Origin of the sequence: Rhizobium sp. SG_E_25_P2, from assembly GCF_029892285.1 — a bacterium.
Taxonomy (GTDB): domain Bacteria; phylum Pseudomonadota; class Alphaproteobacteria; order Rhizobiales; family Rhizobiaceae; genus Rhizobium_E.
This window is the reverse complement of record NZ_JARXVM010000011.1, coordinates 1-199072: the sequence shown is the minus strand read 5'-3', so window position 1 is coordinate 199072 and position 199072 is coordinate 1. Positions and strand designations below refer to the sequence as shown.

185 protein-coding genes, 2 tRNA genes, 1 other RNA gene and 1 riboswitch are annotated in these 199072 nt (G+C 61.9%); of the genes, 98 read left to right on the top strand and 90 right to left on the bottom strand.

Going from position 1 to position 199072, the window contains the following annotated elements:
• Positions 1-495 precede the first annotated feature (495 nt).
• Entirely contained in the window at positions 496-1155 is a 660-nt protein-coding gene (locus tag M2360_RS16630) for a GGDEF domain-containing protein (protein ID WP_280776376.1), read from the top strand.
• A 173-nt stretch (positions 1156-1328) separates the two neighbouring features.
• Entirely contained in the window at positions 1329-1565 is a 237-nt protein-coding gene (locus tag M2360_RS16625; RefSeq protein ID WP_280776375.1) for a DUF4189 domain-containing protein, read from the top strand.
• 39 nt (positions 1566-1604) lie between these two features.
• On the opposite strand, the gene M2360_RS16620 is transcribed toward M2360_RS16625, so the two are convergent.
• Both M2360_RS16620 and adhP read right to left on the bottom strand, forming a co-directional pair.
• Positions 1605-2744 (bottom strand): thioesterase domain-containing protein, encoded by a 1140-nt coding sequence (locus M2360_RS16620; protein ID WP_280776374.1) that lies wholly within the window; start codon positions 2742-2744, stop codon positions 1605-1607.
• A gap of 197 nt (positions 2745-2941) precedes the next feature.
• Positions 2942-3967: an alcohol dehydrogenase AdhP gene (gene adhP / locus M2360_RS16615; protein ID WP_280776373.1), complete on the bottom strand. Its 1026-nt coding sequence runs from the start codon at positions 3965-3967 to the stop codon at positions 2942-2944.
• A gap of 250 nt (positions 3968-4217) precedes the next feature.
• Between adhP and M2360_RS16610 the strand changes: the two genes are divergently transcribed.
• The 12 genes from M2360_RS16610 (at position 4218) to ligA (ending at position 17469) form a co-directional block, all read left to right on the top strand.
• On the top strand, positions 4218-4799 hold the full coding sequence (locus tag M2360_RS16610) for a helix-turn-helix domain-containing protein (protein ID WP_280776372.1): 582 nt from the start codon (positions 4218-4220) through the stop codon (positions 4797-4799).
• A gap of 38 nt (positions 4800-4837) precedes the next feature.
• Positions 4838-5125, top strand: coding sequence for a YciI family protein (locus M2360_RS16605; RefSeq protein WP_280776371.1), 288 nt, complete (start codon positions 4838-4840; stop codon positions 5123-5125).
• Positions 5126-5318: 193 nt separating this feature from the next.
• Positions 5319-6245: a D-alanine--D-alanine ligase gene (locus M2360_RS16600; protein ID WP_280776370.1), complete on the top strand. Its 927-nt coding sequence runs from the start codon at positions 5319-5321 to the stop codon at positions 6243-6245.
• Positions 6212-7174: a cell division protein FtsQ/DivIB gene (locus M2360_RS16595; RefSeq protein ID WP_280776369.1), complete on the top strand. Its 963-nt coding sequence runs from the start codon at positions 6212-6214 to the stop codon at positions 7172-7174. Before M2360_RS16600 ends, M2360_RS16595 begins: the two co-directional genes overlap by 34 nt.
• Complete coding sequence (ftsA, locus tag M2360_RS16590) at positions 7171-8502, top strand: cell division protein FtsA (protein WP_280776368.1); 1332 nt, start codon at positions 7171-7173, stop codon at positions 8500-8502. The genes M2360_RS16595 and ftsA overlap by 4 nt, the downstream gene beginning before the upstream one ends.
• Positions 8503-8639: 137 nt before the next feature.
• The gene (gene ftsZ, locus M2360_RS16585) at positions 8640-10490 is read left to right on the top strand and encodes a cell division protein FtsZ (protein WP_280776367.1); all 1851 of its coding nucleotides are present in this window, start codon (positions 8640-8642) and stop codon (positions 10488-10490) included.
• A 421-nt stretch (positions 10491-10911) separates the two neighbouring features.
• Positions 10912-11865: a UDP-3-O-acyl-N-acetylglucosamine deacetylase gene (lpxC, locus tag M2360_RS16580; RefSeq protein WP_280776366.1), complete on the top strand. Its 954-nt coding sequence runs from the start codon at positions 10912-10914 to the stop codon at positions 11863-11865.
• A gap of 186 nt (positions 11866-12051) precedes the next feature.
• Positions 12052-12906 carry an outer membrane protein assembly factor BamD gene (locus M2360_RS16575; RefSeq protein WP_280776365.1) on the top strand — a complete coding sequence of 285 codons (855 nt, stop codon included), beginning with the start codon at positions 12052-12054 and terminating at the stop codon, positions 12904-12906.
• An 18-nt stretch (positions 12907-12924) separates the two neighbouring features.
• Positions 12925-14598 carry a DNA repair protein RecN gene (gene recN, locus M2360_RS16570; protein ID WP_280776364.1) on the top strand — a complete coding sequence of 558 codons (1674 nt, stop codon included), beginning with the start codon at positions 12925-12927 and terminating at the stop codon, positions 14596-14598.
• Positions 14599-14709: 111 nt separating this feature from the next.
• Positions 14710-14940 (top strand): addiction module antitoxin, encoded by a 231-nt coding sequence (locus M2360_RS16565; RefSeq protein WP_182828996.1) that lies wholly within the window; start codon positions 14710-14712, stop codon positions 14938-14940.
• Positions 14927-15259 carry a type II toxin-antitoxin system PemK/MazF family toxin gene (locus M2360_RS16560; RefSeq protein ID WP_280776363.1) on the top strand — a complete coding sequence of 111 codons (333 nt, stop codon included), beginning with the start codon at positions 14927-14929 and terminating at the stop codon, positions 15257-15259. The genes M2360_RS16565 and M2360_RS16560 overlap by 14 nt, the downstream gene beginning before the upstream one ends.
• 53 nt (positions 15260-15312) lie before the next feature.
• Complete coding sequence (gene ligA / locus M2360_RS16555; protein ID WP_280776362.1) at positions 15313-17469, top strand: NAD-dependent DNA ligase LigA; 2157 nt, start codon at positions 15313-15315, stop codon at positions 17467-17469.
• Positions 17470-17471: 2 nt separating this feature from the next.
• On the opposite strand, the gene M2360_RS16550 is transcribed toward ligA, so the two are convergent.
• On the bottom strand, positions 17472-17774 hold the full coding sequence (locus M2360_RS16550; protein ID WP_280776361.1) for a hypothetical protein: 303 nt from the start codon (positions 17772-17774) through the stop codon (positions 17472-17474).
• Positions 17775-18016: 242 nt separating this feature from the next.
• Between M2360_RS16550 and M2360_RS16545 the strand changes: the two genes are divergently transcribed.
• Complete coding sequence (locus M2360_RS16545; protein ID WP_280776360.1) at positions 18017-19846, top strand: aminopeptidase P family protein; 1830 nt, start codon at positions 18017-18019, stop codon at positions 19844-19846.
• Between the two features lie 255 nt (positions 19847-20101).
• On the top strand, positions 20102-20590 hold the full coding sequence (locus M2360_RS16540; protein ID WP_280776359.1) for an acyl-CoA thioesterase: 489 nt from the start codon (positions 20102-20104) through the stop codon (positions 20588-20590).
• Positions 20591-20597: 7 nt separating this feature from the next.
• On the opposite strand, the gene M2360_RS16535 is transcribed toward M2360_RS16540, so the two are convergent.
• The 7 genes from M2360_RS16535 to M2360_RS16505 form a co-directional block, all read right to left on the bottom strand.
• Positions 20598-20897 carry an AzlD domain-containing protein gene (locus M2360_RS16535; protein ID WP_280776358.1) on the bottom strand — a complete coding sequence of 100 codons (300 nt, stop codon included), beginning with the start codon at positions 20895-20897 and terminating at the stop codon, positions 20598-20600.
• A gap of 1 nt (position 20898) precedes the next feature.
• Positions 20899-21588 carry an AzlC family ABC transporter permease gene (locus M2360_RS16530; protein WP_280776357.1) on the bottom strand — a complete coding sequence of 230 codons (690 nt, stop codon included), beginning with the start codon at positions 21586-21588 and terminating at the stop codon, positions 20899-20901.
• Positions 21589-21661: 73 nt separating this feature from the next.
• Entirely contained in the window at positions 21662-22600 is a 939-nt protein-coding gene (locus tag M2360_RS16525) for a hypothetical protein (protein WP_280776356.1), read from the bottom strand.
• Positions 22601-22907: 307 nt separating this feature from the next.
• On the bottom strand, positions 22908-23738 hold the full coding sequence (gene panB, locus M2360_RS16520; protein ID WP_280776355.1) for a 3-methyl-2-oxobutanoate hydroxymethyltransferase: 831 nt from the start codon (positions 23736-23738) through the stop codon (positions 22908-22910).
• A gap of 13 nt (positions 23739-23751) precedes the next feature.
• Complete coding sequence (panC, locus tag M2360_RS16515; protein WP_280776354.1) at positions 23752-24624, bottom strand: pantoate--beta-alanine ligase; 873 nt, start codon at positions 24622-24624, stop codon at positions 23752-23754.
• Between the two features lie 473 nt (positions 24625-25097).
• A complete protein-coding gene (locus tag M2360_RS16510; RefSeq protein WP_280776353.1) occupies positions 25098-25973 on the bottom strand; it encodes a 50S ribosomal protein L11 methyltransferase in 876 nt (291 codons plus the stop codon).
• Positions 25974-25975: 2 nt separating this feature from the next.
• Positions 25976-26578: an SCO family protein gene (locus M2360_RS16505; protein ID WP_280776352.1), complete on the bottom strand. Its 603-nt coding sequence runs from the start codon at positions 26576-26578 to the stop codon at positions 25976-25978.
• Between the two features lie 291 nt (positions 26579-26869).
• On the opposite strand from M2360_RS16505, the gene M2360_RS16500 reads away from it, so the two are divergent.
• Positions 26870-28921 (top strand): methyl-accepting chemotaxis protein, encoded by a 2052-nt coding sequence (locus M2360_RS16500; RefSeq protein ID WP_280776351.1) that lies wholly within the window; start codon positions 26870-26872, stop codon positions 28919-28921.
• Between the two features lies 1 nt (position 28922).
• Positions 28923-29387 carry a chemotaxis protein CheW gene (locus M2360_RS16495; protein WP_137157961.1) on the top strand — a complete coding sequence of 155 codons (465 nt, stop codon included), beginning with the start codon at positions 28923-28925 and terminating at the stop codon, positions 29385-29387.
• Between the two features lie 76 nt (positions 29388-29463).
• Here M2360_RS16495 and M2360_RS16490 read toward each other — a convergent pair whose 3' ends face one another.
• Positions 29464-29922, bottom strand: a complete 459-nt coding sequence (locus M2360_RS16490; protein WP_280776385.1) for a CreA family protein — start codon at positions 29920-29922, stop codon at positions 29464-29466.
• A 294-nt stretch (positions 29923-30216) separates the two neighbouring features.
• Here M2360_RS16490 and M2360_RS16485 point away from each other — a divergent pair, with 294 nt between their 5' ends.
• Positions 30217-30399 carry a hypothetical protein gene (locus tag M2360_RS16485; RefSeq protein WP_280776350.1) on the top strand — a complete coding sequence of 61 codons (183 nt, stop codon included), beginning with the start codon at positions 30217-30219 and terminating at the stop codon, positions 30397-30399.
• Positions 30400-30437: 38 nt separating this feature from the next.
• On the top strand, positions 30438-30635 hold the full coding sequence (locus tag M2360_RS16480; RefSeq protein ID WP_280776349.1) for a hypothetical protein: 198 nt from the start codon (positions 30438-30440) through the stop codon (positions 30633-30635).
• Positions 30636-30697: 62 nt separating this feature from the next.
• Here the strand turns inward: M2360_RS16480 and M2360_RS16475 are convergent, their stop codons facing one another.
• Positions 30698-32074 (bottom strand): TIGR03808 family TAT-translocated repetitive protein, encoded by a 1377-nt coding sequence (locus M2360_RS16475; protein WP_280776348.1) that lies wholly within the window; start codon positions 32072-32074, stop codon positions 30698-30700.
• Positions 32075-32268: 194 nt separating this feature from the next.
• Between M2360_RS16475 and M2360_RS16470 the strand changes: the two genes are divergently transcribed.
• On the top strand, positions 32269-32841 hold the full coding sequence (locus M2360_RS16470) for a TMEM175 family protein (protein ID WP_280776347.1): 573 nt from the start codon (positions 32269-32271) through the stop codon (positions 32839-32841).
• A gap of 61 nt (positions 32842-32902) precedes the next feature.
• Positions 32903-33760 (top strand): L,D-transpeptidase, encoded by an 858-nt coding sequence (locus tag M2360_RS16465; protein WP_280776346.1) that lies wholly within the window; start codon positions 32903-32905, stop codon positions 33758-33760.
• Here M2360_RS16465 and M2360_RS16460 read toward each other — a convergent pair whose 3' ends face one another.
• A complete protein-coding gene (locus tag M2360_RS16460; protein WP_280776345.1) occupies positions 33761-34195 on the bottom strand; it encodes a MarR family transcriptional regulator in 435 nt (144 codons plus the stop codon). It lies immediately after the preceding gene.
• A 113-nt stretch (positions 34196-34308) separates the two neighbouring features.
• On the opposite strand from M2360_RS16460, the gene M2360_RS16455 reads away from it, so the two are divergent.
• The gene (locus M2360_RS16455) at positions 34309-34731 is read left to right on the top strand and encodes an organic hydroperoxide resistance protein (RefSeq protein ID WP_280776344.1); all 423 of its coding nucleotides are present in this window, start codon (positions 34309-34311) and stop codon (positions 34729-34731) included.
• Between the two features lie 6 nt (positions 34732-34737).
• Here the strand turns inward: M2360_RS16455 and M2360_RS16450 are convergent, their stop codons facing one another.
• Complete coding sequence (locus tag M2360_RS16450; RefSeq protein ID WP_280776343.1) at positions 34738-35184, bottom strand: MarR family transcriptional regulator; 447 nt, start codon at positions 35182-35184, stop codon at positions 34738-34740.
• Positions 35185-35242: 58 nt separating this feature from the next.
• On the opposite strand from M2360_RS16450, the gene M2360_RS16445 reads away from it, so the two are divergent.
• Together M2360_RS16445 and M2360_RS16440 are read left to right on the top strand one after the other, a co-directional pair.
• Complete coding sequence (locus tag M2360_RS16445; RefSeq protein WP_280776342.1) at positions 35243-35971, top strand: thioredoxin family protein; 729 nt, start codon at positions 35243-35245, stop codon at positions 35969-35971.
• Positions 35972-36019: 48 nt separating this feature from the next.
• Complete coding sequence (locus M2360_RS16440; protein ID WP_280776341.1) at positions 36020-36799, top strand: VOC family protein; 780 nt, start codon at positions 36020-36022, stop codon at positions 36797-36799.
• Positions 36800-36846: 47 nt separating this feature from the next.
• Here M2360_RS16440 and M2360_RS16435 read toward each other — a convergent pair whose 3' ends face one another.
• A complete protein-coding gene (locus M2360_RS16435; protein ID WP_280776384.1) occupies positions 36847-37809 on the bottom strand; it encodes a dienelactone hydrolase in 963 nt (320 codons plus the stop codon).
• Between the two features lie 184 nt (positions 37810-37993).
• On the opposite strand from M2360_RS16435, the gene M2360_RS16430 reads away from it, so the two are divergent.
• On the top strand, positions 37994-38587 hold the full coding sequence (locus M2360_RS16430; protein ID WP_280776340.1) for a helix-turn-helix domain-containing protein: 594 nt from the start codon (positions 37994-37996) through the stop codon (positions 38585-38587).
• Positions 38588-38683: 96 nt separating this feature from the next.
• The gene (locus M2360_RS16425) at positions 38684-39304 is read left to right on the top strand and encodes an FMN-binding negative transcriptional regulator (RefSeq protein ID WP_280776339.1); all 621 of its coding nucleotides are present in this window, start codon (positions 38684-38686) and stop codon (positions 39302-39304) included.
• A 21-nt stretch (positions 39305-39325) separates the two neighbouring features.
• Here M2360_RS16425 and M2360_RS16420 read toward each other — a convergent pair whose 3' ends face one another.
• The 4 genes from M2360_RS16420 to M2360_RS16405 all read right to left on the bottom strand — a co-directional run bounded on the left by M2360_RS16420 (position 39326) and on the right by M2360_RS16405 (position 42102).
• Positions 39326-39511 carry a hypothetical protein gene (locus M2360_RS16420; RefSeq protein ID WP_280776383.1) on the bottom strand — a complete coding sequence of 62 codons (186 nt, stop codon included), beginning with the start codon at positions 39509-39511 and terminating at the stop codon, positions 39326-39328.
• A 102-nt stretch (positions 39512-39613) separates the two neighbouring features.
• On the bottom strand, positions 39614-40126 hold the full coding sequence (locus M2360_RS16415) for a GNAT family N-acetyltransferase (RefSeq protein ID WP_280776338.1): 513 nt from the start codon (positions 40124-40126) through the stop codon (positions 39614-39616).
• 1 nt (position 40127) lies between these two features.
• A complete protein-coding gene (locus M2360_RS16410; RefSeq protein WP_280776337.1) occupies positions 40128-40406 on the bottom strand; it encodes a DUF6290 family protein in 279 nt (92 codons plus the stop codon).
• Between the two features lie 127 nt (positions 40407-40533).
• On the bottom strand, positions 40534-42102 hold the full coding sequence (locus M2360_RS16405) for a DUF853 domain-containing protein (protein WP_280776336.1): 1569 nt from the start codon (positions 42100-42102) through the stop codon (positions 40534-40536).
• Positions 42103-42284: 182 nt separating this feature from the next.
• Between M2360_RS16405 and M2360_RS16400 the strand changes: the two genes are divergently transcribed.
• The gene (locus M2360_RS16400) at positions 42285-42656 is read left to right on the top strand and encodes a hypothetical protein (protein WP_280776382.1); all 372 of its coding nucleotides are present in this window, start codon (positions 42285-42287) and stop codon (positions 42654-42656) included.
• 103 nt (positions 42657-42759) lie between these two features.
• Positions 42760-43305, top strand: a complete 546-nt coding sequence (locus M2360_RS16395; RefSeq protein ID WP_280776335.1) for a MarR family transcriptional regulator — start codon at positions 42760-42762, stop codon at positions 43303-43305.
• A gap of 79 nt (positions 43306-43384) precedes the next feature.
• Here the strand turns inward: M2360_RS16395 and M2360_RS16390 are convergent, their stop codons facing one another.
• Positions 43385-43795: a hypothetical protein gene (locus M2360_RS16390; protein ID WP_280776334.1), complete on the bottom strand. Its 411-nt coding sequence runs from the start codon at positions 43793-43795 to the stop codon at positions 43385-43387.
• A gap of 180 nt (positions 43796-43975) precedes the next feature.
• On the opposite strand from M2360_RS16390, the gene M2360_RS16385 reads away from it, so the two are divergent.
• The 5 genes from M2360_RS16385 to M2360_RS16365 all read left to right on the top strand — a co-directional run bounded on the left by M2360_RS16385 (position 43976) and on the right by M2360_RS16365 (position 47435).
• Complete coding sequence (locus tag M2360_RS16385) at positions 43976-44578, top strand: superoxide dismutase (RefSeq protein ID WP_280776333.1); 603 nt, start codon at positions 43976-43978, stop codon at positions 44576-44578.
• 256 nt (positions 44579-44834) lie between these two features.
• Positions 44835-45272 carry a cytochrome c gene (locus M2360_RS16380; RefSeq protein WP_280776332.1) on the top strand — a complete coding sequence of 146 codons (438 nt, stop codon included), beginning with the start codon at positions 44835-44837 and terminating at the stop codon, positions 45270-45272.
• 64 nt (positions 45273-45336) lie between these two features.
• Positions 45337-46248, top strand: a complete 912-nt coding sequence (locus M2360_RS16375) for a cytochrome c (RefSeq protein WP_280776331.1) — start codon at positions 45337-45339, stop codon at positions 46246-46248.
• A gap of 384 nt (positions 46249-46632) precedes the next feature.
• Positions 46633-46911: a DUF1778 domain-containing protein gene (locus M2360_RS16370; protein WP_280776330.1), complete on the top strand. Its 279-nt coding sequence runs from the start codon at positions 46633-46635 to the stop codon at positions 46909-46911.
• Positions 46908-47435, top strand: a complete 528-nt coding sequence (locus M2360_RS16365; protein ID WP_280776329.1) for a GNAT family N-acetyltransferase — start codon at positions 46908-46910, stop codon at positions 47433-47435. Before M2360_RS16370 ends, M2360_RS16365 begins: the two co-directional genes overlap by 4 nt.
• A gap of 39 nt (positions 47436-47474) precedes the next feature.
• On the opposite strand, the gene M2360_RS16360 is transcribed toward M2360_RS16365, so the two are convergent.
• A complete protein-coding gene (locus tag M2360_RS16360; RefSeq protein ID WP_280776328.1) occupies positions 47475-48596 on the bottom strand; it encodes a VWA domain-containing protein in 1122 nt (373 codons plus the stop codon).
• A 176-nt stretch (positions 48597-48772) separates the two neighbouring features.
• Positions 48773-50869: a S9 family peptidase gene (locus M2360_RS16355; protein WP_280776327.1), complete on the bottom strand. Its 2097-nt coding sequence runs from the start codon at positions 50867-50869 to the stop codon at positions 48773-48775.
• A 113-nt stretch (positions 50870-50982) separates the two neighbouring features.
• Here M2360_RS16355 and M2360_RS16350 point away from each other — a divergent pair, with 113 nt between their 5' ends.
• Positions 50983-51801 carry a polysaccharide deacetylase family protein gene (locus M2360_RS16350; RefSeq protein ID WP_280776326.1) on the top strand — a complete coding sequence of 273 codons (819 nt, stop codon included), beginning with the start codon at positions 50983-50985 and terminating at the stop codon, positions 51799-51801.
• Positions 51802-51853: 52 nt separating this feature from the next.
• On the opposite strand, the gene M2360_RS16345 is transcribed toward M2360_RS16350, so the two are convergent.
• The 3 genes from M2360_RS16345 to M2360_RS16335 all read right to left on the bottom strand — a co-directional run bounded on the left by M2360_RS16345 (position 51854) and on the right by M2360_RS16335 (position 54374).
• Positions 51854-52267 (bottom strand): hypothetical protein, encoded by a 414-nt coding sequence (locus tag M2360_RS16345; protein ID WP_280776325.1) that lies wholly within the window; start codon positions 52265-52267, stop codon positions 51854-51856.
• Positions 52268-52306: 39 nt separating this feature from the next.
• Positions 52307-52600, bottom strand: a complete 294-nt coding sequence (locus tag M2360_RS16340) for an HdeA/HdeB family chaperone (protein WP_280776324.1) — start codon at positions 52598-52600, stop codon at positions 52307-52309.
• A 337-nt stretch (positions 52601-52937) separates the two neighbouring features.
• Positions 52938-54374, bottom strand: coding sequence for a methyl-accepting chemotaxis protein (locus tag M2360_RS16335; RefSeq protein WP_280776323.1), 1437 nt, complete (start codon positions 54372-54374; stop codon positions 52938-52940).
• A 208-nt stretch (positions 54375-54582) separates the two neighbouring features.
• On the opposite strand from M2360_RS16335, the gene M2360_RS16330 reads away from it, so the two are divergent.
• Complete coding sequence (locus tag M2360_RS16330) at positions 54583-54813, top strand: hypothetical protein (RefSeq protein WP_280776322.1); 231 nt, start codon at positions 54583-54585, stop codon at positions 54811-54813.
• A 25-nt stretch (positions 54814-54838) separates the two neighbouring features.
• On the opposite strand, the gene M2360_RS16325 is transcribed toward M2360_RS16330, so the two are convergent.
• Both M2360_RS16325 and add read right to left on the bottom strand, forming a co-directional pair.
• Positions 54839-57514, bottom strand: a complete 2676-nt coding sequence (locus tag M2360_RS16325; RefSeq protein ID WP_280776321.1) for a UvrD-helicase domain-containing protein — start codon at positions 57512-57514, stop codon at positions 54839-54841.
• Between the two features lie 54 nt (positions 57515-57568).
• Complete coding sequence (add, locus tag M2360_RS16320; protein ID WP_280776320.1) at positions 57569-58618, bottom strand: adenosine deaminase; 1050 nt, start codon at positions 58616-58618, stop codon at positions 57569-57571.
• 207 nt (positions 58619-58825) lie between these two features.
• On the opposite strand from add, the gene M2360_RS16315 reads away from it, so the two are divergent.
• Genes M2360_RS16315 through M2360_RS16305 form a run of 3 tightly spaced genes read left to right on the top strand, consistent with a single transcriptional unit; the run spans position 58826 to position 63378 of the window.
• Complete coding sequence (locus M2360_RS16315; protein ID WP_280776319.1) at positions 58826-60001, top strand: efflux RND transporter periplasmic adaptor subunit; 1176 nt, start codon at positions 58826-58828, stop codon at positions 59999-60001.
• Positions 59998-63135, top strand: coding sequence for an efflux RND transporter permease subunit (locus M2360_RS16310; RefSeq protein WP_280776318.1), 3138 nt, complete (start codon positions 59998-60000; stop codon positions 63133-63135). Before M2360_RS16315 ends, M2360_RS16310 begins: the two co-directional genes overlap by 4 nt.
• Positions 63136-63147: 12 nt before the next feature.
• Positions 63148-63378 carry a ribbon-helix-helix domain-containing protein gene (locus M2360_RS16305; protein WP_280776317.1) on the top strand — a complete coding sequence of 77 codons (231 nt, stop codon included), beginning with the start codon at positions 63148-63150 and terminating at the stop codon, positions 63376-63378.
• Positions 63379-63429: 51 nt separating this feature from the next.
• Here M2360_RS16305 and M2360_RS16300 read toward each other — a convergent pair whose 3' ends face one another.
• The gene (locus M2360_RS16300) at positions 63430-67035 is read right to left on the bottom strand and encodes an AsmA family protein (RefSeq protein ID WP_280776316.1); all 3606 of its coding nucleotides are present in this window, start codon (positions 67033-67035) and stop codon (positions 63430-63432) included.
• Positions 67036-67146: 111 nt separating this feature from the next.
• On the bottom strand, positions 67147-68565 hold the full coding sequence (locus M2360_RS16295; RefSeq protein WP_280776315.1) for an FAD-linked oxidase C-terminal domain-containing protein: 1419 nt from the start codon (positions 68563-68565) through the stop codon (positions 67147-67149).
• Between the two features lie 101 nt (positions 68566-68666).
• Here M2360_RS16295 and M2360_RS16290 point away from each other — a divergent pair, with 101 nt between their 5' ends.
• Together M2360_RS16290 and M2360_RS16285 are read left to right on the top strand one after the other, a co-directional pair.
• Positions 68667-69158, top strand: a complete 492-nt coding sequence (locus tag M2360_RS16290) for a hypothetical protein (protein ID WP_280776314.1) — start codon at positions 68667-68669, stop codon at positions 69156-69158.
• Positions 69159-69279: 121 nt separating this feature from the next.
• The gene (locus tag M2360_RS16285; RefSeq protein WP_280776313.1) at positions 69280-71397 is read left to right on the top strand and encodes a M10 family metallopeptidase C-terminal domain-containing protein; all 2118 of its coding nucleotides are present in this window, start codon (positions 69280-69282) and stop codon (positions 71395-71397) included.
• A gap of 55 nt (positions 71398-71452) precedes the next feature.
• On the opposite strand, the gene M2360_RS16280 is transcribed toward M2360_RS16285, so the two are convergent.
• From M2360_RS16280 to ssrA, 3 genes are all read right to left on the bottom strand, one after another.
• On the bottom strand, positions 71453-71644 hold the full coding sequence (locus M2360_RS16280; RefSeq protein ID WP_280776312.1) for a DUF4169 family protein: 192 nt from the start codon (positions 71642-71644) through the stop codon (positions 71453-71455).
• Between the two features lie 8 nt (positions 71645-71652).
• A complete protein-coding gene (locus M2360_RS16275) occupies positions 71653-72153 on the bottom strand; it encodes an SspB family protein (RefSeq protein WP_280776381.1) in 501 nt (166 codons plus the stop codon).
• Between the two features lie 104 nt (positions 72154-72257).
• Positions 72258-72619, bottom strand: a transfer-messenger RNA (tmRNA) gene (ssrA, locus tag M2360_RS16270).
• A 119-nt stretch (positions 72620-72738) separates the two neighbouring features.
• Between ssrA and M2360_RS16265 the strand changes: the two genes are divergently transcribed.
• The 6 genes from M2360_RS16265 (at position 72739) to M2360_RS16240 (ending at position 78286) form a co-directional block, all read left to right on the top strand.
• Positions 72739-73047 (top strand): DUF2853 family protein, encoded by a 309-nt coding sequence (locus M2360_RS16265; RefSeq protein ID WP_280776311.1) that lies wholly within the window; start codon positions 72739-72741, stop codon positions 73045-73047.
• A gap of 112 nt (positions 73048-73159) precedes the next feature.
• Entirely contained in the window at positions 73160-73954 is a 795-nt protein-coding gene (locus M2360_RS16260; protein WP_280776310.1) for a thymidylate synthase, read from the top strand.
• Positions 73951-74469 carry a dihydrofolate reductase gene (locus M2360_RS16255; protein ID WP_280776309.1) on the top strand — a complete coding sequence of 173 codons (519 nt, stop codon included), beginning with the start codon at positions 73951-73953 and terminating at the stop codon, positions 74467-74469. The genes M2360_RS16260 and M2360_RS16255 overlap by 4 nt, the downstream gene beginning before the upstream one ends.
• A gap of 125 nt (positions 74470-74594) precedes the next feature.
• Positions 74595-75683 carry an FtsH protease activity modulator HflK gene (hflK, locus tag M2360_RS16250; RefSeq protein WP_280776308.1) on the top strand — a complete coding sequence of 363 codons (1089 nt, stop codon included), beginning with the start codon at positions 74595-74597 and terminating at the stop codon, positions 75681-75683.
• Positions 75680-76588, top strand: a complete 909-nt coding sequence (locus tag M2360_RS16245) for a protease modulator HflC (RefSeq protein ID WP_280776307.1) — start codon at positions 75680-75682, stop codon at positions 76586-76588. The genes hflK and M2360_RS16245 overlap by 4 nt, the downstream gene beginning before the upstream one ends.
• A 135-nt stretch (positions 76589-76723) precedes the next feature.
• The gene (locus M2360_RS16240; protein WP_280776306.1) at positions 76724-78286 is read left to right on the top strand and encodes a Do family serine endopeptidase; all 1563 of its coding nucleotides are present in this window, start codon (positions 76724-76726) and stop codon (positions 78284-78286) included.
• Between the two features lie 7 nt (positions 78287-78293).
• On the opposite strand, the gene M2360_RS16235 is transcribed toward M2360_RS16240, so the two are convergent.
• The 4 genes from M2360_RS16235 to serB form a co-directional block, all read right to left on the bottom strand.
• Complete coding sequence (locus tag M2360_RS16235; RefSeq protein ID WP_280776305.1) at positions 78294-78863, bottom strand: GNAT family N-acetyltransferase; 570 nt, start codon at positions 78861-78863, stop codon at positions 78294-78296.
• 4 nt (positions 78864-78867) lie between these two features.
• Positions 78868-79209, bottom strand: a complete 342-nt coding sequence (locus M2360_RS16230; RefSeq protein ID WP_280776386.1) for a hypothetical protein — start codon at positions 79207-79209, stop codon at positions 78868-78870.
• Complete coding sequence (locus M2360_RS16225; protein WP_280776304.1) at positions 79121-79360, bottom strand: BrnT family toxin; 240 nt, start codon at positions 79358-79360, stop codon at positions 79121-79123. Before M2360_RS16225 ends, M2360_RS16230 begins: the two co-directional genes overlap by 89 nt.
• A 103-nt stretch (positions 79361-79463) precedes the next feature.
• A complete protein-coding gene (serB, locus tag M2360_RS16220) occupies positions 79464-80354 on the bottom strand; it encodes a phosphoserine phosphatase SerB (protein WP_280776303.1) in 891 nt (296 codons plus the stop codon).
• A gap of 21 nt (positions 80355-80375) precedes the next feature.
• Here serB and miaA point away from each other — a divergent pair, with 21 nt between their 5' ends.
• Complete coding sequence (gene miaA / locus M2360_RS16215) at positions 80376-81275, top strand: tRNA (adenosine(37)-N6)-dimethylallyltransferase MiaA (RefSeq protein ID WP_280776302.1); 900 nt, start codon at positions 80376-80378, stop codon at positions 81273-81275.
• On the opposite strand, the gene M2360_RS16210 is transcribed toward miaA, so the two are convergent.
• The 5 genes from M2360_RS16210 to M2360_RS16190 form a co-directional block, all read right to left on the bottom strand.
• Positions 81265-83268 (bottom strand): ATP-binding protein, encoded by a 2004-nt coding sequence (locus tag M2360_RS16210; RefSeq protein WP_280776301.1) that lies wholly within the window; start codon positions 83266-83268, stop codon positions 81265-81267. The two genes, miaA and M2360_RS16210, sit on opposite strands and share 11 nt — an antisense overlap.
• 157 nt (positions 83269-83425) lie before the next feature.
• A complete protein-coding gene (locus M2360_RS16205) occupies positions 83426-85318 on the bottom strand; it encodes an EAL domain-containing protein (protein ID WP_280776300.1) in 1893 nt (630 codons plus the stop codon).
• Positions 85319-85481: 163 nt separating this feature from the next.
• The gene (locus tag M2360_RS16200) at positions 85482-86243 is read right to left on the bottom strand and encodes an ABC transporter ATP-binding protein (RefSeq protein ID WP_280776299.1); all 762 of its coding nucleotides are present in this window, start codon (positions 86241-86243) and stop codon (positions 85482-85484) included.
• Positions 86237-87304 carry an iron ABC transporter permease gene (locus M2360_RS16195; protein ID WP_280776298.1) on the bottom strand — a complete coding sequence of 356 codons (1068 nt, stop codon included), beginning with the start codon at positions 87302-87304 and terminating at the stop codon, positions 86237-86239. Before M2360_RS16195 ends, M2360_RS16200 begins: the two co-directional genes overlap by 7 nt.
• A gap of 53 nt (positions 87305-87357) precedes the next feature.
• Complete coding sequence (locus M2360_RS16190) at positions 87358-88497, bottom strand: ABC transporter substrate-binding protein (protein ID WP_280776297.1); 1140 nt, start codon at positions 88495-88497, stop codon at positions 87358-87360.
• 106 nt (positions 88498-88603) lie between these two features.
• On the opposite strand from M2360_RS16190, the gene M2360_RS16185 reads away from it, so the two are divergent.
• Positions 88604-89401, top strand: coding sequence for a methyltransferase domain-containing protein (locus tag M2360_RS16185; RefSeq protein WP_280776296.1), 798 nt, complete (start codon positions 88604-88606; stop codon positions 89399-89401).
• Positions 89402-89406: 5 nt separating this feature from the next.
• Here M2360_RS16185 and M2360_RS16180 read toward each other — a convergent pair whose 3' ends face one another.
• Entirely contained in the window at positions 89407-91281 is a 1875-nt protein-coding gene (locus M2360_RS16180; RefSeq protein ID WP_280776295.1) for an EAL domain-containing protein, read from the bottom strand.
• Positions 91282-91697: 416 nt separating this feature from the next.
• Between M2360_RS16180 and M2360_RS16175 the strand changes: the two genes are divergently transcribed.
• From M2360_RS16175 to ilvN, 4 genes are read left to right on the top strand one after another with little or no spacing between them, the layout of a single operon-like run.
• The gene (locus M2360_RS16175; RefSeq protein WP_280776294.1) at positions 91698-93470 is read left to right on the top strand and encodes an acetolactate synthase 3 large subunit; all 1773 of its coding nucleotides are present in this window, start codon (positions 91698-91700) and stop codon (positions 93468-93470) included.
• 55 nt (positions 93471-93525) lie between these two features.
• Positions 93526-93807, top strand: a complete 282-nt coding sequence (locus tag M2360_RS16170) for a hypothetical protein (RefSeq protein ID WP_280776293.1) — start codon at positions 93526-93528, stop codon at positions 93805-93807.
• Between the two features lie 2 nt (positions 93808-93809).
• Positions 93810-94211 (top strand): type II toxin-antitoxin system VapC family toxin, encoded by a 402-nt coding sequence (locus M2360_RS16165; RefSeq protein ID WP_280776292.1) that lies wholly within the window; start codon positions 93810-93812, stop codon positions 94209-94211.
• 21 nt (positions 94212-94232) lie between these two features.
• Positions 94233-94805 (top strand): acetolactate synthase small subunit, encoded by a 573-nt coding sequence (gene ilvN, locus M2360_RS16160; protein WP_137157902.1) that lies wholly within the window; start codon positions 94233-94235, stop codon positions 94803-94805.
• A 33-nt stretch (positions 94806-94838) separates the two neighbouring features.
• Here ilvN and M2360_RS16155 read toward each other — a convergent pair whose 3' ends face one another.
• Genes M2360_RS16155 through M2360_RS16145 form a run of 3 tightly spaced genes read right to left on the bottom strand, consistent with a single transcriptional unit; the run spans position 94839 to position 96521 of the window.
• Positions 94839-95615: an anti-sigma factor gene (locus tag M2360_RS16155; RefSeq protein WP_280776291.1), complete on the bottom strand. Its 777-nt coding sequence runs from the start codon at positions 95613-95615 to the stop codon at positions 94839-94841.
• Complete coding sequence (locus M2360_RS16150; protein WP_280776290.1) at positions 95612-96121, bottom strand: RNA polymerase sigma factor; 510 nt, start codon at positions 96119-96121, stop codon at positions 95612-95614. The genes M2360_RS16155 and M2360_RS16150 overlap by 4 nt, the downstream gene beginning before the upstream one ends.
• 28 nt (positions 96122-96149) lie before the next feature.
• Positions 96150-96521: a hypothetical protein gene (locus M2360_RS16145; RefSeq protein ID WP_280776289.1), complete on the bottom strand. Its 372-nt coding sequence runs from the start codon at positions 96519-96521 to the stop codon at positions 96150-96152.
• 190 nt (positions 96522-96711) lie between these two features.
• On the opposite strand from M2360_RS16145, the gene M2360_RS16140 reads away from it, so the two are divergent.
• On the top strand, positions 96712-97305 hold the full coding sequence (locus M2360_RS16140; protein WP_280776288.1) for a LysE family translocator: 594 nt from the start codon (positions 96712-96714) through the stop codon (positions 97303-97305).
• 42 nt (positions 97306-97347) lie between these two features.
• On the opposite strand, the gene M2360_RS16135 is transcribed toward M2360_RS16140, so the two are convergent.
• From M2360_RS16135 to M2360_RS16125, 3 genes are all read right to left on the bottom strand, one after another.
• The gene (locus M2360_RS16135) at positions 97348-97833 is read right to left on the bottom strand and encodes a DUF2269 domain-containing protein (protein ID WP_280776287.1); all 486 of its coding nucleotides are present in this window, start codon (positions 97831-97833) and stop codon (positions 97348-97350) included.
• Positions 97833-99119 carry an SDR family oxidoreductase gene (locus M2360_RS16130; RefSeq protein ID WP_280776286.1) on the bottom strand — a complete coding sequence of 429 codons (1287 nt, stop codon included), beginning with the start codon at positions 99117-99119 and terminating at the stop codon, positions 97833-97835. The genes M2360_RS16135 and M2360_RS16130 overlap by 1 nt, the downstream gene beginning before the upstream one ends.
• A 190-nt stretch (positions 99120-99309) precedes the next feature.
• A complete protein-coding gene (locus tag M2360_RS16125) occupies positions 99310-100650 on the bottom strand; it encodes a carbohydrate porin (RefSeq protein WP_280776285.1) in 1341 nt (446 codons plus the stop codon).
• 262 nt (positions 100651-100912) lie between these two features.
• On the opposite strand from M2360_RS16125, the gene M2360_RS16120 reads away from it, so the two are divergent.
• On the top strand, positions 100913-102040 hold the full coding sequence (locus M2360_RS16120) for an ATP-dependent RecD-like DNA helicase (protein ID WP_280776284.1): 1128 nt from the start codon (positions 100913-100915) through the stop codon (positions 102038-102040).
• Here the strand turns inward: M2360_RS16120 and M2360_RS16115 are convergent, their stop codons facing one another.
• The gene (locus tag M2360_RS16115; protein WP_280776283.1) at positions 102041-102541 is read right to left on the bottom strand and encodes a DUF4405 domain-containing protein; all 501 of its coding nucleotides are present in this window, start codon (positions 102539-102541) and stop codon (positions 102041-102043) included.
• A 104-nt stretch (positions 102542-102645) separates the two neighbouring features.
• The gene (locus M2360_RS16110) at positions 102646-104382 is read right to left on the bottom strand and encodes a glycosyltransferase family 2 protein (RefSeq protein WP_280776282.1); all 1737 of its coding nucleotides are present in this window, start codon (positions 104380-104382) and stop codon (positions 102646-102648) included.
• Here M2360_RS16110 and M2360_RS16105 point away from each other — a divergent pair, their 5' ends adjacent.
• Positions 104383-104511 carry a hypothetical protein gene (locus M2360_RS16105; RefSeq protein WP_280776281.1) on the top strand — a complete coding sequence of 43 codons (129 nt, stop codon included), beginning with the start codon at positions 104383-104385 and terminating at the stop codon, positions 104509-104511.
• 114 nt (positions 104512-104625) lie between these two features.
• On the opposite strand, the gene M2360_RS16100 is transcribed toward M2360_RS16105, so the two are convergent.
• On the bottom strand, positions 104626-105324 hold the full coding sequence (locus tag M2360_RS16100) for a MerR family transcriptional regulator (RefSeq protein ID WP_280776380.1): 699 nt from the start codon (positions 105322-105324) through the stop codon (positions 104626-104628).
• A gap of 454 nt (positions 105325-105778) precedes the next feature.
• On the opposite strand from M2360_RS16100, the gene M2360_RS16095 reads away from it, so the two are divergent.
• Entirely contained in the window at positions 105779-106531 is a 753-nt protein-coding gene (locus M2360_RS16095) for a pyridoxine 5'-phosphate synthase (protein WP_280776280.1), read from the top strand.
• A 299-nt stretch (positions 106532-106830) separates the two neighbouring features.
• The gene (locus M2360_RS16090) at positions 106831-107346 is read left to right on the top strand and encodes a hypothetical protein (RefSeq protein WP_280776279.1); all 516 of its coding nucleotides are present in this window, start codon (positions 106831-106833) and stop codon (positions 107344-107346) included.
• A 6-nt stretch (positions 107347-107352) separates the two neighbouring features.
• On the opposite strand, the gene M2360_RS16085 is transcribed toward M2360_RS16090, so the two are convergent.
• From M2360_RS16085 to M2360_RS16070, 4 genes are all read right to left on the bottom strand, one after another.
• Complete coding sequence (locus M2360_RS16085) at positions 107353-107712, bottom strand: DUF4087 domain-containing protein (protein WP_280776278.1); 360 nt, start codon at positions 107710-107712, stop codon at positions 107353-107355.
• Between the two features lie 66 nt (positions 107713-107778).
• Positions 107779-109005, bottom strand: a complete 1227-nt coding sequence (locus M2360_RS16080; RefSeq protein WP_280776277.1) for an MFS transporter — start codon at positions 109003-109005, stop codon at positions 107779-107781.
• A 38-nt stretch (positions 109006-109043) separates the two neighbouring features.
• Positions 109044-109655 (bottom strand): TetR/AcrR family transcriptional regulator, encoded by a 612-nt coding sequence (locus tag M2360_RS16075; RefSeq protein ID WP_280776276.1) that lies wholly within the window; start codon positions 109653-109655, stop codon positions 109044-109046.
• Between the two features lie 81 nt (positions 109656-109736).
• The gene (locus M2360_RS16070; RefSeq protein WP_280776275.1) at positions 109737-110447 is read right to left on the bottom strand and encodes an aspartate/glutamate racemase family protein; all 711 of its coding nucleotides are present in this window, start codon (positions 110445-110447) and stop codon (positions 109737-109739) included.
• Positions 110448-110594: 147 nt separating this feature from the next.
• Here M2360_RS16070 and M2360_RS16065 point away from each other — a divergent pair, with 147 nt between their 5' ends.
• Complete coding sequence (locus M2360_RS16065; protein WP_280776274.1) at positions 110595-111059, top strand: Lrp/AsnC family transcriptional regulator; 465 nt, start codon at positions 110595-110597, stop codon at positions 111057-111059.
• Positions 111060-111101: 42 nt separating this feature from the next.
• Here M2360_RS16065 and M2360_RS16060 read toward each other — a convergent pair whose 3' ends face one another.
• Positions 111102-112100: an aldo/keto reductase gene (locus tag M2360_RS16060; RefSeq protein ID WP_280776273.1), complete on the bottom strand. Its 999-nt coding sequence runs from the start codon at positions 112098-112100 to the stop codon at positions 111102-111104.
• Between the two features lie 117 nt (positions 112101-112217).
• Between M2360_RS16060 and M2360_RS16055 the strand changes: the two genes are divergently transcribed.
• The gene (locus M2360_RS16055; RefSeq protein ID WP_280776272.1) at positions 112218-113114 is read left to right on the top strand and encodes a LysR family transcriptional regulator; all 897 of its coding nucleotides are present in this window, start codon (positions 112218-112220) and stop codon (positions 113112-113114) included.
• A gap of 3 nt (positions 113115-113117) precedes the next feature.
• Here M2360_RS16055 and M2360_RS16050 read toward each other — a convergent pair whose 3' ends face one another.
• The 3 genes from M2360_RS16050 to M2360_RS16040 all read right to left on the bottom strand — a co-directional run bounded on the left by M2360_RS16050 (position 113118) and on the right by M2360_RS16040 (position 114520).
• Positions 113118-113810 (bottom strand): hypothetical protein, encoded by a 693-nt coding sequence (locus tag M2360_RS16050; RefSeq protein WP_280776271.1) that lies wholly within the window; start codon positions 113808-113810, stop codon positions 113118-113120.
• A gap of 99 nt (positions 113811-113909) precedes the next feature.
• The gene (locus M2360_RS16045) at positions 113910-114218 is read right to left on the bottom strand and encodes a HigA family addiction module antitoxin (protein WP_280776270.1); all 309 of its coding nucleotides are present in this window, start codon (positions 114216-114218) and stop codon (positions 113910-113912) included.
• Between the two features lie 5 nt (positions 114219-114223).
• Entirely contained in the window at positions 114224-114520 is a 297-nt protein-coding gene (locus tag M2360_RS16040) for a type II toxin-antitoxin system RelE/ParE family toxin (RefSeq protein ID WP_280776269.1), read from the bottom strand.
• A 159-nt stretch (positions 114521-114679) separates the two neighbouring features.
• Between M2360_RS16040 and M2360_RS16035 the strand changes: the two genes are divergently transcribed.
• Positions 114680-115327, top strand: coding sequence for a TetR/AcrR family transcriptional regulator C-terminal domain-containing protein (locus M2360_RS16035; RefSeq protein WP_263822606.1), 648 nt, complete (start codon positions 114680-114682; stop codon positions 115325-115327).
• A gap of 45 nt (positions 115328-115372) precedes the next feature.
• Complete coding sequence (gene ilvC, locus M2360_RS16030) at positions 115373-116392, top strand: ketol-acid reductoisomerase (RefSeq protein ID WP_280776268.1); 1020 nt, start codon at positions 115373-115375, stop codon at positions 116390-116392.
• Between the two features lie 118 nt (positions 116393-116510).
• On the opposite strand, the gene M2360_RS16025 is transcribed toward ilvC, so the two are convergent.
• Positions 116511-117701, bottom strand: a complete 1191-nt coding sequence (locus tag M2360_RS16025; protein WP_280776267.1) for a GGDEF domain-containing protein — start codon at positions 117699-117701, stop codon at positions 116511-116513.
• Positions 117702-117941: 240 nt separating this feature from the next.
• Here M2360_RS16025 and M2360_RS16020 point away from each other — a divergent pair, with 240 nt between their 5' ends.
• A complete protein-coding gene (locus M2360_RS16020) occupies positions 117942-119171 on the top strand; it encodes a PLP-dependent aminotransferase family protein (protein ID WP_280776266.1) in 1230 nt (409 codons plus the stop codon).
• Positions 119172-119440: 269 nt separating this feature from the next.
• A complete protein-coding gene (locus tag M2360_RS16015; protein WP_280776265.1) occupies positions 119441-120106 on the top strand; it encodes a DUF2161 family putative PD-(D/E)XK-type phosphodiesterase in 666 nt (221 codons plus the stop codon).
• A gap of 116 nt (positions 120107-120222) precedes the next feature.
• Here M2360_RS16015 and M2360_RS16010 read toward each other — a convergent pair.
• A tRNA-Lys gene (locus tag M2360_RS16010) sits at positions 120223-120298 on the bottom strand.
• Between the two features lie 131 nt (positions 120299-120429).
• Complete coding sequence (locus M2360_RS16005) at positions 120430-122517, bottom strand: bifunctional diguanylate cyclase/phosphodiesterase (RefSeq protein ID WP_280776264.1); 2088 nt, start codon at positions 122515-122517, stop codon at positions 120430-120432.
• Positions 122518-122813: 296 nt separating this feature from the next.
• Here M2360_RS16005 and M2360_RS16000 point away from each other — a divergent pair, with 296 nt between their 5' ends.
• Positions 122814-131276: a cadherin-like domain-containing protein gene (locus M2360_RS16000; protein WP_280776263.1), complete on the top strand. Its 8463-nt coding sequence runs from the start codon at positions 122814-122816 to the stop codon at positions 131274-131276.
• A gap of 205 nt (positions 131277-131481) precedes the next feature.
• Here the strand turns inward: M2360_RS16000 and M2360_RS15995 are convergent.
• From M2360_RS15995 to M2360_RS15980, 4 genes are all read right to left on the bottom strand, one after another.
• Positions 131482-131557: transfer RNA gene (locus tag M2360_RS15995), tRNA-Lys, on the bottom strand.
• Between the two features lie 129 nt (positions 131558-131686).
• A complete protein-coding gene (locus tag M2360_RS15990) occupies positions 131687-132583 on the bottom strand; it encodes a PhzF family phenazine biosynthesis protein (RefSeq protein ID WP_280776262.1) in 897 nt (298 codons plus the stop codon).
• A 2-nt stretch (positions 132584-132585) separates the two neighbouring features.
• The gene (locus M2360_RS15985) at positions 132586-133326 is read right to left on the bottom strand and encodes an NUDIX hydrolase (protein ID WP_280776261.1); all 741 of its coding nucleotides are present in this window, start codon (positions 133324-133326) and stop codon (positions 132586-132588) included.
• Positions 133323-134429 carry an endonuclease/exonuclease/phosphatase family protein gene (locus M2360_RS15980; protein WP_280776260.1) on the bottom strand — a complete coding sequence of 369 codons (1107 nt, stop codon included), beginning with the start codon at positions 134427-134429 and terminating at the stop codon, positions 133323-133325. Before M2360_RS15980 ends, M2360_RS15985 begins: the two co-directional genes overlap by 4 nt.
• 199 nt (positions 134430-134628) lie before the next feature.
• Between M2360_RS15980 and M2360_RS15975 the strand changes: the two genes are divergently transcribed.
• Both M2360_RS15975 and M2360_RS15970 read left to right on the top strand, forming a co-directional pair.
• On the top strand, positions 134629-135000 hold the full coding sequence (locus M2360_RS15975) for a DUF4189 domain-containing protein (protein WP_280776259.1): 372 nt from the start codon (positions 134629-134631) through the stop codon (positions 134998-135000).
• A gap of 277 nt (positions 135001-135277) precedes the next feature.
• A complete protein-coding gene (locus M2360_RS15970) occupies positions 135278-136507 on the top strand; it encodes an adenylate/guanylate cyclase domain-containing protein (protein WP_280776258.1) in 1230 nt (409 codons plus the stop codon).
• An 8-nt stretch (positions 136508-136515) separates the two neighbouring features.
• Here the strand turns inward: M2360_RS15970 and M2360_RS15965 are convergent, their stop codons facing one another.
• The 4 genes from M2360_RS15965 to M2360_RS15950 all read right to left on the bottom strand — a co-directional run bounded on the left by M2360_RS15965 (position 136516) and on the right by M2360_RS15950 (position 141033).
• Positions 136516-137310 carry a YdcF family protein gene (locus tag M2360_RS15965; RefSeq protein ID WP_280776257.1) on the bottom strand — a complete coding sequence of 265 codons (795 nt, stop codon included), beginning with the start codon at positions 137308-137310 and terminating at the stop codon, positions 136516-136518.
• 81 nt (positions 137311-137391) lie between these two features.
• Positions 137392-139365, bottom strand: a complete 1974-nt coding sequence (gene fhuB, locus M2360_RS15960; protein ID WP_280776256.1) for a Fe(3+)-hydroxamate ABC transporter permease FhuB — start codon at positions 139363-139365, stop codon at positions 137392-137394.
• On the bottom strand, positions 139362-140258 hold the full coding sequence (locus M2360_RS15955) for an ABC transporter substrate-binding protein (RefSeq protein WP_280776379.1): 897 nt from the start codon (positions 140256-140258) through the stop codon (positions 139362-139364). The genes fhuB and M2360_RS15955 overlap by 4 nt, the downstream gene beginning before the upstream one ends.
• The gene (locus M2360_RS15950) at positions 140248-141033 is read right to left on the bottom strand and encodes an ATP-binding cassette domain-containing protein (protein WP_280776255.1); all 786 of its coding nucleotides are present in this window, start codon (positions 141031-141033) and stop codon (positions 140248-140250) included. The genes M2360_RS15955 and M2360_RS15950 overlap by 11 nt, the downstream gene beginning before the upstream one ends.
• A 143-nt stretch (positions 141034-141176) precedes the next feature.
• On the opposite strand from M2360_RS15950, the gene M2360_RS15945 reads away from it, so the two are divergent.
• Genes M2360_RS15945 through M2360_RS15935 form a run of 3 tightly spaced genes read left to right on the top strand, consistent with a single transcriptional unit; the run spans position 141177 to position 144390 of the window.
• The gene (locus M2360_RS15945; protein ID WP_280776254.1) at positions 141177-142061 is read left to right on the top strand and encodes an AraC family transcriptional regulator; all 885 of its coding nucleotides are present in this window, start codon (positions 141177-141179) and stop codon (positions 142059-142061) included.
• On the top strand, positions 142058-142213 hold the full coding sequence (locus M2360_RS15940) for a hypothetical protein (RefSeq protein ID WP_280776253.1): 156 nt from the start codon (positions 142058-142060) through the stop codon (positions 142211-142213). The genes M2360_RS15945 and M2360_RS15940 overlap by 4 nt, the downstream gene beginning before the upstream one ends.
• A complete protein-coding gene (locus M2360_RS15935; RefSeq protein WP_280776252.1) occupies positions 142210-144390 on the top strand; it encodes a TonB-dependent siderophore receptor in 2181 nt (726 codons plus the stop codon). The genes M2360_RS15940 and M2360_RS15935 overlap by 4 nt, the downstream gene beginning before the upstream one ends.
• A gap of 87 nt (positions 144391-144477) precedes the next feature.
• On the opposite strand, the gene M2360_RS15930 is transcribed toward M2360_RS15935, so the two are convergent.
• On the bottom strand, positions 144478-145644 hold the full coding sequence (locus M2360_RS15930) for an AI-2E family transporter (RefSeq protein ID WP_280776251.1): 1167 nt from the start codon (positions 145642-145644) through the stop codon (positions 144478-144480).
• A 179-nt stretch (positions 145645-145823) separates the two neighbouring features.
• On the opposite strand from M2360_RS15930, the gene M2360_RS15925 reads away from it, so the two are divergent.
• Positions 145824-145973 (top strand): hypothetical protein, encoded by a 150-nt coding sequence (locus M2360_RS15925; protein ID WP_280776250.1) that lies wholly within the window; start codon positions 145824-145826, stop codon positions 145971-145973.
• A gap of 19 nt (positions 145974-145992) precedes the next feature.
• On the opposite strand, the gene M2360_RS15920 is transcribed toward M2360_RS15925, so the two are convergent.
• Entirely contained in the window at positions 145993-148152 is a 2160-nt protein-coding gene (locus M2360_RS15920) for a bifunctional diguanylate cyclase/phosphodiesterase (RefSeq protein WP_280776249.1), read from the bottom strand.
• Positions 148153-148418: 266 nt separating this feature from the next.
• On the opposite strand from M2360_RS15920, the gene M2360_RS15915 reads away from it, so the two are divergent.
• Positions 148419-148823 (top strand): response regulator, encoded by a 405-nt coding sequence (locus M2360_RS15915; protein ID WP_280776248.1) that lies wholly within the window; start codon positions 148419-148421, stop codon positions 148821-148823.
• On the opposite strand, the gene M2360_RS15910 is transcribed toward M2360_RS15915, so the two are convergent.
• The 4 genes from M2360_RS15910 to M2360_RS15895 all read right to left on the bottom strand — a co-directional run bounded on the left by M2360_RS15910 (position 148786) and on the right by M2360_RS15895 (position 153044).
• A complete protein-coding gene (locus tag M2360_RS15910) occupies positions 148786-149811 on the bottom strand; it encodes an HWE histidine kinase domain-containing protein (RefSeq protein ID WP_280776247.1) in 1026 nt (341 codons plus the stop codon). The two genes, M2360_RS15915 and M2360_RS15910, sit on opposite strands and share 38 nt — an antisense overlap.
• Positions 149804-150256 (bottom strand): response regulator, encoded by a 453-nt coding sequence (locus M2360_RS15905; RefSeq protein ID WP_280776246.1) that lies wholly within the window; start codon positions 150254-150256, stop codon positions 149804-149806. The genes M2360_RS15910 and M2360_RS15905 overlap by 8 nt, the downstream gene beginning before the upstream one ends.
• The gene (locus M2360_RS15900; protein WP_280776245.1) at positions 150249-152444 is read right to left on the bottom strand and encodes an ATP-binding protein; all 2196 of its coding nucleotides are present in this window, start codon (positions 152442-152444) and stop codon (positions 150249-150251) included. The genes M2360_RS15905 and M2360_RS15900 overlap by 8 nt, the downstream gene beginning before the upstream one ends.
• 87 nt (positions 152445-152531) lie before the next feature.
• On the bottom strand, positions 152532-153044 hold the full coding sequence (locus M2360_RS15895) for a hypothetical protein (protein ID WP_280776244.1): 513 nt from the start codon (positions 153042-153044) through the stop codon (positions 152532-152534).
• A 148-nt stretch (positions 153045-153192) separates the two neighbouring features.
• On the opposite strand from M2360_RS15895, the gene M2360_RS15890 reads away from it, so the two are divergent.
• Together M2360_RS15890 and M2360_RS15885 are read left to right on the top strand one after the other, a co-directional pair.
• Positions 153193-154812, top strand: coding sequence for an EAL domain-containing protein (locus M2360_RS15890; protein ID WP_280776243.1), 1620 nt, complete (start codon positions 153193-153195; stop codon positions 154810-154812).
• 109 nt (positions 154813-154921) lie between these two features.
• Positions 154922-155308 carry a hypothetical protein gene (locus M2360_RS15885; protein ID WP_280776242.1) on the top strand — a complete coding sequence of 129 codons (387 nt, stop codon included), beginning with the start codon at positions 154922-154924 and terminating at the stop codon, positions 155306-155308.
• On the opposite strand, the gene M2360_RS15880 is transcribed toward M2360_RS15885, so the two are convergent.
• Positions 155309-155497, bottom strand: a complete 189-nt coding sequence (locus tag M2360_RS15880) for a hypothetical protein (protein WP_280776241.1) — start codon at positions 155495-155497, stop codon at positions 155309-155311.
• Positions 155498-155801: 304 nt separating this feature from the next.
• Between M2360_RS15880 and M2360_RS15875 the strand changes: the two genes are divergently transcribed.
• Complete coding sequence (locus M2360_RS15875; protein ID WP_280776240.1) at positions 155802-157304, top strand: phospholipase D-like domain-containing protein; 1503 nt, start codon at positions 155802-155804, stop codon at positions 157302-157304.
• Between the two features lie 55 nt (positions 157305-157359).
• On the opposite strand, the gene M2360_RS15870 is transcribed toward M2360_RS15875, so the two are convergent.
• Entirely contained in the window at positions 157360-158295 is a 936-nt protein-coding gene (locus M2360_RS15870; RefSeq protein ID WP_280776239.1) for a lysylphosphatidylglycerol synthase domain-containing protein, read from the bottom strand.
• Between the two features lie 62 nt (positions 158296-158357).
• Between M2360_RS15870 and M2360_RS15865 the strand changes: the two genes are divergently transcribed.
• The gene (locus M2360_RS15865; RefSeq protein ID WP_280776238.1) at positions 158358-159110 is read left to right on the top strand and encodes an endonuclease/exonuclease/phosphatase family protein; all 753 of its coding nucleotides are present in this window, start codon (positions 158358-158360) and stop codon (positions 159108-159110) included.
• On the opposite strand, the gene M2360_RS15860 is transcribed toward M2360_RS15865, so the two are convergent.
• On the bottom strand, positions 159103-160869 hold the full coding sequence (locus tag M2360_RS15860; protein ID WP_280776237.1) for an SLC13 family permease: 1767 nt from the start codon (positions 160867-160869) through the stop codon (positions 159103-159105). The genes M2360_RS15865 and M2360_RS15860 overlap by 8 nt on opposite strands.
• A 268-nt stretch (positions 160870-161137) precedes the next feature.
• Here M2360_RS15860 and M2360_RS15855 point away from each other — a divergent pair, with 268 nt between their 5' ends.
• A complete protein-coding gene (locus tag M2360_RS15855) occupies positions 161138-161434 on the top strand; it encodes a DUF2934 domain-containing protein (RefSeq protein ID WP_280776236.1) in 297 nt (98 codons plus the stop codon).
• Positions 161435-161548: 114 nt separating this feature from the next.
• On the opposite strand, the gene treY is transcribed toward M2360_RS15855, so the two are convergent.
• Positions 161549-164203 (bottom strand): malto-oligosyltrehalose synthase, encoded by a 2655-nt coding sequence (treY, locus tag M2360_RS15850; RefSeq protein ID WP_280776235.1) that lies wholly within the window; start codon positions 164201-164203, stop codon positions 161549-161551.
• Positions 164204-164386: 183 nt separating this feature from the next.
• Here treY and M2360_RS15845 point away from each other — a divergent pair, with 183 nt between their 5' ends.
• The 9 genes from M2360_RS15845 to M2360_RS15805 all read left to right on the top strand — a co-directional run bounded on the left by M2360_RS15845 (position 164387) and on the right by M2360_RS15805 (position 170355).
• Positions 164387-165520, top strand: coding sequence for an AGE family epimerase/isomerase (locus tag M2360_RS15845; RefSeq protein ID WP_280776234.1), 1134 nt, complete (start codon positions 164387-164389; stop codon positions 165518-165520).
• Positions 165521-165598: 78 nt separating this feature from the next.
• A complete protein-coding gene (locus tag M2360_RS15840; RefSeq protein ID WP_280776233.1) occupies positions 165599-165961 on the top strand; it encodes a metalloregulator ArsR/SmtB family transcription factor in 363 nt (120 codons plus the stop codon).
• A complete protein-coding gene (locus M2360_RS15835; protein ID WP_280776232.1) occupies positions 165958-166467 on the top strand; it encodes an arsenate reductase ArsC in 510 nt (169 codons plus the stop codon). Before M2360_RS15840 ends, M2360_RS15835 begins: the two co-directional genes overlap by 4 nt.
• A 3-nt stretch (positions 166468-166470) precedes the next feature.
• Positions 166471-167163, top strand: coding sequence for an MIP/aquaporin family protein (locus M2360_RS15830; RefSeq protein WP_280776231.1), 693 nt, complete (start codon positions 166471-166473; stop codon positions 167161-167163).
• On the top strand, positions 167160-167588 hold the full coding sequence (gene arsC / locus M2360_RS15825; protein ID WP_280776230.1) for an arsenate reductase (glutaredoxin): 429 nt from the start codon (positions 167160-167162) through the stop codon (positions 167586-167588). The genes M2360_RS15830 and arsC overlap by 4 nt, the downstream gene beginning before the upstream one ends.
• Complete coding sequence (gene arsH, locus M2360_RS15820) at positions 167563-168315, top strand: arsenical resistance protein ArsH (RefSeq protein ID WP_280776229.1); 753 nt, start codon at positions 167563-167565, stop codon at positions 168313-168315. The genes arsC and arsH overlap by 26 nt, the downstream gene beginning before the upstream one ends.
• Positions 168312-169523, top strand: a complete 1212-nt coding sequence (arsK, locus tag M2360_RS15815) for an arsenite efflux MFS transporter ArsK (RefSeq protein WP_280776228.1) — start codon at positions 168312-168314, stop codon at positions 169521-169523. The genes arsH and arsK overlap by 4 nt, the downstream gene beginning before the upstream one ends.
• 65 nt (positions 169524-169588) lie before the next feature.
• On the top strand, positions 169589-170002 hold the full coding sequence (locus tag M2360_RS15810) for a HEPN domain-containing protein (RefSeq protein ID WP_280776227.1): 414 nt from the start codon (positions 169589-169591) through the stop codon (positions 170000-170002).
• Entirely contained in the window at positions 169981-170355 is a 375-nt protein-coding gene (locus M2360_RS15805; protein WP_280776226.1) for a hypothetical protein, read from the top strand. Before M2360_RS15810 ends, M2360_RS15805 begins: the two co-directional genes overlap by 22 nt.
• 5 nt (positions 170356-170360) lie before the next feature.
• On the opposite strand, the gene M2360_RS15800 is transcribed toward M2360_RS15805, so the two are convergent.
• The gene (locus tag M2360_RS15800; RefSeq protein WP_280776225.1) at positions 170361-170978 is read right to left on the bottom strand and encodes an XRE family transcriptional regulator; all 618 of its coding nucleotides are present in this window, start codon (positions 170976-170978) and stop codon (positions 170361-170363) included.
• 155 nt (positions 170979-171133) lie between these two features.
• Here M2360_RS15800 and M2360_RS15795 point away from each other — a divergent pair, with 155 nt between their 5' ends.
• The 4 genes from M2360_RS15795 to M2360_RS15780 all read left to right on the top strand — a co-directional run bounded on the left by M2360_RS15795 (position 171134) and on the right by M2360_RS15780 (position 178545).
• Positions 171134-173581, top strand: a complete 2448-nt coding sequence (locus tag M2360_RS15795; RefSeq protein WP_280776224.1) for an FAD-dependent oxidoreductase — start codon at positions 171134-171136, stop codon at positions 173579-173581.
• Positions 173578-174645 carry an alcohol dehydrogenase family protein gene (locus M2360_RS15790; RefSeq protein WP_280776223.1) on the top strand — a complete coding sequence of 356 codons (1068 nt, stop codon included), beginning with the start codon at positions 173578-173580 and terminating at the stop codon, positions 174643-174645. The genes M2360_RS15795 and M2360_RS15790 overlap by 4 nt, the downstream gene beginning before the upstream one ends.
• Complete coding sequence (locus M2360_RS15785) at positions 174642-177095, top strand: FAD-dependent oxidoreductase (RefSeq protein ID WP_280776222.1); 2454 nt, start codon at positions 174642-174644, stop codon at positions 177093-177095. The genes M2360_RS15790 and M2360_RS15785 overlap by 4 nt, the downstream gene beginning before the upstream one ends.
• Before the next feature lie 88 nt (positions 177096-177183).
• The gene (locus tag M2360_RS15780) at positions 177184-178545 is read left to right on the top strand and encodes a hypothetical protein (protein WP_280776221.1); all 1362 of its coding nucleotides are present in this window, start codon (positions 177184-177186) and stop codon (positions 178543-178545) included.
• A 24-nt stretch (positions 178546-178569) separates the two neighbouring features.
• On the opposite strand, the gene M2360_RS15775 is transcribed toward M2360_RS15780, so the two are convergent.
• Entirely contained in the window at positions 178570-179004 is a 435-nt protein-coding gene (locus M2360_RS15775; protein ID WP_280776220.1) for an Lrp/AsnC family transcriptional regulator, read from the bottom strand.
• Positions 179005-179093: 89 nt separating this feature from the next.
• On the opposite strand from M2360_RS15775, the gene M2360_RS15770 reads away from it, so the two are divergent.
• Together M2360_RS15770 and M2360_RS15765 are read left to right on the top strand one after the other, a co-directional pair.
• On the top strand, positions 179094-180035 hold the full coding sequence (locus M2360_RS15770; RefSeq protein WP_280776219.1) for a pyridoxal-phosphate dependent enzyme: 942 nt from the start codon (positions 179094-179096) through the stop codon (positions 180033-180035).
• 306 nt (positions 180036-180341) lie between these two features.
• Positions 180342-181796 carry a methyl-accepting chemotaxis protein gene (locus M2360_RS15765; protein ID WP_280776218.1) on the top strand — a complete coding sequence of 485 codons (1455 nt, stop codon included), beginning with the start codon at positions 180342-180344 and terminating at the stop codon, positions 181794-181796.
• A 281-nt stretch (positions 181797-182077) separates the two neighbouring features.
• Here M2360_RS15765 and M2360_RS15760 read toward each other — a convergent pair whose 3' ends face one another.
• The 4 genes from M2360_RS15760 to M2360_RS15745 form a co-directional block, all read right to left on the bottom strand.
• Positions 182078-184714 (bottom strand): mechanosensitive ion channel domain-containing protein, encoded by a 2637-nt coding sequence (locus M2360_RS15760; protein WP_280776217.1) that lies wholly within the window; start codon positions 184712-184714, stop codon positions 182078-182080.
• Between the two features lie 92 nt (positions 184715-184806).
• Positions 184807-185820 carry an iron ABC transporter permease gene (locus M2360_RS15755; RefSeq protein ID WP_280776216.1) on the bottom strand — a complete coding sequence of 338 codons (1014 nt, stop codon included), beginning with the start codon at positions 185818-185820 and terminating at the stop codon, positions 184807-184809.
• Positions 185821-186055: 235 nt separating this feature from the next.
• The gene (locus tag M2360_RS15750; protein WP_280776215.1) at positions 186056-187006 is read right to left on the bottom strand and encodes an ABC transporter substrate-binding protein; all 951 of its coding nucleotides are present in this window, start codon (positions 187004-187006) and stop codon (positions 186056-186058) included.
• Complete coding sequence (locus M2360_RS15745; protein WP_280776214.1) at positions 187003-187812, bottom strand: ABC transporter ATP-binding protein; 810 nt, start codon at positions 187810-187812, stop codon at positions 187003-187005. Before M2360_RS15745 ends, M2360_RS15750 begins: the two co-directional genes overlap by 4 nt.
• 126 nt (positions 187813-187938) lie before the next feature.
• A riboswitch (cobalamin riboswitch) is annotated at positions 187939-188153 on the bottom strand.
• 155 nt (positions 188154-188308) lie between these two features.
• Between M2360_RS15745 and M2360_RS15740 the strand changes: the two genes are divergently transcribed.
• Positions 188309-189628 (top strand): M10 family metallopeptidase C-terminal domain-containing protein, encoded by a 1320-nt coding sequence (locus M2360_RS15740; RefSeq protein ID WP_280776213.1) that lies wholly within the window; start codon positions 188309-188311, stop codon positions 189626-189628.
• Between the two features lie 9 nt (positions 189629-189637).
• Here the strand turns inward: M2360_RS15740 and M2360_RS15735 are convergent, their stop codons facing one another.
• Together M2360_RS15735 and M2360_RS15730 are read right to left on the bottom strand one after the other, a co-directional pair.
• Complete coding sequence (locus M2360_RS15735; RefSeq protein ID WP_280776212.1) at positions 189638-190051, bottom strand: type II toxin-antitoxin system MqsA family antitoxin; 414 nt, start codon at positions 190049-190051, stop codon at positions 189638-189640.
• Complete coding sequence (locus tag M2360_RS15730) at positions 190051-190212, bottom strand: type II toxin-antitoxin system MqsR family toxin (RefSeq protein WP_280776378.1); 162 nt, start codon at positions 190210-190212, stop codon at positions 190051-190053. Before M2360_RS15730 ends, M2360_RS15735 begins: the two co-directional genes overlap by 1 nt.
• Positions 190213-190403: 191 nt before the next feature.
• Between M2360_RS15730 and M2360_RS15725 the strand changes: the two genes are divergently transcribed.
• Positions 190404-190826, top strand: a complete 423-nt coding sequence (locus tag M2360_RS15725) for a cupin domain-containing protein (RefSeq protein ID WP_280776211.1) — start codon at positions 190404-190406, stop codon at positions 190824-190826.
• On the opposite strand, the gene M2360_RS15720 is transcribed toward M2360_RS15725, so the two are convergent.
• Together M2360_RS15720 and M2360_RS15715 are read right to left on the bottom strand one after the other, a co-directional pair.
• Positions 190827-191027, bottom strand: coding sequence for a hypothetical protein (locus M2360_RS15720; protein WP_280776210.1), 201 nt, complete (start codon positions 191025-191027; stop codon positions 190827-190829).
• Between the two features lie 74 nt (positions 191028-191101).
• Entirely contained in the window at positions 191102-191869 is a 768-nt protein-coding gene (locus tag M2360_RS15715) for a class I SAM-dependent methyltransferase (RefSeq protein WP_348529561.1), read from the bottom strand.
• Positions 191870-191952: 83 nt separating this feature from the next.
• On the opposite strand from M2360_RS15715, the gene M2360_RS15710 reads away from it, so the two are divergent.
• The 4 genes from M2360_RS15710 (at position 191953) to M2360_RS15695 (ending at position 198925) form a co-directional block, all read left to right on the top strand.
• Positions 191953-192726, top strand: a complete 774-nt coding sequence (locus tag M2360_RS15710; protein WP_280776209.1) for a helix-turn-helix transcriptional regulator — start codon at positions 191953-191955, stop codon at positions 192724-192726.
• A gap of 136 nt (positions 192727-192862) precedes the next feature.
• Positions 192863-195001 carry a TonB-dependent siderophore receptor gene (locus M2360_RS15705; protein WP_280776208.1) on the top strand — a complete coding sequence of 713 codons (2139 nt, stop codon included), beginning with the start codon at positions 192863-192865 and terminating at the stop codon, positions 194999-195001.
• A gap of 363 nt (positions 195002-195364) precedes the next feature.
• Complete coding sequence (locus M2360_RS15700; RefSeq protein WP_280776207.1) at positions 195365-196117, top strand: calcium-binding protein; 753 nt, start codon at positions 195365-195367, stop codon at positions 196115-196117.
• Between the two features lie 246 nt (positions 196118-196363).
• Complete coding sequence (locus tag M2360_RS15695; RefSeq protein ID WP_280776206.1) at positions 196364-198925, top strand: FAD-dependent oxidoreductase; 2562 nt, start codon at positions 196364-196366, stop codon at positions 198923-198925.
• Positions 198926-199072: the final 147 nt, after the last annotated feature.

Sequence of the window (199072 nt, the reverse complement as noted above, 5' to 3'; positions counted from 1 at the left end):
ACCTCTTTAACCGTAGCTACTAAGACATAGCAAAACCGCTTCTAGCGGTTCAAGCGCAGCGTTTCAAACCTCCACCTTTGGTGGAGGTCATGACTGCCCGGGCGCCGTTGGGTCTGCGGCGTTTGACTATCTCGCCAATCTTCCTGGTTGCAATAATCGGGATATCCGTCGAGTTTTTTGTCCGTTTTCCATACTTCAGCGTGTGTTGGTATTTTTACAGCGCGCATTCAGGCTTGCGTCGACAAAAGAACGTCCAAAAATATTATTTTATTCACTATCGTTCAATCTACCCTGAGTCGAAGGCTCGGCACGTAATATTAATGACTGTTATTTCTTGCAATTTATAGGTTTATCATGCTTTCTTTCTTGACGACATTCAGCTTCATGACGCGCTTGAACGGCGAGGCACTGTCACGAACGCAAATCGCCCTACAGGCCCTCGTCGCTGCAGTCTGTTTTTCCCTTTGCATGGCGCTGGTGCAGGCGCTGATTTGGATGTGCGCCTATCTTGTGGGTGTCTTGCCGAATGACCCGACGAAAAAGCTGGTTTGCGCCTTCACGCTTGCGCCGGCGCTGGCTCTTTGCGGGGCCTTCCTGGTCTATTTTCGAGCGGGGCTTCACATTCATGGGCTGGCTGTGTGCAATCGGGCGCTGGACGAGATGAGCCGAGTGGATCCGCTGTCCAAGCTCCTCAATCGTCGCGCCTTTCTTCAAGCTTTCGCCAGCCGAACGGAGGACGCGATATTGATCGTGTTCGACATCGATTTTTTCAAGCAGGTCAATGACCGGCACGGCCATGCCGCCGGCGATGAGGTGATCGAGACGGTGGCGGCGGTTATCCGGCGGGTGTTTGATCGCGCCACGGATGTCGTCTGCCGCCTGGGCGGCGAGGAATTCGGGGTCTTGAGCCAAGCGTCGCGACTGGAGGATGATTTTAGTCGCGCCGATCGTGTGCGCGCCGAGACGATCCGGTGTGAGTTTTCCGCAGGCGACCAACGCTTTTTCGTCACGTTGTCGGGCGGCATGGCGCATGCCGGCGCAGGCGTGGCGTTCGAGACCGCGTTCAAGCAGGCCGATACGGCGATGTACGCCGCCAAGCAGCGAGGGCGCAACCTGATCCTGCGTCCATGCCACAGCGCCGCGCGCCGCGCCTGAGGGCGCGTTCCCCAATAGGGATCATTGAAAAGAAACGCTTTAGCCGCTCGCGCCGATCCACCCAAAATGAGTACGCAGTTTCGCGCGTCGACGATTTTTGTCGCTGGCGCTGGCGTTTCTTTTGTGGAACTTGATTGTTCACTAAGACTTACGCCAGCGCAGGAGAAAATGACGTGGCGAAATTTCATAAATATGGTCTGATTGCTCTGGCCGTGGCTGCTGCGACCATGTCGTCGGCGAGCGCCGCGCGCGCTTGGGGCTGCATCGCCGTGTCCGAAGAAGGCTCATACGGCTATAGCTACAACTATGACAACGAAAGCGACGCGTCCGAGCGCGCGCTCAATGAATGCGCCGACAAGACCACCACGGAATCCGTGTGTGAAATCACGGAATGCAACGAAGACACGTGATCGACGCCGCCGATGCGCAGCCTGACGGCGCGCATCGCGTCATGGCATGATGTCTGGATTGTCGAGGCGCTCGCCGATTTTCATCGCGAGCGCCTTTCCGTTTCGTCCGACCAGCATGCTCAGATGCGTGCCGCTCGCCTCGATCCAAAGGGCCTTGTCGAGATAGCGGGACCAGACATCTCGCGAGGAGCAGTCGATCGGCGACCGGCCGTGTGATGTGAAAAAATAGGTCTCGTTTTCGTAGCGGCGCGGTCGATAGAGACCTTTCATCCGGATAATCTGCTCTCCCATGGCGGAATAGCGTGGTGGAAAGCCGCTCATCCATTGCGGATTGTAGAGGTGATAATCCGGTTTGACGGGTGAAAGAAAGCGCAGCAGCAGCCTGTGGCCTTTGCGCGCGGCGGCGCTGGGCTCGGCGCTTGCAAAGGCGGTCGCCGCAGGACGCCGCCAAAATTGGCGCCGGATCACCGGGAGGCGACTGATCGCCTGGCGGCATACAATCCGGGCCATCAACGTCAACCACTGGGACGCGGTGATGCAATGGTCGCTGAGCGGGCTGTCCAGCATGCCGAGAAAGTCGACTTTGTCGCCTTCCGCCTCCAATGCGCGCGCCACTTCGAGCGCCAGAACGCCGCCGAAGGAAAACCCCAGCAGGCGATAAGGGCCGTGTGGTTGGATGCGGCGTATGGCGACGACCGCGTCGCGCACTTCCCGCTCGACGGTCGGTGGAACATTGGGATGGAACGGGCGCGCCGTCACCGTCAGACCGTAGACCCGACCGGAGAAGGGCAGGGCGGCGATCATGTCCCGCATTTCGACAAAACAGTTGGCTCCGCCCGCATAACAGAACAGCGGACGTTCAGCGTCGCCGTCGCGAAGAACCACGAGTTTTTCGTCCGAATAGGCAAGGCCCGCCTCGATCGCCTGGGCGATGGCGGCCATTGTGCGGCAGCGGAAGAAGATATTGACGTCCAGTTCAGTCCCGGACGCGCGCCAATAGTCTGCAATGATGCGAAGGGCGCGGTTGACGCTCAGGCCGCGCGCCAGAAGATCGTCCTGCGGCGTTAGCTTCAGTTTCCAGGTTTTCGCCGCGATATCCAGCAAGTGAAGGGTGGTTTGCTCCACCCGGTCCGCTGCAGGCTGCGGCGGACGCGCGCCATCGTTTTCCCGCGGATCCATTTCGGATCCATCGACAGTTTGCACCTGAGTCTGCGACATCGTCCTGCCGTGGCATGTTCCCGTTCGGCGCCACCATGGCGCAAAATCATGAACAGATGCTTGGCGGACGCTATATTTGGGAAACTGCGCTGATAGTCCCGAGCCCTGCGGAATTGGCCGCGCCCGATAAAACTCGGGCGCGACGCGCATGTCGAGGCTCAGCTGAGGTCAAGCACGATACGGCCGTCGATCTTGCCTTCGATCATCCGGTCGAAGATGGCGTTGATGTTGTCGAGTTTGTCCCAGGAGAAGTGCGACGTCACCTTGCCTTCACCGGCGAATTGCAACGATTCCTCAAGATCCTGCCGGGTGCCGACGATCGAGCCGCGCACGGTGATGCGCTTGAGAACCGTGTCGAACACCGGAAGCGCGATCTTCGAGGGCGGTAGACCGACGAGCGCCATGGTGCCGCGCGAGCGCAGCATGTGGAAGGCCTGTTCCATGGCCAGAGGCGACACGGCGGTCACCAGCGCGCCATGGGCGCCGCCGATCGCCTTCTGCACCTGTTCGGCAGCGTCTTCCTGACGGGCGTCGACCAGGAGGTCGGCGCCGAGATCGCGCGCCAGCGCCAGCTTGTCCTCATGCACATCGACGGCGGCGACATGCAGGCCCATCGCCTTGGCGTATTGCACGGCCATATGGCCGAGCCCGCCGACGCCCGAAATCACCACCCATTCGCCGGGCTTCGCTTCGGTTTCCTTGAGGCCCTTGTAGACGGTGACGCCGGCGCAAAGCACAGGAGCCGCCGGGCCAAAATCGAGCGCGTCCGGCAGGCGACCGACATAATCGGGGTCCGCCAGCCCATATTCGGCAAACGAGCCATTGACGGAGTAGCCGGTGTTCTGCTGGCTGCCGCACAGCGTTTCCCAGCCGGTGCGGCAATGCGGGCAGTAGCCGCAGGCGGTATGCAGCCAGGGGACGCCAACGCGGTCACCTTCCTTGACGCGCTTCACGTTCTTGCCCGCCTTCGCGACATAGCCGACGCCTTCATGGCCGGGAATGAAGGGCGGGCTGGGCTTGACCGGCCAATCGCCATGAGCGGCGTGCAGATCGGTGTGGCAGACGCCTGTCGCCTGGAAACGCACCAGGATTTGGTCGTCATCGGGTTCCGGGATCGGCATTTCCTCGATCACCAGGGGTTTCTTGAATTCCCGCACGACGGCGGCTCGCATGAGATTGGACATATCTGGCTCCTGGTCAAAAGGATCCCGTTGGCTCGCCTTGGTCAGGCGAGTCTTGACGTGATGTGATCTTTGGTTGCCACGCCAATTTAGTCCCGCAGCGCGGGCTATCCTTGATCCGCGTCAAACCCGCTTGCCTGTCGTCAAAAATTCATCAAGCGGAGGCGAGAGGAGAATTGACGCTTTAGGACAATCGCCCTATTTCGTAATTAGGGCGATTGTCCTAGTGTGATCGAGAGATCAGGAGGGGCGCATGGCGGGACGGCGGACGCGCGACGACATCATCGATGCCGCAGACGAGATGTTCTATCGCAGGGGATATGAGCCAACCTCCTTCGCCGACATCGCGGGCAAGGTGAATATCTCCCGCGGCAATTTCTATCATCATTTCAAGGCGAAGGATGAGATTCTCAAAGAGGTGATTCAAAAGCGCGCCGCCGACCGGCAGGTCATGCTCGAAGTGTGGGAGCGTGAAGAGGCGACGGCTGAAGGCCGTATCGCCCGCTTCATCGATATCCTCGACATGAACTGCGACAAAATCCGCCTGCATGGTTGCCCGATTGGCACTTTGACCAGCGAACTCGCCAAGATCGAACATCCCGCACGCGAAGAGGCGGTAGCGTTGTTTACGCTGTTCAGAAACTGGTTGAGCCGGCAATTCGCTCATCTCGCCCCGGAAAATGAGGCGGACGGTCTTGCAATGGCGTTGCTTGCCCGCAGCCAGGGCGCGGCGACCCTCTACAACGCCTTTCGCGACGACGATTTCCTGCGCTGCGAAATCGCGGCGATGAAGCTGTGGCTGGCGGACGTCGCCGTCAGACGCGAGCCACAGTGAAAATACAGACTTTTCAATTCTCTAAAGGAGCAATCATCATGTTCATCGTCTTTCTCAAGTTTGCCGCCAACCGCGCCCGCGCCAAGGATCACATGGAGGGACATAATGAATGGCTCAGGCGGGGCTTTGAACGGGGCTTGCTGATGATGGCCGGCAGCCTGCTGCCCGACCTCGGCGGCGCGGTGATCGCGGTGGGTGGCGACCGCGACGTGATCGAAGCCTTCGTGTTGGAAGATCCCTTCGTGGCCCAGGGAGTGGTTGTCGCCGAAATTCATGAGGTTGCGCCGAAGCGGTCGGACGAGCGGCTGGCTTTCCTCGCCGCATAAGCAGGGCGCAGCCTGGCGCTATTCCCCGCTATTTTTTGAATTTGCTGTTTCCCATTAAGACTGGTTAACGAGTCGTTAACCTTAATCGTCTTTACTCAATCCTAACGAATCCTGTCCGCGCGCGGCGTGCTGGCGTCAGCTTCAAGCAAGGGCGGATTTCTAGTTTCAGCGTTTGAGTTTTCGGGGATTGGGAATGAGCGAAAAGCATGTGGCGGTGTTGATGGGCGGATTTTCCTCCGAGCGACCGGTTAGCCTGTCGTCCGGATCCGCTTGCGCCGACGCTCTCGAGGCGGAAGGCTATCGCGTCAGCCGCGTCGATGTCGGCCGCGACGTCGCTTCCGTGCTTGCCGAACTCAAGCCGGATGTGGCGTTCAACGCGCTGCACGGTCCTTATGGCGAAGATGGCTCGATCCAGGGCATCCTCGAATATCTCCAGATTCCCTACACCCATTCCGGCGTGCTCGCCTCGGCGCTCGCCATGGACAAGGAGCAGGCCAAGAAGGTCGCCAAGGCCAGCGGCGTGCCGGTCGCTGAATCGAAAGTGATGAACCGTTTCGACTTCACCTCCAGCCATCCGATGAAGCCGCCCTATGTGGTCAAGCCGGTGCGCGAGGGGTCTAGCTTCGGCGTGGTCATCGTCAAGGAAGAGCAGAGCCATCCGCCGCAGGTGATCACGTCGTCGGACTGGCGCTATGGCGACACGGTGATGGTGGAGCGTTATGTCGCTGGCCGTGAACTGACCTGCGGAGTGATGGGCGATGTCGCGCTCGGAGTCACCGAAGTGGCGCCGCAAGGACACGCCTTTTATGATTATGACGCAAAATATGCCGCGGGCGGCTCCGTCCACGTGATTCCGGCGCAGGTTTCACCAAAAATTTACCAAACTGTCCAAATGCTGGCTCTTAAGGCGCACAAGGCGATGGGCTGCCGCGGGGTCTCGCGTTCGGACTTCCGCTACGACGATCGTTTCTCAGAGGACGGAGAACTGATCTGGTTGGAAATCAACACCCAGCCAGGCATGACTCCCACGTCGCTGGTGCCCGAAATGGCCGCTCATGCCGGCCACTCCTTTGGCGAATTCCTGCGATGGATGGTGGAGGACGCATCGTGTCAGCGTTGAAACTCCTCGGCTCACGAAAAAATCACGCCGACGATTCTCTCTGGGCCGACAGCCCGGGCGAGGGCGGTGAAAAAATGATCTTGCCGCGGCCTTTGCGCCGCGTGGTGCGGTTCATGGGCAGCTTGGCCGCCGGCCGCGTCAATATTCCGCGCCATCTCGGCAGCGTATCGCTGGTCGCGTTCTATGGGTTGACGGCGAGCTACGCCTTTTCGCTGAGCGGCGAGACGCCGGATGTCGCCCAGGCGATGAGTTCGGTGGTCGGCTTCGCCATCAACAATGTCAAAGTGTCCGGCAATTTTCATACGTCCGAGATCGACATTCTGGAGAAGCTTGGTCTCGACGGCGCGACGTCTCTGATGTCGCTCGACGCGCAGCGCACCCGCGATGCGTTGAAGAGCCTGCCTTGGGTGCGCGACGCCGAAGTCCGCAAGATCTATCCCGACACGGTGGCGGTGAAACTTGTCGAGCGCGACGCGTTCGGCATCTGGCAGCATGGCCAAGACCTGTCGCTGATCGAAGAGAACGGCAGCGTGATCGCGCCGTTGCGCGACAACAAATTCGCCCATCTGCCGCTGTTCGTCGGTCGCGACGCCGAAACTGGCGCGGCCGATATCATGGCCGATTTCGACAAATGGCCTGACATCAAGGCGCGGGTGAAAGCCTATATCCGCGTGGCCGGCCGTCGTTGGGACGTGCAGCTCGACAATGGCGTGCTGATCAAACTTCCCGAATACGACATGGACCGCGCCATGGCTGAACTCGCGGAGTTGAACCGGGACCACCAACTGGTGGAGCGCGACATCGTCGCGGTCGATTTCCGGCTGGCCGATCGCACCACCATCCAGCTGAGCGAAGGCGCGACAGAGCGCCGCGCCAAGGCTGTGGCGCTGCGCGCCAAGGCGCTCAAGAAGGCGGAGGAGCAGATATGAGCATTTTCCGTCCCGCAGGTTCCGCCACGCCGCGCCTCAAGCCTCTGAACTCCAAGCGCGCCCATACGGTGAGCGTGCTCGACATCGGCTCGACCAAGGTCGTGTGCATGATCGCACGTCTGACCCCGCGCGAAGCCACCGAGGTCCTGCCCGGCCGCACCCATAAGATCGAGATCATCGGCATCGGCCATCAACGCTCGCGCGGCATCAAGTCCGGCGTCATTTCCGATCTCGACGCGCTGGAAGGCGTGATCCGCAACGCGGTTGACGCAGCAGAGCGCCAGGCCAAGCTCACTGTCGACAGTCTGATCGTCAATGTCTCGGCTGGCCGGCTGCAGAGCGATATCTACACCGCCACCATCGATCTCGGCGGACAGGAAGTCGATCAGGAAGATGTGCGCCGCGTGCTGGTGGCCGCCTGTCATCAATCGCAGCGCCACGACCGCGCCGTGCTGCATTCGCTGCCCACCGGTTTCTCGCTCGATGGCGAGCGCGGCATTGCCGACCCGGTCTCGATGTTCGGCGACACGCTGGGCGTCGACATGCATGTGCTGACCGCCGAGCGCACCGCCATCAAGAATATCGAGCTCTGCGTCAACCGCGCCCATCTGACTGTCGAAGGCGTGGTGGCCACGCCCTATGCGTCGGGTCTGGCGGCGCTGGTCGAGGACGAGCTGGAGCTCGGTTGCGCGGCCATCGACATGGGCGGCGGCGCGACCACGATTTCGGTGTTCGCCGAAGGCAAGCTGGTGCATGCCGACGCCATCGGGCTCGGCGGCCATCATGTGACGACCGATCTCGCCCGCGGCCTGTCGACCCGGATCGAGGAAGCCGAGCGCATCAAGGTCATGCATGGTTCGGCGCTATCGAACTCCACCGACGACCGCGAACTCGTCTCGGTGCCGCCGATCAGCGAAGAGGATCACGAGCAGCCGAGCCAGGTGCCGAAGGCGCTGATCTCCAAGATCGTCCGCGCCCGCGTCGAAGAGACGCTCGAAATGATTCGCGACCGCATTCGCAGCTCTGGCTTTTCCCCCATCGTGGGCAAGCGCGTGGTGCTGACCGGCGGCGCAAGCCAGCTCACCGGCCTGCCGGAGCTCGCGCGACAGATCTTCGCCCGCAATGTCCGGATCGGCCGGCCGATGGGCGTCAAGGGTCTGCCGGCAGCGGCGAAGGGACCGGCTTTCTCCACCGCCGTAGGGCTCCTGATTTATCCGCAATTCGCGGATATCGAGATCCACGCTGCGGAGCATGGGCTTTTGTCTTCTCTGGCGGGCGGCAATGGCCGCATCGCGCGCATGGGGCATTGGCTGAAGAGCAGTTTTTGAGTTTCGCCGCGAGAGGGAGACCGCTCGCGGCGCGGAAGATCCCAACGCCAGACCGCCGGCCGAGCCGGTCCGGAACGGCATGTCAGGAATAAAGACCGGAACGGCGGTTCGGTCGGAATACAGGAAGGACTGAGAACATGACCATCAAATTGCAGAAGCCGGACATCACCGAGCTGAAGCCGCGCATCACCGTTTTCGGTGTCGGCGGCGGCGGCGGCAACGCCGTGAACAACATGATCAGCGCCGGCCTGCAGGGCGTCGACTTCGTCGTCGCCAACACCGACGCGCAGGCGCTGGCCATGACCCGCGCCGAACGCATCATCCAGATGGGCGTTCAGGTCACCGAAGGTCTCGGCGCCGGTTCCCAGCCCGACGTGGGTCGCGCTGCGGCCGAAGAGTGCCTCGATGAGATCATTGACCACCTCAATGGCACGCATATGTGCTTCGTCACCGCCGGCATGGGCGGCGGCACCGGTTCCGGCGCCGCGCCCGTCGTGGCGCAGGCCGCCCGCTCCAAGGGCATCCTGACCGTGGGCGTGGTCACCAAGCCGTTCCATTTCGAAGGCCAGCGCCGCATGCGCATCGCCGATCAGGCCATCACCGAACTGCAGAAGTCGGTCGATACGCTGATCGTGATCCCGAACCAGAACCTGTTCCGCATCGCCAATGACAAGACCACCTTCGCCGACGCCTTCTCGATGGCCGACCAGGTGCTCTATTCCGGCGTCGCCTGCATCACCGACCTGATGGTCAAGGAAGGCCTGATCAACCTCGACTTCGCCGACGTTCGCTCGATCATGCGCGAAATGGGCCGGGCGATGATGGGCACCGGCGAATCCTCCGGCGAAGGCCGCGCATTGGCCGCCGCCGAAGCCGCGATCGCCAACCCGCTGCTCGACGAAACCTCGATGAAGGGCGCCCAGGGCCTGCTGATCTCCATCACCGGCGGTCGCGACATGACGCTGTTCGAAGTGGACGAAGCTGCGACCCGCATCCGCGAAGAGGTCGATCCCGACGCCAACATCATCCTCGGCGCGACGTTCGATGAAGCCCTGGAAGGCATCATCCGCGTCTCCGTCGTCGCCACTGGCATCGATCGCGCTCAAAACGCAGGAGAGTCGCGCCCTTTTGAGGTCAAGCCGGCAGCAAGGCCGGTGATCCGCACGCAGGCATCCGCGCCCGCCGCGCCGATTTCGCAGCCGGCTCCCCAGCCGGTCATGCAGGCCGCTGCACCTCAGCCGGTCATGCCGATGATGCAAGCGCCGCAGCCGGTCGCGCAGCGCCTTGATCCGGTGGCGGAGACCATCCGCGCAGCCGAAATCGACATGGAGCGCGAACTGGAAATCGCCGTGACCCAACCGCTGATGCGGGAACTGGAACAGCCGGCGCAATCCGCACAGGACGCTTTCCGTCCGGCGAGCCGGCTGTTTTCGACGCCCGCGCCCGAACCGATGCAGATGCAGCAGCGCCCGGCGCAGCCTGCGCCGCAGCCGATGGCTCCGATCGCTGAAGCGCAGCCCGCGCCCATGCAGATGCGCGCTCCGGTCGCGCCCGCTCCGGCTCCCCAGTCGCAGCCGGCTCCGCAGATGCGCGCCGAGCCGTCGCTGATGTCGCAGGTCCGCTCCGAGGCGGAATCGCATCGCATGCCGAAGGTCGAAGACTTTTCGCCGGTGGTGAAGGCCGAAATCGAGCATCGTTCGTCCCCGGTCGCCCAGGCGCATGCCGAAGAGCGCGGCCCGATGGGCTTGCTCAAGCGCCTGACCTCGTCGCTGAGCCGTCGCGAGGACGAGCCCGCCGCTCCCTCCGACATGACCTCCGGCGCGCCGGCGGCGTCTTCCCAGCAGCGTCGTCCGCTGTCGCCGGAAGCCAGCCTCTATGCGCCGCGTCGCGGCAATCTCGACGATCTCGGTCGCACCGCGCCGTCGCAGCCGCGCAGCCAGGAAGAAGAGTTGGACATTCCCGCCTTCCTGCGTCGCCAGTCGAACTGAGGCGTTCAACAGACTTCAGGGGGCCCGGTTCACGCCGGGCCCTTTTCGATTCGGCCGCACGAATCGTATTGAAACAGCACGGGCGGCCGCGCGGCGCGCCTCATGCCCGCAAAACGGTCTCCGAGACCGTTGTAGCGAGGCCATCCACAGGGATGTTGCCGGCTATAACGCCGCGGCTGCGCCCGAGACTTCCAAGCCTTCCGTCGGATTTCGGGTTAACAAGCCTCGTCAAGGACTTGCGCTCCGTTACAAGCGGAAAGAAACATTGATTTGGATTGCGGACGGTCGCTCGGTATTTTCACGATGGATCTGCTTGGAGGGCGCGATCCAGTCGAATTGCGGGCGAAAGCGCGCAGAGTGCATGGTTAAATCCGGGTTACCGGATGGATGGGCCAAGGCCCGTTCGGAAATGTGGGGCCAAATGGCATCAGGACTGGCTGGATTTGAAACGACCTTCGCAAATCCCTTCACCATTCGCGGTATAGGCGTCCATTCGGGCGCGGATGTGACCGCAGTCTTCAATCCCGCCGACGCGGGGACGGGGATCATTTTTCAGCGCACCGGGCCGAATGGCGAAGTCACCGAGCTCAAGGCCGTGTCCGCCACCGTTGGCAATACCGATCTCTGCACGGTTCTCGGCACGCATCCGGCGCGTTCGGTGGCGACCGTCGAGCATGTGATGGCCGCGCTCTATGCGCTCGGCATCGATAACGCGATCATCGAGATCGACGCCGGCGAAGCGCCGGTGATGGATGGCAGTTCCGCCATGTTCATCGACGCCATCGAACAGGCCGGCATCAAGACGCTTGCCAAGAAACGCCGCTACATCCGCGTGCTCAAGCAGGTGCGAATCGATTTCGGCTCTTCCTGGGCGGAATTCCGTCCCTATGACGGCACCCGCTTTGAGGTCGATATCGACTTTCCGAGCCCGACCATTGGCCGGCAGAGCTGGCAGGGCGACCTGACGGCGTCGAGCTTCAAAAGCGAATTGTCGCGCGCCCGCACCTTCGGCTTCATGCGCGATGTCGAACGTCTCTGGGCCGCCGGCCTCGCGCTCGGCTCCTCGCTCGAAAATTCGGTGGTGATCGGCGATGATCACCGGGTCATCAATGTTGAAGGCCTGCGCTATCGCGACGAATTCGTCCGGCACAAGACGCTGGACGCCGTGGGTGACCTGGCGTTGGCTGGCGCGCCGTTCCTTGGCCTTTACCGCTCCTATCGCGGCGGCCACAAGGTCAACGCCATGGCGCTGAAGGCGCTGCTGTCGGATGCGTCCGCCTATGACATCGTCGAATCCGCCGGCCAGCGTCCGCGCGTGGCGGCTCCCGAAATGATCGCCGTCAACCGTCAGGAATACGCTCCCTGGACCGCCTGAGGCTCAATCTTGCGGACGCGCCGGGTCATCCGGCGCCCCGACCCGTTTTCGCCACAAATTTGCCCGAAGGGGTAAACATGGCGTTGCGATAGCTGTTATTTTATGGCTAGTAACGCCACGAACGGAGAGGCGAGGCGCAGAGGCTTTTCATTAAGCCGGGCCCGCTGGGGATTTGCAGGAAGTGAGATGATGAAACTATCCACGCGCGCTGTGCTTGTGACCTTGGCCATCAGCGCCTCCGGCATGATCCTGTCGGCCTGCACCAGCGATCCCGATCTCGACATCACCAAACTCGGTGTGCAGACCGATCCGCCCGACGTGCTCTACAATCAGGGCCTGGCCAATATCAACGCCGGCAAGCTGACCGAGGCGCAACGCAAGTTCGACGCCATCGACAAGCAGCATCCATTTTCAGAATGGGCGCGCAAGGCGCTGGTGATGGCGACTTTCGTGAAATATCGCCAGGGCGACAACGAAGCCGCCATCCAGTCGGGCGAGCGCTATATGAATCTCTATGCGCAGACCAAGGATGCGGCCTACGTCCAGTATATGATCGGCCTGGCCTACGCCAAGCAGATCCCGGTCGTGACGCAGGATCAGCGCGCGTCCGCCAAGACGATCGAAGCGATGATGAAGGTGGTCAACAACTACCCGACCTCGGAATATGTCGACGACGCGCAGGTGAAGATCCGCATGGCGCGCGACAACCTCGCCGGCAAGGAAATGCAGATCGGCCGCTACTATCAGGAGCGGAAGGAATATCTGGCCGCCGTGTCGCGTTATCGCAACGTGGTCGAAAGCTTCTCCAACACCAATCAGGTCGAAGAGGCGCTGGCTCGTCTGGTCGAATGCTATTTCGCGCTCGGCCTGTCCGACGAAGCCCAGACCGCCGCAGCCGTGCTCGGCCACAACTATCCTGACAGCGATTGGTACAAGGACAGCTTCGCGCTTTTGAAGACCCAAGGCCTGGAGCCGCGCGAAAACACCGGCTCCTGGATCTCGCGCGCCGGCAAGAAACTGCTCCTCGGCGAATCGACCTGAAACAAAATGGTCTGATCCATGCTCGTCCAGCTGTCGATCCGTGACATCGTCTTGATCGATCGGCTCGATCTCGCCTTCCAGCCCGGACTTTCGGTGCTGACCGGCGAGACCGGCGCTGGAAAGTCGATCCTGCTCGATTCCCTGTCGCTCGCTCTTGGGGGGCGCGGCGATGGCGGCCTCGTGCGCCATGGCGAGGACAAGGGGCAGGTGACCGCTGTCTTCGATCTGCCCGGCGCGCATCCGCTCCGGACCTTCCTCAGAAACAACAGCATCGACGATGACGGCGACGTGATCTTCCGCCGCGTCCAGTCCGCTGATGGCCGCACCCGCGCCTTTGTCAACGACCAGCCGGTCTCGGTGCAGCTGATGCGCGAGGCGGGAACAAAACTCGTTGAAATCCACGGCCAGCACGACGATCGCGCTCTGGTGGACACCGAAGCGCATCGCCTGCTGCTCGACGCCTTCGCCGGTCTCACTGAGGAATGCGAGGCGTTGGCCGCGCTGTACAAGACCTGGAAAGATTCAAGTCGCGAGCTCAAGAGCCATCGCGCCAAGGTGGAGGCCGCCGCCCGCGAGGCCGATTACATCAGGGCGTCGGTGGAGGAACTCGAAAAGCTTTCCCCTGTCGATGGCGAAGAGGAAGAGCTGGCCGAAAAACGCGCCCGGATGATGAAGGTCGAGCGCGTCGCCTCCGACATTTCCGAGGCTTCGGATTTTCTCAACGGCTCGGCTTCGCCGGTGCCGCATATCGCCTCGCTGGTGCGCCGTCTGGAGCGTAAGTCGCAGGAAGCGCCGGGCCTTCTGGAAGAAACCGTGCAGGCGCTGGATGAGGCGCTCGACCGTCTCTCGGACGCGCAAAATCTCGTGGAATCGGCGTTGCGCCGCACCGAATTCGATCCCAAGGAATTGGAGCGCGTCGAGGAGCGGCTGTTTGCGCTGCGCGCCGCCTCGCGGAAATATTCCGTGCCGGTCACCGGTCTGCCGGCGCTGGCCGCCAAGATGGCGGCCGATCTTACCGATCTCGACCAGGGCGAGGAAAAACTGAAGCGGTTGGAAGAGCGCGAGAAGGAAAACGCCGTCGTGTTCCTGACCGCTGCTCGCGCATTGTCCGACAAGCGCCGCGGCGCTGGCGCATCGCTCGCCGAGGCCGTGATGGCGGAACTGCCGGCGCTGAAGCTCGAACGCGCCCGCTTCATGGTGGAAGTGACCGCCGATGAGAAAGACGCGACCGCCTCCGGCATCGACCGCGTCGAATTCCATGTGCAAACCAATCCCGGCACGCGGCCCGGCCCGATCATGAAAGTGGCCTCGGGCGGCGAGCTGTCGCGCTTCCTGCTGGCGCTCAAGGTGGCGCTCGCCGATCGCGGTTCTGCGCCGACCTTGGTGTTCGACGAAATCGACACCGGCGTGGGCGGCGCGGTCGCCGATGCCATCGGTCAGCGGCTCAAGCGCCTGTCGTCGCGCGTGCAGGTGCTCTCCGTCACCCACGCGCCCCAAGTCGCCGCCCGCGCCAACACGCATCTCTTGATCGCCAAGGGCCCGGTGGAAGGCGGCGACGGCCGCATCGCCACGCGCGTCTCCACCATGGCCGAGGATGAACGCCGCGAGGAAATCGCCCGCATGCTGGCCGGCGCCTCGATCACCGAGGAGGCGCGCGCTGCGGCAGCGAAGCTGCTCGCGGGCGAGGGGTGATTTTTTCCTCCAATGAATCCGGGTTCGCCCGCGATGGCTTGGCTTGCGCCTTGGGATGCGTCATGCTTTCATAAACCAGCGAAAGGCAAATGGGCGCCTGGGAATTTTGCCATGACGAAACAGGTCACCATCACGATTGAGGACGAAGCGTTCAGCGGTTTGACGCACGCCGCCGGCGGGCGTCCTCTGGATAGCTATATCCGTGAATTGCTTGAGCCGCATTTTCGACGCGCGGAGTTGGAAGCCGGCTATCGCGCTATGGCCGAGGACACTGGTCGGGAAGCCGAGGCGAAGGAATGGCTGGCGGGGCTTTCCGGAGACATCGGCAATGAGGCGGGGTGAGGTCTGGTGGGTTGCATTCGATCCTTCCATAGGCTCCGAGATTCGAAAGACACGACCTGCGATCATCATCAGCAATGACATCGCAAATCACTATTTGGCGCGAGTCGTCGTTCTTCCCCTTACAAGTAATGCGGACAGAGTTTATCCCGGCGAAACGCGCGCGTCAGTCGGTGGAAAAATCAGCAAGGTCATGGCCGATCAAATTATGGCGGCCGACAAAATCCGCCTTCGCGCCAAGATCGGGGAACTGAGTCCGTTCGACCTCAAAGCCGTTGAAGACGCGCTTGCGCTTCACTTGGGTCTGGCGCTCAAAAGCTAAGTCTGGCAAATCGAGAGCCTGAAGAGACTGTCCCGACTGACCAGGATGCGACCATGCCCGACACCGCCACGCCCGTCGAACTGATGCAGCCGGAGGCCGCCGCCGAGGAACTGGCTTTCCTCGCCAAGGAACTCGCCCGCCACGATGCGCTCTATCATGGCAAGGATGCGCCGGAGATTTCGGACGCAGACTATGACGCGCTCAAGCGCCGCAACGAGGCTTTGGAAAACGCGTTTCCGGATCTCGTCCGTCCCGACAGCCCGACGCGCAAGGTCGGCGCCGCGCCGGCTGCGGGCTTCCAGCAGGTCACGCATGTCAGGCCGATGCTATCGCTCGACAACACGTTTTCGGATGAGGATGTGGCCGATTTCGTCGCCTCGGTCTATCGCTTCCTCGGCGTGCTGCCGGATGGCTCGATCGCCTTCACCGCTGAACCGAAGATCGATGGCCTGTCGATGTCGCTGCGCTATGAGAATCGCCTGTTGGTGACGGCGGCGACGCGGGGCGATGGCGCGGTGGGGGAAAACGTCACCGCCAATATCCGCACCATATCGGAAATCCCTGAGACGCTGCCTGAAGGCGCGCCCGATGTGGTGGAGGTGCGCGGCGAAGTCTATATGGCCAAGGCCGATTTCCTCGCGCTCAACGCCAAGATGGAGGCCGAGGGCAAGCCCACTTATGTGAACCCGCGCAACACGGCGGCGGGATCGCTCCGCCAGCTCGATCCCAAGGTGACGGCGACGCGCAAGCTCCGCTTTTTCGCCTATGCCTGGGGCGAGATGAGCGCCATGCCCGCCGACACCCAGCATGGCATGGTTGAGGCGTTCAAGGCCTGGGGCTTTCCGACCAATCCGCTGACGCGGCGGCTGAACTCGGTCGAGGACATTCTCGCGCATTACTACGAGATCGGCCGGATGCGGCCGGATCTCGACTATGACATCGACGGCGTCGTCTACAAGGTCGACCGGCTGGACCTGCAGGAGCGGCTGGGCTTCCGTTCGCGCAGCCCGCGCTGGGCAACCGCGCATAAATTCCCCGCGGAACAGGCGATGACGACGCTGGAAGCCATCGACATCCAGGTGGGCCGCACCGGCGCGCTGACGCCCGTGGCGCGCCTCACCCCCATCACGGTGGGCGGCGTCGTCGTCACCAACGCCACGCTGCACAATGAGGATTACATCAAGGGCATCGGCAATTCCGGCGAGCCGATCCGCGAAGGACGCGATATCAGGGTCGGCGATCTCGTGATTGTCCAGCGCGCCGGCGACGTCATCCCGCAGATCGTCGATGTGGTGATGGACAAGCGGCCCGCCGAGGCCGTGGCCTATGAGTTCCCGAGGACCTGCCCGGTCTGCGGCAGCCATGCGGTGCGCGAGGTCAATGAGAAGACGGGCAAGGTGGACGCCGTGCGCCGCTGCACCGGCGGCTTTGTCTGCACGGCGCAGGCTATGGAGCATCTCAAGCATTTTGTTTCGCGCGACGCCTATGACATCGAAGGGCTGGGCGCGAAGCAGATCGAATTCTTCTTTACGACGGAAGATCCGTCGCTCAGGATTGAGACCGCCGCCGACATCTTCACGCTCGAACGCCGGCAGGCAGGGTCACTGTTGTCGAAGCTCGAAAACCGCGACGGCTGGGGCAAGACCTCGGTCGCCAAACTCTATGCCGCGATCAACTCGCGCCGCGAGATCGCGCTCAACCGTTTCATCTACGCGCTCGGCATTCGGCATGTGGGTGAGACGACGGCGAAGCTGCTGGCGCGCGCCTACGGGACCTATGAAGCCTTTGCGAGTGGCATGCGCGAGGCGGCCAGCCTGTCGGGCGACGCCTGGAACGAGCTCAACGCTATCGATGGCATCGGTGAAGTCGTAGCCCGCGCCATCGTGGAGTTCTACAAGGAACCGCGCAATCTCGCGGTCATCGGACGTCTCTTGGAAGAGGTGACGCCGCTGGCGATGGAAGCCCCGGTCGCCTCCAACAGCCCGGTTGTCGGCAAGACGGTGGTGTTCACAGGCTCGCTGGAGCGGTTTACCCGCGACGAGGCCAAGGCGCGGGCCGAAAGCCTGGGCGCCAAAGTAGCGGGCTCGGTGTCGAAGAAGACAGACTATGTGGTCGCCGGACCCGGCGCAGGCTCGAAGCTCGACAAGGCGCGCGACTTGGGCGTGACTGTGATGACCGAGGACGAGTGGCTGGCCCTCATCGCCAGTTGAGTTTACCGCAAAAAAACCGACAGCAATTCGTCGAGTTCGCTTTCGAGCGCGGCCAGTTCGTCGCTGGTTTCCACCACGTCGTCAGCTGTCTCTTCGACCGGCTGAAGGGCGGCGGCGTGTTGTTCGGTCTCGTCGTCCGACCAGTCATTCGCCGTCATGGTCTGTGACGCGGCGCGGCCGCGCGGTGTGTCGTCGGCCGTCTGGTCGACGGCCTGGTTGAAGCCGTCGCCCACGGCGCCGCGCTGGTTCTGAAAATAGCTCGGGTAATACCCGCCGATAAGCGGGGAGCCGAGAGAGCTGATCATTCCCATCTCATATCCTTCCGTCGAGTCGCCTATTGGCTGTCTTTGGGAAACCCTGCGCCGCGAGGATTGTACGAAACTGACGTTGTTAACCTTTTGTTAAGGATTTCCCGGCTGGTGACGGCCGATGTGACAGTTTTTCAACATTTTGCGACGCTTCGGCCCTTTCGCCCGCGCCATGTTCCCATGAACCCGACTCGGCGCTAAACAGGGGCTATCGAATTCCCGAGCCGCCGGAGTGCGCCATGTTCCAGACGTTTGACACCACTGCCGATCCGCAATTTGGCGCAGACCGCGTCGCGCGGCTGAGGGCGAAGCTTGCGGAGATGGGTGTGGACGGCTTTCTCGCACCGCGCGCCGATGAATATCAGGGCGAATATGTGCCGGCATGCGCCGAACGCCTGTCCTGGCTGACAGGCTTTACCGGCTCGGCCGGCGTCGCGCTCATCCTGAAGCACGAAGCCGTGGTCTTTGTCGACGGGCGCTACACCACCCAGCTCAAAGAGCAGGTTGACGGGGCGGTGTTCACCGGCGGCGATCTGGTCGGCGAACCGCCGCACAAATGGCTGGAGAAGAACGGTCCCAACAGGCTGCGCCTCGGCGTCGATCCCTGGCTGCATACGAAGGCGGAGATCGACAAGCTCGCAAAGACGCTTGACGCGCGCGGCGGCGAATTGGTGATGCTGGCGATCAATCCGCTCGATGCGATCTGGAGCGACCGTCCCGTCGAGCCGCTCGGCGCGGTCACGATCCAGCAGCGCGATCACGCGGGCGAACTGGCGGTCGACAAGATCGCCCGCATCGCCGCGCTCGTCGCGGAAAAAGGCGCAAACGCGGTCGTGCTGACTGATCCCTCTTCGGTGGCCTGGGCCTTCAATATCCGTGGGCAGGACGTGCCGCATACGCCGCATCCTCTGGCGCGCGCCATCATCCACGCATCGGGCGAGGCCCAGATTTTTCTCGACGCCCTAAAGACCGGCATCGAAGCCCGCGCCTATCTCGCCCAGATGGCCGAGCAGAAGGAGCCTGCAGCCTTCGCCGCGAGTCTGACGTCGGCGGCCTCCGCCGGTCCCGTGATGCTCGATCCCGATCTCGCCCCCTATGCGCTGCATCTGCTGATCGAGGCTTCGGGCGGCGTGGTGATGGCGGCGGAGGATCCCGCGAAACTGCCGCGCGCCCGCAAGAACGACACGGAGCTGGCCGGCTCGCTGAAGGCGCATCTGCAGGATGGCGCGGCCATGGTGGAATTTCTCGCCTGGCTCGACGCGCAGGCGCCTGAAAACCTCGACGAGATCACGGCGGTCAAGGCGCTGGAGGCCTCGCGCATCCGGGTCGGCGAGCGCATGCAGAATCCGCTCAAGGACATTTCCTTCGACACGATTTCAGGCGCGGGCGAAAACGCCGCGATCATCCATTACCGCGTCACCGAGCCGACCAACCGCAAATTCCGTTCGGGCGAAATGTTCCTGCTCGATTCCGGCGGCCAATATGTCAACGGCACCACCGACATCACCCGCACCATCGCCATCGGCGTGGTCCCTGAAGAGCAGAGGCGTTTCTTCACCCTGGTGCTGAAGGGCATGATCGCCATTTCCACGGCGCGCTTTCCCAAGGGAACCCGCGGCGTCGATCTCGATCCGCTCGCGCGCATCGCTCTGTGGAAGGCGGGCGCCGATTACGGCCACGGCACCGGCCATGGCGTCGGCTCCTATCTCTCGGTGCATGAGGGGCCGCAACGCATCTCCCGCGCCGCCATGCAGGAATTGCTGCCTGGCATGATCCTGTCCAACGAGCCCGGCTTCTACCGCCCCGGCGCCTATGGCATCCGCATCGAAAACCTCATCTATGTCACCGAGCCCGAAATGATCGAGGGCGGCGACCGGCCGATGCTGGGCTTCGAGACCCTGACCTTCTGCCCGATCGACCGTCGCCTGATCCTCTCGCATATGCTGACGCGCGAGGAACTCTTGTGGCTCGACGCCTATCACGCCGAAACGCGCGAGAAACTGATGCCGCTGATCGAAAACGATGCGGCCAGGACATGGCTGAAGCGGGCGACGGCGCCTTTGGGGTGAGGCGACTGGGCGTGCTCCGCCCCTCATCCGGCTGCCGCCACCTTCTCCCCGTAAAACGGGGAGAAGGGCGATGTTGCGCCGCCCGCGCCACATCCGCCTTCGCCCCGCAATGCGGGGAGAAGGTCCCGGCAGGGGGATGAGGGGCGGTCCACGCCCGCCAGACTCGTGAAGCCGCCACCACGAAATCCAGCCTTCCCAACCGCACATTCTCCGATTAAACCCATTCTAAATGCTGCAGTTGCGAAAGGGTGAATCATGGACCGCGCGCATGATCCGAGTCAGTTGGAAATGGTGGTGCTGATGACGCCCGACATGGCGAATTTTTCCGGCAAGGTGCATGGCGGCGCACTGCTCAACCTGCTCGACCGGGTCGCCTATTCCTGCGCCTCGCGCTTTTCCCAGCAATATGCGGTGACGCTGTCGGTGGATCAGGTGATGTTTCGCCAGCCGATCCATGTCGGCGAACTCGTCACCTTCCGCGCCGCAGTGAATTACGCTGGCCGCACCTCGATGGAAATCGGCATCCGCGTCGAGGCCGAGGATCTCCGCAGCGGCGAACGCCGTCATACCAATTCCTGTTATTTCACCATGGTCGCGGTCGATGCGGCGGGCAAGCCGACGTCGGTGCCGAAGCTCGCCGTGGACAGCGAGGTCAAGAAACGGCGTGAAAAGGCGGCGCTCGACCGCCGCGCGCTGCGCCAGGAATTCGAGCATCGCTTCAAGAAGGTCAAGGCCGGGGAATAGGTGATCCTCACCCCACCAGATGCCGATAGGCCACCACGAAGATCCAGGCCAGCACGAGCATGACCAGCGACGGCGCGCGCAGTCCGATGAGCGCGGCGACGATCATCGTCAGCGTCACGTCGAGGCCGTCATAGACGAAGGCGGGAGCGACGAGGGCGGCGAGAACGGCCGCCGGCACGGCGTTCAGCGCCGCTTCCATGCGCGGCGAGATCGTCTTGATCGAGCGGATCAGCACATAGCCGCCGGCGCGGGTGAGATAGGTGGCGACGGCGGCGGCGAGGATGGTGAGCGCGAAGGTGGTATCCATCTCAGGCCTTTCTGTCCCGAACCGGCAAAAGCGTGGCGACGAGAATGCCGAACAGCGCGCCGATGCTGATATGCCAGGGCGATCCGACGAGATGCTTGGCGAGGATGGCGGCGAGACCGCTCGCCAGCACCGTCGGCAGCCAGTTGTCCTTCTTGCGGAAACCAAGCGTCAGGCCGAGGAAATAGACGGTCAACAGCACGTCGAGGCCGAGCGCGCGAGGATCGCCAACCAGCGAGCCGAAGATCGCGCCGAGCACGGCGGTGATCTGCCAGGTGATGTAGAAGGTCAGCCCGAAGGAGAGATACCAGGTGAAGGTCAGCTTTGTTCCGCTTTCGGCCCGCTTCAGGCTTTCGGCGAATTGCGGATCGACCATCAGGAAGAAGGCGACGAGCTTCTTGCCGAGCGAGAAGTGCTCGATGTGATTGGCGAGCGCGGCGGAATAGAGGATGTGGCGAAAATTCACCGCGAAGATCGAGGCGACCACCAGCCAGGGCGCGACATTGTGGCGGAACAGTTCGATGCCAACCAGCTGGCTCGCGCCGGCATAGATGGTCATGTTCATCAGCAGGATTTCGCCAATCGACAGGCCCATATTGGTCGACACGGCGCCGAGCAGCACGCCGAAGGGCAGGGCGCTTATCAGCGACGGCAGCGTCGCGCGCATGCCGGAAAGGATTTCATCGCGATTCATCTGGATTTCCGTCGAGAGGCTGACGCCTTTTAGCCGTTTGGGCGAGCAAGACAATCTCGACTTGTTGATCGGTTCATAAAGCTGCGTGATGAGGTCTCGGTTCGTGGACCGCGTCCAGCGCGGCGAGGCCGGCGCGCACGCCGCAGGCGGCCAGCACCCAAAATCCCGCCATCAGCCGCATGCAGTCGTCGCGCATCGCTTCGGAGAGATAGAAGTGGTTGCCGGCGTCGTTGCTGACAGGCTGGAGCGCGCCTTTTTCGACCACGGCGCGAAACAGGAGCTTGATCTGCGGGCGCGACACGGCGAAGGCCTTGGACAATGCGGCGATGGAGGCCGTCATCGGCTGGTCCACCGGCAGGCTGTCGCCTTCGGTCGATAGGATCAGGCTGAACAGAATGAGGAAGCCCGCCTTTTTCTCGGCGAAAAGCTTGGCCAGCGGACAAAAGGTCATTGGCCGTTCGCGGGCGAGAAAGGCCTCGCAGGCGCCGATGATGAAGGCGCGTTCGAACACAGGATCGCCGAGATTGTCTAGTCCGAGACGCCCTTCCGGCATGACCAGGCACATTGCCTTGAGCGCATTGGCAATGCGCTCGCGGAACGCCGTTTTGAGCTTTTCAGTGGGGCTTAGCCTGAGCGAATGGCCGCGGCGAGTCTCTGTGACCGGCTCGATATGCTTGGCGAAGCGCATGACGCCGAGCATGGCGGAGGCGCGGCCTTGGCTGCAAAGGCCGGTATCAGCGCAGGCCGCCTTGAAGCGATTGACGGTCAGGCCGGAGCCGGGAATGGCGGGGTCGTACAGCGCGTCGAAATACAGCGCCATCCAGGCCATCATCACCCGGCCACGATCGCTGGTGACCAGATTGAGCAGCGGACGATGTTCGAAATGGGCGACGTAGCTTTTTGCGAAGCCGCGCACGGCGCGGGGCATCTCAGCCGAGGCCATGATGATGGCGATGTCTTCCCGGAACCGGGACACGTCACAGCTGATGGCGCTGGCTGCTTGCGGACTCACGCTTTTCCTTCCCCTGTGCACAACGCGGCATCATGTGCCGGTCGATCGGAAAAAAACTATGCCATGTTCTTGGGGGAGAAGTGAGCCAAATTTTTTCAGTTGCGCGGCCGGAGATTCGCTTTCATCCACAGCAAGCGCCCGGCTGTTCCGCGTATTCGGCTCGCACTCCGGTGGTTCGGAGGAGATGACGTGTTTTTTTGCGCGTCATGGCGCATCACCTTTCGGCGCTTTACCCCAAAGCGCCGATCGCCCGGCGCGGTCTTGCCCCTGCGCCGGGCGTCCAGCCAGGGTGAGCCCGCGCCTCGGGTCAGAGCTTCTGACGCTTGATCTGGAACGTGTGTTCCTCGCTGGGGAAGCTGCGCGACTTGACCTGTTCGGCGTAAGCTGCAGCGGCGGCGGAGATTTCCGGCGCGAGATTGGCGAAGTGCTTGACAAAACGCGGCTTGAACTCGGTGAACACGCCCAGCATATCGTCTGACACCAGCACCTGACCGTCGCAGGCGGCGGAGGCCCCAATGCCGATGGTCACGGATTTCAGTCCTTCGGAGATTTCACGCGCCACAGGCTCGATCGTGCCCTCGATCACGATGGAGAAGGCGCCGGCGTCGTCGATGGCGCGAGCGTCGCGGCGGATCTTTTCCGCTTCCGCGTCGGACCGGCCAAGCGAGCGATAGCCGCCGGTGGCGTTGACGAGTTGCGGCATCAGGCCGATATGGCCCATCACCGGAATGCCGCGGCTCGCCAGGAAGGCCACGGTTTCCGCCATCTCCTCGCCGCCCTCAAGCTTGACGGCGGAGGCGCTGGTTTCCTTCATGATCCGGGCGGCGGTGCGGAAGGCCTGTTCCTTGCTCTCCTGATAGGAGCCGAACGGCAAGTCGATCACCACGCAGGCGTCCTTCGAGCCGCGCATCACCGCCTGGCCATGAGCGATCATCATTTCCACGGTCACCGAAACGGTCGATTCCATGCCGTAGATCACCATGCCCAGGCTGTCGCCCACCAGCAGAAGGTCGCAATGCGGATCAAGGAGTTTTGCGATCGGCGCTGTGTAGGCCGTAAGACAGACGACGGGGCGGTCGCCCTTCAAGGCCTGGATCGAGGCGGCGGCGCGGCGTTTCTGTTGTGGCTGGACGCTCATGGGCGGTCTCCGTTCAGGCGAAGCGCGCCATGGCCCCTAGGGGGATCAGCACGCGGTTATCCAGCAATCGGGTTGTTCCGAAGCGGATGAAGAGCAGGATGAGCGCGGGGCCTGTGCCGATGCGCTCGAGCTGCTCGAGCGTTTCGGCATGGCGCACGGCCACCACTTCGGGAGTGGCGAGCGGCTCGCTGCGAATGAAGTCTGTCACCGCGCGCTCGACTTCACGGGGATCACGCTCGCCGGCATTGATGAGGCGTTGCGCTTCATCAAGCGCGCGCGGCACGATCGCGGCGGCGCGGCGTTCAGCATCGGTCAGATAGACATTGCGCGAAGAACACGCCAAGCCGTCGTCTTCGCGCACCGTCGCAACCCCGATCACCTCGACTGGCTGAGCCAGATCTTCGGCCATGCGCCTGATGATTTGCAGTTGCTGATAATCCTTCTCACCGAAATAGGCGCGATCCGGGCCGGCGATGTTGAACAATTTGGTGACGACCGTGGCGACGCCGGCGAAATGACCGGGGCGCACTTCGCCTTCGAGGCGCGAGCCGAGACTGGGCACGTCGACGACCGTCTCCATAATGCGGGGATACATGTCGTTGACGCCGGGTGCGAACAGAATGTCGACGCCGCCTTCGCGCAGCATGGCGCTGTCGCGCTCCAACGCGCGCGGATATTTGTCGAGATCTTCATTGACGGAGAATTGCAGTGGGTTGACGAAGATCGACACGACGACGATGTCGTTGTCGCTGCGGGCGCGGCGCACCAACTCCATATGTCCCTTATGCAGATAGCCCATGGTGGGAACGAGGCCGATTGATTTTCCGGCGCGGCGCTGTTTCCGCAGATGATCCTGCATGGCGGCGATCGTCGAGATAATCAGCACTTTATCCTCCCCGGCGTCGTTTCGCCTTGTTGCGAGGTGATATAATCGTTGCAGTGCAAAAGCACAATATGCGGGCAAGCGCACGCTGAATCTGCACGCTTTTCCGGCTAAATAGCCGATAAATGTCTTCGCTTATGCAAAAAATGCATGGCTCCCATGTAGGCTGGGGGCTTACAAAATCAATTCGAGTGAATTATCTTTAGATCATCGCTGAGACGGAAACGGATCGGCGAGACAAGAAAAGTTTTCGGCCCAACGGCCAAAAGTTTCATGTTCCTCCGGACGGGCGGCCTCCTCCTCCTCCCAAGCCGTTCGTTCTGAACATGATATTGTCTTTCGGAGGCACTCCTCCTCCCAGCTTCCGAAAGACTGGTCAGCCTTGCTGATCGAAGGCGGCGCCATCCTCCTCCCGGCGCCGCCTTTTTTTATGCGCGTTTTTCAGCTTTGCCTCTGATCGAAGAGGGGAGGCGCTGTCAGCGCCTCAGTTCGATCGTCACCCAACCATTCATCCAGGTCGTCTTCATATGCTTGAGGCCGGCGCCGTTATAGGCGGCGATGACTTTCCAGCGCTGCGCGGCGAGGATGCCCGACAGGATCACCGTGCCGCGATCGGAAAGGTTCTGGACAAGTTCCGGGGCAAGCTTCATCAGCGGCCGGGCGAGGATATTGGCGATGATCAGGTCGAATGGGCCATGATCGCTGAAAACAGGGTGGTGGAAGCCGGGCGCGGTGGCGAGATGCACGCCTTCGGAAATGCCGTTGAGCCGGACATTGTCGCGCGCCACGCGGATGGCGACCGGATCGATGTCGGTGGCGACCACCGGAATGCGCGCCATCTTGCGCACGGCGATGGCGAGTACGCCGGAGCCGGTGCCGAGATCGAGCGCATTGGTGATCTGGCGCGATTTCAGCACCCGGTCGATGGCGCTGAGGCAGCCGGCGGTGGTGCCGTGATGGCCGGTGCCAAAGGCCTGGCCGGCGTCGATCAGCAGTCCGATGTCGTTTGCCTTGACCTTGTCCTTGTCATGGCTGCCATGGACGAGGAAACGGCCGGCGCGGACGGGCTTCAATCCTTCGAGCGACTTGGTGATCCAGTCGATGTCGGGCAGCACTTCGCGCTCCACCGTGAGATCCGGAAAAGCCTGGCTCACCAGTTCGGCGAAGACGATGGCGATGTCGGCCTCCTGATCGGCCGTCATATAGATCGAGGCCTCCCAGATTTCCTTGACTTCGTCCACTTCCTGGGTGGCGATGGCGTAGTCCTCCTCGCCGAACAGGTCGGACAAAGCGTTGAGTACGGCTTCGGCCACGGCTTCCGTCGTGGTCACATAGAGGCGGATTTCGCTCACGGTCAGTTTCTCGCAATCAGATTCTTGAGTTTTTGGACGGCGACATCGGGATTTTCGCCATAGGCGATGGTTCCTGCGAAGCGGCCCTGCCTGTCAAGCAGGAAGACCGACGCCGTGTGGTCCATCGTGTAGTCTTCATCGGGTTTTGCCGGATCCGACGGCACTTTCTTGAAGAACACCTTGAAGCTTCGCGCCATGGCCTCGACCTTGGCGGGATCGCCGGAGATGCCGGTGATGCGGTCGGTGACATTGGACAGATAGGTTCCAAGCAGTTCCGGCGTGTCGCGGGCCGGATCGATCGATACGAAATAGGCCTGCGTCTTCGACTTGTCGGGATCGACCGTCTTCAGCCATCCGGACAGTTCATAGACGGTGGTCGGGCAGATTTCCGGGCAATGGGTGAAGCCGAAGAACAGGGCGGTCGGCTTGCCCCGGAAGGCCTGTTCGGTGATCGGCTGCCCGTCCTGGCGAGTCAGCGCGAAAGGCGCGCCGAACGGCTCGTTGCTCAACGCGGTTTCCTGTTGCTTCGCCGTCTGCCACAGCCAGAAGAATAGACCGGCCATCATGGCGGCAAGAATGAAGAGTATGATGCGAACGGTCTTCATGGAATCAATCCTTCCTGGCCCGCAGCGACGCTGGCAACCTCATCCGACAGGCATTGATCAAAAATCGGCGTCCGCCGCAAGGCGACAATTGGAAGCCGCGAATATTTGCGAAATTGCAGAACTCGCCGCCTTTCGCCTAGGTTGCGTCAGCAACTGTTTAACAGTCGATTAACCCCGCAATATTAAACTGCGGCAGGAAAGACGAATTGGGGCTACAGCAAACGTTAACCACTTCGCAGCCATTGATGAATTAGGCTGCGCTAAATATTTGTGTCGTAGTCGGCGGGGCCAATGGAACAGAAAAGATCCCTCTCAGTCAATCAGCGCCTGCTGTCGATCGGAGCAGCGGCAATTTTGGGCTTTGGCGCCATGGTCGGCGTCGGATGGCTGCAGAATCGCGGCGCCATCCAAACCCTCGAACAGGGACAGGCCTTGCGCAACGACGTCGCTGCGGTCCAGGAACTGCGCATCGACAATCTCAGCATGGTTCTCGCCGCCATGGACTCGATTGTCGACAAGGCGGAGAAGAAGGTCGCGGCTGAGCGCATCACGCTGATGTCGGAGGCGCTCGATCGCATGAAACAGGCCGAGGGCCTGGTGGGTGGGCTTGCCGCGACGATTGGCAAGCCGGAACTCGCGCAGACCTATTCCGCCGATATCGACGCCGTCAGGGCCTCGGTTCTGACCGAATTGCCGAATCTGATCGAACAGGGCGCCGCAGATGCGGAATTCGCCAAGATCGACGACACGATCGACGGCGCCGGCGAACGCCTGAGCAATCTTTTCGCGGAACTGGCGCGTGAGGGCAAGGCCAAGGCCGATGGCACGGTCAACGACGCCAAGAGCGTGACCGAAAACGCCCTCTATATGCAGATTCTGCTCGGCCTGGTCGGCATCGCCGTCATGTCGGTGCTGTTTCCGATCCATTCGGCCGCCATCCGCCGCGGCGTCTACGCTATCCGCGACGGTTTGGAGCGCATGCGCAACGATGATCTCGACACGAAGATCGAGGGCAGCGATCGCGGCGACGAATTTGGCGACATGGCCCGCGCCGCCGAGAGCCTTCGCCACGCCGGCCTCGACAAGCGCTCTTTCGCGCAGAACGCCAATCAGGAACGTGATCGCAATGATCGCGAACGCTCTGCCCGCGACGCCGCCCGCCGTGAGGAGGAGCAGCAGGTTCGCTTCGCCGTTGACAGCCTCGCCAATGCGCTGGCCCGTCTGGCCGATGGCGACTTGACCATCCAGATCGACAAGCCTTTCCGTGAAGATCTCGAACGGGTGCGCGAGGACTTCAATCGCGCCATGGACAAGCTGCAATCCGTCATCGCCGAGGTGAAGAACAATTCCGCCTCGATCGAGGCGAACGCCTCGCAAATGCGCGGCGCCGCAGATGATCTGGCCCGTCGCACCGAACAGCAGGCCGCGTCTCTCGAGCAGACCTCCGCGGCGCTCGAGGAAATCACCGCGACCGTCAAGAAATCCTCCGAGCGCGCCGGAGAGGCGACGCGGATGGTGGACGGCACCAAGGCCAATGCGCAGCAGTCGAGCAGCGTCGTCTCGGAAGCCATGAACGCCATGGAGCGCATTGAGACGGCCTCAAATGAAATCGGCAAGATCATCAACGTCATCGATGAAATCGCCTTCCAGACAAACCTGCTGGCGCTGAACGCCGGGGTCGAGGCGGCGCGCGCCGGCGAAGCCGGCAAGGGTTTCGCCGTCGTGGCCCAGGAAGTGCGTGAACTCGCCGGACGCGCCGCCGGCGCCGCCAAGGACATTAAGACCCTGGTGGCTCGCTCCAGCGGCGAAGTGAAGACCGGCGTCGAACTGGTCACGGCGACCCGAGACGCGCTGGTCGACATCGCGTCCGAAGTGTCGCGCATCAACGAGATCGTGCGAGAAATCTCCACCACCGCGCAGGAACAGTCGGTCGGCATCCAGCAGATCAATTCGGCCATCAATCAGATGGACCAGATGACCCAGCAGAACGCCGCGATGGTCGAAGAAACCAATGCCGCCAGCCATACGCTGGCGCAGGATGCGGGCGGTCTGACATCGCTGATGAAGCAGTTCCAGATTTCGGCCACGGCCGGCCGCTCGGCCGCCTTCTCCTCGGGCGGCTCCGATCACGCCGCGCCGCAGCCGCGCCAGCCGTCGCAGCCGTCCTCGCCGCCGGTACGCGCCAAAACACTGTTCGCCCCGGCAAAGCCGGCCAGCGAAGCCTCGCGCCCGCGTCCGTCGCCGGCCAAGAATCTGGTCGACAAGCTCGCAGGAGCTTTCGGCTCGAAAACCACCGCTTCGGCGGGCTCCAGCTCCAACGCCAACAACTGGGAAGAGTTCTAACATGAGCATGACGATCAAGCAGTCCGGATCGCACCTCGAAATCGTGTCGTTTCACCTGGGCGATCAGGAATTCTGTATCGACATCATGGCCATCCGCGAAATCCGCGGCTGGGCGCCGGTGACGCCGATGCCGCATACGCCGGCTTATGTGCTGGGCCTGATCAACCTGCGCGGCGCGGTGATCCCGGTCATCGACATGGCCTGCCGTCTCGGCATGAAGATGACCGAGCCTTCCGAGCGTTCGGCGATCATCGTCACGGATATCGGCGGCAAGCTGGTCGGCCTGCTGGTCGAGCAGGTCTCCGACATGATGACCATCAAGAATGACGACCTGCAGCCGGCCCCGGAAATCATTCCGGAAGCCCAGCGCGCCTTCTGCCGCGGCATCGTGGCGCTCGAAAAGTCGATGGTCTGCTTCCTCAACCTCGACACGGTGATCGCCGACGAGCTCAAGCAGGCCGCCTGAGCCGAGCACGAACTGAAAAACCATTCAGCGCGGGAGCCAAGTTGGCGGGTTCCCGCGCCTTAGCCGTTTATGCAGCCTATTGCGGCTTGCCTTCAGTCCAGGTGACCTGCTGATTGAAAAGCGGCACCGTGGAGATGGCCATCTTGGCCGAGCCTTCCACCACTTCGCGCGAATGGATCAGATAGATCAGCGTATCGTTCTTCTTGTCGTAGATGCGATTGACCACCAGCGATTTCCACACCAGCGACAGGCCCGATCGGAAGACTTCCTCGCCATCCTCATCGAGATCGATGTCGCCTACGGTGATCGGCCCAGTCTGGCGGCAGGCGATGGAACTGTTGGAGGGATCCTCGAACCAGTTGCCTTTGCGGAGGCGATCGATCACACCGCGATCGAAATAGGCGACATGGCAGGTTATCCCCTGAACCTTCGGGTCCTGCACCGCGTCGACGACGATGTCGTTGCCCGTCCAGTCCACCCCGACCTCGCCGACCCGGTCGGCCGAAAATGCCGCCGAAGCGCCCGTCGCCGCCATCAGCGCTCCGAAAATGACGCCCTTCCAAGTCTTCATGATCGTCTCCTCGTGATGATCGCATGTGTCCCAGAGAGTGGTCACGCAGGCGACGGCTTTCAAGGTCGTTGAGATTTTGTCGACAATTCTTCGCTTCTCCGCATGACATCCGTCAATTTGTGAAAGTGGGATGCGAGCCGCGCCAACCACTTGGCTGATCTGCTCTTCTCACCTGTCAGAAAAGTCGGTTGAGCGAGGTCAAGGCGGTGGCTGCCGGCGGGTGTAGCCTTTCATCATTGCTGATGAAGGAGGCGCGTCATGCGCAACGTTGTCGAACTTTTCATGCCATTCGTCATCCTGCTCGGTCTGATCGGAATTGCTGCGGCGATTGAACTCGCCACCGGCCGGTCGGAGGCGACAGCGGGGCTGGATCCCCGGCATCAGGCGCGGATCCGCAATCTGCATGGCCGCTTCACGCGCCGCCTGCCAAGCCGTCGCTAAACACGAACAAAGCCATCATCCTACAAGAGGAGAGAGCCATGTTTCGCCTTGTCGCCATGATTTATGTTCTGGTCGCCACCGTCATGATGGGAACGGCCGTCACCGCATTGCTGTCGGTTCGCATGAGCGAGGGCTGGCAAATCGGCGGCGCGGCGCTTGCCGGGGCAGTGCTGGCGATACCCGTCGCCTGGCTGGTTGGACGCCAAATCTACAACACGATCGGCCGCCGCGCCTGAGAGCCAATCCCGGACTGGATCCGGGGCTCCAGGAAGGGGCTGCGAGACGAGGGGCGTGAGGCCTATGCGGCCTGGTTGCCCAGGAGACTCAAATGGGGGAAGCTCTCCCCCGAGCCCTGGACAAGATCGTCCGTCACTTTTTCCGCCCAGCGGAAACCGGCGATGGCCGCGCCCTTCGTCTCGAAAAACTGATTGGACTGGATCAGCGCCGAACCTGCGCCTTCGACCACGCTGACGGCGCAGCCGACGCCGGCCCTGCGGATGATGTTGCCGGTGACTGAGACATTGCGCAGATAGGGCCCCCAGCCAATCTGCAGGCCCCAGAGCGGCGCATTCTCGATGACATTGCCGGTTACGGTGGTTTCGGCTTCGGCTGATATGCCGATGCCGAAATACTGACCGTCCTGCACGTAAGGCCCTTCGGGTCTGAGATTGCGGACGATATTGCCGCTGACCACGCCCAATCGTCCGCCTTCGTTGAAATTGACCACCGCGATGCCGTTGGCCGCGCCATCGATCTGGTTCATGGCGATGATTGCGCCTTCGAATCCAAATTCGGAATAGATGGCCATTTCCCCCGACGCCAGGCACTGGTTGCCGAGGATCTGTACATTCGAGCCGGCGTTCGAGCGGATGGCGGAGAAGGCGCAATTGGAGACGTGATTGTTGGAGACCATCACGCCATCGGCGCGGAAGACATTGACGCCATTGCCATTCTCGCCAGTGCCGCCGGATTTGGCGGCGATGCGCTCGACGCGGTTGCCGGTGACGATGGTGTTGTCGGCGCCCTTGCTCCAGCGATGCACGAGAATGCCGCCATTGCCGCAGTCGAAGACATGGTTGCCGGTGATCTGCAGCCCCGTCGATTCCACCGCATAGAGGCCGCTTTCGCCTGCGCCCGACAGGGCGTTGTCGGCGATCCGTCCTCCCGAGCGTTCGACCCACAGGCCGAATTTGGGGCTGCCGCGCAGTTCAACGCCTGAAATATCGACCTCGGGGCAATTGCGTAACGTTACGAGCGCCGTCTGGTCGTCGCCCAGCCAGCGATTGGCGCCGTCGATCGTTAAGCCAGAAAGCGTGATACGCTTCGATCCCTCTGCCTGCATGAAACGGCCTAAACCAGTATAGACGAGTTGCGTGGCGCCGGGCACGCCGCTCAGCCGCACGGTCTCGGGCAGGGTGATGTCGGAAATCTCATAACGGCCGGGCGGCAGGAACAGCGGCGCGTCGCGTTTGGCGGCGGCGTCGAGCATGGCCTGGAAGGCGCGGCTCGCAGGATCGACCGCGCCGGGGCGCACGCCGAATTCTTCCGAATTCAGCGCGCCGCGAAAGCCGGAGGCGTCCTGGGCGAAGACACGCCGTGGCGAAGCGGCAACGGCTAGCGCCGCCGCTGACCCCGTCAGCAATGTCCGCCTCGTCCATGCCGTTCCCGTAGTCATCGGCTCGCCTCCGTTCGTCGCGCGCCAGAATGGCGGAGATTGCCTAATCCGAAGTGAAAGCGGCGGAATAGGCAGCGCGGCCACAGCGGAAAACGCCAAATCCTCAGGAAATCGCCAAGACGAGCGACCGGCGGGCGGCGCATGTCATCCCTCGCCGGCCGCAACAGATCTGGCCGGGGCCGGAGGCTTGCAACATGGGCAAAGGGCGGATCGAGGCGTTTTCGGACGGCGTCATCGCCATCATCATCACCATCATGGTGCTAGAGTTGCGTCCGCCTGAAGACGAGGACTGGCGCGCGATCCTCGAGCTCTGGCCGGTATTCCTCTCCTATGTGTTGAGCTTTGTGAATGTCGGCATCTACTGGAGCAATCACCACCACATGCTCTCGCGGGTGACCCTGGTGGATGGGCGCATTCTCTGGCTTAATCTGCATCTGCTGTTCTGGCTGTCGCTCATGCCTTTCGCCACCACCGTGATGGGCGAGGGCGCCTTCGCCACTTTCGGCGTCGCCCTCTATGGCGCCGATCTCTTTCTCTGCTCCGCCGCCTATAGCCTGCTTGTCCGCGCCTTCCGCGCGCTTCACGGCCCTGGGAGCGATTTCGCCCGAGCGGTGGGCCGCGATATCAAAGGCGTCGGCTCGATGCTCGGCTATGCCGCGGGGTTTGGCCTGTCCTTTCTGTCGCCTGCGCTCGGCCTCGCCGTCTATGCCGGCGTGACGGCGATGTGGTTCATCCCGGACCGGCGGTTTGTTCGTTCGTCAGCATAAGCTCCGCGCCAGTTGGCTGTGCGATGGCGGAAGGCGGAAAACCTTCTCGCGGAGTCCTGATATGAAGACGCGCACGCTCAAGACAGTCCTGGCTCTTACGCTTCTATCTGCGCCCTTGGCCGGCTGCATCAGTTCCGCCGAAGATTTAAACTTCTATGATACCGGCTCCACCGACGCCGATCGCTTCGTGGCGCAGACCTATCCGGTCTGGGCGCGCCCGGTGGTGGTCAAGAAGAAGACGGTGTTCACCTCCGACGTCAACGAGATCAAGCCAACGGTGATCTATCAGGACACCGCTGGCTATCCGATCGCGTCCGCCGCCACGACAGGCGCGATGATGCAGCATCCGTCGCTGATGTATGCCCAGCCCAAGCTGCGCGTCGCCGCCTATGCGGAATTCGAGGAGGGCGGTCGCCGGGTTGCGGCGGTGCCGGTCGAGAATGTCGATCCGGAATTCCTGCGCAAGGAAGTGGCCTATAAGACGTCGGAAAAGCCCGGCACGCTGGTGGTCGACACCCGTTCGCGCCATCTCTATTTCGTGCTCGGCAATGGCCGCGCCATCCGCTACGGCGTCGGCATCGGCCGGCAGGGCTATGCCTGGAAGGGTCGCGGCGTGATCCAGTTCAAGCGCGAATGGCCGCGCTGGACGCCGTCGGACGACTATGTCGCCGACAAGCCGCAGATGAAGATGTTTTCCGCTTCCTATGGCGGCCTGGTCGGCGGCACCAACAATCCGCTCGGCGCCCGCGCGCTCTATATCTTCGCCGATGGCAAGGATACGCTATTCCGCGTCCATGGCACGCCGGACTGGAAATCGGTCGGCAAACAGGCCTCGTCCGGCTGCATCCGCATGTTCAATCAGGATGTCGTCGACCTCTATCGTCGCGTCGGTCGCGGCGCCGAGATCGTGGTTCTCTGATCAGGCCTCTTCGAGATTGCGCCTTACACGGCGCAATCCGTCCATCAGCACCCGCATCTGCTCAAGATCGCAACCGATCGCCTGGCCTATGGTCTTCAGCACCTCCTGGGCTCGTGATTTCAGCGTCACGCCCGGTGTCGTCAGCGCGATCATCACCTGACGCTCGTCCTCCCGGCTGCGTTCGCGCCTGATATAACCGGTCTTTTCCAGTCGTTTCAGCAGCGGCGACAGCGTGCCGGTGTCGAGCCCCAGCGCAGCGCCGATCTCTGTCACACTCGCGGCGCGTTTTTCCCATAGAACCAGCATGACCAGATATTGCGGATAGGTGAGGCCGAGCTCGGTGAGCAGCGGCCTGTAAGCCTTGGTGAAGGCGTGGCTGGCCGAATAGATGGCGAAGCAAAGCTGGTTGTCGAGGCTCAAGGGATCTTGGGTCATGGTCGTCTCCTGAGCCCATCCATACACGTCGAAATGAATTTTGTAAAATAATATTGCGCACAACATAATTGTGCCCTATATAACTCATGTCAGATCCAAACAGGGAGACAGAAATGCCCATTCTCTACACCACCCGCGCAACCTCCACCGGCGGCCGCGTCGGTTCCTCCAAGACGGATGACGGCAACCTCTCCGTCAACCTCACTTCCCCGAAGGAGCTCGGCGGCGACGGCGCCCCCGGCACCAATCCCGAGCAGCTGTTCGCAGCCGGCTATTCCGCCTGCTTTCTCGGCGCGCTGAAATATGTCGCCGGCCAGGCCAAGGTGAAGCTCTCGCCCGAGACGCATGTGACGGCCACCGTCGGCATCGGCCCGCGTGAAGACGGCACGGGCTTTGGCATTGAAGTGTCGCTGTCGGTCGATGTCCCCGACGTCGATCCCGCAATTGCGGAAGACCTCGTCGCCAAGGCGCATATCGTCTGCCCCTACAGCCATGCGATGCGCACCTCCACCGAAGTTCAGGTCACGCTGGCCTGATCAGGGTCAACTGATCCGACGCAAATCCTGCCGCAGGCGATCCATATCGCCCTGCGGCATTTCTGTATCCAGCGCCTCGTGCTCTGACCTCCAGACCGGCAAAGCGCGGGCCAGCACGTCGAGGCCGGCGTCCGTCAGCAGCAGTAGCCGGGCGCGGCGATCCTTTTCGCTCGGGATAACTTTCAACAGGCCGTCTCGTTCCAGCGGTTTCAACGCGGCGGTGAGCGTCGTCCGATCCATGGCGAGAAGGTCCGCCACCGCTGACAGAGGCGGCGGTTCGGGCCGGTTAAGCGACATCAGCAGTGAAAATTGGCCATTGGTGAGGCCGAAGGGTTTCATCGCCTTGTCGAAGCGCCGGGCGAGCGCGCGGGCCGCGCGCTGGGCATGCAGGCAGATGCAGTGATCCTTGACGAAAATCGTGGTCTGGAAGGGAACGGCGCGTTGAATTGACATGGCTCATATATGTTGATATCAACGTAAATGTCAAGTCCAGCGGCGAGGAGGAAGCCTGATGGAGCATGCTGTCATATCGCGTGAAGAGTGGCTCGAGGCGCGCAAGGCGCTGTTGGTCAAGGAGAAGGCGCTGACCCGTCAGCGCGACGCCGTCAACCGGGACCGGCTGGCTCTGCCCTGGGTGAAGGTCGACAAGGACTATGTCTTTGAGACCGAAACTGGACCGGCGCGCCTCGCCGATCTGTTTGCCGGTCGCAGCCAGCTGATCATCGTGCATTTCATGTTCGGGCCGGATTGGGAGGCGGGGTGCCCCGGTTGCTCCTTCGGCGCCGACCATATGGACGGCGCGCTCGTGCATCTCAATCATCACGACGTCAGTCTGGTCACCGTGTCGCGCGCGCCGCTGCCGAAACTGCTCGCCTATAAGAAGCGCATGGGCTGGACATTCCCCTGGGTCTCATCCTTCGGCAGCGATTTCAATTACGATTTCCACGTCTCCTTCACGCCCGAGCAGTTGGCGGCGGGGGAGGTGTTCTACAATTTCACCTCTATCCCCTCGGATCGCGCCAATGACGAGCTTCCGGGTCTTTCGAGCTTTTTCAGGGGTGAAGACGGGACGATCTATCACACCTATTCGCAATATGCCCGGGGCGGGGAGGAGACGCTGGGAACGATGATGTTCCTTGATCACGCGCCGCTCGGCCGGAACGAGACTTCGACGCTGAGCTTCATTCGCCGCCACGACGAATATGAAGACGCGCCGAAAGCGAGCTGCTGCCATAGCTGAATTCAGACGTCTCTTTTTTGAGACATGCGACGCCCGAGGGAGACGGACATGCAAGGACAATTCATCTGGTACGAATTGATGACCACGGACACTGCCGCCGCCGCCAAATTCTATGGCGAGGTGGTGGGCTGGCAGCCGCGCGATGCGGGCATGCCGGGCATGGACTATACGATCGTCGGGCCGCCCGGCCCCAATATGGGCGTTGCCGGCGTGATGCCGCTGACGGAAGAGGTCATGGCGCGCGGCGTTCCCGCCAACTGGACCGGCTATATCCACGCCGACGACGTCGACGCTATGGCGGAGACATTCAAGGATGCGGGCGGCGCGATCCACCGTCCGGCGGAAGATATCCCTGGCATTGGCCGCTTCGCTGTCGTGGCGGATCCGCAAGGCGCGGTGATCTGTGTGTTTTCACCCGATACGCCGGATGGATCGATGCCGGACGGCCCGGCTCCGGGCTCGCCCGGAACCTTTGGCTGGAACGAATTGCATGCCCAGGACGCAGGCTCCGCCTTCGACTTCTACGCCCGCCATTTCGGGTGGACAAAGGATATGGCTGTGGACATGGGCCCTGAATACGGCGTCTACCAGACCTTCACGCAGGATGGCCGGCCGATCGGCGGCATGATGAACAAGCGGCCGGAGATGCCGATGTCCTGCTGGAGCTTCTACATTACAGTTCCCTCCGTCCGCGCCGCCGCCGCCAAGGTCGCGGAACTTGGCGGGCAGGTGCTGATGGAGCCGCATCAGGTGCCGGGCGGCGGCTGGATCTGCCCGGCGCTCGATCCGCAGGGCGCCGCCTTTTCACTGATGTCTGGGAGCGAGTGAGAATTTGAGGGGCGTCGTGAGACGCGACGCCCCAACCATCTCGGCCGTTATTTCAGATCGACATGGCCGAGCGTCGCCGCCGACGATGCCAGCGCTGCGCGGGCTTCCGTCCAGGCGGGATCGGCGTCATAGAGGGCTGAGCGGAGATAGGCCCAGGTGAGCCGCTGGGTCGCCGCGAGACGGTCCGGGTCCTCGTCGTCAGTCTCCTTGGCGTCATAACCGGCAATGCCGCCCAATCCATGCTTGCCGCCATGCAGCGTCAGCAGCGCTTCGGCGCCGGCTGCGCCGTGAAAGGCGTCGGCATGCCAGGACGGGCCGCGATGGGTGAGGTGGGGGCTGCCATCCTCATCGCCGATCACCACAAGGGTTCGGGTGGTCAGCGTGGAGTAATCCGGATTGAGGCTGGTGTAATGGGTGCGGGCATAGTCGCTGAGACTGTCGCCGCCATTGCCGGGCGCAGCCAGCAGCACGCCGACTTTCACGCGCGGCTCCAGCATGCGGATGGTGACAGGCGTCTCCTCCGCCGTGTCGGTCAGTCCGGCGCCAAGCAGCAGCCCGACGGTTTGCCCGCCGAGCGAATGGCCGACGGCGGCCACCTTGGTTCGATCCAGCCGGCCCGCGAGCGCCGGCGCCATGGCTTCGATCACATCCAACTCATCCAGAATGAGCGTGAAATCCTCGACCCGCGACCGCCAGAAAAACGGCGCGCCCGGGGCGTGCGCACCAAGACCCGCCACCTTGGAATTGCCATGCGTGGGCTGAATCACCGCAAAGCCGCGTTCGGCATAGAAATTGACGAGCGGCGCATAGCCATCCTTCGAGGGTATATAGAGCGACGGGCCATGACCATGCGACAGCAGAATGATCGGCAGATTGTCGCCCGTCATCGGCGCGGTGATGCGCAATTCAAGCGGCGCGCCGCGATTGGGCGCCGGCAGGCGCAGCGGGCTGATCGACATGGTGGGGGCGGCTTCGGGCGCCGGAATGGCGTGGGCTGTGGAGATGAGCATGTTCACGGGCGGGATCCTTGTTCAGGGTGGTCAAAGACGGCGGGAGCCGTTATGGAATCATGAAGCGGAACGTTGCTCCGCAATAAACGGAGCCATGTTCCGTTTATGAGATTGATATACGGAACAGCGCTCCGTTTTGCAAGGGGAGGCGTTTGCGTTCGTTGCTTTAAGGAGAACCGCAGCGATGGAGCGGGAAGAAAGCGACAAGTCGCCCAGGCGCGGCGTGCGCGCCGACGCAAGGCGCAACGAGGACGCCATTCTCGACGCCGCCAAGCATGTCTTCGCGATCTCCGGCGTCGATGCGCCGGTGCGCGAGATTGCGGGACAGGCGGGGGTGGGCGTCGGCACGCTCTATCGGCGTTTCCCGCAGCGGTCCGATCTCGTCGCGGCCGTGTTTCGGCGTGAGGTCGATGATTGCGCGGCGGAAGGCCCGGCGCTCGCGGCGCGCCTTGAGCCGGACGTGGCCTTGGCGCAATGGCTGAAGCGCTATACCGGCTTCATCGCCGCCAAGCGCGGCCTGGCGGCGGCGCTGCATTCCGGCGATCCCGCCTATGAGGCGTTGCCGGACTATTTTCGCGCCAAATTCGAACCTGTGCTCGCCGATCTTCTTACCGCTGCGGCGGACGCGGGCGAGATCCGCGCCGATGTTGCGCCTTACGATCTCTTGCGGGCCGTCGGCAATCTCTCAACGGCTTCCGGCGAGGATGGCGCGGCGCATGCCGCCCGCATGGTCGATCTGCTGATCGATGGCTTGCGTTTCGGCGCGCGAGGCGCTTGATCCTCCTTGCGGGCCAAGGGCGCTGGTCGGGCCTTGCCGTCGCCGCGAAATCGTCCATGATGGCAGCTGGATCAGCCTTGTTTTCGGATTTTCGCTATGTATACCCCGCCCGCCTTCGCCATCGACGACCTCTCGGACATCCGCAGGATGATGGCCGCGTGCCGGCTCGCCAATTTCATTACCGCCACAGCCAATGGGCCGATGGCGACATCCTTGCCGATGTTTCTTGATGAGAGCGAAGGCGACTATGGCGTGCTCTACGCCCATCTCGCCCGTCCCAATCCGCAATGGAAAGCAGAGGCGATCGGGCCAGGGCTTGCAATCTTCATGGGGCCGGACGCCTATGTGACGCCCTCCTGGTACGCATCTAAGGCCGAGCATGGCAAGGTCGTGCCCACCTGGAACTATGAAAGCGTGCATGCCTCCGGCCCGGTAGAATTTTTCGACGACGCCGACCGGTTGCTCGACGTTGTGACACGCCTGACGCGCCTGCACGAAAATGGCCGCACCGCGCCCTGGGCCGTCTCCGACGCGCCAGAAAGCTTCATCGCCGGCCAGTTGCGCGGCATTGTCGGACTGCGCATGCCGATCGAAAAGCTCGAAGGCAAGCGCAAGATGAGCCAGAACCGCAGCGAGCCGGATCGCAAAGGCGTGCGCGAAGGGCTTGGCGCGAGCGCGGAGGCTATGGACCGGGTGGCGGCGACGCTCGTGCCATAGGCCATTCAAGAGGTCTTCGCGTCAGCTTTGCTTTTCGCCGGGGCCCTTGCCGTCGCTGCTGCGGGACCGCTCCTCGACACGGTCGGCGCCCTTCTTCAAGTCTGAACCCTTTTCGGCTTCGACCTTGCGTTCTTCGCCCGCGGCAGCTTCGTGCAGATTTTTGGATGATTGCTTGCCTTCCGGCGTGGGGGCTTGTTCGATTGCCATGTTGTCCTCCATGCAGTTGTTGGGTCGTGCCGCAAGAACGAGCAGCGGTTTCGGAAGGTTCCCGAGGTGAGGATTTTGTGGGAATGGAAGACAATGCCTCGGTCAGTCCGCGTTTAACGCCGTCCGCAGATCGACCGTTCGGATAATCATGGCGCGCTTGGGGTCATGCGGCAAAGTTTCAAATCCCCATTTGAGGTAGAAACCGCGGACGCCGTCATCGAGCGGATGGGCGATCACGCCCATGCTCCCGATCAGATCCGATGCGTGCAGCGCGATCTTGAGCGTGTGAAGCAGCATGGCGACAGCATGGCCTTGTCCTTGCCAGAGCTTGTCGACGGCGAGTTGTCCGAGCAAAGTGGCCGGTATGGCTTCGGGGCGATGGCGTTGCTGCGCTTTGGGCAGGAAGGATCGCTCGATCTGTGATGCGCTGAGCGTCGAATAGGCGACGATGCCGCCGTCTTCCGCGCTTGTGAGGACATTGACCCTCGATATTCCGTTCAGGTGGTTGGCGAGCGCATGGCGGCGGAACCAAGTGTTGAGGGCATCGCGTCCGCAATCAAAGCTGCCCCGTTCATCACCCGGGTCAAGCGGGCGGGGCGGCCGGACGTTCGCCATGTCAATCTTCCCAGGTGGGCTTCGTGGCCGCCAGTCTGGCCAGACCCGCATTGACCTCCGCCGGTCTTGCCGCCCAGGTCTCAAACGCCTCCCATTGCTCCGACGGGATCGTCACGATGCTGCGCTCCAAAATCTCAGCCTCGGCCGATTCCAGCGCCTTGCGCCTGACAAACTCGCTCAACGTCGTGCGGGATTGTTCCGCCGCCGCTTCGAGAAGGGCGCGCTCGGAAGCGTTGACACGAACGCTCAGTACGGATGTCGATTGAGAAATTGTCGTCATGTGTATGACAATAGCATACACTGCGGCACTCTGCTAGACACGCATCGTCCGCCGGACAACGGCTTTGGCATGCTCAAAACGTCTTGAACGGCGGCCGCGTGGTCGAAGCAACGCGGCCGTAACCTCCTTACCGCCGCAAACTTCCCAAGATCCCGCGCACGATCGCGGCGCCGACGGCGGTGGCCACGGAGCGGGCGGCGGATTTCATCGCGGCTTCCATGATGGTTTCGCGCTGGTAGCCGGTCTTCTTCTGTTGTTGGGCCTGCGGCGTCGGGTCGGTTCCGAAGCCGGGCAGCGTCCAGCCGCCGATGGTGATCGAGCCGGTCTGGTCGGCCGGCGCCTGGGGCTGGGCGGGGTCCGGCTGTTGGGTCGGGGCCTGCGCCTGCGCTGCGGCTTCAGCCTTTTTAGTGAGCATCTCGAAGGCGCTTTCGCGGTCGAAATCCTCGTCATACATGTCGCGCACCGGGCTCACCGACATCACCTGTCGGCGCTCGTCTTCATTGAGAGGACCGATGCGGCCCGAGGGCGGGCGGATCAGGGTGCGCTCCACCACAGACGGCGCGCCCTTGCCTTCGAGCGTGGAGATCAAGGCTTCGCCGGTGCCGAGCGTGGTGATCACTTCGGCGCAGCTGAAGTCGGGGTTGGGGCGGAACGTGTCGGCGGCGGTCTTCACCGCCTTCTGCTCGTTGGGCGTATAGGCGCGCAGCGCGTGCTGCACGCGGTTGCCAAGCTGGGCAAGCACGGTCTGCGGCACGTCCATGGGATTCTGGGTGACGAAATAGACGCCGACGCCCTTGGAGCGGATCAGGCGCACCACCTGCTCGACGCGCTCGATCAGCACTTTGGGCGAGTCCTTGAACAGAAGATGCGCCTCGTCGAAGAAGAACACCAGCTTCGGCTTGTCGGGATCGCCGACCTCGGGCAGCTGTTCGAACAGTTCCGACAGCAGCCAGAGCAGGAATGTGCCGTAGAGGCGCGGATTCATCATCAGCCGGTCGGCGGCCAGCACCGAGATCGCGCCGCGACCGTCATTGGTGGTGCGCATGACGTCGGTGATCTTGAGCGCTGGCTCGGAGAAGAGTTTGGCTGCGCCCTGCTGTTCGAGAATCAGCAATTCGCGCTGGATCGAGCCGACCGAAGCCTTGGAGATGAAGCCGAATTTGTTGGAGATCTCCTGCGCGTTCTCGCCCATATAATTGAGCATGGCCTGGAGATCCTTGAGGTCGAGAAGCGGCAGGCCGCCTTCGTCGGCGATCTTGAAGGCGATGTTGAGCACGCCTTCCTGCGCATCCGAGGCGTTGACCAGTCGCGACAGCAGCAGCGGGCCCATTTCGGTCAACGTGGTGCGGACGCGATGGCCCTTTTCACCGTAGAGATCCCAGAAGATCACCGGGAACTGCTGGAAATCATAGTCGGTGAAGCCGATGTCCTTGGCGCGCTTGTCGAGGAAATCTTTGAACTCGCCGAGCGCGGCGACGCCGGAGAGGTCGCCCTTGATGTCGGCGCAGAACACCGGCACTCCGGCATTGGAGAAACCTTCGGCCAGCACCTGCAGGGTGACCGTCTTGCCGGTGCCGGTGGCGCCGGTGATCAGTCCGTGTCGATTGGCGAATTTGAGGTCGAGATATTCAGGCTTGTTGACAGAATCGTCGGGCTTGCGGCTCGTTCCGAGATAAATCTTGCCATCGACCAGCATATCGTCCTCCGGATATAATTAGATGTCCTGTACATAATTGAAACATAGGGGATTTGCTATAGAGGGTTAAAGTGACGGCGGATGACCGGGCCGCCTCACGCAATACGGGAAATTGCCGCGACCGACTTGCCGATGGGCGCGACAGGTATTACATTGACGTAAACGTCAACATGGAGGGACGAATGACGGATTTAGTGACGCAGGTTGCGGATGCGGTGGGACTTGATGCGGATGTGGCGTCGCAGGCCATTGGTTATATGCTGGCCTTCCTGCGCAAGGAAGGCGATGATGCGGCGGTTGCAAAGATGATTGCGGCGATTCCCGGCGCGGCCGAGCTCGCCGATGGCGCAAGCGGTGGCGGCGGCGGCATTTTCGGCGCGCTGCTCGGCGGCGGCATCATGGGTCTCGGCCAGAAATTGATGAGCCTGGGCCTCGGGATGGGAGAAATTACCGCGCTTGCGAAACAAACCATGGCTGTTGCGCGTCAATATGCTGGAGACGAGACCGTGGATGCGGTGATCGCCTCGGTTCCCGGCCTTTCGCAGTTCGTTTAACGACGGAGGGCGGGGCGGGACAGGAATTCTCGCCACGCCTCTTTTGCTGGGCGAGATATGTGCTAGAAGCAAGGCAGCTTTGCTGAACTGGAGATTGGTTTAGATGCAACTGGATGAAATGCGTTTGGAGGAGCATGCCGGCTATCTGTGCAAGACAATGTCTCGCCTGATGTCGTCCCTGCTGCAGGACCGGCTCAAGACCCTCGGCATTGCTCCGGCTCAATTCGCGGTGATGCTCGCCATCGACCAAACCGGTTCTCCGCTCCAGAAGGATATCGTCGAAGCGCTCGACCAGGAACAGGCGACCGTGGCCAATACGCTGGCCCGCATGGAGCGCGACGGACTGGTGGTGCGACGGCCCTATGAGAAGGACGCCCGCGTCCAGAAAGTTTCGTTGACGCCGAGGGCGGAGGAAATCTGGGCGGAGTCGCTCGAAAAAGCCACCGAGATCAACGAGTTGGCTTTGTCCGGGTTGACGTCTGAGGAACGCGACAGCTTTATTCTGCTGATGCAGAAGGTGATTTACACGCTGCGCGCAGTCAACGGCAAGCCGCCGCAGGAATGGGAAGAACGCTGCGGCCGCAGCTTTTCGGGCTGTCCTGAAATGATTGTCCGAGAATGCGCCGACACGGATATGGAAACCGCCTGAGCGCACCGCGTCTGACGGCGCTCAGGAGTGCTATATAGCAAGAAGGCCGGCGCGAGCCGGCCTTTCGCATAGTGTCGGCTTATTCCGCGTCGGCGTCGCTGTCGTCGGTCGTGGGCGCGGGCGCTTTTTTGGCGGCGTCCGTCTGATCGGCGTCCGTCTTGGCCGGTTTCGGCCGCATGACCCGCACGACGTCCTTGCCAAGCAAAGTGCCGATTTCGACCTTGCCGGTCTTTTTATCGACCACACAGAGGACCGCGCCGCGCGCTTTTTCCGTCTTCAGGCGACCATGGACCAGCGCCAGGCCATAGGTTTCGCTTCCGGTCGGATCGACCACCACGTCGGCGCGACGGAATTCCGCCTTGGCGGCCTCGGCGCATTTGGTCTTGACGTCTTCGTTGAATTTCGCCCAGGCGTCCGGGGAAGACGCGGAGGCCGCGATCGGGAGCGCCAGCATGGCGGCGGCGAGGACGAAAGTGTTACGGGATGGCATCGAGATGTCTCCTGTTGATTCTATGATGGCGCGAATGCGTCCTTTCCGACATTGATCATTCAATGCGGCGGTTTCGTGGGAGGCAAATTATTGTGGCCGAACGGTTGCCATCAGCCCTCCTCAAACCTATGTTCCGAACGGGTTTTCAACCTTCCACAAGGAATAACAGGAGAGACCGCCATGGCGTTCGAATTGCCGCCGCTTCCCTATGATTACGAAGCTCTCGCGCCCTTCATGTCGAAGGAAACGCTGGAATATCATCACGACAAGCATCACATGGCTTACGTGACCAACGGCAACAAACTCGCCGAAGAAGCCGGCATGGCCGGTCTTTCGCTCGAAGACGTCGTCGTGCAGTCCTATGGCAAGAATGCCGGCCTGTTCAACAATGCCGGCCAGCATTACAACCACATCCATTTCTGGAAGTGGATGAAGAAGGACGGCGGCGGCAAGAGCCTGCCGGGCAAGCTGGACGCAGCGATCACTTCCGACCTCGGCGGCTACGACAAGTTCCGCGCCGATTTCATCGCCGCCGGCACGACGCAGTTCGGCTCCGGCTGGGCCTGGCTCTCCGTCAAGGACGGCAAGCTTGAAATCTCCAAGACCCCGAACGGCGAAAACCCGCTCGTGCATGGCGCCAAGCCGATCCTCGGCGTCGACGTGTGGGAGCATTCCTACTATATCGACTACCGCAATGCGCGTCCGAAATATCTCGAAGCCTTCGTCGACAGCCTGATCAACTGGGATTACGTGCTGGAAATGTACGAAGCCGCCGTTAAGTAAGGCCGATCGTTTTAGGAAATCCCCGCTGGCTCACGTCTGCGGGGATTTTTGCATTTGTGAACATACCGTTTCCAGGTCGGCGACAATGCCGGGGCGTGGCCCTCGGTTTACCAACGTCGTCGTGTCAATCCCGCCGGGCGCGCGGATAGTTCACAAAAAAATCATTTTGTTTCATGAGGAATCCATCCGACTGCTATGGCGCGCGCTCATCTGTCGCGCCGGCCGGATCGGTCAAGATCATTGTCAGGAGAGGTACATGCTCAGGAAATTCGTCGCCGTCACGGCGCTCTGTCTTATCTCCGTCGCCACGGCCGTTTCGGCCGCCGGCTTCGGCGAGGAACGCGAACATACGATGGAAAAGATCGGCGGCGCGATGGCGACGCTTGGCAAGGTCGCCAAGGGTCAGGCGGATTACAACGCCGACGCCGTCAAGGGCGCGCTGACCACCATCAATGCCGAAATCAAGCATTTCAAGACGCTGTTCCCGGCGGGTTCGGAAAACGACTCCAAGGAAGCCAGCCCGGCGATCTGGGGCAACAAGGCCGACTTCGACGCGCATGCCGACAAGCTCGCCGCTGACGCCGAAGCGCTGCTGGCGCAGCTGCCGGCCGACCAGGCCGGCGTCGGCGCCGCCATGGGCGTGCTCGGCAAGGATTGCGGCGCCTGCCATCAGGCCTACCGTCTGAAGAAGTAATCGCCTGAATTGGCGATCCGCCGCTGGCGCGCCCGCCGGCGGCTTTTCCACGTGGAGGCGAGACATGGCGACGCGGGCAATCAAGGTTTTGGCGGGTTTGGTCGGGCTTGGCGTCATCGGCGCGGGCGCGTTCCTGTTCATCACGCGGCCACAACCCTGGCCGGCCGAGCATTGGGAGCAGGCGGGTGTCGGCGACGCCGCCCGAGGCGCGATCGTCTTCTCCATGGGCGGCTGCGTGAGCTGTCATGCCGCGCCGGGCGCGGAGGGCGACGCCAAGCTAACGCTTGCTGGCGGACTTGCGCTCAAGAGCCCGTTCGGGACGTTCCATGTTCCCAATATCTCTCCGGATGAGAAAGCCGGCATCGGCGGCTGGACGCTGGCGGAGTTCGGCGACGCCATGACCCGCGGCGTGGGGCCCGGAGGAGAACATCTCTATCCCTCTTTTCCCTATGGCTCCTACAGCCGCATGAGCGCCGCTGACGTGGCCGACCTTTTTGCCTATATCAAGACGCTGCCCAAGAGCGACCATGTCGCGCCGCCGCATGACCTCGGCTTCCCCTTCAACATCCGGCTGGCGCTGGGCGGCTGGAAATTTCTTTATTTCAACGATCGTCCGCGCGTGGAACTCGCGAATGCCGACGACAAGGTCAAGCGCGGCCAGTATATCGTCGAGGGTCCAGGCCATTGCGGCGAATGCCATACGCCGCGCGACGCGCTCGGCGGCTTCAAGTCGGGCGAATGGCTGGCCGGCGCCCCCAATCCCGAAGGCGAGGGCAAGATCCCTAACATCACCCCCGGCGGCGAGATCGGAAACTGGTCCGAGGCCGACATCGTCGCCTATCTGCAGACCGGCTTCACGCCCGAATATGATTCCGTCGGCGGCAGCATGGTCGAGGTGCAGCAGAACATGGCGAAACTGCCGCAGGCGGAAGTCGAGGCGATCGCGGCTTATTTGAAGGCTGTGCCGAAGCGGTGAAAAGCAAGGATGACCTGGAGGATATCCTGAGTAGCTGAGAATGTACGCATTGAACGCGTACAATTGACGTGAGGCGCGTGTTGACTTACTCTGGGCTAGAGCGTGTCTCAGCTTATCAGCCTTATTCTGCCGGATCAATTTCGGTCAGGATCAAGGCTTTTGGCGAGGGCGTACCCAGATGTACGGCGGAGCCAAAAGCCGAAGATAGTGGCCGAAATTCATCCGGCCCGATGGGTTGGTCGAAACCGGGCGCCCGCTTCGTCGGAGGGCTTGGCCGTAGCATCAGCTACGACCTGCGCCCTTCTCCTCGCGGATCATCCCGGTTTGGACCAACAGAATGAGGCTGATAAGCTGAGACACGCTCTAGCTTGAACGGAGGCTTCCATGCCGAGAACAGCAGTCGAGGATAACGAGCGGATGAGCTTGCGGATTGCAGCGGCCGCGAAGTCGAAATTGCTGCGAGCAGCCTCTTTGCGCAACACCGACCTCACCAACTTCGTGACGCAGTCCGCGCTCAGGGAAGCGGAGGCGGTCATCGCTGAGGCGGAAACTGTCAAGGCGTCAGAACGTGACTACCTGCGTATCCTCGACCTCTTGGAAAACCCGCCAAAGCCCAACGCCAAGCTGCGGGCTGCAATCAAAGCTCTGCCCGAGAGCTTATGAGCATTCCTCCTTGGCGCGAGGAAGCGATCCGTAAAACTCATGACCGGGCGTCATTTGATTGTGGCGACGCGCCGATGAACGAGTTCCTGCAACGATTTGCCCGACAAGGCCATGAACAGAACGCCGCCAAGACCTTCTGCGCAGTGGATGAAACGCCCCCCAACCGCATCCTCGGTTTTTACACCATCGCGCCCGCTTCAGTGGTCCATGAAGCCGCGCCGGCGGCGATGACCAAGGGACTGGCGCGACATGACGTTCCCGGATTCAGGCTTGCACGTCTCGCGACGGATTTATCCGTGGCGGGGCGAGGGCTGGGAGGACAATTGCTGGTCGCTGCGGCCTTGCGCTGTTTGCGGATCGCCAATGAAAGCGGCGGCGTTCTGTTGATTATCGACGCAAAGGGCGCGCGCGCCGCCGATTGGTATGCCTCGTTCGGGGCGGAGCCGCTTAAAGACAAGCCTCATACTCTGGTTATGCCGCTTACGATCTTCGCACCTGACCTGCGCGCCAGAGGTCTGCTGTAGTGCGGTGAAAAGCCGAGATCGCCTCCACCCGAATATCCTTCACTGCGTCAGCCGCAGCATGGTCTTGGACGAGCTTTCGCCGATCGACTGGAAGGCTGAAACCAGCGCGCTTGCGGTCTCTGCGGTGAAATAGGTGTCGGTGCTCGAGGCGCAGTATCTCAGCAGCGCTTGGCCTTTTGTCGGCGCCATCAGCGCGATGGTGTAGATCACCACGCCCGCCGCCTTGGCCCTGTCACAATGTTGCTTGGTGGCGGTGTCATCGGAACCATTGTTGTTGTCTCCGTCGGTCATGAAGACGATATAGCGTGACGGGTTGCCGCCGTTCTTCTGCTTGTGGATCGTCGCTTCAGTCGTCGCGCTAACGGAGGCATAGGCCTTGGCGAAAGCATCGGTGGAGGACGTTCCGCCGGTCGCATCCAGCGCGTTGACGTATGTCAGCGCCGCCGACGTGCCCCAGGCGAGATCCGAATAGCCGCGCATCTGCGAGTTATAGGAGACGGCGCCGGTGCGGACATATTTCGTCTCTGGATCCACCGTGCTGAGCTGCGTCATCAGGCTGGCGACCGCAAGTTTCAACGCGGCTATTTTCGTATAGGTGAGCGTGCACTGATAGGTCCACCAACCGAAGCTACAGGTCGTGGTGTAGGTGGAGTTGGTGTACTCGTCCATTGAGCCGGATTGATCGAGCACGAGATAGAGCGACAGCGGGCTCTTGGTGGTGACGGCCGTTCCGCCGAGCACGGCGCTGACGGCGGCGACATTGACGCTATTGACGCCGGCGATTTTCAGGAAGCTGGTGGGGACGCTGGCGCGGACGGTCGCCTTGATGGTCGAGGAGGACATATCGAGATTGATGTCTCCCACCGAAAGGCTGTAGGCGGCGCCGCCGCCCTGCAAGACCGACATCCAATTGATCACCGAGGCTTTCAACTCGGTTTCGTTCTTGGTGTCGATGTCCTTCACCGCTGCAATCAGGGCGGCGTCGAGATCATTCTGCAGCTTCGTCCGGATATTCATGGACCGGACATAGTCCAGACTGCAGCCGACGGCGACCAGGAGTGGCGTGATGATAAGTGCGAAAGTGAACGCAATGTTTGCGCTTCTGTCGCCAAGCAGAGACCGTAACTCGCTCTTCAGTCTATAAAAACTATGGGGCGACATGGGTTTCTCTAAATTATAAATTGCTTATTGTATAACTATACAACCTGAGTCTTTAGATCCAGTTAATGCTTATAATTATATAAAAACCACTGCCCTTCAGGACGCATGTCCGTGACATAGAAAAGCGGGCCGCCGCCGGCCCGCTGCATGATTGAGAGGTTCCAGGATCAGCGCGTTCAGGCCTTGCCGATGACCTTCAGCGCGAAGGCGTATTCATAGGCGACTTCTTCCAGCCGCTGGAAACGGCCTGACGCTCCGCCATGGCCGGCGCCCATATTGGTTTTCAGCAGAACCGGGTTCTTGGAGGTGGTGTGCTCGCGCAGCTTCGCCACCCATTTGGTCGGCTCCCAATAGGTCACGCGCGGATCGGTCAGGCCCGACAGCGCCAGGATCGGCGGATAGGCCTTTGCTCCGACATTGTCATAGGGCGAATAGGAGGCGATGTAGTCATATTCCTCCTTGCTGTCGATCGGGTTGCCCCATTCCGGCCATTCCGGCGGCGTCAGCGGCAGCGTGTCGTCGAGCATGGTGTTGAGCACATCAACGAAGGGCACAGCGGCGATGACGCCCGCAAACATTTCCGGAGCCATATTGGCGATGGCGCCCATCAGCATGCCGCCGGCGGAGCCGCCTTCGGCGACGATGCGGTCGAACGAGGTGTATTGCTGGCGCACGAGATAATCGGCCGCGGCGATGAAATCGGAGAAGGTGTTCTTCTTGTTCTCCATCTTGCCGTTTTCATACCAGGCGAAGCCCTTGTCCTTGCCGCCGCGCACATGTGCGATGGCGTAGATGAAGCCGCGGTTGACCAGCGACAGGCAGTTGGTGTTGAACGAGGCCGGGATGGAGATGCCATAGGCGCCATAGCCATAGAGCAGGCAGGGCGCGCCGCCATCAAGCTTGGTGTTCTTGCGATAGAGCAGCGTAACCGGCACCTTCTCGCCATCTGCAGTCGGCGCGAAGACGCGGCGGGTGACATAGTCGTCGATCTTATGGCCCGATGGCACTTCCTGCGTCTTGAGCAGCACGCGCTCGCGGGTCTTCATGTTGTAGTCGAACAGCTGCGACGGCGTGGTCATCGACGAATAGGAGAAGCGGATCCAGTCCGTGTCATATTCCATCGCGCCGATCAGGCCGAGGGAGTAGGCTTCCTCGGCAAAGGCGATCGAGTGATCCTCGCCGCTTGCGCGGTCGCGGATCATGATGCGCGGCAGGCCCTCATGCCGCTCCATCCAGACGATATGGCCCTTATAGGCCTCGACCGACAGGATCAGCGTGCCGGAGCGGTGCGCGACGACTTCGGTCCAGTTGTCCTTGCCCGGCGCATTCACCGGCGCCTGCATGATCTTGAAATCCTTGGCGTCGCCGTCATTGGTGAGGATGTAGAAGACGTCGCCGCCTTCGCTCATCGAATATTCGACGCCCTCGACCCGCTCGGCCACCAGCATGGGCTCGGCGGTGAGATCTTTCGTCGAGAGCAGCCGGTATTCCGAGGTTTCGTGGTCGTGGATGTCGACGAAGACGAAGTCGTTGAGCATGGAGCCGCCGACGCCCATGAAGAAGCCGGGATCGCTTTCCTCATAGACCAGCCGGTCAGACGTCTGCGGCTGGCCGAGAATGTGGTGAAAGACTTTGGACGGGCGGTGGTTCTCATCCAGCAGCGTATAGAAGAAGCTCTTGCCATCAGGGGCCCAGACGCCGCCGCCGCCAGTGTTCTCGATCAGATCGGCAAGATCCTTGCCGGTCTTGAAGTCGCGGATCTTCAGGGTGAAATATTCCGAGCCCTTATCGTCAAAGCCCCAGATGCCCTTGTCATGGCCCGGCGCGTGATCGAGACCGGCGAAGCGGCAATAGGCCTTGCCTTCGGCTTCGCGGTCGCCGTTGAGCAGGATTTCCTTCAGCCCGTCCTTGTCGCGCTTGGTGCGGAAATAATGGGCGTGCTCGCCGCCCTTCACATAAAGCGTGCCATAGGCGAAAGGGCCGTCCTTCATCGGCACGGAGGAATCATCCTCCTTGATGCGGGCCTTCATTTCGTCGAACAGTTTCTTGCGCAGATCGACCGTATCGGACATCGCGGCGTCCTGATAGGCGTTTTCCGCCTCAAGATAGGCGCGGATCTCGGCGTCGATAATCGAGGTGTCCTTGAACATCGCCTGCCAATTGTCCGCCCTGAGCCAGGCGTAATCATCCGTCCGCGTCACTCCGTGTCTGGTGTCGGTCACGGGCTTCTTGGCGGCTCTGGGCGGTTCCGGCAGATTTTTGAAGGCGGGCAAGGCACACTCTCTTTTTGAATTAACCGATTGTTTGAATCGTTCGCGTCAGAGATAAAGCCGCGCGCCCCCGACTTCAAGCGCGGGACCGCCGGCCAGACTGTTGACGAAGAGGAATGCATGACATGGCGATTTCGACGGCGCGCGGCCTGCTGGCGCTTTCGCTGATTATGGCCCAGCCCGTTTTGGCAGAAACGCCGGAGACGCCGACGATGCCGGCAAAACCGCTTTCGACGATGGCCGCCAAGGCAAACAAGGCCCCAGGCCCGCATCTTCTCGAACCGAAGCTGGTGATGGCCAGGATCCAGGGCGAGGGTCTGGCGGTGGCGCTGACTTTCGACGCCTGCATGGGCGCGACCGACGCCCGCATTCTCGACATGCTGATCGCCAATGAGATTCCTGCGACGATCTTCGTCACCGCCCGTTGGCTGAAGCGCAATCCCGAACCTTTCTCCCGCATGCTGGCGCATCCCGACCTGTTCGAGATCGAGAACCATGGCGAAAACCACGTGCCGGCGGTCGACAGGCCTGTGAAGATCTATGGCATCGCCGCCGCGGGCTCCCCCGAAGCCGTGGCGCGCGAGGTCGAGGCGGGCGCCGAGGCGATTGTGAAAGCGACCGGCAAGCGGCCGACCTGGTTTCGCGGCGCGACCGCCAAATACACCAGGACATCCATCCAGCAAATCCAGGCAATGGGCTTCGAGATCGCCGGCTATTCGGTCAATGGCGATGGCGGCTCATTGCTCGGCGCATCGGTGACCGCCAAACATTTCGCCTCGGCCCGCGACGGCGACGTGATCATCGCCCATATCAATCAGCCGAGCCATGCGGCGGGCGATGGCGTGGTCAAGGGCGTGCTGTCGTTGAAGGCGAGGGGATATCGCTTCCTGAAACTGTCGGAGCGGCGCGAGACGCTGACGGCGAAAGGCTTGTGATCTCACCGCCGGGAAGCCGCCAGCAGAGCCAAGTCCGCCAGCGGCTCAGCGATCAGAAATCGCAGAAACCGGCGTCGATGCCGATGCCGTCATCCCAGAGAATGCGGGCCTGGCAGCTTTCAGTGTCGCGAGGAATGATCGGCCCGAAGCATTCTGTGCGGTCTTCCGACGCATAGAGCTCCACCATCCACTGATGTCCGACATAGGTGTCGTAGCTCGCGGTTTCACCGGGCTGCACCAGACCATAGTCCTTCAGGAAGCCATCGAAATCGATCCAGAACACCCGGAACGCATAGGACGTTTCATTGTGGAAATTGATGCCCGTCGACACATCCGAGGCAGGCGAGGGGTCATGAGCCTCCTCGCATGCCGCCGCCAGCGCCGCTGTCGCGCCGAATGGCGCAACGCTGACGAGGCTGGACGCCGTCAGCGCCACGACTGCCGCCGCTTTGGAAAAAAAGCTCATGTTTCACCTGTCATGTGGTTGACGTTGTCTTGACCGGAGTTATTCGCCGACCACCGTCTTCAGAGCGGTCATGAGCCCAATATCGGGATTTGCGGCGCAAGCTTCGGAGAGTTTGGCGGCCACAGCGGTGATGGCGTCGAAGTCCACCCGCGTGTCACCCGCCTTGCCGCCGTAATAGCCATGCATCCAGAACATCACCAAACCGGCTTCGTCTTCGGACCATTCGGCGGTGTCTGAACATTTCAGCGTCGACATGTCCAAAATTTCTGCATGCGACTGAGTTGCGCACAGCATAAGAACGCTGAAGCCGAGAGTTGCGATAGTATTCTTCACTGGCGGTTTCCCCTCATTTGATGTGGGGAAAATACAAATATATTTTAAAAAACGTCAATAGGGACAGTTGGATAAAAAATAATTTAGTTTTGCAACTCGACGGTGTTGTCGGTTGATCTTCTATTTCTGGAAATATTGCATCTGTTTAATTGTAACAAACTTGAAAGATGTGTGTTTTCCGGGAGAGTTGATGGGACGTGATGTTTGCCGCTGTGAATGACTTTCTGATGCGAATAATTTTCGGAATTTGATTGCGGTGGACGGCGGGCGGTTGACGGGTCTGTTCTATCCCTGTCGGACGTTCACAACGCCGCCGGATTCATCGCGGCTTGGAAGCCTACACTTTCACGCCGATGCGTAAGCCGCCCCAGTGCCGGCCGTTGACGAAGATGGGGGCGGAGATATCCTTCATCATCACGAAATTACCGCCGCCCATGTCGCGGCGATAGGTCTGGACGATAAACGGCTTCGTAGAGCGCCCCGCCGCCAGCCCGACGCGATCATTGAACATGCGCCGGTTGCGGCAATTGGCGGCGTTCCAGACCGGATCGCCCGGCCGCTGCGGATGCGAATATTGCTTGTTGTGTGTGGGCAGGTAGCCGTTCTCGTCAACGGCGCAGCACAGCGCCACGCGGTTCGAACTTTGCAACACCGGTTCCTGCAGAGGCGGCAGCACCTGGTCGGTGAAATCGAGATAGCTGGTGAGGAATTGTTGCGGATCGGCGCCGGGCGCCGGGCGATAATTGCGGTCAAACAGCGTGTCCAGCCGGATGCGGCCGCTATTCACCGCGTCTTCGAAGGTCTGGCCGATGCGTTGGGCCAGGTCCATCGCCGTCTCGATCCAGGCGGCGTCCTCGGTTTCGACGCCGGAGGCGGCGAGATGCTGGATGACGCGCTCCGATAGCGCCACCAGGCTCGCGCCGCGTTCGGCGGCGTTCTGCAAGACCGTTCCGGAGGAGATAATGTCGCGAGACACATCCGTGAGATCGCCGACGAACTGGCTGCAACGGCTGTCGATCTCGGCGGTGATGCCGGTGACTTCGGCCGACGAATCGAGAATGCCGAACATGGTGGTCTCCAACGCGTCGAAGCGGTCCTTGACTGCGCCGGAACTGGTTTGCACATCGACGGCGTTCTGCATGGCCTGGGCGCCGGCCTCGCCGAGCGACACGATCTTGACCTTGAGCCCGTTCAGCGTCTGCTGGATCGAGGCGGTGGTCTGGGCGGTCTGCATGGCGAGGGCGCGAACTTCGGCCGCGACCACGGCGAAGCCCTTGCCGGCGTCGCCCGCCCGCGCCGCCTCGATGGCGGCGTTGAGCGCGAGCAGATTGGTCTGGCGGGCGATCTGGGCGATGTCGCCGGCGAATTTGTCGACATCGGTCAGCGCGCCGGAGAAGGTGGAGATCTCGCGGCTCATCATGCCGGTGCGGTCGGCGAGAGAACGGATGTCCTTGATCGAACGCGAGAGATCCTGCCCCGAAGCGGTGAGCGAGGCGCGCGCGTCAGCCGCCGCCTGATCGGTGCGCCCCAGCGCCGCCGCCGCATTGCGCGTCGCCCCCGCGATCCATTCCGCCGATCCGACCACGGTTTGGAACACACCCTGGTGCCGGCGCGAAACGTCGGCCACATCCTGAATGGCGCCGGTGACATCGACGATGTCGACGCTGAGCAGTGACGCCTCGCGGGAGAGATCGGCGATGACCCGCCTCAGCGCCGCCGCGTCCGCCTCTGCGGGCTCCTCGTCATTCTCAGCATGCCTGGCGGCGTGATGCATGGCGAACCTCCTCAACCTCTTGGGGAGGGAAGTGTAAACAGGTTTGGTTAATCAAGACTAAAATTAGTAATTGATAAAGAGCAAGCAGGGCGCCGCTCGTGGGCAATCAAAGCCTGTGGGCGCGTCGCTCTTGACGCCAAGCGATTTCACAACGATAGGGTCACCTCAATCGAGCGCGTCGCGCGCCACCCGGAACAGGAGACCATCCATGAGCAACCCGACCGTCGAAGCCGCCATCAACAGCATCTACGACTCGCTGCGCGCCGACAACGAAGATCTCGACCTGCGCATCGCAGCGCTCAAGGCGGCGCTCACGGAGGCCGGCCTCAAGGAAGCGGTGTTCGATCCGTCGAAACTCGTGCAGAACAACCGCTCCGGCCGCAAGCTGATGCAGGCCTATTTTCGCCAGCGCGGCGTGACGGTGACGTTTTCGGCCTAAGCAGACAAAGGGGGCTTTAGCCCCCTCACGCCTTGTCCACAAATCCGTCCAGCACCCGCTTCTGCCCCGCCCGGTCAAATTCGATCGTCAGCTTGTTGCCTTCGATGGCCGCGACATTGCCGTTGCCGAATTTGATGTGGAAGACGCGGTCGCCGATGGCGAATTTCGACGGTTCGTCGATTTTGGATTTGGCGACCAGTTCGCCCTGGATGACGCGGCCTGTGGGGCCGGCTTCGCCGTAACCGACGCGCTCCACTGATACGCCGGAGCGGTTGCCCCAGTTGCTGCGGGTCGCCTCGGTCTTGTTGGCCTGGGCGCGCTGCCAGCCGGGGGAGGAATAGGACGAGGCGAACGGCTCCTGCTTGTCGAAGCGCGACTGGCCATAGGGATTGCCCCGGCCATAGCCGCCATAGCTCTGCTCGGCTTCGGCCACTTCGACATGGTCGGGCGGCAGTTCATCCAGGAAGCGCGAGGGAATGGTCGATTGCCAGAGGCCGTGAATGCGGCGGTTGGAGACGAACCAGATATGCAGCCGCTTCTTGGCGCGGGTCAGGCCGACATAAGCGAGCCGGCGCTCTTCCTCGAGCCCATTGCGGCCGCCTTCGTCCAGCGCGCGCTGATGCGGAAACAGGCCTTCCTCCCAGCCGGGCAGGAAAACGGTGTCGAATTCCAGCCCCTTGGCGGAATGCAGCGTCATGATCGAGACGGCGTCCATCTGCTCGTTCTGCTCGGCGTCCATGACCAGCGAGACATGTTCGAGGAAGCCGCGCATGCTTTCGAAGGCGTCCATCGAGCGGATGAGTTCCTTCAGGTTTTCGAGACGCCCCGGCGCTTCGGCCGATTTGTCGTTTTTCCACATGTCGGTGTAGCCGCTCTCCTCGAGAATTTGCTCGGCGAGTTCGGTATGCGCCATGGTCTCCAGCAGCTTCTGCCAGCGCTGGAAATTGGCCACGACATCAAACAGCGCCTTGCGGGCCTTCGGCTTGAACTCCTCGGTCTCGACGATGTCGGCGGCGGCGGCCAGCATGGGAATATTGCGGGCGCGGGCATAGTCATGGAGATTGCGCACGGTGGTGTCGCCCAACCCTCGCTTGGGTGTGTTGATGATGCGCTCGAAAGCGAGATCATCGGCGGGCTGGCAGACCAGGCGGAAATAGGCCATGGCGTCGCGGATTTCCATGCGCTCATAGAAGCGCGGGCCGCCGATGACGCGGTAGTTCAGCCCCAATGTCACGAAGCGATCTTCGAATTCGCGCATCTGGAACGAAGCGCGCACGAGGATGGCCATGTTGTTGAGGAGATGCTTGACGCCGTCGGCGCCGTCGCCGCGCTGCAGGCGCTCTATCTCCTCGCCGATGGCGCGGGCTTCTTCCTCCGAATCCCAGGCGGCGTGCACCTGCACCTTCTCGTCCTCGGGGTCCTGACGCTCGGTGAACAGCGTCTTGCCGAGCCGGCCCTCATTATGGGCGATCAGATGGCCTGACGCGCCGAGAATATGGGCGGTGGAGCGGTAGTTGCGCTCCAGCCGGATCACGGCGGCGCCGGGGAAATCCTTCTCGAAACGCAGGATATTGTCGACATCGGCGCCGCGCCAGCCATAGATCGCCTGATCGTCGTCGCCGACGCAGCAGATATTGACGGAGGCGTGTGATGAAGACCCCTCCCCAACCCTCCCCACAGGGGGGAGGGAGTCTGGCTGCGGCGCGTCGCCGGGAAATTCGTCCCCATCCACGACATCTGTGTCCGAGGTTGCGCCGAGACGGGCGCTACGGGCTCCAAGCCCCGCCCCCTTGTGGGGAGGGGTTGGGGAGGGGCTCTTTCTCCCTGGCCGCTGCGCCAGCAGCCGCAGCCACATATATTGCGCCGAATTGGTGTCCTGATATTCGTCGACGAGGATATAGCGGAAACGGCCCTGGTAATCGGCGAGAATGTCGGGATTGGTCTTGAGGATGCGGATCGGATGCATCAGCAGATCGCCGAAATCGCAGGCGTTCAGGCTGAGCAACCGGTTCTGATAGGCGGTGTAAAGCGCGCGGCCCTTGCCGTTTGCGAAAGCGCGGGAATCGCCCTCCGGGATCTGGCTGGGATCGAGACCCTTGTTCTTCCAGCCGTCGATCATCAGGGCGAATTGCCGGGCCGGCCAGCGCTTGTCGTCCAGGCCTTCTGCCTGGATCAGCTGCTTGATCAGCCGGAGCACGTCATCGGTGTCGAGAATGGTGAAATCGGAGCGCAGCGAGACGATCTCGGCATGGCGGCGCAGGAATTTGACGCCGATCGAGTGGAAGGTGCCGAGCCAGGGCATGCCCTCGACCGCTTCGCCGGCGAGGTGGGTGATGCGCTCGCGCATTTCCCGCGCCGCCTTGTTGGTGAAGGTCACCGCAAGGATCTGGCTGGGATAGGCCCGGCCGGTGGCGAGGATATGGGCGATACGGGTGGTGAGCACCCGCGTCTTGCCGGTGCCGGCGCCGGCGAGCACCAGAACCGGTCCGTCCAGCGTTTCCACGGCGCGCAACTGTTCGGGGTTCAACCCGTCAAGATAAGAGGGCCGGGCCACCGCGCCGTTGCGGGCGGCCAGCGCCCGGGCGGCGATGCCGCTGCCGCCACTGCGCTCCGGCGCAGGCTCGCGATTGGTCTTCGGGCGCGCGGACGGAGCGTCCGGCTCCTCGTCAAAGAAGGGAATGTCGTCGAAACCACTGGTCATGCCGCCTAATGTAGTGATTCGGCTGCCGATGGCCAGCGACAGTTTCCGCTTTGTTCATGCCAAACGGGAGGGGATTGGCTGAAATTCCGCGATCAGCGCGTCGATTTCCGCAGCCCAGGCGGTGGCCAGCGTCCGTTTTTCGCCGTCGTCGAGCCAACTGCCCTCGATGCCGTCGAGAATGGAGCGGCGCAGCATGTCGGGCGAAAAGCCCAGGAGATCATGCGCCTTGCGATATTCCTCGCCGAGATCGGTGGAAAACATCGGCGGGTCGTCGGAGTTGATCGTCACCTTGAGCCCGAAATCGGCCATGCGGCGAATGGGATGTTCGGCGTCCAGGACCGTCCAGGGCGAGGTGACAGCGGCGGTGGAAGGGCAGCAGGTGAAGAGGATGCCTTCATCCCGGCAGCGGCGCATGAGCGCCTCATCGGTCACCACATGATAGCCGTGATCAATCCGCCTGACGCCGAGCGCGTCGATTGAGCCGGCAATATGGGCGGCGGGACCGCTTTCGCCGGCATGCGCCGTGACCTTCAGCCCGGCCTTGCGGGCGCGGGCGAAGAGATCGGCATAGGGTTCGGGCGGAAAAGGCGCTTCGAGAAAATCGAGGCCGATGCCGATCAGCCGCTCCTCCTTGCGCGCCAGGATCATGTCGAGAAGTTCTTCTCCGGCTTTGGGGCCGAGTTCGCGATTGACGCCAGGGATGATGCGGCTGTCGACGCCGAAATCGGCCTTTGCGTCATCCATGCCGGCGATGACGCCATCGATCATCGTGTCGAACGTCACGCCATGGACGAAATGCACCTGCGGCGAAAAAAAGAATTCGACATAGCGCGCAGTGTTGGCCGCACAACTTTCCAGCATTTCATAGGTGATGCGCCTGAAGTCGTCCGCACTGAGCACGCTGTCGGAGACGGCGGTGTAGATGTCGAGGAACTCCTTGAGGTCATTATAGTGATAAAGATCCTCGACCCTGTCATGCGGCGGTAGCTTCACGTTGTTTTGATGGGCCAGATCCGCCGCCGTGCCCGGCCGGATCGAACCTTCCAGGTGAAGATGCATTTCCATCTTTGGCAGGCGGTGGAGAAATTCGTGGGCTGTCAACATGCGTATCCTGCTCGAAATCTGGGCTAAAATTCACCTTGCCTAAAAAATCTCCCATTGATGGACTTTGTCAAGCCGGGCCGATCCCGATCATTACAATTGCGTCATTTGCGGCGGGCGATCTTGTGGCGATGGACCGAATTGCGGATAAGCAGATCCGGGGAGTTTCGGAAGTCGTAAACACTACTCGGCGCAAGACTGGAGATATGAATGCGATACCTCGTCCAGATCCTCACCGGCCTCATTTTTTTCGTGGTGGGCGCGTTGATCCTGATGCATTTCATGCCGGGATCGGCGTCGCTTGCCCGCTCGATCGGCGTGCCCGATCCAGTGATCGCTCTGGTGGCGCGTGAGGAGCCGGATGCGCAGCCGGCCCAATCCAACAATCGCCGCCGCAATCAGGGACCGCTGGTCGTGGTGGTGGAGCCCGCCGGCGAGGGCCGGGTCAATGATCGGCTGAATGCGCTCGGCGATGGCGACGCCATTCGCTCGGTGGCGGTGACGCCGTTCGTGTCGGGCCAGATTGCCGAAGTGATGGTGAATGCCGGCGACCGCGTCAAACAGGGTCAGGTCGTCGCGAGGCTCGACGACGAGGTCGAGAAGATCGCGCTCGACCGCGCCAAGGTGGAACTCAAAAGCGCCGAGACGACGCTGACCCGCAACCGCGACCTCAAGAAGATCGTCTCAGGCGCCGATCTGCAGGTGGCGGAAGCGGGGGTGGAAACCGCGCGTCTCGCCGTCGCCGGCGCCGAACTCAATCTCGAACGGCGGCTGATACGCTCGCCGATCGACGGCGTCGCCGGCATCGTCAATATCACCCAGGGTGACTACGTCACCTCGGCCACGCAGATCGTGACCGTCGACGATCGCTCACGGCTTCTCGTCGATTTCTGGGCGCCCGAACGCTTTGCGGGCCTGATCGAGGAGGGGCAGGAAGTGTCCGCCCAGCCGATCGCCCGTCCCGGCAAGAGTTATACCGGCAAGATCGCGGCGATTGACAACCGTATCGATCCCGCTAGCCGCACCATCCATCTGCGCGCCGAGATCGCCAATGACGGCGATGAATTGCGGGCTGGGCAATCCTTCGAGGTGATGCTGGCGCTGGGCGGCGACCGTTGGCCGAGCGTTAACCCGCTGTCGGTGCAATGGGATAGCCAGGGTTCCTTCGTGTGGCGCGTTCGGGATCACAAGGTCGAGCGCGTGGCCGCCGCCGTGATCGAGCGCAATCCGGATCGCGTTCTGGTCGACGCCAAGCTCGCCGTCGGCGAGATGATCGTCACCGAGGGCCTGCAGCGGCTGCGCAACGGCGCCGAGGTTCAGATCTTCGGCGAAAAGAAAAAGGACGCCGACAAAGTGGCCGATGCGGCGCCGGCGGTGAAGCCATGAGCGGCGGCGCGCTGAAACAGGCCTTTTCGGCTGCTCTCTTCGTTCGGCGGCCGATCCTCGCGCTCGTCGTCAACGCGTTGATCGTGGTGGCGGGACTTGCAGCGCTGAGCGGTGTGGAAGTGCGTGAACTGCCCTCCGTCGACCAGCCCGTGATCACCGTGCGCACGGAACTCGATGGCGCTTCGCCCGAGACCATCGACCGCGAGGTCACCGACGTCATCGAAGGGGCGGTGGCGCGGGTGACGGGGCTGAAATCCGTGTCCTCCGTCTCCGCCTTCGGCTCCAGCCGCGTGACGCTCGAATTCTCCGACACCACCGATCTTGCCGCCGCTGCGGCTGACGTTCGCGACGCGCTCGGTCGCGTCAACGACACGCTGCCGGAAGATGTGACCGCTCCGCGCATCATCAAGGCGGATGCGGATTCCCAGCCGGTCATGCGGCTCGCGGTCACCTCGACCACCATGCGGCCCGAGGATCTCACCGTCTATATCGAAGACAAGATCGAGCCCAGGCTCGCTACCGTCGAAGGCGTCGCCGATCTGCAATATTACGGCGAACGCGAAAAGGCCTTCCGCATCGACATCAACCAGGCCAAGCTCGCCAGCCGTGGCCTGACCATTGCCGATATCCGCAATGCGCTGTCGACCGCCGCGCTCGACGTTCCGGCGGGCTCGATCGAAAGCGCCCAGACCGATATCGTCGTGCGCGCCACCTCCGACATCACCACGCCGGAGGCGTTCGAGCGACTGATCATCTCCGGACGAGTGCGGCTCGGCGATGTCGCGGATGTCTCGCTCGGAGCGGAAGAGGGGACATCCTCGCTGCGCTCCAACGGCGCGCCGGGCGTCGGTCTCGGCATCATCCGACAGGCGCAATCCAATACGCTCGACATTTCCCAGGGCATTCGCGCCGCCGTCGCCGAGATTTCCAAGACCTTGCCTGAGGGCATGACGATCCGTGTCACCTCCGACGACGCCAACTTCATTCGCGGCGCCATTCACGAAGTGGTGGTGTCGCTGGTGTTGGCTGTGGTCATCGTGGTGGCGGTGATCTATCTCTTCCTGCGCAGCCTGTCGGCGACGCTGATCCCGACCATCACCATGCCGGTGGCGCTGATCGGCACGCTGGCTGCGCTCTATCTCGCCGGCTTCTCCATCAATATCCTGACGCTGCTGGCCATCGTGCTCGCCACCGGCATGGTGGTGGACGACGCGATCGTCGTGCTCGAAAACATCGTGCGCTTCCGCGCCCAGGGCATGGGCCCGCGCGCCGCCGCCGTGCTCGGCACCCAGCAGGTGTTCTTCGCCGTGGTGGCGACGACGATCACGCTCGCCGCCGTCTTCGTGCCGCTCGCTTTTCTGCCCGGCCAGGCTGGCGGTCTATTCCGCGAATTCGGCTTCGCGCTCGCCATTGCCGTGATGCTGTCGGGCGTGGTGGCGTTGACGCTCTGCCCCATGTTGGCCTCACGCTTCATCGGCGCGCAGGATGTCGAGCATGGCGGCAGCGGCGGACTGATCGGCGCGTTCGGCCGCGGTTTCGCCTATGCCTATGAGAAATCATTGGCGGTGATGCTGGCCGCGCCCGGACCGGTGATCGCGCTGTCGCTGCTGTTTTCCTTCGCCGCCGCCGTGACCTTTTTCGCGCTGCCGCAGGAGCTAACCCCGCGCGAGGACCGCGCCACGGTGCTGGTGCGGGCGCAGACGCCGCAGGGATCGAGCCTTGCTTATACCGAGGAGCAACTGCGCCGGGTGCAGGCGGAATTGCAGCCCTTGGTCGATGCCGGCGAAGTCGTCAACATGTTCGTCATTTCGGGGCAGGGCGGCAACGCCAATTCCGGCTTCATGGTGCTGACGCTCGCGCCCTGGGAAAAGCGGGTGCGCAGTCAGGCCGAGATTTCCGACGACGTGCGCGCGGCGCTGCGGGTTGCGCCGGCGCTGCAGGCCAATATCATCCAGCCGAACAGTCTTGGCATTCGCGGCGCGGGCGGCGGCCTCAATTTCGCGCTGACCGGCAATGATTACGACGCGCTTTACGCTGCCGCGGCCAAAATGATCGACGCGCTGAACGCCACCGGCCGTTTTGAACTGGTGCGGTTGGACGCTGACCCTACTCAGGCGCAGATTTCGGTGAATATCGACCGTGAACGCGCCGCCGATATCGGCGTCGACATCAATGGACTCGCCTCGGCCCTGCAAGCGCTGCTCAGCGGCGACAGTATCGGCGACGTCTTTCTCGATGGCCGGCGCATTGGCCTGTTCCTGACGTCGTCGAGCAACCCGGTCAACGATCCGCAGGATCTCGAAAACATCTTCCTGAAAACATCGGACGGCAAGTTCGTGCCGCTGTCGACCGTCGCCACGCTGAGCGAGCGCTCGATCCCGCCGCAGCTCGCCCGCGAGAACCAGAGCCGGGCCGTGAGCATCACCGCGAGCCCCAAGGGCGATTTCGGCCTCGGCGACGCGCTGGCGCTGGCGGAGACGATCGCGGCGAAGACGCTGCCGGATGGCGTTACGCTTCTGCCGCTGTCCGAGGCGGCGACGCTCGGCGACAATTCCTCTGGCATGGCGATGGTGTTCGGTTTTGCGCTGGTGATCATCTTCCTGGTGCTGGCGGCGCAGTTCGAAAGCTTCCTGTCGGCGCTGATCATCATGGCGACCGTGCCGCTGGGGCTGGCCTGCGCGGTGTTCGCCATGGCGATCACCGGCCAGAGCATCAATATCTACAGCCAGATCGGCCTGGTGCTGCTGGTCGGCATCATGGCCAAGAACGGCATCCTGATCGTCGAATTCGCCAATCAGCTGCGCGACGAAGGCCAATCGGTGGGCGACGCGATCCGCAACGCCTGCCGCATCCGCCTGCGTCCGGTGATGATGACGATGATCGCCACCGTGCTCGGCGGCGTGCCGCTGACGCTCGCCGTGGGCGCGGGCGCGGAAGCCCGCGTGGCGCTCGGTTGGGTCATTGTCGGCGGTCTGGGGCTCGCCACGCTCGTCACGCTCTATATCACGCCCGTCGCCTATCTGCTGATTGCTGGCCTCACCAAGCCGCATGCGCATGAAGAGGAAAGGCTGGCGCGGGAAATGAGCGAGGCCGAAGTCCGCGACCTTGACGACATGCCGCTTGCGGCGGAGTGACCGGAGGCGTCTATGATCCGCAAATGTTCGGTGACGCTGAATGGCCACCGCACCTCCTTTTCGCTGGAGGAGGAGTTTCACGCGGAGCTTCGCGCCATCGCCGCCGAGCGCGGCCTGTCGCTGGCCAGCCTCATCGCCGATGTCGACGAGGGCCGCGAGGAGGGCGACAATCTCTCCTCGGCGCTTCGCGTCTATGTGTTGAGAGCGGTCAGGGCGCGCGCCGAAGAGGCGCCGGTCGGTTGACGCCCGATGAGCGATGGCTCCGTCCTTTAAGGCGGGGCGTCCGACGAAACTTCACTGCGCCGCCGGCTGACCACTATTGAGACTATTCCCCAGCGCTTTCTCTGCCTGGCGCCGCTCTTCTTCCTCGCGGGCGAGGCGCGCGAGCGCTTCCTGCTGTTCGCGCAGCAATCGCGCTTCATCGAGCGCCTTCAGGCGCAACCTCTCGCGCTCGGCGTCCCTGGCTTTCCACAGCATGGTTTCCCGGCGCAACCGCTGCTTTTCCTGCATGGTGGCCTGCAGGATTTCGACCCGCCGGCGTTCTTGTTCGAATTTTCGGAGCGACAGGAAATTGCTCATGGCGGTGATGTCCGCCTTGCGCTCCGGCGCGGCGAACGGTCCCTGGAAAGTCAGCGTCACCGAAGGGTCGGCGCCGCTCATGCGCTCGTCGCCCGGATCATAGGCGAGGGTCAGTTGTCCGTCGAGCGCGCCGTCGGCCAATCCGATCGCGCCTTGCGCGTCGAGCCGCGCGCCATTGGCCATCACACCGGTCACCTTGTCGGCGCGCAGTCGTGAGCCCGCGATGGCGAAGGGGATTTCGAGCGTGTTCGCCTTGATCGCGCCGGAAAACAGCGCCGTCTCGATCAGCGGGCGCAGCGCGGTTTCGGTGAATTCGCCGTCGATCCGGTCCGCGCCCGACAGCAGGCTCGGCAGGGCTGCGGCGTTCAAACCGTTGAGCGTGACGCCGTTCAGCGTCAGCGCGCCCGAGCCGGTGGCGCCGTCCAAGAGCGCCCTGGGATCGTCGCCTGCCGCGTCCAGGGTCATGGCGAGATCGGCGCGCGCGGTTGCGACCGGCTGGCCGGCGAAGCGCCAGAAGCCGGTCTTGAGATCGGCGTCGTCGACGGAGAGGCGGGCGCGGAGATAGCCCGATCCCTCGGTGTCGCCGAGTTCGGCCTGCCCGCTGAACTTTCCGCCAAGCAGTGTTCCCCTGGCGCCCGACAGCGCCAGCCGGCCAGGCTCCATCGTCAACCGGCTGGAGAAGTCGCCAATCGAGGCCAGAGATCCGATGCGCATCGTCTTGGCCGTCAAGCCGAGGCTGACATTGAACGGCGTCACCGGCCGCTTGGGCAGCGGGGCGGCGGACAGATCGCCGGAAAGGTCGAAGAGCGGGCCGTAGACCGTTTCCGCCAGCCAGCCGAAATCCACGGCGTCGACGGAAAATTCTCCGCCCAGCCGCGGCGCAGACTGGGTGCGATCGAGACTGGCTGCACCGGAAAACACGTTTCCGTCCGCTTTGCCGGCCACGCTTTCGAACGCGACTGCGTCCTTCTCCGAATAGATATTGGCCGTCAGCGAGAAGGGCAGCCCCTCGATCAACCGCGGCAAAGCCAGGCCGTTCATGGCGAGATAGGGGGCGATATCGCCGCTATCGAGGCTGAGCGCATAGGAGCCGGACAGGAACCGGCCCGCCTCCAGCGCCGTCTGGCCGGTGATGCTGAGATCGGTGGTGCCCGACGAAAAAGCGAGATTGATCTGTGGATCGGCTTCGGCGGGCTGATTGATCTTGAGAGTGAGGAGCCCATCCTGATCGGCGTCGATCGGCAGAGTCTTGAGTCCGGCCTGTCCAAGCAAGACCCAGGCGTCGGGATTCTCGATCGTGGCGTCGAGCGTCAGGCCGCCGGAATTGGCGAGGTCGAGGCTCTGGGCCGCGAGCCGCGCGCTCATGCGGCTGCCGTGAGCAATGCCGGAGAGCGTCGCCTCGATCGGCCAGTCGCCCTTGCCGACTGAAAGATCGATTCGAAAATCGGAGCCCGCGTAATAGCCGGCATTGCCGGCGAGGCGCGCGAGCGCCGGATGGCCGGGCAGCCGCTCCGCCATCAATGCAAAGAGGCGGGATGGATCCTCGGACTTCATGCTGACGCGCGCCGTCCCACTGGGGCGTTCCGCCAGGCGATCAAAGCCGCCCTGGACGCCGATCTGGGCGCCATAAAAATCACCGAGCGTGACGCGCGCATCGGTGAGCGCGCCTTGCGACAGCGAAATGGCGGCGTCCAAGTCGCGCGCTTCGAGGCCCAGACCGGAAAAATGGTCGAATTTCAGCCGGGCACCGATCCGGTGATCGAGCAGATCCGCCGTTTGGGTTTCGCCGGTCAGCAGGCCGGCCAAGGCTGTCATCGTGTCGAGATCGAAATCATTGCCGGACAGTTCCGTCGACAATGCCGGCTGTTCGCCGTCGTTCATTTCATGTTCGAGACGCCCGGTCAGGCGCGCATCGCCGAAGACGATCTCAAGATTCTCGAATCGTTGCAGGTCCGGTGTGAGACTGACATTGGCGGAGAAGCCTGCGGTTTTCAGGCGGCGGATCGCGTCGGGCGTTTCGCCGGTCACCCATTCGGCGAAACCCGAAGGCTGATTGGAGGCGAGCAGCAATTGGCCCTGGAAGCCCTGGGCGGCGGCCAGCGTCAGCTTGCCCTTGGCCGATAACCGCGTGCGGCCCGGCAGTTCGGCTTCCGCCTGGTCGATAATCCAGCCATCGCCGGTGGGGCGGGTCTTCAGCGTGATGTTGCGGATGACGGTGTCGTCGGCGATCAGCGCGGGAAGGGTGATTTCCGCCCGGCCCGGCATCGGCGGCACCGGAATATCGCCGGCCAGCGCCAGGAAGGCGCGCAGGCGGTCCTTGAGCGGCAGCGCCGCGCTCTCGCCTTCGCCGCCGCCGATCCGGGTCATGTCGACCTGCTGGCCCGCCGCCGTCAGCAGGAATTCCGGATTGCGGCCGGCGTCGATGGTCGCTTCGCCGGTTACGGTATAGGGATCGTCGACAGGACCCATGCTGAACTGGTATTTGTCGATGCGGATACGGTCATTGTTGAGCCGGAAATCGCCCTGGATGCGCGGAGCCGACGCGGAAAGCGCGTCCGCAGTCTCGCCGCCCTCGCGTTCGGAGGCCAGTTGCCGGCGCAGGCGGAAGGAGCCGGCATATTCGGGGCGCAAATCCTTGAGCCCGATTAGCCCTTCCATCTCCGCCGCGATCGCCGGGCTCTGGGGCATAAGCCGCAGTTTGAGGAAGACCTTGTCATTTTCCGGCACATTGGTGGCGAGCGTGAAACTGCCGCGCTGGCCGTCGAGCGCGCCGGTTCCAGCCATTTTCCACGGGCCGGCGAGCGTCTTGGCCGAAAGATCGAGATCAAGGCCGGTCAGTTTGCGCGTGCGGCCGGTCTGTTCGTCGATGAACACCACCTCGCCATCGGCGACCTGTACTTTCTCCAGCACGACGCTGGCGGCGGGAATGCGCGGCTCGCCGGTCTTGACCCAATCGAGCGCGCCGTCCGCGCCGAGCTTCAGCGTTACCTTGGGCTGGTCGATGCGCATATTGTAGATCAGCGCTTCGCCACTCAGGAAGGGCGCGAGCTCGGTCTCCATCGAAAAACTCCGGGCGGAAACGAGTGCGCCGCCCTGGCCATCCTCGCCGACGCGGACATCGGTCAGCGTCACCGAGGGGAAGGGCAGGAGGCGCGCGTCGACCGAACCATGCACCACCACTTTCTTGCCGATGATGCGGCTCGCCTGATTTTCGAAGTCTTGCCGAAAATTGGTCCAGTCGACGAAATAGGGGGCGATCAGCGCTGAAAACAGCGCTGCGGCCACCAGGCTTCCGACGACGATGAACAGGCGGGCGAGCACGGTCTTGTCTTCCTCAGGCCACTTTGATCACATGTCGCGGCAGGGCCGTCCGGCCGCGCTAGTCGATTGTAGGTTAAGGGAAAACGCCGATGACGCAAGCGCGAAGGCGGCTCATCCCCGGTCGAGCGCGAAGATCTTTCCGGGGTTGAAGATATTGAGCGGATCGAGCGCGGTCTTGATCTGTCGCATCAGCTCGACGCCACCGCCAAGTTCGGCCTCGAGAAACTCCTGCTTGCCCTGTCCGATGCCGTGTTCGCCAGTGCAGGTGCCGTCCATCGCCAATGCGCGGGCGTTCAATCGTTCGATGAAGGCCTCGGCGCGGGCGATCTCACTGGGATCCTTGTCGTCGACGATCAGCGAGACGTGGAAATTGCCGTCGCCGGCATGACCGACGATCGGACCCTCAAGGCCATGCGCATCGAGATCCGCTTCGGTTTCGGTCACGCAGTCGGCGAGCCTGGAGATCGGCACGCAGACATCGGTGGCGAGCACGGCCTTGCCGGGCGCGAGCGCCTTCACCGACCAGAACACATTGTGTCGCGCCTTCCAGATCTTGGCGCGTTCCTCGGCGTTGGAGGTCGCGACATAACCCGTCGCGCCGTTGTCGCGGGCCACCTCGCCAAAGGCTTCGACCTGCAGCGCCACCGAGGCGGGCGAGCCGTGAAATTCGACGAACAGCGACGGCTGCACCGGCAGGCTAAGGCCGGAATAGGCATTGCAGGCGGCCACCTGCGGCGCATTCATGAGTTCGATCCGTGCCACGGGAATGCCGAGCTGGATGGTCATGATCACGGCTTCCGAGGCGTGCTTGAGCGACGGGAAAGTGCAGTAGCCGCCGGCTATTTCTTCCGGAATGCCCTGCAGCCTGAGCGTCACCGAGGTGATCACGCCGAGCGTGCCTTCCGCGCCGACGAAAAGCCGGGTGAGATCATAGCCGGCCGAGGACTTGCGGGCGCGTCGCGCGGTGCGGATCTCCTCGCCATTCGCGGTCACGACCGTCAGCGCCAGCACATTGTCCTTCATCGTGCCGTAACGGACGGCATTGGTGCCCGAGGCGCGCGTCGAGGTCATGCCGCCGATCGAGGCGTTGGCGCCGGGATCGATCGGGAAAAACAGGCCAGTGTCGCGCAGATGCGTATTGAGCTCCTCACGGGTCAGCCCCGGTTCGACCGTGCAGTCGAGATCCTCTGTATTGACCGAGAGGACACGGTTCATGCGGCTGAAATCGAGCGAAAATCCACCGCAGGCGGCATTGACCTGCCCCTCCAGCGACGATCCCGCCCCAAACGGCACGAGGGGAACGCGATGGTCGCTGGCGATCCGGACCGCGGTTTTCACGTCCTCAACGCCCTGGATGAAAATTACCCCATCCGGTGGTTGCGGAGGCACCCATGTGGTTGTATGGCAATGCTGGTTGCGATAGGCTTGCGCGGTCGAGAAACGCGGCCCGAAGGCTTCAGCATAGGCGCTCGTCGCGGCGGCGATGCCGGTTTCGTTGCGGATCCCCGGTTTGATCTTGGAAATGCCCATGTTCTAAAATCTCCCTGCTCGACGTGGTGACGCAATGGCTTGATCTTTGATTATATCGTTATAAATAAGAATGTTATGACTTTCTTATGTGTGAGTCTGCCTTGGTCGATCCCATCAAATTCGATACGCCCGTCATCGCCTATGGACTGCGCACCGAACAGGACTGGTTCCAGCCGTCGGGCGCTCTGTCATCCTGGGGAATGACGCGGGTCTTTGACAGAATCGCAGCAACAGGCTTTGCCATTCTCGACTGCGGCGAGGATTATCGCGCGCGAAGCGGCTGCGCAATGGCGCCGCGCCAGTGCTTGACAACCTATCTCGAACCTGTGCGGCAAGCGCCGCCGTTGCGAGGGGCTTTTCGACTGCTGGGCGCCGGCGACTCCATGTTGCATGTCTATCTGGAAGTCTACGATGCAGCCGGGCGACTGGCGGGGGCGGAGGAGGCTGTGTATGGCCTGACGGCTTGCGGAGACGGGCGCGCGGCATATTTCTCCGAGGTCCAGCGGCAGGATATCGCCATCATGCTGCGCTATCACGCTTCTCTTCCCAAGCCGAAATATTCAGGCCGGCTCGTTTCGATGGAAACGGCGTGACTGTTCGGTTTTGACGCGAAAGTGGTTTAATTACTCCGTCATTGAAAGTTCAGTGTCGTAAATCAACCGAATATTAGTGGTTGCGCCCAATCATCCCTGACTGAATCACGGGGGATCTCATATGGCGGCGGCAAACTGGACACTTGATCAGGTCCTTGCTCAACTCAATTCCGGCAATTCCTGGTCCGGCGACGTAATCACCTATTCGTTTCCGCTGGATGCATCGCAATTTGTCGGCTGGGACGAGGCGGACGGCTTCGTGGCCATGAACGACGCGCAGATCGAGATCGTGGAATATGCGCTGACAGGCTGGGACGAGTTGATCGCCGCCAATTTCGCGCGGGTCGACAGCGATTCCGATATCGAAATCGCCTACACCACCACCGGTATCGACTATGCTCATGCTTATTATCCCAATTCGGGTGGCGTCTGGTTCAATCCCGACTACGACGATGTGAAGAACCCGGTCGTCGGACAGTACGGCTATGAGACCATCATACACGAACTCGGTCATGCGCTCGGTCTCGACCATATGGGCGACTATAACGGTTCGGGCAACTGGGCGCCGTCAAGCTATCAGGACAGCACCGTGCTGTCGATCATGTCCTATTTCGGCCCCGACCAATATGACGGTGAAGGGCAAGTGATGTGGGCGGATTGGGAGAAGGATGGTCAGGTCTATTCGCCACAGACCGCGATGCTCAACGACATCATGGCGATCCAGTCCATCTATGGCGTCGAGACCACGACCCGGCTCGGAGCCACTGTTTACGGCTTCAACAGCACCGTCACTGGCGCTGCCGCCAACATCTTCGATTTCACCATCAATGAAGTCCCGATCCTCACCATCTTCGATTCCGGCGGCGAGGATACGCTCGACTTCAGCGGATTCCTGACCAAAAGCGTGATCTCGCTGATCTCGGGCACGTTTTCGGCCGTCAATGAGATGACCAACAATATCGCCATCGCCTATACTGCGGTAATCGAGAACGCGGTCGGCGGCGCGGGCGATGATGAGATCACCGGCAATGACGGCGACAACAGCCTTGCCGGGGGAGCCGGCGACGACCTGTTGACGGGCGGGGCGGGCAACGATACGGCGATCTTCATCGGCGCCGCCGCCAACTATGCGATCAACGCCGCCGGCGACGGCTCCTACACGGTGACGGCGCTTTCCGGCGACGAAGGCGAGGATACGCTCGTTGAGGTCGAAATCCTCTCCTTCAGCGATGGCGAGGTCAATCTTGCCGACAATCTCGCGCCGACGCTGGTCGCGGCCGTTGCGGATATCCAGGCATCGGCGGGCTCCAGCTTCTCTTTCGAGATCCCGTCCGACGCGTTCGAGGATCCGGACGGCGACACGCTGACCTATTCGGCGAAACTCGCAGACGGCTCGGATCTGCCCGATTGGCTGGTCTTCAATCCGGAAACCTTGACATTCGACGCCGCTCCGGGCGCTGCAGACACCGGAACGATTTCGGTGCGGGTGACGGCCAGCGACGGCCAACTCGCCGCCTCCGACGTGTTTGATCTGGTCGTGTCTAACGACAATACGCCGCCGGAGGCTTTTGACGACGCCGCCAGCGTCGCCGAAGGAAAGAGTGTTCTGGTCGACGTTCTCGCCAATGACGTCGACGAGGATGGAGACGGCTTGACGCTGATTTCCGTCTCCGCAAGCTCCGACGATGGCTGGGCCTGGATCGAGGATGGCCAGGTGCGGGTGGGCTATCAGGGCAGTGACCTCGCGCGCGGCGAAAAGGCGGAGATCGACATCGCCTACACCGTAACGGATGGTTCGGCCACGTCGGAAGGCAGCCTGACGGTGACGGTGAACGGCGTCTGGAACACCATCCGCGGTTCATCCAAGAAGGACACGCTTTGGGGATCCGACAGCGATGACCTTTTCCTGGCGTATAAGGGCAATGACACGATCTATGCTTTCGACGGCCGCGACACGCTGGATGGGGGAGAAGGCAAGGATACGCTCTGGGGTTATGCCGGCGCCGATACATTCCGCTTCGCCGCCAAGAGCGGTCGCGACAGGATCATGGACTTCTCGGAAGCGGAAGCAGATCGTATCGATCTGTCGCGTGTCTCGGAGATCACCAATTTCCGCGACCTTATCAACAATCACCTGAAGGATGCTGGCGATGCCGTGATCCGGATCTCGGCCAATAGCGCCATCACCCTCGACGGCGTCGACGCAGCCGATCTCGATCGCGGCGACTTCATCTTCTGATTTTTGGAACGAAAACGGCGCGGCGCTTCAAGCGCCGCACTGGTCATTCGAGGCGTCAGCCTTTTTCGGGCCGATCGAGCTTGCCCTGATCGAGGGCGCGCTCGGCCTTGTCATTCAAGGCTTTGGTCAATTGTTTTTCCGCCTTGGTGCGCCCGAAGCTCACCCGGTTCTGGTCGGCCGTCTTTTCCTTCTCCACCCTGGCCTTCGCCTTGCGGGCCTGTCGGAGATTGATGATGTCGGCCGCCATGGCGCGTCTCAGTTCTTCTTGCGGAATGCGTCGAGCGAGACCACGGAGCCGCCAGCCTTGGCGTCTTCGGACTTTTCCTCGCTGCTCTTGGCTTCTTCGCCCGCCACGGGATAGGCTGTGATTTCAGCGCCCTGATCGGCCTCTTCGCCGATGGACACATCGAATTCGAGTTCGAAATTCACCGAGGGATCATAGAAGCCGCGGACGGCGGCGAACGGGATGGTCAGCTTCTCGGGCTTGTCGGAGAAGCTCAATCCGATTTCGAAATAGGCTTCATGCACTTTCAGTTCCCAGAACTGGTGCTGGACGACGATGGTCATCTGCTCGGGATATTTCGACTTCAACTGCTGCGAAATCCGCACGCCCTGCGCCTGGGTCAGGAAGGTAATGAAGAAATGATGTTCGCCCGGCAGGCTGCCCGTGGCGGAGACTTCCGACAACACCTTGCGGATCACGCCTCTGAGCGCATCCTGTGCCAAAATATCGTAGCGGATGTGATCCTGCCCCATGTCGATTCCCATTTCCAATTCCAGATGTTGGTCTGACTATGCCATTTTCTGTTGCTTTGGCAAAGCTTTTCGTCGTCCGGGCGCGGCAGGCGGAGGGGGAAAGAAGTGGAGGCTTCTGTTGCCAGGCGCCTCCGAGCCCCGCCTTACAGTGCTACCCGTAAGGACTTAATTTGGGTTTCTGGCACCGCGATTAAGCAGCGACAGCGTAACCCTGAGCGTTGTTGTCGTTTGCAACTACTCTGTTGACCCGATAACGGTGGTATCATGCCGAGCAAAAAGTCGATCTTTACGCCCTTGTCGATCCTATTTCGCCCCCATCAAAAGCGGCTCTCGTCTTGAGCCGTTTTTGGTGGAGGCGCCGGGTACCGCCCCCGGGTCCAATGGGTTTATTTCACCGCCCGTTTATTGCCATAGCCGGCGAACCGGCACCGTCTATATAGGGCGTGGCTGCCGGCTTGGGAAGTGGATTGGCGAAGATTTCCTCGCTTGTTGTCATCGTCGCGTCATCGTCGCCCCCATCGTCTTGACGCGCGCAGGCCCCGACACCACCTCCTGTTGCGTCGGTGGTGATCAGGGAGTGGATCGATGAGCGACTATATCGAGAATGTCCGGAAATATGACGCATCGGCCGATGAGGCGGTGGTGGCCAAAATCGTCCGCCATCTCGGCATCGCGCTGCGCAATCGCGATTCCTCGCTTGTCTCGGCGTCCGATTCCGGGGAACTGGCGCGCGTCGAAGAGAAGTGGTGCGGCAAGAAACTCGGAGTCATCGGTCCCGCAGCCAAGCAGGCGGTGGACGCCGTCTGCGAGATCATGGCGGGCGAACGGGCGAAATCGCGCGTGACCTTCTACTATCTCGTCGCCAGGGAGTTAGGAAAGCTCGATACGCTCTGAGCCTGCCGGCGCGCCGCCGCTTCAATTAGCTGGGGGCGCGCACAAGAGATTGTTGAGGGCAGGGCGGTTTTGCCTATATGTGGAGCGACGCAAAAAAAGCGGAGCGCCGACCATGAAGCAATATCACGATCTCCTGTCGCATGTTCTGGACAACGGCGTCGACCGCGGCGACCGCACCGGCACCGGCACGCGCGGCGTGTTCGGCCACCAGATGCGGTTTGATCTTTCCGAGGGATTTCCGCTCGTCACCACCAAGAAGCTGCATCTGCGCTCGATCATCCATGAACTGCTGTGGTTCCTGAAGGGCGACACAAATATCGCCTATCTGCAGGAAAACGGCGTGACGATCTGGGACGAATGGGCCGACGAGAACGGCGATCTCGGCCCGGTCTACGGTTCGCAATGGCGCTCCTGGCCGGCGCCCGATGGCGGGCAGATCGACCAGATCGCCAATGTGATCGAATCCATCAAGACCAATCCCAATTCGCGCCGGCATATCGTCACGGCCTGGAACCCGGCCGAAGTCGAGCGCATGGCGCTGCCGCCCTGCCATTGCCTGTTCCAGTTCTATGTGTCCGAAGGCAGGCTGTCCTGCCAGCTCTATCAGCGCTCGGCTGATATTTTCCTCGGCGTGCCCTTCAACATCGCCGCCTACGCGCTTCTGACGATGATGGTCGCGCAGGTGACGGGGCTGAAGCCCGGCGATTTCGTCCACACGCTCGGCGACACGCATCTTTATTCCAACCATTTCGAGCAGGCGAAGCTGCAGCTCACCCGGACGCCGAAACCGTTGCCGGTCATGAAGATCAATCCTGCGGTCAAGGATATTTTCGGCTTTCGCTACGAGGATTTCGAGCTTGTGGGCTATGAGGCCTATGAGAGCATCAAGGCGCCGGTGGCTGTATGAAGATTTCCATCGTGGTGGCCATGGCTGACAAGGGCGTCATCGGGCGCGACAACGGCCTGCCTTGGCGTCAGTCCTCCGATCTCAAACGCTTCAAGGCCATGACGCTGGGCAAGCCGGTGGTGATGGGCCGCAAATGTTATGCTTCGATCGGCAAGCCGCTGCCCGGTCGGACGAACATCGTCGTCACCCGCAATCGAGACTTCGCCGCCGACGGCGTGGCGGTCGTCCATGACTATGACGCTGGCGTCGCCTTGGCCACGCAGGAGGCTGGGCGACTCGGCGCCGACGAGATCTGCGTCATCGGCGGCGGAGAAATCTACCGGCTGGCTTTCGAGACGGCCGATCTCCTGCATGTCACCCATATTCTGGGCAAAATCGATGGCGATACGTTCTTTCCGGCGATCGATCCCGACCTTTGGGAGGCGATCGACGGGGAGGAACTGCCGGCCAGCGAAAAGGACGACTATCCGACGCGGTTCGTCACCTACCGGCGGCGATCCGTATCAGGGACATAATTTCAGCAAAAAACGCTGTTCTCTGGCGCTCGTCGTTGAAACACATGGGGTGGATACCTATAAAGTGTGCGGGAAGCCGGCTGTCGCGCATGGTCGGTCTTGAGGTCTGTCAATAAGAGGTGTGAATGCCCTGGAGCAATCAGAACGGCGGCGGCGGTCCATGGGGCGGCGGCGGCGGCGGCAAGAACCAGAGTCCCTGGGGTCAGGGACCTAATCGGCCGCGCGGCGGCGGAACGCCGCCGGATCTCGAAGAGATCATCCGGCGCAGCCAGGATCGGTTGAAGACCATGATCCCTGGCGGCATGAATGGCGGCATCTTCGTCATCGTCTTGATCCTTGTCGCGGTGTTTTGGCTGCTCAACGCCGTCTACACCGTCCAGCCGGACGAGCGCGGCGTGGAATCCCTGTTTGGCAAACCCAAGGAAGAAATTTCCGGTCCCGGCCTTCACTTCGTGATGTGGCCGGTCGAGACGGTCGAACTGGTCAACGTCGCCGAACAGCAGCAGAAGATCGGCGCGGCCGGCGACCAGGGCGAAGGCCTGATGCTCACCGGCGATCAGAACATCGTCAATGTGCAGTTCTCGCTGCTGTTCTCGGTCAGCGATCCTCGGGCCTATATCTACAACGTCTCCGAGCCGGGCAAGACGCTTGCCCAGGTCGCGGATTCGGTGATGCGCGAAATGGTTGGCCGCCGGCCCGCCCAAGACATTTTCCGCGACAACCGCCAGGCGGTCGCCCAGGAAGTCAAGGATTCGATCCAGCAGACCGCCGATAGCTACAAGTTGGGCGTGGTGGTCAACACCGTGTCGATCGAAGACGTGTCGCCGCCCAAGGAAGTGTCGAGCGCCTTCGATGAAGTCCAGCGCGCCGAGCAGGACGAAGACAAGATGCTTGAGCAGGCCAACCAATACGCCAACCAGGTGCGTGGTCAGGCCAATGGTGAAGCCGCCAAGACCCGCGAAGAAGCCGCCGCTTACAAAAACCGCGTCGTCAAGGAAGCGGAAGGCGAATCGCAGCGCTTCCTGTCGGTCTATGAGCAATACAAGAAGGCGCCGGAAATCACCCGCAAGCGTCTCTATATCGAAACCATGGAACAGGTGTTGCAGAACTCCAAGAAGGTCATCACCGACACGGCCGCAGGCCAGACGGGCGTCGTGCCGCTTCTGCCGCTCAACCAACTGACCCAGCCGGCCGACAAGGGAGCGCAGAAATGACCAATCGTCTCGCTGTCGCCGCCATCGGCCTGTTCATCATCGTGGTCGGACTGTTTTCGTCCTTCTATATCGTCAACGCCCGCCAGCAGGCGATCGTCATCCGCTTCGGTCAGATTACCGACGTGAAGACCGAGCCCGGCATCTATTTCAAGATGCCCTTCGCCTTCCTCGACGCCGATCGGGTCCAGTATGTCTCCAATCAGGAATTGAGGCTGGATCTCGACAATATGCGCGTGCAGGTCTCTGGCGGCAAATTCTACGAGGTCGACGCTTTCGTGGTCTACAAGATCACCAATGCCCGGCTGTTCCGCGAAATCGCCGCCGGCGATGTCGTGCAGGCCGAAAGCCGCCTGCGCACACGTCTCGATTCGGCGTTGCGCCGCGTCTATGGTCTGCGTGGTTTCGAAGCCGCGTTGTCCAATGAACGGGCTTCTATGATGAAGGAAGTGCGCAACGACATCACCAAGGACGCGGAATCGCTCGGCCTGACCATCACCGACGTCCGCATTCGCCGCACCGATCTCACCAAGGAAGTGTCGCAGCAGACCTTTGACCGCATGAAGGCCGAACGTCTTGCGGAAGCCGAAGCCATCCGCGCCCGGGGTAACGAAGGCGCGCAGCGCCGTCGGGCCGTGGCCGATCGCGGCAAGGTGGAAATCGTCGCCGCCGCCAGCAAGGACGCGCAGATCCTGCGCGGTCAGGGCGAAGCCGAACGGAACCGTATTTTTGGCGAGGCTTTCACCAACGATCCGGAATTCTACGCCTTCTATCGCTCCATGCAGGCCTATCAGAATTCGCTGGGCTCGGGGGACTCGACGCTGGTGCTGTCGCCGGAATCGGAATTCTTCCAGTACTTCAAGAGTGAAGTGCCGAAACCTGCGCCTTCGCCTGCGGCTGCGCAATAATTGCGCCGCTCACGGTTAATTTAACAGTTCAGGGAGGGGTTGCTCTAGCCAGCAGCCCCTTCTTCGTCAAGAATCACATGCATGCTGCCCAGATGATTCCGGGCGAGGCGCGCCCGGCTTGGTGAGGGGTACGGTATGAAGGCAAAAGCTAAGAGCGCCGGCAGTTTCGGCGCGCGTCGGGCCATAGCGCTTGTCGCGACCGCGGCCATCGCATGTGCAACCGCGCTGTCGCCGGCCGCGCTCCATGCCCAGGACGCCGCCGCGAAAACGCCGGATCACGGTCCCGAGTCGGTTGCCGATCTCGCCGAAAGCCTGACCGACGCCGTGGTCAATATCGCCATCCTGCAAAACGCCAAGGCTGATGGCGAAGAGGCGGATCAGGGCTTTCCGTCACCCAACCTGCCGGAAGGCTCGCCTTTCCAGGACCTGTTCGACGACTATTTCAAGAAAAAGGACGGCGGCTCCGACAGCGCGGAGAAAGTCAGCTCGCTCGGCTCTGGTTTTGTGGTCGATCCGGCCGGCTATATCGTCACCAACAATCATGTCATCGAGGGCGCGACCGATATCGAGGTCAATTTCGCCAACGGCTCGAAGCTGAAAGCGAAGCTGGTCGGGGCCGACACCAAGACCGATCTCGCGGTGCTCAAGGTCGAGCCAAAGAAGCCGCTGCGCTTCGTGCGGCTCGGCGATTCCCGGCAGATGCGGATCGGCGACTGGGTGATGGCGATCGGCAATCCCTTCGGTCTCGGCGGTTCGGTGTCGGTCGGCATCATTTCGGCCCGCAACCGCAACATCAATGCCGGCCCCTACGACAATTTCATCCAGACCGACGCCGCCATCAACAGGGGCAATTCCGGCGGCCCGCTGTTCAACATGCATGGCGATGTGATCGGCATCAACACGGCGATCATTTCGCCGACTGGCGGCTCGATCGGCATCGGCTTCGCCGTGCCCACCGAGATCGCCGCCAATGTCGTCAACCAGTTGCGTCTCTATGGCGAGACGCGGCGCGGCTGGCTCGGGGTGCGCATCCAGCCCGTCACCGATGATATGATCGAGACGCTGAAGCTCGAGACGGCGCATGGCGCGCTGATCTCCGGCGTCATCAAGGGCGGCCCCGTCGACAATGGCGTGGTGAAGATCGGCGACATCGTGCTGAAGCTCGACGGTTTCGATGTCCGCGAAATGCGCGACCTCACCCGCATCGTCGCCGAAAGCCCGATCGGCAAGCCGCTCGACATGGTCATCCTGCGCGACGGCAAGGAGATGACCGTCAAGGTGACGCTGGCCCGTCAGCCGGAAGAGGACGCCAAGAAGAAGACGGAAGAGGCCGCGAAGGCAAAGGCCGAACCGGAAAGCGGCTCGGCCCCCGGAGACGACAAGCCGGCGGAGCCGACGGCGTCGGACACGCTCGGCCTGGCGGTCGCTGCGTTGACGCCGGAAAACCGCAAGGCGATGAAGATTGCCGAGACCGTTGAGGGCGTTCTGGTGCTCGACGCGCCGGAGGAAACCGAAGCCTATGCCAAGGGTGTCCGCAAGGGCGACGTCATCGTCGAAGTTGCGCAGGACTTCGTCGATACGCCCGAAGAACTGGCGCAGAAGCTTGCGGAACTGCGTGAGAACGATCGCCGCAACGCCTATTTGATGATCGCCAACGCCAAGGGTGAATTGCGGCTGGTGGCGGTGCCGCTCGAATAGCGCGAGGTCAGGCGGGCGCCGCGCTCGCGCGCCATTCCTCTGCGGTCAGGGCGTAGACGACGTGGCGTTTCAGGTGCGGCATGTCGTCGGGAATGCGCGGGGAGTCGAAATCCCGTTCAGGCTGACGCATGAGGCCGATCCGCTCCATGACGGCGGTTGAGCGCCGGTTTTGCGTGACTGCGAAACTCACGATTTCATCGAGACCGCGGGTTTCGAAGCCATAGCGCAACAGCGCGCGCCCCGCCTCCGTCACATAGCCCTTGCCCCAATGGCGATGCGCAAGCCGCCAGCCGATCTCGATTGCGTCATCTGCAAAAATCCCTGAAACGGTAACCAGCGCCAGCCCGCAAAAGCCGATCGGCTCGTCCGTTTCGGCGAGCGCCAAGGCGTAGAAGCCGAAGCCGCGTTCGGTGATACGGCTGCGATTGAAATCGAACAGGGCGTCCGATTCCGCCCGGTCGCGGCGATGCGGGAAATATTCCATTACCACCGGATCGGAATTGATCTCATGGAAGAGATCGCGGTCGTCATCGCGCCAGTTGCGGATGATGAGGCGGGGTGTTTGCAGAATGATCATAGGTCTATTCGGCCGGATCCCGTTCCAAGGTCTTCACATAAGCACGCAGTACACGATTGATCTCTTTGGTCGGATCATTCTGCCCAGTCTGGCTGCGAAAACCGGCCAGGATGTCGGGATCAATCGAAACCAATCCCGTGCCGGAGCCAGACCTGCGGCGCCCGGCCAGCATCTGTTCCATCGACATTTCAGGCGCGTCACTGGTGTCGATGTCCCGATCGCCCGCCGCTTCAAGCACGGCGAGTTCTGAACGAAGCTCAGCGGACATCTCGTCCATGTCGGTAAACATATGTTTCCCGAGCCGTGGCCCGGCGGGCGCTGATGATGCGGATGATTTCTTGGCCATTTCGATCGCGATCCGTATGGACCACCAGTAACAGGGTCGCCGCGCCAATCATGCCGATCGAATGTTCGCGCGCCTCTCCATCGATGACTTCACCCTGGAATGTCCAAAGATGCGGATCCTTCCAAGCTTGCGCCGCCAACTCGTACGACACTCCGTGTTTGGCTTTATTGATCCGGTTCTAGTTTTCATCCCATTCGAACAACATGAGCTTAGCCCAAACGGCGGCGCCTGTACACCGCCGAGCGTAGCGCGCGTCAGGCGTTATGGAAATCCGTTTTCCGGTACCCCTGGATGTAGAGAAGCGCGGTGAGATCGCCGTGATCGATGCGCATGCCGGCCTCGGCGGCGACAACGGGTTTGGCGTGTAGCGCCACGCCTGCGCCGGCGAGCTTGATCATGCCGAGATCATTGGCGCCATCGCCGACGGCCATTGCGTCTTCGGGCGTAATGCCGAGTTTTGAGGCGATGTCGATGAGCGCGTCGACCTTGGCTTGTTTTCCGAGGATCGGTTCGGCGACCTCGCCGGTGAGAAGGCCGGCGTCGTGGAGGAGGATATTGGCGCGGTTCTCCTGAAAGCCGATCTGTTCGGCGATCGGGCCGGTGAAGACGGTGAAGCCGCCGGAGACCAGGGCGGTGTAATGGCCCTTGGCCTTCATCGTGCGCACGAGTTCAATGCCGCCCGGCGTCAGTGTGATGCGCTTGGCGATCACCTCGTCCACCACCGACAACGGCAGGCCCTTGAGCAGCGCCACCCGTTCTCGCAAAGCTGGCTCGAAGGCGATCTCGCCATTCATGGCGCGGGCGGTGATCGCCGCCACCAGATCCTTGAGGCCGACTTCGGCGGCCAGTTCGTCGATGCATTCCTGGCCGATCATGGTGGAGTCCATGTCGGCGATAAGCAGGCGCTTGCGGCGCGTCTCATAGTCTTGCACGACCACGTCGACCTTCTCGCCATCCAGCGCCTGGCGCAGCGCCGCATCCGCGTCCTGCGCGTTCACGCCGTCGCGCAGTGCGATGTCGGCTGCGACGCCGTCGGCGAGCCAGTACAATCCCGATGCGGAAATCGCCGCCGCCGCCTTTTCAGCCAGACGCGGAACCAGTACAGGATGGGACGGATTGGCAATGAGAGTGGCGACAAGAGCCATCGGACTTCCTCGGATGGGTGAATGGACGCGATCCTGATAACCGGGCCGACGGCGAGCGGCAAGTCCGCTCTGGCGGCGGAACTGGCCCAACGTCACGGCGGCGAGGTGATCAATGCCGACAGCATGCAGGTCTATTCCGTGCTCGACTGGCTGACGGCTAGGCCGCGACCGGAGGAGATGGGGGGCGCGCCGCATCATCTCTATGGCGTTGTGGCGCCGACTGAAGCCTTTTCCACAGGCGCCTGGCTGCGTCGTGTCGAGCCGAAGCTTGTCGATGTCAGGGCGCGCGGCAGGCTGCCGGTCTTTGTCGGTGGAACAGGGCTCTATTTCAAGGCGCTCACCGGCGGCCTGTCGGAGATGCCGGAAATCCCTGATGACATCCGCGCATCCTGGCGGCAACGGTTGACGGAGGAGGGGGCCGAAGTGCTGCATGCGGAACTCGCGCAACGCGATCCGGAGGCGGCGTCGACGCTCAATCCGGCTGACGGCCAGCGTATTCTGAGAGCGCTGGAAATTCACACTGTGACCGGTCGCTCGATTCGAAAACTCCAGGCAATGACAGGACCGGCGCTCGTCGATCCCGCATCCGCGACAAAGATCATTCTGGAGCCCGAGCGCGCGCTTCTGCATGGACGCATAAACCGTCGCTTCGAACAGATGATGGAACACGGCGCGATTGGCGAGGTCGAGGCGCTGCTGGCGCTCGATCTGCCGCCGGCCATGCCGGCGATGAAGGCGATTGGCGTTTCCCAGATCGCCGACATGCTCGCAGGCAAAATCACCCGGCACGACGCGATCGAGCGTTCCTCCGCCGCCACCCGCCAATACGCCAAGCGTCAATCGACTTGGTTCCGCAACCAGATGGATGAGAGCTGGATGAGGATCGGCGCGGCGTCCGAGCTGGCTTTGCTTAGCGCTTGATCAGGCTGTCGAGCGGCTTGCGCAATATGCTCTGGCGGCGTGCGGAGAGTTCTTCGCGGGCGTTCGGCGCCGCAGACGGCGGGTCCTCGCGACGAAATTCCGATTTCAGCAGCGATGAATACCGGTCGAGCCGCGAATCTGCGCGCGGCGCATCGGATGCTTCCAGCCGCGCCTGCCCGGGCAGCATGCCGGGATTGTAGGGTTCGAGCGGCGAGGCGTCTGGCTCCAGCCGCAGCGAGGGCAGGTCGATGTCATCACCGCTCGACGCGGTGACCACAGCGTCGAAGATCGAGGCTTCCACCGCCGAGATGCGCGACTGGAAATCGGAGATGTCGGGCCCGCCGGTCGAGCGCATCCGATCCACCACCATGCCGAGATTGATCGAACTGGGATCGAGTTCCGCCTCCTCCACTTCCACGCCATGGGCGCTCGGCAACCGGTTTTCCGGCACACGGTTGAATTTCAAGCGCATCGGCACCGGCACCGCTTCGCCGAAAGCGATCGCCTCGCCATTGGCCAGCGAGGAGATAAAGCTCAGCGCCGAGCCGGAGGAGTTGGGCAGCGCCTTGCGGATGATTTCCTGGTCGCGTTCGTTGGAGAGCCGGAGCGCAAACACGGTCGAGCATTGCGACAGGATGGTCTGGTCAAGCTCTCCAGGGCGCTGCGTGATGATGCCCAGCGAGCAGCCATATTTTCGGCCTTCCTTGGCGATGCGGGCGATGGCCTGGCGGGTGGGAACAAAGCCCAGATTGGCGTCGGCCGGCACATAGCGATGCGCTTCTTCACAGACCACCAGCAGCCGGACCGCGCCTTTGCTCCAGAGCGCGATCTCAAACGCCATGCGGCAGAGTACGGAGGCGACGGAGTTGACGACTTCGGAGGGAATGCCGGCCAGCTGAAACGTGCTGATCGGCCGGTCGCCGCCGGGAATGCGGAAAATCGTGGCGATCGTTTCGTTGATCGTGTCGCTGATCGTGTTGGAGGAAAACATGAAGCGATAGCGCGGATCGTTGATCGCCGCCGCCAGCCGCAGTTTCAGCGCGCGCAAATAGGGTTTCTCGTTGCGTCCGTCGAGCTTGCCAATGCGCTCGTCGATCAGAGCCATCAGGTCGGCGATGCGGTAGGGCACGGGCGTGTCGGCGGTGATGCCGTTTTTCTCCGACAGCCGCCGTGAGCCGGCCTCGGCGCCGCGAAAGCCGCGCTTGGCTTCTGGGATCAGGTCGCGCAAAGCGTCGAGTTCATCGGGTACGGCCGCGCGGCCCCGGAACAGGACTTCGGCGAATTCCTCCAGCCGGAACAGCCAGAAGGGCAGGTCGAGATTGCCGGTTTCGATCACCACGCTCTTGTCGGGAAAGGCGGCGGCGAATTCGTTGTGTGGATCGAGGATCAAGACCCGAAGTTTGGGATCGGAGGCGATCGCTTCGCGCAGCAGCAGAGCCACGGCGGTGGATTTGCCCGATCCGGTGGAGCCGACAATGGCGAAATGCCGCGACAGCATCGAGGGCATATGGATCGAGGCTTCGATCGTTTCGTCCTGACTGAGCTTGCCGACAACGCAGTTTTCGCGCTTGCCATTGTCATAGATCCGCATCAGATCCATCGAACGGATCTGATGGGCGGGCGCGCCGAGATAGGGATAGGCCGAAATACCTGAGGAGAAGCGCTCGACGCCGTCATCGCCCATGCGCACTTCGCCGACAAGTTCGAGATCGACGAGAAATTCGTTGGCCTCGCCGCCGCGCCAATGATCCTGCGTGGCGCGTGCGGCGCGCGTGAGCGCCACCACCCGGCGTTCTTCCACCACGATCGAGAGAAGCTTGCCGACCGTCAACTGGCTGGCGATGTCGCCGGCCTCGCCGCCGGTCACCGCGAGGAGCGTGGCGGTGGAGCCGCTGCAGGCGACGACATGGCCAAGCGCGCGCGACGTGGCGCCATGGGCGCGCCGCTCCTGCAAGCCCGCCTGCGGGGCGCTCTGCAACTCCCTGCTATACAAAAGAATTCTCCAATAAGCCTTTTTGCCGGGCTTACGCGGGACAACGCGTTCGACCCCGGACCTGAGTGGTCAAAACTAAGGCTCCGGAGTTAATTTCCTGTTTAGACACAGGCGCCCTGTTTCGGCACAGATCGGGTCTCGCACTGTCGCGCTCCAATCAGGCGGCGCGTGTCTCGGTGGCGACGCGGACAGCGTCGGCCTCGCTCATCGGTTTGCCGAAGAGATAGCCCTGGATGATGTCCGGCTTCAGCGGCGAGAGGATCTCCATTTCCTCTTCGGTTTCCACGCCTTCCAGCACGCAGCGCAGATCCAGATTGCGGCAGAGGGTAATGATCGCCGCGACGATCTGGCGGGACGAGGCGCTGTCGGCCACCTTGCGCACGAAGCTCTTGTCGACCTTGACCTTGTTGAGCGGCAACTGGTCGAGATAGGCGAAGCTGGAATAGCCGGAGCCGAAATCGTCGAGCGCGATCCGGCATCCGGCCCCGGCGATCAGGCGCAGCGATTCGCGGGCGGCCGGCAAATCGGTCATCACGGCGGTTTCGGTGATTTCGAACTCGACGCGATGCGGCGCGATGCCCGACGTTTGGATGCGGTCGATCAGCGTCTGGGTAAAGGCGGTATCGGACACATCCTGGGCCGAAAGATTGAAGGACATCGACAGCGAAGCAGGCCAGCGGGCGAGAGTTTCCAGCATTTTGCCGAACAGGATATCGGTCACCCTGTGGATCAAGCCGGCGCGCTCGGCGGCGCAGATGAAAAGATCCGGGCGCACGGGACCGAGAACAGGGCTGTTCCAGCGCGCCAGCGCCTCGAAGCTTCTGACCTCTTTGGCGGCCATGTGCATTTGTGGCTGGAAGACGAGGTAGAGTTCGCTGTCGAGATCGGCTTCGCGAAGCGCGCGTTCCAGCGCATTGTTGCGCTGCAATTCCTCGTTTTCGCCGAGATCGAACAGGACTGAGCGGCCGCGACTGTTCCTCTTGGCCTTGTAAAGAGCGAAATCGGCCTTCTCGTAGAGTTCTCCGCAACTTCCAGCCGTCTCGGGGAAATGGCTGAAGCCGGCGGAAGCGCCGATGGTCAGGCGAAGAAAGTGGATGGCGTAGGGTTCGGTAATGGCGGCGATCAGGCTGTCGCCGAAGGCCTGCGTGGTTTCGCCATCCATCTCGTCTTCGATGATGAGCGCGAATTCGTCGCCGCCGATCCGGCCAATGAAGACGCCTGACTTGGCAAAGCTCCTCAGCCTGTCCGCGACGCTGACGAGCAACTGATCGCCGACGATGTGCCCATAGACATCATTGATGGCCTTGAAACCATCGAGGTCGAGAATACCGAGGCGAAACGGCTTGCGCATCGACACCAGACGCTCCAGCCGGTCGAAGACCGAACGCCGGTTCGGCAAGAGCGTCAGCGGATCGGTCGCCGCCAGCCGGGCGGCGAGCAGCCGCGCCTCGACCTGGCGCACCATCGCGCGGCGCAACAGCGTCGCCATGCCGAAAGCAGCGAAACTGGTGGCGACGCCGATAAAAGCGAATTGGTGCTGAAGCTCGGGCGACGCCAGGCGGGAGAACCAGAACATCGATCCGATCGACACCAGAATGCTGCCGATCGTCAGACGCAACGTCACGCCGGATGTCGAGAAGACCACAGCCATCAAGACGAAATAGATGAGTTTCGGCGCTTCGAAATGCAGCAGCATGTAGGCGAAGACGTTGGAAAACATCAGAAGATTTGTGGCTAGGCCGCAAAGTTCAAGTCGTGCGAGCGTGACCGTCGTATTGTTCAGCGGCTTCTGGCGCATCCAGCCATAGGCGAGTGCGGTGAGCGTGCTGATGCCTGCCAGAATCGCAAGCGGCAGGCCGGCCTCGTCACCCCAATGCGCATAGGTCACGAAGATGTAATAGGCGCATCCCGGCAGCAGGAAACCTCTGAGAATAGGCCGATAGGCTTCAGCAAGCGCCTGCGACCGCTCCATGTCGGTCCAGGCGCTTCTGCCTCTGATTGCGCTCAGCAGTTTCATCGCCGTGGCCTGTTTGCCAGCGACGCCGCGCATTTAATGTCTGTCCCGTGCCCCATCGTGACCGATCGTCCCTTCACTTACGGTCACCAAACTACGGCAGCTTTTTTTATTTTCGGTGTAGATCTTACCCCCAGAATTCACAATTTATGCGGCGCTATATTAGTTGAGCCGCAAAACGCACGACGCCTGGCGAATCTCAGGCGGCGCTGAGGGCTTTGTCCACGATCACCATCGGCATTCCCTGGCTGCAATGCTCGACCCGGGCCTCGACGCGATAGACGTCGCGCAGCATGTCGGGCGTTATCACCTCGCGGGTCGGGCCGCTGGCGATCAGCCGCCCGCCGGATATGACCATTGTCTGGGCGCAGTAACGCAGCGCGTGGTTCAGGTCATGCAGAGCGATCAACACCGCCATGCCCTGCTCGGCGGCAAGCCCTTGCATGAAATCGAGCACCTCGATCTGGCGATGCAGATCGAGCGCCGACGTGGGCTCGTCCATCAGAAGCGTTTCGGGGCGGCGCACCAGCGCTTGGGCGATGGCCACCAATTGCCTTTGGCCGCCAGAGAGCGCGCCGAGGTCTCGGAAACCGAGATCGGCGATCTTAAGCGCGTCGAGCACACTGTCGATGGCGGAGAGTTCGCCGTCCGACACCCGCCAAGCCGAGCCTTGCTTGGCGGCGAGCAGCACGGATTCGTAGACGGTGAGCACGGCGTTGGCGCCGGTGTCCTGCGGCATGTAGCAGACCGGCAGCCGGCCATCGCGGACATCCTCGACGGTCACTGTGCCCGCACCCTTCAGAAGGCCGGCGATACGCTTGAACAAAGTGGATTTTCCGGCGGCGTTCGGGCCGATCAGAGCCGTCAATTCGCCGCCCATCAGCCGGTCGGTGGTGATGTTGGAGAAGATTTCGGCGCGGCCGTAACGGGCGCCCAGTCTGTCGAGCTTGAGGCTCACCATGCCCGCCTCCTGTTGGTGAAGATCAGCGAGAAGAAGAAGGGCACGCCCACCAGCGCGGTGATGACGCCGATCGGCAATATGGCTCCCGGAATGAGCATCTTGGAAACGACCGATGTCGCCGACAGCAACAGGGCGCCGCTCAAGATCGAGCCAGGCAGGAAAAACCGTTGATCCTCGCCCACCAGCATGCGGGCGATATGGGGACCGACGAGACCAACGAAGCCGATCGTGCCGACGAAGGAGACGGGAATGGCGGCGAGCAGGCTGACCGCCATCATGGTTTCAAGCCGAAGCGACTTGACCTTGACGCCAAGGCTGGCCGCCTTGTCGTCTCCCAGCCTGAGCGCCGTCAGCGCCCAGGCGCGGCGGGCGAAGAGCGGCGTACAAAGAATGAGCGCCAGCGCCGTCACGGCCACCTTCGGCCAGGTCGCCTTGGTGAGGCTGCCCATGGTCCAGAACACCACAGCGGCCAACGCCTGTTCCGAGGCGAGATATTCGAGCAGCGACAGAAGCGCGTTGAAGGTGAAGACCAGCGCGATGCCGAGCAGCACGATCGTTTCCACCGTCACGCCGCGCAGCGTCGACATGCCATAGATGAACAGCGAGGCGAGCATCGCCATCAGGAAAGCGTTGATCGGCACCATATACTGCACCGCAGCCGGATAGATCGCCACGCCGCCGACCAGGCCCAGCGCCGCGCCGAAGCCCGCGGCGGCGGAAATGCCGAGCGTAAAGGGGCTGGCGAGCGGGTTGGCGAGAATGGTCTGCATCTGCGCGCCGGCCAGCGACAGACAGCCTCCGACCGTGACCGCCATCAGGGCGATCGGCATGCGGATGTCCCAGATCACCACGCGCAGCTGATTGGCGACTTCGGACGGCGTGAAAATCGCCGAGAGGACTTCACTCAGCGAGTAGCGGGCAGGCCCGAGGCCCATGTCGAGCGCGAGGGTGAAGACGAGCCCGGCAAGGAGGCCGATGAGAATAAGGATCCGACGCGCAGCGAGGGCGCGGTATTTCACCGCGCCCTCGACCTTGACGTCATCATGAGGAATTGCCGCCATATGCGACCTCCTTTTGAAGCGAGACGCCGGCGCTTGCGCGCCGGCCCGGGAAATTAGTGCCCCGAATTCAGGGAGACGAAGTAGCCGCTGCGGTATTCGACCGGCAGGAAGCGCGTATGCAGTTCGGCGAAGGTCGCTTCGGGATCGACATCCTTGAAGAGGTCCGGGTGCAGCCACTTAGCGATCTGCTGGACGGCGACGAACTGGTAGGGATTGTTGTAGAACTGGTGCCAGACGGCGTGGACGTTGCCGTCCTTGACCGCCTTGACATCGGTGAAGGCGGGGCGCTGCATCAGCGCGGCGAGCTTTTTGGCGGCGACCGCCTTGTCCGCGCCCGGGCCGACGCCGATCCATGCGCCGCCGGGAACGTAGAGCTCCCAATTTGCGCCGGTCACGATGATCTGATCGGGATTGGATGCAGTGATCTGCTCGGGGTTCACCGTGCCGAAGGTGCCGGGGATGATGTCCTTGGCCATGTTCACGCCGCCGGCGAGTTCGACCATCTTGCCGAAGTTTTCCGAGCCGAAGGACATGCAGCAATCGTCGCTATAGCCGCCGGCGCGTTCGATGAAGACGAGCGGCTTCTTGAGGTCCTTGGCGACGGCGAGGCGGTCGGTGACCAGCTTCAGCTGTTCGTCATGGAACTTCACGAAGTCCTCGGCGCGTTCTTCCTTGCCATAGAGCTTGCCGATCAGCCGCATGGACGGATCAGTGTTTTCCATCGCCTTTTCGCGGAAGTCGACATAGACGAGCGGAATGCCGACTTTTTCGAGCTTTTCGATATAGCCGCTTTCCTCGGTCGCCGACTTGGCGTCGATATTCATGATGATGACGTCGGGCTTCAGCGTCACTGCCTGCTCGATGTCGAAGGTGCCGTCCTTCATGCCGCCGAAGGTCGGGATCTTGTCCATCTCCGGGAATTTTTCGAGATAGGCGTTGTAGCCATCGAGATCGGCCTTCTTGAAGTCGTCGCGCCAACCGACGACGCGCTTGAATGGCGCGTCCGTATCGAGGGCTGCGGTGAAGTATATCTGCCGACCTTCGCCGAGAATGACCCGCTCGACCGGCACGCTCACCTTGACCTCGCGGCCGGTGATATCCTTGACGGTCACGATTTCGCCAGCAAGGGCGGAACCAGAAAGAAGGGTGCAAAGGATCGAGGCGGCGACGGCCACCTTATTGAAAATAAACATCTTTACTTGATCCGCTTGGTTGAGTTAACTGGGGCTTATAATTGTTGATTTCAACAGTCAAGAATTATCTTTTCGAACGATTCCAGACTGGAATGGGAGACGGGTCATGACCGCCAGCGGACGCGCCAATCATGGATTGAGGGACGAGATCAAGGCATACTGGTCTGTCAGGGCCGAAACCTTCGACACGCAGCCTGGCCATGAAATCTTCTCGGAGGCCGAGAGGCGCGCATGGCTGGATCTCCTGCGCCGGCATATCGGCGAGGGGCAGGGCCGGCGCGCGCTTGATCTTGCTTGCGGCACGGCGGTGATCAGTCATCTCCTTGACGATCTGGGCTTTGATGTCACAGGCATGGACTGGGCGGAGCCGATGCTGGAGCGAGCCCGCGCCAAGGCGAAGACGCGAGGGCGGAAGATCCGCTTCCTCACCGGCGACGCCGAGAACACGATGGAACCAGATGATGTCTACGACGTCGTCGTCAATCGCCATCTCGTCTGGACGCTGGTCGACCCGCTCGCGTGTTTCAAGGAGTGGCGACGCGTGTTGAAGCCCGGCGGCATGTTGCTCGTCGTCGATGGCGATTTCGTCAATACGACCGTGCTGTCGAGAGTGTTCGGAGCGATGGCGGGCTGGATCTCCAGGCTCGGCGGCGGAGCGGGTCCGCGCCATGGCGCGGGGCCGGATCTCGCCGCGACCCATAGGAGCATCCTTTCGCGCGTGCATTTTTCCAACGGCGCGCGCGCCGGGGCCGTGGCGGACATGCTCGCCGAAGCGGGCTTCCGCGACATCGTCGTGGATGCGAATCTCGCCGCCATTCACCGGGCGCAACGCGCCGACTTCGGTTTGCTCAGGGGACTGGAGCGCGCCGCGCAGCACCGCTATGTGATCACGGCGCGGCGCTGAGCGGATTAGGCCGAGGCGGCGATCAAATCGGCGGCGGCGGTTTCCGACATTGGGCGACCGAACAGATAACCCTGGATAATGTCCAGCTTCATGTCCGAGAGCGCGGCGAGTTCCTGCTCGGTTTCGACGCCTTCGAGAACGCAGCGCAACTGGAGCCTCTCGCACAGCGCCACAACGCTGGCGACGATTTCGCGTGCGGCGCCGGGCTCCGTCGCGTCGCGCACGAAGGTTCTGTCCAGCTTGATCTTGTCGAGCGGCAGGACGCGAAGATGTTGGAGGCTTGAATAGCCTGAACCGAAATCGTCCAGCGCGATGCGGCAGCCGGCTTCGGCGAGGATCGACAAGGCCCGATGCGCGGCGTCCTGATCCGCAAGGATCGCGGTCTCTGTGACTTCGAATTCCACGCGCTGCGGCGCGACGCCCGATCGGCGCACCAGTTCCAGAAGGCTGCCCACAAAATTCATGTCGCCCGCATCCTGTGCGGACAGATTGAAGGACATGCCGATCCGCTCCGGCCAGGCGGCGAGTGTTGCCAAGCCTTTGGCCAACACGACGGAAGTGATGGCCTTTATCTGTCCCGTACGTTCCGCCGCTCCAATAAAGATTCCCGGCGGCACGGAGCCGAGCGTGGGGCTGTTCCACCGCGCCAGAGCCTCGAAGCTTTCGGGCTGACGGCTGTCGAGGCGTATCTGCGGCTGAAAAAGCAGATGCAGTTCCCGATCGAAGTCCGCCAGCCGCAAGGCGTGTTCGAGCGCCTCTTTTTGCTTTTGTTCTGCGGCCTCAGCCTCATTGTAGATCACCACGCCGCCGCGAGCCGACTGTTTGGCTTTGTAAAGCGCGAAATCGGCGCTTTCATAAAGACCACGCGCTTCGGACGCCATGGTGGGAAACGCGACAAGTCCTATCGACGCGCCGATCTTCAACTCCACGGTGTCAAGACGGTATCGCTCGGAAATGGCGTTGATCACCTTGTTGGCCGCCTCGGTGGCCATTTGCGCGTTGCGAGCGCCGATGAGGGTCAGCGCGAATTCGTCGCCACCGATCCGCCCTACCACCAGGTCGGGGCCGGCCATCTGTTGCAGTCGGCTGGCGACCCTGCTCAAAAGATCGTCCCCGACCGAATGTCCATGCTGATCGTTGACCTGCTTGAAGCCGTCCAGGTCAAGGACGCCGAACCAGAACGGTTGTGATTGGCGGGTGAGCAGATCGAGATTGGCAAACACCGAACGCCGATTTTTAATTCCAGTCAGTGGATCGATGTATGATTGCCGCTCCAATTCACCGGCATAACCGGATGCGAGGTCGCGCGCCGCGATCTGGCGAATGAGGGCGCTGCGCAAGGCGGCAAAGGCGCCGAGCACGACAGCCACGGTTGCCGACGCCAGACGCAAATATTCTGCATCCGCGCCGGGCATGCCGATATAGACATAAAAGCCGAGCGTTGCGATCGGCGCCGCGATGCTCAAGATCGTCAATCGGGCAGTGGCGCTGCCTATGGCGAAGACCATGGCGATCAGCAAGAGATAGACGAGTTTCGATTCCCTGTAGTCAGTGTGAATGTAGACGATGACATCGACATAGAGCAACACTTGCAATGTCAGGCAGAGTCGCTCAAGCGCGGCCACGGTGATCGCGCTGCGCGATCTCAGCCAGCGATAGGCGGCTCCGTAGATGAGCGCCGTCACCAAACTGCAGGTGAATGTCAGGAAATGAGAGGGATCGAGCCCTGCTGCGATGTAGTCGAGCGTCTTGTAGAGAAAATACACCACGCCGACGATCAGCAGATAGGACACCACCGACCGATGGGTGTCCGCGAGCGCAGCACTCTCGGTCACCCTGAGACGCATCTTCAGGCGAGTAAACGCTTCATTAATGAACATCGTCGAGCTCCGGGGAAAACGCAATCCATTCCCTCTTTCGTCATCAATATGCTCCCTGTTCCTGGTCAATCCCGTAATTTTACGAAAATCAAGTCAATACTTAGCAAGCGCAGCAATTTTGCGCCGCTATCCCGAACGTGTTGAATTGTTGTATTAGAGACATTTAATGGTTCGGGGCAGCCTTGGCCTGTTGCGTCTTTCCGTCTGGCGCGGTTGACGTCCGGAGAATTTCGCTCTATGCAGGGCGCATGATCAAATTCGCAAACATTCTTGTAGTGGGAAGGCGCATGGGCAGGACGGTGTAACCGTCCGGCGATAGCCACCCATGCGCAAAACGAGGCTCCTCCGGGGGCCTTTTTTTATGCCCTGAAACTTGGTAATGCGCGCGGTAATTCGAAGGGAAGGAAATAGAGACAATGAGCGACATGCGGATGACGGGGGCGGAGATCGTCCTGCAAGCCTTGAGGGACAATGGCGTCCAGCACATCTTCGGCTATCCCGGCGGCGCCGTGCTGCCGATCTATGACGAAATCTTCCAGCAGGACGATATCCAGCATATTCTCGTCCGTCACGAGCAGGGCGCGGGCCACGCCGCCGAAGGTTATGCGCGCTCCACCGGCAAGGTCGGCGTCATGCTGGTCACATCCGGTCCGGGCGCGACCAACGCGGTGACGCCGCTGCAGGACGCGCTGATGGACTCCATTCCGCTCGTCTGCATCACCGGTCAGGTTCCGACCTCGCTCATCGGCTCCGACGCCTTCCAGGAATGCGACACGGTCGGCATCACCCGTCCCTGCACAAAGCACAACTGGCTGGTCAAGGACGTCAACGATCTCGCCCGCGTGCTGCATGAAGCCTTCCGCATCGCCCAGACCGGCCGTCCTGGCCCCGTCGTCGTCGACATCCCCAAGGACGTGCAGTTCGCCACCGGCACCTACGTGCCGCCCTCCGAAGTTCCCCTCAAGGCCAATTATCAGCCGAAAATCCAGGGCGACCTGACCGAAATCGAAAAGGCGGTGGCGTTGCTCGCCGGCGCGCGCAAGGGTGTCATCTATTCCGGCGGCGGCGTGATCAATTCCGGTCCGGTCGCGTCCAAGCTGCTGCGCGAACTGGTCGATCTCACCGGTTTCCCGATCACTTCGACGCTGATGGGCCTCGGCGCCTATCCGGCCTCTGGTCCGGCCTGGCTCGGCATGCTCGGCATGCACGGCACCTATGAAGCCAATATGGTCATGCATGACTGCGACGTCATGCTCTGCGTCGGCGCGCGTTTTGACGACCGCATCACCGGCCGCCTGAACGCGTTTTCGCCCAATTCGATCAAGATCCATATCGACATCGATCCCTCGTCGATCAACAAGAACGTGCATGTCGATTGCCGCATCGTCGGCGATACCGCCTCGGTGCTCGAGGACATGCTCAGGATCTATCGCGCCCAGGCCAAGGCAGCCTCGAAGGAACGTCTGGCCGACTGGTGGGCGCAGATCAAGAAATGGCGCGGCCGCAATTCGCTCGCCTACGCCAAGAGCAATGACGTGATCATGCCGCAATACGCCATTGAGCGGCTCTATGAGCTGACCAAGGACCGCGACACCTACATCACCACCGAAGTGGGCCAGCACCAGATGTGGGCGGCGCAGTTCTACAGGTTCGAAGAGCCCAATCGCTGGCTGACCTCGGGTGGTCTGGGCACGATGGGCTACGGCCTGCCGGCGGCGCTGGGCGCGCAGATCGCTCATCCCGACAGCCTGGTCATCGACATCGCTGGCGACGCCTCGATCCAGATGTGCATTCAGGAAATGTCGGCGGCGGTGCAGCATAACGCGCCAATCAAGATCTTCATCCTGAACAACCAGTATATGGGCATGGTGCGGCAGTGGCAGCAGCTTCTGCATGGCAATCGGCTGTCCAACTCCTATACCGAAGCGATGCCCGATTTCGTCAAGCTGGCGGAAGCCTATGGCGGCCACGGCATTCGCTGCGACAAGCCCGAAAATCTCGACGCGGCGATCATGGAGATGATCGAAAGCCCGCTGCCGGTGATCTTCGACTGCCGCGTGGCCAATCTCGCCAACTGCTTCCCGATGATCCCCTCGGGCAAGGCGCATAACGAGATGCTCTTGCCGGACGAGGCGACCGACGAAGTCGTCGCCAACGCCATCGACGCTAAGGGTCGCCAGCTGGTTTGATAAAGATCGGCGGGAGGGATATGATCCTCAACATCCTTCCCGCCAGGAGATCGCAATGGCTAAGGTGCAGATCAGTCCAGATGACGTGGTGGCGCTGCCGAGGGCGGTGCTTGAGGCGCATGGCATCGTCGAAGGCGACGATGTCGACGTCAGCGGCGGCCGCAAAGAGGTGCGGCTTACGGTGGCGTCTCCTGCAGCGGAGCCGCAGCGGAAGCTGACGGTCGAGGAGTTCACGGCATCGCTTCCACGATACTGTGGGCCGTCCATCACGGATGAGATGATCGAAGAAGCGATCGCTCAAGAGGTGCGGGAACGCTGGGAGCGGAAGAGCCGATAGCCATGGATATCCGCGTGGTCGACACCAATGTGCTCGTTCGATATCTCGCGAGAGATGACAGCGAACAATGGGAGATCGCCGCAGGGATAATCAGTGGCGGCGACGTTCTTCTGCTCTCCACGGTGCTGCTGGAAACGGAATGGGTGCTTCGAAAGGTGCTCAGGCTGGACAAGCCGACGACGCTCGATCTGTTCGGGCGATTGGCGCAGGTGTCGACGGTGGTTATCGAGGAGCCGAAACGCTTTCGATCGGCGTTGGCGTTCTGTGAGAACGGTCTGGACTTTGCTGATGCCTTCCACCTCGCATCCGTGAGATTGGGTGGAACCTTCGTAACTTTTGATCGCGCATTGGTGCGAGCGGCGCAGAAATTTCAAAATTCAGTCAGCGTCGAGCTGGCGCACTAAACACAAGGGCAGGAAACAGACATGAACGCACATCTACAGCCGACCGGTTCGGCCTATTTCATCTCCAAGGAAACCGAGCTTGCCGAGAGCCATACGCTATCGGTCCTGGTGTCCAACGAGCCGGGCGTGCTCGCCCGCGTCATCGGCCTGTTCTCGGGCCGCGGCTACAATATCGAAAGCCTGACGGTGTCGGAGACGGAGCATAAGTCTCATCTGTCGCGCATCACCATCGTCACGCGCGGCACGCCGCATGTGCTCGAACAGATCAAGACCCAGCTCGACCGCATCGTGCCGGTGCATCGCGTCGTCGATCTGACAGTCCGCGCTCGCGAAATGGGCCAGGAGCGGCCGATCGAGCGCGAACTCGGCCTGATCAAGGTGGCTGGAAACGGCGAGCATCGCGTCGAGGCCCTGCGCCTGGCCGACGCCTTCCGCGCCAAGGTCATCGACGCCACCACGGATCACTTTGTGTTCGAGATCACCGGCAAGCCGTCCAAGATCGACCAGTTCATCGCCATTATGCAGCCGCTCGGCCTGATCGAAGTCTGCCGCACCGGCATCGCCGCGATGAATCGCGGCTCCCAGGGCATGTGAGGACAAAGCCCGCCGGTTCAGCCGGCGGGCTGTTCAGATCTGGAATTGCCTGTAGCACTCATCGGCGATGCGCCGCAGGGTCTCACGGGAAATCTCCCCGGTTACAGCGTAGGAAAGATCGCGGTCGATCCAGTAAAAGGTCTCGATCGGGCCTTGGGCGGCAAAGCGGAAACTTGTTTCGCGGCTCTCGCCATTGCGGCCGATGAGCACCGTCAGGCGCTTTCCGGAGCTATCTTCATACATCAGCAGCGCGCCGGCCTTTTCATCGACTGGCACCAACCTGCCGCCAACCAGGCTGAAGCCAAGACTGCTCAGGTCGGGCGCCGAGAGTGAGGCGCCAAGGCGTTTGCCAAGCCAGGCGACGAGGTGATCCTTCTCGTCGGACCAGACCTCGACCGGATGGCGCATATCGCTGGCGTAAACCAGAAAATTGGCGCTGGCTTGGCGTTGCAGGGGCGGATCATCGCCATTGTTCTTCGCGCTGAAGGATATGAGGCTGGAACTGAGGTTTCCCGCCAGGAAGACAAGGATGGCCATTCCTGTCGCGCCCGCCCATCGCAAGACCCGACCCCGAGGCAAGCGCCGGGGCGTTGCGCGCATGCGCCATTGGTCGCCCGGCCGCGCTTTTTCATAGCGGGCGAACATGGATTTGATCTCCGCGTTCTGCCGGCGCCATTCGGCGATTTCAGCGGCTGCATCCGGATGCCTGGCGAGCCATTCCTCGATCCGCGCCGCCTCGTCCGGCGACAACTCGCCGTCGACATAGGCATGCAACATTTCGGTGCTGACAGTTGCGGCGTCTTCGCTCATTCTTGTCTCCGCAAGTGTATGATGTTCCTGTTTTTAAGCCGGGCGCTCATTTCGGCTCGAGCGCGCGACAGCCGCGACATCACCGTGCCCACGGGCGCGCCGATAATTGCCGCCGTCTCGGCATAACTGAAGCCTTCGACGACAACCAACATCAGCACGGCGCGCTGGTCCGGGTGGAGGCTATCGAGAATCTCGGCAAGGCGTTGTCGCTCCAGGGGGTCGGAGGCCGGCTCTTCGCTGGCGAGCGTTTCAGCGGCATCGAGATCAAGCACGGGAAAGCGGCGGCCGCGGCGCAATCCGTTGCGGTAGAGATTGGTCATGATCGTCGTGACCCAGGCCCGGAAATTACCTCCAGCCCAACGATCGCGGTTCAACAGCGCTTTTTCGATACAGTCCTGCAGAAGATCCTCGCCGTCGGCGTCCGACCGCGTCAGGCTGCGGGAGTATCGTCTAAGCCTCGGCAGGAGAGCGAGCAGATGTTCCTCGACGCTGGTATGCGCCGGCATCGAGGGATCTTGCTCCGGAAGGTTCGGATCACGGACGGGCCGCATCCCAGACGCCCTTCACGCCGTCGCCGGTGACATCGCCCATCTTCTTGTCCTTGGTCCAGTAATACAGCGGCATACCATTTCTCGCCCATTGCAGCGAGCCGTCCTTGCGGGAAACGAGGGAAAAGTCGCCTTCCGCTGCAGCGTCGGCGGCGGCGATGAAGGGCGGCCAGTTGGCGGCGCAGGCGTCGTAGCAATTGGATTGGCCCGCCTTGTCATTTTTGAACGTGTAAAGCGTCATGCCATCTTTGCCGGCAAGAACGTCGCCCTTCTCGGTCACAACGGTGCTGACGGGCGCCGATGCCGCGAAGGCGGCAGTGGCGACAAGGGTGAACGCCAGGGTGATCAGTGTTTTCATCGTCTCTCTCCTCGGTCAGGGATCCAGATTTGGGTCCGCAGTAGTGAGACACATGGACGCCCCGGTTTATTCCGGCCATCTGTGTTTTTATTCGCCACAGGCCATCGTTTTGCGTTGCCTGTCGATCACGCCAATTCATTGGACGGTGGAAATGGGACAGGTAAGCTGACCTAATTGGAGGAGGCCGCCTATGTCCCCGGAAGTTATTTTATCGCTCGTCCTGTTTGCCTTCACCACCTCGATCACCCCCGGACCCAACAATATGATGTTGCTGGCCTCGGGGGTGAATTTCGGGCTGAAGCGCACAATCCCGCATATGATCGGCATTGAAGTCGGCTTCGGCAGCCTGCTGATCGCCTGCGGTTTCGGCCTGGGGGCGCTGCTCGAGGCGGCGCCGATTGTCTATACGCTGCTGAAGATCGCCGGCGGACTCTATCTTCTCTATATCGCCTGGTCGATCGGCATGTCGCGGTCGCTGGGCGAGGGCGGCGAGGTCGGCGAGCCGATGAGCTTCTGGTCGGCTGCGGCGTTTCAGTGGGTCAATCCCAAGGCCTGGGTGATGGCCGTGTCGTCGATGGCGGCCTATGCCGATCCCGCCCATCCCGTGCTGTCGGTATTCGTGGTCGCCTTCGCCTTCCTGCTGCTGGCGCTGCCGTGCCAGGGCGGCTGGACCGTGTTCGGCGCGCTTCTTCGCGACTGGCTGTCGGAGCCGGTGCGGCTGAAATGGTTCAACCTGACCATGGCGGCGCTGTTGGTGCTGAGCCTCTGGCCGATGCTGCGTTGACAGAATTTGCCGAGTCTCCGCAAGGCCTTGGCGCAAATTGCTTCAGTTCAAGAAGAGAGTCAGGTCCGTCTTGTTGAGCATCAGCCAGAAGATGCCGACCACGGCTGCGAAGGCGGGAAAGCCGCAGGCGAACCAAATACGATAGAGCCTGAAATAGGCGGGCGGCAGGGGTGCGCCTTCTGCGGCGGCGCGGTGGGCGAGGTCGCGCAGACGGATCTGGATCGCCACCACCGGGAGCCAGAACAGGCCTGTGAAGACGTAGAGCGCCAGCGACAGCAGGATCCAGCCCTCCGTCAACGGCCAGCCGATCTCGCGCGCGAGAAGATAGCCGGTGATGGGCTGCAAGATCGCAGCGGTGGCCGTAAACAGCGTGTCGGCGATCACCACCGTGCCCGAAACATGGGCGATCAGTTTCGCGTCGTGGCTGCGATGCGCCATGACCATGAAGAAAGCGATGCCCGCGCCCGTGCCCAGGAGAACGGCGGCGCCGACGACATGGGCGAGCCGAAGGAAGGGTTCGAGCTCCATCAGCGTTCATCCAGAATGGCGAGCGCCACGAGCGTCAGCGCGAGCGATGGCAGCACCTTGACGAGCGGTCCGAGTGGATCGAACCAGAGATCGGGCTGAAGAAGCGAGCCGCCGACCATATAGGCCAGCGATGTCGCCAGCATGCCCCAAAGCGCTTGTCGAGACCATGGCCGGACAGCAACGGCGAGACCGAGCGCGAGGTCGAGCGCGCAGGTGGCGATCGTGACGGTGAGCGCCGCGCTCCAGGGCATGAAGGGCAGGAAATTCGCTCCCGCCCGCATGGGATCGAGGAGCGGGATCATGCCGGACAATAGCCAGAACAACGATAGCGTGAAGAAGATGAGGGGCTTCAGGAGATAGAGCCGTGCGAACCACAGATCCTGGACGCCGGCGGGCTGGGCGGCCAAAGTCTGCCCGGCATTCATCAAGCCCTCGACCGGCGATCGCGCCGTCAGGCCGCCGGACATGACCCTGAGCGCCGTCGATCGCAAGGGCGAGCGCCAGCCGAGACGACCGAGCAGGTCCGCGACCGCGCCCACCGGGCGGCCCACCAGCGCCGGAAGGCCGATGACGGACGCATCGGGCAGGCCGAGCCAGCGGCGATGCAGCTTCACGAGTTCGGCGAGCGTCGGAACCTCGGGGCTGGCGAGATGCAGATCAGCGCCTTCCGGCATATCGCCCTCGACGGCGGCGACGACCTGAGCGGCCACATCCGTCAGCGCCACGGTGGCGACGGGATTGTCGTGATCAATAAGCGGCAGCGCGAAGGGCAGGGCGGCCAGCGCCCTGATGAGCGCCGTGCCGCCGAAAGCGTTGCGCCCAATCACCAAGGCGGGGCGAAGAATGACATGGTCGAGGCCAGAGGCCTTCAACGCCTCGTCGGCGGCGCGCTTGGTGGCGAGAAAGGCGGCGTCGGCGCCCGCTCCATTCGTATCCGCCGAGATCTGCACGATACGGCGTATCTTCTGTGTCCGGGCCGCGTTGTAGAGAGCGAGCATCGCATCGCGCTGGGCGGCGGCGAGATTGTCGGACAGGCCGTCCTGCAGCGCGCCAGCGCAATTGACGACCACCTCGACGCCGTCCAAAAGCCGAGTCCAGTCAGAGGCTTGGCGGAGCATGCTGAGATCGCCTGTCAGCCAGTTCACATCGCGATTCAACCCCGTCTCGCGCGATTTGGCGCGTCCGGTCGAACGGCCCATAGCCACAATTGAATGGCCGTGAGCGGCCAGCGCATCGGTGATGGCCGAGCCGATGAAGCCGGTGGCTCCGAGGATCAGAATTTTCATGCGGCCTTGGCCCCCATTCACCCTTTGCCGGTTATAGCCAACAGACCAGGACGTGACTAGGAGCAGGCGAATGCTGCGTTATCTGATGATCGGAGCCAATGACGCCGCAGCGACCTTCATCTGGTGTCGTCCCGCGCTCCCAAGGAGCGCGAAACGTCGAGGCGAATGTTGAGCGGCTTCTCAACCGCTCTCAGAGTCCGATAGCCTTGCCGGCCAGTGAGACGAGATTGAAGCCGATGGCGAAGCCGGTTTTCGGGTCGCCCGACGCCGTCGGATTCTGGAGCGTATTGGGATTTATCACATAGTTGGCCCAGGGTTGAAAAATCAGGCTCCCGGCAATCACGAAATTGGCGTCTACGCCGATGGCCACCTCGTCTCGGCCATTGGTGTAGGTTCCGGTGTTGGCTTCCTTGAGATAGGCGCCGGCGTCGGGCGTGAGCCGGTCCCAGATGACCTTCAGCGAATAACTGTCGAACGGGCGACTGGAAAAGGGCCCGCTCAACGTTACGCCGGCGTTGAGTTCATGCTGAAGGCCGTAATTGTTTTCCTGATCGAAACTGGCGTAAAGGCTGCTGTAGAGGGACACCGAAGCTGCGGTGGGATCCTCGCTTTCTCGCCAGATGGTCTGCCGCCCTCCCACATAGGCGCCATTCGTGCCGCTATGGGTCTTGCCGGTGTGAAGGTCGGTCTGGTCGCCATCATTATGGTAGAACATGGCTTCATAATATTTCGGATAGGGATCCGTCGCCGGCGTCGTCTTGTAGACCAGATTCGCGAGGTAGAGGCTGTTGTTCGGCTCGTCCAGCACGACGCCGTTCGGCAATGTCACCTCGCCATTCCAGCCTTCCCAACCATTGGTGAAGGGAAAGGCGGTATTGCTGCGCCAGAAGCCGACTTGCGCGGTCCATTCGGGCGTGAAGCTATAGGCGGCGCGAGCGCCATAGTTGGAATAGGGCGGCGGATTCATACCGACCCCGGTCTGGAGGCCGCCGAGTTGGCACAGGAAAGGCTGATTGCATAGAGGCAGGGCGAAATAATTGCTCGCCTGATCTATGCCGAACGATATGTCCAGCCTGTCGTCCAATAACCTCTGTTCCCATGCAAATTGGCGCAGATGCCACTTTTCGGGAATGTAAGGCCCGGAGTTGCCGATCAAGGAATCGCCGGCATAGGAGCCAAAAGTTCCGTTGTTGTGCGGCTCCGGGACATAGAGATAGTGGAAATGCAGGGTGGATCCATTGAGCTCCATGAGTTTCTCGAGATCGAGATCGACGCCCGCGTCGTACAACGTCACATTCTCGTATTGGCCGGTTTTCAGCCCCATTGAAGGATTGGCCACCATGATGTCGATGATGTTGAATTCGAGCTGAATGCCCCTGTTTCTCAGCGTCTTACCGAGGGGCGCCAACGGGCCGGGAGGCACATGGCCGTTGAGAATATCAATGAACGACGATGTCTTGGGCTCCGTCGCCGCAATGGCCTTGGTGTCTTCAGCTCTGACCGCTCCGGTCGCTATGGATAAAGCGAGCATAGAAGCCGGTAGCGCTATCGTTGTGCGTGACCTAAATGACATTTTTTCCCCTCCACGAGAACATGATTGCGACGACGCCTCCTGCACCGCCGCTTTCATCACAGTTGATTAATTAGTTGACCAATCAGTTTGGAGAAGTCGGAATTTTCGATAGGAGCTATTCAGGTGGTGAATGCGGCTCGCGTCGCTGGCGGCCGTCGGCAGACATGAATTCAGCTTTATCGACGTTGCATTCCCCGGCAGAATCCTGCCAGAAGGCTCTATGCAATTTTCAACCCAACAGGATGAGGCGCTTCAGGCCGTATCGCGCTGGCTGAAGGACGGACGGAGCCAGGTGTTCCGGCTGTTCGGCTATGCGGGCACCGGCAAGACCACGCTCGCCAAGCATTTCGCCGAGAATGTCGATGGCGAGGTACTATTCGCCGCCTTCACCGGCAAGGCGGCGCAGGTGCTCCGCTCGCGCGGCGCCTCCAACGCCAAGACCATCCATTCGCTGATCTATCGTCCGAAAGGCGAGGAAGAGGTGGAGGACGAGGTGACCGGCAAGACGGCCGTCACTCCGATGTTCTCCATCAACCGCCAGAGCCCGGTGGCGAAAGCGCCGCTGATCGTCATCGACGAATGTTCCATGGTGGATGAAGCGCTGGGCAAGGATCTGCTGAGTTTCGGCACGAAAGTGCTGGTGCTCGGCGATCCCGGCCAGTTGCCGCCGGTGTCGGGCGGCGGCTTCTTCACCGATCAGGAGCCGGATTTCCTGCTCACGGAAATCCACCGTCAGGCGCGCGACAATCCGATCATCCAGCTCGCCATGCAGATCCGCGAAGGACGCGAGATCATGCATGGGGACTACGGGACGGCGCAGGTGATCTCGCGCAACGAGGTGACGCAATCGCTGGTGCTCGAGGCCGATCAGGTGCTGGTCGGCACCAACAAGACCAGGAAGCGCTACAATCAACGCCTGCGCGAGCTCAAGGGGTTTGCGAGCGGCTATCCGGCCGCCGGCGACAAGCTGGTCTGCCTCAGGAATGATCAGGTCAAGGGCCTGCTCAACGGCTCGCTCTGGCAGGTGATGTCATCCTCCAAGGAGACGACCAAGCCGGGCATCAATCTCCTCATCCGACCCGAAGACGACGACATGGATCGCGGCGCCGCCAAGATCAAGCTGTTGAAAGCCGCCTTCGAGGAGATCGACGGCGAGATCCCCTGGTCGATGCGCAAGCGTTACGACGAGTTCGATTATGGTTACGCGCTGACGGTGCACAAGGCGCAGGGCTCGCAATGGAACAATGTCGTGCTGTTTGACGAGGCCTGGGCCTTTCGCGACAGCCGCGAGCGCTGGCTCTACACTGCCGTCACCCGCGCCGCCGAGACGCTCACGATCGTGCGCTGATCAGGGGTCGAGCTTGGTGATGTCGCCAATCAACTGAAAGCTCTCTTTGCTCGACGCTTTGGCGACCTCGCCAAGCGTCGTCTCGGTTGACGCGACTGCATATCCCTTCTGCTCCAGCGCCGCTTTCAAGGCGTCCGGCGTCTTGCCGAACACCGGCGCGGCATTGGCGAGAGTGCTCTTTTCGAGCGCTCTGACGACGCCCATCACCGGATTGCCGCCAGCAGCCCCCATCGCGCCCTGATAGACGAAGGGCAGACAGGCGATCAGGCTGACGCCGAGCGCAATGGCCATCGGCGACCGGCGGAAATAATTCAGGAACGGCCGCCAGTTTTTCATCAGATGCAGGACGAAAGGCAGGATCAGCACCATGCTCAGCCATTCATGCATGCCGTGGAAATAGGCCTGGCCCAGATGGAAGAACAGCGCGACGCCGGAGATCAGGCTCACCACGAACAGGCCGGTGATCAGCGGCGTCGCGTAGCGCATCAGCAATGTGTACATTTTGGACTCCTGTCACTTCAAATGATGGCTCAGCAGCTAGTCCGTACGGAAAATCCTGTCGAGTTAAAGCTTTGACAGAGTTTGCATGTGTCAAGCCAGACGGGTTACTGCGACGATTTTTCGCCGAGCAGGCTCAAAAAGGCGCCGCCCGCTTCGCCCGCGTCCTTGATGCCCGGGGCCTCGGCGAAGATCGGCTTGAATTCGGCGACACGGGCATGAAACGCCGCCTTGACGGTTTCGAGCGCATCCGCGACGCCGGGGAGGGCCTTCAAGCGGCCCATTTCCTGGTCAAGATCCGGCGCGCAGCGATTGATCCAATCGTTTCGCGAGGCGTGACGGGGCGTGTGAAACTCCATGAAGTTTTCTACGAATTCCTTGGTGATCGACACGCCGGCATGGCCGCTTTTCTTGGCGTAGTCGCCGCGGTTGCGGGAAAACTTCCACATGAACTCTTCAGCGGACTTGAAGAAGTAGTGATAGATGCAGGCGTAGTCTCGGTTAGGCTTGTCGCTCAGTGAAGTTCCGTAAATCCCTGAATGCTCGGAGGCTTTTTGATGGCTATGAAGGGCCGAGGTTGAATCGCGAAATATGATGTTGGATCTTTCGGCGGAGATCGGGAAATGCGGCTCTGAATAGATGAACTTCTGCGGCCTGCAGAATGACTTCACATGCGGGTCCACCGGAGGATACCCGAGTTGATCGCGGAATCGCTCGCGCAGCGGCTCATCCCGCCAAGAACTTTCGCCCGTTGGGCCGACAAAGACCCAGTTCAGCGCGATTGCGTCGACTTCCTGGCGCTCCTGCCAGTCGAGATAATCGATGACCGAAGAAAATCGTTCTGGGTTGAGGACGAAATACTCGTCCAGGTCAATTGTCAGGCACCAGCGATATTGAAGTATATCTGGCGAAATCCCGAAAGCATGGCCGTAGGCCTTCAGTTGCGCTGCACCGCCATCGGCGACGATGTTGCGAATCCAGACTATTTCTCCGGCTTCGGCAAGAGCCGACAGCAGAAGATCGGACTGGTCGTCATTGTCATTGCTGTAGATGTAGAACTGTTCCAACCCCAACAGCCGGTGGTATGCGAGCCATTCTATGAGGTAAATCCCTTCGTTTCGCGCCGTGGCGAGCACGCAGGCGGTTTTCGTCGGCTCAACCAGGCGTCGCGCCGCGCTGACGCAGGCCTGGGGCAGCGACACATAGACCCGGTCGCGGGCAGCTTTGGTGAGCGGGTCAAAGGCTGGGCCGATCTCCCGGAGTGTGTGGTCTGGGCGCGGCGTCGCATGCAGTTCCCCGAGACCATGGGTCGCCCAGATGTCGCCTGGAAAGGCGGATGCAAAAATCTCGGTTAACTCAGGAGCCGCGAGCAATTGTTTCGCGTAGTGTTCGAGGCGCTTCTCGCCCAACATGGGCGTAAGGCCATTCACCGGGGCAATCAGGTCCGGCCTCATATGACCAAGGGCGCCGGCGATGTCGGTATCGACCATTAGGCTGCGTATGATCGGGGCAAGAGCGTCCAGCGGCTCTCGCAAATAGCCGAATTCTTCGGGAAGCGTGAATTCAGTGAGCCGGAACTCTTCCCACTTGTCGGCATCGCGCCGGTTCGCCGATAAGATATGCTCGGGGTGATCGGCGCTGACAGGAGGCGCGCAGAGATAGAGCCCGCTTTCGAAAGAGACAAGATTGTAAAGATTATCCCGACCTGTCCAATAAGCCTGGAGAGGAAGAAGCGGCGCCGAGCGTCCCAGATTGTCGCAGCGAATGGCCAGGGCGTCCAGAGCGACACTCGCCAAGAACAGCATGCGGTCGTCGTCGTTGAACCGCACAGCGACGACAGGCACATGGCGCTCATCGAGATTATCGTAATTGGTATTGATCAGTTGGCCAGTGTTTTCGTCCGCGCAAACAATTTCATCACGAAACGTTCTGATCCTGAAAAACTTCATGTAACGGCCCAGCAGTCAGCATAGACGCGTCGTATAGATCAGAATTGTGTCTTTGTACACGCTCGGTTGCTCGGAACGCGGCGCCCATCTTCGACGCATGCAAAGCCAGACTGCCCACAGACGACAAGCGGTTTGCCCTCAATCCCCCACGATGCCGAGCAGCACGGCCTTCGCTACCGCCTGGAAGCGGTTCGACGCACTGAATTTGCGAACAATGCCGGCCTCCATGGACAAGACCTGTTCAAGAGCGATGTCGAGAGCCTTGGAGATGCGGACTGGATTGTAGCCCTCGGCCATCAGCTTGAGGCAGCGGAATTCGCTATCGCTGAGGAAGGGAGGGTGGGCGGGAAAGTTCTGGTTGTCCGCGTCGTCGCGCGCCGCATCCATCTCCTGCAGCGCCGTGGTGATTTGCTGCATCTGGCGGCGAATCAACGATTCTTCTGACACGAGTTCGTTGCGTCTGCCAATCAACGCCGCCCTGAGCTTGGCTTCGCTTTCAGCCGCGCTTTCAGAATAGGTCAGATCGGTCAAGAGATCCTGGATTTGCACGATCGCCATGCCGGTTTCCCGGCAGAGGTTGATCAGCCCCATCATGCGGATCTGCCGATGCGGATAAATCCGCATAGCGCCATTCCGATCAGGCTGTAACAGTCCCTTTTCCTCATAAAAATGCAGGGTTCGGTGCGTGACGCCGAAGAAATTCGCCATTTCCGCGATCGGAAGCGCATGATCCGGCAAAGGTCTGGGAAGCGGTATGTCGGGAATATGGGCGATCGATTGCCAGCCGGACGGCTCTTCCGTCACGAATTGAAGGCGATCGGGGCTTTGCTCTTGCATCACGTCCTACTCTCTCCGGGCTCCTGTCCGGATCGGCGTTTCCTCTCCCCGTCAACGGCTCGTTTCTGGTTCATGGCCGTCGTCCGGGATTCTGTTCATGCGCTACGCATCATTCACTTCCGGTTGCCGTCTGACTGTTCGTCAGGTATGCGCTACAGTCGAAAAATTATCATTATATCAGCAAGCTGCGCATGGATGTCGTCCAGAAGCGCCCCTTAATATTCGAGAATACTTATACACCATTCTTCAATTATAGGTAATGGAAAATCATCGTTACCGCCATCTTCTTGCGCCGCTGCGGTTCGTCTATCGCCATGACGCATCATGTTCGTTAAACCTAGCGCAGACTTTGGGATTTATCAAATTGGCGTGCGGAAAGATAAAGAAAAGTCGCTGGAGTCCCGCTGGTCGATCGGTTAGATACGGCTGAAATAGGGATCGGGAGTGAAACGTCATGGCCGCCAGCCTATCGGTGAACCTCAACGCCGTCGCCATGTTGCGCAATCGCCGGGATTTGCCCTGGCCAAGCGTTGTCGGGCTGGGCCGTGTCGCGCTGCAGTCGGGCGCTGGAGGACTGACGGTGCATCCGCGGCCAGATCAACGCCATATCCGCTTTTCCGACGCGCCGGCGCTGCGAGAGTTGATCGACGGCGAGTTTCCCGGCAGCGAATTCAATATCGAGGGTTATCCCTCCGAAGATTTCTTGCAACTGGTCGAATCCGTCCGCCCGGATCAGGTGACGCTGGTCCCCGACGATGCCTCGCAGGCGACCTCCGATCATGGCTGGGACCTGGTTGCAAACCGCGCCTTGCTTGCCCAAGTCTGTGAACGGCTTCGCGCAGGCGGCATGCGGCCGTCGCTTTTCGTCGATGGCGGCATCGGCGAAGATCTGGTCGGAATCGCCAAGCAGGTCGGAGCCGATCGCATCGAACTCTATACCGGCCCTTATGGCGGCTGTTTCGATGATCCGGCGGCGGCGGCGGCGTGGATCGAGAAACTCGGCGTGACCGCCGATCATGCCCGCGACCTCGGACTGGGGATCAATATCGGCCATGATCTGACGGTGGAAAATCTGCCGGCGCTGATGGCGCGGATACCCTATGCTGCCGAAGCCTCCATCGGTCACGCCCTGACGGCGGATGCTCTCCTATACGGAATGCCCGAGACAGTTCGTCGTTTCCGGCGCGCGCTTGGGCAAGCGATCTGAGCCGGCCGGGAGCGCATGACGAAAAATTCCGTCGTTACCTGTCACGCAAGCGATGCGATCGCTGGCGAAAAGAGGTCTGTGACCGCCCATTGGGTCGCCGAAGATCGACTTAGATACAATTTTATGAGTGTTTTCGCTGTTCACCGTTAATTGAAACCATGACCGCAAGTTTTGTCCGAAATGTCGGCCATAAGGCGCGACAGACAAGCGGCGGGCCTTTTCTTCATCTGGTCTCGGATCTATAGGCTGAGCTGTAAGCGCGTTGATAACAACGCGGTGTTTGGCTGGGATTTTTCCTTATGTTGACTTTGCCCGAAAGGGTGCGTTTCAAGAAGCAGCCCTATCTCTCCTTGCGGTCGCGCCTCAGTGCGCGGCAATTGATGACGCAGGCCCAAGTCTTCCTGGCTGAAGTCCGCTCGGAATTGCAGAGCCAGCAGGTGACAGATTACGGCCGGGCTTTCTTTCGCTACAATCTCTTCGCCCCGAATGGGGAAATGGAGATCGAGTTCGGCTATTTCACGCCGCGCCTCTTGCCAGCCAAGACGCCATTCCGTTCCGCTTATATGCCGGGCGGACTTTTCGTGTCTGTTCAGTGGCGCGGTCATTACGACAGGCTGCGCGAGGTCCACTCAATGCTGCGTGGCTGGATGGGAGTCATGGGGTGTCCCCCCGAGCAAAGCCCGGGGGCAGACGGCATGGCCTATGCCTGTTGTCTCAACATTTTCCACAAAAGCATACTTCACGATCCTGATCCGGCGAATTGGATCACCCAGGTGGCTTACGCTTTGCCGGCAGGATCCGGTTCGGCTGGGTGAACGGGGTCATTCAGCCGGCGTTTTGAGCGCCTTGTCACGTTTGCAGGTCTTGAGGGGCAATTGTTTGAAGCTCGAAATGCTGACGATGCGGCTTTCCGAGACGTCGACTTCGGCATCCACGCAGGCGCAGCCATAGCCATAATTGCCGTTGGTGGCGACATAGTCGCCGGCCGAGATGTCGCCGATAAGGTCCATGCCCTCGGCTTCGGCGCCGCCTTGTGCGGCCAGAATCCAGGAGCCGTCGCGGTCGGTGAGCCACCAGTTGCCGGGGGTGGGGTTTTCGATCCAGCCGCAGAGTTTTTCGGCGGACGCCGCCCCGGCTGAAACGGTGAGAGCCAGGGCGATGAGAACTGTCTTGATGCGCATGAAATGCCTCCGGATGTGCGGGCCGGATGATACCAGCCTGCGCATCCGAGGCGAAGACATCCGCGACTATGATTTCCTTGCAGTCCGGCCCGGCCGGAATTCGGTCAGAAGCGCCAGCAGAGCCAGGGTGGGAAAGGCGAGGCCGACCCAACTCGTCCGCTCCCAGCCGCCTGTCGCATAGGCCCAGCCGCCGAGCGCCGAGCCGACTGCGCCGCCGGCGAAGAAGAATGCCATGAACAGGCCGTTCAAACGACTGCGGTTATCAGGCGACAGACTGAAGATGGCGCGCTGGCCGCAGACCAGGCTGGTGGTGACACCGAAATCGAGGATGATGGCGGCGGCGACCATCAGGGTCAGCGCGAGAGTAGAGCCGTCGGTGGCGGCATGGCTGATCAGGAAGGCCGCCATCGCCATCAGCATCGCCGCGATCGTGGCGAACCGGGTCAATCCGCGATCGGCGAGGCGGCCTGCGATCGGCGAGGCTATGGCGCCCGCTGCGCCCGCCAACGCAAACAGCGCGATGCCGGTCTGGCTGAGGCCGAAGGCGGGGCTGGCGAGCAGGAGCGGCGAGGCGGTCCAGAACAGGCTGAAAGCGGCAAACATGCCGGCTTGATAGATCGCGCGCCGCTGCAGGACGCGTTCGGTGGCGGCGAGCTTGGCCATAGATGCAAGCAGCGCGCCATAGCGTATGCGGGCGACGGGGCGGCGCACCGGAATGTTCAACCTGAGGACCAGCGCGATCACCGCCATCAACGCGGCGGTGATGAAATAAACGGCGCGCCAGGACATGAATTCCGACAGGAAGCTCGAAAACGGCCGCGCCAGCATGATGCCGATCATCAGGCCCGACATGACATTGCCGACGACGCGGCCGCGGGCGTGATCGGGCGCCATGCCGGCGGCGAAGGGCACGACCACCTGCACCGCAACCGAGGCAAGGCCTATGGCCAGCGAGGCGGCCAGGAACAGGCTGGCGTTTGACGCGAAACCTGCGCCCAGCAAAGCAAGACCCGCAGCGAGGATCAGCCCGAGCATCAGCTTGCGGTTTTCCAGGAGATCGCCGAGCGGCACGAGAAACAGCAGACCCAGCCCATAACCGATCTGGGTTAGGGTGACGATCAGACCGGCGGCGGCCGGGCTCATGCCGAGTTCTGCGCTGATCGGACCGGCCAACGGCTGGGCGTAATAGAGATTGGCGGCCACGAGGCCGCAGGTCGCGGCAAAGAGGAAAGTCAGGAGAGGCGAGATCGCCTGTGGCGCGCGAGCGCCTTCAGCGGTGGTGGCGATGGACATCGGAGGCTCCGATCGAGGTTGGCGTCTTGGGAGAGGGGTTAGTCGAGAAGTTTCATGGCGGCGGCGGAAATGGCGCGCATTTCCGCCTCGCTGCGGCCGGTCTTGCCGATCACGCGCATGCCGTAGAGCAGGCAGAGCATGGCTTTGGCGGTGGCTTCCACATCCACGCTCGATGGGACGGAGCCGTCGGTCTGGCCGTCGCGGATTGTGTCGATGATCAGTGTTTCGCGGACGGAGACGGCTTTTTCGACGCGCGCCTGCAAATCGGGATCGAACAGGGCAAGGTCGCGGGCGGAGCCGATAACGAGGCAGCCGCGGCGGCCCGAGTCGCCGTGGGAATGACTGGCGTAATAGTCGATCAATCGCGCCAGCCGTTCGCGACCATTGGCGGCGTCGGAGAGATGTTCGGAGATGCGGGCGCCGCGGGTGGAGGTGTAGCGTTCGAGGGCGGCGATGAAGACGCCGCGCTTGTCGCCGAAGGCCTTGTAGATGCTGCCGGCCGTCAGGCCCATGGCCGCGCCGAGATCGCTGATGGCGGTTGCGGCATAGCCGCGTTCGATGAACAGCGCCATGGCGGCGTCGAGCGCCGCTTCGGTGTCGAATTCGCGCGGGCGGCCGCGGCTTTTCTGCAGGTCTAGCGTATCGGACATGATCGCGCCTTTCGGAAATGATCGTTTCCCATTTAATAGGGAATGATCATTTCCAAATCAAGCGCGATTTCTTGCTATTCGTTAAGCGCTGAGGCGCAATTCGTTCGGAAAAGCGAAGCGGGCGGCGGCGCGGCAGTGAATGGCGGTGGAATCGAAGCCCGGAAGCGGCGTCTTGTTCGGGTCGAGGCTGAGGCAGATTTCGGTGCAGCCGAGGATGACGCTGTCGCAGCCCTGGTCTTTCGCCGTCTCGATGAGCGCGGTGAGATCGGCGCGGGAGCCATCCAGCACATGTCCGGCGCAGAGTTCGTCGAAAATGATCGCATGGGCGCGGGCGCGGCCGGCCTCATCAGGCGTGGCGATTTCAAGCCCATGCGTCGCGAAACGGCGATGATAGAAGCCGTCCTCCATCGTGTAGCGTGTCGCCAGCAGCAGCGGCTTGCGCTTGCCCGCCGCCTTCAGCGCCAGCGCTGTCTCGTCGATGATGTGGAGGAGTGGAACCGAAAGCGCCGCCTCGACCTCGTCGGCCACCTTGTGCATGGTGTTGGTGCAGATCAGCACGCAATCGGCGCCGGCCTTTTCCAGCTTTGCTGCAGCGTCGGCGAGAACGGCTGCCGCGCGGTCCCAGCGACCGGCCTTCTGCAGCGCGACGATTTCGTCGAAATTCACCGAGCGCAGGAGAATATCCGCGGATGCCAGTCCGCCATAGGCGGCGCGCGCCATGCGGTTGAGATTTGCGTAATAGACAGCGGTGCTTTCCCAGCTCATGCCGCCGATCAGGCCGATGGTTTTCATATCATGTCCCCATAAAAATGTTCCGGCATTAAAATAGCGCGCCCAAGGCGGTGATTGTTTGCGATATTGATCGTATTTGAATAGAATGACGCTGACAATTTGCACATATTATGAGAAAGGCGCGCTAAAAATTGCGCGAAAAATGCGATGCTGGACGATCGTGATCGCAAAATTCTGGATCTGATGCAGGCGGACGCCGGCCTGCCGGTGGCGGAGCTTGCCGAGCGCGTCGCGCTATCGGTGTCGGCCTGTTCGCGGCGCATACAGCGGCTTGAGACGGAGGGCTATATTCTCGGCCGACGGGCGGCGCTCGATCCGAGAAAGATCGGCCTGCCGACCACGGTCTTCGCGCTGATCAAAACATCCCGGCATTCCGATGACTGGGTCGAGGCGTTTCACAAGGCGATCGCGCGTATTCCGGAAATCGTCGAGGCGCATCGGCTCACCGGCAACTACGATTACATCCTCAAGATTGCGCTGCCGTCGGTGGAATATTATGACGTGATCTACAAGCAGATCATCCGACAGGTGGAGCTGTTTGACATGTCCGCCTCGATCTCGATGGAGGCGCTGAAACAAAGCGGGGCGCTGCCGGTGACGCATGCGGTGTAGCCATGCCCCGGCTTTTGCCGGGACATGGCTGACGTTGCGCGTTCAGCCGCGCTTTTCGCTGTCGAGATGCGACATCATCTGCTCGGCATAGCGCGTGCCGGCCACGGCGTCGGTGGGAACCGCCGCCTGGATATGGGCGATATCATCAGCCGTGAGCGTTTTTTCCAGCGCGCCGAGCGATTCCGACAGTTGGCTGCGCTTGCGGGCGCCGATCAGCGGGACGATGTCTTGTCCCTGGGCGACGACCCAGGCGATGGCGGCCTGCGAAGCGCTCATGCCCCGCGCTTCGGCCACTTCCTGCAGCGCTTTCGCCAGCGCCTGATTGCGTTCGGCGTTTTCGCCCTGGAAACGCGGGCTATGGGCGCGGAAATCACTCGCGGCAATGACGCTTGGGTTGAAAGCCCCGCTGAGCAGGCCGCGCGACAGCACGCCATAGGCGGTGACCGAGATGCCCAGTTCGCGCACAGTTGGCAGGATTTCAGCTTCGATGCCGCGCGACATCAGCGAATATTCGATCTGCAGATCGCTGATCGGATGCACGCTTGCGGCGCGGCGGATGGTGTCCGAGCCGACTTCCGACAGACCGATATTGCGGACATAGCCTTCCTTGACCATGTCGGCGATCGCGCCGATCGTGTCCTCGATCGGCACATTGGGATCGAGGCGCGAGGGACGGTGGACGTCGATATAGTCGACGCCGAGCCGCTGCAGCGTATAGGCGAGCGCCGTCTTCACCGCCGCCGGCCGGGCGTCGTAACCGAGCCAGCCGCCATTGGGGGCGCGAAGCGCGCCGAACTTGACGCTGAGCAGGAAGGAGTCGCGCGGGCGGCCCTTGATCGCTTCGCCGATCAGCATTTCGTTATGGCCCATGCCGTAGAAATCGCCGGTGTCGAGCAGCGTCACGCCGGCATCGAAGGCGGCGTGGATGGTGGCGATGGATTCCGCCCGGTCGGACGGGCCATACATGCCCGACATGCCCATGCAGCCGAGGCCGACGACCGAAGTCTGCGGGCCGGTTTTTCCGAGTGTGGTGGTCTTCATGATCTGTCTCCTTGGCGTTCGTCCCGTCTCGTGGGTCGGGAATGACGGTCTTTTACCGCGTATCAGTCTGTGCGATAATCTGATCCAGATGAAACGACCTGTGCGGAATTTCATACAATGAACCAGTTGCCGCTCGCCGATCTCGAAGCCTTCGCCGCCGTTGCCGAATGCCGTAACTTCCGGCGCGCTGCATCGTTGCGCGGCGTCTCGGCTTCCGCGCTTAGCGAAGCGGTGCGGCGGCTGGAGGCGCGGCTGGAAACGCGACTATTGAACCGCACCACCCGCAGCGTGACGCCGACTGAAGAGGGAGAGCGGCTTCTGGAAAGAGTCCGGCCGCTGATCTCGGAGATTTCGACCGCGCTTGAACAGGTGGCGGAAACATCCGATCGTCCTGCCGGCCGGTTGCGGCTGAATGTGCCGTCCTTCATCGCCCGGCAGATCCTGCCGCCGATCGCCATCGCTTTTCTTCGGGAGTATCCGGCGGTGACATTGGAAGTGCAGGCCAGCGATACGTTCATCGATGTCTTCGCCCAGGGCTTCGACGCCGGCATCCGCTATGACGAGAGCCTCGAGCAGGACATGATCGCCGTGCCGATCGGGCCACGCATGCAACGCTTCGCCGCCGTCGCCTCGCCGGACTATCTGGCTCGACAGGGTGTTCCGGAGCATCCGCGCGATCTTCTCAAGCACGCTTTCATCCGCCATCGCTTTGATAGCGGACGGATGTCAGCGATGGAATTCGAGAAAGATGGCGAGATCGTTCGCATCGCCCCCGATGGTCCGCTGGTCGCCAATCTCATCGACATCGAACTATCGGCCGCGCTGGCCGGGCTTGGCGTATTGGCCACATTTGAAGATGTCAGTCGGCCCCATGTCGAGAGCGGCGCTCTGGTGGAGCTGCTGAAAGACTGGCAGCAGCCGTTTTCCGGGCCCTATGTTTACTATCCCAGCCGTCGCCACATGCCGTCGCCGCTCCGTGCTTTCGTGGATTTCATCAAGCGCTGGCCGGGCTGACCGTCAGGGAGCGCGGCGTTGATAGGTGTTCTGGAACTCGTCCTGAAGCACATGCGCCACGCCCTTGGCCTCCAACTTGTAATCCTCGGTGAGCACGCGGGAGGAATAGGTCCAGCCTTTCGGCAGCTTCAGCCGGGCGCCGAGGCGGGGAAGGTCGGCCAGCGCGAGTTTGGGATCGACGATCTGCGCATAGGATTGCATCATATAGACTTGGCCTTGCGGATCGGTGAGTTCGAACACCGGCTTGCCGGCGGCAAACAGCCAGACGGTCTCCCGGTTGACCTCGGTCGGCTGGTAATAGGTCTTTCCGATCGGCGCACTGAGCAGCGGCATGGTGATCTCGGCGCGCGCCGCCATTTCGATGCCGCCGAAGGTTTTCACCTCGCCTGCTGCGGTCGCGCCCTTGCCGATAATCCCGTCCATCAGCCAGTGACGCGGACCGTTGAGTTGCGTCGCTTCGACATCGAGCTCGCGCGCGAGCACATGGGCATTGAGTTTGCGCCAAGCGTCTTCAGGGCAGGTGTTGTAGCCGAGCGTGTTGTAGACGGTAACGTGAAGCTTGAGCCGCTGGCGCTCCACCGTGAGGATCTCGCAATAGCGCTGGTCGAACAAGCCGGAAGCGGCTCGATCTTCCGCATGCAGCGGCGCGGTCATCGCGAAAAGCAGAGGGACAAGCAGGGCAGGGTGTTTTTGCATGGGGCGCTCCGGTCTGGGAATGTCCGAAGAGTAGCGCTTGGGCGCGGAGAGAGCGCTGAAGATATTTGGGTTGGTATCGCGCCTTTCCTGCGGTTCCGCTCATGCCGCCTGATCGATCGGCTTGGCGCGTTCTACGCGCTCTCTTTCCCGGGGCGTGTTCATCACCAGCCAGATATCCGTGCGGCGTTGCGTGTTCAGCCAGAAATCGGGGCTGTTACCAAAGACGCGGGCGAGGATCAGCGCCGTCGCCGCGGTCACCGCCCGTTTGTCATGGCAGAGTTCATTGACATGTTTGCGCGGAACGCCCATCGCGGCGGCGAGCGCGGTCTGGGTCAGGTCGAGCGGCTGCATGAATTCCTTGACGAGCATTTCGCCGACCGAGACGGGTTTACGAAGGGTGGTTTGCATGGAATTCACCTGTAATCGTGATTGTCGAGATAAATCGATGAGGCGACGCCTCGGGATGGATCCCATCGAAAGACCAGCCGCCATTGCTTGTTGACCCTGATCGAGTGGAAGACGGACAGGGAACCGACGAGCTTTTCGAAATGATTGCTCGGCGGCGCTCGCAAGTCTGCGTCACAGGTCGCGTCATCGATCATCTGCAGCTTGCGAAACAATCGATCCGAGATGTCGGCCGGAATTCGTTTGCTCGGCTTGTTAGCCTCGAAGAACTCTCCAAGCCAACCATCGCGGAAGCTTTCGATCATCGTGCGCCCATCGCCTTCGTGGTTGAATGTACCATCTGATGGGACAGGCGTCTACGATAATGAAGCGTTCATCTTTCCCCTTGACCTCACCCCCAATCCGCTGCATAAACACCGCGAACCGTACCGTACGGTACCGCACTGCAACATTGAGGTGGAGCGATGTTGACCACGGCAGAGACCAATCCGGATCAGTTTTCGCCACGGCAGAACGCCGTGCTGGAGGAGGCGTTGCGCCTGCTCGTGTCGGGCGGCGAAAAAGCGTTGACGACGGCGGGCGTGGCGCGCGCCGCCAATTGCTCCAAGGAAAGCCTCTACAAGTGGTTCGGCGATCGCGACGGGCTGATGGAGGCGATGATCGCCTATCAGGCCTCCAAGGTGAAAACCGGCGAGGCCAATGCCGGCGCGCTGACCCGCGACAGCCTTGAGAAGATGCTCGACGACTTCGCCATCGCGCTGCTTGACGTGCTCTCGGGCGATGTGTCGCTGGCGCTCAATCGGCTCGCCATCGGCCAGGCCAGCCGCGATGGCTCGCAGCTCGGCGAGATGCTGCTTGAACGAGGCCGCAAGCAGATCGGCCGCCGCGCGGCGACTCTGCTGATCGCCGCCAAGCGCGCGCGTCTCATCGAGTTCGACGACGTCACGGAAGCCTATGAGGTTCTCTACGGATTGATCGTCAAGGACTGGCATGTTCGGCTGCTGCTCGGCGAGGACATGTCGGCGGCGAAAAAAGAGTTTGGTTCGCGGGCGAAGAGGGCGGTTGCCGCCTTCCTTCGCCTTTACGGAACCGATAAGGGGATGGCGGGCTAAGGCCGCCGAATTCAAAGACAGACAGCTAAGGGAAGGACATTCAACATGCGCGTCTATTACGATCGTGATGCCGATCTCAACCTCATCAAGTCCAAGAACGTCGCCATCATCGGCTACGGTTCGCAGGGTCGCGCCCATGCGCTGAACCTCAAGGATTCGGGCGCCGCCAATGTCGCCATCGCGCTGAAGGCTGGCTCCAAGACTGCCGCCAAGGCAGAAGCCGACGGCTTCAAGGTCATGACGGTCGCTGAAGCCGCCGCCTGGGCCGACCTGATGATGATGGCCACGCCGGACGAACTCCAGGCCGACATCTATCGCGATGAAATCGCCGCCAACATTCGCGACGGCGCAGCCATAGCGTTCGCCCACGGCCTCAACATCCATTTCGGCCTGATTGAAACCAAGGCTTCGGTCGACGTCGTCATGATCGCGCCGAAGGGCCCCGGCCACACCGTGCGCGGCGAATACCAGAAGGGCGGCGGCGTTCCCTGCCTCGTCGCCATCCATCAGAACGCTTCGGGCAACGCCCTTGAACTGGCTCTGTCCTACGCTTGCGGCGTTGGCGGCGGCCGTTCGGGCATCATCGAAACCACCTTCAAGGAAGAATGCGAAACCGACCTGTTCGGCGAGCAGGTCGTCCTTTGCGGCGGTCTGGTCGAGCTCATCCGCGCCGGCTTCGAGACGCTGGTGGAAGCCGGCTATGCTCCGGAAATGGCCTATTTCGAATGCCTGCACGAAGTGAAGCTGATCGTCGACCTGATCTATGAAGGCGGCATCGCCAACATGAACTACTCGATCTCCAACACGGCCGAGTGGGGCGAATATGTCACCGGTCCGCGCATCATCACTGCGGAAACCAAGGCTGAGATGAAGCGCGTTCTGCATGACATCCAGACCGGCAAGTTCACCTCGGACTGGATGCAGGAATACCGCGCCGGCGCCGCTCGCTTCAAGGGCATCCGCCGCATGAACGACAACCACCAGATCGAGGAAGTCGGCGCCAAGCTGCGCGGCATGATGCCCTGGATCGGCAAGAACAAGCTGGTCGACAAGGCCCGCAACTAACAGCGGCAAGACAAAGCGCATTGACCGGGCTCGCAGCCAATACAGGCTTGTCCAGTCGAATGACGAAAATTTGAGAAACCGGGGGCGACCCCGGTTTTTTCGTGGCCGCAACTGACGATCAGGCCGAGGCGCTGTCGCCTTCGCCATCCACCGCCACGCGGTTGCGGCCCTTTTGCTTGGCGCGATAGAGCGCCCGGTCGGCGCGTGCCACGAGATCGGCGGGCGTCTGGTCGGCGCGGGTGCGGGTGGCGGCGCCGAGGCTCGCGGAAATCGATTGCGGCGCGCCTGCGAGATCAGAGGTATCCACGCTCTCGATAACGCTGCGGAGTGTTTCGGCGAAACGCGCCGCCTCGAAGGAATCTGCGCCGGGTAGGACCAGCGCGAATTCCTCGCCGCCGTAACGGGCGGCGCGATAGCGGCTGTCGGCCAATGCATCCGTGATGACACGCGCCACCAGCCTGAGGCAGTCGTCGCCGGCCTGGTGGCCGTGTGTGTCGTTGAAGGCCTTGAAATGATCGATGTCGAGCAGGATCAGCGACAGCGGCTCTGCTTTGCCGGCATCGTCGAACGCCGCGTTCAAGACGGCGTCGAAACTGCGACGATTGGCGATGCCGGTCAAGCCATCGGTCAATGCATGGCGCGCGAGTTGCTCATTGGCTTGCTTCAGGCGTTTGTTGGCGTCCGCCAACTGCTCCAACGCGATTTCACGTTCGCATCCGGCCTGAATCTCGTTGAGGTATAGGTTGCTCAGGCGTGCGAGATAGGTGAGTTGGAACAGAAAATAGACAGCGCAGATCGGCGCCATCATCCATTGCCCCTCCAACGCCGCGGCCGTCGACACCGTGCTCATGACAAGCGCGATGTTGATGAGCATCGGCGCTGGCGACATGAACGCACGGGCGGCGGCGGACTGGATGATGCCGCAACCAACCGCCAGGACAATCAATTGGCTGTCGCTATTTCCACCGAGATAGAGCGAGGCAAGCGCCAGCCCCCAAAACAGCCCTGACGCGGCCGAGACGACGGCGAAGATGCGGGTCCATTTCGTCAGCGACGCATCCTTTCTGCGCCGGAAGGCTGCCTGCCCGGCGATGCGCATCGTAAGCTGGGATGCGATCAGACCGAGCGCCATATACACAGCGCCGATTTGCCCATGGAGCCATGGCTCCACGGCCGCCAGCCCGATGCCCAGAGCGGCGAGAAGATGCGGCGTGATGCGAAAGAGCTCGCCAAGTTGGCGCCAGTGGATATCCGGCGTGCCTCGGTCCAGTCCGATCATGATGTGGGTGAGAAGTCGGAGCCGGCGCACGTTATCCTCGAAATCGGAACCTCGCCCCCGACATGTATTTCATCTTGTATAAAAAACCTCTACCGCAACGCAGCGAACGACGTGAAATTACTGGTAAAAATACTGGGAAATTGCGTAGTCCAGCGCCGACGCGACAGGCGGCGTCGCAAGCGAACATGCTCCGAAAATTAGGTCAGCATTGTTGACTTATTGTCGCTCTCATGATCTTCTGCAGGGATAATATCGAGAGGAAACGAATCCATGGATTGGCAACAGGTTTTCGCCACGCGCGCGAGCCGCATGAAGGCGTCTGAAATTCGCGAATTGCTCAAACTTCTGGAGCAGCCTGATATCATCTCCTTCGCCGGCGGCATCCCCGATGTAAACCTGTTTCCAAAGGCTGAAGTGGCCGAAGCCTATGCCGAAGTGCTGGCCAGCCCCCAGGGCGACGCGGCGCTGCAATATTCCGTGTCCGAAGGCTACAAGCCGCTGCGCGACTGGATCGCCAACGAGATGGGCAAGATCGGCATCATCTGCGGCGCCGACAATGTCTTTATCACATCGGGCTCGCAGCAATTGCTCGATTACCTCGGCAAGTTGTTCCTGTCCAAGGATGACACGGCGCTGGTGACCTGGCCCACTTATATGGGCGCGCTCGGCGCATTCAACGCTTATGAGCCGAATTACGACAAGCTGCTGCCGCTCTCCAACCGCGAGCCCTCGTCCTATCACGACGCCGCGAAGGAAAAGGGCGGCGCGGTGAAATTCGCTTATTGCGTGCCGGAATTCCACAATCCGACCGGTGTGACCATGACGCGGCCCGAGCGCGAATGGCTGCTGGATCTCGCCGAGAAACTCGACGTGCCGGTGATCGAGGACGCCGCCTATCAATCGCTGCGCTATGCCGGCGAAAGCGTCCCGCCGATCCTGGCGCTTGATCTCGAACGCAATGGCGGCGATATCGAGAAGACCCGCACCTTCTATTGCGGCACCTTTTCCAAGACGCTGGCTCCGGGCCTGCGCATCGGTTGGGTGGTCGGTAATTCCGAAGTCGTGCGCAAGCTGGTGCTGATCAAGCAGGCCGCCGATCTGCATTCCTCGACCATCAACCAGATGGCTATTCATAAAGTGGCCGAACGCCTGTTCGACGAACAGATCGCCAAGGTTCGCAAGGCCTATGGCCATCGCCGCGAAAAAATGCTGGCGGCGCTCGACGCCTTCATGCCGGCGGGCGTCGAATGGACACGGCCCGAAGGCGGCATGTTCGTCTGGGTAACGTTGCCCAAGGGCATGGATGGCGCAAAGCTGCTCGCGCGCGCCATCGAGACGGTGCGCGTCGCCTTCGTGCCCGGCCGCGCCTTCTTTGCCGATGGTTCCGGCGAGAATACCATCCGGCTCTCCTTCTCCTGCGCGTCCGACGAGATGATCGACGAGGGCGTCAAGCGGCTGGGCCAACTCATCGCCACGGAAAGCGCTGCGCTGGCCGCTTAAGCGGCGTCAGGCTGGAATCCACCGGCGGTCCGCCTGCGCGGCGGGATGGGATTTCTTCCCACGGTTGGGATCGACGGCGTGCGCCGCGCCTCATCCGGCTGCCGCCATAGTCTGCCCGCATGGCGGGGCGAAGGGTGGTGGAGCACTGGCCTTGCCATATCCTCCTTCTCCCCGCTGGCGCGGGGAGAAGGTCCCGGCAGGGGGATCAGGGGCGGAGCACGCCGCGAACTTTCTTCCTCCATTGTCCCCAGCACCCTACCGGACTCCTCATGGAAACCGATCTCTATTTGCCGGTGAAGCGCTTCCTCGAAAGCCTGGGCTTCGAGGTCAAAGGCGAGGTCGGCGGTTGCGACGTGGTCGGGCGGATGGCGGGCGAGGCGGGCGAGGTGGTGGTCGTCTGCGAACTGAAAATGAGCTTCAACCTCGAACTCGTGCTGCAGGCGGTCGATCGCGCGCAAGCGGCAGACGAAGTGTGGATCGCGGCGCGGGTGTCTGCCAAGGGGCGGGGGCGCGAGGCGGATCGACGCTTCCGCGATCTCTGCCGTCGCCTGGGTCTCGGCATGATCGGCGTCGACGATCGCGGCGAAGCGGAAGTCATCGTCAAATCGGTGTCGCCGATGCCGCGCACCAATCCGAAACGGCGGTCGCGACTGATGCGCGAATTCGACCGTCGGCGCGGCGATCCTATCATCGGCGGCTCGACGCGCATTCCGCAGATGACGGCCTATCGCCAGCAGGCGCTGGCGGTCGCCGGGTTGATCGGCGCTGGCCGGACGCGGCCCGCAGAGCTGCGGCCCGATTGTCCCGACGCCGCCAAGATCCTGCAAAACAATGTTTACGGCTGGTTTGTCCGCGTCGAGCGCGGCGTCTATGCGCTGACCCCTGCGGGTGAGGAGGCGCTTCTTCGCTGGGGCGCGGATGTGTCGGTCGCATAGCTGGCGGCGAGCGCGACAATGCGACGCCGAAACGTTCACTATCGACTGAGCGCGCCTGTCAGCACGCAATCTCAGCGCTACGATAAATATATGTCTTTACAGGATAAAGAGAGATCTGGTGGGTGATGTAGGGTTCGAACCTACGACCCGCTGATTAAGAGTCAGCTGCTCTACCAACTGAGCTAATCACCCGTTCCAGTCGCGCCGTTTGCGCGTCTGACGGGGCGTATAAAGAGCTTCTTCGGCCTTGGCAAGTCCCTCTTGCAGGGAAATCGCGGCTATTATCAACAGGGTTAAAACCTACCCCGCAGGTGGTCGCGCGTTCAGCCCTTGCGCCTCGTGCGGCGCTGAGCCGGAACTGGAGCGGACTGGTGGAGGGAAATCAAGGCCTCAGCCGCTTCTAGCGGCAGCGGTCGGCCGAGATGGAATCCCTGGCCGAGATCATATCCCAGTTCCTTCAGCGCCGCCGCCTGGCTTTCCGTTTCGATTCCTTCGGCGACGGTCGTGGCTCCGAAGCCCGAGGCGATCGCAACGACCGCTCTTGCGATCGATAGGGAGCCCTTGTTGTTGTCGAGATCGGCGATGAAGCTGCGGTCAAGCTTGATCGTGTCGAACGGGAAATCTCTGAGATAGGCGAGAGACGAATAGCCGGTGCCGAAATCGTCGATCGAGATCTTCACCCCCAGCGCCTTGAGCGCCTTGAACAGCGCAAGACTGTGCTGGGTGTCGCCGACAAACACCGATTCCGTGATTTCGAGATCGAGCCGATGAGGGGCGAGCCCGCTTTCGGCGAGCGCGTGTTCGACGCTTTCGGGATTGCTCATGCCCTGCAACTGGCGGGCGGAGAGATTGACGGCCACCGACAGATCGGCGGGCCAAGCGCTTGCCGTGGCGCAGGCGTGGCGCAGCACCCAGTCGCCGAGCGGGGCGATGAGGCCGGTGGACTCCGCGAGATCGATGAAATGTCCGGGGCCGATCAGGCCGAAGCGTGGATGACGCCAGCGCACCAGCGCCTCGAAGCCGGAAAGGCCGCCGTCGGCCAGACGGAACAGCGGCTGGTAATGCAGCACCAATTCGTCGCGCGCGATCGCCTCGCGCAATTCCATGGTCATCTGACGACGACGCTGGGCCGCTGCGCTCATGATCGGCGAATAGATGCGGAATGTCGCGCGTCCCGCCTCTTTGGCGGCGTAGAGCGCGATATCGGCGAGGCGCAGCAATTCTTCTTCAGTATCGGCGTGATGCGGGGCGAGGGCCACGCCCAGGCTGCAGCTGAGAAATTCCTCGCCGATCTCGAGCGCAAAGGGCGCTGCAAACACCGCCTGCACTTTCTCTCCAAAGGCGTCGACCTGGCTGGCGTCGGCCAGTCGCGCCACGAGCGCGAATTCGTCGCCGCCCAGGCGCGCCACCAGCGTATCGGGCAGGGCCGCCGTCAGTCGAGCCGCGAGTTGGCGCAACAGGGCGTCGCCGGCGCTATGGCCGCCGGTGTCGTTGATGTCCTTGAAATTGTCCACGTCGAGAAAAGCCAGCGCCACCACGCCGCCGCCTTTCATGGCCTTGTTGAGATGGTCCATGAAAGCCGCGCGATTGGCGAGCCCGGTCAGCGAATCCTCCAGCGCCAGCTTTTCGAGCCGCCGTTCGAACATCCGGGCCTCGGTGACATCCTCGGAAACGCCGAGCAAAAAGCGCGGCTGCTGATCGTCGCCCAGATCCAGCATCTTCTTGGTGATTTTGATGATCCGTTCGGATCCGTCGACGATGCGGTGGGGAGCCTCATAGACATAGGCTTCGCCGGACGAGCGCGCCACCTGGTCCGATGCGAGAAAGACGTTCGCCACGTCGGACGGAAAGATGTCGATATCGCGCCTGCCCAGAACGTCGGCCGGATCCTTGCCGTCATTGGCGCCGCTGACGGCATTGAAGATGACATAGGCGCCGTCGGCGGCGATATCCTTCACGAAGACGCCATTCGGCATGTTTTCAATGATCGCGTTGAGGATGTTCTGCGCCTCGTCGACCTTGCGCTGAGCCTCGTTGAATTCAGTGCGGTCCTGCACCATCGCCAGGATTGCGTCGACGCCGCGGAAGCGGATCGCCCGCCCATAAGTCTGCACCTCAAAGGTCTCGCCATTCGCCTTGAGATGAACCCAGCGTCCTGCCCGTTCGATGTCGCTCCGCGCCGTCACCGCCAGTTGCATCCGCCGGCGCTCATAGGTCGGGCGAATGTCCAGAACGGTCATTTTGGCAAGTTGCTCGCGGGTATAACCGTAAAGGGCAAGCGCGGCGTCGTTGACGGCGAGGAAACGAAGGCTTGTGGGGTCATAAACCCACATTGGCGACGGATGCGTCGCAAAAAGCGATTGGAAATCATCTTGGCCTTCAGGCCCAATGGTCTCTGCAGTGTCACGCATTATAAGTCACTTCGAATGAATAATGGTGTCACAATATCGCAAAAGTGTGAACAAAAGCGAAAATGCCCCATAAAGCCCTTTTCCGTCCGTTCCGGGCTCTCTGGAAGGCCTGCCGACGCTCGACGGTCAGAATTCCACGCTCGAACACAAACTTAGTTTTGCTAATTATTTGTTAACCTCCCCCAAATGGGGGGTGAAACAAAATAGAAACTCTGTTTCGCTCCCCGTCTCATCGACGAAAACAGGGACATGATTGCTCCTGTGCCGTTTGAGGAAAAATAAAGGGGGAATTCAGCATGGCCGTCGTCGTTGGGCAAGTGAAAAATGGTGATTATACGTCTGAAATACTTCAAACGGAAGTCACGGAAGATAATACCGATCCTTCCGATCCGATTTATTACGTTTTCGACAACATCTATGGCGACGGCGGCGACGACGTAATATCCGATGGGCTGGAGGGCGGCGATTTCGCGGGCTATTCCGTCACCCTTTACGGCGGGGACGGAAATGACACGGTCACGGGTGGATCCGGCGCCGATTATCTTTCCGGAGACAACGGCAACGACATTGTCGACGGCGGCGATGGCGATGATCAGATACATGTGTCGGGCAATTACAGCAGCGGAACCAGCGATACGGTTCTGGGCGGCGGCGGATCCGACACGATCTCAGGTTCTCTGTCAGAAGACAGTCAATCATTGTCCGTCGATGGCGGAAGCGGCGACGACGCCATCGAGATATATGGCAGCAGCTCATACGTCACCATCAGCGTGACGGGCGGCGAAGGCACCGATACATTGATCGCCTCCGGGTCGTTTTCCTCGACCTCTTCGATCGATGTCGAAGTTGTCTCGGCCGGACAGGTGAGCGTCGACGCCGACTTCTTCGATGGGGCGCAGACGCTGGTCGGCGCTGATGGGTATGACAGCGCCAGTATCACGATCACATCCGAGGGATCCTTCGCGATCGGCGCGATCGAGAGCGGCTTATCGGGCTATGTCACAGGCTCAGCGGGCGCCGACACGATCGACGTTTCCGCCGCCGACGCCAGTTGGAGTGTCTACGGCTATGACGGCGATGACACGATCACCGGCGGGACTGGCGCCGATTTGCTCTCGGGCGATGACGGCAGCGACATCGTCGACGGTGGAGACGGCGACGACCAGATCGATCTCGGCGGCAGCTATACGGAGGGAACGTTCGATATCGCCCTCGGCGGCGGCGGAGCCGATACGATTGGCGGATCGCTGTCTTATGAGAGCCAGTCGGTGTCGGTCGACGGCGGGGCGGGCGATGACGTCATCACGATATCCGGCGCCAGTTCCACGGTCACGGTAACAGGCGGCGAAGATGTCGATACATTTGTCGCAAGCGGCTCATTTTCCACCGCCTCGTCGCTCGATGTTGAAGTGGCGAAAGTGGGCTATGTCACCGCCGACGCCGACTTTTTCGACGGCGCGCAGACATTGGTGGGAGCCGATGGGTATAGCAGCGTCGAATTTACCCTGAGTTCTGAGGGATCCTTCGCCATCGGCGCGATCGCGAGCGGCCTGTCCGGATATGTCACGGGCTCGGAGGGCGCCGACACGATCGACGTTTCCGCCGCCGACGCCAGTTGGACCGTTTACGGCTCTGACGGCAACGACACGATCACCGGCGGATCAGACGCCGATTTGCTCTCGGGCGATGACGGCAGCGACGTGATCGACGGGGGAGACGGCGCCGACCAGATCGACATCGATGGCAATTATACAGAAGGGACGCTCGATATCGTCCTCGGCGGCGGCGGCGCCGATACGATTGGAGGATCGCTGTCTTATGAGAGCCAGTCGGTGTCGGTCGACGGCGGGGCAGGCGATGACGCCATCACGATCTCAGGCGCTAGTTCGAATGTCACGGTAACAGGCGGCGAAGGGGTCGATACATTCGACGCAAGCGGCTCGTTTTCCGTCGCCTCGTCGCTCGATATCGAATTGGTGAAAGTGGGCTATGTCACTGCTGACGCCGACTTTTTCGATGGCGCGCAGACGCTTGTCGGCGCTGATGGGTATGACAGCGCCAACATTACCCTGAGTTCTGACGGCTCGTTTGCGATCGGTGCGATCGAGAGCGGCCTGTCCGGATATGTCACGGGCTCAGAGGGCGCCGACACGATCGATGTGTCCGCCGCCGACGCCAGTTGGACTGTCTATGGTTCTGCCGGCGACGACACGATCACCGGTGGGGCCGGCGCAGATTTGCTCTCGGGCGATGACGGCAGCGACGTGATCGACGGGGGAGATGGCGACGACCAGATCGACATCGATGGCAATAATACGGAAGGGACGCTCGATATCGTCCTCGGCGGCGGCGGAGCCGATACGATCGGCGGATACCTGTCTTATGAGAGCCAGTCGGTGTCGGTCGACGGCGGGGCGGGCGATGACGTCATCACGATATCCGGCGCCAGTTCCACGGTCACGGTAACAGGCGGCGAAGGTGTCGATACATTTGTCGCCATCGGCTCATTCTCCGCCGCCTCGTCGCTCGATGTTGAAGTGGTGAAAGTGGGCTATGTCACCGCCGACGCCGACTTTTTCGATGACGCGCAGACGCTTGTCGGCGCCGATGGATATGACAGCGTCAACATTACCCTGAGCTCTGACGGCTCGTTTGCGATCGGCGCGATCGCGAGCGGTTTGTCGGGGTATGTCAGCGGCTCGGCTGGCGCGGACACGATCGACGTGTCCGCCGCGGACGCCAGTTGGACCGTCTATGGGTCTGACGGCGATGACACGATCACCGGCGGGGCTGGCGCAGATTTGCTCTCGGGCGATGACGGCAGCGACGTGATCGCTGGCGGCGATGGCGACGATCGCATTTCTATTGATTCAAACTCTTTGCAGACAACCCGCGACACGGCCTTTGGAGGCGAGGGCAACGACACGATTACCGGAGAGGCCTGGGATACCGGACAATCGATGTATGTGGATGGGGGCATAGGCGATGACCTCATCGACATATCGGGATCCGACTCCATGGTCACGCTAATGGGCGGCGACGGCGTAGACACCGCGATTGTCAGCGGTTCATTCGCGTCCGGCTCAACCATGGACGTTGAGATCCTGAAAGTCGATTATATCACCGCCGACGCCGACTTGTTCGACGGCGCGCAGACATTGGTGGGGGCGGATGGGGATGACAGCGTCGACATTACCCTGAGTTCCGAGGGATCTTTCGCGATCGGCTCCATCCAAAGCGGCCTGGCCGGATATGTCGACGCATCCTCGGGCAATGATCTGGTGGATATCTCTGCCGCCGATGTCGGCTGGACTGTCTATGGCAATGGCGGCGACGACACGATATCCGGCGGCGACGGCGACGACTCCATCAGGGGTGGTGAAGACAATGACGACCTGCAGGGTGGCCATGGATCGGACACCTATTATTTCGAATGGGGCGATGGCGTCGACACAATCTTGGAAACCGACGCCGGCGCGGAAAGTTCTGGAGTGAACCTCGACACTGACGCTATCGTGCTCGGATACGGCATTACCGAAGATGATGTCACGATCAGGCAATCGGACGGGGATCTGGTGATCTCGATCGACGGCAGCGACGCCATCGTCATCGATGGCTTCCTGGACGGATTGTCCAACCAGGTCGAAGAGCTACGCTTCGAAGACGGCGCCGTTTGGAACCTTCCCCAGCACGCCGGCATCACGACGGAGGGCGACGACACCGTCTATGGTTCGTCTGCGGACGACACGATCGACGGGCGCGGCGGCAGTGACTTGATTTACGGCGAAGGCGGCAATGACCAGCTTGATGGCGAAGCCGGCAATGACACGGTTTTCGGCGGCTCCGGGAATGACACGCTCGTCCAATCCGCCGGCGACGACGACCTGGATGGCGGCTCCGGCGACGACACCTATGTCTATCTCGACGGAACGGTTGAGATCACCGATTCCTCTGGCGAGGACACGCTCGACCTGTCCGGCGCCGAAGGTCCGGCGGTCATTGATCTTTCCACCGGTGGAACCGTCAATGGAAAGTTGGTCACCCTGGTCGGCGGCAGCGTCGGCGGCTCCACGGGGGGACCGTTGCAGGTCGTGTTCTCGCAGGATCTTACCGGCTCCTTCGGGGACGATTTGCCGATGGTGCTGGATCTCGTGCCGCAGATCATCGATGCGATCAGGGCGTTCGATCCCTCCGCGACCTTCGGCTTGACCTCCTTCATGGACAAGCCCATCGGGTCGTTCGGTGACGAGGGAACCGATTACGCCTATGCGACGAATCTGGCGCTGACGTCTGATATCATCGACTTCCTGCAGGCCTATAACGCGCTCACCCTGGGCGGCGGCGCGGATGGACCAGAATCGCAACTGGAGGCGGCGCTGCAGATCGCTCTGCGGACTTCGGAGATTGGCTGGACGGCGGATGGCGTGAAAATCGCGATTATCCTCACCGACGCGCCGCCTCACGTGGCGGGCGACGGTGCGAGCGAGGGCATCGGCACGCCCAATGACGGCGACACGGTTCTCGACGGAACACCCCCGTCGACGGGAGAAGATTATCCCGGGTTCAGCCAGCTGGCCGATGCGCTGCGGGCCGCGGGCATCACGCCGATCTATGCGGTGACCGATGGTTCCGAAGCCGTCTATCAGCAAATGGTTGAGGATGCAGGCTTCGGCGCCGTGGTGACGTTGAATTCCGACAGCTCCAACATCGTCGAGGTCATCCAGTCATCGGTCGGCTTCGTGACGGGTGTGTCGACCATCGAAAACGTCGTCGGCACCCGCTTCGGCGATCAGATCACCGGGACCGTCATCGACAACAATCTCGATGGCGGCGAGGGGGATGACACCTTGGCCGGCGGCGGCGGCAATGACGAGCTTGTCGGGGGCAAAGGCAATGACGTGATCGACGGCGGCACCGGTGTCGACACCGCCATTTTCTCCGGAACGCGCGCGAATTATCAGATCACCGAAAATGAAGACGGAAGCACGACGATCATCGATCTTCGCGGCGAGGGTTTCGACGGAACCGATCAACTCAACGGCATTGAGATCCTGAAATTTTCCGACGAGACAGAAGGCAGCGCAAGCGCGCCGGAGGATCTCCAGCTGTCGGGCGCGGTGGTTGACGCCGATGCGCGCGCGGGCTCCGTGGTTGGCGTGCTCTCGGCCTATGACGCCGACGGAGATCCTCTGACCTTCACGCTCGAAGGAGACTCCGCCGACATTTTCGAGATCGTCGGCAACGAATTGCGTATCAAGGCCGATATCGACCTCGATCCGACAAGCTCGCCGCCTATCTCCGTCATCATCAAGGCGACCGATCCGACGGGCCTGTCGACGCTCGGTTCGTTCGAGATTGCGGTGGAAGACATCAACTCTCCGCCGGAAAATCTCGCGCTCACCGCCAATGCCGTCGACGAGAACGCCGTCATCGGCACGGTGATCGGGCTGATCTCGGCCAGCGATCACGAAGGCGACGCCATCACCTATTCTCTCTTGGACGACGCTGGCGGGCGCTTCACCATCGTCGGCAACGAATTGCGGGTCGCCGGTCCGATCGACTATGAGTACACCTCGTCTCTCGCGGTTATCGTGGCCGCGACCGACGCTTTGGGCAATGTCACCGAAAAAACCTTCGACATCACCATTGGCGATGTCGACGAACTGCCGTCGACCGGCCAGGCGGCTCTGGTGAACGGGTTGGGCGGCGATTCCGGCTTCGGCGAGAATGCGCTGACGCGCAATGACGACGGCTCGTCTTCCGCCATCGACATTTCCTCCGTCTTCCAGGACGGCATCAATTTCTTCGGGACGCGCTTTGACAGTATTTATGTGAACAACAACGGCAATATCACCTTCAACGGAGGTCTTTCGACCTATACGCCATTCGGTATTGCCGGCTCTTCCATCCCCATCATCGCCGCCTTTTTCTCGGATGTGGACACGCGTAGCGGCAGCGTCACGCCGACGGAGGGAGGAACCAGCGCCGGCTCCAACCTCGTCTGGTATGACATCGACGCGGCCGCCGGCGTGGTGACCATCACATGGGACGATGTCGGCTACTATTCCAACAACACCGACAGTCTCAACGCCTTCCAAATGCAATTGGTCGACACCGGCGATGGTAATTTCTCGGTGATCTTCCGTTACGAGGACGTCAATTGGACCACCGGCGACGCGAGCGGCGGCGTCGACGGACATAGCGGCGCGATCGCCAGCGCCGGCTATTCGGCGGGAGACGGGGTGCATTATGTCGAACTGCCGCAATCGGGCATCGAGGACGACATGCTGGGCCTCGACGACAATGCAGGCAATACCGGCTCGGTCGGCATCTGGCGCTTCGATGTGGTCAATGGCGTCGTCGCGATTGCTCCAGTCGCGACACAGGACGCCGTCGATCTCGCCAATGGCGGCGTCGAACCCATCGTCATCGACGTCCTCGCCAATGACTACGATCCCGACAGCGGCGCGGTAACGCTGGAATCGATCGGATCCGATCCAACCCAGGGCGTTGCGTCCATCGTGGACGGCAAGATTGTCTACACGCATAGCGGAACCGGGTTCTATTCGGATAGCCTGAGCTATGTGGTCCGCGACGATGAAGGGGTGACCACGACGGGTCTCGTGACCATCACCTATAACAATGACGCGCCGTCCTCCGCCGACGCCGACGCCGATATCAGGGCAAACGAAGTCTATTCTTTCTCCAGCGAGGACTTCGCCTTTGTCGACGCCAATGGCAACGCCCTTCAGGGGGTGAAGATTGTCGGTCTTCCGCCGGTGGGCACGCTGCTGCTCAATGGGGTTGCGGTGACGGAAAACCAGGTCGTCCTGGCCGAAGACATTACGGGATTGACGTGGGCCGCTCCTCCGGGGCTTGCGGTGGGAGAGGTCGTTGCGTTCAATTTCGCCGTTGTCGACGACGGTGGATCCGCCTTTGGCGGCAAGGACACGGATGAGACGTCGAACGTCTTCACGTTCAATATCACCGCGAACATCGTGCCGACAGGGGCTGCGACGGCCGTTCTCGCTGCTGGAATCGAGGATCAGGACTACATCGTATCGGCGGCGGATCTGCTGGTTGGCTTCACGGACGCCGACGGCGACACTCTGTCCATCGTCGATCTCGCGGCGTCAAATGGCGCGGATATCGTCGACAATGACGACGGCACGTTCACCATCAAGGCGGCCGCCAACTTCAATGGCGAGCTTGTTCTGACCTATGCCGTCTCCGATAGTTTCGGCGGCGTGGTGAGCGGCAGCCGGAGTGTGGTGATCGGCGCGGTCGATGATGCGCCTGTCCTTGTCAATCCGATCGCGGGCCAGTCGATCGCGGAAGACGGATCCTGGAGCTTCACGGTCCCAGCCGACACGTTCGCCGATATCGACAGCGCCACGCTTTCGCTTGTCGCTTCGCTCGAGGGCGGCGGCGCCTTGCCAGAGTGGCTGTCCTTCGAGGAGGGAACCTTCACGGGCGTCCCGCCGAAAGACTTCAACGGTGAAATCAATCTCGTCGTGACGGCGTCCGACGGCGCATCGTCCGTGTCGACGGGCTTCGTGCTGAGCGTGACTCCGGAAAACGATCTGCCTGTTCTCGTCACAGCCATCGAAGACCAGACGACGACGGCGGGAGCGGCGTGGAGTTTCACCTTGCCCGTCGACGCTTTCGAGGATGTGGATGGCGATGACCTTCTTTATGCCGCAACTTTGGCGGATGGCGGCGAACTGCCGGAATGGCTGAGTTTCGATCCGGAAACGGGTGTCTTCAGCGGCGCTCCCGGCGAAGACGATGTCGGGATCATCTCGGTCATGGTGACGGCGTCTGACGGCTCCTCGTCGGCCTCGGATGTGTTCGACATTGATGTCGCATCGCCGAATACCGCTCCGACGGGCATCGCGCTCAGGGACAGCAAGATTGACGAGGATGCCGAAGGCGGCGATCTCGTCGGCAGGCTGAAGGGCGTGGATCCCGATGATGGCGACTCTTTGAGCTTCAGCATCGTTGGCGGCGCTCGGGAGATGTTCGATATCATCGACGATGAAATCGTCCTTGCCGAAGGAAAATCCCTCGATTTCGAAACGAAGAAATCCTACTCGATCACGGTGCGGGTCACCGACTCCGGTGGCCTGTCCTTCGAAAAGGACTTCACCATCAAGGTGGTCGATGTCGAGGAAGCAATTGTCGGCACGGCGAGGAACGATCGCCTGAGCGGCTTTTCCAGCGATGACATTCTCAGAGGCCTCCGCGGAAACGACATTCTGGAGGGGATGGCTGGAGCGGACGAACTCGACGGCGGCAGTGGCGCCGATACCGCGTCCTATGACAACGCGAAATCCGGCGTGATCGCAAGTCTTACTCGCCCGGGCAAGAACACCGGCGACGCTGAAGGCGACAGCTATATCAGCATCGAAAATTTGTTGGGTTCAAACTTTGCGGACAAGTTGACCGGAGACAAGAACGACAATGAACTCGATGGCGGGAAGGGGAACGACATCCTGACCGGCGGCCGCGGCAGCGATCTGTTCATTTTCGGAGCCAAATATGGGAAGGACATGATCATGGACTTCACAGGCGACGGCGCGAACGGCGACGTCATCGACCTGTCGGATGCGGCCGGGATCACCAGCTTCAAGGATCTGAAGAAAAATCACATCGACAATGTCGGCGACAACCTTCTGATCACGGCGACTGACGGATCCAAGCTGGTGCTCGCCGATATGGAAATCAGGGACTTGGAGAAGAACGACTTCCAGTTCTGAAAACCCGATACGCAGCGCTCTTTCCCCAATCGGGGGGAAGAGCTTCGACATGCGATAAAATAAAGAGATGATGCGTTAAGAGCGAATCTGAAAGATCGCGACGTGCTTTAGGACATCCGGTTCCGGCAGAGGATATAGCCAAACGGCAAAAACCGGTCACGCTGACTCGGCGATGATATCTCGAAATTCAATATCTGAAGAAGTCTGGTGGGTGATGTAGGGTTCGAACCTACGACCCGCTGATTAAGAGTCAGCTGCTCTACCAACTGAGCTAATCACCCGTTCCAGTCGCGCCGTTTGCGCGTCTGACGGGGCGTATAAAGGGGTTGCCCGGGCTTGGCAACCCCTCGACCGTCACAAAACTGAAAAAAATCCACAGGGTTGGACAGGCCTGCAGAAGGATTGAAAAGTCACAGGAAAATCTCTCCCGCCGCCAGCCGTACCGCTTGGCCGCCGATGCGGGCGCGGATCACGCGGCCGCCTTCGGTGTCGATATGTAGATGGATATGCGAGGTCCGGCCCATCTCGACGCCTTGCTCGATGAACAGAGCGTGATGGCCATCGGTGAGACCGTCGAAATGCTGGATGGCGCCGCTCATCGCCGCCACTGCGCCGCCGGTCGCTGGGTCCTCCGTGATGCCCATGTCGGGGGCAAACATGCGGGCGTGGAAGCTGGCGCGATGATCCTCGCCGCCGCGGCAATAGAGATAGCAGGCGCCGGATGGGACCGTCTTCGTCCAGAGTTTCGGGTCGAAGCGCACGGCCGCCGCTGCCGCCAGCCCCGAGACCGGGACCATGACGAAAGGCACGCCGGCGCTCCACAGCGACAGTCGGTGGTTTTCGAAGCCGAGATCGGCGGCGCTCAGGCAAAGCGCGTCGGCGATGGCCTGCCGGTCGAATTCCGCCGGAATTTCTTCCGACAGGCGCGGCAGGTCGAATTCGGCGAAGGACGTCTCGCCCGCCGCGAGGCGGACGGCGGCGCGCACCGGGCCAACCTTTTCCTCCAGCATGCTGACGAGATCGATGCTCGCGCCAGGCGCCTGGCGTTCGGCGAGCGCGATGGCCGCGCCCACGGTGGGGTGGCCGGCGAAGGGCAATTCACGGCCGGGCGTGAAGATGCGCAATTGCGCCGCATGAACGGGATTTTCAGGCGGCAACACAAAGACGGTTTCGGACAGGTTGAACTCGGCGGCGATCGTCTGCATTGCCGCATCGGAGAGGCCGGATCCGTCGAAGACGACGGCGAGCGGATTGCCCTTGAGCTTATCGGCGGTAAAGACGTCGTAGATGGCGTAGGCGCGGGACATGATCATCCTTTCTGATCGAACAGCCAATTCAGCACGAGCGGCATGAAGGCGGGATAGTCGTGGGCGTGTGGATTCGCGTCGCGGATCGCCAGCGCGCAGTCGATTTCGGGTTCGGGATCATCCGCCACATGGGCGGCGATGCGGGCAAGCATCTCATCTGCAGTCATGTCGAAGAAGACGCGGCGAAACACGGTCACCGTGTTGTCCGACTGCACCGCGTAGCTCTGAAGGTCTTGCCTTGCCGCCGCGATGTCGAAACCGGTTTCTTCCAGCACCTCGCGGCGCATATTGAATTCGAGGTCGCAATGGCCGTCGATGACATCGCTCTCATCCATCGAGCCCGCCGCGCAATAGACCCGGCCGGGATTGGCGGTGTGCGCCCCCATGCGGATGGCGATCAGCGCGCCGTCCGACGAGATCGGCAAGGGCAAAGCGAAGAGATGATAGCCGCCCACCGGTCGCGCCAGCCTCCGCCAATGCAGGAATGTAGCGAAAGGCGCGAGATAGGCCTCGCCATCGATATGTCCGTCGGCGAAGGACAGATTGCGCTGAAACACCATGCGGCCATTGAACAAGGCGGGATTGGCCGCCACTTCGCGCGCCCAATTCTCGTCGATCGCCGCCTGGTTCTCCAGAACCCACGGGTGATCCCCGTCATGGACGACGAGGCGATGACCTGCGACCGGAAACACCCGGCCTGCGGACGGAAAGCCGGCGGCTTCGAGACTTTGATGGTTATTCACGGCAGATGAAGCTCCATGACGACGGGGCAATGATCGGACGCCTTCGGCCGGTCCCAGCCGATACGCGGATAGCGGTCGACCTCCTGTCCAGGCGGAAAAGGGGTGCGAAAAGGTTGACCGGCTCTGACGATGTCGGGCGCACCCTTCGAATTGGCCGCCGACAGCGCCTGCGAAAGCCAGATGTAATCGAGTTGGCAGAGATGCCGCTCCTCAAGCCCGCGGGCGTGAAACAGGGTCCAGCGGTCATCAACGGGCCGGCGGGCCACCGCGTTTTCCGCAAAACCGTCGCTGCTGAACACATCGAGCGCGCTTTCGTCCTCGTCCTTTGGCGTGAAGGAAAAGCCCGTGCGACGGTTGCCGTCGATCAGCAGCCTCTCCTGGTAATCGTTCATGTCGCCGCAAATGACGAAATTGCGGTGCGCGACGCCGTCGCCGAAGCGCGTTTCGATAATGCGCCGGACGGCGCGAGCCTCGGCGCGGCGCAGCGCCATGGTCGCGGTGCGGCCGTCCATGCCGTCGCGCGGACTGGTCATGGATTTGAAATGGCACACGAAGAGCGTCAACCGTTTGCCGCCGATCCGGACATCTAGCTCCAGGCAGTCGCGCCGGAAGATGCGGTCGTCGGGCTTTTCCGTCGCAGTCAGCGCCTCCTCATAGAGGCCGAAGTCGCGGAAGGTCACTTCGGCGTGGCTGCGAATGTCGATGAATTCGATCGGCGCGCCGTCGCGGGTTCGCTCTCGCATCATCACCGCCACCTCGATGCCGCGGCTGTCATTGCCCTTGATCAGATATTTCTGACGGTAGCCTTCCCCGACCATCTTGTAGAGATAGCCATATTCGAAGGCGTTGAGCGCATCGAGGCTTTCGACCTCCTGCAGGCAGAGAATGTCGGCGTCCGCGTCGGCAATGGCGAGCGCAGACATTTGCCTTGTGTCGTCGGTCGACGAGACCATGCGCGCTTGTTCCAGCCGCTGGTAATCCGCTTCCGAATCGATGGTAAACAGTCTGAGGGCGCGATCCTGGCGGAGTTGGTTGCGAAAGCCGGTGAAATCGAAGCGATTCAATAGATTTTCGATGTTGAAAGTCCCGATCCGAACGGCCATCACTGTCTCCGTTGACGCTTGGTCACGCTAGCACGGGCCCGGAGCCCAAGGCAAACCGGCAGCCGCATCGCGCCGTCTGCAAACCAAATTTGGGTGCAGCTCAAATCGCGATTGATGGTCTTGCACGGGGCGTGGTTAAGTGCGCGCCGAGCGCGGGCGAGCCCGCATCACAGACGGAAACCAAGGGGAGTTCTCCGCAATGAAAAAGATCCTGTTTGCCTGCGCCATCGCGTCGGGCTTGATGACGTCGCCGGTCGCGGCGTTCGCCGACGACCTGTTTGGCGCCATCGCCTATTCGGGCTCAACCGGCTCGTTTGGCTGGAGCACGGGCTTCAACTCCCGCCGCGCCGCCGAACGCGAGGCGCTTGGCAATTGCGCCGACCGCGCCAATGATTGCGAAGTCGCCACATATTTCAAGAATGCCTGCGGTTCGCTTGCGGCGGGATCGAATGGCGGCTGGGGCGCCAATTGGGGCGATCACATGGGTGAAGCCGAACGCAAGGCGATGAAGATCTGCAAGCAGAACGACAGCGGTTGCTCGGTCATCGTCACCAAATGCGCAGACGATTGATCTAGGCGTCGCCATTCGCAACGTCTCGCCCGCCGGCCATGTCGGCGGGCTTTTTGTTATGGATGGCCGCGCCTTTGACGCCCTGCATGGCAAAGTGTCTTGCGCCTTCTGCGGAGCCATGTACCGTCTCTGCAACAGGGCGGTTTTTTTCTAATTCGCGCCTTACATTCGGCTGGAATGAAACTATGTCTGCTAAGCGATTTGGCGCCCTTCGTGTTTGGACCCATGGACCAACAGTGGCGGGCGGCTGTCGGACAAGCGAGAGGGCATGCATGCAATGACGACAGCACAGGATAACCAGGGCGCCGCACAACACCACCGGCCCGACCCGTCCGAAGGCGTCTGGCCATTGGCGCGCAATCCAGTGCTGGATTGGCTCGTGAGTGAAACACGGAGCGAGCGGTTTCTGGACAATCTGTTCCGCGACATGTGTGTGCGGTTGAACGCGGCCGGAATGATGATCGGCCGCGCCACCATTCATTTGAGGGTGCATCACCCGCAATGGCTGGGCGCGCGCATTCTCTGGCGGCGCGGCATGGAGGAAGCCGAGATCGATACATTCGATTACGGCATCGAAGAGACGCCGCAATTCCAGCGCAGCCCGGCGCGGCTGCTTTATAGCGGCGTGAATGAGGTGCGGCAGATCCTCGGCGATCCCGCGCTGGAAGAGTATTTTCCGCTCTATGGCGATCTCTTTCGCCAGGGGCTGACTGAATATCTCGCCTGGCCGCTCGAATACACGCTCGACAAGAAGCATATCATCACATTCTCCAGCGATCGGCCCGGCGGCTTTGAGCCGTGGGAGATCGTCGCGCTCAGGGATATCCTGCCCATCTTCGCGCTGGCGTCGGAAGTGCGGGTGAAGAACCGCATGGCGCGCACGCTGCTCGAAACCTATGTCGGCCCGCATGCCAGCGAACAGATCCTCGCCGGCGCCTCCACGCGCGGCAGCGGCGCGACGATCGAGGCCGCGATCATGATCTGCGATCTCCGCGATTTCACCTCGCTGTCGGACCTGTGGCCGCGTGACGACGTCATCGACATGCTGAACGCCTATTTCGACGCGCTGTCGGAACCGATCGAGCATCAGGGCGGCGAGATCCTGAAATTCATGGGCGACGGGCTTCTGGCTATATTTCCGCTGTCAGACCCTCAGGCCTGCGCAAAACTTCTGCTGGCCATCCGCCATACGAGCCGGCGCATGGAAGCGTTGAACCGTGAGCATGAGCAGCGGGGATTGCCCAATCTCCGCTTTGGCACGGGCGTTCATATCGGCGACGTGATGTATGGCAATATCGGTTCGCGGCGCCGGCTTGATTTCACCGCGATCGGCCCGGTCGTCAATATCGCGTCGAGGCTGGAAACTCTGACCAAGGATCTCGGCCGCAGCGTTCTGCTGTCGGGCGATTTCGTCGAGCGCGCCGGCTGCCAGGACGAGGTCGACGGCGTCGGCCTCCATGTCCTGAAGGGCCTCGGCCATCCCGTCGACGTCTACGCCTTGCGCTGAAATGGTAGTCAGGGGGCGGGCATCAGCGTCTTTGTCCGCCCTGACAGCCAGTAACCGAAAAGGCCGATCCATTCATGGGCGGCGAGATCGAGATTGGTCAGCCCGACTGCGGTTGAGCGCGGGCGGTTGAGCGGATGCGCCAGTCCCCGGGTGCGGTAATCGACGGGGTAGGGGATGAAATTGAGCCCCTGTTCACGAAACACCGCCACCGAACGCGGCATATGCGAGGCAGAGGTCAAGAGCAGCCAGCGCTCGCCGGATTTCGGCGTGATCGCCTTTCTGGTTTCGACAGCGTTTTCGAAGGTGGTGCGTGAATTCTCCTCCATCTCGATCCGCTCGGGGGCGACGCCCATGCCGATCAGCGCCTGCCGGGCAAAGGAGGATTCGCTGACGCGGCCCTTGTCGGTGTCCGAACTCCAGCCGCCGGAAAGAAAAACGCGCATGGTCGGGAAGCGATTGGCGAGCGCCGCCGTCTCGGTCACCCGTTCGGCGGCGTCGTTGAGGATCACCTGGCCTCGCTCCATCGACAGATGCAGGTCGACAGCGCCGCCGAGCATCACCACGCCGGTCGGCGGCTCCGTGAGATCTGGAACCGGGAAGCGATCCTCCAGCACGGCGACCGGCAGATTGCCCAGCGGGGTGAAGCCGGCGGCGATCGGTATGGCGAGCGCCAGCGCCGCCGCCATGACGCCGAGCCTGCGCCAGCGAAACAACAGCAACAGCGCCGCGAGAGCGCCGAGCGCGACCATGATGTTGGACGGCAGGATCAGCGTGTCGACGAGCTTGGACAGAAAGAAGAACATGTCGGCTCCTGATGGGCGGGCGGGCGGCTGTGATGCGCAGACCCTATAAGCAAATCCTTTCGAAATCGAAAGGCCGGGTCTTCAGTCGCGACGGCGGTTCATCAGCAGAGCGAGCATGGGCGCGCCGATCATCGCCGACACCAGGCCCGCCGGAATCTGATAGGGGAAGGCGAGCATGCGGCCGCACCAATCCGCCAGCGCCATCAGGGCGGCGCCGATCAGCGCTGCGCCAAGCGTCTGGGCGCCGGCGTGGCGAAGGCCGGCCTCGCGGGCGAGATGCGGCGCCATCAGCCCGATGAAACTCATCGGTCCGACCGTCAGCGTTGCGGCGGCGGTGAGCAGCCCCGCGAGCGCGTAGAGCGCCAGGCGGATCTTCGGCAAAGCAAGACCCAGCGCCTGCGCCGGCGCCGGGCCGAGCGGCAGGATCTGCAGCCAACGCCGCGTCATGGTCGCCAACGCAACGAGGACGAACATTGCGGCGAGCGAGATCACGGCGGTCTCGACGTCGACGGCATAGGTCGAGCCGCTCATCCAGCGCATCAGCGCCATGCCGCGCGGATCGCCCATCGCGCTCATGGCGCCGGACAGGGCGTCCGCCATGGCGCTGATCGCCACGCCGGTCAGCAAGACTCGCTCGGCGGCGAAGCCCGATCTGCGCCCCATGGCGAGGATGCCCAGGAGCACGAGACCCGCGCCGAGGCCGGCAAAGCCAAGCTGCAGCGCCAAGACGGGGGTGGCGACGATGAACAGTGACAGCGCCATGCCCATGGTCGCGCCGGCGCTGACGCCCAGCACTTCGGGGCTCGCCATCTCGTTGCCGGTCAGGCGTTGCAGGATGACGCCCGCGACCGCGAGCATCGCGCCCGCGCCGAGCGCGGCGAGGGCGCGGGGGCCGCGATAGGGCATCACATCGAAAAGCGCCTGGCCGACGGACAGTTCGAAGCTGCCGTCCAGACCCCTGCCGACTAGCAGGGCAACGACGATGATCAGGATCGCCATGAGGATAGCCAGAATAGGCGCCCAGGCGGGCGTCGACCGCTCGGCCGCCACCGGAGCGGCGCTGGCGCGAAAACGCGTCTTCAGCCGTGGCAACAGGATGAGCAGCAGCGGTGAGCCGAAGACCGCGGTCACGGCGCCGGTCGGCAGCGAATCCGAGAGATCGCCGAGCAGCGCCACCAGCGCCGCGTCAGTCACCGTCAGCAGAGCCGCGCCGATCAGGCTCGACCAGATGAACAGCGACAGCGGCCGCCGCGCGCCGCTGATGCGGGCAAGGAGCGGCGCCACGAGACCGATAAAGCCGATGACGCCGACGGCGGCGGTGGCGACAGCGGCGAGCGTCACGGCGATGGCGACCGCTGCGAACCGGGCGTAGCGCACTGAAAGGCCTCGGCCGGCGGCGCCGTCCTCACCGAGATCGAGCAGACCGAGCGGACGGACTGCCAGAAAGGCGAGCGCCGAAAGCGCGGCGAGTTTCGGCGCCAGCGCGAGCGGTACCGTCCAACTTTGCTGTGACAGCGAGCCCGCGCCCCAGACATACAGGCCGACCAGATAGCGATCGTTCATCAGAATCAGGATGGCCGACAAAGCGCCGCACCACAGGCTGATCACCATGCCCGACAGCACCAGCGAGAAGGGGGTGAGGCCGCGTCGGGCGCCGATCAGGAAGACGAGGCCTGCGGCGATAGCGCTGCCGGCGAGCGCAATTCCGTCGCGACCAAGGGAGAGGAGCGCGGGCGCATAGAGCATTGCTGCGGCGAGCGCCAATTGCGCGCCGGCGGCGATGCCGAGCGTGGTGGGCGAGGCAAGCGGATTGCGCAGCGCCTGCTGCAGGATCGCGCCGGACAGCGACAGCGCCGCCCCGACCATCAGCGCCGTCGCGATGCGCGGCAAGGCGGCGTTCAGGAACACGAGTTTCGCCATCTCGTAGCCGGCGGCGGACGGATCGAGCGCGAAAAACCTGTCGATCCTGGCAGAGATCAGCAGACCTGCGAGGAGCGTCAGCCCGAGGGTCAGAGCGAGCGGGCTGCGGCGCGGATCCAAAAGGGAAAGGGTCATGAGCGTGCCTCGATCGCCGATGTCAGCAGGTCCGCGAAGCGGGTGGCCTCGGTCACCATGCCATAAGCGAGCGCCGGCGGCAGAATGGACAGGCGACCCGTGCGGTTGAAGGGCAAGGCCTGCCAGATCGGGCTCTGACCGATCTTGGCCATGACGTCGCGCGGCGTGGGTTCGAAGAGAATGGCGTGGGTGGAGTCGCCGGCAGCCGCGCCGAGGCCTTCAAGTCCGGTCATGGCGAAACCCCAGTAATTGCAGGGCGATGTCCAGGCGTTCTTGACGCCCAGGCGGTCGAGCGCGCCCTGATACAGCCCCGGCGCGCCATAGACATAAGCGTGGCGGTCGTCGATCAGGTAGAACAGCAACAGATCGCGTTCGGGCAACCGGGCCAGGCGGCTGCGGCAATCGGCGAATAGCTGGTCGGACCGGTCGAGATAGGCCGAAATCGCTGCGGATGCGCCGAGATAATCTCCCATCCGCCGTGTTTCGGCGATCGCCTTGGGCAGCACCGGCTCGCCCGAACCATCGAAGACGGAAATCCGCAGGCATGGCGCGATGTCCTTGAGCTTTGGCAGCAACGCGTCGAGATACGGCGTGGTGATGATGAGATCGGGTTTCAGCGCCGCCAGCAGTTCGAAATTCACCTCCCAGGCGCTGCCGAGATTGACGACGCCGGCCGGCAAAGCGGGCGCGCCCATCCATTTGTCCCAGTCGGCGGCTTCGGCGACGGCTGCCAGCGCGCCGCCCGTCTCGATCAGCGTCGCGGCGACGGCGTAGTCGAGCGTGGCGATGCGGCGGAAGCGCGGCGCTTCGGCGCGGGCGGACAGAGCGAGGGGGACGACAGCCAGGCTGGCGATCACCGCGCGGCGGCTGAGGGGGAGGCGATCAGGAAACATAGGCAAGCGGAATGTCGAGGGCGGGATGCGGCATCACCGTCATGTCGACGCCGTAGATCATGCGCAGCGTTTCATCGGTCATGATGGCGCGCGCCGGACCGGAGGCGACCAGCTGGCCGCCCTTCAGGGCGTGGATGTCGTCGGCGAAACGGGCGGCCATGTTGACGTCGTGCAGGACGATGATCACCGACAGCGACTTTTCGCGCGACAGGCGGCGGATCAAGGCGAGAAGTTCGAGCTGGTGGGCGATGTCGAGCGCCGAGGTCGGCTCGTCCAAGAGCAGGCAGCGGCTGTCCTGCGCCATCAGCATGGCGATCCAGGCGCGTTGGCGCTCGCCGCCCGACAGGGTTTCTACCAGGCGGTCGCGCATGGACGCCGTATGGGTGATTTCTAGCGCCTCTTCGACCATGGCGCGGTCGAGCGCCGTGAAACGGCCGAGCGCGCCATGCCAGGGGTAGCGGCCGGCTGCGGCCAGTTCGGCTACCGTCATGCCTGCCGCCGTCGTCAGGTCCTGCGGCAGATAGGCGACCTCGCGGGCGAAGCGACGGGCGCCGAAGGCGGCGACAGGTTCGCCGGAAAACAGGATGTCGCCGCCAGACGGTGCGATCTGCCGCGCCAGAAGCTTGAGTAGCGTGGATTTCCCCGATCCGTTATGGCCGATCAGCGCCGAAACGCAGCCGCTCTTGAAGGCGATCGACACGTCGTCAAGCAGCATCCGGTCGGCGACCTTGAAACTCAGTCCGCGTGTGGAGAAGACCGGCTGTGTGTCAGACATCTCAGTTCCTTTCGCGTCACCCCGGTATCCGGGCGCCCTGTCGCGTCATCTGCGTTGAAACGCCGCTATATAATATGATAGGTTAAGTCAAGTTAACTCGCGGACGCGCCCCGCGCCACGCATGGACAAGGTTTCGCGTCTCGATGAATTTCGTTCCCCGCATGACCAATCGCATCGGCGGCTATACGGTGGAACGCTATTTCCAGCGGCGCTACTGGAACGGCATGGCCGCCGATCTCTGGGATGTGACCTGCGCGCCCGGCGCGGGCGGCTTCTACAGCGCTCGCGATCCGCGCCTGTTCGTGGCGCTGTCCGCCGATGGCGCCAGCGACGCCCGGTTTGAGATGCGCGAAATCGGCGGACGGAGCCGGGGGCTCAGCGTCGCCCCTTTCATCTCCTTTATTCCGGCCGGCATGGACATCGAAGCCTATTCGCATGGCGTCCGTTCCGTCCGGCATCTGGATCTGCATTTCGACGCGGAGACGCTGGAACGACGCTTCGGCGAGGATTTTTCGCCGGCGGCTTTCGAACAGCCTCGGCTTATGGTGTCCGAGCCGAGGCTGTTTGCTCTGGCGGAGCTTCTGGCGCGCGAATGCGTGTCCGAAGAACCGTTGCATGATCTCTATGGCGATGGGCTGGCGCTTGCTCTGCTGGTCGCCGTGATGAAGGTGCCGGTCTCGCAACGGCGCATGCGCAGCAAACTCGCGCAATGGCAATTGCGTCAGGTGACGGATTTCATCGAGGACAACTGCCTGCGCACCATCCGGCTTGATGAACTTGCGGCCATCGCCGGCCTGTCGGCCTGTTATTTCAGCCACGCCTTCAAAGCGTCTACCGGTCTGCCGCCGCATCAATGGCAGATGCGGGCGCGAATCCGTCGCGTCAAGACGAGACTGACCGAAACGCGCCAGCCGCTCGCGGAAATCGCTGCGGAAATGGGTTTTTCGGACGCCGCGCATCTGACCCGAATGTTCCGGCGTCATGTCGGATCGCCGCCATCGGTTTGGCGCCGGGATCGGCCTGATTGAGTGACGCCCACGTCAATCCTGGTGATTTTGAACAAAAACGTTCAAGCCCGCAAAAGAACGGTCAAGCAGCGCGCGAAAAGCTGACTTATACAGTCATCTTATCATCAAGCGTGAAGCAGGCGCGTGAGCGCTCGCAAAGGGGACAAGCATGACACAGATGAAGAGAGGGGCGAGCCGTGCGGCGTGGCTCGCGGCGGGCGTCGCGGCGATCGCGCTTGCGGCGGCACACGGCGCGGCCGCCCAGGAGGCCACCCAGCTCAAGAAGATCGTCGTCGAGACGGACGAGAAGGCCGCGGCGAATGGGCCGGTGAAGGGCTATGCGGCGGAAGCGACCGAGGCGGGCGCCAAGATGGCGATGCCGATCGCCCGCGTGCCGCAATCGGTGAGCGTGATCGGTCGCGAGGAGATCGAGGATCGCGCCGTGTCCGGCAAGATCGACGAGGCGCTGCGCTATGCGTCAGGCGTCACCGCCCAGCCGTTCGGCAGCGATCCCGACACCGACTGGGTCTATATCCGCGGCTTCGACGCCACCCAGACCGGCGGCTATCTCGATGGCCTCAATCTCCAGAGCTATGGCTTCGGGGGCTTCCAGATCGATTCCTATTTTCTTGACCGGATCACGGTGCTCAAGGGGCCGTCCTCGGCGCTCTATGGCGGCGGCAGCCCGGGCGGCATCGTCGACATGACCCGCAAGACGCCGACCGACCAGCCGCTTCTCTCCACCGAAGCCGGCGTCAACAATTTCGGCAATGGCTATGTCGGCTTCGACGCGTCCAACGCAATCAAGGACAGCGCCTTCAGCTATCGCCTGACCGCCAAGGTTTCGGGCGGCAATTACCAGACCGATTACGGCAACGACCTGCGCAGCGCGGTCATGCCGCAACTGACCTGGAGCCCCGACGACGCCACCAAGCTCAACGTCTTCGCCTATTACTCCACGCTCGACCAGCGCCATGGCGCCGGCAGCTTCCTGCCCTATTACGGCACTGTGAAGAACGCGCCCTTCGGCAAGGTCGATCCGGACAACTATTACGGCGAACCCGATCTCGACGAGGGAACGACGCGGCAGACCATGATCGGCTACAGTTTCGAGCACGAACTGGAAAGCGGCGTCACGCTCAAGCAGACGCTGCGCTACGGCCATGTGAAGAAATACGAAAACGCGCCCTACACCTATGGCTGCTATGACGCTGTCACCTATTTCAGCGATTGCTCGTCGGCGGATGCGGCCAATGCCGAATTCTACCGCATCGGCTTTGAGCATCACACCAGCGTCGACGCCTTCAATGTCGACACCCATGCCGAGGGTTCTTTCGATACCGGCCCCGTCAGCCATGATCTGATGGTCGGGATCGATTATCGCTATTTCGGCATCGACCAGGTGCAGGCCTCGGGCTATGCGGCGCCAATCAGCGTGCTCGATCCCGAATATGGCGCCGACATCGTCACAACGCCTTACCTGATCCAGGATCTGGTGCAGCAGCAGGTGGGGCTCTACGCCCAGAACCAGATGCGTTTTGGCGCCGGCTGGGTGGCCACACTCAACGGTCGCTATGACTTCGTGCATACGGATTCCGATTATGACCTCGGCGGAACGGACTATGTCGCCGACAACAAGGCGCTCAGCGGTCGTGCCGGCCTCGCCTATGAATTCGCCAATGGCGTCACGCCTTATGTCAGCGCCTCGACCTTCTTCGATCCGGTGATTGGCACGACCGCGAGCGGCGAGGGGCTTGATCCTGAGGAGGGCTACCAGCTTGAGGCGGGCGTCAAATACCGCCCCGATTTCATCGACGGCGTGTTCACCGCCTCCGTCTTCCAGATCGTCAAGCAGAACTGGACGCTCACAAACCCCACGACTTACGCCAGCGAACAGATCGGCGAAGTGAAATCCCGGGGGATCGAGTTGGAGGCCAAGGTCGATCTGACCGAGCAATGGCGCGCGGTGGCCGGCTTCACCTATCTCGACATGGAGATCACCCAGCACAATGTGGCGTCCTATGTCGGCAATTCGCCCTATCTGATCCCGGATGTCTCCGCTTCGGCCTGGCTCGATTACAAGCTGCCGGTCGGCATGCTGGACGGCGTCAGCATCGGCGGCGGCCTGCGCTATCAGGGCAAGAGCTGGGCGGATATGGAAAACACGCTGCGGGTTCCGGGCGCCGTGGTGGCCGACGCCGCCATTCGCTACCAGAAAGACAATCTCGGCGTTTCGCTGACGGCGGCCAACCTGTTCGACAAGGAGTATGTCACGGGTTGCCAGGGAACGCTGGTCTGCTCCTATGGCGCGGGCCGCACTGTGATGCTGAAGATCAACAAGCTCTGGTGATGGGCAGGCAATAGGGCATAGAGCTGATAGGGCAAGGCCGGCGGATCGACGATCCGCCGGCCTTTTGCGGGGTGCAACGCTTGCGGCTCAGGGGCCGTCCATCTCAGCGGCGGCCGGCAGCAGCTGGGCGTCGTTGGCCTGTTTGGCCTCGTAGACCCATTCCCGCCAGATCGAAACCAGCAGCGCCATCAGCACCGGGCCAACGAACAGACCGAGAAAGCCCATGGTCTTGACGCCGCCGATCAGGCCGAAAAAGGTCGGCAGGAACGGCAGCTTGATCGGGCCGCCCACCAGCTTGGGCCTAAGCGTCTTGTCGACGATGAACAGTTCCACCGAACCCCAGGTGATCAGCGCCACGCCGGCCATGAAGTTACCGCTGGCGGCGAGATAGATCGACACCAGCGTGAAGGATAGCGGCGCGCCGCCGGGAATGAGCGCCATGACGCCGGTAATGATGCCAAGGGTGACGGGAGAGGGCACGCCGGCCAGCCAATAAGCGACCCCGAGCACGATGCCTTCGCCGATGGCGATGATGGTCATGCCCGAGACGGTGGAGCTGATCGTCAGCGGCACGATGCGTGACACCCGCCGCCAGCGCCCGGGCAGCACCTGCTCGCCGAGCTGATCGAGTTGGGCGACGAGATGTTCGCCATCGCGATACACGAACAGCAGCGTGATCAGCATGAACAACAGGCTGAGCATCTTCTGGAAAGCGGTGGCGCCGACCACCAGCACGCCCTGGCCGATATTGCCGATATTGGCGCCCGAAACCACCTGCACCAATTCGCCGAAGCCTCCGGGCTTGCCGAAATGGGTTGTCCATTGTTCGCTGAGGACGTCGCCGACCAGCGGCACCTGCATCAGCCAGGCGGGAGCCGGAGCGCCAGCGGCGTTGGCCGCCACGGCCCATGCCGTCCAGACCTTGATTTCCTTGACGGCGGCGATGATGGCGATCGACAGCGGCGCCACGATCACCAGGAGGACCAAAGCGAGCGCGATCGAGGCGGCCACCGTCCGCCGCCCGTTCACCGTGGCGAGCAGCCGTTTGTAGATCGGCCAGGTGGCGAAGCCGATCACCAGCGCCGCCAGCACCGGCACGACGAAACCATAGAAGAAATAAACCCCGGCGATCAGCACGAACAGCAAGAGCCAGCGCGCCGCCGATGTCGGCCCCACCAGCGCCGAGCGCCGCTGCGTCCGCTGCGCCGGCTCCGCCAAAGGCGTGATCTGGGCTGGGTCTGTGATGATCGCCATGTCTTTTATCTCGCAAGCGCCGTTATCCGCGCGATTCGCTAGCCCAAGGCCGGGCCATAGGGAAGCGTCTTAATAGTCGTGATTGATGAAAATATTGCGGTGGACCGAATTAGGTGAAGATTGAGGAACTTTCGAGGCTGACCGTGGGGTTGGGGCGCTACGTCTCACAGGAAGTTTTCATGCATGAGTTCACTATCACCACATTGCTCCGCATCATCGTTGGCGGCCTCAATTGTCTGCTCGTCGGTCTGTCGGCGCTTTGGCAGATTGTTCCGTTCTTCCGCTCGCTGTCGACGAGCGAAACCAGGGCCAAGGCAAATCTCCGATAAGCCTGGGCAGGATCGGCGATCAAGCCACCTTCGGAGCCGTGTCCAGAAGGGGTAGATAACGGGCGACGATCTCGGAGGCCGGCACCGGTTTTGAGAAATGATAGCCCTGCAATTCGTCGCAACCTGACATTTTTGCGAAGGCGGCCTGTGTCTCCGTTTCGATCCCCTCGGCTGTCACCGCCACTTTCAACGCATTGGCGAGCGAAATTGTCGCTTGCAGCACGGCGCTTGCATTTTCATCCGCATCCAGCGCGATCACCAGCGAACGGTCGATCTTCAGCCTGTCGAAGCCGAATTCCCGAAGCGCGCCGATGCTGGCGTAACCGCAGCCGAAATCGTCGAGCGCAATCTTGACGCCCATCGCCTTGAATTCGTCGAAGGTCTTGTGCGCCTGTGCCGGATCTGAAATCAGCACGCCTTCGGTCACTTCGATCGTCAGCCGGTTGGGAGAGAACCGGCGCCGTTGCATCAATTCGGCGAGATTTGTCACCAGGAAGGGATTTTTGAGCTGGATCGGGGAGATGTTCAGCGCAAGCCGCGTATCGCCCCACTCGGCCGCAGCCTGGAAGGCGAGTTCAGCGATGCGAAGACCGAGTTGGTCGATGAGGCCGGAGCGTTCGGCGGCCGGAATGAAGAGATCAGGCGCAATCACGCTGCCATCGGGCTTTTTCCACCGAGCCAGCGCCTCGACGCCGCCCAGAGCGCCGTTGCGCGCGCAGATCAGCGGCTGGAAAGCCACGTCGATTTCGTTATTGGCCAGTCCCTGGCGCAGGTCTTGCTCCATGTCGCGTTGCCGGAGGGCGTCCTGGTCCAGCCCGGGCTCGTAGGCGATATTGACGCCGCGCCCCCGTTCCTTGGCGCGGTAGAGCGCAAGGTCGGCGCGGCGCAGCAATTCGTGAATGTCCGCAGTCTGCGGATCGGTCGACGCCACGCCGACGCTCGCGCCCACTTTCACCACGCGCCCATCAATGTCGAAATGCGTCGAGAATGCATGTTGTATGGTCGCGCCGATCTCGCCTTCGCCTTCGGACAGGACCGCGAATTCGTCGCCGCCAAGACGGGCGATGGCTGCGTCTTCGGGAAGGCCGAGCAAGAGCCGGCGCGCAGCGTCCTTGATCAACTGGTCTCCGACCGGATGCCCCCAGATGTCGTTGACGGCCTTGAAGCCGTCGAGATCGACCAGATGCAGGGTCAGCCCCCGCCGCTCCAGCGTCGCGAACTCTTCTTCGGCGCGCTGATATAGACCTGCTCGATTGAGAAGTCCGGTCAGAGGGTCATGGGCCGCCTGCCACGCCAGGGACTTTTCCCTTTGGCGGGAGTCGCGCAGCAGCAGGCCGGCCACGGCGACGATCGCCGCGACGATCGCGACGAAGATGCCCGCGGCGATCGACAACATATGCTCGACCTTCTGATAACTCGCGGTTCCCGGTTTCTGGCTTGGCCAGACGAAATAGGCGATGTGTTCGCCGCTGACATTGCGCAGCGCGATAGAGAGATTGTCCTTGGCGGGCGTATTGCTGAGGGTGAGGCCCCGAATGTTGAAGGTGCCGCGGACATCGCCGATCATTTCCGGCGTCATGTGCTTTGCAAAAAGCAGCATATGCGATCGGCTATTGGATCGGTCCGGATCGAAAGCGCCGGGCTGGATGGGCGCCGCGCCGACCACGGCGACGCCCAGCCGCGTGCGGATGAAGCCGACGGCCAAATTATCGCGATCCAGCATGGGTTCCCGGGCTTTGCCGAGCAGTGTGGGCAGGGATGAATCGAAGAACTGGTCGACCTGAGAGATTTCAACCCCGTTGTGATAGGCGATGATCGCGCGGTTCGAACCGTCATAGACAATGGCGGTGTCGTAGAGAGGATAGTCCGCTGTGGTCGAGGCCCAGTTGTCGTAGATCCATTGCTCTGCCTCGGGCGACTGCGTGATCGCATACGCGTCGTCCCAGAAGGCGTTGTCGCGCAGCGTCGCGGAAAGGCGCGCCCGGATTGACTTCGACGCCCCCTGCGCGGCCGTCACCGCGCGCGCGTCATCGATTCGATCAGCATTGTGATAGATCGATGTGACGGATTGGGCCACGAGGGCAGCAAGGGTCGCGCTGAGCGCCACGAGAAGAAGACCGACAACCACAACCATGCCGGCATGGCTCAAGCCTTTTCTCGTATTGGGCCAAACTCGCATGTCGTCTCCGGGATTCCGCCGTTGGCACGGTTCTGCTTATTCGCTGTATATTACCACTTCCGAAAGATAATTCACCGTTAATATACTCTGGAAATTCAGGGGTTTTTGCGTGAGCGCGCCCATATGCTGAAAATTGTTTTGCGCTGCGGCGCAACTCGATCGGTGCGAATGCGTTGTGCCTCCGCCGGCAGCCTGTTTGCAACGCGTCTTCCCGCGATTCGAGCAACCCCGCCGACATTATTGCAATATGCGACTGGAGTTTCGTGATGAGTGGGTTCAATGGCGGTCTGAAGGGGCTGCGTGTGATGGTTCTGGAAGATGACGTTCTCATCGCCATGGACATGGAGGATTTCCTGCTTGGGCAAGGTTGCGAAGTCGTAGGTCCGCTCTCCAACGTCGAAGCGGCGCTCGAACAGGTCGATACGGCCCAACTCGACGGCGCTGTGGTTGATCTCAATCTGCGCGGCGAACTCTCCGTTCCGGTCATCGAAGCGCTCAAGTCTCGCGGTGTGCCGGTCGTGGTCTGCAGCGGCTATGCCGAACTGACAGGCGTCCAGGAGATGCTGAAAGACGTCCCGATGGTGCCGAAGCCCTGCGACTTCAACGCTCTGTCCCGCATCCTCGCCGAACGGTTCACGACGACGTCAGCCCCTCAGTCAGCGGAAAGCTGAGCAGGCAGCGCAGTCCGGAGCGGGCGAACTCCATCGAGGCTCGTCCTTCCAGTTCATATTCGATCATGCTGCGGATCAGCTTCGAGCCCAATCCGCCCTGTCCTGGCGCTGTGATCGCCGGTCCTCCGGACTCGATCCAGCTGAATTGCACGAGCGGCGCATCGTCCTGCCGCGGCTCCATCCGCCAGCAGACGTCCACCCGACCGTTCGGCGTCGACAGAGAGCCATATCTGGCGGCATTGGCGATCAATTCATGGAAGACCATGGCCAGCGACAGTGCGATCCGCGGGCTGATGCGGACATTCGGGGCGTTTTCTACACAGATCCGACCTTGCAGTCCGCCGAAACTGGCGGAGGCGCGGTCGAGCACGGCATGCAGCGCCGTTTCGTTCCAGTTGTTTTCGAACAGGAGGGCGTGACCATCCGCCAACGCGGTGACGCGGGCGCTCAAGCTGTGCTCGAAGTCCTGCACGGTCTTCGCTGTTTTCGCCGTGCGGCGGATCAGCGACAGCATCACCGCCATGTTGTTCTTCACGCGATGGCTGAGTTCCCGGACGAGTATTTCGCGCTGATGTTCCGCCCGGCGACGCCGATGACGCTCATGAGCTTCCGAAAGCGCTCGCTCGACGGCGGATGGCAGCCTGTTCAGCCGTTGCTTGAGGACATAATCGGTGGCCCCGCGTCGGAAGGCGTCGATGGCGGCGTCTTCGCCGAGCACGCCGGAGACGAAGATGAACGGCGTTTCAGGAGCATGTTCGACGACGATGTCGAGCGCGGCCATGCCGTCGAAATCGGGCAGCGAAAAGTCTGATAATACGAGGTCGTATTTGTCCTGCGCCAACGCTTCGAGAAAAGCCTGCTTGCCGGTGGCGATCACCAGTCGCGGACGCGGTTCGAGCCGATCGATCTGCTCGGAAATCAATTCCGCGTCGATGACGCTGTCTTCCAGCAGCAGCAGGCAGGGGGTCGCGACGTGTGTCTCAGTCATGACGGCGATTTCCTGGTGGGGGTTCGTTGAGCAGAGCCCAGAAGACGCCGAGATCCTGGATCGCCTTGAAGAACTCCGTGAACTCCACCGGCTTCACCACGAAGGCGTTGACGCCGAGTTCATAGCTGCTGATAAGATCCTGCTCTTCGCGCGACGACGTCAGCATGACGATCGGGATGTGGCGGAGCTTGTCATTGCTCTTGACGCGCTCCAGCACTTCCAGGCCATCGATCTTGGGCAGTTTCAGGTCGAGCAGCACCACGGTCGGATCGCCTGGGACGCGCTCGGATTGCGCGCCTTGCATGAACAGGTAGTCGATCGCCTCCGCGCCGTCGCGCGCGATGACGATTTCGTTGGCGAGTTGACATTTTTCGAGGGCGGTCAGGGTCAGTTCCAGATCTCGGAGACTGTCTTCCACAAGCAGGATGGGCCGAAGTTCAGGCAAGTTTCCTATCTCCTTTCGGATGGGCCGGTAAACGGAAGTCGAAACGTGCGCCGATACCGGGTTCGCCGACGGCGGAGATGTCGCCGCCATGGCGCTCGATGATGCGGCGGGCGAGAGCAAGACCGATGCCGGTTCCTTCGAAATCTTCCACGCGCTGCAAACGCTGGAACACGCCGAAAAGCTTGCCGTAATAGGCCATATCGAAGCCGACGCCATTGTCGCTGACGGCATAGGCGCACGTGTCGCTCGCGCATTCGCCGGAGATCTCGATGCGCGCTTCGGCGCGGGGACGCGTGTATTTGACGGCGTTTTCGATCAGATTGAACCAAGCCTGCCGCAAGAGACCCGGATCTCCATGGGCTGGCGGCAAATCTCCGATGGTCCAGACGATGGTTCGGTCCTCGATCGAGGTTTTGAGGCTCCGCACCACTTCTGTGACCAGCTTGTTCATGTCCACCGGCCGTGAGGCGATTGCCGTGCGTCCAAGCTGGGAGAAATTCAGGAGGTCGTCCACCAGCCGGCCTGCGGCCATGGCGGAATCGGTGATGGTGGCGAGATAGTGCTTCGATTTTTCGTCGAGCCCTGGCGCGCGTTCGCGCAGCAATTGCGCGAAGCCGACAATGTGGCGGAAGGGCGCGCGCAGATCGTGCGAGACCGAATAGCTGAAGGCCTCCAGTTCCTTATTGGATCGGCGCAGTTCTTCGCTCAATTGCGCGAGTTCTTCCGCCTTCTTCAATACGAGATTGATGATGGCGGCGCGCAAAGAGCGGGCGGCTTCGATCTCGGTGGCGCGCCAGGGCGCGGATTTGCCGCGAACCTGTTCTTTCCAGGCATCGAAGGAGTGGCGGGGATGAATGCGGCCGTTCTCCTCAACGGTCTTGTGCGGTCGTCCGCCCCAGGTCACGGTCTCGACGACCTCAGGCCGGAACCAGATCAGCCAGCTGTTGTGAAGCTCCGACACGCGCATCGCCAGCAGGCCGCTCGCCGTCTCCGCCGTGCGCGGATCGACATCGATAATCCTCGACAACTGGTCAGTGACGATGACGTCGCCGTCGTCGCGCTCGGAGAGCCAGGCGACAAGGCGGCGGATTTCGCCTTGATGAGGCGCGCGACCCACGGTCTTGATGCTCTCGTCATCCTCGATCAGGGCGGCCCCGCCGGCGCCGACAAAGGCAAGCAACTGATCCTGAACGCGCAATAACCCTTCGCTCCAGGTGGCGGCCGAAGTCGCAGCCCCGATCAGATGTCCATGAACGCTTGCATGGCGGGCGCGGTGCGACGCGTTGTCGGAGTCGCGTTGCGAGGAGATGCGGATCGCCAGCGACTGGACCGCGAAATCGCAGGCGTCGCGCAGTGCCGGCGATACGTAATGCGGCCCGTGGCTGTGGCAAGCGACAAGGCCCCAGAGCTGGCCCGACACCATGATCGAAATCGACATGGACGAGGCGGCGCCCATATTGCGCATATATTCGAGATGTATGGGAGATACGCTGCGGATCTGCGAAAAACTCAGGTCGAGCGGTCCCCTGGCGTCGGGATCAAGCGGTGTGATATCCACCGGAACATAGTCGATATCCGGTATAATGCGCGTCCGGTTGAGCGCGTAGAGACGGCGAGCTTGCGCCGGAATGTCATCGCTTGGAAAATGCAGGCCAAGATAGGCGGGCAGGGCGCCGGAGTTCCATTCGGCCAGAACCTGACCGTTCCAAGCCTCGTCGAAACGGTAGATCAGCGCGCGGTCGAAGCCGCTGAGTTGGCCGACGAACCGCACGGTCGCCTCGAGCGCCGCGTCAATGTCGACGCGAGAGGCAAGCAAAGGCGCGAAATTCGCGAGATGCGACAGCAACTCATCGGTCGCATCGCCGGACAAGGCTTCGAAATCGATAATGGCGATGTCGCCGCTGCGATGCACGAAGGCCGTGCATCCGGCGTCCGGGATCGTCTTCCTCAGGGTTCTGTCAGGGCTCGTCCGCCAAACACTGATTGCCCTGGAGAGATCGGCCAGCGGACCAGTCTCGAAGAGTCGTTTTTCAGGCTGGAACGAAAGGCGCGCCTCGAAGTTCTGGGACGCCCAGAGAGGCGCATTAGACGACAGATCTATCGCGATCAAGGCCCCATGCGGCTGGATTGCGCCGGGTATGTGAATCGGTTCGCGCGCGCAGGCGTCGAGATCGGGTTGGGATGTCAATGTCGCCAGCTCCCTCTCGCGCCGAATGGCGCTGTCGCAACAGAATTCAGGCTTGATTGCTCGCAGTAAGTTATCTTCATCGTCAGTCTATCGCGCCATCCATCCGCCCTTGCCGGAGCCGGGATCGTCCGATTGCCGCGCTTGCGCTGCTCTCTTTTGAACCGGTTTTGACATGGCTCGCATCGACGCCTGCTCGAACAAGCGCATCAGTCTAAGGCGATCTGGATCGACTGCGGACAATGCGCGCTCGATGCGCCTGACGGCGGGGATATGGGGCGGCTCCGCCTCCTGCTTTGACAGACCGGGCGCCGGGGCCGCCTGCACTTTCAGCCGGTCGCCCACGCCTTGCTGATATTGCGACAACAGCAGGCCGACCATGATCAGCTGGTCGCGAATACGGCGTCGCGGTTCGTTTTCGACCAGCATACGGAACGCCTCGATCATGACCGATCGCGAGGCCGGCAATTCGTTTGCGTCCAGGATATCGCTGCCGATCGGACGATCGCGCAGATCCGCGAGAAAACGGATCACCAAAGTCCTGGCGCCGGCGAGGTCGTCCTGACATCCTGCAGCTTCATGCTGGCCGTTGAAATGGTTCATTTTCTTCGCCTGTCCTCTCGTCAGGCTTTCAACGCCGCATATGTGAAATGGTTCACTAAAAATCGCTTTTGTCCCAGGGTTGAAGTGTCTCGTTAGACCTTCCTTAAGTGGAGTTCTCTAATGTTCGTGCATTCCGCAGGAGGAACTGTTGATCAGATCTTGGGTCAAGAAACGCCGCATGCATATCGAAGCGCTGGCGCTGACAGGCCTCGGGGTGGTCATTTGGCTCGCCGCCATCCGGCATGACGCCTTTGAAACCCTGGCGGAATTTGTGGAAACCCATGAATCGCTTGAAGTCGACGAAGTGCTGACCGCCGTCGTGGTCATCGGTCTTTTGGGTCTGATCTACGCCTTGTCCCGTCTTGGCGAATTGCATGGTGAAATCAGGAAACGCAGCGCCGCCGAACGCGACGTCAACTGGATCGCCAATCACGATTCCTTGACCCGTCTTCCCAATCGCGCGGGCCTCAACGCCCGCCTCGACGCCTTGGCGAACGCCATGGGGCCACGCGGTCGGATCGCGTATTATTCCATCGATCTCGACGGTTTCAAGCGCGTCAACGATCTTTTGGGCCATCAGTCCGGCGACGAAGTGCTGATCGCGGTCGCCGAAAGATTGCGGGCGATTTTCGAACCAGAGGACATATTCCGGCTCGGAGGCGATGAATTCGTCGTGATCGAAAAGGTCAGGGATCTCGCGGAAGCCGCCGCCAAGGCGCGCCGCGTCACCAACTTTCTCTGCCGCTCCTATGAATTGTCGTCGTCCATGACCGCGGAACTAGGCGCGAGCGTCGGCCTGGCGCTCGATCCGGATCACATCGACCGCCCCAAACAGGGCCTGCTTGCGGCCGACGCGGCCATGTATGAGGCCAAGAAGCGGGGCAAGGGCATCGCGGTCGTCTTCGAACAGGAAATGAAAGCGGCGCTGGAACAGCGCGCGGCGCTCGAGATCTCCCTGCGCGACGCATTGAAAAAATGTGTGATTACCCCGCATTACCAGCCGTTGATAGACCTGAAGACGGGGTCCCTGCGCGGTTTCGAGGCGCTTGCGCGCTGGATGGACAATAACGGACGGCAAGTGTCGCCGATTGAATTCATCGGGCTTGCGGAAGAAACCGGCCTGATCGTCGAATTGTCGGATCAATTGCTCAAGCGCGCTTGCCGCGACGCCGCCAAATGGCCGCCGCATCTGAGGCTCGCCTTCAACCTGTCGCCGGCGCAATTTTCCGACAGGCTGCTGGGCCTGCGCATATTGCGCATTCTCGCCGAAGAAGGCCTGCCGCCCAATCGGTTGGAAATCGAAGTCACTGAAACCGCCATCGTCAAGGACATGGAGGCGGCGGAGGCCGTCCTCGGCGATCTCAACGCGGCTGGAATCCATGTCGCGCTCGATGATTTCGGCACCGGTTACTCCAGCCTGTCGCAGCTGTCGCGTTTCAAATTCGACAAAATCAAGATCGACCGCAGCTTCGTGTCGAGCTTTCAAGACGACGAGCGGCAGGAAAAGATCGTGCGCGCCATGCTCGGTCTCGGCCAGGGGCTCGGCATCGCCACGACAGCCGAAGGCATCGAGACCGAAAGCCAGGTGCGCAGCCTGCAGGCGCTCGGATGCGATTTCGGCCAGGGCTATCTGTTCGGAAAAGCAATGCCGCCGGAAAACATTGAGGCTTTCATCGCCCACGCCGCCGCCGACAACAGCGTGTCCGACGCCTATTTGATGCAGGACGAACTGGTCGAAACCATCGAAAAGATCCGTCTGGGGACTTGATCAGAACCTTTCTTGAGCGCTCTCAGTTAGCGACATAGCTTTGTTACGCTAAAGAACCGTGTTGTCGATTCTGGCGTAGAAACAAGTCGATGACTTGAAAGATTGCGACATGGATCGAAAACGCTGGACCGCGCGGGAGTGCTTCAAGGGTAAGCTTTTGCTCGTGATCGATCGCGACTATTTTCTTTCAGACGACGTCCGAGGCATGGTTGAAGGTTGGGGCGGCTCCTTCCTCGTCGTCGATACGGTGAAAGCCGGTCTGAGCGTGCTGGAAAGCCGCTCGGTGGACGCGGCGATCGTCGATATCGAGATCGACGCCCGGGAGGCATTCGATCTCGCCGAACGGCTCGACGAAAAAGCGATCCCCTTCGTGTTTGCGAGTTCGGACAGCGCGACCGCTCCGCTTCGCGGCTTCGTGTTTCGCGCCTCTGTCCAGGCGCTGACCGAAATCGGCATGGGACTTTTCGCCCGTAACCCTCAGTCGCAGTGCAACTGATCAGCCGACGCCGCCGTCGACATCGCCGTCCTCATTATCCTTGTCCACCAATGCGCCGGCGCCCGGTGTCTTGTCCAGATCGGTCAGATCCTTGCGGGCGTGCGGACCTTCTGCTGGTCCCGGCTTGCCTTCGTCGACCGTTTCGTGGTTTTGCCGGCGGCCTTCGATGTCGTCTTGCGCTTTGCCCATGTGTCGCTCCTTTCGATGTCCGATCAACAACGAAGCGCGCGCTGTTCCGTTCCGTCTTTGCGCGGTTTGCATCTTTTGCCTGCGACGGCGGAACCCGGAGAGGGGCCGCTGGTTGTGACGGCGCAGGAGAAACCGCATGCGATCCTCCCGAACTCCTGCGGGCGGGCCGCTTCCCGGATCGAACGCTCTGTAGACCTCCGGGGCGCGCGACCGTCGAAGCGGCTCTGCTCCGCAGGATGAACGGAACAAGTCGGCTTGCGCGGTGTTGAACCGGATCATGCGCTTGCGGATCAGGGGAAGCTTTATGCAGAGACAGGAATATCTCTCTTTAGACGACGGTTCTATCGTCAAGGTCGGGGTCAACGCCTGGCGCGCCGCTGTGGCGGAGCGCGTTGGCTTCATGGTCGATGGCGCGGCCTATTTCGCCGCGCTCGACGAGGCCTTCCGGAATGCGCGCCGGACGATCTGGATCATCGGCTGGGATTTCAATCCCGACATCTATCTTCGCCCCGATCGCCCGAGCGAGACGCTGGGCGAATTGCTGCGCGCGCTGGTGGACAAAAACGAAGCGCTCGAAATCCGCATTCTCGTCTGGGCGATGGGGCCGATCTATTCGGGCAAGTCGCTCAGCCTGTTTTCCGAAAACAGCTGGTCGGCGCATCCGCGCATCCATCTCCGTTTCGACAGGCGGCACGCCATCCGGGGGTCGCATCACCAGAAATTCGTGACGATCGACGATCATCTGGCCTTTATCGGCGGCATCGACCTGACCCATAAGCGCTGGGATGATCCGCGCCACGAACCTGAAAATCCGCTGCGCGTAACGCCTTCGGGAGAAGCTTACGAGCCAGTGCACGACTTGCAGGCGGCGCTCTCCGGGGCAGCGGCCGCCATGATCGGCGATCTTGCTCGCCGCCGTTGGCGCCACGCCATCGGCGAAGAAATCACCCCCACGGTCGCCAATCCGGATGACCAGATCTGGCCGGCGAGCGTGTCGGATGATTTCGGGGGATGCGAGGTGGCGCTCGCCCGCACCGAGCCGGGCATTCGCGGCCGCAACAGCCGGCGCGAGGCGATGCGGCTGACGATGGACGCGATCGCCGCCGCCCGGGACTCCATCTATATCGAGACGCAATATCTCGCCTCCTTCGAGGTTGGCCGACTGCTCGCCAAGCGGCTCGCCGAGCCCGATGGGCCCGAGGTCGTGGTGATCGTCACGCGTCTCTCGCACGGCTTTCTTGAAAAGATCATGATGGGCGCCAATCGCGATCGGCTGATCCGCCGGCTGAAGCGCGCCGACCGACATGGCCGCTTCCGCGCGCTTTATCCGGTCGTGCCCAACGTCAGTGGCGACGAATGCGATATCCTGGTCCATGCCAAGCTGGTGGTGGTCGACGACCGCTTCATCCGGCTCGGCTCTTCCAATCTCAACAATCGCTCGGAAGGGCTCGACACCGAATCCGACATCGCCATCGAGGCCGAGAGCGGCGCTTGCAAAGGTGCGATCCTGTCGCTGCGCGACCGGCTTATGGCCGAGCATCTCGACTGCGCGGAGCAGGATGTCCGAGCCGCCGTGGCGCGCCGGTCCAGCCTGATCGGCGCGATCGAGGATCTGAATGTCAGGCCGCGAGGGCTGCGCGCCCTCGACGTCGATGTTCACAAGGGCAAGACCGGCCCGGTATTCGGCACCGGCGTCGTCGATCCGCGCAAGCCTTTTACGCCGATCAAGAGCGCGCGGCGGCTATGGGAGGCGCTGGTCGGCCGTCTTGGAACGCTCGTCGCGCCAAGGCTGCGCAAAGACGTCTGACAGCAATGTCCGGCCGCAAGGCGGCAGAACCAGCGTAGATCCTGCGGCAGGATGACTATTCAGCGGCGGCGGGTCGATAGTCCGCCGTCTTTTTCAGGGTCATCTCACTGGCGGCGAGCAGGATCAGGCCGAAGGCGAGGGGAATGAAGTAATAGACCACGCGGAAGGCGATGACGGCGGCGATCGAGGACGCGCCCGGCAGAATATGCACGATGGTCGCCTCGAGCACGCCCAATCCGCCCGGGACATGCGAGATGATGGCGGCAATATTGGCGGTGATTGAGGCCGCCGCCACCTTCAGATAACTCGCGGGCGCAAAGGCGGTGAGCATCTGGTGGAGAGCCGCCGAGACGAACGAAAAGTTCACTGTGCCCACCACGACCTGCGCCAGCGCCAGCCGCATGGGCGGCAGCTTCATGCTCCAGGCGCGGATACGCAGCGGCTTGCGCAACACGGCGCAAAGCAGGAGATAGACGACGGGAAACACCGCGAAACCGGCAGCGATCAGCCGTATCGTCGCGGTGTCGAGCTTCATCATGTCGCCGGCGTCTTCTGGCCGCAGCGCCATGCCGATCGAACCAAGCGTTGACAGGCCGAGCGCGACGGTGACGCCGCAGAACAGGATGATCTTGGCGACGGCCTCGGCATCAAGGCCCCAGCGCGAATAGAAGCGGTAGCGCACCGCCCCGCTCGACAGCGCCGCGACCCCGACATTGTGCCCGATCGACAGGCTGACGAAGGAGGCCAGCGCCGTCTGGCGAAATTTCAGCGGCTTGCCGGCATAGCGCGTCGCCAGCCAATCGCCGACGGCTAGGCAGAAATAGGAGCAGGCGGCAAAGCCGAGGGCGATCGCCAGATGGCTGAGCGGTATGGCGCCGAGCGTGGAGAGGATCTCGTCCAGCGAATATTGCCGCAAGGTGTTCACGAGAAGATAGATCGCGCCGAGGATGGCGATGACGAAAATGGCGCGCGCGAGATATTTGAGAAACATGGACCGCCGGTCTCCTGAACTGTCGGGAGGGAACGAATCCGGCCGCAATGGGTTCCCCCGCCATGACCACGCCGCAGGATCCTCCCGCTCGGCGCGTTTTGCGCGCGCTTACCTACAATGTGCATAGCTGCCGCGGTTCCGATCGCCGCCACGATCCCGCGCGCATCGCCGAGGTGATTGCCGAAAGCGGCGCCGAGATTATCGCACTACAGGAACTGGATGTCGGACGAAAACGCTCGGGCGGCGTCGACCAGGCCGACGCCATCGCCGTCCACCTCAAGATGCAGGCGCATTTCCATCCGGCCTTGCATGTGGAGGAGGAGCGATATGGCGACGCCATCCTCACCGCATTGCCGTCCAAGCTTCACCGCGCCGCTGCGCTGCCGTCGCGCGGCGAACCCCGCGGCGCGCTGTGGATCGAGATCGAGGCGTGCGGACAAAAGATCCAGGTCTTCAACACGCATTTCGGATTGTCGCCGGCGGAGCGGACATTGCAGGCCGAGACGCTGCTCGGTCCCGGCTGGATCGGTCATGAACGTTGCCGGCGCGCGCCGTTGCTGCTGCTGGGCGATTTCAACGCGGTTCCCCGTTCTCGATCGTTCCGGCTGATCGATGAACGGCTGAGGGTCGCGGCGCCGCGTCAATCCGGTCGTTGGCGCGCGACATTTCCGGCGCGATGGCCGCTGCTGCGTCTCGACCATGTCTTTCACAATGATCGCTTGAGGCTGATCGATGCGCGGGTGATCGACACGCCGCTTGCCCGCAAGGCGTCCGATCACCTGCCTATCGTCGTCGATCTCGACGTGATCAGCTGACCGGCCAGACCCAAAGCAACATCGGCACGCTGACGATGACGACGATGAATGATAAAGGCAGGCCCAGCCTCGGATAATCGCTGAACCGGTAGCCGCCCGGGCCCATGACCAGCGTGTTGCACTGGTGCCCAATGGGCGTGAGGAAATCGCAGCCAGCGCCGATCGCCACCGCCATCAGGAAGGCTTCCGGTTTGTAGCTCAAGGTTGTTGCGAAAGAGGCGGCGATCGGCGCCATGACCAGAACGGTCGCGGCGTTGTTGAGGAACGGCGTCACCGCCATGGCCGTCACCAGGATCAGCGTCAGCGCCCCCCAGGAAGGCATGGTGTGGGCGAGTATGCCGAGATTGTGGGCGAGGATCTCGCTGGCGCCCGAGGTGCGCAGCGTATCGGCCACCGGGATGAGCGCCGCCAGCATGATCAGGATCGGTCCGTCAAAGGCCTTATAGACATCCGCCAGCGGGATGACGCCGAAGATCACCATCGCGAGCGCCGAACAGAAGAAGGCGACCGGCACCGAGGCGACGCCGATCGCCGTCGCGCCCATGGCGGCGGCCAGAATGATGACGGGAAGATAAGCGCGGCGGGTCGCGCCCAACATGATGTCGCGCTGGGCGAGCGGCAGACAGGCGAAATCCTGCAGAACGCTCGGCAGTGTCGAGCGGCTGCCCTGCAGCACGATCACATCGCCTTCCTGCAAAACGAGTTCGGCGAGCCGTTCCGACAGCCGATGGCCCTGGCGGCTGACGGCCAGCAGATTGACGTTGCGGCGATTGGACAGCGACAATTGCCGCGCCGACAGGCCGACGAGCGAGGATTCCCGCGTGACCACCGCCTCCACGGAAATCAGATCGGCGCGATCCTTGACCAGCGCCCGCGAGCCCGAAAGCTTCAGCTTGGCGCTTGAGACGGCGCGGTCGAGATTGTTGGGGCTGCCTTCAAGGATGATCGTGTCGCCGGTGTTCATCACCAGATCCGGAAACGGCGTCATGCGGGTGTGGCCGCGGATCACGGCGGTGGCGACGATTTCCCGGTCGCCATGTTGCAGGAGGTCGCTCAGCGCCTTGCCCTTGATCGGGGAATCGTCGGTGACTGTCGCTTCGGTCGAATAGATCTTGCTGTCGAGCGATTCCTCGATCGACGGATTTTCGTTGCGGCGCTCCGGCAGGATCCAGTGAAAGACGATCAGGAAGGCCGAGCCCACCACCGCCAGCGTCGCGCCGACGGGGGTAAAGTCGAACATGGTGAAGCTCTCGCCTGTCAATTCGTGGCGCAGGCGCGACACAACGATATTGGGCGACGTGCCGATCTGCGTCATCAGGCCGCCCAGAAGCGCGCCGAAGCTCATCGGCATCAGATAGAGCGAGGGCGACTTGCCGCTCTTGCGGGCGAACTGGAAGGCGGCCGGCATCATGATGGCGAGCGCGCCGATATTCTTGATGAACGCGGAGAGAATGGCGACCGACAGGATCAGCAGGGCAAGCTGCGCATGAACGGTCTGCAGATTGGGAAAGAAGCGCTTGATGGTGAGATCGACAATCCCCGAGCGGGCAACGCCGTAACTAACCACCAGCGCCGAACCGACAATGATGACGATGTCGTCGCTGAAGCCTGAAAAGGCTTTTTCGGCGGGCACGATCCCGACGATCACGCTCAGCGCCAAAGCGCCGCAGGCCACCACATCGTAACGGATGCGATCCCAGATGAAGACGGCCATCATGAGCCCGATGACGCCGAGGGCGAGGATTTGGGGAGTCGTCATGCCTGTCCGGTCTAGACCAATCGAGCTCATGGCGTAAATGCGGCGGTCAACGCTGTCAATGCCGCAAAGTTCCTGTCCAAGGTCATCGTTTTCGCAGCGCCGGTGTTTCCATGCCGCAGCTGCTGGCTTATGCTCGATTCCACCTGGAGCGCATCGGTCGCGCGTGGAACAACTTCAGGCTTGATTCGTTAGCCGGCCGCGGCGGGTCGGGCCCGACGCCGCAGGGCGACATTTCCATTTCATAGCCCGACGATGGGGAGTTCACAGCATGGAAGACACGAAAGAGGACCGCATCCGTAAGCGCGCTCACCAGATCTGGGAAGACGCCGGTCAGCCCGAAGGGCAGCATGAGGCGCATTGGGCGCAGGCGATCGCGGATATCGAAGCGGAGGACGCCGTCCCGGCCAAACCCGCCAAGCCGCGCGCGGTGAAAAAGACTGACGGCGCGGAAAAGCCCGCCGCCAAAAAGGCGGCGGCTGCAAAGACGGCGTCGACAAAGACATCCGAGGCTCAGCCCGCCAAAAAGCCCGCGACGCGCAAGCCCAAGGACGCGCCGGTCGCCTGAGGCTTCGCCTCGTTCACTCCGCAGACGCCGCGGCAACGGATGCCGCGGCCGGTTGCGTTTTGCGCAAGACGACGACGTTTCGTCGTTTCTCGCGCAGGTTCAGAAACAACGATCTCAAGGCTCCGCCAGAAACACCGCATAAGGCGCCGTCGCAAAGACCTCGCCCAAAGCAAGGCGGTCGCCGTCGCTGGCGATTGATGCGTCCGGCGTCATGGCGTGAAACGTCTTGCCGGCGAGATCCGCAGGAAGGACGAGATTGGCGCCGGCGAAGAACGTGCGGGGATCGGCTTCCTCCATGAAGGTCAGCGGCAGGCGCGGCGCGACCACCAGCAAGGCCGTCGCCTGATGCGCGCGGGCGTAAGCCAGCGCATGCGCGCTTGCCGGCCCCTCGATCGTCAGCGGCACATAGTGGCCTTCGGAAAACAAGGCCGGAAGCCGTTTGCGGAGCGACAGCATGTCGGCGATCAGCCGGAATTTCTGCGCCGCCATGTCGTTCGCCGTTAGCGGCCAGCCTGAGGCCCGGCTGGCTTCGAGCCGTTCGAGCGCGGCGTAATCGACCGTACGGCGGTTGTCGGGATCGACCAGCGAGACATCCAGTCCCTCCGACCCCTGATAGATATCGGGAATGCCCGGCGCGGTCAGCTTGATCAAGGTCTGGGTCAGGCTGTTGACCCAGCCGGCGCGGGCGAAAGGCTGAAGCGTCGTCTCGAAATCGGCGCGGAAGGCTGCGGCGTCTGACGAAAGCAATCCCCCGGCATAGGCAAGGACGGCTTTTTCATAAGCATTGCCGGCGTCGGACCATTTGCCGCGCAGCTTTGCCTCGCGCACGGATTTTTCCACATAGGCGAGAAAACGGTCGCGAAAGGCGTTGAGGCTCGTTTCGCTCACGCCATCCTCGCCGAGCCGCCATGCGCCAGCGAGACCCTGATAGATCATCCATTCGACTTCCGGCTCGGGCGCCGGACCATCCGGAAGCTCTGCGACCCGTGCGGCGTTCATCCGTCGCCAGCGCGTCACGGCCTCCGCCCAGACGCCGGGCGCTTCAGCAATGGCAAACAGCCGGGCGCGGGCGTCTTCGCCGCGTTTGGTGTCATGTGTCGAACTCGCCGACAGCCCGTTCGGCTGGCGAAGCGCGCGCTCCTTCATCCGCGCGTGAAAATGCTCGACGGAGCCGCCCTGGATGAAGGGATCGCAGCCGACTTCGTTTAGCGCCAGAAGACGATGATATCTGTAGAAGAACGTGTCCTCCAGCGCCTTGGCGAGCAGCGGGCCGGTGAGATGCTGCATGCGGGTGCGGAAGCGGATGGCGTCGTCAAGATTTTCCGACCGCATATCGCCGCGCAGAATGGCCTGCAGGCAACTCAGTGTGAGCGCGTCGTCGCGATCGGCCTTGCGATAGAGTTGTTCAAAAATTCGAAGCAGGACGTCTGCGTCCTGAGCGCGGAGCCCCGATGGGGAGCCATAGGTGCGATAGACCGGAAAGGCTGCGAGCAGCCCGCGCACCCCCCGGCTGATGCCGTCGGGATCTGGCGTCGAACAGTCTTCCTCGCAGGCGGCGAGATCGAGCGCCATTCGTTCGAGCGCCTTGACCTCGCCTTCGAAATTGACGTCGATCATCAGTTGCCGCGCTTTTTCGAATTCTGTCTGAGGATCGTAATCCTGTTTGGTCAGGGCGGCATAGGCGCGGTCGAGCGGCGCGAGATCATCGGGGGCCAGCGCCAATGCCGTCGTGGCGATGACCTCGTAGCCGGTCGTGCCCTGCACCGGCCAGTGGCTCGGCAACTGCTCCTCGTGTTCGAGGATTTTTTCGACCACAAGATAAGTGTTCGGACCGATCCGCTGCCGTAGCTTGACGAGATAGGCTTCGGGATCGGCCAGACCGTCGATATGGTCGACGCGCAAGCCGTCGATCACGCCCTTGTCGACGAGGTCGAGGATCAGAGAATGACTGTCCTCAAACACCTGATCGTCTTCCACGCGCAGGCCGACGAGGCCTGTGATCTCAAAAAAGCGACGATAGCTGAGTCCGCTTGCAGCCTTCTGCCACTGTATGGGCGTCCATGGCTGCTGCTCAATGATGTCCACCAGTCGTTCCGGCGAGATGGAGGCGTGCAGCGCGGCGTTCAGATCGGTGGCCTTGGCCAGCAGCTGCCGCATTGCCTCGTGGAACTCCGCCTCGCTGTCGGGTCGGGCGGCGGAGGCCAGCGCGAGGATCTCGGCGAGACCGGGCGCGGCGATGCCCTTCAGCGCGTTCGCATAGCTGCGCGGATGAAGCGGGTAGGCGCTGCCATAGAAGGAGAAAGCGAGGGCACCGCTTTCCGGATCGAAGGCGAGACGCGCCTCGTCTGTGGTCGCGGCTTCCTCGATCGGGGTCGACAGGAAGGGCAAAGTAAGCTTCTGGCTCCAGTCGATGTCGAAATGACCGGCATAGAGGCTGTCCTCCCCCCATTCCACCACGCTCCGCCACCAGCCATTGTCGAGCGAGGCGGCGAGATGATTGGGCACGATGTCGAGGATGAGACCGATATTGGCGGCGCTCAGCGCGTTGGCCAGCCGGTCGAAGCCGTCGCTGCCGCCGAGGTGCGGATCGATTTCATTTGGATTGGCGATGTCATAGCCATGAGTGGAGCCGGCTGCGGCCGTGAAGATCGGCGAACAATAGAGATGGCTGACGCCGAGCCGGTTGAGATGGGGAACGAGATCGATGGCGCGATCGAAGGTCATGCCGTTACGAAATTGCAGGCGGTAGGTGGCGGTGGGGAGCGTCATGAGGCGAGATTCCGTGCGGGAGGGTCCGCTGTTCGAAACTCCCGGGACGAAGGCCGGTTCCCGTCTGGCTCCGACAACGGTTCGAATATTTTGCGTCGCAGCATTCACCATGTCCGCATCCGTTCATTGTGACGACAAGAAAGTCCAGTTAAATTGCCGCTGCCGAACAACGAAGGATTGCCCATGTCTCTCGCTCGTCTTCGCCAGTATTTCGTCGACCAAATTCTGCCGGATTGGCTCGGCGCCGCGTTTGACGAACAGGCTGGCCAGTTCGTCGAAGGCCTCGATCTTGACGGCGCGCAGGACAGAAGCGGCGTCGTGCGCATTCGCACCGCCGCAAGGCAGATCTATGTCTACGCCCATGCGGCGTCGCTCGGCGTCGGCCCCGAGGGAGGGCTCGAAAAGGCGGAGCGCGCCTATGACCATCTCCGGCGGATGGCCTGGGTGGCGGATGGTAAACCAGGCTTTGCCCGTTCGATAAACCTCACGGATGGTACGATCGCCGATCCCGTCCGCGATCTCTACGATCACGCCTGCGTGCTCCTGGCGCAGACCTGGCTCGCGGAGGCCACCGGCAAGCCTGTCTATGACGAGGCGATCGCCGAGACGCTGGCGGCCATGGATGTCACGTTCAAAGCCCCGGCCGGCGGCTGGGCGGAAGATCATCTGGGGACGATGCCGCGCCGGCAGAACCCGCATATGCATTATTTCGAAGCGATGATCGCGCTGTGGGACACCGGCTGCGACCCGCGCCATGCGGCCCGCGCCGGCGAACTCTTCGGCCTGTTCAAGACGCGGTTTTTCGACGAGCGCCTCGGCGGCCTGCGAGAGTTTTTCGGCCCATTCTGGGATCTTTCGTCCGAACTTGGCTCGGATCGACTGGAGCCGGGGCATATGGCCGAATGGGTCTGGCTGATCCGACGTTACGACGAACTTTCCGGTGACGACCATTCGGACCTCGCCGCGCGCCTTCTCAATACGGCGCTTGGGTTGGGGCAAGACCCGAAAAGCGGTTTCCTGATCGACGAGGTCGGCCTGGACGGACAGCCGCTCAAGACGAGCCGCCGCCTCTGGGCTCAGGCGGAACGGGTCAAGGCGCATCTGATGCTCGGTCTCGCCAATCCCGACAATGAGCACAGCGCGCTCGCAGATGCCGCCGCCGCCGATCTCCTTGACGCTTATATGACTGGCGGGCCGCGCGGCTTCTGGCGCGACTGCTACGATCTCGACGGTCAAATGATAGCCAAATCTGCGCCGGGCAGCTCGCTCTATCATGTCTGGTCGGCCGTGGCGGAATTGATCACCCGCAAAATCTGACGTTCAAGCCCGCCGGCGCTTGCCATCGGCGGGTTCTTTCATTATTCAATATTTCAAGAATCATAGGAATATTGAATCATGGAAGACAAGGACGCGCTTTCAGCCTTTGCCGCGCTTGCGCAGGAAACACGGCTCGGCATCGTGCGCATGCTGGTCGTGGCCGGCAAGGACGGGCTGGCGGCGGGCGACATCGCCGAGCGCGCCGGCGTCTCCGCCTCCAACGTGTCCTTCCATCTCAAGGAACTCGATCGCGCCGGGTTGATCGTCTCGGAGCGCGCTTCGCGCTCGATCATCTATACGGCCAATTATACGGCACTCGGCGCGCTCGTGCAGTTTCTGATGCGCGACTGCTGCGCCGGCCATCCCGAAATCTGCGCGCCGGCGCTGGACGCCTCGGCCTGCTGCATTCCATCCGCAACGACAATGGGGGTATCGTCATGACGGACAAGATCTACAATGTTCTCTTTCTCTGCACAGGCAATTCCGCCCGTTCGATCATCGCCGAGGCGCTGCTCAACCGCGCCGGGAAGGGGCGGTTTCGCGCATATTCGGCGGGCTCTCAGCCAAAGGGCGAGGTGCATCCCTATACGCTCGATCTGCTGCGCAGCCTGAACTATGATATCAGCGACGCCCGCTCGAAGAGCTGGGTGGAATTCTCCGCTGACGGCGCGCCGCAAATGGATTTTGTGTTCACCGTCTGCGACAGCGCCGCCGCCGAATCCTGCCCGATCTGGCCGGGCCATCCCATCACCGCGCATTGGGGCGTTCCCGATCCGGCCGCGGCGGAAGGCAGCGAAAGCGAAAAACGCCTGGCATTCGCGGACGCGCATCGCATGCTCGGCAACCGCGTCAACGCCTTTGTCAGCCTGCCGCTCGCCAGCCTCGATCGGCTCACGACAGAGGGCCGCGTCCGCGAGATCGGCCGCTCGCTGTCCGAGGCGGGGTGACCCATGACCGATCTTTCTCGGCGCCTCGTCGCCGAAACGCTCGGGACGGCGTTGCTCGTCGCCACCGTGGTCGGCTCAGGCATCATGGCTGACCGCCTGAGTGATGACGTCGCTGTGTCGCTGCTCGGCAATACGATCCCGACAGGGGCGATCCTCTTCGTTCTGATCACGCTGCTGGGGCCGATTTCGGGGGCGCATTTCAATCCGGCCGTCACGCTGATCTTCCTGCTTCGGCGCGAGATCGGCGCCCGCGACGCCGGCTTTTACGTCGGCGCGCAGATCCTCGGCGGCGTCGCCGGGACCATGGTCGCGCATCTGATGTTCGATCTTCCGCTCCTGGCCGCCTCCGCGACAGTTCGGACCGGCGGCGCGCAGTGGTTCGCTGAAGTGGTGGCGACGGCGGGGTTGGTGGTCACCATTCTCGGCGGCTTGCGTCACAGGCCCGAACAGATTCCGACGCTGGTCGGGCTCTATATCACGGCGGCCTACTGGTTCACCGCGTCCACCTCCTTCGCCAATCCGGCGGTGGCGATCGCCCGCTCGCTGACCGACACATTTTCCGGCATCCGTCCAATCGACCTGCCGGGCTTCATCCTTGCCGAATTGATCGGCGCACTTTTGGCGCTGGCGCTCTGCCGCTGGCTGTTCGCCGAGCGCCCCGATCATCCCGAAAAACCCATGGGAGAAACAGTGTGAGCTTCACTGCCACCATCTATCACAACCCTGCCTGCGGCACCTCGCGCAACACGCTGGCGCTGATCGAGCATGCGGGCATCGCCCCCACCGTGATCGAATATCTGAAGACGCCGCCATCCCGCGACGAACTCGTGACGATGATCAGCGATGCGGGCCTGACCGTGCGCGAAGCGATCCGTGAGAAGGGCACGCCCTATGCGGAGCTCGGTCTCGACAATCCCGCGCTCACCGACGATCAGTTGCTCGATGCGATGCTGGCGCATCCCATTCTGATCAACCGGCCCTTCGTCGTCACGCCCCTGGGTACGCGCCTCTGCCGTCCGTCCGAGAAGGCCTTGGACATCCTGCCCGACACCTTCACCGGCCCCTTCGCCAAGGAAGACGGCGAATTGATCCTGGATGAGCAGGGGAAGCGCCTTGTCTGATCTGCAGTCCCAGCCAGAAGCGCTTGATCTGCCTGCCGCAGCGTTTGAGCATCTCCGTCTGCCCGATCTCGATGCGTTGCGCAGGCCGTTTTCGACGCATAAGCCGCGCATCCTGATCCTCTACGGGTCGCTGCGGCAGGTCTCCTATAGCCGCCTGCTTGCCGAAGAGGCGGGGCGGCTGCTGACCCATTTCGGAGCCGAAGTGCGCTTCTTCAATCCCGAAGGGCTGCCCTTGCCCGACGGCGCGCCGGTGACGCATCCCAAGGTGCAGGAATTGCGGGAATTGTCGCAATGGTCGGAAGGCCAGGTCTGGGTGAGCCCGGAACGGCATGGCGCGATGACCGGCATCATGAAAGCGCAGATCGACTGGGTTCCGCTGTCGGTGGGCGCAGTCAGGCCGACGCAGGGCAAGACGCTTGCGGTCATGCAGGTGTCGGGCGGCTCGCAGAGCTTCAACGCCGTCAACCAGATGCGCATTCTCGGGCGCTGGATGCGGATGATCACCATTCCCAACCAGTCCTCCGTCGCCAAGGCCTGGACCGAGTTCGACCAGAACGGACGCATGAAGCCGTCGTCCTATTACGAACGCGTGGTCGACGTATGCGAAGAATTGATGAAATTTACGCTCCTCACCCGTGATATATCCCCCTATCTGACCGATCGTTACAGCGAGCGGAAAGAAGCGGCGGAAAAGCTGGAGGAGCGGGTGACGCTGAAATCTCTATGAGCGTAGCGGCCGCCGGCCTGAATGTTCAGGCCGAGGGCCTGCCGAAAGTGATCATCGCCATTCTCGGCCTGACGCAGATCGTCGGCTACGGCACGCTCTATTACAGCTTTTCCATTCTCGCGCCCGATATGGGCCGCGAATTCGGCTGGTCGGACGATGTCGTCTTCGGCCTGTTCTCCGCCGCGCTGATGGCCGGCGGCTTCGCCTCGGCCTGGATTGGCAAGCTGCTCGACCGTTTCGGCGCGAGCCGGATGATGGCCTGGGGCTCCTTGGTCTCGGCAATGTTGCTGGCGTTGACTGCGCTCGCTCCCAATCCTGTTGTGTTCGGGGTCGGCGTCGTGGCCTCGGAAGTGGCCGCAGGCCTCGTGCTCTATCAGGCGGCGTTTGCGGCGCTGGTCGAGATCGCGCCGCGCGTCGCCGGCCGCAGCATCACCTATCTGACGCTGATGGCGGGTTTCGCGTCCTCGCTGTTCTGGCCTTTCACCACCTGGTTGCACGGAAACCTCGACTGGCGCGAGGTCTATCTGTTGTTCGCCGCGCTGAATCTCGGCCTCTGCGCGCCGGCGCATCTGTTCGTGGTCCTGCGCAGGCGCGCCGAAGCCGCGCGCGGCGAGGCTCGCGCGGGTCCGGCCAAAGTGATCGGCGTGCTCAAGGATCAGCAACGGGTGATGGGCTATCGTCTGGCTGCTGCCGCCTTCACGCTGCAAGGCTTCACGCTGTCGGCCATGCTGGTGCATATGGTGCCGCTGTTGACGGCGCTCGGGCTGGGGGCGGCGGCTGTGTCGATCGGCGTGCTGTTCGGCCCCTCGCAGGTCTTGAGCCGACTGATCAACATGGTGTTCGGCGCCCGGCTCAGCCCGCTGACATTGTCGCTTTTATCTGGCTTGTTCATGGCGAGCGCGGTTGTGGTGCTGCTGGTCTCGGGCGGCGGCTTGATCGGCGCCGGCCTGTTCGCCATCTGCCTCGGCATCGGCTCCGGCATCAACTCCATCGCCGCCGGCGCGCTGCCGCTCTGGCTGTTCGGCTCCGACGGTTACGGCGAAATCACCGGCCGCATGTCCGGCTGGCGGCTCGGCGCCTCGGCGGCTGCGCCCTATGTCTTTTCGCTGTTGATGCATTGGTCCGGCCCGACGCTGGCGCTCGGAGTCATGGCGGGAATCGGCTTTCTGGCGGCGGGGTGTTTTCTGCAGTTGAAGCGGTTGCTTTGAAGATTATTTCTATCCTGCGTGGATGTTTTGCGCCAGTATCACGGCAGTGATAGGTGGCGACCCCGATGCTGAAGGCGGATTTCGAAACATTGGCGCTGGTGCGAGTGGAGGATGCTCGGCTGCTTTTGGAGCGGAGGCGTTTTTCCAGCGCCTATTATCTCGCCGGATATGCGGTGGAGTTCGCCCTGAAAGCCTGCATCGCAAAGCAATTTCGTCAGCACGACATTCCGGACAAGCGCTTTGTTCTGGCGACGTACACACACAATCTGCCTGACCTCGTCAAACAGGCTGGCCTGCAGCAGGAGCTTGTTCGCAGGAAAGAAGATAGCTCCATTTTTGCCGCGAATTGGGCTATAATGGCGGAATGGGACGAGCAGTCTCGGTATCAGGTTTGGACTGCGGAGAGTGCCGAGTATCTTCTCTCCGCAGTCGATGACCCTCAGGATGGTGTGCTGGCATGGATCAGAACCTTTTGGTGACGAGCGGACAGGCGCTCGTGCGCAGGCTGGACGACACTCCAGCCTCGCCGCGCTTCGCCATGTGGGTGAATTTTTCCGAAGGCAGTCGCTGGCGGCTCTGGCTGGTTCCGTCGAAAGCGGTGAAAGACAAGCTGGAATTCTACAAGATGGTCGCCAACACCATCCACGCCCACGAAGGCGAAATGCCCGGGATCGATGTCGGCAATGTCGAATTTGTGCCGGATGATCGTCCCTTGGTGAAAGACATCGCCAAGCTCATCCGTGAGCCGGGCTTGGCCCGGACCGACATGAGCGGCAGCGCCGTCAACGGAACCTATGTTCCCGAAGGCGTCCTGCTTCGCTCCAATCTCTAAACCCATCAATAATGCGGCGGCGTGATCACCCACACCGCCTTGACCGGCTCTCTCCCGGAATTGGCGCAGCGATGCGTCTCGGTGCTGTCGAAGGCGAAGCTGTCGCCGGCTTTGAGTTGGAAGAAGCGGTCGCCGACCCAGAGGTCGAGCACGCCTGAGATCACCACGCCGGCTTCGGCGCCGTTATGGCTGTAGTCGCCGCTGTCGGCGCCGGGTTCGATGGTGGAATAGAGAAGCTCCAGGGGGCCGCCGAGATTGGGCGAGAGCAGTTCTTCCTGGATGCCGAGGCCGGTGAAGGTCAGGCGGCGGCGGTTTTCCGCGCGGACGACGATGTCGCGCTCTTCGGCCGGCGCATCATCGGCGGGCTGGAAGAACCAGTTCATATGCACATCCAGCGCGTCGCAGATCTTGCGCAACACGCCGATCGGCAATTGCGACTGGTTGCGCTCGATCTGGCTGAGATAGCCCACCGAAATCCCGGCCGCATCGGCAATCTGCTGCAGCGTCCGGCCCCTGGCCTTGCGCAATTCGCGGATCTGGCCGCCGATCACGCTTTCGTCGATTTCGGCGCCGCCGGCGGGTTGAAGCGCGTTTTCCTGGGAGAGCAGCGGACGTGGGGGCATGGAACCTCTTTCGATGCTTCAAACCTAACTCTCATGAAAATTTCATGCAAGATTTTCATGCTTGCATTCTGAAGAATTCGCGCTAGCTTTCTGTTCACATGAAAAAATGAATAGGAAATTTCACGAGGCTTTGCCTCGGAAATGGGGAGCGGATCATGTCGGAACTGCCAGCGACAGCGCGTGTGGTCATCATCGGCGGCGGCGCGGTGGGCGCGTCCTGCCTCTATCATCTCGCCAAAGCGGGCTGGACCGATTGCCTTTTGCTCGAAAAGAACGAGCTGACCGCCGGCTCCACCTGGCATGCGGCGGGCAATGTGCCGACCTTCTCCTCGTCCTGGTCGCTGATGAACATGCAGCGCTATTCGGCGGAGCTTTACCGCAAACTCGGCGCCGAAGTCGATTATCCCATGAATTACCATGTGACCGGTTCGGTGCGGCTGGGCCATAGCAAAGAACGGCTGTTGGAATTCAAGCGCGTGGTCGGCATGGGCCGCTATCAGGGCATGGATCTCGACATTCTCTCGCCTGCGGAGATCAAGGCCCGCTATCCCTTCGCCGAGACGCATGAGCTCGAAGGCGCGCTGTATGACCCGTATGACGGCGATATCGATCCGGCGCAGCTGACCCAGGCGCTGGCCAAGGGCGCGCGCGACATGGGCGCCAAGATCATCCGCTTCTGCCCGGTGGATTCTGCGCGTCGCGAGAATGGCGAATGGGTGCTGGCGACAGCCAAGGGCGAGGTGCGCTGCGACTATGTCGTCAACGCCGCCGGCTATTATGCGCGCGAAGTCGGCAAACTGTTTGGCCGCGATGTGCCGATGATGGTGATGAGCCATCAATATATGCTGTTCGACACGATCCCCGAACTGGAAGCCTGGTCGAAAGAGGCCGGCCACAAGTTACCGCTGCTGCGCGACGTCGATTCCTCCTATTATCTCAGGCAGGAGAAATACGGCTTCAATCTCGGCCCCTATGAGGGCAATTGCCGGGCGCATTGGGTGACCGATGATGACCCGATGCCCAAGGATTTCTCCTTCCAACTGTTCCCCGACGATCTCGACCGGCTGGAATGGCATATCAACGACGCCGTCGCCCGCGTGCCGATCCTGGGCACCGCCGGGCTCTCCAAGGTGATCAATGGGCCGATCCCTTATGCGCCTGACGGCAATCCGCTGATCGGGCCGATGCCCGGCGTGCCCAATGCGTTTGAGGCCTGCGTCTTCACCTTCGGCATCTGCCAGGCGGGGGGCGCGGGCAAGGTGCTGGCGGAATGGGTCACACAAGGCGAGACGGAGTGGGACATGTGGTCCTGCGATCCGCGCCGCTATACGAGCTATACCGACCCGGCCTATTGCGTCGACAAGGGCATGGAGGTCTATGGCCACGAATACGCCATCCACTTCCCGAAACATTACTGGCCGGCGGGCCGCGACCGGCGGCAGTCAGTCATCCATGACCGGATCGCCGCCCTCGGCGCCGTGTTCAAGCCCTATAATGGCTGGGAGCGAGCGATGTGGTACGCCAAGCCGGGCGACGACACGTCCGAGGAGGCGACCCAGACCTGGGCGCGCAAGGGACCGTGGAGCCCGCGCATCGAGGAGGAGTGCCTGGCGGTGCGCGATGCGGCCGGCATTCTCGACCTTCCCGGTTTCTCACGCTACCGGCTGCAGGGGCCGGGGGCAACGGAATGGTTGGCTGGCCTCACCACCGGCAAGATCCCCAAGCCCGGCCGCATCGGCCTTGCCTATTTCGCCGACGACAAGGGCCGCATCGTCACGGAAATGTCGGTGATGGCCATTGCAGAAGACTTCTTCTTCCTGATCACGGCGGCGACTGCGCAGTGGCATGATTGGGAATGGCTCTTGACGCACAAGCCCGAGGATGCAGCCTTTACGCTCACCGACGTTTCCGACCAATTTTCCTGCCAGATTTTGAGCGGGCCGAATTCGCGGGCCATTCTGGCCGAAGTATCGGATGCGGATCTCACGAAATCCTGGCTCAGCCATCAATCCTGCCAGATCGCCGGGCGCTGGCTGCAGCTGGTGCGCGTCTCCTTTGCCGGCGAACTCGGCTGGGAGATCCACACCAAGATCGAGGATACGGCAGACGTCTTCGACGCCGTCTGGGCGGCGGGGCAAAAGCATGGGCTGAAGCCCTTCGGCATGGAAGCGCTCGACAGTCTGCGGTTGGAAAAAGGCTACCGCGCCTGGAAGGGCGATCTGTCGACGGATTACACCGTGCTGCAGGGCGGGCTGGAACGCTTCGTCGATTGGGCCAAGCCCGATTTCAAGGGCAAGGCGGCCTTGGCGCGCGAGAAGCAGCAGGGGGTGACCAAGCGCTTCGTGCTCATGACCATCGAGGCCGGCGATTATGACGCGCCCTATATGTCGACGCTCTGGCATGACGATCAGGTGGTGGGCGAGACGACCTCGGGCAATTGGGGTTACCGTATCGGCAAATCCATCGCCATTGGCATGGTGAGATCGGATCTCGCCGTCCCCGGTCAGGAGTTGGACGTCGAAGTGTTCGGCGAACGCCTGAAGGCCACAGTCCATGGCGACACGCCGCTGTATGATCCCATGAATGAAAGGCTGCGCGCATGAGCCAGCCGGCTAGAATGACGGGCGTGGAACTGCTTGGGCATGGCGGGCCTGACAGGCTCCGATATGGCGATGATATCGTGGTTCCGTCGCCTGGCCCCGGCGAAGTCTTGGTGCGAATTGCGGCCGCAGGCGTCAACAACACCGATATCGCCACACGCCTCGGATGGTATGCTCCGCAGTCGCGCGGCGCGACGGCCGAAGGCGAGGCTTTCGAGGATGGCGGCTGGTCGGGCGCGATATCGTTTCCGCGCATTCAGGGGGCAGAATTCTGTGGCCGGGTCGTTGCCTTGGGCGACGGTGTGATTGGCTGGAACCCTGGCCAGCGCGTCATCTGCCCAACCAACATGCCGGAGCCCAGCGAGGAAGCGCCCACCGCCTATCGGGCGCTCGGTTCGGACATCGACGGCGCTTTCGCCGAATATTGTGTCGTGCCGGCGCGCCATCTCCATGATGTCTCGGCGTCACCGCTTTCCGACATTGAAATCGCCGCCATGCCCTGCGCATTCGGGACGGCGGAGAATCTGTTGGCGCGGGCGGGCGTAAGCGAGGGCGACCGGGTTCTGGTGACGGGCGCGTCGGGTGGCGTCGGGCTTGCCGCCGTGCAGCTTGCTAAGATTCGCGGCGCGCGCGTCACGGGCCAATGCAGCTTGGACAAGGCTGACGCCGTGCAGGCGGCGGGCGCTTGCGATATCCTCGATCGAGGCGCGGAGCCAGAGGCGAGGACATTCGACCGGGTCATCGACATCGTCGGTGGGCCGCAATGGCCGGCGCGGATCCGCGCCCTCAGGCCGGGTGGAGACTATGCGGTGGCCGGCGCCATTGCCGGACCCATCGTCGAGGCGGATCTCAGAATCCTCTATCTCAACGACATCACGCTGCATGGCTGCACCTATCAGCCGAGAGATGTGTTTGCGAACCTCGTCGCCATGATCAATTCCGGACGTGTTCGGCCGCTTGTATCAATGACTTATCCGCTCCGTGACATTGCCGAGGCGCAGGCTGAATTTCAGACAAAACGCCATTCCGGCAAAATTGTCCTCTTCATGCCAGGGGTAAATCCATGAAAAAGCCCATTCCGTCCAAGGCCCGCGCCGTCATCATCGGCGGTGGCGTGTCAGGTTGCTCGGTCGCCTATCACCTCGCCAAGCTCGGCTGGACCGATGTCGTGCTGCTCGAACGCAAGCAGCTCACTTGCGGCACCACCTGGCATGCGGCCGGCCTGATCGGCCAGTTGCGCGCCAGCCAGAACATGACCCGGCTCGCCAAATATTCCGCCGATCTCTACACACGTCTTGAAGCCGAGACCGGCATCGGCACCGGCATGAAACAGAACGGCTCGATGACCGTGGCGCTGACCGAGGCGCGCAAGCAGGAGATCTATCGCCAGGCCTCGCTGGCGCGCGCCTTCAATGTCGATGTGCGCGAGATTTCGCCTGAGGAAGTCAAGGAGATGTATCCGCATCTCAATACCGCCGACGTCAAGGCCGCCGTGCATCTGCCGCTCGATGGCCAATGCGATCCCGCCAATATCGCCATGGCGCTCGCCAAGGGCGCGCGGCAGAATGGCGCCCACGTGATCGAGGGCGTCATCGTCACCGGCGTCACCACCAAAAACGGCCGCGTGACCGGCGTCACCTGCGAGCAGGACGGCGAGGTCTATACGATCGAGACCGAGAATGTCGTCAATGCGGCGGGCATGTGGGGCCGTGATTTCGCCCAAAAGTCCGGCGTATCAGTGCCGCTGCATGCCTGCGAGCATTTCTACATCGTCACCGAACCGATTGCGGGGCTCAAGCAATTGCCGGTGCTGCGCGTGCCGGACGAATGCACCTATTACAAAGAGGACGCCGGCAAGATGCTGGTGGGCGCCTTTGAGCTCAAGGCCAAACCCTGGCCGCCCAAGGGCGAGGCGATCCGCGCCGATTTCTGCTTCGACCAGCTGCCGGAGGATTTCGACCATTTCCAGCCGATCCTGGAAATGGCCGTCAATCGCATGCCGATGCTGGAGACGGCGGGCATCCACACCTTCTTCAATGGCCCTGAAAGCTTTACCCCCGACGATCGCTATTATCTCGGCGAGGCGCCCGAAATAAAAGGCTATTGGGTGGCGGCGGGCTATAATTCCATCGGCATCGTCTCCTCCGGCGGCGCCGGCATGGCGCTGGCGCAATGGATTGTCGATGGCGAGCCGCCGTTCGATCTCTGGGAGGTCGATATCCGCCGCGCCCAGCCGTTCCAGCGCAACCGCGCTTACTTGCGCGAACGCGTGTCGGAAACGCTCGGCCTGCTCTATGCCGATCACTATCCCTATCGCCAGATGGACACCGCCCGCGGCGTGCGCCGCTCGCCGCTGCATGAACATCTCAAAGCGCGGGGCGCGGTGTTTGGTGAAGTGGCCGGCAATGAGCGGGCCAACTGGTTTGCGGAACCGGGGCAGGAGCGCGAATACCGCTACAGCTGGGGCCGGCAGAACTGGTTCGACAATCAGCGCCGCGAACATCTGGCGGTGCGCAACGGTGTCGGCCTGTTCGACATGTCGAGTTTCGGCAAGATCCGCGTCGAGGGCCGCGACGCGATGGCCTTCCTCAACCGCCTTTGCGCCAACCAGATCGATGTGCCCACGGGCCGCATCGTCTATACGCAGATGCTGAATGCGCGAGGCGGCATCGAGAGCGATCTCACCGTCACGCGTCTCTCGGAGACCACCTTCCTGCTGGTCGTGCCCGGGGCGACGCTGCAGCGCGATCTCGCCTGGCTGCGCAAGCATCTCCGCGAGGACTTCGTCGTCATCACCGATGTCACGGCGGGCGAGGCGGTGCTCTGCGTCATGGGGCCGAAATCGCGCGATCTGCTCGCAGCCGTCAGCCCCGACGATTTCTCCAATGCGGGCCATCCGTTTGGCACGGCGCGCGAAATCGAGATCGGCATGGGGCTCGCCCGCGCGCATCGCGTCACCTATGTCGGCGAACTCGGCTGGGAGCTTTATGTCTCGGCGGATCAGGCCGCGCATGTGTTCGAGACGATCGAGGCCGAAGGCGCGGCACACGGCCTCAAACTCTGCGGCCTGCATACGCTCGATTCCTGCCGCATCGAGAAAGCCTATCGCCACTTCGGCCATGACATCACCGATGAGGACCATGTGCTGGAAGCCGGCCTCGGCTTTGCGGTGAAGACCACCAAGCCCGATTTCATCGGCCGCGACGCGGTGCTGGTAAAACAGGACAAGGGCCTGTCGCGCCGCCTCATGCAATTCCTGCTCGAAGATCCCGAGCCGCTGCTCTTTCACAACGAAGCGCTCGTCCGCGACGGCCAAATCGTCTCCACCATCACATCAGGCAATTATGGCCACCACCTCGGCGGCGCCGTGGGGCTGGGCTATGTGCCGTGTGAGGGCGAGAGCGAGGCGGAGGTGCTGGCGTCACGTTATGAGGTCGAGATTGCCGGGGTGAGGGTGAAGGCGAAGGCGTCGCTTGTGGCGATGTATGATGCGAAGGCGGAGAGGGTGCGGGGTTAGATTTGTATGAGTTTACTCCGTTATAGCAATACAAACCAAGACTCTAAGCACCCTTGTCTTAAACGATTTCGTATGATTGAATCATGAAATGCAAAACCGGGACAAAATTGAAGAATTCTTCGGACTTATCGAGGGCTTTGAGAATACTCTAATGCCCACCGTTACTTATGTATCCCTGATTCGGAACGATGTTCCTTTTGTTGTTAAAGCGCGTTTAAGATTTGAAACAAACCCTGCAAACTATCGCGCCAGAAAATTCGTATCGCGACATGCCGTTGCTGAGACATTTAGGTTATCCGACATATCGCAAACTCCAAGGAATTTTATTGATGAGTTACTAAACGGGAGGATCACCTCTCCATCAGGAAGTGTCGCGTTTTACTCGCCTCCTGAACAACATTTTTCCGTGCACCTTCAGCCGTTGCATCCTGATGGTCTAGATCAACAGAGCCGTATTATTGTTCTTCAGATACGCGGCGAGCAAAATGTTCCTCTAGACAATCCTGCTTTGGACTGGGAACTCAGAGCGGCTGATCCGCCATATGAGAGTCTAAACGAACTGTGTCTCGATTTTAGGGTCGGTGCGCTCACTGACAGCAAATGTCTCTTTGAAGCTGTCGTAAGTGACGTCGTGAAAATGGACTTAGATTGCGAGGTCAATGAGACGAAAATCGAACTTGCAATTCATCTTTCAAAGGTTTTAGATCGCCAAAAAACCGCGATAGGCTTTATCGTCTACGATAAGGGGCAAGTAATCCGACGCGAGGTAGCCCAAGGCGGCCAACTAGATTGGGCATATACTGACACTGCAATTCGGGGTCGCATAGTTGTCGAGGTCCCGCCTGCTTCAGTTCTGCATTGCTTTGCGAGCTACGAGGGCAAAGTATTTCATGACCGTTGGTTTCATGATCCGTCAGTTGCCCAAAATCCCAGGAGAGCGGCATACGAACGATTTGATCCTGAACTTCAATTGCTACGTTCCCTTTGCACGCCGAGAGAACCTAAATTTGCTCGTGACCTTGAATCGGCGATAGCTGGGCTACTGTGGATGTTAGGCTTTAGCGTTTTTCATCTCGGCGGCATCAAGCCGCTGCAGAATGGTCCCGACCTGATCGCAACAACCCCTACCGAACATTATTTGGTTATTGAGTGCACTACTGGACAGGTAAAAGGAGAAAGCAAGCTAGAAAAGCTCGTGTCACGGTCAGAGACTATACGTGAACAGCTTGAAAGGTCGAATAATCGGTTTTTAAAAGTCATTCCAGTTATGGTTACGTCTATGACGCGTGCTGAAGTTTCCGCGGGTATCAAATCTGCTCATGAAAGCGGTGTCTATGTTGTGACGCAGGAGGATATAATTTCATATATCGACAGAACCAGGCTTCTTCCTCAACCTGACGCGATTTTTTCTGAGGCAGAAGGACTTTTTAACGCGACCGAAAAAACCTGAAACACACTATGCTTCCAAAAACATTTACTTCACCACCTTCAACGCAATCAAACTCTTATACTTCCGCACCAGCCCCTGCTGCTCGCGCATCATCCGGTCGATGAAGGCGTTATACTCGTCGAGATCCCGCACCGCGAGTTGCAGCACATAGTCCATGTCGCCCGTGACATACCAGCAGGCCTGCACTTCCGGAGCCTTGACGGCCCAGGTCTGGAAGGCGTCGAGCGTGTGGCGGTGTTCGTTCTGGATGTCGAGCTCTACCAGCACGGTCAGGCCGCGGCCCACCGCCTTGGGGTCGATGACGGCGGCGATCTTCTGGATCACGCCTGATTGCTTGAGTCTCGCGATGCGGCGCTCGACGGCGGAGGGGGAGAGGCCGACGCGGTCGGCGATGCGTTTGGCGGGCTGGTCGGCATTCTCCTGCAGCAGGTCGAGAATGGTCTGGTCGATCTCATCCACGGCGAAAATCTCCTGTTGGACGCGGAATTTCGGCGTTCTGTTCCGAAATTGCGCGGTCATTCCGCACAGATCTTTTCTATCCTGCCTTCATGACAAAACACAAATCCCTTTCCGCAGACCGCATCGCCGAGGCCATGGGCCGCATCGATCCCGTCTTTCTTCATTCGCCTGTTCTCTCCTCGGAGGCGCTGGGTTTTGAACTCATCGCCAAGGACGAGACCGACAATCCGATCCGCAGCTTCAAGGGCCGCGGCACGGGCTATTTCCTGGCCGCCCATCCCGGCGCGGCGCCGCTGGTGACGGCGTCGGCCGGCAATTTCGGCCAGGGCCTTGCCTATAATGCGGCGCGTTCGGGCCGGGCGCTCACGGTGTTTGCCAGCGTCAACGCCAATCCGCTGAAGATCGAGGCCATGCGTCGCTTCGGCGCCGAGGTCCGGCTCGAAGGCGAGGATTTCGATGCCGCCAAACAGGCGGGCCGCGCTTTCGCCCACGCTTCGGGCCATGTCTTCGTCGAGGACGGCGCTAGCGCTGAGATCGCCGAGGGCGCCGGCACGATCGCGCTGGAATTGACGCAGGCCGCAGGGCGCCTCGACCGCGTCTATCTGCCGCTCGGCAATGGCGCGCTCGCCGCCGGCATGGGCGCCTGGATCAAGGCGCGGTCGCCCGAGACGCGGGTGATCGCGGTCGCCGCCAAAGACGCGCCCTGCATGGCGCTGTCGCATCAGGCCGGCCATCCCGTCTCGACGCGCTCAGCCAACACCATCGCCGACGGCATCGCCGTGCGCGAGCCGGTGCCGGAGGCGGTCGAATGGTTGAAAGACACGATTGATGAGGTCGTGCTGGTCGACGACGACGAGATTCTCGCGGCCATGCGTTTCGCCCGGGATGAATGGACCCGCATCATTGAGCCCGCCGGCGCGGCGGGTCTGGCGGCGATCCTGAAGGACAGAGCGTCGCTTCAGGTTCAGCGGGTGGCGACGCCGCTGTGCGGCGGAAATGTCACGGCGGCGCAGGCGAAAGAGTGGTTTTGAGTGGGGCAGGTCGACATGCCAATACGGCGATCTCGCTTTCGGCCATCACGAATTCCACCGGATCTCCGCAGATCGGATGTTATCGTGATCTTTTGAAATCGGGTCACGCAGTCCGAAGCGGACCCTGAAGATCAACCACTGCCGGCGACGCCGTCCAGATGGTATTCCGCAATGGTCGTGTCAGTGGTCGCCGTCGGAACTGTTTGGGTGCGGTGTAAATTTGTATATGCGCAAATACCTTGGTAAATAATTTATGCTTCCCTTTCAAAATCGACGCGCGAGGCGATTTGGGGAGAGCGAGAGATTATGGTTGCGGTTGAAACGAAGGTCAGTCCATGGAGTGGTGACGATTTAGCGACCGGCAAGCTGGTTTATGGCGCCGTATCGCCGCAGTTGCGCAAGGTTCTCCAATCGGCCTACGCCTCGATCGGCGTTAAAAATCTACCTGAGGAGATCTATCAGCAGGAGGAGCGCAAGTTCCAGCGCATCGCTCACGGCGAATTCTCACCGACCTATTTCCGCGAGCAAGGCGAAATTGCCCGCAACATCGCGAGCCAAGTCGATTTCGTCGATTATCTCAGCGGCTACGCTTTCTATGGCGGTGGTCTTGTCTCAGCGCTTGCGGACAGCTTGCGCTTCAAATCGAAGGCCGCGCGCGACAAGTTGATCATCTCGCTGATGCGGTCGATCTTCGTCGATGTGGCCGTGGCCATGAACCATTTCATCGCCGAGGAACAGGCGCGTCTCGAGAGCGAACGTCAAAAGCGTGATGCGGTTGCCCGCGAGGAGGCGAGCCATCTTGAGCACGCCGTGTCCCAGATCGGCGTTGGGCTGAAAAGCCTCGCCCAGGGTGAGCTTCAGTGCCGCATCGAGCAACCGTTGAACGAAAAATACGAGCCTCTGCGGACGGACTTCAACATTGCGGTCGACCAACTCGCCGAGGCGCTCGGTTCCGTTCTGGCGACGGCGGGAAGCGTCAGCGCCGGAACCAGGGAAGTCGCCGACAGTGCGAGCGACCTGTCTGCCCGCACCGAGCAGCAGGCGGCGGCCCTGGAGGAAGCGGCGGCCGCTCTGAACGAGATCACCGCCAATGTCGCCTCGGCGTCCAACACGACCAGCGAGACGAAAAAGGTCGCCATGGCCGCCACGACCGCTGCGGAGGAATCCGGCAAGGTGGTGGCCAGCGCCGAGGCCGCGATGCGCCGCATCGAAGAGGGCAGCCAGCAGATCTCGTCCATCATCGGCGTCATCGACGAGATCGCATTCCAGACCAATCTTCTCGCTCTGAACGCCGGTGTCGAGGCAGCGCGCGCCGGCGAGGCGGGCAAGGGCTTCGCGGTCGTCGCCCAGGAGGTGCGGGAATTGGCGCAGCGCTCTGCGACCGCCGCCAAGGAAATCAAAACGCTGATCCAGAACTCCAACAACGAAGTCACCAACGGCGTCAAGCTGGTGCGCGACACCGCGCATGCGCTCCAGGCCATCGGCGGGCATATCGTTCACATCAACCAGCAGATGGATGTCATTGCCGTCAGCTCCAGGGAGCAGGCCACGGGACTGTCGGAGATCAATTCCGCAGTCACAGCGATGGACCAGAACACCCAGAAAAACGCCGCCATGGTCGAGGAACTTCTGGCCGCCGCCGCCACGCTCGACAGCTATTCCGGCATGTTGCACGACGCCATATCCCGGTTCCGCGGCAACGACGCGGCGCGGGGATCGCATCACGCCTCTGCCGGCAGGCGCTCGCGGCTGGCGGCCTGACACGGCAGATCGATCCAAGGACCTCTCCGCGCCTGCGTGGAATGGGCGCGTGAGCGGGCCGAAAAGCGTTGCATACGGCTCTCCAAAGCGCCCATGCCCAAGGTTTGTAATGCGAACCCACGGGTTCTTATAGCGTGTGTCGAGCTTTCCCATTCGCTCCCTGCGCCGTTATCTTCTTGCGGTTTAACATCTCGCCCGAAACCGGTGGCCGGTTTCGGGCGACATGCTGTGTCATCGACATTTGCTGTCAATGCGTCCCGCAAGACATCGCTCACCAATCCTCAACGCCCGTCGTCGTCGCCGTCGCCGGCATCCTCATCGTCGTCGCGATGATTTTGGTGAGTGTGGCGGGCGCCGGCGACCCGGTCGATGTCGCGGGCGGCGTCTTCGGCGCGTTTGCGTTTGTCGTCGCGGGCGCGGGCCAGCGCATTGGCCTCGTCATCGGTCATGCCTTCGCCGCGCAGCGCCTGGGCCATCACCGCGTCGGTCACGCCCTGGCCCTGACGCACGGTCAGAACGCGCTGCGGATAGGGGATCTCGATGCCTTCCTCCGCGAAGCGTTCGAGGATCTCGATGCGGATGGCGTTGCGCACGCCCATGCCGGTGAACAGGTCGGCCAGATAGAAGCGCAGCTCGAAATTTAGCGCGGAATCGCCAAAACTCACGAATTCCACATGCGGTTCCGGCATGGTCAGCACCAGCGGCTGGTTGCTGGCGATCTCCAGCAGAATATCCATCACCTTGCGGGGATCCGAGCCATAGGCGACGCCGACCGGGATTTCCGAACGGGCCAATTTGTTGCGCAGCGTCCAGTTGCCGACGGCGGCGTTGATGAGCTGCGAATTCGGCACGATGACCGACTGGTTGCGAAAGGTCTCGATCTCGGTGGCGCGCACGGAAATGCGGCGCACGAAGCCTTCGACATTGCCGTTGACGATCCAGTCGCCCACCCGGAACGGCCGTTCGGCAAGCAGGATCAGGCCGGAGACGAAATTCTGCACGATGGTCTGCAGGCCAAAGCCGATGCCGAGGGACAGGGCCGAGGCGATCAGCGCCAGGCTGGAGAGATCGATGCCGGCGGCTGAAATGCCGATGACGGCGGCGATCACCACGCCGGCGTAACCGAGCGCGGTGTTGACCGAATTGCGCGCGCCGACATCGATCTGCGAGCGGGCCAGCACATTGCCGTCCAGCCAGCGCTGGAACCAGCGCGCGCCGAACAGGCCGGCGAAGAACACCAGGATGCCGGCGCAGATGCCGAGCAGCGAAATGCTGATATTGCCGATATGGATTTCGGTGAACAGATCCACGAACATGCCGAGAATATCGGCGGCGCGGAAGCCCCATTGCGACAGGATCAGGGGCACGCCGATCAGCACCACCAGCCCATAGCCGGCGAGCCCGACGACGAGGCCGATCTGATCGATGCGGATCTCGTCGAGATTGTGCCGGCGGGCGATGGCCGCGCCCATATTGGTCTTGGCGAAGGAGCCGCTTTCGGAAATGGCGTGGGCGGCGGAAAAGCCGATATACATGGTCACCACGATGGTGGAGGTGACGATCACCTGGCTGGAGACGAATTGCGCCAGGCCGATATAGCCGGATAGAGCTGACAGCATCAGTCCGGCGCCGGTGAGCAGCAGCAAGAGCCGCACATAGATCGGCCAGGCCTGGCTCGGGCCGCCCTCTTCCCTGGGCAGGCGCGGCTTGATGAACGAGGCGACGATCAGCGTGCCGCCGATCAGCAGCGCCGAGGCAATGCCCTTGACGATGCTGAGCGACACCGGCGCGCTGAATTGCGTGAAGGTCTGGGTCAGCACCGAGGAGATCGCGTTGAAGACGGCGAGCAGCATGCCGATCGTCACCAGCCAATTGGCGCCGCGATCGGTCATGTCGACCAGCCGCCATTGCGGCTTGAGCGGCGAGAAGATGGCGCGCGACAGTTTCCAGATGAAATAGACGCCGACGCTGGCCCAGAGCGCCGAGGCGAAGATGGCGTAGAGATCCTCGCGCAGGACCTTGAGATTATAGAGGATGATCAGGCAGGTCAGCACAAAGGCGGCGGTGGCGGCCGCCGGCACGATCAGCGACAGAAAGCCCGCCGACACCCGGCGGAAATAGGGCGGGTCGAGCACCGTCGGATCACGATGCGCCAGCGGCGCAAGCCTACGTTTCAGGGGCAGCCTGAACAGGACAGCGGCCAGCAACGCTCCGAATATGGCGGCGAGAAAGCCGCCGCGTTTGAAATTCCACATGAATTCAAGAGAATTCGTCGTCGCCGACAGCACTTGTCCTGATAGCGTGATGGCGGCCGTCGAGGCTTCCGAGAGCAGATCGCTGGAAATCGGCATGCGGCGGAACAGCGTGTCGGTGAACAGCGTGCGGCGGCGTTCGGTGATGTCGGCGCTGACGCGGGCGACTTCGGTCTTGAGCGCGTCGACATCCGTCAACAGCGAATTCATCGAGGCCTTCTCGTCCTGCAGGCGCTTGCGGTCGTCGCTGACTTCCTTGTCCTCGGTCTTGCCGTCAGCGGGGGCGGGGCCGAGTTCCTCCAGCCGTTTGGTCACGACCTGATAGCGGGCTTCGAGATCGGCGGTCGAGCCGGCGATGTCTTCGGCGAGCACGTCGGCATCGAGTTTCAGCAGCGACAGGGTGGAATCGTCATCACTCGCCTTGGCGGCATGGCCGCGCAGCGCCTCGAGATCGCTGGCGGCCTTGGTGACATTCGCTCGCACTTCCTGCTGAAGCGCGTCAACGGCGGTCTTCACCACGTCTCGCTGGTTGGCAACTTCTGCGGGCGGGCTATTCGGCTGGGTTTGAACCGCTTGCCCGGCGGGCGCCGTCTGGGCGGCGGCGAAACTGGCGGAGCCCATCAGCGCGGCGGCAAGCAACAAGGGCAGGAGGGACAGTCTTTTCATGGCGGTCTCGTCGCATGGTTCCGGAATCGCGCATCTCCGCGCGCTTGGTTTCCCCTTCCTTAACGGAAAAGCCGGATGCGGCAAGCGGCGGATCAGCTTCGGCGCATGATCCAGAGAAAAGCCAGCCCGCCCACCAACCCGGTGACCACGCCGATCGGCATGTCCTCGGGCGCCATAATGGTGCGGGCGGCGAGATCGGCCCAGATCAGCGCCACACCGCCGCTAAAGGCCGAAAGCGGCAAAACGCGGGCATTGTCTGGCCCGGCCAGCGCGCGGACGAAATGCGGCGCCATCAGGCCGACAAAGCCGATCGCGCCTGAGAAGGCCACCATCACGCCTGTCAGCAGCGCTGAAATTGTAAACAGCGCCATGCGGAAAGGCTGCACGGACACGCCCAGGGTCGCGGCCGTCTCGTCGCCCATGGCGATGGCGTTCAGCGCCCGGGCATTCGGTTGCAGGAAGGCGAGGGCGATCATCAACGTGATTGCGGGATAGAGAAGATGCGGCCATTCGGCCAGCCCGAGACCGCCAAGCATCCAGAAGGTCACCGATTGCGCCGCGCGGGGATCGCCGAGGAAAACCAGGAGGTTGGCGAGCGCAGTGAAGACGAAGGATACGGCGACGCCCGCCAGCACCAGCCGATCGGCGCCATTGGCGTGTCCCACCCGGGCGGCGAGCGGCACCGCGATCATGGCGACCAGCGCGCCGGCAAAGGCGAAAATCGGCACGGTCAGCCCGCCCAGCACCATGCCGACATGAATGAGCGCGATCACGGCCCCCACCGCTGCGCCCGAGGACACGCCGAGCAGATGTGGATCGGCGAGCGGATTGCGGGTCAGCGGCTGCAGCACCGCGCCCGTCAGCCCCAAGCCAGCGCCGACCAGCCCGCCGAGAATGACGCGCGGCAACCGGACATCCCAGACGATGCTTTCCCGTCCCGCCGACCAGTCGACCGCAATCATATCGGGCGCAATCTTGTTGGCCACGATCTTCCAGACGGTCACCGCCGGAATGGAGGCCGCGCCGAGCGACACGGCGGTGATCACGGTGAAACAGAGGAAGCCGAGGAGGAGCGCGATGATCAGGAGTAGGCGGAGAGGGGGCATGGAGGTATTGGACCGAGGGTGAGAGGTTTCTCGATGTGTTGGGGGAGGCGACTGGTTTTTGTTGATGCTGTGCTTCGCCCCTCATCCCCCTGCCGGGACCTTCTCCCCGCGCATGCGGGAAGAAGGAGGATGTGGCAATGCCGGCGCTCCATCGCCCTTCGCCCCGCATGCGCGGGGAGAAGGTGGCGGTAGCCGGATGAGGGGCCGGGCACGCCGCCAATCATGTCCACCATGATCACATATTGCTCGGATGAAACGCCTTGGCCAGCCGGGCGATCGCTCCGATGTTGCGCGGACCCGGCGTCGCCTCGACATATTCAAGCACGACGAAACGATCATTCTTGACCGCGTCGACAGTCTTGAAGGCGGGATTGTTCTTCATGAAGGCGATCTTCTGTTCGGCGGTGACTTCGCCGTAATTGACGATCACCACGACCTCCGGATTACGCTCGATCACCGGCTCCCAGGACACTTCCGTCCAGCTCTTTGCGACATCGTCCATGATGTTCTTGCCGCCGGCGGCTTCGATCATCGCGGTGGGGATGCCGTATTCGCCGGAGGTGAACGGCTTTTCCTCGCCGGAGTCATAGACGAAGACGCGGGTCGGGCGTTCGATCGGGCCGACGCCCTTGACGATCTCGGCCAATTCCTTGCGATAGCCGGCCACCAGAGCCTCGGCGCGGTCCTCGACGCGGAAGATCTTGCCGAGATTGAGAAGGTCCACGAACATGTCGTCCATGGTCGGCTTGGCCTTGTTCATGATGTGAACGCAGCTTTCGGTCAGCTCATAGACCTTGATGCCGAGCGGCTGAAGCGTTTCCGGCGTCACGTCGCCGCCGACCTTCATGCCGTAGTTCCAGCCGGCGAAATAGAAGTCGGCGTCGGCGCCGAGCAGCACTTCCTTGGTGGGATATTTCGGCGATAGCTCCGGCAACTGCTTGATGCCCTCGCGCAATTTCTCGTCGAGCGTCTTCCAGCCTGAGACGCCGGTATAGCCGACCATGCGGTCCTGCAGCTTGAGCGCCAGCATCATTTCGGTGAGGTTGACGTCGTTGGAGATGGCGCGGCTGGGGGCTGCATCGAAAGTGACGTCGCGATTGCAGCTTTTCACGGTGACCGGGGCGGCGAAGGCGGCGGCTGACAGCAGAGAAAGGGCGGCGCCGGCGAGAAGAGAGAGGTTTTTCACAGGAAAGCTCCGGAATAAGACGAACGGGAAAAAGCGAAGCGCGCGGCGCCCTCGGCGCCGATGCGGAATTTTTCGGCCTCGACGCCGAAGGCGCCGGCGATGGCCGTCTCTGTCAGCACGGTCTCGGGCGGCCCGAAAGCCGTCAGCCTCCCGCCGTTAAGAATGGCGGCGCGCGAGGCGAAGCCCGCGGCGAGATTGATGTCGTGCAGCGTGGCGATCACGGTCACGCCCAAACCTTCCAGCAGATGCAGGATGTCGAGCTGGTGGCGGATGTCGAGATGGTTCGAGGGCTCGTCGAGGATCAAGAGCCTCGGCTCCTGGGCGAGCGCCCGGGCCACCAGCACACGCTGTTTTTCGCCGCCCGACAGGGTGGAAAACTGCCGCTCAGCGAGACTTTCGAGCCCGAGATGCTCCAAAGCGTGATGCACCTTGGCGCGATCTTCCTCCGACCAGCGGCTCAATCCCCGTCGCCAGGGGATGCGGCCCATCATGACGATGTCGCGCACGCTGAAGGGGAAGGCCGCCGGGCTCTCCTGCAGCACCACCGCCACCTTGCGGGCGAATTCGCGCTGCGGGATCGACCAGATATCCTCGCCGCCGAGCAGCACCGAGCCTTCGCTCGGGCGGGCGCCGCGAAACAGGCAGCGCAGCAGTGTTGTCTTGCCCGCGCCATTGGGGCCGACGATCGCCAGACGTTCTCCCGCCGCAATGCGCAGGGAGATATCGGCGATGAGTTTGGGGCCGCGCGGCGGCGAGAAGCTGACGCCGCAGGCTTCGAGATCCAATCCTTCGACCGCGCAATTCATGAGGCGGCCTCGACTTGGAGGGTAGATTTGTAAGTGAAGTCGCGGCGTGAAGCCGCCATAACTATAGCGTCTTGACCGGCCTTGCGCCGGTCGTCCTTCGATAATCGCATCGGAACACCCCGTCCGTGGTTACTGTCTGCGAATGGCAGGTCTCCTGGCTTGCGGGTCTTCGCCGGTCTGCGCCTTCCCAGCTTGCGCCAGTGGCTCGTTGCAGACAGGCTCGCCGCATACAGTTGCGGGGGCAGCCACGGCTTCGGCCCCTCTGGGGTCGTCCTCACCGTGTTCCCTATTAAGCCGTCGCCCATTTTCGCGGCGACAGCGCCATTCCTCTTTGTCATGCCATCAACTCTCGTGTCGCGCAAGCCGGATCGCGACGTCCGGTTTCGCTCATGAGGTATGTAATGGTATAACATTAATTTCCTGTCAATCCGTTCACCATGACTTTCGACCTGGTGTTTACCGGCTTGGATTTAGGATGGTCGGGAAGGAGCCTCGTATGTTGAACTGGAACACCATCGCCAATCACGACGACTACGCAGCCGAGCGCTCGGCGTTGCTGACGCTTTTGGAGGGCGTGGAGTACAATCCTTACCTGGATACACAACAGGTGCCGACGATCGGCATTGGCTTCAGCCTGCGCGCCAATCTCGACACGGTGCTGCTGGCGATGGTGGGGGAGGATCACTATAGCAGCAAGCTTCTGTCGAAGCTTGAAGTGGTGGTGGACAAGACCTATTCCAGTTCCTCCAGCGCCACGCTGATCTCGGCGCTCGACAAGGTGATGGCGGCCTGGAACAAAACCGTCGACAGTGATGTTCCCAAAAGCTTCGCCTTTACCAGCGACTCCCAGATCGCTGACGCCCTCGACCTGATTTCCCCCACCTATGACGGTTACGTCGACAACTGGCTATCGGGCATTCCGGACTCCGATGAGCGCATGGCTCTGTTCTCGCTCGCCTATAACAATCCGAGCCTGCTGGGCTCCGGGCTGAAGGCGGCAATCGAGGAGGGGGATAGGGCCGAAGCCTGGTTCCAGATCCGCTACTATTCCAATGGCGGCGCGAGCGCCGGGCAGGGCATCGCCAACCGGCGCTATGTCGAGGCCGACCTTTTCGGACTCTATGACACGGATGGCAAGGCGACCTTCTCCGAGGCTGTGCAAACCGGCCAGATGCTGGCGGAATGGCATGAGAAGATCCTGAGTTACGAGGCGGATTACGATCCGGACGAGGCGGCGAAGATCAAGGGCGTGGAGACAATCGGTGACATCACCGCAGAACTCGCCCCGGCCATCCGCGCCGCGCTCAAGAATTTCGGCCTGTCGACCAAGACGGAGGTCGAGGAACTGCTCGCTGCCGACAAGGGCATGACGACGCTTTATGGCGACGGAACAAGCGCCGACAGCGCAGCCTATGACGCCGATATGCTGATCGGCCGCGCGAGCGCCGACACGCTTTTGGGCGGGACGGGAGACGACATTCTCGTCGGCCGCGCCGGGCGCGACATCATGACGGGCGGGGCGGGCGCGGATCTCTTCGTCTTTTCGACTTTGAAAGACAGCACGAGCAAAGCGTCGGATCTCATCGAAGACTTCAGCAAGGGCGAAGACCAGATCGCGCTGACCAAGGCGCTTGATGGCGATTACGATCTTTTGGCCCGTGGCGTCGGCTTTTCCGGCGAGGGCGCCGAAATCGGCTGGCGCTGGAGCGGCGGCGACACTGTGGTGACGGTCGACCGGGATGGCGACGGCAAGGCCGATCTCACCTTCAAGCTGGATGGCAAGATCCGGCTCGAAGAGACGGATTTTTTGGTTTGAAGTCAGTCGTCAGGAACGAGCTTCCAGCTCCGCCAGCAAATCCGGATCGCGGTCCAACAATTTCATCAGTTTGAGCGCCGGACCACTCGGCGAGATCAATCCGCGCTCATATTTGTCGAATGCGTTTTCGCCGACGCCGAAAATCTGCCCGGCTTTCCGTTGAGACAGTTTCAGCTTTTGCCGGAGCCCGCGGATCTGGTCGGGAGAGAAATGGCCATCGGCTTCCCTGCGCAGCTTCTCCAGAGCCTGGTCGACCACCGCCATGTCGTCGCCGACATGCACACCATCATCGTCACCTTCAGGATAGTAGCCGGGCAGCGGCACTGTCATCTCACGATCGCGATATCTGACAATGAAGGGTCTGACATCGCGGCGCAGTGTCTCTCCAGTTTCCGGAGAAGCCATCGTTTCTGGCCTTGGCATCAATCTTTCTCCTTGAATGATACGATCTTAAACTCGGTGACGATATCGGCCTGAAACTTTATGTACAGAAGCCATTCCCCATAGGGAACATGATAGACATCCTGCCAAAGCCGATGATCTCTGTAGGTCGTCATCGATTTGTAGGACATTGCCGAGGACATCGAGGCGATCACATCCACAATGTCCGACGCCCGAAGCCGAGCGCAACGGCGCTTTTGAGCGCTGTCGTGGTCATGACGACGTTTTCCGCGCGGCCAATCGACATCTTGAATGCGACGAGATTATAAGTTGGCCGTCTCTTTTCCACGCCACAAGTTTGCCACCATAATGGTGGCTCGTCAACGGAGAGCCCATGACCACCGCCCGCGACATCATCCACGTTTTGAAGCTTGAGCCGCATCCCGAAGGCGGCTGGTATGTGCAGACTTTCAAGGATGACGAGACGCGGGACGGGCGAGCGTGCTCCACCTGCATCTATTACCTGTTGGAAGCAGGGCAGCGCTCGCATTGGCACAAGGTCGATGCGGTGGAGGTATGGCACTATTACGCCGGCGCGCCGCTGACGCTCCGGCTCTCGGACGACGACAAGACGGTCCGCGCCGTGACGCTCGGCCCTGATGTGTTGAACGGCGAGCATCCCCAGGTCGTGGTGCGCAAGGACGAATGGCAATGCGCCGAAAGCCGGGGCGACTGGACGCTGGTGGGCTGCACCGTCGCGCCCGGCTTCGACTTTGCCGGCTTCACCATGGCCGAGCCGGGCTGGGAGCCCGGCTGATCAGGCGAGATCGGGCTGCGGCGGGCGCGGGATCCGGCTTTCGGGGTCGATCCGCGCCGGGTTTTCCCGTCCTTTGGCGCCATCCTCGATTTCGCGGTCCGACAACTCGCCAAACGGCGCGATGGCGATGGGCTTGCCGGTGAGCGGGTCGATCTGCGGCGCGGCGTCATGCGGAGAGTGGGCAACGGGCTTCGGGTTCATGATCGTCTCCTTTTCATGCGAAACGATGGGCAGGCGGCAGAGTTCCCGCGCCGCCCGCCAACCTCTCCGGCAGATCAGGCCGCCCGCGCCTCCATCAGCGCCATGTCGAGCATGAAGGAGCCGTCGGGCTCGATCTCGAAATAGGCTTTCACGTCAGCCGAGGCGCTGTCCTGCACCGCCCTGATGGCCGCGACCAGCGTCGGCGGCGTCGCCATGCGGGCGATCCAGCTTGAAAACTCCATCTGCATGCGCCAGCGCCTGACGCCGGTGACCTCGAAGCCTGCCTGTTCCAGCATCACGGTCCATTCGGCCAGCGAATAATCGCGCACATGCGAGGTGTCGCGCAGGGTTTCGACCACCTGCAGATGGCTGTCATAGAGCGGATCGGCGGAGGCGACGACATCGACGAACAGGGCGGTCGCGCCCGGTTTCAGCACGCGACGCGCCTCGCGCAGACCGGCCTTGGCGTCGCGCCAGTGATGGGCGGTGAAGCGACAGCCGAGCATGTCGAACGTCGCCGTCTCGAAAGGCAGATTTTCCGCAGGCGTGCGGACGGTGTCGATATTGGCGAGCCCGCGCGCGGCGGCGGTCTCGGCCACAGCTTTCAGCATGTCGGCGGAGAGATCGCAGGCGGTGACTTGGGCCGCATGTTCGGCCAGCCGATAGGCGACATGGCCGCCGCCGCAGCCGAGATCGATGGCGCAAGCAGGGCGGATCGCGGCGGCGACCTCGCCGATATAGCCGAGATCGGCGCCCTGGGCATGCACGCTCGAGGCGACATAGGCCTGGGCGCGGGGGCCGAATTGTCCTTCGACATGGGTCTGGTGGCTCTTTTGCATCATTTGTTCTCCTGTCTTGACGAGGCGACTATGACAGGCATTTATTCTGTTACAAGATGAGGCTTTATCCTGGTATAAGATCTGCCATGACCGGTGACCATCAACGAAAACTGCTGGGCGATTTCGTCCGCGCCCATCGCGAGCGGCTGACGCCCGACCCGCCCTTAGGCCGAAGGCGCACGCCGGGGCTGCGACGGGAGGAGCTGGCGGCGCGCGCCCAACTCTCCGCCACCTGGGTGACCTGGATCGAGCAGGGGCGCGATGCGCAGGCGTCGCCGCAGGCCCTGGCGCGGCTCGCCGAGGCGTTGTTGCTGACGCGGGCCGAACGCGCCTATCTGTTCGAACTCGCCGGACGGCGCGATCCCGATCACGCCCCGGCCGAGCCGAGCGAGCGGGCGCCGGACAGTCTGGCGGCGGCGGTCGAGGCGCTGCCGCATCCCGCCTATGGCCTCGACCGGTTCTGGAACGCCATGGCCTGGAACGCCGCCGCCGCCGATCTCTTGTCCGGCTGGCTCGGGGAGGGGCGCGACCACAATCTGTTGCGCTATATCTTTCTCGATCCCTCGGCGCGGCGCGTCATCCTCGACTGGCCCGACCGCGCCGCCCGCGCGCTGGCCGAATTCCGCGCCGATTTCGGCGCGAGCTTCAACGATCCGCCGATGCTGGCGCTGGTGGAGCAATTGATCGCCGAAAGCGCCGATTTCGGCGCGCTCTGGAAGGCGCAGACCGTGATGGACCGCGAAGGCGGCGACCGGGGATTTCTGCATCCAACGCGCGGATTGCTGCGCTTTCGGCAGTTCACGTTTCGGCCGGCGGACCGGCCGGATTGCAAGCTGGTGATGCTTTCTTGCGAACAGTGAAGCTTCGCCAGCGGGTGAATTAAGAAACTTGAGGAAAAATGTCTACTTAATGTTGACGTGAAAGGTCATGTTCATATTTTGCAATGGCCGTGGATGGGGACACGCCCGGCGCAGTGATTCTTTCAAGGAGTATTGTATGTCTGGGCAAGATTTCAGAGGCCCGCGCGGACGCGGCGGCGTCGCGCGTTCATCCGACCAGTCGAAGGCGCTGATCGTCATCGGGATCGCAGCCTTGTCGGCCATCTCGGCGGCGGATGTTTCGGCTGAAGAAAAGCCGACGGTGCTCGCCCCGATCGTGATCAAGAGCGACAGGGACGGCAAGCAGGAAGACGCTTCGATCGTCGCACAGGACACCGATGTCGGCGCCAAGACCGATACGCCGATCCTCGACGTGCCGGCTGCCGTATCTGTCGTCACCGAAAAGGAACTCGAGGAGCGCGGCGTCAAGAATATGCAGCAGGCGGTGTCCTACACCGCGAGCGTCATCGGCGACGAATATGGTTCGGACGACCGCTACGACTATTTCCAGATCCGCGGCTTCGACCAGACCACGCTGGGCCTTTATCGCGACGGCCTGCCGATGCGCATTACCGGCTGGACCTCGGCGCGACTGGAGCCCTACGGCCTGCAACGTGTCGAGGTGCTGAAGGGTTCGACCTCCACCCTGTTCGGGCTCAATGCGCCGGGCGGCCTGATCAACGCCGTCACCAAGCATCCGCAAGAGGAGAGCCATGCCGAAGTCTATACCCGTCTCGGCGAGGATCACATCGAGACCGGCACGGATTTCGGCGGCGCGCTCGACAAGGACGGGGTCTTAACCTACCGTTTCACCGGTCTCTGGCAGGACGCCGCCAACGGCTATGATTATTCCAACGACAACCGGCTCTATGTCGCGCCCGCGCTGACCATCAGCCCGGACGCTGCAACCTCGCTGACCATCCTCACCGATTACAGCAAGCGCGACGGCACGCCCGGCAACGGCTTTCCAGCCGCCGTCGACATCGATCCCGACACATTTCTCGGCGAGCCGGAATTCAACCGCTTCGATACCAAGCAGTATGATGTCGGCTACGAATTCCGTCACGAATTCGACAATGGCCTGACCTTCCGCCAGAACGCGCGCTACAGCCGCGTCGACGTCGATTACCGCCAGGTCTATGGCGGCGGTTCGGACGCGTCCGTCAATCGCGAGGCATTCTCCGTCGATGGCCGCTCGGATTTCTACACGATCGACAACCAGCTCCAATATGACGCCAGCTTCGGGCCGGTGGACAGCAAGACGCTGGCGGGCTTCGACTACAGCTACAACAAGACAGATGAACTGGCGCTCTACGGATCGGCCACCGGCATCGATCCCTATGATCTGCATTATTGCGGCGCGAGCTGCGTGACGCTGAACCCCTATCTCGACCGGATCGTCCGTCAGAAGGCGGCGGGCGTGTATATGCAGGAGCAGCTGACGTTTTATGACCGCTGGCTGCTGACGCTTGGCGGCCGTTATGACCATGTCGACACGGACACGCTCGACCGCTCCACCAATTCCAGCACCGGTCTCAGCGCCCATGCGTTCACCAAGCGTGTCGGCCTGACCTACAAGGCGACGGATGAGGTGGCGATCTACGCCAACTATTCCGAAAGCTTCGAGCCGGTGACGAGCGTCTATGGCATGACCGGAACGCCGAAACCGCAGGAAGGCAGGCAGTATGAGGTGGGCGTAAAATACAAGCCCGATTTCTTCGACGCCCTGGTCACCGCTTCCGTTTTCGATCTCACCCAGACCAACGCCCCGACCTATGTCAGCACTATCGAGCAGCGCCAGATCGGCAAGGTCGGCGTGCGCGGCGCCGAATTCGAAGCCAAGATGGCGCTCAACGACAAACTCAACATGACCTTGGCCTATGCCTATTGGGACGCCGAAATCAAGGAAGACGGAATCGGCGGCAATATCGGCAACCGTCCTTCGCGCACGCCTGAGCATGTCGCCTCCGCTTGGCTCGCTTACACGGTTCCGGGAGAAGGCGCACGCGGCGACCTGACCGTCGGCGGCGGCGTCCGCTATGTTGGCCAAACCTATGGCGATGACGCCAACACCGTCAGCATCAGCCCGCATACGCTGATCGACGCCACCGCCAACTACAAGGTCACGAAGAATGTCGATTTCAATGTCAGCGTGACGAACCTGCTCGACACCAAATATGTCAGCACCATCTATTACGGCAGCAAATATTACGGCGACCGCCGCACTGCGCTTGCGACGCTGAAATATAGCTGGTGAACCGGCGAGGGGCCGCTTTCGGGCGGCCCCTGGTCCTACGGCCCCTTGGCGCCGTAATTTGGGCCGGCGCGCCCGGCGCGTATAAAAATCCGGGCCAAAGCGGATCATCCCAGCTTTCCCAACCCGACTCAAGAGCCGTCGAGACGCCACGCGGCGCCGACCGGCATGTGCCCTCACATCCCCCGGAACCCTGATCGGTGCACATTTTTGTATCGAACTTTGTTCATACAAGCCGACGTCAGGCCCACGACCACAGCGTCTATGAAGGGTGTGGCGATTGACGAATCGCGTTGGAATTGCTGTCTCTCAGATTGTGGAAAATCTATTTCATCAACCATATAGTGCTAAAATAAGGACTCTTCCATGGCGACTTCAATTGGCCGAGCGACGCGGTTTTACGACCAATCCGTCTACGGCGGCGCCGGCGACGACACGTTGAGCACCGGCGACAGCGCCGCAAGCCGCGTCTACGGTCGGGGCGGCAATGACACGATCACGCTCGGCTCCGGCGGCTTCCTGCGAATGAACCTGGTGGAAGCGGGCGACGGCGCTGACATTGTCTATGGCGGTGCGGCGCGCGACTTCATCTATGGCGGAAAAGGCGGCGACTGGATGGATGGCGGCTCCGAGGGTGATACGCTCGAAGGCGACGCCGGCAATGACACGCTCTATGGCGGCGCGGGGGCCGACAATCTCGACGGTGGCGCAGGCGCCGATAGGCTCGACGGCGGCGCGGGTGCTGATCTGCTATTTGGCGGCGCAGGCGCCGACACCATTGTGATCCACAAGGGTGATGGGGCTGATGGCGGCGCTGGCAATGACGTGTTCACGTTTGCAGGCAGAACTTTTTCGGTGACAATCGCTGACAGCCAAGGGCAGGATACGATCAATCTCGGCAAAGGTGAGAACTTCGAGGCGGGATATGTCGATTTGGTTCGCACAGGCGACGATCTGGTAATTTCCGATTATTGGCATGAAAATACCATCGCCGTGGAAGGTTTTTACGATGGAGGAGCGTTGGAGACACTGATCATTAACAAGCAGTCGTATGACTTGTCTCTGGTGAATGATTGGGAGGATAGCTGGGGAGATTCTGCCGAAGGAATCTGGGCTTGATTTGGCCCAATAAAACCGAACAGCGAAAGACTTGCGGCGGAGGAAACCAACCTCCGCCGCACGCAGAGCAAATGCGATAGTCCTCCCCGCGACACTCATCCCCCATATCCCGACGCGCTCAGGCGCGCCTTGGCGCCAAGAGATTTACCCGCAGTCGTGCAGTTTGGGTAGAATGTCGCATTCAGGCTTTAACGACGTCGCCTGACCCCGTAAAATCAAATCAACAACAATCGGGGTTGCATGCATATGGCTGAGTTTCCGCAAAAGGCAAAAGTCGTCATCATCGGGTTGGGCGGCATCGTGGGGGCGTCGATCGCCCACCATCTCATCGAGCGCGGCTGGGACGATATTGTCGGCATCGACAAGTCCGGCATTCCGACCGATATCGGCTCGACGGCGCATGCGTCGGATTTCTGCTACACCACCAGCCATGACTATCTGTCGGTCTGGACGACGCAGTATTCGATCGATTTCTTCGAGAAGATGGGGCATTACGCCCGGATCGGCGGTCTCGAAGTCGCCCGCACCGGCGATGTGACCTGGATGGAAGAGATCAAGCGCAAGCTATCCTCCGCCAAGGCGTTTGGCACCCGCGCCCATTATGTCAGCCCCGCCGAGATCAAGAAACTCTTCCCGCTGATCGAGGAAGATCAGGTGATGGGCGGCATGTTCGATCCCGACGCCGGCCTCGTGGTGCCGCGCTCGCAGACGGTCGCCGGCAAGCTGATCGACGCAGCCGAAAAGACCGGCAAGCTCACCGCCTTCTCCAACACGCCTGCAAAGTCTCTGATCGTCGAAGGCGGACGCATCAAGGGCGTCGTCACCCATCGCGGCACGATCATGGCCGATCATGTCATCGTCTGCGCCGGCCTCTGGGGCCGCCTGATCGCCGAAATGGTCGGCGAGGACCTGCCGGTGATGCCGGTCGATCATCCGCTGACCTTCTTCGGTCCCTATAACGAGTTCGAAGGCACCGGCAAGGATATCGGCTATCCGCTGCTGCGCGATCAGGGCAATTCCGCCTATATGCGCGACACCGGCGACCCGAAGACCACCGAAGGCGGCCAGATCGAGTGGGGCTATTACGAGACCACCAATCCGCGCATGTGCCATCCGCGCGAACTGCTCGAAAAGCATGAGGCGCGCCTGTCGCCCTCGCAGCGCGATCTGGAAATGGAGCAGATCATCGAGCCGCTCGAGCGCGCCATGGAGCTGACGCCCATCCTCGGCGAACTCGGCTACAATGAAAGCCACTCGTTCAACGGCCTGCTGCAAGTGTCGGCCGCCGGCGGCCCGTCCTGCGGCGAGAGCCAGAAGGTGCGCGGTCTCTGGTATTGCGTCGCCATCTGGGTCAAGGACGGCCCGGGTTACGGCAAGCTGATCGCCGACTGGCTGACCGACGGCCGCACCGAGATCGACCACAATTCCATCGATTACGCCCGTTTCTATCCGCATCAGCTGACGGAAGAGTTCATCGCCAACCGCTGCTTCGAAGCCGCGCAGAAGATCTATTTCCCGGCCGTGCACACGCGCGAACCCTATGCGTCGAGCCGCGGCGCCAAGCGTTCGCCGATGTATGAGCGCGAAGTCGAACTCGGCGGCCACTTCATGGAGCTCGGCGGCTGGGAGCGTGCCCACGGCTACAAGGCCAATGAGCATCTGCTCGAGAAATACGCCGACAAGGTTCCGGTGCGCGCCAACGAATGGGACAACCGCCATTTCTGGCGCGTCTCCAATGCCGAACATCTGGCGATGAGCGAGGATTGCGGCATCGTCAATCTCAGCCATTTCCACATGGTCGACATCGAAGGCCCAGATCATGTCGAGCTGATGGAATGGCTCTGCGCGGCGAAAATCGGCGGCGATGGCAATATCGGCAAGGGCGTCTACACCCACTTCCTCGATGACGAGGGCATGGTGCGGGCCGACTTCACCGTGTTCCGCATGGCCGACCGCTGCCGCCTGGTGAACGGCGCCGACGCCGGCCCGCGCGACTTCCATTACATGAAGCGCGTCGCCGAGGATCGCGGTCTCGACGTCACGATCACCGATGTCAGCGAGAAGTACATCACCATCGGCATCTGGGGCCCCAACGCCCGCGACACGCTGAAGAAGGTGGTCGCCGATCCCGCTGGCCTCGATGTCGAGAACTTCGCGTTTGCCGCCATCAAGCCGATCGAGATCGCCGGCAAGTCGGTCACCGCGTTCCGCATTTCCTATGTCGGCGAGCAGGGCTGGGAACTGCATATGAAGTATGAGGACGGCCTCGCCGTCTGGGACGCGCTGCGCTCCACCGGCGTCATGGCCTTCGGCGTGGAAACCTACGCCAATTCCCGCCGCATGGAAAAGAGCCTGCGCCTGCAGAACGCCGACCTCCTGACCCAGTACAACCTGATCGAAGCCGATCTGGCCCGTCCGAAGGTCAAGGAAGCCGATTTCCGCGGCAAGGCCAAGCATCTGGAATATAAGGCGCGCGAGCACCAGCCCGCCATGCTCTGCACGCTTGTCATGACCGACAATGTCGACGCATCGGGCGTGGCCCGCTACCCGGTCGGCACGCTGCCGGTGATGGACCCGGAGACGGGCGCAGTCCTGATCGACGAACTCGGCCGCCGCTCCTACACCACCTCGATCGCCTTTGGCCCGACCATCGGCAAGAATATCGCGCTGGCTTACCTGCCCTGGGACTACTGCCAGGTCGGCCGCAAGCTGAATGTCGAGTATTTTGCCGAAACCTATCCGGTGGAAGTGGCGGCTGTCGGCTACAAGCCGCTGTATGACCCGGAAAACCTGAAGCCGCGCACGTAAGAGGCGTCAAAGTTTTGGTGAGATTGAGCCCGCCGGTCGAGAGACCGGCGGGTTTTTATGAAGTAAATAAACCTCCACCTACGGTGGAGGACTGGACGAGTTCTACATAGTAGTTGAGAGACCTCTGGCTTGGACCGTTAGATTGTG

Bases quoted from the DNA above. Each gene is read 5' to 3' on its own strand.
- M2360_RS15835 (WP_280776232.1), top strand. From the start codon at position 165,958: ATGACGGACAAGATCTACAATGTTCTCTTTCTCTGCACAGGCAATTCC.
- M2360_RS16610 (WP_280776372.1), top strand. From the start codon at position 4,218: ATGGCGGGACGGCGGACGCGCGACGACATCATCGATGCCGCAGACGAG.
- M2360_RS16315 (WP_280776319.1), top strand. From the start codon at position 58,826: ATGCGATACCTCGTCCAGATCCTCACCGGCCTCATTTTTTTCGTGGTG.
- M2360_RS16540 (WP_280776359.1), top strand. From the start codon at position 20,102: ATGGACCGCGCGCATGATCCGAGTCAGTTGGAAATGGTGGTGCTGATG.
- M2360_RS15830 (WP_280776231.1), top strand. From the start codon at position 166,471: ATGACCGATCTTTCTCGGCGCCTCGTCGCCGAAACGCTCGGGACGGCG.
- M2360_RS15895 (WP_280776244.1), bottom strand. From the start codon at position 153,044: ATGAACCATTTCAACGGCCAGCATGAAGCTGCAGGATGTCAGGACGAC.
- M2360_RS16375 (WP_280776331.1), top strand. From the start codon at position 45,337: ATGGCGACGCGGGCAATCAAGGTTTTGGCGGGTTTGGTCGGGCTTGGC.
- M2360_RS16490 (WP_280776385.1), bottom strand. From the start codon at position 29,922: ATGGCGGCGACGGGCGCTTCGGCGGCATTTTCGGCCGACCGGGTCGGC.
- M2360_RS16015 (WP_280776265.1), top strand. From the start codon at position 119,441: ATGGAAACCGATCTCTATTTGCCGGTGAAGCGCTTCCTCGAAAGCCTG.
- M2360_RS16495 (WP_137157961.1), top strand. From the start codon at position 28,923: ATGAGCATGACGATCAAGCAGTCCGGATCGCACCTCGAAATCGTGTCG.
- M2360_RS16325 (WP_280776321.1), bottom strand. From the start codon at position 57,514: ATGACCAGTGGTTTCGACGACATTCCCTTCTTTGACGAGGAGCCGGAC.
- M2360_RS16205 (WP_280776300.1), bottom strand. From the start codon at position 85,318: ATGCGCGGCGTCGCTGGCAAACAGGCCACGGCGATGAAACTGCTGAGC.
- M2360_RS16560 (WP_280776363.1), top strand. From the start codon at position 14,927: ATGAGGCGGGGTGAGGTCTGGTGGGTTGCATTCGATCCTTCCATAGGC.
- M2360_RS16280 (WP_280776312.1), bottom strand. From the start codon at position 71,644: ATGGCGGCCGACATCATCAATCTCCGACAGGCCCGCAAGGCGAAGGCC.
- M2360_RS16620 (WP_280776374.1), bottom strand. From the start codon at position 2,744: ATGGATCCGCGGGAAAACGATGGCGCGCGTCCGCCGCAGCCTGCAGCG.
- M2360_RS16230 (WP_280776386.1), bottom strand. From the start codon at position 79,209: ATGGCCAAGAAATCATCCGCATCATCAGCGCCCGCCGGGCCACGGCTC.
- arsK (WP_280776228.1), top strand. From the start codon at position 168,312: ATGAGCGTAGCGGCCGCCGGCCTGAATGTTCAGGCCGAGGGCCTGCCG.
- M2360_RS16505 (WP_280776352.1), bottom strand. From the start codon at position 26,578: ATGAAGACCGTTCGCATCATACTCTTCATTCTTGCCGCCATGATGGCC.
- M2360_RS16530 (WP_280776357.1), bottom strand. From the start codon at position 21,588: ATGAATCGCGATGAAATCCTTTCCGGCATGCGCGCGACGCTGCCGTCG.
- M2360_RS15845 (WP_280776234.1), top strand. From the start codon at position 164,387: ATGTCTCTCGCTCGTCTTCGCCAGTATTTCGTCGACCAAATTCTGCCG.
- M2360_RS16485 (WP_280776350.1), top strand. From the start codon at position 30,217: ATGCGCAACGTTGTCGAACTTTTCATGCCATTCGTCATCCTGCTCGGT.
- M2360_RS15795 (WP_280776224.1), top strand. From the start codon at position 171,134: ATGTCGGAACTGCCAGCGACAGCGCGTGTGGTCATCATCGGCGGCGGC.
- M2360_RS16605 (WP_280776371.1), top strand. From the start codon at position 4,838: ATGTTCATCGTCTTTCTCAAGTTTGCCGCCAACCGCGCCCGCGCCAAG.
- M2360_RS16130 (WP_280776286.1), bottom strand. From the start codon at position 99,119: ATGAAAATTCTGATCCTCGGAGCCACCGGCTTCATCGGCTCGGCCATC.
- M2360_RS15710 (WP_280776209.1), top strand. From the start codon at position 191,953: ATGACCGGTGACCATCAACGAAAACTGCTGGGCGATTTCGTCCGCGCC.
- panB (WP_280776355.1), bottom strand. From the start codon at position 23,738: ATGAGCGTCCAGCCACAACAGAAACGCCGCGCCGCCGCCTCGATCCAG.
- M2360_RS16235 (WP_280776305.1), bottom strand. From the start codon at position 78,863: ATGATCATTCTGCAAACACCCCGCCTCATCATCCGCAACTGGCGCGAT.
- M2360_RS16600 (WP_280776370.1), top strand. From the start codon at position 5,319: ATGAGCGAAAAGCATGTGGCGGTGTTGATGGGCGGATTTTCCTCCGAG.
- M2360_RS15880 (WP_280776241.1), bottom strand. From the start codon at position 155,497: ATGGGCAAAGCGCAAGACGACATCGAAGGCCGCCGGCAAAACCACGAA.
- M2360_RS16420 (WP_280776383.1), bottom strand. From the start codon at position 39,511: ATGGCAATCGAACAAGCCCCCACGCCGGAAGGCAAGCAATCATCCAAA.
- M2360_RS16295 (WP_280776315.1), bottom strand. From the start codon at position 68,565: ATGGGCATTTCCAAGATCAAACCGGGGATCCGCAACGAAACCGGCATC.
- M2360_RS16165 (WP_280776292.1), top strand. From the start codon at position 93,810: ATGGATATCCGCGTGGTCGACACCAATGTGCTCGTTCGATATCTCGCG.
- M2360_RS15755 (WP_280776216.1), bottom strand. From the start codon at position 185,820: ATGCCCCCTCTCCGCCTACTCCTGATCATCGCGCTCCTCCTCGGCTTC.
- ilvC (WP_280776268.1), top strand. From the start codon at position 115,373: ATGCGCGTCTATTACGATCGTGATGCCGATCTCAACCTCATCAAGTCC.
- hflK (WP_280776308.1), top strand. From the start codon at position 74,595: ATGCCCTGGAGCAATCAGAACGGCGGCGGCGGTCCATGGGGCGGCGGC.
- M2360_RS15875 (WP_280776240.1), top strand. From the start codon at position 155,802: ATGCAGAGACAGGAATATCTCTCTTTAGACGACGGTTCTATCGTCAAG.
- M2360_RS16345 (WP_280776325.1), bottom strand. From the start codon at position 52,267: ATGAGCTTTTTTTCCAAAGCGGCGGCAGTCGTGGCGCTGACGGCGTCC.
- M2360_RS16000 (WP_280776263.1), top strand. From the start codon at position 122,814: ATGGCCGTCGTCGTTGGGCAAGTGAAAAATGGTGATTATACGTCTGAA.
- arsH (WP_280776229.1), top strand. From the start codon at position 167,563: ATGAGCAGGGGAAGCGCCTTGTCTGATCTGCAGTCCCAGCCAGAAGCG.
- M2360_RS16370 (WP_280776330.1), top strand. From the start codon at position 46,633: ATGCCGAGAACAGCAGTCGAGGATAACGAGCGGATGAGCTTGCGGATT.
- M2360_RS15725 (WP_280776211.1), top strand. From the start codon at position 190,404: ATGACCACCGCCCGCGACATCATCCACGTTTTGAAGCTTGAGCCGCAT.
- M2360_RS16330 (WP_280776322.1), top strand. From the start codon at position 54,583: ATGAGCAACCCGACCGTCGAAGCCGCCATCAACAGCATCTACGACTCG.
- M2360_RS15765 (WP_280776218.1), top strand. From the start codon at position 180,342: ATGGTTGCGGTTGAAACGAAGGTCAGTCCATGGAGTGGTGACGATTTA.
- adhP (WP_280776373.1), bottom strand. From the start codon at position 3,967: ATGTCCAATCTCATGCGAGCCGCCGTCGTGCGGGAATTCAAGAAACCC.
- M2360_RS15915 (WP_280776248.1), top strand. From the start codon at position 148,419: ATGAGTGGGTTCAATGGCGGTCTGAAGGGGCTGCGTGTGATGGTTCTG.
- M2360_RS15965 (WP_280776257.1), bottom strand. From the start codon at position 137,310: ATGTTCTTCTTTCTGTCCAAGCTCGTCGACACGCTGATCCTGCCGTCC.
- M2360_RS15780 (WP_280776221.1), top strand. From the start codon at position 177,184: ATGCAAAACCGGGACAAAATTGAAGAATTCTTCGGACTTATCGAGGGC.
- M2360_RS16395 (WP_280776335.1), top strand. From the start codon at position 42,760: ATGCAACTGGATGAAATGCGTTTGGAGGAGCATGCCGGCTATCTGTGC.
- fhuB (WP_280776256.1), bottom strand. From the start codon at position 139,365: ATGACCCTTTCCCTTTTGGATCCGCGCCGCAGCCCGCTCGCTCTGACC.
- miaA (WP_280776302.1), top strand. From the start codon at position 80,376: ATGGACGCGATCCTGATAACCGGGCCGACGGCGAGCGGCAAGTCCGCT.
- M2360_RS16190 (WP_280776297.1), bottom strand. From the start codon at position 88,497: ATGTTTATTTTCAATAAGGTGGCCGTCGCCGCCTCGATCCTTTGCACC.
- M2360_RS15800 (WP_280776225.1), bottom strand. From the start codon at position 170,978: ATGCCCCCACGTCCGCTGCTCTCCCAGGAAAACGCGCTTCAACCCGCC.
- M2360_RS16125 (WP_280776285.1), bottom strand. From the start codon at position 100,650: ATGCTCGCTTTATCCATAGCGACCGGAGCGGTCAGAGCTGAAGACACC.
- M2360_RS15990 (WP_280776262.1), bottom strand. From the start codon at position 132,583: ATGTCCCGCGCCTACGCCATCTACGACGTCTTTACCGCCGATAAGCTC.
- M2360_RS16060 (WP_280776273.1), bottom strand. From the start codon at position 112,100: ATGAAGACCACCACACTCGGAAAAACCGGCCCGCAGACTTCGGTCGTC.
- M2360_RS16245 (WP_280776307.1), top strand. From the start codon at position 75,680: ATGACCAATCGTCTCGCTGTCGCCGCCATCGGCCTGTTCATCATCGTG.
- M2360_RS16360 (WP_280776328.1), bottom strand. From the start codon at position 48,596: ATGTCGCCCCATAGTTTTTATAGACTGAAGAGCGAGTTACGGTCTCTG.
- M2360_RS16390 (WP_280776334.1), bottom strand. From the start codon at position 43,795: ATGCCATCCCGTAACACTTTCGTCCTCGCCGCCGCCATGCTGGCGCTC.
- M2360_RS15700 (WP_280776207.1), top strand. From the start codon at position 195,365: ATGGCGACTTCAATTGGCCGAGCGACGCGGTTTTACGACCAATCCGTC.
- M2360_RS15720 (WP_280776210.1), bottom strand. From the start codon at position 191,027: ATGAACCCGAAGCCCGTTGCCCACTCTCCGCATGACGCCGCGCCGCAG.
- M2360_RS16415 (WP_280776338.1), bottom strand. From the start codon at position 40,126: ATGGCGAACGTCCGGCCGCCCCGCCCGCTTGACCCGGGTGATGAACGG.
- M2360_RS16275 (WP_280776381.1), bottom strand. From the start codon at position 72,153: ATGGGGCAGGATCACATCCGCTACGATATTTTGGCACAGGATGCGCTC.
- M2360_RS16085 (WP_280776278.1), bottom strand. From the start codon at position 107,712: ATGCGCATCAAGACAGTTCTCATCGCCCTGGCTCTCACCGTTTCAGCC.
- M2360_RS16440 (WP_280776341.1), top strand. From the start codon at position 36,020: ATGCAAGGACAATTCATCTGGTACGAATTGATGACCACGGACACTGCC.
- M2360_RS16475 (WP_280776348.1), bottom strand. From the start codon at position 32,074: ATGACTACGGGAACGGCATGGACGAGGCGGACATTGCTGACGGGGTCA.
- serB (WP_280776303.1), bottom strand. From the start codon at position 80,354: ATGGCTCTTGTCGCCACTCTCATTGCCAATCCGTCCCATCCTGTACTG.
- M2360_RS16045 (WP_280776270.1), bottom strand. From the start codon at position 114,218: ATGCAAACCACCCTTCGTAAACCCGTCTCGGTCGGCGAAATGCTCGTC.
- M2360_RS16425 (WP_280776339.1), top strand. From the start codon at position 38,684: ATGTATACCCCGCCCGCCTTCGCCATCGACGACCTCTCGGACATCCGC.
- M2360_RS16185 (WP_280776296.1), top strand. From the start codon at position 88,604: ATGACCGCCAGCGGACGCGCCAATCATGGATTGAGGGACGAGATCAAG.
- M2360_RS16155 (WP_280776291.1), bottom strand. From the start codon at position 95,615: ATGAGCGAAGACGCCGCAACTGTCAGCACCGAAATGTTGCATGCCTAT.
- M2360_RS15760 (WP_280776217.1), bottom strand. From the start codon at position 184,714: ATGAAAAGACTGTCCCTCCTGCCCTTGTTGCTTGCCGCCGCGCTGATG.
- M2360_RS15770 (WP_280776219.1), top strand. From the start codon at position 179,094: ATGACAAAACACAAATCCCTTTCCGCAGACCGCATCGCCGAGGCCATG.
- M2360_RS16065 (WP_280776274.1), top strand. From the start codon at position 110,595: ATGCTGGACGATCGTGATCGCAAAATTCTGGATCTGATGCAGGCGGAC.
- M2360_RS16430 (WP_280776340.1), top strand. From the start codon at position 37,994: ATGGAGCGGGAAGAAAGCGACAAGTCGCCCAGGCGCGGCGTGCGCGCC.
- M2360_RS15805 (WP_280776226.1), top strand. From the start codon at position 169,981: ATGGATCAGAACCTTTTGGTGACGAGCGGACAGGCGCTCGTGCGCAGG.
- M2360_RS16310 (WP_280776318.1), top strand. From the start codon at position 59,998: ATGAGCGGCGGCGCGCTGAAACAGGCCTTTTCGGCTGCTCTCTTCGTT.
- M2360_RS15950 (WP_280776255.1), bottom strand. From the start codon at position 141,033: ATGTCTGACACACAGCCGGTCTTCTCCACACGCGGACTGAGTTTCAAG.
- M2360_RS16480 (WP_280776349.1), top strand. From the start codon at position 30,438: ATGTTTCGCCTTGTCGCCATGATTTATGTTCTGGTCGCCACCGTCATG.
- ftsZ (WP_280776367.1), top strand. From the start codon at position 8,640: ATGACCATCAAATTGCAGAAGCCGGACATCACCGAGCTGAAGCCGCGC.
- M2360_RS16055 (WP_280776272.1), top strand. From the start codon at position 112,218: ATGAACCAGTTGCCGCTCGCCGATCTCGAAGCCTTCGCCGCCGTTGCC.
- M2360_RS15930 (WP_280776251.1), bottom strand. From the start codon at position 145,644: ATGGCGATCATCACAGACCCAGCCCAGATCACGCCTTTGGCGGAGCCG.
- M2360_RS16385 (WP_280776333.1), top strand. From the start codon at position 43,976: ATGGCGTTCGAATTGCCGCCGCTTCCCTATGATTACGAAGCTCTCGCG.
- M2360_RS15745 (WP_280776214.1), bottom strand. From the start codon at position 187,812: ATGAATTGCGCGGTCGAAGGATTGGATCTCGAAGCCTGCGGCGTCAGC.
- M2360_RS15785 (WP_280776222.1), top strand. From the start codon at position 174,642: ATGAAAAAGCCCATTCCGTCCAAGGCCCGCGCCGTCATCATCGGCGGT.
- M2360_RS16180 (WP_280776295.1), bottom strand. From the start codon at position 91,281: ATGTTCATTAATGAAGCGTTTACTCGCCTGAAGATGCGTCTCAGGGTG.
- M2360_RS16240 (WP_280776306.1), top strand. From the start codon at position 76,724: ATGAAGGCAAAAGCTAAGAGCGCCGGCAGTTTCGGCGCGCGTCGGGCC.
- M2360_RS15975 (WP_280776259.1), top strand. From the start codon at position 134,629: ATGAAAAAGATCCTGTTTGCCTGCGCCATCGCGTCGGGCTTGATGACG.
- M2360_RS16200 (WP_280776299.1), bottom strand. From the start codon at position 86,243: ATGGTGAGCCTCAAGCTCGACAGACTGGGCGCCCGTTACGGCCGCGCC.
- M2360_RS16075 (WP_280776276.1), bottom strand. From the start codon at position 109,655: ATGTCCGATACGCTAGACCTGCAGAAAAGCCGCGGCCGCCCGCGCGAA.
- ilvN (WP_137157902.1), top strand. From the start codon at position 94,233: ATGAACGCACATCTACAGCCGACCGGTTCGGCCTATTTCATCTCCAAG.
- M2360_RS16435 (WP_280776384.1), bottom strand. From the start codon at position 37,809: ATGCTCATCTCCACAGCCCACGCCATTCCGGCGCCCGAAGCCGCCCCC.
- M2360_RS16115 (WP_280776283.1), bottom strand. From the start codon at position 102,541: ATGTACACATTGCTGATGCGCTACGCGACGCCGCTGATCACCGGCCTG.
- M2360_RS16255 (WP_280776309.1), top strand. From the start codon at position 73,951: ATGAAGATTTCCATCGTGGTGGCCATGGCTGACAAGGGCGTCATCGGG.
- M2360_RS16550 (WP_280776361.1), bottom strand. From the start codon at position 17,774: ATGATCAGCTCTCTCGGCTCCCCGCTTATCGGCGGGTATTACCCGAGC.
- M2360_RS16410 (WP_280776337.1), bottom strand. From the start codon at position 40,406: ATGACGACAATTTCTCAATCGACATCCGTACTGAGCGTTCGTGTCAAC.
- M2360_RS15695 (WP_280776206.1), top strand. From the start codon at position 196,364: ATGGCTGAGTTTCCGCAAAAGGCAAAAGTCGTCATCATCGGGTTGGGC.
- M2360_RS16500 (WP_280776351.1), top strand. From the start codon at position 26,870: ATGGAACAGAAAAGATCCCTCTCAGTCAATCAGCGCCTGCTGTCGATC.
- M2360_RS16090 (WP_280776279.1), top strand. From the start codon at position 106,831: ATGTTGACTTTGCCCGAAAGGGTGCGTTTCAAGAAGCAGCCCTATCTC.
- M2360_RS16470 (WP_280776347.1), top strand. From the start codon at position 32,269: ATGGGCAAAGGGCGGATCGAGGCGTTTTCGGACGGCGTCATCGCCATC.
- M2360_RS16265 (WP_280776311.1), top strand. From the start codon at position 72,739: ATGAGCGACTATATCGAGAATGTCCGGAAATATGACGCATCGGCCGAT.
- lpxC (WP_280776366.1), top strand. From the start codon at position 10,912: ATGGCATCAGGACTGGCTGGATTTGAAACGACCTTCGCAAATCCCTTC.
- M2360_RS16145 (WP_280776289.1), bottom strand. From the start codon at position 96,521: ATGAAAACACTGATCACCCTGGCGTTCACCCTTGTCGCCACTGCCGCC.
- M2360_RS15885 (WP_280776242.1), top strand. From the start codon at position 154,922: ATGGATCGAAAACGCTGGACCGCGCGGGAGTGCTTCAAGGGTAAGCTT.
- M2360_RS16335 (WP_280776323.1), bottom strand. From the start codon at position 54,374: ATGCATCACGCCGCCAGGCATGCTGAGAATGACGAGGAGCCCGCAGAG.
- M2360_RS16630 (WP_280776376.1), top strand. From the start codon at position 496: ATGTGCGCCTATCTTGTGGGTGTCTTGCCGAATGACCCGACGAAAAAG.
- M2360_RS16150 (WP_280776290.1), bottom strand. From the start codon at position 96,121: ATGCCGGCGCATACCAGCGTCGAGGAACATCTGCTCGCTCTCCTGCCG.
- M2360_RS15790 (WP_280776223.1), top strand. From the start codon at position 173,578: ATGAGCCAGCCGGCTAGAATGACGGGCGTGGAACTGCTTGGGCATGGC.
- M2360_RS15920 (WP_280776249.1), bottom strand. From the start codon at position 148,152: ATGCGAGTTTGGCCCAATACGAGAAAAGGCTTGAGCCATGCCGGCATG.
- M2360_RS16465 (WP_280776346.1), top strand. From the start codon at position 32,903: ATGAAGACGCGCACGCTCAAGACAGTCCTGGCTCTTACGCTTCTATCT.
- M2360_RS16100 (WP_280776380.1), bottom strand. From the start codon at position 105,324: ATGCAAGAGCAAAGCCCCGATCGCCTTCAATTCGTGACGGAAGAGCCG.
- M2360_RS16175 (WP_280776294.1), top strand. From the start codon at position 91,698: ATGAGCGACATGCGGATGACGGGGGCGGAGATCGTCCTGCAAGCCTTG.
- ftsA (WP_280776368.1), top strand. From the start codon at position 7,171: ATGAGCATTTTCCGTCCCGCAGGTTCCGCCACGCCGCGCCTCAAGCCT.
- M2360_RS16080 (WP_280776277.1), bottom strand. From the start codon at position 109,005: ATGTCCATCGCCACCACCGCTGAAGGCGCTCGCGCGCCACAGGCGATC.
- M2360_RS16140 (WP_280776288.1), top strand. From the start codon at position 96,712: ATGTCCCCGGAAGTTATTTTATCGCTCGTCCTGTTTGCCTTCACCACC.
- M2360_RS15840 (WP_280776233.1), top strand. From the start codon at position 165,599: ATGGAAGACAAGGACGCGCTTTCAGCCTTTGCCGCGCTTGCGCAGGAA.
- M2360_RS15945 (WP_280776254.1), top strand. From the start codon at position 141,177: ATGAATTTCGTTCCCCGCATGACCAATCGCATCGGCGGCTATACGGTG.
- M2360_RS16005 (WP_280776264.1), bottom strand. From the start codon at position 122,517: ATGCGTGACACTGCAGAGACCATTGGGCCTGAAGGCCAAGATGATTTC.
- M2360_RS16195 (WP_280776298.1), bottom strand. From the start codon at position 87,304: ATGGCGGCAATTCCTCATGATGACGTCAAGGTCGAGGGCGCGGTGAAA.
- M2360_RS15740 (WP_280776213.1), top strand. From the start codon at position 188,309: ATGTTGAACTGGAACACCATCGCCAATCACGACGACTACGCAGCCGAG.
- M2360_RS15855 (WP_280776236.1), top strand. From the start codon at position 161,138: ATGGAAGACACGAAAGAGGACCGCATCCGTAAGCGCGCTCACCAGATC.
- M2360_RS16535 (WP_280776358.1), bottom strand. From the start codon at position 20,897: ATGGATACCACCTTCGCGCTCACCATCCTCGCCGCCGCCGTCGCCACC.
- ligA (WP_280776362.1), top strand. From the start codon at position 15,313: ATGCCCGACACCGCCACGCCCGTCGAACTGATGCAGCCGGAGGCCGCC.
- M2360_RS16305 (WP_280776317.1), top strand. From the start codon at position 63,148: ATGATCCGCAAATGTTCGGTGACGCTGAATGGCCACCGCACCTCCTTT.
- M2360_RS16350 (WP_280776326.1), top strand. From the start codon at position 50,983: ATGCATGACATGGCGATTTCGACGGCGCGCGGCCTGCTGGCGCTTTCG.
- M2360_RS15870 (WP_280776239.1), bottom strand. From the start codon at position 158,295: ATGTTTCTCAAATATCTCGCGCGCGCCATTTTCGTCATCGCCATCCTC.
- M2360_RS15935 (WP_280776252.1), top strand. From the start codon at position 142,210: ATGACACAGATGAAGAGAGGGGCGAGCCGTGCGGCGTGGCTCGCGGCG.
- M2360_RS15955 (WP_280776379.1), bottom strand. From the start codon at position 140,258: ATGTTTCCTGATCGCCTCCCCCTCAGCCGCCGCGCGGTGATCGCCAGC.
- M2360_RS16020 (WP_280776266.1), top strand. From the start codon at position 117,942: ATGGATTGGCAACAGGTTTTCGCCACGCGCGCGAGCCGCATGAAGGCG.
- M2360_RS16595 (WP_280776369.1), top strand. From the start codon at position 6,212: ATGGATGGTGGAGGACGCATCGTGTCAGCGTTGAAACTCCTCGGCTCA.
- M2360_RS16405 (WP_280776336.1), bottom strand. From the start codon at position 42,102: ATGCTGGTCGATGGCAAGATTTATCTCGGAACGAGCCGCAAGCCCGAC.
- M2360_RS15970 (WP_280776258.1), top strand. From the start codon at position 135,278: ATGACGACAGCACAGGATAACCAGGGCGCCGCACAACACCACCGGCCC.
- M2360_RS16450 (WP_280776343.1), bottom strand. From the start codon at position 35,184: ATGTCAATTCAACGCGCCGTTCCCTTCCAGACCACGATTTTCGTCAAG.
- M2360_RS16050 (WP_280776271.1), bottom strand. From the start codon at position 113,810: ATGCAAAAACACCCTGCCCTGCTTGTCCCTCTGCTTTTCGCGATGACC.
- M2360_RS16565 (WP_182828996.1), top strand. From the start codon at position 14,710: ATGACGAAACAGGTCACCATCACGATTGAGGACGAAGCGTTCAGCGGT.
- M2360_RS15810 (WP_280776227.1), top strand. From the start codon at position 169,589: ATGCTGAAGGCGGATTTCGAAACATTGGCGCTGGTGCGAGTGGAGGAT.
- M2360_RS15980 (WP_280776260.1), bottom strand. From the start codon at position 134,429: ATGGCCGTTCGGATCGGGACTTTCAACATCGAAAATCTATTGAATCGC.
- M2360_RS16445 (WP_280776342.1), top strand. From the start codon at position 35,243: ATGGAGCATGCTGTCATATCGCGTGAAGAGTGGCTCGAGGCGCGCAAG.
- treY (WP_280776235.1), bottom strand. From the start codon at position 164,203: ATGACGCTCCCCACCGCCACCTACCGCCTGCAATTTCGTAACGGCATG.
- M2360_RS15730 (WP_280776378.1), bottom strand. From the start codon at position 190,212: ATGTCCTCGGCAATGTCCTACAAATCGATGACGACCTACAGAGATCAT.
- M2360_RS16400 (WP_280776382.1), top strand. From the start codon at position 42,285: ATGACGGATTTAGTGACGCAGGTTGCGGATGCGGTGGGACTTGATGCG.
- M2360_RS15705 (WP_280776208.1), top strand. From the start codon at position 192,863: ATGTCTGGGCAAGATTTCAGAGGCCCGCGCGGACGCGGCGGCGTCGCG.
- M2360_RS16460 (WP_280776345.1), bottom strand. From the start codon at position 34,195: ATGACCCAAGATCCCTTGAGCCTCGACAACCAGCTTTGCTTCGCCATC.
- M2360_RS16380 (WP_280776332.1), top strand. From the start codon at position 44,835: ATGCTCAGGAAATTCGTCGCCGTCACGGCGCTCTGTCTTATCTCCGTC.
- M2360_RS16365 (WP_280776329.1), top strand. From the start codon at position 46,908: ATGAGCATTCCTCCTTGGCGCGAGGAAGCGATCCGTAAAACTCATGAC.
- M2360_RS16545 (WP_280776360.1), top strand. From the start codon at position 18,017: ATGTTCCAGACGTTTGACACCACTGCCGATCCGCAATTTGGCGCAGAC.
- M2360_RS15735 (WP_280776212.1), bottom strand. From the start codon at position 190,051: ATGCCAAGGCCAGAAACGATGGCTTCTCCGGAAACTGGAGAGACACTG.
- M2360_RS16105 (WP_280776281.1), top strand. From the start codon at position 104,383: ATGGCGCTCATCGAGATTATCGTAATTGGTATTGATCAGTTGGCCAGT.
- M2360_RS15910 (WP_280776247.1), bottom strand. From the start codon at position 149,811: ATGACTGAGACACACGTCGCGACCCCCTGCCTGCTGCTGCTGGAAGAC.
- M2360_RS16260 (WP_280776310.1), top strand. From the start codon at position 73,160: ATGAAGCAATATCACGATCTCCTGTCGCATGTTCTGGACAACGGCGTC.
- add (WP_280776320.1), bottom strand. From the start codon at position 58,618: ATGTTGACAGCCCACGAATTTCTCCACCGCCTGCCAAAGATGGAAATG.
- M2360_RS16285 (WP_280776313.1), top strand. From the start codon at position 69,280: ATGGCGGCGGCAAACTGGACACTTGATCAGGTCCTTGCTCAACTCAAT.
- M2360_RS15715 (WP_348529561.1), bottom strand. From the start codon at position 191,869: ATGATGCAAAAGAGCCACCAGACCCATGTCGAAGGACAATTCGGCCCC.
- M2360_RS16120 (WP_280776284.1), top strand. From the start codon at position 100,913: ATGCAATTTTCAACCCAACAGGATGAGGCGCTTCAGGCCGTATCGCGC.
- M2360_RS16170 (WP_280776293.1), top strand. From the start codon at position 93,526: ATGGCTAAGGTGCAGATCAGTCCAGATGACGTGGTGGCGCTGCCGAGG.
- M2360_RS15865 (WP_280776238.1), top strand. From the start codon at position 158,358: ATGACCACGCCGCAGGATCCTCCCGCTCGGCGCGTTTTGCGCGCGCTT.
- recN (WP_280776364.1), top strand. From the start codon at position 12,925: ATGCTCGTCCAGCTGTCGATCCGTGACATCGTCTTGATCGATCGGCTC.
- M2360_RS16035 (WP_263822606.1), top strand. From the start codon at position 114,680: ATGTTGACCACGGCAGAGACCAATCCGGATCAGTTTTCGCCACGGCAG.
- M2360_RS16455 (WP_280776344.1), top strand. From the start codon at position 34,309: ATGCCCATTCTCTACACCACCCGCGCAACCTCCACCGGCGGCCGCGTC.
- M2360_RS16040 (WP_280776269.1), bottom strand. From the start codon at position 114,520: ATGATCGAAAGCTTCCGCGATGGTTGGCTTGGAGAGTTCTTCGAGGCT.
- M2360_RS16070 (WP_280776275.1), bottom strand. From the start codon at position 110,447: ATGAAAACCATCGGCCTGATCGGCGGCATGAGCTGGGAAAGCACCGCT.
- M2360_RS16575 (WP_280776365.1), top strand. From the start codon at position 12,052: ATGATGAAACTATCCACGCGCGCTGTGCTTGTGACCTTGGCCATCAGC.
- M2360_RS15860 (WP_280776237.1), bottom strand. From the start codon at position 160,869: ATGACGACTCCCCAAATCCTCGCCCTCGGCGTCATCGGGCTCATGATG.
- M2360_RS16135 (WP_280776287.1), bottom strand. From the start codon at position 97,833: ATGGAGCTCGAACCCTTCCTTCGGCTCGCCCATGTCGTCGGCGCCGCC.
- M2360_RS16095 (WP_280776280.1), top strand. From the start codon at position 105,779: ATGGCCGCCAGCCTATCGGTGAACCTCAACGCCGTCGCCATGTTGCGC.
- M2360_RS15925 (WP_280776250.1), top strand. From the start codon at position 145,824: ATGCATGAGTTCACTATCACCACATTGCTCCGCATCATCGTTGGCGGC.